Origin of the sequence: Sphingopyxis sp. BE235 (assembly GCF_031457175.1) — a bacterium.
Lineage (GTDB): Bacteria > Pseudomonadota > Alphaproteobacteria > Sphingomonadales > Sphingomonadaceae > Sphingopyxis.
In genome coordinates, this window is record NZ_JAVDWC010000004.1 from 54,208 (window position 1) to 280,770 (window position 226,563).

Consider the following 226,563-nt stretch of genomic DNA (forward strand, 5'->3'; position numbering starts at 1 on the left):
GATTGGTCCCCGAAGGTCCAATGGACGGAAATCACTTACAAAATTGTAAATACGGCGGTCGGCGCGCCGACGGCCCCTAAGCCTCGACGGTTCCCTCGTCGCGCTCCGCCTGCTGCCGCGCCCACATGTCGGCGTAAAGCCCGCGCATCCGCAGCAGCTGGTCGTGCGTGCCGGTTTCGGCGACACGCCCCTTGTCGAGCACCACGATCCGGTCGGCGCCCGTCACCGTCGACAGCCGGTGCGCGATCACCAGCGTCGTTCGCCGCGCGGCGATGCGTTCGAGCGTGTCCTGGATCGCCGCTTCGGTGCGGCTGTCGAGCGCGCTCGTCGCTTCGTCCAAAATCAGCACCGGCGGGTTCTTGAGCAGGGTGCGCGCGATCGCGACGCGCTGCTTTTCGCCGCCCGACAGCTTCAGCCCGCGTTCGCCGACCTCGGTGTCATAGCCTTGCGGCAGGATCGCGATGAAGCCGTCGATCGCCGCGCCCTCGGCCGCCGCCGCGATTTCATCCGCGCTGGCGCCTTCGCGGCCATAGGCGATGTTGTAGCCGATGCTGTCGTTAAACAGCACCGTGTCCTGCGGGACGATGCCGATCTCGGCGCGCAGGCTCTTCTGCGTGACCTTGGCGATATCCTGCTCGTCGATCATGATCCGTCCGCCCTGCGGGTCATAGAAGCGGAAGAGCAGCCGCGCGATCGTCGACTTGCCCGCGCCCGACGGGCCGACGATCGCCAACGTCTCGCCCGCGCCGACCGCGAAGCTCACGCCGTTCAAAATCGTTCGGTCGGGCTCGTAGCCGAAAACGACATTCTCGAACGCTACCGCGCCGCCGTTCACGACGAGCGGCCAGGCGTCCGGCGCATCGCTGATCTCGGACGGGGTGTCGATCAGGCGGAACATCGCCTCCATGTCGATCAGCCCCTGGCGGATCACGCGGTAAACCATGCCGAGCATATCGAGCGGGCGGAAGAGTTGGGCCAAGAGCGTGTTCACCAGCACCACGTCGCCGACCTGGAACTGCCCCCGCGACCAGCCCCACACGGTGTACGCCATCGCGCCGGCGAGCGCGATATTGGTGATCAGGCTCTGCCCCATGTTCAGCCACGCGAGGCTGTTCTCGCTCTTCACCGCGGCGCGCGCATATTGATCGGCGACATCGCGGTAGCGCGCCTCCTCGCGCGCCTCGGCGCCGAAATATTTGACCGTCTCGTAATTGAGCAGGCTGTCGACGCTGCGCCCGATCGTCAGCGTGTCGAGGTCGTTCATCCGCGTGCGCAGCGCGTTGCGCCAGTCGGTCACCTTGCGCGTGAAGATGATATAGACGACGACCATCAACGCGGTCGCGCTGGCGAGGCCGAAGCTGAATTTGGTCCAGAAGATGATCAGCACCGCGGCGAGTTCGACGATCGTCGGCGCGATGTTGAACAGCAGGAAATAGAGCATCGTGTCGATGCTCTTGGTGCCGCGCTCGATCACCTTGGTGACCTCGCCCGTCCGCCGCGCGAGGTGGAAGCGCAGGCTCAGCGCATGCAGGTGGCTGAAGGTCGTGATCGCGAGCTCGCGCGTCGCATCCTGCCCGACGCGTTCGAACACGACATTGCGCAAATTGTCGAACAGCACTCCGGCAAAGCGTGCGCCGGCGTAGGCGAGGACGAGCCCGATCGCGAGCGCGACGCCCTGCTCCATGCCTGGCGCCATCTTGTCGATTGCGGCGCCATAAAGGAAGCCCATCGACAGCTGCACGCCCTTCGACGCGAGCACGATGAGGCCCGCGAGGACTATGCGGACCTTCGCCTCGGTCTGCCCCGCCGGCCACAGATAGGGCAGGAAGCGCCGCAGCGTCGCAAGGACGGGCGGCTCACGCGAGGCGTCGGCGGAAGTGGAGGTGTCAGGCGGCATGCGCGCCCCATGTAGGGGGGAAGAGCCACACTAACAACGCCTGGTGTTCCCCGGCGAAAGCCGGGGCCCAGCGGGCTTGGCGTGAGACGCAATGGACCCCGGCTTTCGCCGGGGAACAGCTACCGCGACTCGCGATAGCCCGCGTGACGAATGATGCGGTCGATCAGCCGCCGCTCTTCGGATGTCGGGGTCGGCACGATTACCACAGGGGGTTCCTGGCGGCGGCCGAACAGGGGACGCCGGGGCGGGACGATCGGGGAAAAGCGCATGGGGGCTGCTTTCGACTATGCGGCGTCGCCCCCCGGCTCCGCGGATGATCTGGTCCCGCACCCTTGGTGAAGGCGCGTGGTTGCAGCCCGGTTAAAGGCGTTGGTTACTGCTTTCTTTCCGGTACGGTGAAGGTGCCGGTGACGCGCCCGCCCGTGCCGCCCTGCACCGGGTTGCCGTCGGGACCGCGCGCCGCGCCGCGCCCGTCGACCGTCGCGCGCCCGCTGTTGAGATCGATCACCAGCCGCCCGCCGCGCAGATTGTTTCCGCGCTGGCGCAGTTCGACATTGCCGACCATCGTGATTAGCCGACGGTCGAGGTCGTAAATGGCGACATTGCCCTTCGCCGTCTCGTCGCCTTTCACCACCGTCACGCCGCCGGTGGCGTCGAGCCGGTTGACGTCGGTGCCGCCGCTCCGCGTGTAGGCGACGGTCATCCGCGGTGCGGTGACGGTCAGTCCCGCCTGCGTGACGCGGACATTGCCCTCCAGAACGACGCGGTCGGCGCGGTCCTGCACCTCGATGCTGCCCGCGGCGAAATCGACCGGCGCGCCGCTGTTGTGATTGGCGAGCGCCTGCGCTTGCGCGGCGTCGCCGCCGCTACCCGATGACAGCAAGGCAAGGCTGGCAAGTGCAAAGCCGGCGCCCGCAAGCGCCACGCTCTTCATCGGCGATACGCGGTTCATTTGAGCACTCCCTGATTGATCCGCAGCCGCGCATTGCCCTGCAGGCGAACGACCCGCTTGTCGAGGTCGGCGAACAGCTGGTTGGCCGAAAAATGGCCGATGTTCAAACTTCCGTTGACGCCGCCCTGCCCGGCGAGACTACGCGTCTTCAAATCGACCGCGACATTGCTCGCGTCGATGCGATAGCCATTGGCGCTCTTGACCTGCACCAGCCCGGGCACCGCCACCTTTTCGGTCTCCATATTATAGGCGCTGTCCTTCGCGACGATCGTCGCCGGGCCATCGGTGAGCTTGATCGCCCCCGACAGGTCGGTCATCCGCACGATCGGCTCGGCCGAGCTTTTCTGGACCGCGCTGCCCGCGAGCAGCGCGAACGGCTGCCCCTTCGCGTCCTGGCCGCGATATTCGGCGCGCGTCACCTTCATCCGCTCCTTGGCCATCTCGACCTTGTCCTTGGACAAGAGGAAACTGATCTCGGCGCGCTGAGTGAAGGGCGAGAAGACGAGCACCGCCGCGACGACGCCGATGACGAGCGGCAGGCCGTAACGCAGGATGCGCACGACGCGGTCGTGGCTCGACCCGCTCGCCGCCCACATGCGGCGCATCGTGCGGTCAAGATCGGCGCGTTCGGACATGCTCTTGCGAATCGCCTCTTCAGGTGTGCGCGAAAATATCGACCTCGGGCCAACCCGCGAGATCGAGCGCCGCGCGCGTCGGCAGGAAATCGAAGCAGGACTGCGCGAGGCCGGTGCGCCCTTCGCGCGCCAGCCGCATGTCGAGGATATCCTTCATCGCGTGCAGGAACCGCACATCGCTCGCGGCATAGTCGCGCTGCGCGTCGCTGAGTTCGGCAGCACCCCAGTCGCTCGACTGCTGCTGCTTCGACACTTCCTGCCCCAGGAGTTCGCGCACCAGTTCCTTCAGGCCATGGCGGTCGGTGTAGGTGCGGATCAGCTTCGAGGCGATCTTGGTGCAATAGACGGGCGCGGTGACGACGCCGAGCGCCTGCTGTAGCGCCGCGATGTCGAAGCGCGCAAAATGGAATAATTTCAACCGGTTGGGATCGGTCAATATCGCCTTCAGCACCGGCGCGTCATAGCTGCTGCCGGGCTTGAAGCGGACGAGATGCTCGTCGCCCGACCCGTCGCTGATCTGGACAAGGCACAGCCGGTCGCGCAGCGGGTTCAGCCCCATGGTCTCGGTATCGATCGCAACCGCGCCCGGACCCAGCACGCCCTCGGGCAAATCTTCTTCGTGGAAATAGACAGTCATAAGGTCGCCTTAGGCCAAGCGGCCTTGCCGCTCAATGACTGGTTTTCGTGCGCGTAGACCGCGCGCCGCGGGGCTGCGGCAAAGCGCGCTCTATTCCACCGCCGGGACTTGAATTTTCCGTTCGCAGATGGCGTTCATTTAGGCTATATATTGCGCCGTTAGAGGCACGGGGCGAGTCTGTGCCCATGGTGAACTGCGTCCCCGTCCGACGCAAGGCGCTGATCGAATGGGGTATGGACGAACCGAAAGCGACTATTAGACAATGAGTTTCAACAAGGATCGCCGCGGCCAGCGGGGGCGCGGCAAGCGCGATGATTTCGGCAATTTCGACAGCTTCGAACCTGCACCCTATGGCGGCGACAGCTATGGCGGCGGCAATCGCGGTGGTGGCTTCGGCGACCGCGGCGGCTTCGGCGGCGGTGATCGTGGCGGCGGCTTCGGCGGCGGCGACCGCGGCGGCTTCGGCGGCGGCGATCGTGGCGGCGGCGGTGGCTTCGGCGGCGGACGTGGCGGCGGCATGCCCGCGCAGGTCGTCGGCGAAGGCAATGGCACGGTGAAATTCTTCAACGCATCGAAGGGCTTCGGTTTCGTCGCCCGCGACGATGGCGGCGAAGACGTGTTCGTCCACATCAGCGCAGTCGAACAGGCCGGGCTTCAGGGTCTCGCTTCGGGCCAGCCGCTCGGCTTCACGCTCGTCGAACGCAATGGCAAGGTTTCGGCCATCGATCTCAAGATCGAAGGCGAGCCGATGCCGGTCGAGGAATTCGCTCCGCGTGCACGCGAAGATCGCGGCGCACCCGGCGGCGCCCCGGGCGGTGCCCGCGGCCGTCGTCAGCTGACCGGTGAACGCACCTCGGGCACCGTCAAATTCTTCAACACGACGAAGGGCTTCGGCTTTATCGCGCGCGACGACGGACAGGCCGATGCCTTTGTCCACATCAGCGCGGTCCAGCGCGCCGGCATGGCGGGCCTCGACGAAGGCGACCGCGTCGCGTTCGACATCGAAGTCGACGACCGCGGCAAGTTCGCCGCGGTGAACATCCAGCCGCATCAGGACTGATCGGTCGGACAGAAAACGAAAAGGGCGGCTCTCGGGCCGCCCTTTTTTGTTTGCCATGAGGAACCCGCCGCTTTCGAGCGACAAGCGGTCATTCATCGTCACCCAGGACTTGATCCGGGACCCCGCTTGCGACCGAAGCCAGTCGATACTCAAAAAGCGGGATCCCGGGTCAAGCCCGGGATGACGAATGGGCCACGTCTAATCTGGCTTGCGCCATCAATAGCCCAGCGTTGCTTCCAGAAACCAGATCCGCTGCTGCGCCTCGTCGGCCCAGCTATCGACCAGCCCGCTCGTCGCGATGTCGCCGTCGGCCTCGGCGGCGGCCTTCACTTCCTTGAGCTGACCCAGCAGAATCTTGTTGTCGCCGGCCAGCGTGCGGATCATCACCTCGGCATCCGAACCCGCGCTGTCATCATCGCGGATCGACGCGCGGCGGCTGACGTCGCCGATCGAGCGCAAGGTCGGCGCGCCATTTTTGCGCACGCGCTCGGCGATCAGGTCGGTCGTCGCGAAAATCTGCGCCGCCTGCTCGTCGAACAGCAGGTGCAGTTCGCGAAAGCGCGGGCCCTGGACGTGCCAGTGATAGTTTTTGGTCTTCAGATAGAGAGCGAAACTGTCGGCGAGCAGCGCGTTGAGCGCATCGGCGACGGCGGGGGCATTGTCATTTTTGTCGGACATGGGAGCATCCTTTCTGTTGTCCCTCCGATATAGCGAAGCGGGGCACAGGTTTCCCATTGAAGCTTTGGGTGAGCTTGATCGACAAAAACGATGAAACCGAACCAACCCAACGTATCAGCCGATCAGTCCGAACGCCCCCAGCGCGGTCCGCAGCCCCCAGAGAATCAGGATCGCCGCCGCCGCCCAGCGTAGGTTCCGCGCCGCGCGCCGCTCGGCGAGCGGCGGGCCAAAGGCGAGAAAAGGCAGCATCGCCAGCGTCCAGCCGACCAGCCCGCCGGCCGCCGCCCATTGCCCCGCGCCGCTCGTCGCGGCGAGCGCGCCGATCAGGAAATGGCTGCGGTCGCCGAACTGGCTTGCGAGCATCCGGCCGGCAAGCATGACCGGCGACGCATCCTGGGCGCCCGCATCGAACGCAGGTTTCATCCGCCACAGCAATGCGGCGGCCGCCGAGAGCATTGCGAGCGCGACGAGCAGAGCGGCAACCCCCTGCCCGATCATCCCGTTGGCGATCGCGCCCGCGGTCGCGGCGATGACCGCGTTGACGACGAAAGCGGCAAAAGCGATGACGACCGTGACGCGCCGATCGCTGCGCGCGCTCACCAGCCGCGACAGCGCGATCCCGCTGCGCCCGTCGGCATTGGCGAGCAGCACCGCCACCAGCGCAAGCATGATTGCATCCATCGATTAAGTCTGAATCGTCAGGCGTTTGGCGTCAATGGCCCAGCCGAACCGCGACCGACGCCAGCCACGCTTCCTGCACGGCGGACGGCAGCGGCCCTTGCGGCACCGCCGCCGCATCGCTCATCGCGTCGAGGTATGTCAGGATCGCGGCGCGATAACCGCCGCCCGCGACCGCCGATTCGAGCCGGCTCGCGAGCGTCTCGACCGCGGCAAAGCCGTGGTCGCGCGCGAGGCAGCGGATGTCGTCGATCCCCTGCACGATCTGCGCGAGCGCACAGTGCGGCAGCGCTTCAGCGAGCGCCCCGATCTGTCCGGTAATCCGGTTCTGGATGTCGAGATATGGGTCGGTCTGGTTTCGCATCTCACCCCCCTGTCGTCATGGGATACGATGCGCTTTTTTGGTTAACGCGCGGTTAGCGGTGGCCGGGCAGCCCGCCCAGCCCCTGCTTGCTGCGATACATATCGCGGTCCGCAGCGGCCAAAATGTCCGATTCGGTCATCCCCGTCTGCAGCATCGCGACCCCGAAGCACGCCGACAGCGCAATCTCGTGCCCGTCATATTCGGCGGGCGCCGCGGTGAGCACGTCGCAGAGCCGGTTGACCTGCACGCGCGCGCCGTCCTCGCTCGACTGGTCGAGGATCAGTCCGAATTCGTCGCCGCCGATGCGCGCCGCGACATCGGTCGCGCGGATCGAGCCCGCGAGCCGCTTGGCAATTTCCAGCAGCGCGAAATCGCCCGCGGCGTGGCCGAAATTGTCGTTGATATATTTGAGCTGGTTGACGTCGATAAAGACGACCGCGGCGCGTTCGGCGTGCCGCTCGAACCGCGCCATGCGGTGGTGAATCGCGGTCAGGAAATAGCGGCGATTGAACAAGGGCGTCAGCGTATCGCGCTCGGACACGCGTTCGAGCTCGGCGACGGCGATCTTCAACACGCGGTTCTCGCGGCGCAATGCATCGCGTTCCCGGCGTATTTCACGCAGCTGGTCCTCGATGGAGTCTACGGCGACGGTGCCGAACTGGTCGACCGCGATCCGTGCCCCCCCTACGCTATCCATTCAACGTCCCCGAACCCAACCCACGATCCCCGGCCGAATGCCGCGAGATATTGAGCGGCAACCCTAGTCCCGACTTGATACCAATCGGTAAACGCGATGGCATCAATCGCGCGGCGTTGCCCGCGCGCAAACCAGTCGCTAGGGGGGATCGGCGGCGATTCACACGCGATGAAGCCGGGGCAGGAGGGATTGAAATGGGCGAAACCGCCCCGCAGGTCGGCGTCATCATGGGCAGCCAGTCGGACTGGCCGACGATGGCGCACGCGGTCCAGATCCTCGAAGAGTTCGGCATCGCGCACGAGGTGCAGATCGTTTCCGCGCACCGCACCCCCGACCGCCTTGTAAACTATGCCAAAAGCGCGGCGGACCGCGGCCTTGCTGCGATCATTGCGGGCGCCGGCGGCGCCGCGCATCTGCCCGGCATGGTCGCGTCGATGACGCGCGTGCCGGTGCTCGGCGTCCCCGTCCAGTCGGCGGCATTGAGCGGCGTCGACAGCCTCTATTCGATCGTCCAGATGCCCGGCGGCATTCCCGTCGCGACCTTTGCGATCGGCAAGGCAGGCGCGACCAACGCCGGCCTCTTCGCCGCCGCGCTGCTCGCGAATAATGATGCCAATCTGGCACAAAAACTCGACGCCTGGCGCGAGGCGCAGACGAACAGCGTCGCCCCCACCCCCGTGCGCGAGGGCTGATCGCTTGCTGCCACCCGGTTCGACGATCGGCATTCTCGGCGGCGGCCAGCTCGGCCGCATGCTCGCCGTTGCGGCGGCGCAGCTCGGCTACAAGGTCCATATCTATGCCCCCGACGCGACAAGCGTCGCCGCCGAAGTCACCGCGCATCACAGCCAGGCCGCGTGGGACGACGAGCCGCGCCTCGCCGCTTTCGCCGCGGCGTGCGACGTCGTCACCTATGAATTCGAAAATGTACCCGTCGACACGGTGCGCTTTCTCTCGGGCCATGTCGCGGTGCACCCCGGCGCCGCCGGGCTTGAAATCGCACAGGACCGGCTGACCGAAAAGAATTTCGTCGCCGGGCTCGGCGGCCGCCCCGCGCCTTTCGCCGCGGTGCCCGACCGCCCATCGCTCGATGCCGCACTCGAACAGATCGGCGCACCCGCGATCCTGAAGACCGTGCGCATGGGCTATGACGGCAAGGGGCAGGCGCGCATCATGACCGCGGCCGACGCCGACGCCGCCTGGGACGGCATCGGCCGCCACGCCGCCGTGCTCGAAGGCTTCGTCGACTTCGACCATGAATTTTCGGTGCTGCTCGTGCGCGGCATCGACGGCGAGGTCCACTTCTGGGACTCGCCCGTCAATGTCCACGAAGGCGGCATCCTCGCGACCTCGACGCTGCCGCCGACGCAAGCGGTGCTCGACCAGCAGGACGAAGCGCGCGCGCTGATGGCAAAGATCGCCGAATCCCTCGACTATGTCGGCGTCCTCACCGGCGAGTTTTTCGCTACCGCCGACGGCCCCGTCTTCAACGAAATGGCGCCGCGCGTCCACAACAGCGGCCATTGGACGATCGAGGGCGCGGTGGTCAGCCAGTTCGAAAATCACATCCGTGCCGTCGCCGGCCTGCCGCTCGGCAGCACCGCCACCGCGGCGCTGCCGGTCGTAATGCACAATCTGATCGGCGGCGGGATCGAGACGGTGCCCGACCTGCTCACCGACCCCGCCTGCCATGTCCATCATTATGGCAAGGCCGAAGTCCGCGACGGCCGCAAGCTCGGCCATGCAACCTGGGTTGGAACTTCTCCCACATGAATCATCCCGAAATCACGCTGATCCTCGCGCGCGCATCGAACGGCGTGATCGGCGCGAATGGCAAGATGCCCTGGCACCTGCCCGCCGACCTTCGCCGCTTCAAGCAGGTCACGATGGGCCGCCCGATGATCATGGGGCGCAAGACCTTCGACAGCCTGCCCGCCATCCTCGAGGGCCGCCGCCACATCGTCCTCACCCGCGACCCCGAATGGCAGGACGAGGGCGCCGAGCCCGTGGCAACGATCGAGGAAGCGCTAAAGCTCGCCAACGCGCCGCATGTGATGGTGATCGGCGGCGCCGAAATCTATCGCCTCTTCCTCCCCCTCGCCGACCGCATCGAGCTGACCGAAGTCGCGCTCGAGCCCAAGGGCGACGCCGTGATCGACTATCCCGCCGCCGCCGACTGGAAAGAATCTGCTCGCGAGGATCACCCGGCCGACGACGCCGGCCGCCCGGCGTACAGCTTCGTCACGCTGACAAGGAAATAGGCCCATGCGTCGCTGGCTGATCGGCATATTGCTCGTTGTCGCGGTCGCCGCGCTCGCCTTCTTCGCCCTCGCCCCCGGCATGCTCGAGCGCGGGATGAACCAGATCGACGGCAAGCCGCTGCCGACGGTCAGCGAACGCGCGAAGGCACTGCACCGGACGCTGACGATCGTCGACCTCCACAGCGATACCTTGCTGTGGAAGCGCGATTTCCTCGACCGCGCCGACCGCGGCCATATGGACCTGCCGCGGCTCGAGGACGGCAACGTCGCGCTGCAAATCCTCGCGAGCACGACCAAGTCGCCGAAGGGCCAGAATTACGACGCGAACAGCGCCGAAACCGACAATATCACCAGCCTCGTGATCGCGCAGCTTCAGCCGGTGCGGACATGGAACTCGCTGCTCGAACGCTCGCTCTGGCACGCCGAAAAGCTCCACCGCGCGGTCGCTGCATCGAGCGGCAAGCTGCGCGCGGTTACCACGCCGGAAAATCTCGACGCCCTGCTCGCCGAACGCAGCGGTAAGGTGCCGCCGGTCGGCGCGATGCTCAGCATCGAGGGGCTGCACGGCCTCGAAGGCAATCTCGCGAATCTCGACACTCTCTACGCCGCCGGGTTTCGCATGGCGGGGCTCACCCATTTCTTCGACAATGATCTCGCGGGTTCGATGCACGGCCTCAAAAAGGGCGGGCTGACGCCGATCGGGCGGCAGGTTGTCGAAACGATGGAAGCGAAGGGCATGATCGTCGACATCGCGCATTGCTCGAACGCCTGTGTCGCCGACATTTTGAAGATCGCGCGGCGCCCGGTCGTGTCGAGCCATGGCGGGGTGCAGGCGACGTGCAAGGTCAACCGCAACCTCAGCGACGAGCAGATCAAGGGCGTTGCCGCGACCGGCGGGCTGATCGGCATCGGCTATTGGGACGCCGCGGTGTGCGACACCTCGCCCGCGAGCATCGCGAAGGCGATGAAGCATGTCCGCGACCTCGTCGGCATCCAGCACGTCGCGCTTGGCAGCGACTATGATGGCGCGACGACGGTGCGGTTCGACACGTCGAAGCTCGTGCAGGTCACGCAGGCGCTGATCGACGCGGGTTTCAGCGACGACGAAATCCGCGCCGCGATGGGCGGCAATGCGATCCGCGTGCTCAAGGCGGGGCTCGTGCCCCTGACGCCGCCCCTTCCCATTACAGCGGCCCCATGATCCGCCTCGACGGCCACCACCGCATCGACGCCCCCCTGCGCGACGGGGTGATCGCGCTCGGCAATTTCGACGGCTTCCACGCCGGGCATCAGGCGGTCGTCGGCCGCGCGGTGCGCCATGCGCAGGACGAGGGCCGCCCCGCGATCGTCGCGACCTTCGACCCGCATCCGGTGCGCTTCTTCAAACCCGACGTCCCGCCCTTCCGCCTGACCACGCTCGACCAAAGGCAGGAGCTGTTCGCCGCCGCGGGCGCCGACGCGATGCTCGTCCTGCCGTTCGATGCTACGCTCGCCGCGACGACCGCCGAGGATTTCATCACCGAGCTGCTGCTCGATCGCTACGGCGCCGCGGGGGTCGTGACCGGCGCTGATTTCGTCTTCGGCAAGGGCCGCGGCGGCAATGTCGTGACGCTCGCCGACCATGCCCGCCGCCTCGGCTTCTTCACCGAAATGGTCGCCCCCGTCGACGACGCCGAGGAAGTCGTCTCGTCGAGCCGCATCCGCGAAGCGCTGCAGGCGGGCGACTGCGCCGCCGCGACGCGCCTCCTCACCCGCCCCTTCACCGTGCGCAATGTCGTCCAGCACGGTGACAAGAACGGCCGCCTGCTCGGCTTCCCGACCGCGAACCTCGAAATGGGGCAGTATCTGCGCCCGCGTTACGGCATCTACGCCGTCACCGGAAAACTCCCCGACGGTCGCATCCTCAAGGGCGCCGCAAACCTCGGCATCCGCCCGAGCTTCGACCCGCCCAAGGAGCTGCTCGAACCGCATTTCTTCGACTTCGCCGAAGACCTCTACGGGCAGGAAATCGACGTCGCCTTCCATGCCTTCATCCGGCCGGAAGCGAAGTTCGACAGCATGGACACGCTGATGGCGCAAATCGCGGCGGATTGCGACGAGGCGAAGCGGTTGCTGGCGGAAATTTGACCCCTCTCCCCTTGCGGTAGAGGGTTGTGCAGCCTTGGCAGCTTGCTGCCTAGGCGCAGCTGGGAGAGGGGGCAGCCTCCTATCGATAAGGCAGCCCCCTCTCCCGTTGCGACTAGCGAGCAAGCTCGCAAGTCTCACGCCCTCTCCCGCAAGGGGAGAGGGAATCAGGGGGGAATGATGACCGACAGCGAAGACTGGGCGGCCGCGCTCGAGGGCCCGAAGAAAAAGCCGATGAAACGGCGGACGAAGATCCTGCTCTGGATCTTCGCCGCCATCGTCGGCTGGTTCACCCTCAGCAACGCAAGCTGGCTCGCCCCCGACGCGCAAGGCAAGCGCGTGCTGATCGCGCATCGCGGCGTGTCGCAGCTGTTCGATCACAACGGCATCACCGACGAGAGCTGCACCGCGACGCGCATCAATGCGCCCGAACATGACTATATCGAAAACAGCCTGCCCTCGATGAAGGCGGCGATCGGCCGCGACGCGGGCATGGTCAAGTTCGACGTCGCGGCCACGAAGGACGGACAGGTCGCGGTCTTCCACGACTGGACGCTCGATTGCCGCACCGACGGCAAGGGCGAGATCCGCGACCACACGATGGCCGAATTGAAGGCGCTCGATATCGGCTATGGCTATACAGCCGACGGCGGCCAGACCTATCCCCTGCGCGGCAAGGGCGTCGGCCTGATGCCCAGCCTCGACGAAGTGCTCGCCGCGCTCGGCCACGCCTCGCTGCTGATCAACTTCAAGTCGCGCGATCCGAAGGAGGCCGAGCTTGTCCTCGCCGCCTTCGCGCGCGCCGGCATCGACCCCGACGATCCGCGCTTCGGCTTTTTCGGCAACGCGCGCCTGATGGACGTGATCCGCGCCAAGGCGCCCAGGGCGTGGACGATGGACCCCGACGCGGCCAAGCGCTGCACGACCGATTATATCAAATATGGCTGGTCGGGCTGGTATCCGCCAAGCTGCGCCGGGGGCACGATCATGGTGCCGCTGAACTATCAATGGGCCTATTGGGGCTGGCCCGACCGCCTGCAGGACCGCGCCGCAAAACATGGCACGCGCGTCCTTCTCACCGGCCCGCGCGGCGATGAAAAAAGCGGCATGGGGCTGTCCGAGGTCGGTCAACTGACCAAGGTGCCCGCCAGCTTCACCGGCTATGTGTGGATCGACGACATCTATAATCTCGGCCCCGCGCTGCGTCCGCGGCAGAAGTGAAAACCCTCTCCCCTTGGGGGAGAGGGCAGCGAGACTTGCGAGCTCGCTCGCTAGTCGCAGCGGGTGAGGGTCCAGCAACGCCGCATACCCTCACCCAGCTCCAGCTAGGCAGCAGGCTGCCAAGCTTCCACATCCCTCTCCCCCGAGGGGAGAGGAAGGTTTGCGCGCACGCGAATCTGCGCTAAGCGGCCGCGCATGACCGAGAGCACGCCCGCCGCCGAACAGCGCGATTACCGCGACACCGTCTTCCTGCCCAAGACCGACTTCCCGATGAAGGCCGGCCTGCCGCAGAAGGAGCCGCAGATTCTCGCCAAATGGATCGAGGGCAATCTGGAAGGGCAGATTCGCGAAAGCCGCAAGGGCCGCGACCAGTTCATCCTCCACGACGGCCCGCCCTATGCCAATGGCGACATGCACATCGGCCATGCGCTCAACCATATCCTGAAGGACATGGTCGTCCGCACCCAGACGCTGAAGGGCAAGGACGCACCCTACGTCCCCGGCTGGGACTGCCACGGCCTGCCGATCGAGTGGAAGGTCGAGGAGCAATATCGCAAGAAAAAGCTCAACAAGGACGAGGTTCCGGTCGAGGAATTCCGCGCCGAATGCCGCGCCTATGCGCAGCATTGGGTCGACACCCAGCGCGAACAGCTGAAGCGCCTCGGCATCGGCGGCGACTGGGACCATCCGTACCTGACGATGGACTATGAGGCCGAGGCCACCATCGTGCGCGAACTGCTCAAATTCGCCGCCAACGACATGCTCTATCGCGGCGCGAAGCCGGTGATGTGGTCGCCGGTCGAAAAGACCGCGCTCGCCGAGGCCGAGATCGAATATGAGGATATCGTCTCGACGCAGATTGATGTCGCGTTCGAGATCGTCGAAAGCCCCAATTCCGAATTATTGACGGATTTGGCGAAGCGCGGTTTTGCAGTCAGCGCGGTGATCTGGACAACCACGCCTTGGACGATTCCCGTCAACCAGGCCCTCGCCTTCAACCCCGACATCACCTACGCGATCTTGGAACCGATCGTTGATGTGCCTGCCACTGACGAAGTTACACGTAATGCATTCCTTGCCCGTTTAGAGCAACTCGGCATTCTGACAAACGGCAAGCGCCTGTATCTTGTCGCAAAGGATTTGGCGCGGGATTTTGCCGTTCGGGTAACGAAGCAGGTACACGAAATCGGGCGCAACGAGTTCGGTTTGGATATGACCGGCAAACTTTGGGATCCAGACTTTGGACCGGAATCCGAAGTAAAAGGTTCCGACCTCGCCGGCACCATCGCCCGCCACCCGATGCACGCGCTCGGCGGCTTCTTCGCGCGCCCGCGCCCGTTCCTCGCGGGCGATTTCGTCACCACCGACAGCGGCACCGGGCTCGTCCATATGTCGCCCGATCATGGCGAGGACGACTTCGACCTCTGCAAGGCGAACGGCATCGACCCCGTGTTCGCAGTCGAGGGCGACGGAAAATATCGCGAAGACTGGGGCTGGCTCGCCGGTCAGGGTTCGGTGATCAACGCCAAGTTCAACGCCCCCGACGGCCCGATCTGCACCGACCTCAAGGAAGCCGGCGGCCTCCTCGCCGCTTCGGCCGACTATAAGCACAGCTACCCGCACAGCTGGCGCTCGAAGGCCAAGGTGATTTATCGCTGCACCCCGCAATGGTTCGTGCCGATGGACAAGGTGATGACGCACATCGAGCCCAAGACCCCGCGCGAAAAGCGCTGGGAGAATGAGGGCGGCGCGATCAATCCGCACGAGGAAGATCTCTGCGACGCGCCGACCTTGCGGCAGGCGGCGATGCAGGCGATCGACGACACGCGCTTCGTCCCCGCCAAGGGCCGCAACCGCATCGGTTCGATGGTCGAGGGGCGCCCCGACTGGGTGCTCAGCCGCCAGCGCGCTTGGGGCGTGCCGATCACTTTGTTCGTCGACCGCAAGACCGGCCATTATCTGAACGACCCGATCGTGAACGACCGCATCGTCGCGGCGGTGAAGGCGGGCGGCGTCGATGCATGGAACGACGCGCGCGCGCAGGAATATCTGGGCGACGCTTATGATGCGGCGAACTACGAACGCATCGTCGACATTCTCGACGTCTGGTTCGATTCGGGCTGCACCCACGCCTTCGTGCTCGAAAGCGGCAAATGGCCCGCGCTCGTCCGCCACGACGGCAGCACGCACAGCGCCGACCTCTATCTCGAAGGCAGCGACCAGCATCGCGGCTGGTTCCAGTCGTCGCTGCTGGAGTCCTGCGGCACGCGCGGACAGGCGCCGTACAAGGCGGTGCTGACGCACGGCTTCACGATGGACAGCAAGGGCTTCAAACAGTCGAAGTCGCTCGGCAACACGACCGATCCCGTAAAGGTGATGGAAACCAACGGCGCCGACATCATCCGCCTGTGGGCGCTGTCGGTCGACTTCACCGAGGACCACCGCATCGGCGACGAGATCCTGAAGGGCGTCGCCGACCAGTATCGCAAGCTGCGCAACACCTTCCGCTACCTGCTCGGCGCGCTCGACGGCTTTACCGATGAGGAACGCGTCACCGACGTTTCGGCGATGCCCGAGCTGGAGCGTTACATGCTCAGCCTGCTCGCCGACCTCGACGCGAAGATGCATCGGGCGGTCGATGATTTCGACTTCAACGGCTACACGCGCCTGCTGGCCGATTTCTGCAACGAGGATCTGTCGGCCTTCTATTTCGACATCCGCAAGGACGTCCTCTACTGCGACCTCGGCCCCGCCGCGCCGCTCGGCACCGACACCCGCCGCGCGTACCGCAGCGTGCTCGACACGCTGTTCCACGCGCTCGTCCGCTACGCGACCCCGGTGCTGGTGTTCACCGCCGAGGAAGTGTGGGGCACGCGTTATCCCGATGCGGGCAGCGTGCATCTGCTCGAATGGCCGACGGTCGACGCCGCATGGAACGACGCCGCGCTCGCGAGCAAATGGGCGAACGTCCGCACCCAGCGCGAAGCGGTGACCGAGGCGATCGAACCCTATCGCCGCGAAAAGACGATCCGGTCGAGCCTTGAGGCCGAAGTCACGATCCCCGATCCGACGCTCGATCCCGCCGCGCTCGAGGAAATCTTCATCGTGTCGGTCGCCCGCGCCGGCGACGAACTGGCGGTCACCCGCACCGAAAACCACAAATGCGGCCGCTGCTGGCGCCACCTGCCCGAGGTCGAGGCCGACGGCAGCTTGTGCAATCGCTGCGACACGGTATTGACCGCGGCATGAGCAGCTCACGTTCGCCCCACCTGCGCTTCGGCCTGATCTTTGCCGCGGCCGCCTTCATCCTCGACCAGATCACCAAATGGGTCGTCACCGTCCCGCTGTCGCTGGAACCGAAGGGACAGATCGAGCTCGCGAGCTTCTTCAACCTGACCTGGGCCGAAAATTGCGGGATTTCGCTGTCGATGTTCGCCAGCTGCACCGATACGACGCGCTGGACGCTCGTCGCGGTGACGGGGCTCGTCGCCGCGGCGGTCGCCTTCTGGATGACGCGCGAACAGGCGAAGGGCGATGTGATCGCGCTCGCGATGATCCTCGGCGGCGCGCTCGGCAATATCGTCGACCGCGTCCGCTTCGGCTATGTCGTCGACTTCGCCGACCTGCATTTCGGCGATTTTCGCCCCTTCATGATCTTCAACGTCGCCGATGCGTGCATCACGCTCGGTGTGCTTTTGCTGGTTGCGCGCGCGCTGCTCTTGGGCGAAAAGGCCCCAGCCGCTGACGGTCAGCCGTCCGCCGAATAAACGGGGCGCATAGGAGTTATTACAGTGAACCGGACCACCGCCATCCTGGCCGCCTCGATTCTTGCCACGACGCTTTCGGCCTGCGGGTCGAACAGCCTGTTCAGCCGCGACCGTCCCGACGAAATGATGGTGTCGCGTCAGGCGCCGCTCGTCGTGCCGCCTGATTTCGCGCTGACCCCGCCGGCCCCCGGCACCGCGCGCCCCGGCGGCGAAACGACCGCCGAACAGACGCTGCGCGCCCTCTTCGGCGGCCCGTCGGCGCGTAGCGCGAGCGAAACGCAGATCATCGGCAGCGCCGACGGCGCGCGCGCCGATCCGGGCATCCGCAGCCAGGTCGGCAGCCCCGACACGCAGGTGGTCGACAAGGGCCTCGTCGTCCGCGACATCCTCGCCGCCCCCGAAGGCGACGGCCGCGACGCATCGGCGGCGATCCCGACCGCCTGAACGGCCCTTTCGACCGATGATGAGGACGGCCCGGCATAACCGGGCCGTTTTCTTGTCCGGCTCAGCTGAACAGGTTCGACAGCAGCAGCACCGCGACAATGCTTTCGACCATCGCGCGCGACGCCTGGCCAAAGGCGCGCAGCCGGCTGCACTTCAGATGCTGGACGAACCACGCGGTCTGCAGGGTGCCGAACCACAGCAGCGCGGCAAGCGCCAGCACCACACCGGTGACCAGCGACCATGTATGCGCCAGCCGGATTAATATCGTGGCGGCGCCGAACAGGATCGCGAGCAACGCGATAACATAACATTGGCTGTAGAAGGGAGCGCGTAGCGTTTGGCGCGTGAGTTCGACCTTTCGCGCGCGAACCAACCGCGTCGCCATCAACACCGCGAACAGGCTGTAGGTCACGATGCGCAGCATGATCAGGTCGGTGTTGGTGCTGACCAGCGCGGACAGGCCGATCTTGCTCGTCACCACCGCTTCGGTGCCGACCAGCGCGAGTTCTGCGGCGTGGACGATGATCAGCGACAGCAGCAGGAACAGCGGCGGCGACAGCGTGTCGGTATATTGCTGGTCCTCGGTATCGCGCTGCTCGAGGTCCGAATAATCCATCATCTTCAAGGGGTGGACGAGCGTCCGCCACAGCGTGATCGGATAAAAGACCAGCCACGACATAACCTCGTAGAGAAGCTCGTCGAGCGATTGCAGGAGGTTGAAGAAGTTCATGCCGCCCCGTGCCCCCCGGCTTGCTTATCGGCTCAAGCGCGCGCGCCCGCTTCCTCGACGCCCGCGCTGTTGTGGCGCAGCGCCTTCAGCACGCAATCGACGATCTGCGGCGCATTCAGCCCCGCCGCGTCATATTGCAGCTCGGGCTTGTCCTGGTCCTGAAAGATGTCGGGCAGGCGCATCGTGCGCAGCTTCAGCCCCGCATCGATCAGCCCCTCGTCGCTCGCGAGCGTCAGCACATGCGCGCCCAGACCGCCGACGCTGCCTTCCTCGACCGTCACGCACACCTCATGGCCGCTAAGTGCCTTGCGGATCAGCTCCTCATCGAGCGGCTTGGCGAAGCGGAGGTCGATCACGCTCGTCGACAGCCCGCGCGCCTCCAGCGTGTCGGCCGCCTTCAGCGCCTCGGCGAGCCGGGTGCCGAGCGACAGGATCGCGACGGTCTTGCCGCTCCGCACGACGCGCCCCTTGCCGATCGCGAGCTTCTCGGGAACCGCGGGCAGCGCCACGCCGGTGCCATTGCCGCGCGGATAGCGGAAGGCGATCGGGCCATCGTCATATTCGGCGGCCGTGTATGTCATATGGACGAGTTCGGCCTCGTCGGCCGCCGCCATCACCACCATGTTCGGCAAGGTCGCCAGATAGGTGACGTCGAACGAGCCCGCATGCGTCGAGCCGTCGGCCCCGACGAGTCCCGCGCGGTCGATCGCGAAGCGCACCGGCAGATTCTGGATCGCGACATCGTGCACGACCTGGTCGTAGGCGCGCTGGAGGAAGGTCGAATAGATCGCCGCGAACGGCCGCATCCCCTGCGCCGCGAGCCCCGCAGCAAAGGTCACCGCATGCTGCTCGGCAATGCCCACGTCGAAGGTGCGTCCGGGATGCGCCTTCGCGAATTTGTCGACCCCCGTCCCCGACGGCATCGCGGCGGTGATCGCGACGATGCGCTTGTCGGTGTCGGCAAGCTTCGCGAGCGTCTCGCCGAACACATTCTGGTACGCGGGCGGTCCCGGCGGCGCCTTCGCCTGTTCGCCGGTGATCACGTCGAATTTCTGGACGCCATGATATTTGTCGGCGGCCGCCTCGGCGGGGGCGTAACCCTTGCCCTTCATCGTCACCGCGTGGATCAGCACCGGGCCATGGTCGCTGTCGCGCACATTTTCGAGCACCGGGATCAGATGCTCGAGATTATGCCCGTCGATCGGCCCGACATAATAAAAGCCGAGCTCTTCGAAGAGCGTCCCGCCCATCGCCATGCCGCGCGCATATTCGTCGGTCTTTTTCGCCGCCTTGTGCAGCGGCTCGGGCAGCTTGCGCGCAAAGCGCCGCGCGATCTCGCGCAGCTCGATGAACGGCCGCGACGATACGAGCTTGGCGAGATAGGCCGAAAGCCCGCCCACCGGCGGCGCGATCGACATGTCGTTGTCGTTGAGGATCACGATCAGCCGGTTGCCCGCCGCGGCGGCGTTGTTCATCGCCTCATAGGCCATGCCCGCCGACATCGACCCGTCGCCGATCACCGCGATCGCGCGGCCGGGTTCGTCTTTCAGCTTGTTCGCGATCGCAAAGCCCAATGCGGCGCTGATCGAGGTCGACGAATGCGCCGCACCGAACGGGTCGTACTCGCTTTCGCTGCGCTTGGTGAAGCCCGACAGCCCGCCGCCGGTGCGCAAGGTGCGGATGCGGTCGCGGCGCCCGGTGATGATCTTGTGCGGATAGCATTGATGCCCGACGTCCCACACGATCTTGTCGCGCGGCGTGTCGAACACATAGTGGAGCGCGGTCGTCAGCTCGACGACACCCAGCCCTGATCCCAGATGCCCGCCCGTTGTGCCGACGGCCGAGATCATCTCGGCGCGCAGCTCGTCGGCGAACTGGCGGAGGTCTTCGGGCTTCAGCTTGCGGAGGTCGGCGGGGACATCCACCGTGTCGAGCAGCGGCGTATGCGGACGATCGGTCATGTCGTCGTCATAAAGCCAAGCGCATGGGGTGTCGAACGAAAAGGGATCGAGGCGGCAGCCGATCCTCCGCCCTGCGAGCGCGGCGGATCAATCTTCGCCCTCCCCCTCCTCGCGCGCCTTCGCGGCATCGACCTGCGCATAAAGCCCGCGCACCATCAGGTCGGTGAACACTAGCATCACCCCGACCATGCCGAGGAAAAGCGCGACCGCAACCGCGGGCAGCGGGCCGACGCTTTCGACGCCTTCCTTCTTCATCACCGCCGCGAGCACCGCCGCGGCGGCCATGAAAGCATAGCCGATGAAACGCGGCACGCGGCTCATGATACGCGCTCCCGCCGGGTATCGGCCGCGGAACCAATGGCGATGCGGAGGAATATGAAAGCGGCGAAGAGGCGTTGGTTCATGAAAGGCACATGCGATCAAATGCATCCTTCGGCAAGACGAAGCCGTTGCAATGGCGGATTGTTTACTTACACCCCCGTAAGGACGGGCAAGACCATAGGATATTTGAGCGGATGACCATCGCCGATTTGAGACTGTTCTTCCGCATCGGCCCGCCGGCGCGCATCGTCCCGCTTCTTGCCGCCTGCGCGCTCACCGCACCCGCCGCCGCCGAAGAGGCGCCGCTGCCCTATGAGATAACCGCCACGCCCCCCGACACCGGCCTCGCGACCGGAATCGAGGAAGAACCCGCGCGCTACCTCCAAAACACCGATATCGACGAGAATATCCTGCTCCCCGGCGCGCGGCCCGACGACGACGATGAAGATTCGGATCGCAAATGGTCGCGCAACTATATCGCCGTCGCGGCGGGCGTGCTGAACTCGGCCGACTATAATGGCTCGGACGACCGCCGCTTTCTGCCGGCCTTTTACGTCCGCGGCCGGTACGAGGGCTTTTCCTTCTCGACCCGCGGCACCAATTTCCAGGTCGACCTGATCCGCCATCGCCGCGGCCAGAAGATCGACTGGAAGTTCGGTCCGATCATCAGCCTGCGCGGCGACCGCACCGGCAGCGTCAAGGATCCGCAGGTCGACCTGCTCCCCGACCGCAAAATGGCGGTCGAGGCCGGCTTCTTCACGGGCGTCACCAAAACCGGCGTGATCACCAGCGCCTATGATCAGCTCGGCTTCCGCTTCGTCGCGACGAAGGACATATCGGGCAAACACGGCAGCTGGACCGCTTCGCCGACGATCGATTACGGCACGCCGCTGTCGAAACGCGCCTATATTGGCGTGTCGGCGTCGGTGAACTTCTACGGCAAGGGCTTCGGCCGCTATTATTACGACATCGACCCGCTGGGCAGCGCCGCGAGCGGCCTCCCCGTCTATACCGGCGCGGGTCGCAAGGCGACCGCGGGCAAATATACGCTCGGCGTGGCGGGCGCCTATGGACTGTCGGGCGATCTTCGCAAGGGCTTCGTGCTGCTCGGCGGCGCACAATATGGCCGCCTCCTCTCGCGCTTCGCCGATTCGCCAATCGTGAAGGACGCCGGCAGCGCCGACCAGTGGGTCTTCGGCGGGGGTTTGGCTTACCAGTTCTGAGCCCGACGGCAAGCCGGCTGCCCAGCGATGACTTGACCAAAATCGTATACGATGTACTAAGGCGCTCCTCTACAATATCGTCGCGGAGACGCCTTTCTTGCCCTCGGATTCTCAGGATATTCTGCGCGGAGTGCGGCCCGCCAGCGTCATGCTGGTCGGTTGCGGCAATATGGGTGGCGCGATGCTCGCCGGCTGGCTGCAGAGCGGCGTGCCGGCCTCGTCAATAACGGTCGTCGATCCTTCGCTCGCGGCGGCGCCGGAAGGGGTGCGGCTGTTCGGCTCGGTCCCGACCGGGCTCGCCCCGCCCGCGGTGCTGGTCCTCGCCGTGAAGCCGCAGAAACTTGCAGAGATCGCACCATCGCTCGCGGAACTGGCGGCACCCGGCACCATGTTGATTTCGGTGCTCGCGGCGGTCGAGTTAGCGACGCTGCGATATCATTTTCGGGCGGCCGGGCCGCTGGTGCGTGCGGTGCCCAATCTTCCCGCGGCGATCGGGCGCGGAGTCACCGCGCTCGCGGGCGACGGCGTGGATGGGGCGTCACGGGCGCTGGCCGAAACCCTTTTTGCTCCGCTCGGCATCGTGGAATGGATGAGCGACGAGCGCCTTTGCGCCATTGCGACGACGGTTTCGGGCGCGACTCCCGCCTTTTTCTTCCGGATCGCCGATGCGATGGCGTTCGCTGCGGAGGCTCAGGGGCTAAGCCGCGAACAAGCGCTTCGGTTGATTGCCGAGACGATGGCCGGATCGGCGGCGATGCTGGCCGAGGCCGGAGCCGACCCCGCCGACATGGCACGCCGCGTTGCAAGCCCGGGGGGCGTGACGCACGCCGGCCTCAGGGTCCTCGACGAAGACGACACGCTCACCCGGTTGATGGGCGACACCATCGCCGCATCGGCGGCGCGCAACGACGAAATGACCCGGGCCTTCCGGCCGCAGACTCTCCCCCAGGAACAATGAAGGACGCCAAAATGATAGCTGGTTCGATTTTCGTCGGCGCGGCCGAAGACAGTGCAACCGAGACCTTCCTCGCGGTCGATCCTTCGACCGGACAGACGATCGAACCGCCGTTTGGCGCCGCGGACGCGAGCCATGTCGACCGTGCCTGTGCGCTCGCCGATGCCGCCTTTGCCAGCTTTTCCGAAACCACGCTCGAAGCGCGGGCGGCGTTTCTCGAAGCCATTGCCGACGGCATTGCCGCGATCGGCGACGATCTGATCGAACGCGCAATGGCCGAGAGCGGCCTGCCGCGCGCAAGGCTCGAGGGCGAGCGCGGCCGCACGATGGGGCAGCTGCGCATGTTCGCCGCCTTTGTCCGCGCCGGCGACTGGCTGCACGCGACGATCGATCCCGCCTTGCCCGATCGCGCGCCGTTGCCGCGGCCCGACCTCCGCCGCCGGCACATTGCGCTCGGCCCCGTCGCGGTGTTCGGTGCGAGCAACTTCCCGCTCGCCTTCTCGGTCGCCGGCGGCGACACCGCTTCGGCGTTCGCCGCGGGCTGCCCGGTCGTGGTCAAGGGTCACCCCGCGCATCCCGGCACGGGCGAGCTTGTCGCACGCGCGATCCGCGCGGCGGTCGCGAGCTCGGGGCTCCACGAAGGCGTCTTCTCCTATCTGCCCGGCCCGTCGAACGCGCTCGGCGGCGCGCTCGTCGCCGATCCGCGGATCAAGGCCGTGGGTTTCACCGGTTCGCGCGGCGGCGGGCTCGCGCTGATGCAGATCGCCGCGACACGCACTGAGCCGATCCCGGTTTATGCCGAAATGAGCAGCATCAATCCGGTCATCCTTTTCCCCGCCGCGCTCGGGAACCGGGCGGAGGCGCTCGGCGAGGCGTTCGCCCAGTCGCTGACGATGGGCGCCGGCCAATTCTGCACCAACCCCGGCCTGCTGATCGCGCTCGACAGCCCCGATCTCGACCGCTTCGCCGCCGCGGCGGGCGCTGCGCTGTCGGCCATTGCCCCTGCGACGATGCTCACGCCGGGTATCCACAAAAGCTTCGAGAGCGGTGTCGATGCCCTCGAACGTCATTCGGCGACGCGGCTTGTCGCGCGCGGGGCCGAAGGGCCGGGCGCTTGCGCGGCACGCGGTGCGCTGTTCATCACCGACGCCGAGGGTTTCCGCGCCGACGCCGCGCTCGGCCACGAAGTCTTCGGCTCATCGTCGGTGATCGTCCGCTGCCGCGACATCGACGAGGTCGCGGCGCTGGTCGCGGGACTCGAGGGCCAGCTCACCGCGACGCTCCAGATCGACGCCGACGACGAGCCGCTGGCGGCACGGCTGCTGCCGCTGATCGAGCGCAAGGTCGGGCGCATTCTCGCCAATGGCTGGCCGACGGGCGTCGAGGTTTGCCATGCGATGGTCCATGGCGGCCCGTACCCGGCGACATCGGACGGACGGAGCACCTCGGTCGGTACGCTGGCGATCGAACGCTTCCTGCGGCCCGTCAGCTATCAGAATTTGCCCGAAAGCCTGCTCCCGGCGGCGCTGAAGCCGGCCAATCCGTTGGGCATCGCGCGCCGTATCGACGGTGCGCTTGTTTTGGGCGATTGATAAGGCAGCGCTCGCGTCCGGCGGTGGGCGCGAGCGCTGCCTCCCCCCGTTCAGTTGCCTACGGCCGCGCTGTCATAGAAGGCGTCGAGGTCGCGCTTGAACTGCCCGATGACTGCCGGGTTGATGTAAACCATGTGGCCCGATTCATAATAATGATAGGTCAGGTTCTGACGCAGCGACGGGTCGATCTGCATATGCTTCAGATCATATTCGGCGCCGAAAAAGGGCGTCGCCATGTCGTAATAGCCGTTGAGTGACAGCACTTTCAGATAGGGATTCTGGCGCATCGCGGCCGACAGGTCGAGCGCGGTGTTGGCAAGCGCCATCTGCGCGCCGCCCTGCCGTCCGCCGGGCGCGCGGTGGCGCTGGTCCCAATTGCCGCCGCCGATCTTGACGTAATAATTGGGACGGTAGCTGAGCTTGGTCTTATAGCCGAGCGTGCCGAACAGATATTTGTTGAGCGCGCCGACATAGGGTCCGCTGATCGCGGCGTCGGTGGTGTCGAACTCGGGGCCTTCGCCCGCCGCATCGACGTCGATCCCGATGAAACGCGAATCGAGCCGGCCGACGGTGCGCTTCTGGTCACGCATCAACTCCTTGCGGAACCGCGACAGTTCAACGCGCAGGTCGGCGTCGAGGATATATTTGACCGGCAGACCCGTATAGGCGCTCATCTGCTGCGCGACGGCACTCCGTTCCTCGTCGCTAAGGTCGGACCCCTTGGCGAGTGCCGCCGCATAGGGTCCCGTCGTCCATTGCCGCACTTCGGTCAGGAAGGGTTCGAGCGCCGCAGGCTTGTTAGCCAGCCGATTGTGATACCAGGCGGTCGCGGCATAGCTTGGCAGATAGGTGAGGTAGATCTGGTCGTAGCCCGGCTGGCGTACGCCATAGTTCAGGATCGACGACAGCAGCACGACGCCGTTCATCTGCACCCCGCGCTGCTGCAGCGCATAGACCAGCCCCGCGCCGCGCAGCGTGCCATAGCTTTCGCCGAACAGGAATTTCGGGCTGTCCCAGCGGTCGTTGAGCGTGAGGTAGCGCATGATACCGCGCGAGAAGGCGTCGATATCCTGATCGACCCCCCAGAATTCGGGGCCCTTCGACTTGCCGATCGGGCGCGACAGGCCGGTGCCGATCGCGTCGAGGAAGACGATGTCGGTCTTGTCGAGCATCGTCTCGGGATTGCTCCGGATGCGATAGGGTGCGGGAGCGGTGCTGCCCGCGTTCGGCGTTTCGACGAGCACGGGGCCGATCGATCCCATGTGCAGCCACATGCTCGACGAGCCCGGCCCGCCGTTGAAGGTGAAGGTCACCGGGCGCGGCGCCGAACCCTTCGGCCGGTCGGCGACATAGGCGACGTAGAACATGCTCGCGACCGCCTCGCCATCGTCGTCGCGGATTGTGAGTGTGCCGGGGGTCGCGGTATAGGCGATCGTCCGGCCCTTCACCGTCACGCTGCCGCGTTTCGGCTGCGCGTCCTCCTCGGCACTGGCACGCGCGATATCCTCTTCGGGTTCGTTCGCGTCGGCCTTGGCGCTTTCGCTCTTGCCGGTTTCGGCTTTCTTTTCCTGCGCGGCGGCGGGCAGCGCGAGTGCCGCGGCCAGCGCGACAAGGATCGGATAGCGGTTGATACGCATGGATCTCTCCTGGGAATATTATGTCGGGGGGGAAGGAAATCAGGGGGCGGCGGCGGTCGGACCTTCGCCGCCATCGGCGATGAATTTTTCAAGCTGCTGTTCGAGCACCGGAAGCGGCACCGACCCCAGGGCGAGGAAGGTGTCGTGGAACTTGCGCTGGTCGAACTTCGGCCCGAGCTTTGCCTCGGCGTCGGCGCGCAGCCGGCGGATCGTGATCTCGCCCAGCTTGTAAGCGAGCGCCTGTCCGGGCCAGCTGATATAGCGGTCGATCTCGGTCTCGACGTCATGCTGCGCGAGCGCGGTGTGGCTCGCGAGATAGTCGATCGCCTTCTCGCGGCTCCAGCCATAATGATGGACGCCGGTGTCGACGACGAGCCGCGAGGCGCGCCACATCTCGAACGAAAGCCGCCCGAAATCTTCATAGGGCGTGCGATAAATGCCCATCTTGGTGCCGAGCCATTCGGTGTAGAGTCCCCAGCCCTCGCCATAGCCCGAGAAATAGGTCTGGCGGCGGAAGGCCGGCCATTTCACCGTCTCGAGCGCGACCGCGGCCTGGAAGCTGTGCCCGGGAACGCATTCGTGGAGCGTCAGCGCGGGGATCTGGTACAGCGGCCGCGACGGCAGATCATAGGTGTTCATCAGGCACGCATCGAGCCCGCCGCGCCCTGCGGTATAGGTCGGCGCGATCGCGTCGGGCACCGGCAGGATGGTGAAGCGGTAGCGCGGCAGGAAGCCGATCGTATATTTGAGCTGGCCGTCGGCGCGCTTGGCGACAAGCGCCGAGAAGGCGAGAAGCTCCTCGGGGGTCTTCGCATAAAATTGCGGGTCGGTGCGCAGGAACTGGATGAACGCCGCAAGGTCACCTTTGAACCCCGCCTTCTCCTTCACCTGCTCCATCTCGGCAGTGATCCGCGCGACTTCCTTGAGGCCGATTTCGTGGATCTGTTCGGCGGTCAGCGCGGTGGTCGTATATTCGCGGATCTGCGCCTGATAAAAGGCCTTGCCGTCGGGCATCGCCTCGGCCGCCAGCGTCGTGCGCGCCTTGGGCAGATACTCTTGCTTGAAGAAGGTCAGCAGCTTGGCGTAGGCGGGCGCCACCGTCCCCGCGACCACCTGCCGGGCTTCGGCGCGCAGCCGCTCCTGATCCGCTGCCGGGATCGTCGAAGGCATCTTGGCGAAGGCGCTGTAGAAGGGGTTTTTCGCCGGGTCGGTGTCAACATAGGCGGCGATCGTTGCGTCGCGTCCTTCGAGCGAGGCGCGCGGCACGCTGAAGCCGCGCTTCAGCCCCGCGCGCATATTGACGATCTGCTCGTCGAAATAGCGCGGGATGTCGCGCATGCGGCCGATGTAGCGTTGATATTCCTCAAGCGACGGCCAGGCGTCGCGCGCACTCAGCCCCGACCAGAACTGGCTGTCGGCGTTGAACGGCATTTCCCACATCCGGTACTTGCCCTCGGCGACGAAGGCCTCGAGGCTGGTGCGCAGCACCGCGGCATTGATCTTCTCATTCTCGGACAATTGATCGACCGGAATCGCGTCGAGCGCGGCGAGCGTCTTTTGCCAATAGGCCTGCCGCGCCGCCTGCGTCGCCGCATCGACGCGCGGCAGATGGTCGGCCGACGCGGTGAAGGGCGGGTCACCGATGCGCCGGGCGAATTCCTTCTGCCGCCAGGCCCACTCGGCCTCGTACAGCTCGCGAAGCCGGGCGTCGGCGCTTCCCGGCGTGGCCGCCGCGGCCGAAGGGGCAGCCGCGGCTTGTGCCTCTGCCGCCGCAGGCGCGAGCGGCAGGAGGGCGAGGGTCGAAAGCAGGATCGTGCGGGTGAGCAATTTGCGTCTCCTTGTCGGAAGAATCAGGCGGCGGGTTCGGGATTGGGGTTCTTGCCCCCGCCCGCGATCCATTCGTCGAGCACGCGCTCGAGCGTCGGCAGCGGCACCGACCCGAGCCCGAGCAGCGTGTCGTGGAACCAGCGCTGGTCGAAACTGGCACCGAGTTTCGCTTCGGCCTCGGCACGCTTGCGGCGGATCAGCATCTCGCCGAGCTTGTACGCGAGCGCTTGGCCCGGATCGTTGATGTAACGATCGACCTCGATCGTGATCTCGTGATCCGACAGCGCTGTGTGCGCCTTCATGAAATCGAGCGCCTGCTGGCGCGTCCAGCCCTTGTGATGCAGCCCGGTGTCGACGACGAGCCGCGCCGCGCGCCACATCTCGTACGTCTCGCGCCCGAACTCGTCATAGGGCGTTTCGTAGAGCCCCATCTGGATGCCGAGCCATTCGGTGTAGAGCCCCCAGCCTTCGCCATAGCCCGAGAAATAGGTCGTCCGACGGATCTGCGGCCGGTCGGGCGCCTCCAGCGCGAGCGCCGCCTGAAAGCTATGCCCCGGTGCGCATTCGTGCGCGGTCAAAGGCGGGATCGTATAGAGCGGCCGCGCGGGGAGGTTATAGGTGTTCATCAGGCAGCTCTCGAGCCCCCCGTTGCCGCCGGTCGCGAAGGGCGCGATATTGTCGGGGGTCTGGCGGATCGTGAAGCGATAGCGCGGCAGATGGCCGACGAGGAATTTGAGCTGGCCGTTGATCCGGTTCGCGACATAGGCTGATTTCGCCATCAGCTCGTACGGCGATTTCGCGGTGAACTGCGGGTCGGTCTTCAGGAAATGGAGGAAGCCGGCGAAATCGCCCGTCCATCCCGCCTTCTTCATCGTCGCCTGCATGTCGGCGTCGATCCGCGCGACCTCCTTGGTCCCGATTTCATGGATCTGCTCGGGTGTCAGGTCGAGCGTCGTATATTGGCGAATCTTCGCGGCATAATAGGCCTTGCCGTCGGGCAGCGCTTCGCCCGCGATCGCGGTGCGCGCCTTGGGGATATATTCGTCGCGGACGAAGGCGCGCAGCTTTGCGAACGCCGGTGCCGCAGCAGCGACCGCAGCGCGGCCCTCGGCTACCAAAGCCGTGCGTTCGGTTTCGGGGATGCTGCCGGGCATTGCAGCGAAGCTGGTGAACAGCGGGTTCTTGTCGACATCGGCCGACGCCAGCGGTTCGATCGGCGCGTCACGGCCGGCTAGCGAGACCTGCGGCTTGGTGAAGCCGCGCTTGAGCCCTGCGCGCATGTTGACGATCTGCTGATCGACATAACGCGGCATATCGCCGAGCCGCTTGATATAATTGCGATAGGCGTCGGCGTTCGGCAGCCCGCCGCGCGGCGCGATCCACGTCCAGAAAAAGAACGGATCCTCATATTCGCGGTATTTCTGCTCGACCCCGAACTCTTCGAGTGCGGTCTTGAACACCTCGGCGTTGATCCGCTCTTCGGGCGACAGCTGGTCGAACGGGATCTTGTTGAGCTCGGCCAGCGTATTGTTCCAATAGGCGGCGCGGCGCGCCTGGCTTGCGGCATCGACGCTCGGAAAGCGGTCGCTGCCGTCGCGGTCGCCGTCCGGGTCGAGCGCGAGCTCCTGCGTGCGCCATTTCCACTCGGCATCGTAAAGCGCCTTCAGCCGCGCGTCTGCCGACTGTGAGGCCAATTGCGGAGCTTGCGCGAAAGCGGGAGCGCCGAGGGCGATGGCCGAGACGGCCAGCAGTGCGGGAGCGAGATATCGCATCGAAATTTCTCCTGTTGATCAGTAACCGGCCGCGAGGCCGGCGCGGCGAGGATCGGCGACGCCGGTCAGGCTGCCGTCGGGATTGCGCTGGATCGCCTGGATCGATCCGAAGTGCCAATTATAGGGGGCGGTCGGACGGACATTGACTCCGTATCGGGTCTTGAGTTCGTCGCGCACCGCCTGCGTCACGCGGCTTTCGACCACCATCGGCACGCCCGCCTGCGACCCCTGGAAACGCGGCGCGTCGACCGCCTGTTCGAGCGGCATGCCATAACCGAGCAGGTTGATCAGCGTGATCGTCACCGCGCGCGACGACAGGCCGGGCGAGCCGATCGTCATCCATGGCTTGCCGTCTTTGGCGATCATCGTCGGCGGGAAGGGCGAGATCACGCGGCGGCCAGGTCCGGCAGTGTTGCCGGGGAAATTATTGCCGCTGTTCATCGCGATCCCGTCGACGACCATGCCGGTCGCGAAGGTGCTGCCGTAGACCGAGTGGGTGACCGAGGCCATATTCCCCTGCGCATCGACCGCGACGAGATGGTTGGTGTCGGTCGAGTGGCGGTCGTGGCTATCGAAGGACGCCGCGAGTTCGAGCGCGCTTCCCGGCGTGGCTGCGGCTTGCGGCGATGTCGTGGCCGGCTTGGGCAGGCTCGCGGTCACCTGCGCCGCAAAGCGCTTCGCATTGTCTTTCGACAGCAACATCTCGGTCGGGACATCATAGCTCAGCGGATCGCGCACGAACTCATCGGTCGCGGTCTCGGCGAAGCCGAAGGCGCGGCGGATCAGTTCGAGCGCCTCGGCCGACTGCGCATAATGCGGGCGCGCTTTGAGGTCGTAATTCTCGACGACGTTGAGCACCATCGAGATCAAAGTCCCCGCGGTCGACGGCGGCGGCGCGCCGATGACCTCGTAACCATTATAGGTCGAACGCAGCGGCGTTTCCCAGCGCGCCTTGTACCCCGCAAGCTCCTCGGCGGTCAGCCCCCCGCCCGTCGCGCGCACCGCGGCGACGAAGCGCTGCGCCCATTCGCCGGTGTAGATGTAAGATGGCCCCTCGGCGGAAATGCGGCGCATCGCCTGCGCCAGCCGCGGATGCTTCACGATCGTGCCGACCGGGGGCACATAGCCGTCGGGCAGATATTCCTCGCGCCCCGAAGGGTAAGCGGAAAGCCGCGTCAGCGCCGCCTCGGCGAGCTCGCCATAGAGGAAGCTATACATCGGGTAGCCATCGTCGGCGAGCTTGATCGCGGGGGCGAAATAATCGCCCCATTTGAGCGTGCCGAAGCGGTCCGCCGCCGCCTTCAGCCCCGCGACCGTGCCCGGAATGCCGATGCGCTTGCCCGACGTGTCGGGCAGTCGCTCGCCGCCGCCGCCGGTATATTGCGCCCAGCCGCCGCCGACCTGTGCGTCCTTGGTATGATCGAGCTCGGCGTCGAGATAATGATATTCGCGGGTCTTGGCGTCATAATAGAGGATCGAGACGCCGCCCGCGAGGGTCGTCATCTGCGGTTCGATCACCGCCTGCATCGGCACCGCGGTCAGCACGGCGTCGAGCGCGGTGCCGCCTTTCTTCATCACCTCGACCATCGCCTTGGTCACGGTGGGGTTCGACGAGGACGCCATCGCCGACTTGGCGTGGACCGCGGGCTTCGCGCCCTGTTCCTGCGCGAGCGTGGGCTGCGCGAATATCACAAGCCCGAGCGTGACCAGCAATCGATAGCGTCTATCCATTTTTGCGACCCCCTGTTTCATTGTCGGATTAGCCGTGCGTCAAACCGTCCCTTTGGCTGTTTCGGGGGCTGAAGCGGGCGTGAAGATGCGGACGCCGAAAACGGGGCCGCAGCGTGTGGTGTCGTTGGCGGGCTGGAAGCGGACCATGACGCTGTCCTTGCCGCGGGTCAGGTCGGCCGGGATCGGATAATCGATCGTGAAAAATTCGCCGGGGTGTCCCCCATCGAGTGCCTGCGTCGCGATCTTCGTTCCGTCGATGAGGATGTCGAACAGCTTGTTCCGCTCTTCGCCCCAATAGGCCGCCTGCAGCACCAGCGGCCCCGGACGCACCTTCGCTCTATATTCGAAAAAGCCGAAGGTCCGGGCATCGCGCCCGTGGCGCCCGCGATAGGTGACGGCATAGCTGTTCTTGGCGGTCAGCCCATGGTCGCGCTCGGGCTGCATCTCGCCCAAATTCATCACATCGACCGACCGGCGCGCGAGATCCTGCTGGCGCGCATGCTCGGCGGCAAAGGCGACCTGCTCGCGCGCCCAGCCGGCGTCGTCGAAGCTTTTGAAATAGACCGCGGTGCGGCGATCGCGCTGCTGGTAAAAGGGTGCGAAGCTGAGGTCGGCGGGCCGCGCGATGCCGGTCGTACGGAAACGACCTGCCGCGGCATCGACCGGCGCAAAGCCCGCGAGCAGATCGGCCGCGACGAGCGCGGGAGCGGGCCCCTCGAACGGCTGGTCGGCGGGGCCGAGGTCGGCGGCGAGTACGACGGGGCCGTGGAGCAACGCGACGGTCGCCGGATCGTCGTTCGCGGCTTCGGTGCGCAGCCGCATCGGCAGCGTCAGCGCGATCCGGTCGCCCTTCGCCCAGCGGCGGCGGATCACCGCATAATCGCCAGAGGTTCCCGCGGGCACGGATTTGCCGTTCACCGTCAGCGCCGCGCCCTCGCACCAGCCGGGAATTCGCAGCGCGACGGCAAAATCGCGTGAGCGGCCCAGCGTCTCGAGCGTGAGATCGACCCGATCGCCGAACGGGTAGGCGGTCTCCATCCGGAATCCCGCGCCCTGGCTTTCCCATGTCGCGGTCGAGGCGATGTAGAGGTTCACGAGCAGCGTATCGCCGCTCTGCCACCACACCGAATCGCCATGCTTGGCGTGGCTTTCCATTCCCGACCCGACGCAGCACCAGAAATCGTCGAAGGGTTTCGAAAATCTACGCGCCGACCCCGACATCAACGGCACCATATAGGCGAACATGCCCGTCGCCGGGTCCTGATGCGCGAGGATATGGTTGGTGTGCGCGCGCTCATAATAATCGAACAGCCGCGCCTCGGGCCGCCAGCCATAGAGGTGGCGGGTGAGCTTGAGCATATTATAGCTGTTGCAGCTTTCGCACGTCTGCTCGGTGATATGTTTCGAGATCGTCCGCGGCGCCGGGAAATATTCGCGGTCGGCATTGCCGCCGATGACGTAGGAATAGTCGCGGATCACCGTTTCCCAGAAGAAGCGCGCCGCCGCCGCGTCGCCCGCCTTGCCGGTCAGCTCGTGCAGCCGCGCGAGGCCGATGATTTTCGGGATCTGGGTGTTGGCATGGATCCACGGCAGCGAATCCGTGCCCTCGCTGAGCGGGTCGAGTATCTTGCGGTGCCGCAGCCGCTCGGCGAGGCGCATCCAGCGCGGGTCTTTCGTTCGCGCGTGCAGCTCGGCAAAGCTCTCGTTGATCCCGCCATGCTCGCAATCGAGTATCTGCTGGACCTGATCGTCGTTCAACGCTGCGAACACGCCATCGATATAGGTGCCGAGCCCGACCGCGACGGGTAGCGCCTTCGCATTGCCGCAAAGCTCCTGCGCGTCGAACAATCCGGCGAACAATTTGTGCCAGTTGTAAAAGGGCACCCAGCAGCCGTTGAGGTCGAACCCCATCGAACGGATGTCGCCGCGCGTCAGCTCGGCGAAGATCGTCTTGCCGTCCTCGACGACATCGCCGCGCTTGCGCGTGAAACCCGCGACATAGCCGTCGCCATGCGCCGCCTGCGCCGCGGCGAGTTCGCTCACGATATAATCGACGCGCGTCTTGCATTCCTCGTCGCCCGTTTGCGCGTACATCAGCGACAAGGCGGTCAGATAATGGCCGAGGCTGTGCCCGGCAATGGTATCGCTTTCCCACCCGCCATAGACCGCACCCTTGGGTTCGAGTCCCGCGCTGGCGCGAAAATTATGAAGCAGGCGGTCGGGTTCGAGTGCGTGGAGATAGCGACGATTGCCTTCGATCGCCTCAAGCCAGGGCGATTCGAGCAGGCGGACTGCCGACAGGGGCAGCGGTTTGGCTGGCCCGAAAGTCGTGGTCGAAACGGGCGCGGCGCGGGCGAAAACAGGGACAAGCGCGGCGGCTGCGGCGCCCGCGAGCAGGGTGCGGCGATCGACGTGCCATATTTGCATCATGCTCCCCTGAGACTTCGCTCGCCTTGGCAACAGCATATTATATAGTATACGAATTTAGCAAGCGGCTATAATGCCCCTTGGAACATTTGCTGTGAGATGAGTGATGAGCGACGAAAAAGTCCGACTTTCGCTGGATGACGTGGCGACGCTGTCGCGCGAAATCCTGACGCACCACGGCCTCGCGCCGCAGCATGTCGAGGCGGTGACCGAAACCATCGTCGCCGGCGAACGCGACGAATGCGCGAGTCACGGGATTTATCGCCTGCTCGTTTGCGTCAACACGCTGAAGACAGGCAAAGTGATCAAGGATGCCACCCCCATCGTGCACGATATCGCGCCCGCGCTGGTTCGCGTCGATGCGGGCGGCGGCTTTGCCCAGACCGCGTTCGGCGCGGGGCTGCCGACGCTCGTCGAAAAGGCACGGCGGAATGGAATTGCGGCGCTCGGGATCAACAATTGCGTGCATTTCGCGGCGCTCTGGCCCGAGGTTGAAGCGGTTGCCGCCGCGGGCCTCGTCGCCTTCGCCTGCACCCCCAGCCACGCGTGGGTCGCCCCGGCCGGCGGCATCAAGCCGCTGTTCGGCACCAACCCGATCGCGTTCGGCTGGCCGCGCCCTGGCGCCTATCCCTATATCTTCGATTTCGCGACGAGCGCGGTCGCGCGCGGCGAGATCGAACTGCATCGCCGTGCAGGCAAGCCGATTCCCGAAGGCTGGGGCATCGACGCCGAAGGGCGACCGACGACCGATGCCAAAGCCGCGCTCGACGGCGCGATGCTGACGTTCGGCGGGCACAAGGGGTCGGCGCTCGCGACGATGGTCGAACTGATCGCGGGGCCGCTGATCGGCGATCTCACCAGCGCCGAATCGATCGCGCTCGACGATGGCGCCGGCTCATCGCCGATCGGCGGCGAATTCATTCTCGCGATCGATCCCGCGGGCTTCCTCGGTGCCGAGGCGGCGAAGCATATCGAACGTGCCGAAGCGGTATTCGACGCGATCACCGGGCAGGGCGCGCGCCTGCCGTCGCAGCGCCGCTTCGAGGCGCGCGCGCGCAGCCTCGCGAATGGCGTGCAGGTGCCGCGTCCGCTCTACGACGACGTGCGCGCGCTGCTGGGCTAGCTCAGCCGAACGGCCGGTCGATCGCGGGCGAGGGTTCGGTGAACCATTTGGCGCCGCTTTCGGTCATGTAGAAATGATCCTCGAGCCTGATGCCAAAGCGGTCGGGGATAACGATCATCGGCTCGTTCGAAAAACACATGCCGGGTGCGAGCGGGGTCGTGTCGCCGCGCACCAGATAGGCGGGCTCGTGGATCGACAGCCCGATGCCGTGGCCGGTGCGATGCGGCAGCCCGGGCAAGCGATAGTCGGGGCCGAGCCCCGCCTTCTCCAGCACAGCGCGTGCCGCGGCATCGACCGCCTCGCACGGCGCGCCGGGCAGCGCGGCGTCGAAGGCCGCGGCCTGCGCTTCCTTTTCGAGCTCCCAGATGTGCCGCTGTTCCGCATCGGCCTCGCCGAAGACATAGGTGCGGGTGATGTCCGAATGATAGCCTTCGACGACGCAGCCGACGTCGATCAGCACGACGTCGCCTTCGTGCAATTGCGCGTCGCCGGGAAGTCCGTGCGGAAAGGCGGTCGAGCGGCCGAACTGGACGATGCAGAAATCATTGCCGCCCGGCGCGCCGATCGCGCGGTGCGCCTCCTCCAGAAAGCGTGTGACCTCGCTCGCGCGGATGCCAGGGGCGAGGATGCGCGCGGCGCGGCGATGCACTTCGAGCGTCATCGACTTCGCCTGCTGGAGCAGCGCGAGTTCGGTGGCGGATTTAACCATCCGGCAGCCGTCGACAATCGGCCCGCCGTCGACGATGTCGAGCGCCGCACCGGCGCGGCGGATGCGATCGACGAACAGGAACGCCATGCCCGGATCGATTGCGAGCGTGGTCGCACCAATCTCGCGCAAGGCACCGACCACCAGTTCGGACGGACTCTCATCCTCCTCCCACAATCGCAACTCGACCTCGATCTTGAGGTCGGCCTCGAGCGTGCCGAGCTCGAACGCGGGCGCGATGACGATGGGTTTTCCCGTGCGCGGCAGCAGCATCGCGACGAGCCGCTCGCTCGCGCCCCACGGGATGCCGGCGAAGTAGCGCAGGCTCGCGCCCGCCCCGACCAGCAGCGCGTCGGCGCCGTTCGCGTGCATCAGCCGCCGCGCCTTTTCGATTCGTTGCTCGCGCTCCGCCGCGGCGATCGGCGCGGCGCGATCGGCCCAGGGGGAGATGGCGGCGAGTTCCTGTGCGGCGGTCGATCCGCCGATTCCGTTGGTCATGTCAGGCTCCAAAACGCTTGATGTCGAAGGGGGCGAGGTCAAAGGGCGGCGCGTCGCCAGCGACGAGCGCGGCAATGGCATCGCCCGTCGTCGCGGCGAGGGTCAGGCCCAGATGCTGGTGGCCGAACGCATAGAAAAGGTTCGCCGCGCGGCCGCTCCGCCCGATCGCGGGCAGATAGTCGGGCAGCGTCGGACGCGCGCCCATCCATTCGGCGCCGGGCAGTCCAAAGGACAGGCCGAGCGCCGCGACATGTTTTCGCAGCCGCGCCCATTTGCGCGGATCGGCGGGGCTGGCGCCGCGGCCGAATTCGACGAAGCTCGCGGCGCGCAGCCCCGAGCGGAAGCGGGTGACGATCATCGACCGGTCCTCGAACACCACCGGCGGCATGTCATGCGGCCAGCCGGTGTCGGCCGACTGGATATGATAGCCGCGCTCGGCGATGATCGGCACGCGCTGGCCGATCGACGCCATCAGCGCGCCCGACGCGGCGCCGCCCGCGATCACCATCGCATCCGCGGTGTGGCATGTACCGTCCGCGGCGATGGCGACGGCGCGGCCGTTCTCGATCGCCAGCCGGTCGATCCTCGCTTCGATTCGCGAACCGCCGGCCGCATCGAAGCCCGCGCGCAGCGCCGCGCCCAGCGCATCAAGGTCGGTGATCTGGCCCGATCCCGCAATATGGACGGCTCCCGCGACCGACGCCGAGGTGAGCGCGGCCAACCGCGTCATCTCGGCGGGCGTTGCATCGCGCATCCTCGCTTGGCCGATATCGGTCGTCGCCCAGTGCGCGCGGCCAGCGTCGGCGCTCGCGGCGCTTTCCCACAGGATATAATGGCCATCCTCGACGAGGAGGTCGCCCGCCCCGATTCGGCCCAGCAGCCGGCGCCACGAACCCATCGCATCGCCCAGCGCCTGACCGAGCGCCGCGCGGCCGGCCGCGAAGCGCACGGGACTCGTCGCGGCGACGAGCCGCAGCGAGAAGGGCAGCCACGCGCCGATATCGCGCAGCGGCAACGACAGCGCGCCGCCCCGCCAGAACAGGCGGCGCGGCATCGAGCGGATCGTCGCGCGCGACGCGAGCGGTTCGACCTGTTCGATGGCGATATGACCCGCATTGCCCCATGATGCGGCAGGGGCTGCCGGGGGCGAATCGATCAATGTGACTGAAATATCGCGTTTTTGTAGCGCGAGAGCGGTGGCGAGTCCGACGACGCCACCGCCAATTACGACGGCATTCTGCAGATCGGACGAGCGAGATGGAAAATCATTTGGCATCTTGTATCATATACCGTATACGATCTGAAGCTTCAACGGAGGTAATGAATGAGCGTGATAAGGACACTGTGGGAGGGCGTATATCCCGCAGCTACCACTCAATTCGCCGAAGATCTGTCGGTCGATTTCGATGCAACCCAGCGTGTGCAGAGCGCGCTTGTCGATGACGGGGTGACCGGGCTCATCATTCTCGGCACGTGCGGCGAGAATAATTCGCTCGAGCCCGACGAAAAGCGGAATATCCTGAAAGGCGCGGTCGAGGCGGTTGCCGGGCGCGTGCCCGTCGTCGCGGGCGTGTCCGAACTCACCACCGCGCGCGCGATCCAATATGCGAAGGATGCCGAAAAGCTCGGCGCCGATGCGATCATGCTCTTGCCCGCGATGGTCTATGTGCCGACTCCCGAAGAGCTGCAGGCGCATTTCCGTGCCGTTGCCGAGGCGACCTCGCTGCCGGTCATGCTCTATAACAATCCGCCCGCGTACCGCGTCGACGTCGATTTCGCGACGCTCGAAGCGCTGCGCGACGTGTCCAACATCGTCGCGATCAAGGAAAGCGCGCCCGATCCGCGCCGCTTCACCGATGTCTTCAACCGTTTCGGCGATCGCTATACGGTGATGGCCGGGCTCGACGACGTCGCGCTCGAGGGCCTGTTCCTCGGCGCCAGTGGCTGGGTTTCGGGGCTGACGAGCGCCTTCCCGACCGAATCGGTCCGCCTTGTCGCGGCCTTCAACGAGGGCAGACATGACGAGGCGCTGGCGATCTATCGCTGGTTCATGCCGCTTCTCCATCTCGACGCCGACCGCGATCTGGTCCAGTCGATCAAGCTCGCCGAAGAGATCATGGGGCGCGGTTCCGAACGCGTCCGCATGCCGCGCCTGCCGCTCGCTGGCCAGCGCCGCAAGGATGTGATCGCGATGGTCGAAAAATGCGCGGCGACGCAGCCGAGCAAGATCGCAGCCTGACGGGCCAGGGAGAGTCCATGCGCCACACCTTCTTCTGCATCGACGGCCACACTGCCGGAAATCCGGTCCGGCTGGTCGCCGGTGGTGCGCCGCTCGTCCGCGGAGGGTCGATGGGCGAGCGGCGCCAGGATTTCCTCGACCGGTTCGACTGGATCCGGACGAGCCTTTGTTTCGAACCGCGCGGGCACGACATGATGTCGGGCGGATTTCTTTATCCGCCCACTCAGCCGGACAGCGACATCGGCATCCTGTTCATCGAAACGAGCGGCTGCCTTCCGATGTGCGGCCACGGGACGATCGGGCTCATCACCTTTGGGCTCGAGAATGGGCTGATTACCCCGCGGGTGCCCGGCAAGCTGCGCGTCGAGGTTCCCGCGGGAACGATCGACATCGAATATGGCACCGGGGGTGACCGGGTTTCGTGGGTGCGGATCCGCAACGTGCCCTCCTATCTCGCGGCCGAGGGGATCGAAATCGACGTCCCCGGTTTCGGCCGGCTCAAGGTCGATGTTGCCTATGGCGGCAATTATTATGCGATCATCGAGCCGCAGGGCCCCTATATCGGTCTCGATGCGCTCGGCGCGGCGCGGATCGTGGATCTGAGCCGCACCATTCGCTCGCTGATGCAGGCGGCGTACGAGCCGGTGCATCCCGTTGACGACCGCATTCGGGGCGTCAGCCATGTCATGTGGACCGACCGCCCCAAAGGTGAAGGCGCCGACGGCCGCAACGCGGTCTTTTATGGCGAGCGCGCGATCGACCGCAGTCCGTGCGGCACCGGCACGTCGGCGCGGATGGCGCATCTCGTCGCCAAGGGACGGCTGCAGGTTGGCGACCGTTTCGTCCACGAAAGCTATATCTGCAGCCGCTTCATCGGACGGGTCGAGGACAATGCGATGCTCGGCGATACGCCCGGCATTATTCCCTCGATCGAGGGATCGGCGATCGCGACCGGATTCAACACGATCTGGGTCGATCAAGCAGACAGCTTCTGGAATGGATTTTCGGTGCTATGAGGTCTGTATGAGCCTCATCATCCGAAACCTGTCCGACCAGCTGGTGGACCTCGTCCGCGACCGCATCCTTTCGGGCGGCGTTTCCAGCGAACATGCAATCCGCCAGGACGCGCTGGCCGCCGAACTCGGCGTCAGCAAGATCCCGCTACGCGAAGCGCTCGCCCGCCTCGAAGAGGAAGGGCTGGTCCGATCACAGGCGAACCGCGGCTTCTTTGTGCGGTCGCTCAGCGCTTCGGAGGCGCAGGAAGTCTATGAGCTGCGTATCAAGCTGGAACCCGACGCCACCGCGCGCGCCGCGCTGCTCGCGACCGAGGCCGATCATTCCCATGCGATCGAAACGCTCGATACGCTCGACCATGTCACCGATGAGCATGGCGACGGCGTCGGCGCCTTCAACCGCGCTTTCCACCGCGCGCTGTTCCGCCCGTGCGGCCAGCCGGTCACGATCACCATTCTCGAGCGCCTGCAGGTGCTCTCCGAACGCTATGTGCGCGTCCACCTCGAACCGCTGGGGCGCGACGAGCGCGCGAACGAGGAACATCACCAGCTGCTCGAGGCGTGGCTTGCGCGCGACGCGGACAAGGTCTCGGTGCTGGTCGATGCGCATATCCGCAAGACGCTGGACGATCTGCGACAGCAGCTCGTCGACGATTAACAGGGGGGCCGGCTGCCGTCGGCTCCAGATAAGGGAGGAGCAATAGGTGGCAGCAGGTTTTTTCGGGCCGATAAAGCCCATCGCGGTCGCGCGGCAGGAGGCGGGGCATAGCCTGCGCGCCACGCTCAGCTGGCCGCATCTTGTGGCGCTGGGGGTCGGCGCGATCGTCGGAACGGGTATCTACACGCTGACCGGAGTCGGCGCCGAGCGCGCGGGTCCCGCGGTGATCCTTGCCTTTGCCATTGCCGGTGCGGTCTGCGCCTGCGCCGCGCTCGCCTATGCCGAACTGGCGACGATGATCCCCACGTCGGGCAGCGCCTATACCTATACCTATTCGGTGCTCGGCGAGACGCTCGCGTGGATCGTCGGGTGGAGCCTGATCCTCGAATATTCGCTTGCCTGTTCGACCGTCGCGGTCGGCTGGTCGGGTTATCTGGTCGGCTGGATCCAGTCGGCGGGCATCCATCTGCCCCCCGCCCTGCTATCCGGCCCGCACGCCGGCGGCATCGTCAACCTGCCCGCCGTGCTCGTCGCGCTTGGCGTCGCCGGCATGCTGATGGCGGGCACGCGCGAGAGCGCGACGCTCAACATCATCCTCGTGGTGATCAAGCTCGTCGCGCTGTCGATTTTCGTCGCCTTTGCGGCGCCCGCGTTCGACGCGAACAATCTCCAGCCCTTCATGCCCTATGGATTTGCCAGCCATGTCGACGCGAGCGGCGCGACCAAGGGGGTGATGGCGGCCGCCGCGATCGTCTTCTTCGCCTTCTATGGCTTCGACGCGGTCGCGACCTCGGCCGAAGAGACCAAGAATCCCAAGCGCGACCTGACGATCGGCATCATCGGGTCGATGGCGATCTGCACGCTCATCTACATGCTCGTCGCGGTCAGCGCGGTCGGCGCGATGCATTATACGACGCTCGGCAATTCGCCCGAGCCGCTCGCGCTCGTGCTCCGCACGCTCGGCCACCCGGTCGCCTCACACTTGGTCGCGCTCGCGGCCCTCATCGCCTTGCCGTCGGTCATCCTCGTGATGATGTACGGCCAGAGCCGCGTCTTCTTTGTGATGAGCCGTGACGGCCTGCTGCCGCGCTCGCTGAGCCGCGTGTCCGAACGCACGGGGACGCCGGTGTTCGTCACCGGCGTGACGGGTGTTTTCGTCGCCGGCGTGGCGGGCTTCTTCCGCCTCGACGAAATCGCCGAGCTGGCAAATGCGGGCACGCTGATCGCCTTCATCGCGGTCGGCGTCTGCCTGATGGTGCTGCGCAAAAAGGCGCCCGACCTGCCGCGCGTGTTCCGCTGCCCGGCGCCCTATCTGGTCGGCACGCTCGCGGTGCTCGGCTGCCTCTATCTGCTGTTCAGCCTGCCCAGCATGACGCTGGTCCGCTTCCTCGGATGGAACATCCTCGGCATCCTCGTCTACTTCGCTTACGGCCGCGCGCGCAGCCTCGCACGGCGCGATCAGGCGGTCGTCGGAATCTGACAGGGCCCGGCGCGGCGATCGCCGGCCGGTCGGTCTATCGAAGGGCTATGGGGCAGCAATGTCCCATAGCCCTTTCGGTTTTCGCTTTCCGCGCCGCACCTTTGCGCGATCGTATATCAAATCCGGTCTTGCTATCGCGCCCGCATCTCGCAGAATGATTTTTTTCACAAGGATTTGAACCCATGCATCGTCGCACACTCCTTGCCGCCGTTCCGGCCGCCGCATTGCTGCCGACCGCCGGCTTTGCGCAGGGCGGCCAGCCCAAGGCGGCGCCCAAGGCGAGCGGTTCGGCGCCGCCGGTGTGGGAAGCGGGCGCGGACCGGTTTGTCCGCCCTGACGTTCAGGGCGGCGACCGGCCGGTCGGTGCAAGCTTCGCCTCGCGCACCGCGGCCTATGGCCTCCATGGCGCGGCGGGCACCGCGCATCCGCTCGCGACGCAGGCGGGGATCGACATATTGAAGCGCGGCGGGTCGGCGGTCGACGCCGCGATCGCGATCAACGCGTGCCTCGGCCTCCTCGAACCGACCGCGAACGGCATCGGCGGCGACGTTTATGCGATGATCTGGGACCCCAAGACAAAGAAGCTCGCCGGGCTTGCCGGGTCGGGGAAGAGCCCACGCGGACTCGACCTCGCGACGGTGCGCAGCCGCGCGAAGGGTGGCACGCTGCCCGCCTATGGCGCGATCAGCGTGTCGGTGCCGGGCGCGGTCGACGGCTGGTGGACGATGCACCAGCGTTACGGAAAATTGCCGTGGAAGGAGCTGTTCGAACCCGTCATCGCGCATGCCGAGGCGGGCGCGCCGGTGCCCGACATGATCGCTTATTATATCCGCCGCGCGCTTGCCAATTTCCGCCAGCCTGGCCGCGGGATCGAGGAAATCGACAATGCGATGAGGACCTGGGGCGTCAATGACGGCAAGGGGCCGAATGCAGGGCAGATATTCCGCAACCCCGACCTCGCGCGCACCTTCCGCCTGATCGCCGAAGGGGGCCGCGACGCCTTTTACACCGGCGAGATCGCGCGCACGATCGACAGCTATTTCAAGCGGATCGGCGGCTGGCTGCGTTACGAGGATCTCGCCGCGCACAAGTCCGAATGGATCGAACCGCACAAGACCGGATATCGCGGCACCGACGTCTATGCGCTCGGCGCGAACACGCAGGGCATCGCGACGTTGCAGATGCTCAACATCCTCGAGAATTTCGACCTGAAGGGCGCGGGCTTCCAGTCGGCGCTGTCGATCCATCTGCAGGCCGAGGCCAAGCGCCTCGCCTATGAAGATCGCGCGCGTTACTATGCCGATCCGCATTTCGCCAAGGTGCCGGTCGAATGGCTGGTGTCGAAGGACTATGCCGCCGAGCGCGCCAAGCTGATCCGCCCCGACCGGCTGCTGTCGCCGGTCTATCCGGGGAAGGCGCCGAGCCGCGGCGATACCACCTATTTCAGCTGCGCCGACAAGGACGGCATGATGGTGTCGATGATCCAGTCGAACTTCCGCGGCATGGGGTCGGGGCTGGTCGCCGACGGGCTGGGCTTCATGTTTCAGGATCGCGGGCAGTTGTTCAGCCTTCAGGACGGCCATCCGAACATCTATGCGCCGAGCAAGCGGCCGTTCCAGACGATCATCCCGGGTTTCGCGGCGCGCGGCGACGTGCCGTGGATGAGTTTCGGCGTAATGGGCGGCGACATGCAGCCGCAGGGGCAGGCGCAGATCATCATCAACCGCGTCGATTACGGGCTGGAGATCCAGGCGGCAGGCGACTCGCCGCGCTGGCACCATGAGGGATCGTCCGAGACGATGGGCGAGGATTCGCCGGGCGATGGCATCAATGGCGTGCTGCGGCTTGAAAGCGGCGTCCCCGCGGCGACACAGCGGCAGCTGGCCGACATCGGCTGGACGCTGGGTGAATCCGATGGCGGTTTCGGGCGCTATCAGTGCGTCGAGCATCGCATGGACGGCAAAACGCGCGTCTATGCCGCGGCGAGCGAGATGCGCGCCGATGGGTGTGCCCTCGCCTATTGAGGATCGCATACAAAGAGGGCGACCGCATCGCTGCGGCCGCCCCAGTGTCAGGATCACTGAAATTCCTACGGCGCGCTGACGACCTCGGGCAGCGCGGGGTTGAAGCCCGGCGGGTTCACTCCGCCGTCGGCGATGAACTGGTCGAGCCGCGCTTCGAGCACCGGCAGCGGCACCGAACCCAGTGCGAGGATCGCGTCGTGGAAGTTGCGCTGGTCGAACTTGTCGCCGAGCGCGGCTTCGGCTTCGGCGCGCTTGCGACGGATCAGCATCTCGCCGAGCTTGTACGCCAGTGCCTGTCCCGGCCATGCGATATAGCGATCGATCTCGGTCGTGATCTCATGCTCGGACAGCGCGGTGTTGCCGCGCAGATAGTCCTGCGCCTGCTGCCGGCTCCAGCCATAATGGTGGAGGCCGGTGTCGATGACAAGCCGCGACGCGCGCCACATTTCATAGGAGAGGCGGCCGAAATCCTCGTATGGCGTCTCGTACATGCCGAGCTTGCTGCCCATCCATTCCCAATAGAGCGCCCAGCCCTCGCCATAGCCCGAAAAGCCGGTGGCGCGCCGGAATGCAGGGCGGCGCGTCGCTTCCTGCGCGACCGCCGACTGGAAGCTGTGCCCCGGATTGCATTCGTGGATGGTGAGCGCGGTCAGCGTGTAGAGCGGCCGCGACGGCAGATCATAGGTGTTCATCAGGCAGCTTTCGAGCCCGCCGCGCCCGCCGGTATAGATCGGCGCCAGCGCGGGCGGCACCGGCAGGATCGCAAAGCGCCGCCGCGGCAGGAAGCCGATCGTCTCGGGCAGCTTCGCATCCATCCGCTTCGCCACATAGGAGGATTTGGCGAGCAGCTCGTAAGGCGTCTTGGGATAGAATTGCGGATCGGTGCGCAGGAATTTGAGGAACGCCGGCATGTCGCCCTTGAACCCGGTGCTCGCCTTCACCTGCTCCATCTCGGCCTTGATCCGCGCGACCTCCTTGAGCCCCATCTGGTGGATCTGCTCGGGCGTCAGGTCGAGCGTCGTGAAACCCTTGATCTGCGCCTGATAGAAGGCCGGGCCGTCGGGTTGCTTCTCGCCCGCCAGCGTGGTGCGCGCCTTCTTCATATAGTCGTCGCGGATGAAAGCGTAGAGCTTGGCATAGGCCGGCGCGACGGTCTCGCGGATCACCTTCTCCCCCTCCGCGCGCAGCGCCGCCTGTTCGGCGGCGGGGATCGTCGAGGGCATTTCCTTGAACGCGTCGTAGAATGAGTTGGTTTGATCGGCGGGCAGATAGGGCTTGATCGTGACGTCGCGGCCCTGCACCGCGATCTGCGGCACGCTGAAGCCGCGCGCGAGCCCGGCGCGCATATTCGCGGTCTGCTCGTCGAAGAAGCGCGGGATGTCGCGCATGCGGGCGATATAGTTGCGATACGCCTGCGCGGTCGCAAAGCCGCCGCTGCGCGGATTGAGCCCCGACCAGAAGAAGGTGTCGGCGTTGAACGGCGCCTCATAGGTCTTGTATTTGATGTCGTTCGCCATCGTTTCGATCGACTGGCGGAACACCGCGGCGTTAATCTTCTCTTCGGGCGAAAGCTGATCGGCGGGGATCGCATCGAGTTCGGCGAGCGCCTTGGTCCAGTAATCGAGCCGCGCCTTTTGCGTCGCAGCGTCGACCCTGGGCAGATGCGTCGGGCCGTCGCCATCGCCGCCGCGGCCGCTGCGCAGCCCCTGTTGCTGACGCCAGTCCCATTCGCGCTCGTACAGCGCCTTCAATCGCGCATCCGCGCTGCCCGACGTGGGCGCCTGTGCGATCGCCGCCTGCGCGGCAAAGGCCGCCAGCGCCAGCGCGACCGTCCGCGCCACCGAAACTCCGTTCATTGTCTTCTCCCTTTGTCCGTTCGGATCAGTTCGCGGTCCCTGCATTTTCGATCACCATCGGGCCGGGCGGCAAACCGCGCTCGGCCTTCGATTTCGCCACCATGTCGCGAATTTCGGCGCGCAGCTTCGCCGCGTCGTAGATGATGCCGTCCTTGATCGTGTAGGCGATGCCGCCGACGCGTTCGACCTTGCCCGTCGCATCGTTCAGCCGCACCGATCCGGTACCGAACAGCAGCTTGAGGTTGGCGAGCGGATTGCCCTTCACGACGACGAGGTCGGCCTTGCGCCCGACGCGGATCGTGCCGACCTGATCGTCATGGCCGAGCAGCCGGGCGCCTTCCTGCGTCGCGGCGTGGATCACCTCGAGCGAGCTGAAGCCCGCCTCGCGCATCAGCTCCATTTCCTGAATATAGCCGAAGCCGTAGAGGTTATAGATATAGCCGGCGTCGCTGCCGATCGTCACGCGGCCGCCGCGATTCTTGTAATCGTTCACGAAGCGCATCCAGCGCCGGTAATTGTCCTTCCACGCCATCTCATGCTCGGTGGTCCAGTCGAACCAGTAAGCGCCGTGGTTGACGCGGCTGGGGCGATAATAATCCCACAGCGCGGGCATCGTATATTCGTCGTGCCAGCTCGCGCGGCTCATGCGCATGAAGTCGCGGCTGGTCAGGTACGCGGTGAAGGTCGGGTCGAGCACGAACTTGCGCTCGAGCAAGGTGTCCATGACCTTGTTCCACGCGTCGGACCCTGGCTCGGCGGTTTGCGCCCACAGCTTCCCGGCTTCGCCGAAGCGCATCTGCTCGTCGTTGTTGATGAAGTCGGTGGGGAAGGACTGGACGCGCTTGTCGGTGAACATCGCCTCGGGCAGCCCGTACCAATGCTCCATGCTTTCAAGACCGGCGCCCGACGTGTCCACCACATCGGCATAGGCGACCAGCTGCTGCGCATGGTGCATCGTGCTGTGCAGCCCCTGCTTCTTCGTCTCGTCGATCGCGGCGAAGAGCACATCCTCGGGCGCGCCGCCGATGAACTTGATGCCGTCGGCGCCGCGCTTCTTCGCCTCCTGGATAACTGCGCGCGCTGTCGCCGCGTCGTTCACCGGCCCGCGAATCTGGTGGAACATCGGATAGATGTCGATCCGCGGGGCGACGATCTCGTTGCGCTCGCTGCGCTTCTTGATGTCGACCAGCCATTCGATCGGGTGACCGCTGCCAAGGTCGCGGACCGAGGTGATGCCGTGGGCCATCCACAGCTTGAGGATGTAGTCCGACGGCACCTTCTGCGAATCGCTGAGCGAATGAAGGTGGACGTGCGCGTCGACGAACCCCGGCATCACATAATAGCCGGTAAGATCCATCTCCTGATCGCCGGGTGCGGCGCGCTCGGCAGGATCGATCGCGCCGGGGGAACCGATCGACTTGATCTGCGCGATGCGGTCGTTCTCGATCACGATATCGAACGGACCCTGCGCGGGTGCACCGGTGCCGTCGATCATGGTGACGTTGCGCAGCACGACGCGCTTGAACGGACCGATTCCTTCGGTGCGTGCGGGGATGACGTCGGCCGCCGTCTGTCCGGCCGGCGCGGGCGCCGCTGCGGTGGTGACGGGGAGGACGGCGAATAAGGAAGCGGCCGCCATCAGGGCGGCGATACGACGCGGTTTGAAGGTCATGAAATAGCGCCTTCCATAGCGGAAAAAGAAAGGCCGGCGGAGCAGTGACGCGCCGCCGGCCGGGAGCAACTTTTTAGAACTTCATCCGGACACCGGCGAAATAGCGCCGGCCGAGCGTGTCGTAGAGCGACACGTCGACGTTGGCGTCGCCGACGAAAGTGGTGCCGAGGATCGGCGGCATCTTGTCGAGCAGATTGTCGACGCCGGCGAAGAAGGTGAAGTTGTCGTTGATCTCGAAGGTGCTGGTCAGGTCGAAATACCAGGTGGCCGGGGCCGTCTTGATATTGGTGGTGGTGACCGTCGGGAACACTTTGAGGCCGCCGATCATTCGGGCCTGACCGCGGATGCTCAGCGGACCGCTGGTGTAGGCGGCGCCAAGATTCAGCTTGAAGTCCGGAACGATAAACCCGCCGGTGCCGGTCGAACAGCCCGCGCCATAGAAGCCGGCGCAATCCTGCGGGGCGACGGTGCTGAGCACCTGCGTCGAGCGTTCGAACAGCCAGCTCGCAACACCGGTCAGGCGCAGCTGGGCATCGTCACCGAGCGCCGCGGGAAGCGGGATGGTGTAATCGCCCTGTACGTCGAGACCGCGGACCTTGAGCGCACCGATATTATTCTGGTTGGTGCGGACATAGTCGATCTGGCCGCTGGAGAGGCGGAAGACCGACCGGCAGGTCGGGCTGTTCGCGTTGAGACCCGTGTAGCAGTCGTTCAACGTCTGCTGCGCGTTGATCGTCGTGATCGCGCCCTTCACCTCGACATTGAAATAGTCGACGGTGATGTTGAGGCGCGGGATGAACGGCGGCGAGATCACCGCACCGATCGTGTAGGTCTTCGACTTTTCTTCGGTCAGGTTGGGATTGCCGCCCGTTTCCTGCGTCAGCCCCAACGTCGCCTGCGTGAAGGTCGCGATGTCGCCCGCAGGAACGCCCTGCGCGACGCAGAAGTCGCGCAGCTGTTGGCTGCGTGGGTCGGTGCCGGTCAGGTTCGGACGCGCGCACGGATCGGTGCCCCCGGTGAAGCCCTGACCCACGGCCGAAAATAGCTCGTTGATGTTCGGCGCGCGGATCGCGCTGTTATACGCACCGCGAATGCGGACCCAGCTGACCGGCGCCCATTCGCCACCCGCTTTCCAGGTGAAGACCCCGCCGACGGTCGAATAGTCCGAATAGCGCGCCGCCCCTTCGATCGCGAGCGTGTCGAAGAAGGGCGTGTCCGACAGGATCGGGATGCGGATTTCGCCGAAGATTTCCTTCACGTCGAACGAACCCGACAGCGCGTTGTTCGACGCGGCGCCATATTCCTTGTTGAGGTCCATCGCGCTCGGCGTCGACTGATAGCTGTCCTTGCGATATTCGACGCCCACCGCCACCGCGACCGGCCCCGCGGGCAGGTCGAACAACGTGCCGCTCAGCGAGGCGCCGGCGACCTGGCGTTCGAAGATGTCGTGGCTCGTACGCGGCGGCGTCAGATAGACGCCGGCTTGGGGGGAAATCGAACCGAGGCCGAAGATCGAGACGGGGACGCAGCCCGGAACTCCCGACCTGCAAACGACCTGGCCCGAACCGTTGACGATCGAATCGAGCCCAAGGCTGAGGCGCGTCTGGTTGATCACGCCTTCGGCCCGGGTATCGGTGCGGTTGCGCAGATATTGATAGAAAGCATCCCAGCGCCAGCTATGCTTGCCGACGTCGAAATCGCCGCGCAGGCCGGTGGTGATCGCATAGGACTGGCGTTCGAAGAAGCTGTCGCGCGTGCCGAGTTCGTCGGCGCGCCGGCCGCCGCCGACCACAGCTGCGGTGCCGTCACCATCGGCATCGAACAGCGCGCGATTGTTGATGAAGAAATCGCGCACTGCGGGCGACAGGCTGGCACTGGTCGCATAGTTCGGCACGAGCAGCGTCGACGACGCCGCGCCGGGCGTTACCGGCGTGAAACTGTCGGGTGCCAGCTTCGAATTGTTGCGCGCGTTGACGAAGAAGGCTTCGGCATAGGCGGTGATATGGTCGGTGACGTCATAATGCGCCAGCGCCGAGAAATTGATGCGTTCGAGCGGACGCTGGAGCAGGTTGAACGGCGCGTAATTATAGGTGTCCTCGGGCTGGCAATAGGGCAGCGGGGTGCCGCCGGCGCCGAAGCGGATGCCGGTGATCGAGGTGCAGGGGCCGCTCGGCGTCAAGTTGACGCCGACCAGCGCATTGCGCTGCGCCTGGCTGAGCGGGACGCGAGTGCCCGGGATGTTGCCCGAACCCGAATAGACGAGCTGGCCGTTGATTTCGGCGAGCGGAACCCGGCCGAACGGACGGTCGGCCTGCGTGATCGGATCCTGTTTTGCCCAGGCGCCCGAAATCGCGACGTTGCCGCGGCCGCCGCCGAGGTCGGCGCCGAAGGTGATGTCGATCTTTTTCGACGCGGCGTCGCCGCGGTCCGAAATGCCGGCCTGCGCCGACATCTGCAGGCCTTCGAAGCTGTCGTCGAGGATGAAGTTCACCGCGCCCGCGATTGCGTCCGAACCATAGACCGCCGACGCACCGCCGGTGATCACCTCGACCCGCTTGATCAGCGCGTCGGGGATGCTGGTCAAGTCGACCGAGCCGTTCGAGTTCGCCGGAATGAAGCGGCGACCGTTGACCAGCGTCAGCGTGCGCGTTTCGCCCAGCCCGCGCAGGTTCGCGGTGAGCACGCCCGCGCCGCCGCCGTTGTTGACGGTCGAGGTATTGCCCGAGGCGAGCTGCGGGAATTCGTTCATCGTCTTTTCGAGCGTGAGGTTGCCCGACAGCTGGACATCTTCCTGTCCGACGACCGTGATCGGGCTCGGCGCGGTCAGGTCGGTGCGCTGCAGGCGCGACCCCGTCACGATGATGTCGGTCGGCGCTTCAGCGGCGGTTTCGTCGGCCGCAACATCCTGCGCGGATGCGACGCCGGGCAGCAGGATGGTGGACAACAGGCTGGTGGCAAGAAGTATGCGGCGAAAACGGACCTGCGGATTGATTCGATCGTAAGACATATGGACGCTCCCTGTGTACGGCCTTTGGCCTGTCGTTGATTTCGCTTGTGCCGCCCGCCGACCGGCGGGCGACGTCGTTCTCCTGCACACTTCCCCGGACGCCGCTCAGGCCTCATTTTTTGTCCGGGACAGGCGCGATTTTTCGCGCCGCGACCCGGCTGGCTGAACGGTGAACATGTCGGAGCTTTGGGCGCCCTCGCTGGCAGCGGGATCGAAGGGGAAACACGTCCCTTCATCGCGCGCGGGGCGGTGATCGGTGGCCGCCGGAATGCCCTTGCGGGCTCCGGGCATTTGAGTCTGATAGGATAGCCTTGGCGCGTGAGCGGCCATCCGCGAAAAAGCGGCGGCGCCACGCGTCGCTAATTCCTCGCGGTACAGCATCAGGACCCCTTTTTGCTATTACTGTATACGAAATACGATATACTCAATCTTCGAAGAGTCAATGCCACATGTTTCCGGGGAGGGTCGCTTGACCGCAACAAACTGTCTTAGAACCGCTTTTGCCGGCATGTTTCTGATGTTTTCCGCGCTTTTCGTCCCGGCGGCGACTCGCGCGGAGGCGCCTGCCGGGGGGCGGATCGCCATCACCGGCGTCACGCTGATCGACGGGACGGGCGCCCCGCCGAAGCCGGGCATGACCGTCGTCGTCGAAAAGGGCCGGATCGTTTCGATCGCCAAGGGCGGTGCCGACACGGCGGGGGCGCAAGTCATCGACGGCCGCGGTCGCTATCTGCTGCCCGGCTTCATCGACAGCAATGTCCATGTCTCGGTCTATGGCCAGCCGGCGCGACGCGACACGTCGCTGAAATATGCCGACCGCGGCGAGGAACTCGCGCTCGAATTCGCGCAGCGCGCGCTGACCTATGGCGTGACGACGATGCGCGACAGCTATGGCGTCTTGCCGCCGATCCTGACGGTGCGCGACCGTATCGACCGTGGCGAAGTCGTCGGCGCGAGGCTCAAGGCAGCGGGCAACATCCTCGGCTGGGGCGGGCCCTTCTCGCTGACCTTCTCGCTCACCAAGGATTCGGACCTGTCGCTGTTCCAGGAGAAATGGAACGACCTGCTCGCGCAGGACATGGGCGAAGAGATCATGGACATGACGCCCGACGAGCTGCGCGTCGCGATGAACCGCTATCTCGACAAGGGGGTCGACTTCATCAAATATGGCGGCACCAGCCATTTCCTGCGCCCCGCGCTGATCGGCTTTTCGCCGCGCCAGCAGGCGGTGATCGTCGAGGAAGCCCACAAGCGCGGCAAGCCGGTCGAGACGCACGCCACCAGTTCGGAAGGACTGACGCTCGCAGTCGAAGCGGGGATCGACCTGATCCAGCATCCCGAGCTGACGAGCCGCGACCTGCCCGACGATCTCATCGCGCTGATCGTGAAGAAGGATGTGCTGTGCGGGATCCGGTCGAATTACATCACCGGCGACTATCGAAAAAAGCATCTCGCCAAGCGCGCAGAACTGGAGGCGAAGATCGCGAAGATGCCGCCCGCGACGACCAGCGCCGAACGCTGGCGGCGGCTCGAAATGATGGACGACAATCAGGACGTGCAGCGCCGCAACGCCGAACGGCTGATCAAGGCGGGATGCCGGGTCACCCCGGCGACCGACAGCTTCTATGGCGACGCTCCCGAATTCCGCCGCGTGCCCAAGGGCGATGAGGCCGAGCCGGGGATCGGCACGATCCGCGCGATCGAGGGGCTCGTCGAACTCGGCATGACCCCGATGGAGGCGATCGTCGCGGGCACCAAACATGGCGCCGCCGCCGCGCGCATGAGCGCCGACCTCGGCACGATCGAGCCCGGCAAGATCGCCGACCTCGTCCTGCTGAAGGACGACCCGCTCGCCGACATTCGCAATATCGAAAAGGTCGAGACGGTGATCGCGGGCGGGAAGATCGTCGATCGCTCGCGCCTGCCCGAACATCCGCTGTTCCTGCGCAAACCCTGAGGAGAGAGATCCCATGACGAAGTGGATAAGGATGCTGCTGGCGGCGCTGCTGCTGTTCGGCGCCACAACTCCGGCACGCGCCGACGATGCGGCGGAGAAGGCGGCGATCCTGAAGGTCGTGGCCGATATGGAGGCGGCGTGGAACCGCAGCGATTTTACCGGCTATATGGCGGGCTTCTGGAACCCCGGGGTGACCTTCGTCTCGGGCGGCAAGATCCAGGACGGGTGGCAGGGCACGCTCGACCATTATGTCCGCGACTATGGCGGCTCACCCGGGCGGCGCGGCACGCTCCATTTCTATGACATCAGCATCGACATCCTCGCGCCCGACGCCGCGCTGCTCATCAGCCACTATCATCTCGCGCGGCCCGAGCGGTCGCAAGAAGGGATCAACACCCGTCTGTTTCGCAAGATCGACGGCCGCTGGGTGATCGCGATGAACCATGTTTCGTCCTACGACCCCGCAGCGCCGGCCGCGAAATAGCCTGCCTCAGCCGCCGCCCGCCAGACCCCACCCTCAAACCAGCCCCACCATTCGCATCCGCGCCTTCATCGCCGCGATGAACAGCCGCACCGCGGGCAGCCCCGCGCGCGACGGTTCGAACAACAGATGCACCGGCAGCGCGGGCGGCTGCTCGCCGGCGAGCAGCGCGATCAACCGCCCCGCATCGACCGCCGCGGCGAGCTGGTAACTCAAGAGATTGGCGATCCCCAGCCCCGCCTCGGCCGCCGCCAAAATGCCATCGACGGTGTTGAGCACCAGCCGCGGGCGCGGTTCGACGCGCCAGCGTCCCGATACGAATTGCCATTCGCCCGCGGCGCGCGGCCCCATCGCTGCGATCACATCATGCCCCGCCAGCTCCGCCACGCGCGCCGGCGCGCCGCGTCGCGCCAGATAGGCGGGGCTCGCGACGAGCATCTGGCGCACCCAGCCGATGCGCACCGCCTTCAACCCGGAGTCCGCCAGCGGACCGATGCGCACCGCGACGTCGATCCCCTCCTCGACGATCCGCACATTGCGGTCGATCAGCATCATCCGCGCCGACAGCTCGCGGTGCAGCGCCATCAGTTCGCCGACGACGGGCAGTACATGCAGCCGCCCGAACATCACCGGCGCTGTCACATGCAGCTGCCCCCGCGGTTCGGCCACGGCGCCGCGGATTTCGCGCTCGGCGCCTGCGAGATCGGCAAGGATGCGGCGCGCCTGCTCCAGAAACGCCGCGCCCGCATCGGTCAGCGCGACCGCACGCGTCGAGCGGTGGAACAGGCTCGTTCCCAGCCGCGCCTCGAGCGCCGCGATTCCGCGCGTCACCGCGGGCGGCGAGCTGCCGAGCTTGCGCGCCGCGGCGGCAAAACCGCCCTCGGTCGCGACCGCGACGAACATTTCGAGCGTGAGCAACCGGTCCATGATTATTCCAGTTTCCGGAATTAACTTGTTCGATCTTCACTCATTATCACGAACGACGCAACAGCCTAGACCGCTCACCGAAAGGAAACGGCCCATGGCGCAAAATTATCGGCACACGCTGTTTAGCGACGCGGTGAAGGCGGTGCAGGAACGCCATGGCTCGCGCGCCGCCTATATCAAGATGGACGCCGGGGCCGACGGCACCCCCGACGCGCTGACCGCCAAGGAGCTCGACTATATCGCGCTGCGCGACAGCTTTTACATGGCGAGCGTCACTGCCGACGGCTGGCCCTATATGCAGCATCGCGGCGGCCCCGCGGGCTTTCTGCGCCACATCGCGGGCAATCGCATCGGTTTCGCCGACTATCGCGGCAACCGCCAATATATCAGCACCGCCAACCTTGCCGGCAACAACCGCGTCTCGTTGTTCCTGATGGACTATCCGAACAAGGACCGGCTCAAACTCGTCGGCCATGCGGTGAGTGTCGAGCTCGCCGACGATCCCGCCGCGGTCACCGCATTGATGCCCGAGGGCTATCGCGCGACCCCCGAGCGCGCCTTCTTCATCGATGTCATCGGCTGGGAATGGAATTGCTCGCAGCACATCACGCCGCGCTTCACCGAAGCCGAGATTTCCGCCGCGGTGCGCCCGATGGCGGCCGAGATCAACCAGCTGCGCGCCGAAATCGCGGCGCTTCGTTCAATGCCGCACCAGCCCGCTTCCCCACCCGACCTCCCATGACGATAAACTGTTGGGGAGGTCGGGTGGGGGAGCGGGCTGGTGCGGGTCCGACGCAAGTCGGACAAAAGGAAAAGGAACACCCCTCAATGATCACCCTCTACGGCACCCCCCTGTCGGGCAACACCCACAAGGTCCGCATGGCGCTCGCCTTCCTTGGCCTGCCGTGGGAAGAACGGTTGACCGACGCCGCCGCACGCCAGTCGGACGCCTTTCGCGCGCTCACCCCGATGGCGCAGATCCCGCTGTTCATCGAAGGCGATGTCACGCTGCGCGACAGCCAGGCGATCCTGACCTGCCTCGCCGCGCGCCACCGCGCGGGCGTGTGGGACGGCCAGACGCCCGAGGAACGCGGAGAGATTGCCCTCTGGCTGTCGCACGCCGCGAACGAGATCGCGAACGGCCCCGCCGCGCTCCGCCTCGCGCGGCGGTTCGGCATATCGATTCCCGAGGATCATGCCGCGGCGATCACCGCGCGGTTTCTGCCCGTGATCGAGGCGCATCTGGCGCACCGCGACTGGCTCGTCGGTGGCCGGCTCACGATCGCCGACCTTGCGGCGAGTCCGTACCTCGCGCTGATGGGCGATGCGGGGATCGACCTCGCCGGCTGGCCCGCAATCGACGCCTGGACGCATAGGATCGCCGCGCTGCCCGGCTTTCCCGCCATGCCGGGCTGGGGGCCACCGTCGTGACGATCGACGCGGCCGGGACCGCCAATTGGGGATTAGGCGGATGGCCCATCCTCGCCTATCGCGCTGCCGAGGCCGCCAAGGAGACCCAGCGATGACCGCGAACAATGCCGCCCCCGCCTTCGCTACGATCATGTTCCTGACCGGGGTCGGTATCCCGATCCTCGCCGCGTTGAACGGCGGGCTCGGTGCGCGACTCGAAAGCCCGATGGCGGCGTCGGTGATCCTCTTCACCCTCGGGCTGCTCATCGCGGTCACGGGCGCGCTCGCCACCGGTTCGCTCGGACAGGTACGGCTGTCGCCCGACATTCCGGCGCATTTCTACTTCGGCGGGGCGTTCATGGCCTTTTACGCCATCTCGGTCACCTTCATCGCGCCGCGCTTCGGGGTCGGCAACGCGATCTTCTTCGTGCTCGTCGGCCAGCTGATCAGCGCCGCGACGATCGATCATTTCGGCCTGTTCGGCGCGATGCGCTCGGCGATCGACGCCAAGCGCATCGCGGGGATCGCGCTGATGGTCGTGGGCGTGTACCTCGCGCGGCGCACGAGCTGAAGGCCGCTTTCGACCGGAAGCTGCCGCCGCATCATTCCTTAATTCGTCATTCCCGCGAAAGCGGGGCCCAGCGAGCTGACGTCGCACCTGGGTTCCCGCTTTCGCGGGAATGACGAGTCGGGGGGAGGAAAACCTCCGCTCCCCGGGACATCTCACATATGCGCGGTGACCTCTGGCGGGTTCCACCAATTGTTGCCCGCGCCGTCCATAAACATCACCGGCAGCGCCGCCATCTCGGCGGGCTCGAGGTCGTCGAGGCACGCGATCGACACCGAATAATAGGCGCCCCCGATTTCCTCGACATAGCCATGCCCGAACGACGCCACGCCGCACGTCTTGCAAAAGACATGATGCGCGCTGTTCGACCCGAACTGATAGTCGGACAGCGCGGCGGGATCGCTGAGCAGGCGAAAGGCGTCGGGCTTGATCTGCGCGTTCCAACCGCGCTTCTTGGTGCAGATCGAGCAATTGCACTTGCCCGTCCCCGCCGCGAGGTCGATGTCGGCTTCGAACTTGACCGCGCCGCAGTGGCACGAGCCGTGATAGGTCTGGGTCATCGCTGAAAATCCTTGGCCTTTCGGACGCCGATCGCCGGCCGCCCTTCACGCAGCAGGGTTTAGCCGGGTCTCCTGACAGATCATGTCAGCAGGCTGTTCGGAATAGTCGCGGTGGCGCCAGAAATCGGCCATCAGCACCGCGCGGCGCCGCCCGAACCCCTCGTCGCCGATCCGCGCCGAGGTCACGCGGTCGATGCGAAAGCTGCGGAAATCCTGGCGCAGCAGGCACCAGGCGGCGATGATATGCTTCTCTTCGAAATAGGCGAGCGCCGCGGGCCAGATCGCGCGCTCGGTCGCCGCGCCGCTCGCGTCGGCATAGTCGATGTGCAGCGTCTTTTCGGCGCGCATCGCCGCGCGCACCGTCGCCAAGAGGGGCGCATTGATCTCGCGCCACCCGCTGCTCACCGGCCACAGCCCCGCCTCGTCGATCCGGTGCTTCAATTCGTCGGGGCTCGCCGCCGCGATCTTCGCGAGCGCCAGTCCCGCCGCGCGCGACAGGCTGCCGTCCTGCCGCCCCTCGACCCAGCGCGCGCCGAGCACGAGCGCCTCCAGCTCGTCGGCGGTGAACATCAAGGGCGGCAGGAAAAAGCCCGCGCGCAGCACATAGCCGACCCCCGCCTCACCCTCGATCGGCGCGCCGAGCGCCACCAGAGCCTGCACGTCGCGGTACAGCGTGCGCACCGACACGCCCTGTTCCTCGGCGAGTATCTCGGCGGTCACCGGCCGCCGCCGTCGGCGCAGGCTGTCGATGATCGCGAACAACCGTCCCGTCTTGTCCATCAGCGACGCCGATAGGTCCAGCGGCGCGGCTTCGACCCGTCGATCGCCGAGATCGTCGCGGTCAGCGTGTCGCCGGACCGGGCATAGGCGATACGCTGCGGATAATCATGCGCGGCGTTCTCGAAGGTCGCGCTCGTCTTGTCGTGCCGCACGAGGGCAAACGCGACTGGCTCACCGCCCTGCGGCATCGCGATATAGGCGAGCGCGCCATCGGCGCCCGCCGCGATGCGGATGAACTCGAACTCGCGCAACGCTTCGCCGCGCCCCGACCGGCTGTGCCCGAGCATCACCCCGCCGCGCGGGGGCGCCCAGCTCTCCTCGGTCCAGCGCCCGTCCGCCTCGCTCACCCAGTCCCCCGCGAGCCAGCCGAGATCCGCGACCGTCGCCGCCGGGCTCGCCGCGATCAGCAATGCCGCCAACGCCGCTGCCATGATCCGCATAAGCACCTCCCTCTTTGCCATCACTACGCCCGCGCTGACGCGCCGCCAACCTCCCTTCGTCATTCCCGCGAACGCGGGAACCCAGCGAGCTGTCGTTGAACTGGGTCCCCGCTTTCGCGGGAATGACGAGATTGGGGATGGCCTCTCCCATCGCCCGCGCCTATAACCCTCCCCATCCCCGGGGAGCCGCGTCTGTGATGGCCGGTTGAGAGCGGAATAGACCGCGACCCGTTGAACCTGATCCGGCTAATACCGGCGGAGGGAGGGTCGGTATTCCACAATCGGAATCCCCATTCTCGCTCCGATATAATGGAGCGACTGCACATGGCCGACATCGATTCCCGCCTCGACAAGCGCGACGCCCTCCCCGGAACGTTAGGCGCCATCGGCGTCACCACCGGACCCATTCGTGGCAGCCGCAAGATCCACGTCGCGACGCAGACCGGCAGCGGCATCCGCGTCGCGATGCGCGAGATCGACCTCGACCCGCATTCGGGCGAGCCTCCCGTCCGCGTCTATGACACCAGCGGCCCTTACACCGACGCCAATGCGACGATCGACATCAACGCCGGCCTCGCCGAAATCCGCGCTGAGTGGATCCGCGGTCGCGGCGACGTCGAGGAGGTCACCCAGCGCGAGGTGAAGCCCGAGGATAATGGCCAGCTCGGCCCCGACCGTAGCGGCGGCGTCCCCGCCTTCCCCAACGTCCGCCGCCAGGTCCTCCGCGCCAAGCCGGGGCAGAACGTCAGCCAGATGCACTACGCCCGCCGCGGCATCATCACGCCCGAGATGGAATATGTCGCCGAGCGCGAAAATCTCGGCCGCGCGCGCCTCGCCGAATATAAGCGCGACGGCGAAAGCTTCGGCGCGAGCATCCCCGACTATGTCACCCCCGAATTCGTCCGCGACGAGGTCGCCCGCGGCCGCGCGATCATCCCCAGCAACATCAACCACCCCGAATCCGAACCGATGGCGATCGGCCGCAACTTCCTCGTCAAGATCAATGCCAATATCGGCAACAGCGCGGTCGCATCCGACGTCGCGGCCGAGGTCGACAAGATGGTCTGGTCGATCCGTTGGGGCGCCGACACCGTCATGGACCTGTCGACCGGCCGGAACATCCACGACACGCGCGAATGGATCATCCGCAACTCGCCCGTCCCGATCGGCACCGTCCCCATCTATCAGGCGCTGGAGAAAGTCGGCGGCGTCGCCGAGGACCTGACGTGGGAAATCTTCGCCGACACGCTGATCGAACAGGCCGAACAGGGCGTCGACTATTTCACCATCCACGCCGGGGTCCGCCTGCCCTACGTCCCCCTCGCGGCGAAGCGCATGACCGGCATCGTGTCGCGCGGCGGCAGCATCATGGCGAAATGGTGCCTCGCGCATCACAAGGAAAGCTTCCTCTACGAACGCTTCGACGAGATTACCGAGATCATGAAGGCCTATGACGTCGCCTACAGCCTCGGCGACGGCCTCCGCCCCGGCAGCATCTACGACGCGAACGACGAGGCGCAGTTCGCCGAGCTCTACACGCTCGGCGAGCTCACCAAGCGCGCCTGGGCGCAGGATGTGCAGGTGATGATCGAGGGGCCGGGCCACGTCCCGATGCACAAGATCAAGGAGAATATGGAAAAGCAGCTCGAAGCGTGCGGCGAGGCGCCCTTCTACACGCTCGGGCCGCTCACCACCGACATCGCGCCGGGCTACGACCATATCACCAGCGGCATCGGCGCCGCGCAGATCGGCTGGTACGGCACCGCGATGCTTTGCTACGTCACGCCCAAGGAGCATCTCGGCCTGCCCGACCGCGACGATGTGAAGGTCGGCGTCGTCACCTACAAGCTCGCCGCTCACGCTGCCGACCTTGCGAAGGGCCACCCCGCCGCGCAGGTCCGCGACGACGCGCTATCGAAAGCGCGCTTCGAATTCCGCTGGCGCGACCAGTTCAACCTGTCGCTCGACCCCGACACGGCGGAGCAATATCACGACCAGACCTTGCCCGCGGAAGGCGCCAAAACCGCGCATTTCTGCAGCATGTGCGGCCCCAAATTCTGCTCGATGAAGATCAGCCAGGAAGTGCGCGAATTCGCGGCCAAGCAGAACCAGCCCGCCGAAAACTTCATCGCGGTGGAGGAAGCCGAGAAGGGCATGGCCGAGATGAGCGAGCTGTTTAAGGAAACGGGGAGCGAGCTTTACATGGGCGCTGGTGGACGGGAGCACGACTAAGTAGTGCGAGGGCATTGTTGGCGGGCAGTACTGGGGACCACTTGCAAAGTTGCTGCGATTACCCCATCTTCATCCTCGGCTAACGACCCCCAGTTGGGTTTGCCTTCAGAAGTGGAAAGCCGCTTTCTGTAGTCAGGTCGAAGTTTCGGCGAAACGCGCCTTCGTGGCCGTATCCCGCAGCTTCGGGCACGTGGCAAATGCCGGTTCTCCGAATGCGGAGGCTCGGCCTTGCCTAGACGAAAGGAAGTGCAAAATGCCTCGTATCGCCACCCGAACCTACGAGGACTGCCCACATTTCTGGAACAGGCTTTCTCGAGGGCGGGCGGAAAATCCCGCGCATTGTGCGCGGAAGCCAAGCGCTGGCGAAGCGCAGAGTCGTGTTCACGGTTTGTTCCGTCGCGGCCTTGTGGTGATAGCGGCGCTTATGCTATGGTGTAGCCTGAATCTGGCAGCAGGATTTGCTCAGAGTCAGGTCGAAGTTTCGGCGAAACGCGCCTTCGTGGCCGTATCCCGCAGCTTCGGGCACGTGGCAAATGCCGGTTCTCCGAATGCGGAGGCTCGGCTCCTGGATACCCGCCAGCATGGGGCGATTAGGTAAGGCTGGCGGCAACTAGATGGCTAACGCCTTGGACAATGCATTTTCGAGAACAAGTCTCGAAATTGTCTGGCGATATGAGGGGCGGCGCCTCAGAAAGTCCTGTTTCGGCATTGACCGAAAATCGGGCAAGAAATTTCAAGAAAACATCGCTTCGGAGTTTCATCAGATCCGGGAGAGGATTCGAGGGAACTTTAAACCTAAAGGTCTTTTGGCTATCGCTAAGCCGAAAGATACTGGCGGGAATCGCATTATTTGCGTCCCAACGTTGGCCGATCGAATCGTTCAATTTGCAATTCTCAATGAAATAAGGCCCGCCCTTGAGAGACGCGGCCTCCTTAACTCAATTAGTTATGGTCTAATAAGAAATTCCAACCGAACCGTTGGCGATGCACGAGTCCAGTCAATTCGATTCCGGAACGCGCACAAGTGGGTTTACAAGGCTGATATAGAGAAGTTTTTCGACAATATACCTAGAGATATTATTGTTGAGCGATCATCGAAAATAATTCCGCAGCGATCTCTCCACAAGTTGATAATTTCGTTTGTACATACAGAAATTGAAGATGGATTTGACCCTGATTGGAAGAAAATCATTGAGAAGTCGGGAATTTTCTCTGGAAAGGGCGTCCGCCAGGGGATGCCTCTATCCCCATATTTTGCTGGGTTGATACTTAGAGATTTGGACAAAACCCTGGAAAAGCATGGCTACAACGCCATAAGATATGTAGATGATATAATTGCTTTTTTTGATAGCGAAGAAGAATGTTCTGCCTTTGATAAATTTCTTCGAGATGAACTTGATAAGCTAAGCCTGTCCATTGGTATTATCGGAGCGAAAAATTCCAAAACTAGGGTCTATAAACCCGAGGAAGCGGCCGAATTCCTTGGAATGGAAATAGCGCCGTCGCAGTCCGGAAATTACGAACTCCGGATAAGCGACAAATGCCTTCAAAATATCGGGGCGAAGATTGCAGGCTTTGGAAGCGTCGATGCGCTTCTACAAAAAAGGGTAACCCTACCAAGGCTGGGCGGTTTCCTAGATGCTCTCTCGTCCGGGTATCTGCAGGCTTACAAAGGCGCAGCAAATCACAGCGAACTGGTGCACGAAGTCTCAACAATGAAACGCGCGGCTCTAGTCAGTGCGATTGAAGAAGCGTTGGGTCGGCATTTTACCGATCTCGATAAAAAGCAGCGCCGTTTCCTCGGTATCGAATAGATAGGGTTGGACCTCAACCCGGGATTACAGAATCGATTTCCCAAATCCCCAGTTTCCGGCCCGAACGAAGCGTCGACAGTCCACCTAGCCCCCACACCATGCTACATTCCCACCCATGCGCGCCCGAAGCCCCCTCTACGTCATGGCCAAGCCGCCGCCGGAGGTGCAGGCGGCGATCGCCGCGCTGCCGCGCAACGATCCTTCGCGCGGGCCGCACCTCCTCCATGTCACGCTCATCTCGCTCTACGACCTCCATTATGCGCCGCCCGAGTGGTTGCCCGCGACCATCGCCGCGCTGGACGGCTTCGCCGCGCCGCCTTTCCCGCTCCGCTTCGACCGGATCGAGAACCGCAAGGCGGTGACGCTGCGCACGCGCGATCCGCTGGCCGAGGCGCGGGCGTTTCAAAAGGCGCTGGTGAACCATCTGCTGCGCGAAAAGGCGCCGATCATGGACGGCACCACACCCGAACCGCACATCACGATCAACTATCGCGGCGACCGCCTCAACGCCGAGAAAATGCCGCCGATCGAATGGACGGTTCGGGAAATATTGCTGGTCGAAAGCGTTGTGGGGAAGACCACGCATATCGAGCACGGATGCTGGGCCCTGACGCCACCCGGCGGCTGAGCGCGGCGCGGCACGAAGGAGGCGGCAGGAAAGGAAGCGCGAGACATGGCAAGGGTCACGATCGGCAAACCCGCGGACAAGGCCCGCTTGCTCCATACGCTGGTGCTCGGCTTTTCGGGCGACCCGATGGCGCGCTGGGCCTCGCCCGACGCCGCGACCTATCTCGACCGCCGGCTTGAATTTTTCGATGCCTTCGGCGGCGCGGCGTTCGAGCATGATAGCGCTTTCGTCGCCGACGACGGCGCGGCGGTCGCGACATGGCTGCCGCCCGGCGTCGCGCCCGACGGCGCGCTTATGGCCGCGATCATGGACGAGCAGACGCCGGACAGCCGGATGGGCGAGATGGACGCGCTCTACGAACAGAGGGAGCAATTCCACCTGAAGGAGCCGCACTGGTATCTGCCGCTGATCGCCGCCGATCCGGCGTATCGCGGCCGCGGCCTCGGCACCGCGCTGATGGAAGCGGCGATCGCGCGCATCGACGCCGACGGCCGCCCCGCCTATCTCGAAAGCTCGAACCCGCGCAATATACCGCTCTACCAGCGCTTCGGCTTCGAAATCATCGGCGAGATCCAGGCCGGAACCTCGCCGGTCCTGACGCCGATGTTCCGGCCGGGAAGGGCGTGATGCCCGGTTGAAGTCGAAAGGTGCGACGGCCCTGAATCGCCCTGCATTGCCAAACCGCCGCCCCCCGGCCTATCCTCCCCCCATGTCCCACGCCTCGAACATCGTCACTTGTTCCGGCCCGCACGACCCGCACGCGCTCGACGGCATTTCGGTCCGCCACCGCACGGGCGATCTGGACGTGCTCTGCCCGGTCTGCAGCGGCCATGGCCAGTGGAACAGCCAGATCGACCTGATCAGCCACCGCTCGATCCGCGTGCCCTGCCCCAAGTGCGACGGGCGCGGCTGGATCGAGACCGGGGCCGACATGGTCCCCTCGCACGACATCACTTTGTCGCCACATGGGCAGCCGCAATGGACAGTGCGGCTCGATCCGTCGGACGATGTCGAATGAGCTTCGCGCCGCACCGGGTCGACTCGCGCGTTCGTCGCCGATAGGCTGACATCGGTTACCAGAGACGGGAGAGCATAATGCGTGGACGGACGTGGCTGATCGCGGGCGCGCTGCTCGCAATTGCGGGATGCGGCAAGGCAGAGGCTCCCACCGAAGCATCTGGCGCAGCATCCGAAAAATCGGTGCTCGCCGATGGGCCCGCGGCCGAGATCAGCACGGTCGCCGAAGCCGACCTGCCGCCCGGCGTGCGCGATGCGGTGCTCGCCAAAGTGCCCGGCATGAAAATCGCCGAGGCCGAACGCAAGGAACGGGACGGCAAGCTCTTCTATGACGTCGAGGGGACGCGCCCCGACGGCAGCCCGGTCGAGCTCGACCTGATCGAGGAAGCGGGAAAATACCGCGTCGTCGAGATGCAGCGCGATATCGCGTGGGCCGACGCGCCCGCCCCGGTGCGTGCCGCCGCCGGCGGTGCGGCCGACGCCTTCACCCCGGCGCGCGTCATCGAAAGCACGCAGGACGACGGCACGATCGTCTATGAACTGTTCGCACCCGGCAAGGCCGACGAACCCGCCGCCGAAGTGAACTGGAAGGACGGCAAGGCCGCACTCCGCACCGAACGCAACGCATATTGACCCGATGGCCGATACCGCACCCACCGGCCCCGATATGGGCGCGACCTTCTACCACGGCACCCGCGCCGACCTGAAAACCGGCGACCTGCTCGCGGTCGGCTGGGGCAGCAATTATCAGGCCGCGCCGATGTCGTGGATCTATTTCTCCGCCGCGCTCGAATCTGCGATCTGGGGCTGCGAGCTGGCGGCGGGGGACGGGCGCGAGCGCATCTATATCGTCGAACCCACCGGCGACTGGTTCGACGACCCCAACCTCACCGACAAGAAATTCCCCGGAAACCCGACGCGCAGTTATCGCTCGCGTTTCCCGCTGCGCATCGTCGGCGAGGTGGCCGAGTGGGAACCGCACCCGCCCGAAATACTGCAGGCGATGAAGGACAATCTCGCGCGGTTGCAGGCCGAGGGCGCGCCGATTATCGACTGACCCGTTCCTCCCCCGTCAAGGAAGCCGCCATGCCGTCCTCCATTCCTGCCATCGCCATCGCTGCGATCCTCGCGCTTGCGCCGGTCACCGTCGCGCTCGCCGCCGACCACCCCGCGCCGCTGCAACAGCTTCGCATCTACGAAATCCCGCGCGCCAACGAGGGCGTGTTCCACGACCGGTTCCGCGATCATGCGCTGCGCATCATGGCGCGCCACGGTTTTGCGGTCCGCTCGATCTGGCGCAGCGAGCATGAAGACAAGGTCGAGTTCGTCTATCTCCTCGACTGGCCCGACGTCAGCGCGATGGACGCCGCGTGGACGGCCTTCCTCGCCGACCCCGAATGGATCGCGATCAAGAAGGAAACCGCGGCGCGCGACGGCAAATATGTCGAATCGGTCGCGGTACGCACGCTCGAACCCGTCCCCTGGTCGCCCGATCGCGCGAAGACCGCCGATTAGCCCGCGCCCTGAGCGGAAGGATGGGCGGAACCCACCCCCGCTCCTGAGGGTTTATCCCGGCAGAGGGGCAAAGCATGCCCCGCCCGCTTGGCCCGGCACGCGACCTTGATGGAGTGATGTCGATGAACAAGCTGATGATCCTGCCCCTCGCCGCCGCGACCGCGCTGGCGGGCTGTGCCACCACCGGCGACGGTTACGCCTCGAATTACGACGATGGCGGTTACGGCTATTACGACCGCGCCTATTACGACCAGTATGGCCGCTATGATTACGACCGCCCTGACCCGCGCCACGGTGGCTATTATCCCGACCAATATTATCGCACCGATCGCCGCTATCGCGAACGCCGCCTGTCGAACAACGACCGCGTCTATCGCGGCCGCGACGACAAATATTATTGCCGCCGCAACGACGGTTCGACCGGGCTCATCGTCGGCGGCATTGCCGGCGCGGTGATCGGCAACGTCATCGCACCGGGCCGCTCCGAAACGCTCGGCACGATCCTTGGCGCGGTCGGCGGCGCGGCGGTCGGCACCGCGATCGACCGCGACAATGTGCGCTGCCGCTAGCTGCGGCGGGTGACACGAAGGAGAGTGACAGGGGCGCTAAGCGCGCTAGGCTGAGCGTACCATTCCCATCGGGAGCCGCCATGCTGACGACCCTGCTCACCCTCGCCGCCGCGACCGCAACGCCCGTACCCACCGCATCCCCCGCCGACCTCGCGGCGATCGAGGCGACGTGTTTCGACTATGTCGACGGCCAGCTCGAGGGCGATCCCGAGCGCGTCAAGCGCGCGCTCCACCCCGACCTCGCCAAGCGCCGCGTGCTCGGCGACACGCCCGACGAGCGGCTCGGCCTCCAGCGCATGAGCCGCGAGGAACTCGTCGACCTTACCAAAGGTGGCGCACTCAAGACCCCGCGTGCCGAGTGGAACCGGTCGTGCAGGATCCTCGACGTCGCGGGCAACGCCGCGGCGGTCCGCGTCGAAACCCCGTGGTTCGTCGACTATTTTCACATGGGCAAGTTCGGCGAGCGCTGGATCATCGTCAATGCGATGTGGCATATGAAGCCGCGTGAACCCGCGAAGTGAAGGTCGCGCCCGACCCGCGCCGCCCGGCGCGAACCTTCAACCGCGTGCCGCCCGACCGCACTGGAATTTGTTCGCTATTTGTTCTAATGGCATGATCCTTCTCCACTCTGTCGATTCGACATCAAGAGGAACCGATCATGCCACGCAGGATTTTCGCACGACGTCCCCTCTATCTGATGGTCAAGCCGCCGGCCGACATCGCAGCGCGCATCGATGCCCTGCCTCGAAACGACCGGCGCCGCGGGGTCGATCTGCTGCATATGACGCTCGCGACATTCGTCGATCTGGCCGAAGCCCCCGCCGGCTTCCTCGAACTGGTGATCCGCGGGCTGGACGATTTCGGCGCCGGCGCCTTCCCTGTGCGGTTCGACCGGATCGAATGCCGGAAGGCGACGATGCTGCGAAGTTCCACACCGCTTACGGCCGCGTGGGAATTCCAGCGGCAGCTTGCCGAATATTTGCACCGGCATGATTTCAAATGGTTCAACCTGCCGCCAGAGCTTCACGTCACGATCAACTATCGCGGCGACGGGCTTGGCGCCGAAGCGATCGATCCGGTCGAATGGACCGCCGCGGAGATGCTGCTTGTCGAAAGCGCGACCGGCGAGGCGCGCCATATCGTGCGCGGCCGCTGGCCCTTGCCCGATGGCGAACCCGGATTCTGCAGGGCGGCCTAGCCGGCGATCATTGCCGCGACACGACCGGCAGCCGACGGAGCGAGATGCGGCAGGCCTATGCCGCCCCTGTTTCGCGCTACTTTTTCGCTTTCGCCGGCTTCTCGAGATTCGCCTCGACCGCGGCGCGAACCAGCGCCTTGAACGCCGCCTCATCGACGCTGTCGCCCTCGAACAAATCGATCGCACGCCGCGTATTGCCGTCGAGGCTCGAATTGAACAGCCCCTTCGGATCGGCAAGCGCTGCGCCCTTGGCAAAGGTCAGCTTGACCTTGTCCTTATACGTCTCGCCCGTGCACAGGATGCCCGCATGCTCCCACACCGGGACGCCCGACGGGTTCGACGGCTTCTGCCACTTCACCACTTCCTCGACGTCGGGATCGGCGGCGTGGATCAGCGCGCGCAGCTTCGTCAGCGTCGCTCCGCGCCAATCGCCGAGCCCCGCGATCTTCGCATCGATCAGATCCGCCGCCATGCCCTTCTCCTCACATCTTCTCGCCCGGCAGCGCCGCCGCCTGTTTCACCCAGTCGGCGAATGCCGCCTCGTCGACCGGCTCGTCTTCATGGATATGGAAATAGCGCGTGTCGCCGCTCTTCGACGCGACCGGCGGCACCGGATCGAGCGACTGGCCGCGAAAGAAGGCGACCTTGATATATTTGTCGAAGCAATGGATGCTCAGGAACCAGTGCGTCGGCTCGTCGCCCTGCCCCGGCGGACCATAGAAAGGCGAGTTCCATTTGACCGCCTTCGCAACCCCCGGAATATTCTTCTCGATCAGCTTGTCGAGCCGGCGCCAGACGGGCGACTTCCACCCCGGCATCGCGGCGATATAGGCTTGCACCGGCGCGTCGCCATAGCCTTTCGCGATCTGCGGATTGCCGCCGGACAGCAGCACCGGTGCTTTATCGGCCATGGACTCGCGCTCCCTTGTTTCGCCGTCAAAAGAACGCGATAGCCGCGGCGAGTCAAGCCGCGCGCGCCTAGCCGGCGATCTCCGCCGTCGCGGCGCGCTCGATCGCCGCGCGCCAGTGCGCCCGCACCGGCAGCAGGAAAATCTCCGCCAGCGTCCGCTCGATCTCGTCGGCGGTCAGGTAGCGCCGGTCGAGCCGCCCGTCGGTCAGCCGCGTCGTCAGCCGGTTGTCGCGCAGACCATAACGCGCGTCGGCGGTCGTGCGCGCGGCGATCAGCTGGTGCCGGAAATGCGAGTCCGGATGCGCCGAGGTGTACCAGTTGCCGATTTCATAATCGATCGCCGGCGGCGAGACATGGTCGAGCCGGTACAGCGTCCGCCACTCACCCTCGATCAGCGCCGCGACCTGCCACACGTCGCCATGCCGCACGACACGATAGCTCTCGTGCCGCGTCGGCTGGGGCTCCTCGCTGTCCATCGCGAGCGGGGCGGGCGGGACCGCCGCGCCGAAGCCGGCGTCGACGAGCCAGGGCCGCCCACCCAGCTTCACCCGCACCACCATATGCGTGCGCGGGGTCGGCGGGGCATCGTCGGGCAGCATCCAGCGCACCCGGCCGAGCAGCCCCTCGGCGTCGAACCCGATCGCCAGCAGCGCGCGGAGAAACAGCGCATTCTGTTCGAAGCAATAGCCGCCGCGCCGCTGGCCGATCAGCTTGGCGTCGATCGCGTCGGCCCCGATATCGATCCCCGCGCCGGTCAGCGCGTCGATCGCTTCAAAGGGAATGGCGGCGATATGCGCGGCCTGCAGTGCGGCGAGCACATCGAGCGTCGGCGCGACCGGCCCGGTATAGCCGATCCGCGCCAGATAACGCGGCAGGAAAGCCGCAGCGGGTGCGGCGGTATCGCTATCGACGGGGTCGGCAGGCGTGGCAGCGGGATAGTGCAGCATGAACAAAGCTCCGTTCGCGAATCAACTGTCCAGCGTTATGAAAGCTGAAGCCCAGTTGAGGTCAAGCCGGCCGGCGAAGAAACCCGCCGACGTTCCAAAGCGCCATCATATTGGGAACTTAGCCATTGCAGGCGGCCACGCACTGCGGCAGATGCATCTCACAACATAAGTCGCATAACATGAACATCTCAGGGAGCCACTCATGCGCACCACGACTTATTCCCGCCTCGCGATCGCCATTGCGCCGGCCGCCATTCTCCTCACCACCGGCACCGCCAACGCCGCGACCTGCGAGGAAGCCTTCGTCAAAAAGGGCAATCCGATTACTGCGCTGCGCTTCACCGCCGCGGTGACCGTTGCCGACCTGCCCCCCGCGGTCGCGATCGGGCAGATGCGCGGGCTCGTCGCCGCCAAGGGTTATGACATCATGGCCGACGAGGCCGAATATGGATCGATGCTGATCGAACAGCCGATGACGGGGACCGTGCGCGCCTTCCCGATCCAGATCACCGCGACGCAAACGGGCGGAATCGGAACGGTGGTGATGGAGGCGAAATTGCGCGCGGGCCAGTCGGTCGGCAGCGATGCGGCGAAGGCTGAAATGTGCGGCATCCTGAACCAGATAAAGGGCGGCAAGGCCGGCGCCGCTGCCGCCAAGAAGGGCGCGACCGCGACAACCGTCGCCGCCGCGCCGGTGAAGATGAACTCGCTGAGCTTCTCGCAGCAGGTGTCGAAAGACACCGAACGCAATTCGGCGGGCATCCTCACCCGCTACAAGGGCAAGCAGTTCACGATCGACGGGCTCGTCGATTATGTGACCAAGGACGGCAAGGATTTCCGCGTCGGCTACAAGATTCCCCAGCCCTATGAACAGGCGATCCGGCTGCCGAACCAGGCGCCGTTCAAGACCGACATCGTTTGTTACATGGCACCGGGACAGGCCGCTTTTTCGCTCCAGCTCAAGCCGAACAAGAGCATCAAACTGACCGGCACTGTTGAGGATTTCGACGAATATAAGCATGTCATCTGGTTGAAGGACTGCCGTCCGGCGCAATAGCGCCCAGCCGTCCGCCCGCTCGTCGCCAAGCGCCCGCACCTTGTCGAAGCGCCGGCGACGGCCGAAAAGATTTTGGTCATGGTCGGCTGGCGGCGCTCGACGCCGCCAGCCGACCATGCCGGAGGAGACGCCCATGCGCTTCATGCTTCTCGCCGCGGCCCTTGTCGCCGTTCCCGCCGCTGCGCAGGGCGATGCACCGATCGTCGTCACCGGTGTCGAGAAACAGATTGAAAGCTTCGTCGGTGCGCTGACCCAGGCGTCGCCGCGTGGCCAGATCGCGCGGTTCGAAAAGGCAGTATGCCCCGGCGCCTTCGGGATGCCCGACGCCCAACGCGCAGCCGTCGATGCACGCATCCGGACCGTGGTCGCAGGCGTCGGACTCAAAGGGGCAAAGGCGAACTGCAAACCCAATCTGGTGGTCATGGTCACGCCGGACAAAGCCGCCTTTCTGGAAGCGCTGGGCAAAAAACGCTATTATATGTTCGGCGACCGATCCCCTGCCGAGGTCAGGCGCATTTTGGCCCAGCCAGGCCCGGCGACGGCATGGCAGATTCAGGCAATGGTGAACGGCGACGGCAGGCCGATATTCAACGAAGCAGGCACCCCGATCAATCGTTCGACGCGGGCGCAATCACGCATCACCCCGCCGGCCCGGCCCGCGTTCATGGCCGCGATCGTGGTCGTGGAGAGCAAGGCGATCGAGGGACTCTCGACCACCCAACTCGCCGATTATGCGGCGATGCGCGCTTTGGCACGGATCGACCCCGCGCGGATCGACGCGTCGGCGCCTTCGACGATCCTGCGGGTGCTCGACGCCGCGGCCGACAGCGAAGTGCCGGTCACGCTGACCCAATGGGATTTCAGCTTTCTGAAGGGGCTTTATTCCAGCCCCAGCAATCTCTACGCCCCGTCGCAGCGCTCCGAAATTGGCCGCGTCATGGAACGGGAGATGGAGCGTACGGATGGCGGCAAAACCCCGCCTTCCAACACGAAGGAATGACGACAGGTCAGGGCGCGCCGGCCGGCCGGCCGCAACAAGGGTTCTAACATGCGAAAAACTTGCGCGGTCGCCATCGCCTCGATGCTGATCCTGACCCCGGCCCAGGCACGCGATGCGGCCACGGACTTGCGCGCCTTTGCCGACGCCTTCGACGCGGCGCAGATCGCGCAGGACCGTGCCGCGCTCGAGCGCATGGTCGCCGACGATCTCGTCTTTATCGACGGCAGCGGGAAACGGTATGGAAAGGCGTTTTTCATCGACGGCTGGACCGGCGCCGACGATGATTATGACCCCGTCACGCTCAGCGATCGCGTGATCCTGCCGCTCGGCGAAGAGGCGGGTCTCGCGAGCGCCGAGACGATCCTGTCGGGCCGCTCGGCGGGCAAGCCCTTTCGCGTCCGCATCCGCTTCACCGATATTTTCAAGCGTCATGGTGACAGCTGGCAGGCGACCTATATCCATGTGACGCGCATGGCGATCGAGAGCGAATAGCGAGAAGGATTCGACTCTCACTCTCGATGAGAACATAATAGGAACATTGATCCGATTCGGAGGAATGGACGATGGACCCGATGTTCCGCTATTTCCTGGGTTTTCAGGTAAATGCCGACCGCGCCGGTTGGCTCGCGCGCCAATTGCCGCCCGTTTCGGGCGATCTGTTTGCGGGGCTGAAGCCCCAGCTTTACCATCTGACGCTCTGTACGATCGCCGAGACGATCGAGCCGCAGCCCTTCCTGCGCGGTCAGGTCGCCAAGGCGTTCACCCCCGGTCTCCCGGCCGCCGCCCCGATCCCCTTCGGCCGCATCGTGTCGCGCGGCGCGGGCGCCGAACTGATCACCGCCGGCAGCACCGGCGCGATCCGCCAGACCTATGACGCGATTGTCGCGCGCCTCGCGGCGCAGCGCATCGAGCCGATGCATCGCAAATCCGGCCTCCGCCCGCACATCACGCTCGGCTATGGGACATGCGAATTCGACCCCGTCCCGATCGCGTGGAACTGGGCGCCGCAGGACCTCGTGCTCATCCAAAGCCATATCGGCCATCGCCGCCACCGCGTGCTGCAAAGCTGGACATTGGAGCCCCCGGCGCAAGGCAGCTTCGGCTTCATGGCCGACGAACTGCCCGCACCGCTGCGGCGCGCCGCTTAAGCCTCCAGATTGTGCTCCAATGTGATTTCGCAGTTGAGCAGCTTCGACACCGGGCAATTCTTCTCGGCCTCTTCGGCGATCTTCGCGAATTCCTCGGCGCCGATTCCCGGCACCTTGCCGGTCAGCGTCAGCGCCGATTTGGTGATCGTAAAGCCGCCGTCCTGCTGCTCCAGCGTCACCGCCGCGCTCGTCTCCAGCGTGTCGCCCGAATAGCCCGCGCGCGCGAGACCGAACGACAGCGCCATCGTGAAGCACGCCGCATGCGCCGCGGCGATCAGCTCCTCGGGGTTGGTCCCCGGCTGCCCTTCGAAGCGCGTCCCGAAACCATAGGGCTGCTTATCGAGCACGCCCGATTTGGTCGTGATCGATCCCTTGCCTTCCTTGCCGAAGCCTTCGTAGCGGGCCGATGCGCGATTGACGGTCATGATCGTATCTCCTTGGTTGGTTCGGGGAGTAGCCCGGGACTCGCGTTCTCAGGCGGGCAGCAGCTTACGCCGCGCGCCCACGCGCTTCCACGCCTTTTCATGAAAGAAGAATGCGACAGCATTGATACAGGGCTCGATGATCGCGATCCCGCCCGCGAGCGCGACCGACCCGGTCATCACATAGGCGACGCTGAACCCGATCGTCAGGTGGATCGTAAGATAGGTGAAGGTCTTGATAAGATCGGTGGGCATGGCCCGTCTCCAGCAAATGCGAACTCGCTCTAGTTAAGAATGATTCGCAATAAATACCAGAGGGTGCCTTCGGTCAGTCTGATCGATTTTCCCGCACGACCCCGGCCTTGTCGAGTTCTGCCCCCAGCCGCCCGCTCAGCCACAGCGCCCACATTTTGAAATCGGCGGCGAGGCTCCACATCGGATAGGTAAAGGTCGCGGGCCGGTTCTTCTCGACCCCGAAATGCGCAACCCACGCGAAGAAATAACCCGCGACCGGCAGCGCAATCAACCAGCCCCAGCGTCCCGCCACCACCGCGACCACCGCGATCAGCACGACGAGGCTCGTCCCGACGTAATGCAGCGCGCGCGTCGACGCCTTGCTATGCTCGCGCAGGTAAAAGGGCCAGAATTCGGCAAAGGTCGTATATTGGCGCGCCATTGTCCGATGCTGCCCTTCGCCGCGGCGCGGGTCAACTAGGGTCAGGACCTAGAGGCTGCGCGCCGCCTCGTCGATCAGCGCCGCGACCTCGGCCGGACGCGAGGCGAGCGACGCATGCCCCGCGTCGAGCGTGATGATCTTGCGCGCGCCGAGCCGATCCGACATCGCCTTCTGGTTCGCGGGGTCGATCATCCGGTCTTCGCTCGAAATCTGATACCAGCTCGGTTTCACCCGCCACGCCGGATCGCTTATCGCCTCGCCAAAGGTCGACGCGAGCGGCGCCTTTTGCGTCACCGCCATCACCAGCGCCTCGTCGGCGCTCACATCCTGACAAAAGCTTTCGTGAAATTTGTCGGGCTTGATCCAGAGATAGCCGTCGCCGTCGGGCGCCAGATTCGACGCGCCCGCGGGCGGATGCTGCTGCGTCAGCGCGCCGGGGCTTTCGCCCGCATCGGGTGCGAAGGCGGCGATATAGACGAGTCCCGCGACATTCGGCGCCGTCCCCGCCTCGGTGATCACCGCGCCGCCATAGCTGTGCCCCACGAGCAGCACCGGTCCATCGACCTGCGCCGCGATCTGCCGCGTTCGCGCCGCGTCGCCCGCAAGCGAAGTCAGCGGCAATTCGACCGCGCGCATGCCCTTGTGCCCCAGCTTGTCGAGCTCGACGATCGCTTTTGCCCAGTGCGCCGCGCCGCCCCAAAAGCCGTGCACGAGGATGACCGTAGGAAGCGCCGCCATGATCCCGACTCCTGTAGAATTTCGCGAGACCCGAAGCTACCATGCCCGGCAATGACCTGACAGCGAAGAACGCTGGCGGGATTTCGGGAGGGGAATTTCATGAAAAAATCGACGCGCGCGCTGATCGGGCTCGTCCTGCTCGACCTCATCGTCGTCGCCGGCGCGTGGTGGATGATCGACCGGACGCAAAGCGGCGCGTGGAATTCGAACGATCCGGCGGGTTCGATCACGATGGTCACGACCACTGCGGGCATGCTGGTCGGCGTGATCTCGGTCGTGCTGCTACTCGCCTTCGTCATGCACCGCCGCGCGGGGAATTGATCGGTACGCGGCTATTCGCTGCGATCGACGACCACATCCCAATGCTCCTCGACGAGTGCGAAACGCTTCGCCTCCTCGGCCTTGAATTTTGCAAGGTCGGGAAACAGCCGCGCGCCGACCTCTTCGGCGGCCGCGCCATAGCCCGTGCCGTCGCCGACTGCATCCTCGGCGCCGCGATAGGTGATGGTGACGCGCAAATCCCAGCGCGCCGCCCCGACCATGTGGGTGAACGGCGTCGCCGTTTCGATCCGCGTGATGAAACCGCGCCGCTTCATCTCGTCGAGGATCGGTTGGTGGTTCCTGGCATAGAGCGCGCGGAATTCGTCCATCCCGCCCCAGCGGATGCGATGATAATATTCGATCGTCACCGGCGTCATCGTCGGCGCGGCAGACGCAGCTTTTTCGGCGGGCAGCGCGGTTTCGGGCGCCGCAGCGGCCAGAAGCAAAGGCAATATGGAAAGCATGGCCCCTTCCCCCTTCGCGCCGAAATCTACGCGCGATACGCAGGGGGTTCAACCCGCCCGGAATCAAGACAGCCCTCCCGCCTGGGTCGCAGGGGCGGGAGGGCTGTGTTCCCGACCGGCGTGGTGGGCCGGCCCGGAGACGAAAATTGGTATCGGGCTTAGCGCGCCGCGGCTTCGCGGACCTTCTGCACCGCGGGGAGCAGCAGGCCGATCAGGATCTGCACCGGGTTCGACGTCACCGTCATGCCGCCCTGTGCGGGCTGCGCCGACTGCGCCATCGCCGGGGTCGCCGACAGGGCAACGGTGAGGGCAAGCACGGGGGTGAGGATCATCTTCTTGGTCATCGTCTCTTCCTTTTCACATTCGTTGATCTGGTTCGAATTGGGCTCGGGTCGTCCCCGATGCCCCGCTTATGACGCACAGCCGATCACCCGGCCGTGATCGCCATCACTCAGCCGAACAAATTTCACAAAGCATTGGAAAGAAACGAAAGAAATTTACACCTGGCGCTTGAGCCGCACCAGCGCGCTATCGAGCGCCTGCAGGAATTGCGAGCGATCGGCCTTCGAGAAGGGCGGCGGCCCGCCCATCCCGTCGCTCATTCCCGAACGCAGGTCGGCCATGATCGCGCGCGTCGCGATCGCGGGGCCGATCGACGCCAGAGTAAAGGGCTTTCCGTTCGGCCCGAGCACGGCCGCCCCCGCCTTCAGCGCGCGGTCGGCGAGCAATATGTCGGCCGTAACCACGACGCTCCGCGGATTCGCCGCCTCGGCGATCCAGTCGTCGGCGGCGTCGAAACCGTCCGACACGGTAATCCGTTCGATCAACACATGGTCGGGGACGCGCAGCCGGCTGTTGCTCACCACCTTCACCGGCACCTCGTGCCGCCACGCGACACGGTAGATCTCGTCCTTCACCGGACAGGCGTCGGCATCGACGAGGATTTGGACAGGCGTGGACATGGAAGAAAGCGGTCAGCCGACCGCGACGCCCTTCCAGAAGGCGATGCGATCCTTGATCGCCGCCGCCGCTTCCTTGGGATCGGGATAATACCAGGCGGCGTCTTCGTTCACCTGTCCGTCCACCGTGACATGGTGATAATGTGCGACGCCCTTCCACGGGCACAGGCTCGTCGTCGCGCTGTCCGACAAGAGCGCCGCGTCGACCGCGTCGCGCGGAAAATAATGATTGCCCTCGACGACGACGGTATCGTCGCTGTCGGCGATCACCGCGCCATTCCACCGTGCCTGAACCATCGCGCCTATTTCTTCATATTGTCGAGCCCGGCGACCACGCCGACCTTGGTCGACGGATTGCTCGCATTGGGCTTCTTGGGCTTTTCCGCCTTGGGTTTGCGGGTTTCGCGGTTCGATTTCTTCTGGCTCTTGGCCATGGTCAATACCTTGGAAAGGCGACAGACGCCGATGCCCGTCAAGACGATCTTACGCGCATTGCCCGCCCGCGTCGCCTGTTATCCCGCCAGCCCGTCCCAGACCAGCTTGGCGCCGAGCAGGACCATCAGCAGATAGATGAGGACATAGAAACGCGCGCCATCGATGCGTTTCAGCCAGCGTACGGTGAGCAGGGTCGAAACGATCGCGAGCGGCATCAGCAACGCGGCGGCGACGAGCACCTCGTGCGGGAAGGCGCCAAGCGCGATATAGGCGGGCACCTTCATCCAGTTGATCGCGGCGAACAGGATCGAGCTGGTGCCGACGAAGACGAGATGCGGCAAGCGCCGCGGCGTCACCCACATCTGGAACGGCGGCCCGCCCGCATGCGCGATCTGGCTGGTGAAGCCCGTCGCGACCCCGAACAGGCTGCCGACCCAGCCCGGCGAGGTCGACGCCGCGACAACACGCCCGCCGCGCTCGACCCACAGCCGATAGAGGCCGAATGCCAGCGTGATCGCGCCGAGCGCCGCCATCAGCTTCGCCTCGTCGACGCGCTCGGCATAGGCATAGCCCGCGGCGATCCCGACCGCGGCGCCGGGAAGCATCCATGCGATGACCCACCCGTCCCACGTCTTGCGGAACGACCAGACGCTGACGACGTCCTGCACGATCAATATCGGGAGCAGCAGCGCGGCGGCGATCGTCGGCGGCAGCACCAGCGCGACGAGCGGCGTCGCGAGCGCCCCGACCCCCGACAAGCCGCCCTTGGCGAGCCCGAGCAGGATCACCGCGATGGCGAGCACGAACAAAGTCAGCGGGTCGGCAAGCAAGCTCATTCGGCGGCGATATCCGCCGTTTCGGGCAGCCGCCAGTCGATCGCACCCCGCCCATGCGTTTCGAGGAAGGCGTTGGCCTGGCTGAACGGCCGCGACCCGAAAAAGCCGTTGTGTGCCGACAAAGGCGAGGGATGCGGCGCGCGCAGGATCAGGTGCGGGCTGCCCGCGCCGAGACCCGGCACATTCGCCGCCTTCTTCTGCGCATGGCTGCCCCACAGGATGAACACTTTCGGCGCCGGATCGGCGGCGACCGTGGCAACCACGGCGTCGGTGAACTTCTCCCACCCCTTGCCCTGATGCGACGCCGCCATCCCTGCCTCGACGGTCAGGCAATTGTTGAGCAGCAGCACGCCCTGTTCGGCCCAATGCTTGAGATAGCCGTGCGCGGCACGCGCTATGCCAAGATCGCTCTGCATTTCCTTGTAGATGTTGACGAGGCTCGGCGGCGTGCGCACCCCCGGCTGGACCGAGAAGCACAGCCCATGCGCCTGTCCCGGCCCATGATAGGGATCCTGCCCCAAAATCACGACGCGCACATCCTGCGGCGGCGTCGCGTCGAGCGCCGCGAACCAGTCGCGCGGACGCGGATAGATGGCCTTGCCCTTCTCGCGCTCGGCGCCAAGAAACGCCTTGAGCGCCGCCATATAGGGCTGCTCGAACTCGCCGCCGATGCGCGCGAGCCAGTCGGGATGCAGTTTGACCTCGGACATGCCCGCGCTTCACCAGAGGAGCGCGGGCTTGTCCAGAGGCTTACAGGCTACCGCGCACGCTCAGAAAGAAACGGCGGCCGAGATAGTCGTACTGCGTGCCGAATGCCGGGGCCTGCCCGATCACCGGCGGCGTCGCTGTAACGACGGTCGACACGCGCGGCGGCGGGGTGTCGAACAGGTTCGCGACCCCCAGCGTGATGCGGAATCGCTCGGCAACGTCGCGGCTCAGCGACAGCGAGTGATAAAAGGTCGCGGGCACGCTGACGTCGGGGCAGAAACGCCCGCCCGGGCGGAAGCCCGAGGTACGGCACGCATCGCCGCCCTGCGCACGGAGCAGATCCTCCTCATTCGACGCCGCGCCGGTGACATCGAGCCCGTAGAAGAGCGTCCAGCCATCCTTCATCCAGCCAAGGTTGAAATCGCCCACCCACTTCGGGTTGCCGATCTTGCCATTGTCGTCGACGTCGGTGCCGGGGAAGAGCGAAACCTTGTCCTTCACCTGCCAGGTCATCTGCGCGCGGAACGCGAGCGAGCCCAAGTTGCCGAGATCCTGATCGACCGCGAGTGACAGGTCGACACCGCGGTTCCGCTGGCGGCTGATGTTGACATAGCGGTCGGTCACCGTCGCGACGCTCCGCGCGTCGGGACCGGCAGTCACGCGTGTGAACAGGCCGCACAGCGGCTCGTCGGCGACATCGGAATCATAACATCCGCGCAGGATATTCCCGGCGCCGAGCAACGTGATCTCGTCCTTCACTTCGATGTCGAAATAATCGACCGCAAGCCGCGTGCGGAGCCCGCCCCAAAGCGCGCCCGACAAATCGGGGGTCAGAATCACCGACACCGTCTTAGCGGTCGAGGTTTCCGGGCGAAGCCGGCCGATGCCACCGCCCGATACGATCGTCGCGGGGCGGATCCCGCCGGCGAAATTGGGAGCAATGCCGTCGGCGGCGCAGTTGTCGAAGATGCGCTGGCTGATCGCGCCCGAAGCGAGCCGCGCGGCGGTCTGGACGCACGGATCGATCGTCTGTTGGCCGAGAAAGCCGGTCTGGTCGTTGAGGAACAGCTCGAACAGCGCGGGCGCGCGGAACGACGTGCCCCAGGTGCCGCGGAAGCGCAGCCAGTCGGTCACCGCCCAATCGGCGCCGACCTTCCACGTCGTGTCGCTGAACTTGTCCGCGACCCCGTCGCGGCGCGTCGCCTCGACATGCGTGTAGCGCGCCGCGCCCGACAGCGTCAGCCGCTCGATCATCGGCACGCCTTCGAGCAAAGGCACCTCGACCTCGCCGAAGATTTCCTTCGACACGGTGCGCCCCGCGGTGATGCCCGAGGTCGTGAAGTTGGCGACATTGCCCGCGAGCGTCGCTTCGCCCGGCGTGTCGTTGATTTCGTCGCGGCGGATATTCGCCCCGAACGCCGCGCCGACCGGCCCCGCGGGCAGGTTGAACAGCTTGCCCGTCAGCAACGCCTCGGCCGAGGTCTGCTTGAACAGCGTGCGTCCCGTCTCGCGGCCCATCAGGAAGGCACGCTCGGCGGGCGTGAAATCGCCGCGCAGCACGCGCGGGTCGGTAAAGTCGATATCGATGCACGGAACACCGCGGATCGCCGTCGTGGCGCCGACGCACGAACGCGTGCGCAAAGTCTGCGACGCGAGCGCGTCCTGATAGATGACGTCCTGCGTATAGCGCGCATCCGAACGGCTGTGCTGGCCGCTCACATCCCACTTCCACACGCCGCCGATCTCGCCGCGCAGACCGAACACGCCGCGATAATAATCGACGTCGGCGTGGCTTTCGGTCTTCACCAGCACGCGCGGGCGCAGGATGATGTTGCCGCCGAACTCGGCGTTGAACGGATCGCCCCTGTCGTTAGGGCTGCAATTGTTCGCCGCCGGGTTGCACAGGAAGCGGGGCAGCATCGACGCGCCGGTGAATTGCTGGAGCTCGATCCGCTGAAAACCATTATTATGCGACTTGCGGTTGCTGAACAGGAATTCGCCATAGGCGGTGATGCCTTCGGTCACATCATAGGCGCCCTCGACGAAGGCGCTGATCCGGCGCACGCCCGAAAACACGTCCGAATCCTGCTCGGCCGGCTCGAACTGGTTGAGCGCGCCGGTCGACGGGCCGTCGAAATTGACCCCGAAGAAATTGGCGGGCCCGAACACCCCGATCCGGTTATACGCATTGATCGGGATGCCGACCCCCGTGAACTCGCTGCCATATTGGCCCGACAGGATCGCTTGCCCGTTCGGCGCGATCAGCCCGGGACCAAAGGTCGGGACGCCATTCTGGTTGACCCCCGAAAAGTCGCTGAAGGCGATCTGGTTGCCCTGAGTGCTGCTGCACGCCGGGCGGCCGGTGCGGAAATCGACGATATCGGCGCGGCTGCCGTCGGCCTCGCGCCTCAGATATTCTTCGGAACAGAAGAGAAAGCCGCGATCGCGGCGCGTCAGATTCTGCTGGCGGAAAACTTCGACCGTCGCAAAGATGTGGCCGCGATCGAACTTTTTGCCGAAGCTCGCATCGGCGCCATAGCTCTCGCCGCCGCCATGTTCGGTGATCGACGAAAAGCCGCCGCCCTCGAACCCGTCGAGATCGTTACGGGTCAGGATGTTGACCACGCCGGCGACCGCGTCCGAGCCATAGATCGACGAGGCGCCGGTCTTGAGCACCTCGACCTGGCGCACCACCGACAGCGGCAGGACATTGAGGTCGAACGGCGCGACCGCGCCGCGGATGCCGGCGGGGCCCGCGCGGCGGCCGTTGATCAGCACGAGCGTCCGCTCGGCACCAAGCCCGCGCAGCGACACCGTCTGCACATCGTTGCCGCCATTGGCGACGAAGCGGTTCGAGATCGCCGAAGTGATCTGGATCGATCCCTGCGCCGCCGGCGTCGACCGCAGCACATCGGCAAGCTGGACCTGCCCCTGCAGTTTCGCGCTCTCAGGGTCGATGACCTGGATCGGGTCGGCGCTCGTGAATTCGCTCTTCGCGATGCGCGAGCCGGTGACGATAATTTCGTCGCCGCTCGTCTGCGCCGTCGCGGGCGAAGCCGCGAGCGCGATCACCGAGGCTGTCACAGTCAGAAACACCGAGGGGTTGGTGCCCATTTTCATAATCTTCGTCCGATTTATAAAGTTGATCTCGCCCCCCGGCAGGGCGGAAATTACGCGAAAAGGCGTTTCGATATGGTTTACGTCGCGGTAAGTTTTCGCTGGCGCGTCGCGTGCTTGTCGCGGCCGCGCGGCGCGGCTAGGCACGCTGCCAAGGTCGGGCGTGAAAGGATCGGGCGATGAGCAAGGCAATGGGCGACACGCTGGGACGGCTGGAAGCGGTCATCCACGACCGGCTCGCGGCGGGCGAGGCCGAAGCCTCCTACGTGGCGAGCCTCGCCGCGAAAGGCCGCAGCAAGATCGCGCAGAAACTCGGCGAGGAAGCCGTCGAAGCCGTCATCGCCGCGGTCAGCGAGGACGACCCCGAACTGATCGGCGAGGCGAGCGACCTCGTCTTCCACCTCTCAATCCTGCTCGCCGAGCGCGGCCTCAGCTGGGACATGATCGCCGCCGAACTCGACCGCCGCCACGGCACCTCGGGCCACACCGAAAAAGCCGGCCGACAATAAGGAACTCCGCATGCCGATCGACGCGACCCTCCCCTATGACGACAGCAATATTTTCGCGCGCATCCTGCGCGGCGAGCTGCCGTCGAAGACGGTCTATGAGGACGAATTCGCCCTCGCCTTCCACGACATCAACCCACAGGCACCGCTGCACATCCTCGTGATCCCCAAGGGGGCATATGTCAGCTGGGACGACTTCTCCGAGCGCGGCAGCGACGCCGAAATCGCGGGCTTTGTCCGCGCGGTGGGCAAGGTCGCGCGCGACGCCGGCCTCGTCGCCCCCGGCTATCGCCTGCTCGCCAACGTCGGCCTCGACAGCCACCAGGAGATCGCGCACCTCCACGTCCATATCTTCGCGGGACAGCCGCTCGGGCCGATGCTCGCGCGCTGATCTTTCGGCGCCGTCTATGACGGCGGTCACAGCAATTTCCCGGACCGCGACTAACCGTGTGCGATATGCGGCAACGGGTGGACTCTGTCCCCTGTTTCCAGCAGGATAGATGTTCGGACCGAACGGGGAGTTGACGATGGGCAAGGGATGGCGCGCGCTGGCTACAGCATTGGCCGGCAAGGCAAAACTGGCGCTGATCCTGCCCCTCACCCTCGCGATGGCCGCAACCGCCGCCGACACCGTCCCGCAGGTCACACTCGCGACCCCCGGCAGCTCGGGCACCGGCGACGGCACGATCACCCGCTTCACCTTGCGTTTCTCCGAAGACATGGTCCCGCTCGGCGACCCCCGCGCCCAAGCCCCCGCGACCAACGACTGCAAACTCCCCTCGTCGGGCCGCTGGGTCGACACGCGCACCTGGGTGCTCGAATTCGATAAACCGCTTCCCGGCGGGCTCGCCTGCCATGTCGAGCTCCGCGACGGGCTCAAGACTGCGCGCGGCGTGTCGGTCGCGGGCAACAGCCGCTTCGCGCTCGACACCGGCGGCCCCTCGGCGCGCGCCGTGCTCGCGGGCGGGATGGACGGCGATATCGAGGAGCAGCAGATCTTCCTCGTCGCGACCAATGTCGCCGCCGACCGCGCCTCGGTCGGCCGCTTCGCCTATTGCGCGGTCGACGGCATCGGCGAGAAAATCCCCGTCGACGTCCTGCCACGCGACACAGCAACGCAGATATTGACCGGCCTCGGCGACAATAACTGGTCGCGCCAGTCCTTCACCTACGACGCCGGCCTGCCGCAGCGCTTCCCCGCCGCGGGCGCCGATCGCGAGGCCGCGCTCGACCGCATCGTCCCCGTCAAATGCCGCCGCCCGCTGCCCCCGGGACGCGAGATGGCGCTCGTCTGGGACGCGCGCATTTCACAAGCCGGTGTCCCCGGCCGCACCGCGGGGCGCGACCAGCGCTTCGACCATGATGTGCGCCCCGCCTTCACCGCGAAAATGTCGTGCAGCCGGATCAACCCGCAGGCGGGCTGCAACCCGATCAAGGATGTGACACTCAGCTTCGCGTCGCCCGTCGCGCGCGAAACGATCCTCGCCGCGACGCTGAACACCGCCGACGGCAAGAAATTGACGCCCAAGATCGACGACGACGACAAGAATGACGCCTGGCTGACGACCGTCCGCTTCACCGGTCCGCTGCCGCAGAATGTCGACGCGACGCTCGTGCTGCCCGCCGACGTCACCGACCAGAGCGGCCGCAAGCTGCAGAACCAGTCGAACTTCCCGCTGAAATTCCACATCGACCGCGCCCCGCCGCTCGTCAAATTCGCCGCCGAATTCGGCATCCTCGAAGCCGGCGAAGGCGGCGTGCTGCCGGTAACCGTGCGCGGGGTAGAAAGCTCGCTCGTCCAGGCAAATCTCAAAATGCCCGCGACCGCGCTCAAGGTCGGCGACGACGATGCCGCGATCGCGCGCTGGCTGAAGCGTGTCGATGACGCCGACGACACCGACTATCGCGAGGAAAAGAACGCTGCCGGCAAGGACGTCACGGTCAATTACACCGGCACCAAATCGGTGTTCGCGGATGCCCCCGCCGGCGGCGAACGCCGCGACATGCAGCTCGCGCCTGCTGCGGGCGGCAAGGAATTCGAGGTCGTCGGCATCCCGCTCGGCGAAAAGGGCTTTCACGTCGTCGAGATCGCGAGCCCCGAGCTTGGCGCCGCGCTGCTCGGCCGCAAGTCGACGCGTTACGTCGCGACCGCGGCGCTCGTCACCAATATGGCCGTCCACTTCAAATGGGGCCGCGAGGGCTCGCTCGCGTGGGTAACCGCCCTCGACACCGGCCTTCCCGTCGCGGGCGCCGAAATCCGCGTCTCCGACAGCTGCACCGGCCGCCTGCTCGCGCGCGGCACCGCCGACAAGGCGGGCCGCCTCGCCTTCGCGGGCGGGCTGCCGCAGCCCGAAACCTATTCGAGCTGCGAAGAAACCCCCGACATGGCGAAAAGCGAAGGCCACGCGCTGATGGTCAGCGCGCGCTCGGGCGACGATTTCAGCTTCACGCTCACCGACTGGGGCAACGGCATCCGCCCTTATGATTTCGACCTCCCCTATGGCTGGTCGGAGCGGAACGACATCCTCCACACCGTCTTCGACCGCGCGCTCGTGCAGGCGGGCGAGACGGTGCATATGAAGCATCTGCTCCGCCGCCCGGTCGGCCTTGGCTTCCGGACCCCAGAGGCGCTGTCGGGCAAGCTCCGCCTCGTCCACCGCGGCTCGGACACCGAATTCGAAATGCCCTTCGCCATCGCTGCGACCGGCAGCGGCGAGACGGTCTGGAACGTCCCCGCATCGGCCCCCATGGGCGATTATGAGCTTGTCTTCGTCACCAAGGACAAGGACGGCGAGGACAAGACGATCTGGTCGGGCCAGTCGGTCAAGGTCGACGAATATCGACTGCCGACGATGAAGGCGACGATCACCGGGCCGAAAACCGCGCTCGTCCGCCCCGCCGCGGTGCCGCTGAACCTGTTCGTCGGTTATCTTTCGGGCGGTCCCGCGCCCAATATCCCGGTCGAACTGCGCACCAATTTCCGCTCGAGCTGGTCGCCGCCCGAGGATTATAAGGATTGGGATTTCGACGGCCAGCCGGTGAAGGAGGGCGTCGTCCAGCTCGACGACAGCGGCGACGAGCCGTCGGCCGAATTGCCGCTCGCACGCTCGGTGCCCTTGAAGCTCGACGCCAATGGCGCCGCGACGACCAATGTCACGGTCGACCAGCCGATCACCGAACCGACGCTGATGGCCGCCGAAATGGATTATGAGGATGCGAATGGCGAGACGCTGACGTCGAGCCGCCGCATCACCCTCTACCCGTCGGCCGTCCGCCTCGGGCTCAAGACCGACGGCTGGCTGATGCGCGACAACGACCTCCGCCTCAATTTCATCGCGCTGAACCTCGACGGCAAACCGATTGCGGGCCAGCGCGTGCAGGTCGCGCTCTACAATCGCGAGATCATCACCGCGCGCCGCCGCCTGATCGGCGGCTTCTACGCCTATGACAACCAGATGCGCACGACGAAGCTCGATGCGACCTGCTCGGCGACGACCGACAAGCTCGGCCGCGCCAGCTGCGCGATGGCGCCCGGTATCTCGGGCGAAGTCACCGTCGTCGCGACGACGCAGGACGCGGACGGCAACGAAGCGCGCGCGGTCCGCTCGGTGTGGCTCGCGGGCGACGACGACTGGTGGTTCGGCGGCGACAATGGCGACCGCATGGACGTGATCGCCGAAAAGCCGCGCTATGCCGCGGGCGACACCGCGAGCTTCCAGGTCCGCATGCCGTTCCGCGAAGCGACCGCGCTCGTCACCATCGAACGCGAAGGCGTGCTCTCCAGCTTCGTTGTGCCGCTCAAGGGCACTAACCCGGTCGTGAAGGTCAAGCTTCCCGCGACTTACGCCCCCGACGTCTATGTCTCGGTGATGGCGGTGCGCGGGCGCGTCACCGGTAACGAAAGCTGGTTCCGCAAGATGAAGCGCGCGGTCGGCTTCAAGATCGAGAATAGCGAGGGCGCTCCCCCGACCGCGCTCGTCGACCTCGCCAAACCGAGCTACCGCATGGGCATCGCGCGCATCAAGGTCGGCTGGGAGGGCCATCAGCTCGGCGTCAAGGTGAAGGCCGACAAGGAGAAATATTCGGTCCGCGAAACCGCGAAGGTCGCGATCGAGGTCAAAACCCCCGACGGCAAGGCGCCGAAGAATGCCGACGTCGCTTTCGCAGCGGTCGACGAGGCACTGCTCCAGCTCGCGCCCAACGAAAGCTGGCAGGTCATCGACGCGATGATGGGCGAACGCACGCTCGATGTGCTCACCTCGACCGCGCAGATGCAGGTCGTCGGCAAGCGCCACTACGGCCGCAAGGCGCTCGAACCCGGCGGCGGTGGTGGCGGTGACCTGTCCGGCCTCACCCGCGAGGACTTTCGCCCCGTGCTGGTGTGGAAGGGCAATGTCCCGCTCGACGCCAAGGGCCGCGCGAGCGTCGACGTACCGCTCAGCGACAATCTCTCGGGCTTCCGCCTCGTCGCGATCGCGACCGACGGGTCGCAATATTTCGGCACCGGCGAGACGACCGTCCGCACCGTGCAGGATCTCGGCGTCTTCGCCGGCATGCCCGAACTGGTGCGCACCGGCGACACGTACGATGCGCGCTTCACTTTGCGCAACGGCACCGATCAGCCGATGGAGGTCACCGCGACCCCGACGCTGTCGCCGGCCGTCGCGACCGCGCCGCCGCTCACCGTCACCATCCCCGCGGGGGGCGCGGTGCCGATCAGCTGGTCGATGACCGCCCCCGAAACCACCGGTCCGATCGAATGGACCGTCGACGCGGTCGCCAAGGGCGGCAAGGCGCGCGACCGGCTCGTCTTCGCGCAGCAGGTCGAATCCGCGATCCCGGTCGAAACCTGGGCTGCCAGCCTGTTCCGCGTCGGCTCGAACACGACGCTGCCGATCGCGATCCCTGCGGGCGCGCTGCCCGGCGGTTATGTCGACGTCGCACTCGCGGGCACGCTGGCGCCGCCCTTGTCGGGGGTGCGCGATTATATGAGCGCCTATCCGTACAACTGCTTCGAACAGTCGACGTCGCGCGCAGTGGCGCTCGGCGATGTCGGCCGTTGGCAGGCGCTGGCCGGGGCGATGCCGACCTATCTCGATGACGACGGGCTGCTGCGCTACTGGCCCAACGAACGGATGGAAGGGTCGATCGAACTCACCGCCTATGTGATGAGCGTGACCGCCGCGAACGGCTTCGCGATCCCCGAGGCGTCGAAGGCGAAGATGGTCAAGGCATTGCAGGCGGTTGTCGAAGGGCGTCTGACGCGCAAGGGCTATGGCCCGTGGGACATCCGCCCGGTCCGCATCGCAGCCCTGGCGGCGCTCGCGCGCAACAATGCGTCGAGTGCCAGCCTAGTCGCCGCGATCGACGTCGCGCCGGTCGATATGGCGACCGGCACGCTCGCCGACTGGCTCGTCGCGATCGAGAAGACGCCGGGCGTGCGGGGCGCACCCGCGCTGCGCACCGCGGCCGAGGCCGAACTCCGCAAACGCCTCGTCTATGAAGGCACGCGCCTCGACCTCGTCGACGACGCGCGCGCGCCCTGGTGGATGATGACCAGCGGCGACGAAATGGCGATCAAAGCGCTCGAAGCCGTGCTCGGCCGCAAAGGCTGGGAAGATGACGCGGGCAAGCTGATGGTCGGCGTCGCACAGCGCCAGCGCAAAGGCCATTGGGACACTACCCCCGCCAATGCGTGGGGCGCGGTCACCGTCCGCCGCTTCGCCGACCTCTATCCGGCGAACGCGATCACCGGCGTCACCAACATCGGCCTAGCGGGCGGCACCGCCTCGCAAAGCTGGCCGCTGCCCGCCGAACCCGTGTCGCCACTCCGCGTCGCGCTGAACGCCGCGACGATGAGCCTGAGCCATCAAGGCACCGGCACGCCGTGGGCCACCGTCAGCGTCAAGGCGGCGGTCCCGCTCAAGGAACCGCTCAACGCGGGCTACCGGATCAAGCGCTCGGTCAGCATCGTCAAGGCGGCGAACAAGGACCGCCTGACGCGCGGCGACGTGATCAAGGTGCGGATCGAGGTCGTCGCGGCCGCGGGCCGGACGTGGGTCGTGATCAACGATCCGATCGCGCCGGGCGCGACGATCGTCGGCAACCTCGGTGGCCAGTCCGAAATGCTCGCCGAGCAGGCGGGCGGATCGGGCGCGCAGCCGAGCTATGTCGAACGCGGCAAGGACAGCTGGCGCGGCTATTTCGGCTGGATGCCCGCGGGCACCCATGCGGTCGAATATGTCGTGCGGCTCAACGGCTCGGGCCGCTTCACCCTGCCGCCGACGCGCGTCGAGGCGATGTATTCGCCCGCGATCCGCGGCCAATGGCCGAACGCTCCGCTGACGGTGGCGAGCGTCGGGCAGTGACGCAGCCCCGCCCTTCCTTCTTCCGTTCGTGTCGAGCGAAGTCGAGACACCCCAAAGGCACATACAACCGATGGGCATCTCGACTTGGCTCGATGCGAACGGAAATTGAGGGACCGGCGAAGAATTTCATCGGATAGGCCAGTTGATGGCAATAACCCGCAAACGCCGCTGGCGGGACGCGCTCGCTTGGGCCGCCCTCGCCCTGCTCATCCTCGTCACCGCCGCTCACCTCCTCACCCGTCCCCCGGCAATGCCCGCCTTCGACGCAGTCCGCGCCGACTGGCGCCCAAGCGAAGCGTGGCTTTACGACCGCGACGGCCAGTTGCTCGACAGCGAGCGCGTCAATTTCGAACGCCGCCGCCTCGCATGGGTGCCGCTGAACCAGATCAGCCCCGCGGTCCGCACCGCCGTCGTACAAAGCGAAGACCGCCGCTTCTGGTCGCACGGCGGCGTCGACTGGCTCGCCATCGCCAGCGCCGCGCGCGCGCGCTGGACCGGCGACCGCTCGCGCGGCGCCTCGACGCTGCCGATGCAGCTCGCCGCTTTCCTCGATCCCAGCCTCGCGCAGCCCGGCAAACGCGACTGGCGCACCAAGCTCCGCCAGATGCGCGCGGGGCAGGCGCTCGCGGCAAACTGGTCGCACGAACAGATGCTCGAGGCTTATTTCAACCTCCTCCCCCTGCGCGGCGAGGCGCAGGGTATCGGCGCGGGCGCGCAAAGCCTGTTCGGCAAGAAACCCGCCGAGCTGAACCGCACCGATGCCGCCTTGTTCGCGGGCCTCCTCCCCAACCCCGCCGCCAGCGCCGAAGCGCTCGGTCGCCGCGCGTGCCGCATCGCGCAGACAAAGGACTGCACCGCAATCCGCGCCGCCGCCGCGACCCTCGTTTCGGGCGAACATGCCGCGCGCTTCGACCCCGCGCTCGCGCCACATCTTGCCGTCCGCCTGCTCGACAAGCCCGGCAAGCGCGTCACCACGACGATCGACCGCGGCATCCAGGCCGCAGCGATCGTCGCGCTGCGCCGCCAGCTCGCGGGGCTCGGCTCGGACCGCGTGCGCGACGGCGCGGTCGTCGTGCTCGACAATGCGACCGGCGAAGTGCTCGCCTATGTCGGCGGCGTCGGGCTCAAATCGACCGCGGCGTCGGTCGACGGCGCCAACGCGCGGCGGCAGGCAGGCTCGACGCTCAAGCCGCATCTCTATGCGCAGGTGATCGAACATGGCTGGCTCACCGCCGCGTCGATCCTCGACGACAGCCCGGTCCAGCTCGACACCGCCTCGGGCCTCTACGTCCCCAAGAATTACGACCACAGCTTCAAGGGCCCAGTCAGCGTCCGCCACGCCCTAGCCAGCTCACTCAACATCCCCGCGGTCCGCGCGCTCGTCATCGACGACGTCCAGCAGTTCCGCGACCGCCTCTGGGCGCTCGGCTATCACGGCCTCGTCGAGGACGGCGAATATTACGGCTTCAGCCTCGCGCTCGGCTCGGCCGAAGTGTCGCTCGTCGAACAAGCGAACGCCTTCCGCACCTTCGCCAACCTTGGCCGCTATGCCCCCGTCCATTTCCTGCGCGGCGAAAAAGCGGAAGAGGCACGCCAGATCGTCAACCCCGCCGCCGCCTTCATCGTTGGCGACATCCTCGCCGACGCCGCCGCCCGCACCGACGCCTTCGGCGCCGACAGCGCGCTTCGCCTCCCCTTCTGGGCCGCCGCCAAGACCGGCACGTCAAAAGGCATGCGCGACAATTGGTGCATCGGCTGGTCCGACCGCTTCACCGTCGCTGTCTGGGTCGGCAATCTCGAGGGCGATTCGATGCGCGCCGTCTCGGGCACCTCGGGCGCCGCGCCGGTCTGGCGCGACGTGATGATGGCGCTCCACACCGGCCGCCCCGGCAAGCCGCCCGCGATGCCCGAGGGCGTCGAGGCGCGCCGGATCAGCCTCCCCGGCACGCGCGAGCCCCCGCGCCGCGAATATTTCCTCGCCGGCACCGCGCAGACCGAAATGGCGGCCGCGCCGCAGGCGGCGCGCCGTCCGCGCATCACCAGCCCGGTCAGCGGCAGCGTCTACGCGCTCGACCCCGACATCCCGATCGACCGTCAGCGGCTCGCGGTCATCGTCAGCGGATCGGTCGCCGGATACCGGCTGATCCTCGACAAGACACCGCTCGGTGATGCCGATGCGGGGCAGCAAATCCTGCCGCGCCCCGGCGCCCATATGCTGACGCTGGTTGATCCAGGCGGCCGAATGATTGACCGAGTGCGCTTTACCGTACGGTAAGCGGCCTTGGTCCTCGTCGAATGCAGCGTTGACCCCATGAAATTAAGTTGCGCTGACGCGTGGAGCGGCTAGTCTGCCCCGCCATGAGACGGCGGCAGCTCAGCCGCCCCAAAGGGGAAGAACATGCTATTTGACCGCGTAAAGTCGTTGGATGCCATTTTGGCGACAGCGGAGAAAAAGTCGCTTACGCGCACGCTCGGGGCCTTTCAGCTCACCATGCTGGGGATCGGCGCCGTCATCGGGACCGGGATTTTCGTGCTGACCGCCGAAGCGGCGCAAAAGGCCGGCCCGGGCATGATGATCAGCTTCATCATCGCTGGCTTCGTCTGCGCTTTCGCGGCGCTCTGCTACGCCGAAATGGCCTCGATGGTCCCCGTGTCGGGCTCGGCTTACACCTATAGCTACGCCGTGATGGGCGAACTGATCGCATGGATGGTCGGCTGGGCGCTGATCCTCGAATATGCGGTCGCCGCGGGCGCCGTTTCGGTCGGCTGGTCGGGCTATGTTGTCGGCTTGATTGAAAATGCCTTCAACATAGACATACCTTCTACCTTGGTGCTCGGGCCATATGACGGCGGCATGATTAACCTGCCCGCGATGTTCATTGCCGGCCTCGTCACCATGCTTCTGGTCATCGGCACCCGCGAATCGGCGACGGTCAATGCGTTTCTCGTGGTCATCAAGGTTGCGGCGCTGACGCTGTTCGTCGTCCTCGCAGTTCCCGTGATGAATATGGAGAATTTCGAACCCTTCGCGCCGCTCGGCTTCGGCGGTATCGGCGCCGCCGCAGCATCGATCTTCTTCGCTTATGTGGGCTTCGACGCGGTCTCGACGGCCGCCGAGGAAACCAAAAACCCACAGCGCAACATGCCGATCGGCCTGATCGGCAGCCTCGCGATCTGCACCATCTTCTACCTGCTCGTCGCCGCCGGCGTCATCGGCTCGGTCGGCGCACAGCCGGTCGGCATCGATGCGGCTGGCGCCCATGCGCTCGAACCAGGCAGCCGCGAACTCGCCGCTGCCTGCGCCGCGATGGGCGATCAGGCGGTGGTCTGCTCGAAGGAAGCGCTGGCGTGGACGCTGCGTGAAATCGGATGGCCGCAGGTCGGCAATCTGATCGGCCTCGCCGCCGGTCTCGCGCTGCCGTCGGTCATCCTGATGATGATGTTCGGCCAGACCCGCATCTTCTTCGTGATGAGCCGCGACGGCCTGTTGCCGAAAGCCTTCTCTAAGATCCATCCGAAGTTCAACACACCGCACGTGATCACGATCATCACGGGCATCGCGGTCGCGCTGTTCGCCGCCTTCTTCCCTGTCGGGCAGCTGGCGAATATCTCGAACTCGGGCACGCTCTTCGCATTCGCTGCGGTGTCGATCGCGGTGATGGTGATCCGCCGGACCGATCCGGGCCGTCACCGTCCGTTCAAGACGCCGCTGATCTATCTCACGGCGCCGATCGCGATCGCGGGCTGCCTGTATCTCTTCTTCAACCTCGACCAGAAGAGCATCAACCTCTTCCTGATCTGGGCAGGCATCGGCCTCGTCGTCTACTTCGCCTACAGCCGCTCGCGCAGCCATGTGGGTCAGGGACATATCGAGGTGCACGAGGACGACCCCGACGCACCGCCGCCGCCGGTCCCGCCGGCCCCGTCGTTCAACTGACGGTTCGAAGGATAAGGGAAAGGGGGCTTCGGCCCCCTTTCTTTTTTGGCGAGTGCATCGAATGGGTCCACAGCTGCTATCAACCGATTGCGGCAATATGTGGCGACGTGGTAGCCCTCACATTCAGGCCGCTATGTTAAACTGGAGAACGTGATGAGACGATTTACAAATCTATTCGCTCCGGTTGTTCTTTTTCTAATTGCCCTGTTTGCAGTTGCGGCGGTCGTTGAACGGTTCAGTAAAGGAGACGCCAAAGGCGCATTGTATGCCATACTAGGCTGCACTGGCGTTGCGGTGTTTATTTACATTGGATGGCGTGTTACGATCTTCAATCTGGATAGGGTCGAGTAGGCGACCGAAAGCAGGCGCTCCACTTCTTACTCGTCATCCCCGCGAAAGCGGGGACCCAGCGAGCTGTCGTTGCCCCTGGGTTCCCGCTTTCGCGGGAATGACGAATGTAGGGATACTCACCTTCCACCCCAAAGCAGAGAGGGCGGTTAATAAGGGCTTTTAGGTGCCGTTCCCGGCCGGGTGAACAGCTTGCCGCGCTCGGCCCAGAAGACGAGCGCGAGGCCGACGACCGCGCTGATCAGGAAGGCATAGGCCAGCGGCAGCGTCGTGCCGTCATATTGCTGGCCGATCGTCGCGCCAACGGTCGCCGCGAGCAACGTCTTGGCAAAGCTCTGATACGACGACGCGACGCCCGCCATATGCCCGAAATCCTCCATCGCGATCGACCCGAAATTGCTGCCGATAAAGCCGACGAGGCCGACGTTCACCATCATCAGCGCAGTGAACATCCACAGCGTCTCGACCCCGCTCAGCGCCGCGACGATCTGCAGGATCGAGGTCGCCATGAAGGCAAAGACCGCCGCCTGCGACACGCGGCGCGCACCGAAGCGCTCGACGATCGCGGCGTTCGAGAAATTGGCGATCGCAATACCCACCGCGACGCACGCGAAGATCAGCGGGAACATCGCCTGCGCGCCGAACACTTCGGCGATGATCTGCTCGCTGCTGTTGAGATAGCCGTACAGCGCGCCCTGCATCATCCCCGAGGCGATCATATAGCCCGCGGCGCGGCGATGCCGCGTCACCGTCGCCCAGCCCGCGATCATCGTGCGCAGGTCGAGCGGGCGGACATCGGCGGGGTCGAGCGTCTCGGGAAGCCGGCGGAGCCAAAACAGCATCACGATCGACATCACCGCGAGCACGACGAAAATCGCGCGCCAGCCCGCCACCGCGGCGATCCCGGCGCCGATCGTCGGCGCGATGATCGGTACGATCATGAAGACGAGGAAGATCAGCGACAGCCGTTTCGCCATCGCATCGCCCGCAAACAGGTCGCGGATCACCGCGACCACAATGACGCCGAGCGCCGCGCTGACCAGCCCGTGGATGAAGCGGAGCACGAGCAGCATCGCGAAGCTGGTCGCGAGGCCGCAACCGATCGAGAGTGCGAGATAGGCGAACAGCGCGGGGACGAGCACGCCCTTGCGCCCGAACCGGTCCGACAGCGGGCCGTACAGCAGCGAACCGAAGCCGATACCGAGCAGGTAGACCGAGATGACATGCTGACGATCATTGGCGACGGTGACGCCCAGCGCCTCGCCGATCGCGGGCAGTGCGGGCAGCATCGAATCGATGGCGAGCGCATTCAGCGCCATGACCATCGCCATCATGACCACCATCTCACGGTCGCCCGGCAGGCTCCGTTGGGGGGATTGGGCCGGCTTGTGCATGGCGGCAGCCTATGCGCCCATGCCGCCGCTTTGGATAGTCCCCGAATGGCCGCAAACCCAAAGGGCATTGCTATGCAAAGCAAAAGGGCCGCCCGCGCCCTTCGCAGGAGTGGACGGCCCTTCGCTTTTCGTGAGGCGTGGCTCAGCCCTGGCGGGTGCCGGTCATCGCCATCGAACCGAACGCACCGGCCTTGATCGTGCCGGTCAGCGCGTCGCCGTCGATCGTCGCTTCGCATTCGAGCGTCATCGGCATCGGCACCTTCATGTTCATGGTCCAGGTCAGCTTGTTGCCGTCGACCTTGCCATTTTCGACGTCGAGCGCGCCCATCGCGCCGGCGTTCTGGCCGGTGAAGCCGCCGCCGTCGCTGTTCACGGTAAAGACCGACTTCTGGTCGCCCATCGGCGACTTGGTTACGCAATCATAGCTGCCATCGACTTGGGACATATGGGCTCTCCTTACTGAAACTGATGTTAGTTATCGAGGGACACCGTTTCCACCGGCAGACCCAATCCGTCAAGCTGCGGTTTTACCACCGCGGCATCGCCGACGACGACATAGACCAGACCCTCGGTGCTGAGCGCCTTGCGCGCCGCCGCATCGATTTCGGCCGCGGTCATCGCTTCATAGGTGGCGGGCAGCGTCTCGTAATAATTGTCGGGGCGGCCGAACTTGACGATCTGCCGGATTCCGCCGAGCACGTCGCCCGAGGTTTCGAAGCTGCCGGGCAGTTCGCGGACGCTGCCGTTGATCGTGCGTTCAAGCTCTTCCTTCGTCACACCCTTGTCGCCGAGGAAGCTTTTGAGGTCGCTCTGCAGTTCCTTGATCGAATCGCCCGTGCGATCGGCCTGCACCGGCGCCGCGGCGACCCAGGTCAACCGGTCCTGGTCGCCCGAAATGCGGCTGCGCACGCCATAGGACCAGCCCTTGGTCTCGCGCAAATTGGTGTTGAAGCGCGACAGGAAATTGCCGCCGAAAATATCGTTCGCCGACCGCAAAACCTCAAGATCGTCGCCGCCCTTGGCGTCGAGCACCTTGCCCGCGAGGATCACCGACTGCGGCGACTTCGGCCGGTCGAACAGCAGGATGCGTGGGCGTGGCGCCGGGATCGCGATCTCGAAATGCTTGACCGGTTTCGCGGTCGCGGGCGCCTGCCACTGGCCGAGCGTCGTATCGAGCTGTTTCTTCACTTCGGCGAGCGTCGTGTCGCCAACGACGAACACGCGCGCATTGTCGGGACGGATCCACGCCGCATGAAACGCCGCGAGCTGGCCCTGCGTCACCGCCGCCACCGATTTCGCGTTGCCAAGTCCCGACGGCGGAATGCCATAGGGATGGTCGGCGCCGTACAGCACCGGCGTCAAAATGCGCGAAGCGATCGCGTTCGGGTTGTTGAGTTCGGCCTTCAGCCGGTTGAGCTGCTGCGCGCGAACGCGCTCGAGTTCCTTGGCGTCGAACGCCGGGTTGCGGATATAGTCGGCGAGCAGGCTCAGCGAGGCGCCGAGGTTCGGTTTCAGCGCGAACAGGCTGAACACCGTCTCGTCGGCATTGGCGGTTCCGTCGATCTGCGCGCCCAGCCGCTCCTTCGCTTCGGCAAAGGCAATCGAATCGAGGCTCGTCGTGCCCTCGTCCATCAGGCTGAGCATCAGCGACTGGGTGCCCAATGCATTGTGCGGATCGGCGGCATAGCCCGCGTCGAAGCTCACCGCGACATTGACCGTCGGCACCGTCGTGCGCCGCGCGAAAACGACCTCGACGCCGTTTTTCAGCTTGGTGCGTTCGATCGCGGGAAAGTCGAGCGCCTTGAGGTCGGCAACCGCGGGCAGCTGCGAACGGTCGGCGAACGACGAAACACCGCCCGTATCGGGGCCGACGTCGCCGAGCGCCTCGTTCCAGTAACGGTCGGGCTGGACCGGTGCGGCCACCTTGCCAGCGGTCACCGCGCCGCCGCGATTTTCGCCGCCCTCGGTGCGCTCGCCGGGGGTGTAGGTCAGCGAGAAGGCCGGGCGCGACAGCCATTTATTGGCGACTGCCTTGACCTGTTCGGGGGTCGCCTTCGCCATGCGGTCGAGCTCGACCTTATAATAGGCAGGATTGTTCGAATAGAGCGCGCCCTCGGCCAGCGTCACCGCCTTGCCGCCGAAACCGCCGACCGATTCGAGCCCCGAGATCGTGCCCGCCAGATAGCTCGCCGCGGTGCGCTGCAACTCGTCCGCGGTCGGCCCGCTGGCGAGGAAGCTCGCGATTTCGGCGTCGAGCCGCGATGCGACGAGCTGGGGGTCGACGCCCGGCTTCACATCGGCCTGCACCAGCAATATGCCGGCATCTTCGAACGGCTGCGCCGCCGCCGAAACGCTCACCGCGACCGGGTCCTTGCGTACGAGCGCATTGTCGAGCCGCGACGACGACAGGCCGCCGAGCACGCCCATCGCCATCTGCAGCGGCACCGCCTCGGGATCGTTGAGGCCGGGGATCGCCCACATGCGATAGATGCGCGTCGTGGGAACGAGGTCCTTGACCTCTTTCGCCAGCGGCGCGGGCAGCGTCGGGATCGACGTTTTGGGCGCCGCGATTTCGGGGCCGCGCGGGATGTCGCCGAACCATTCCTGCACCTTGGCTTTCGCGGTGGCGACATTCACGTCGCCCGCGAGCACGAGCACGGCGTTGTTCGGGCCGTAATTGTCGGTGAACCATTTCTTCACGTCGCCGAGGCTCGCCGAATTGAGGTCGCCCATCGAACCGATCGTGCTGTGGTGATAGGGGTGCCCGGTCGGGAAGAGATTTTCGAAAATCTCGTAGCGCAGCAGACCATAGGGATTGTTGTCGCCCTGACGCTTTTCATTCTGGACGACGCCGCGCTGGTTATCGAGCTTTTCCTGCGTCACCGCGCCGAGCAGATGCCCCATGCGGTCGCTTTCGAGGAAGAGCGCACGGTCGAGCGCACCCGTCGGCACCGTCTCGAAATAATTGGTGCGGTCGACGTTCGTCGTCCCGTTGCTGTCGGTCGCGCCGACCTGTTGCAGCGGTTCGAAAAAGTCGCCCGGCGAATTTTCCGACCCGTTGAACATCAGATGTTCGAACAGATGCGCAAAGCCCGTCTTGCCCTTCGGCTCATGCTTCGACCCGACGCGGTACCACACCGACACCGCGACGACGGGCGCCTTGCGGTCCTCGTGCACGATCACGCGCAGGCCGTTGTCGAGCGTGAAAGCCTCGTACGGAATATCGACCGCCTTCACGAGATCCGCGATCGGTGCGGGGTTGGCGGCCTTCGCCTTGGCGAGCGCGGGGCCCGCGGCGACAAGCGACGTGGTGACCGCCAGAGCGAGCGCGAAACGATGGAAACGGGGCATGAAAATCCTCTTGTTCGGGCGCAGGCTCTATGCCCGCGTGCGACCGGATGCCGGACGGCACTGTATCAATGGTTTAGGACAGCAGCATCGGGCTTTCAAGGTCGATAGAAGCGCGCCCCGCTCGCTTTCAGCGCCGCCGGATCGAACAGCACGGGCTTGAGCTTGTGCGCCACGAACAGCGGCGCCTGGTCGTTGTAATGCGGGCTGCCCGGCCGTGTCGTCGCCGACCCGAAGGGCTGGATCGATTCGGACCGCACCCGGCCCTCAGCATCCCACGTCACGAACATGATGAAGCTGTCGCCGTGGCGCACCTTCAACCGCCCGTCGGGTTCGGCGTCCCACAAGGTCGACGCGCGCACGGTGTCGTTGCCTCCATCGAGCGGCAGGTCGACGCGGTTCGCTCCCTCGCCATGCCGGAGGCGCAATACGGTCCCGAGCTTCGGATCGAGTCCGCCGAAATGATCCTGCAGATGCGCGACCGTCTCTTTCAATATCGTGCGCGGATCGGGCGCGGCGCGGCGCTGGTAATGGCTGCCGTTCGCGGGGCGCAGCACCATCAGCGCCAGCGCGTCGCCTTTCCCCCTGCCGTCGAGGTTCCAGTCCCAGCGGCGGAGCAGGTTCTGGGCCTCGCGAAGCGCCGGGTCGCCTTTCGTGTCGAGCGCGAGCACGCGGTTCATCCACGCCTTCGCATAGCCCGTCTTGGCATAGGCGGTGTCATATTTGATCGCCTTCAGCCGCGCCTCGTCGATCTGCCCCGACGCCTCGAACAGCTCGATCAGCCGCGTCGCGCGGTTGGTCATATCGTCCTCGATGCCGAGCAGTGGCGAAAAGGCCGCCGCGTCGAGTTCGTCGCCCGGCCCCGCCGCGACCCACGGCGTGTTGTTCGCGTTCATCACATAGCCCGAGCGCGGATTGACCAGCGCCGGCACGCGGTCGAACGGCAGCGTCTGCGTCCACAGATCCGCCGACGTGTCACCGGGCAGCACGCCGCGCCAGTTGAAGCCCGGCTGGCGGTCGGGGAACATCGCATTGTAGAAGAGCCCGATATTGCCCTTGGCATCGGCGTAGATGAAATTGGTCGCGGGCACGCCCTGCCCCGCCATCGCGGCGCGCCACTCGGCGAAGCTCTTCGCCTTGTTGAGCCGGTAATATTGGGTGACCATATTCGCCTGATCGATCCCCGCATAGCGGATCGCGAACGCGCCTTTTTCATTCTTCACCACCGGCCCGTGGACCGAGCGCCAGGTGGTGCGCGGGATCGGCAGCACGAACGGGCCGACTTTGACCTTCAGCCAGATGCGCTTCTTTTCGAGCGGCCGCCATTGGCCGTCGAAGTGATAATTTTCGCCGCTGTCGTCGAGGGTCAGCTTGTAGACGTCGATCAGATCGGGCCGGTTCACCGTATTCGTCCAGCCGAGATATTTATTATGGCCGAGGAACGGATAGGGCGACCCGGGGAAGTTCGCGCCGGCGAAATCCCAGCCTTCCTCCGAATGGACGACCAATTCGTACCAGGCGACGCCGCCGGTCCACGGCTGGTGCGAGTTCGATACGAGCCGCGTCGCGCCGTCGGTCGAGCGCGCCGGCGCAACCGCCATGCCGTTCGATCCATTGTCGGCGGGATCGGTGCCGACCGGGGTCAGTTCGCGCGGGACCAGCTTGCCCGTCGCATCGAGTGCCGGCCCGCCCTCGCGCCCGATCTCCTTGCCTTCGACGAGCGACCCCAGCACCGAATCGAGCCCGAAGAAAAAGGGCGAGCGCAGCACGAAACCCGCGACAACATCCTCGCCGGTCGCGGGGAACAGCCCCGACAGGCGCACCTCGCCGGGATGCTTCTCTGCATAATGATTGAGTCCCGCGGCATAGGCGGTGAACAATGCCCGCACATCGGCGGGCAGCCGCGGCCAGTCGCGCGCGGTGGTCGCGCGGACGCCGAGCAGTGCCTCGGCATAATCGATCTTCGCGCCATCCTCGCCCAGCATCGCGCCCGCGCGGCCGCGCGTCATCGCAAGCACTTCCTGCAAGGTCGAGAAATCATCCTCGGCGTGCGCGTAGGCAACGCCATAAGCGACGTCGGCGTCGGTCTTGCCGAAGATATGCGGCACACCGAATTTGTCGCGCGCAATCCGAACGTCGGTGGGCTTGAAGGCGGGCGCGGCGGGCGCTTCGGCGGTCAGCGGCTCCCAGAGCGCGAGCGAGGCGGCGGTGAGCACCAGCAGCAGCAGGAATCCCAGCAAAATCCGTCGCAGCATCTCTGGTCCTCTTCGCACCTGGTCCGGCGCATCTGTGGCGGCCATGTCGTCCGATGGCAAGCGACTGTCGTTCGTCGAGCCGGATTTGCGGGCAAGCGGTGTGCCGCTATGCATGGGTCAGGTCATTGAACAACGGGGATTATCGAACCATGCGCATGAAAAGCCTGCTCCTTTCCGCTTGCCTGTCGCTCACCCTCGCGCCCGCCGCGATGGCGCAGACTACCGCCGGATCGGGCGTCGTTCCGGCAACCGTCGGCAATAGTGCCGAGCGCGCGATCGGCTTTGCACCCAACGCTCCGGCAGGCGCTGCGCTCGTCATCGTGATGACCGACGCCGCCCTGCCGCCGCTCGACGGAATCGCGCTGGGCGCTGCCGAGCGCGCGGCGATCACCGCCGCGATCGCTGCAGCGAGCTTCGACGGTAAGGCGGGCACGACATTGTCGCTGCGCGGTATCGGCGCGTATCCGCGCATCCTGCTCGTCGGCGCGGGTGCCGCCCCCTCTTCGCTCGCGCTCGCCGAAGCGGGCGGCAAGGCCGCGCAGGAACTCAAGAGCGACGCCCAGCCGGTGGCGATCGCGGGTGCCTTCGGCGACGTTTCGGCCGCCGATGTCGCCTATGGCTTCGCGCTCGGCCAATATCGCTTCGACCGTTACAAGACCGTCGACAAAAAGGCGCCGCCGACGGGCGCGGTGACGTTTGTCGGCGCCAATCCGTCGGGCGCCGAAACCGCTTTCGCCAATCGCTGGAAACCACTCGTCGAAGGCGTGCGCCTGTCGCGCGATCTCGCCAACGAGCCCGCGAACGTCATCTATCCCGAAAGCTTCGTCGCGCGCGTGCGCGAAACGCTGGCGGGCACGCCGGGCGTCAGCATCGAGGTGCTCGACGAAGCCGCGATGCGCAAACTCGGCATGGGAACGCTCGTCGGCGTCGGCCAGGGCAGCCCGCGCGGGTCGCGGCTGCTGCTTATCCGCTATCGCGGCGCCGGTTCGCCCGACGCGCCGACGGCCTTCGTCGGCAAGGGCATCACCTTCGATTCGGGCGGCCTGTCGCTGAAACCCGGCGCCGGAATGGGCAATATGAAGGGCGATATGTCGGGCGCCGCATCGGTGATGGGCGCGGTTGTCTCGCTCGCCAAATCGCGCGCACCGGTGCATGTCGTCGGCGTCGCGGCGCTCGCCGAGAATATGCCCGACGGCAATGCGCAGCGTCCGGGCGACGTGACCCGCACCATGTCGGGCAAGACGATCGAGATGGTCAACGCCGACGCCGAAGGGCGCCTCGTCCTTGCCGATGCCAATGAATATGTCGCCAAAGCCTATCGGCCCAAGGCGATCGTCAACATCGCGACGCTCACCGGCGCGGTCGTCGGTGCGCTAGACAACAGCTATGCGGGTCTCTTCGCGCGCGACGAAGCGCTCGCGGCGCGCCTGATCGCCGCCGGCACCGCGAGCGGCGAGGAATTGTGGCGCCTGCCGCTCCACAAGGATTATGCCGAGCGGATGAAGTCCGACATCGCCGACATCCGCAACTCCGCGACCGGGCAGGGACCGGGCGCGAGCCTCGGCGCGCATTTCATCGGCTTCTTCGTCGACGAGGCGACGCCGTGGGCGCATCTCGACATCGCCGGGGTCAACCGCTCCGAAAAGGCGACCTCGCTCGTCCCCAAGGGAATGACGGGCTTCGGCGTGCGGCTGCTCGACCAGCTTGCGCGTAGCGGGGAGTGACGCCCTCATTCCCGTTCGTGTCGAGCGAAGTCGAGACACCGTGAAGGCGTGTGCCACGATGGGCATCGCGACTTCGCTCGATGCGAACGGAACTGGTAGCAAGCCCCTTGTGTTGCCAAATAGCAACACTATCTTGCTCGGCAAGAAAGGGGCTTTCTGAATGAACCTCGAAAAATTTACCGACCGCGCCAAAGGCTTCCTGCAGGCGGCGCAGACGATCGCGATCCGCATGAACCACCAGCGGATCTCGCCCGAGCATATCGCCAAGGCGCTGCTCGAAGACAATGAAGGCATGGCCGCGGGCCTGATCGCGAAGAGCGGCGGCGACGCAAAACGCGCGGTCGCCGGCATCGACGCGCTGCTTGCCAAGGTCCCCGCCGTGTCGGGATCGGGCGCGCAGCAAACGCCGGGGCTCGATAATGACGCGGTCCGCCTGCTCGATCAGGCGGAGCAAGTGGCGACCAAGGCGGGTGACGGCTATGTCACCGTCGAACGGCTCCTCCTCGCGATGGTGCTTTCGGCCACTACCCCGGTCGGCAAGGCGTTCGCCGATGCCGGCGTGAAGGCCGACGCGCTCAACGCTGCGATCAACGAATTGCGCGGCGGCCGATCGGCCGACACCGCGAGCAGCGAAGACCGCTACGAAGCGCTCAAGAAATTCGCCCGCGACCTCACCGAAGTCGCACGCGAGGGCAAGCTCGACCCCGTGATCGGCCGCGACGAGGAAATCCGCCGCACGATCCAGATCCTGGCCCGCCGCACCAAGAACAACCCGGTGCTGATCGGCGAACCCGGCGTCGGCAAGACCGCGATCGCCGAGGGCCTTGCGCTGCGCATCACCAACGGCGACGTCCCCGACAGTTTGAAGGACCGCCGCCTCCTCTCGCTCGACATGGGCGCGCTGATCGCGGGCGCCAAATATCGCGGCGAGTTCGAGGAGCGCCTCAAGGGCGTGCTCGACGATGTGAAGGCGGCCGAGGGCGAGATCATCCTGTTCATCGACGAGATGCACACGCTCGTCGGCGCCGGCAAGGGCGAGGGCGCGATGGACGCGTCGAACCTGCTCAAGCCCGCGCTCGCGCGCGGCGAACTTCACTGCATCGGCGCGACGACGCTCGACGAATATCGCAAGCATGTCGAAAAGGACCCCGCGCTCCAGCGGCGGTTCCAGCCGGTGTTCGTCGGCGAGCCGACGGTCGAGGATTCGATCTCGATCCTCCGCGGCCTCAAGGAAAAATACGAGCTGCACCACGGGGTGCGCATCACCGACGGCGCGATCGTTGCCGCCGCGACCTTGTCGAACCGCTATATCTCGGACCGCTTCCTGCCCGACAAGGCGATCGACCTGATGGACGAGGCCGCGAGCCGCATCCGGATGGAGGTCGAATCGAAGCCCGAGGAAATCGAGACGCTCGACCGCCGCATCATCCAGATGAAGATCGAGGAATCGGCGCTTTCGAAGGAAACCGACGCCGCGTCGAAGGACCGGCTCGCAAGCCTGCAGGCCGAGCTTGCGAACCTCGAGCAGCAGTCGGCGGGCCTCACCCAGAAATGGCAGGCCGAAAAAGACAAGATCCACGCCGAGGCGAAGATCAAGGAAGAGCTCGACGCCGCGCGTTCGGCGCTCGACCAGGCGCAGCGCGCGGGCGATCTCGCGAAGGCGGGCGAGCTCAGCTACGGCACCATCCCCGGCCTCGAAAAGAGGCTCGCCGACGCCGAAGCCGCCGCGGGCAACGCAATGCTGCGCGAGGAAGTCACCGCCGACGATATCGCCGCGGTGGTCAGCAAATGGACCGGCATTCCCGTCGACCGGATGATGGAAGGCGAGCGCGAGAAATTGCTTGGCATGGAGAGCACGCTCGAACAGCGCGTCATCGGGCAGGACGAAGCCGTCCGCGCGGTGTCGACCGCTGTCCGCCGCGCGCGCGCCGGGCTTCAGGATCCGAACCGCCCGCTCGGCAGCTTCCTCTTTCTCGGCCCCACGGGGGTCGGCAAGACCGAACTCACCAAGGCGCTCGCGCGTTTCCTGTTCGACGACGACAATGCGATGGTCCGCATCGACATGTCCGAATTCATGGAAAAGCACAGCGTCGCGCGGCTCGTCGGTGCGCCCCCGGGCTATGTCGGTTATGAAGAGGGCGGCACGCTCACCGAGGCGGTGCGCCGCCGGCCCTATCAGGTCGTATTGTTCGACGAGGTCGAGAAAGCGCACCCCGACGTGTTCAACATCCTGCTCCAGGTGCTCGACGACGGGCGCCTGACCGACGGGCAGGGCCGCACGGTCGATTTCACCAACACGCTGATCATCCTGACCTCGAACCTCGGCAGCCAGGCGATCGCGGCGCTCCCCGACGACGCGCCGGTCGAACAGGCCGAACCCGCCGTCATGGAGGTCGTGCGCGCACATTTCCGGCCCGAGTTCCTGAACCGGCTCGACGAGATCGTGCTCTTCAACCGCCTCGCGCAGCAGCATATGGGCGGCATCGTCGATATCCAGGTCGCGCGCGTCCAGAAGCTGCTCGCCGATCGCAAAGTCACGCTAGACCTGACCGATGCCGCGCGTGCGTGGCTCGGCCGCGTCGGTTATGATCCGGTGTATGGCGCGAGGCCGCTGAAGCGCGCGGTGCAGAAATATCTGCAGGACCCGCTCGCCGACCTGATCCTGAAGGGCGAGGTCAAGGACGGACAGGCGATCAAGGTCGACGAAGGCGACGGGGCGCTGAAACTCGCGCCGGCATAAACAAAAGGGCGGCAGAAATGCCGCCCTTTCCCTATCGCGGTCGGCCGATCAGCGGCTCCGCCTGATCGCGCGGTTCCTGTCCGTTGTTGAAACTGCGCGAAACGGCTTCCAGCGTATCGCGCGCATCCTGATTGCCCTTGTCGGTGATGCGCCGCCATTCGGCATTGGTGTTGCAGACGCGCAGCTTCTTCACCAGCGAGCCGATCTGCTCGATGCGGCGGCAGCGGATATAGTCGGGAGCATTCGCGGCGCGCCCCATATTATAGGCGTCGATCTCCTCGCCCGTCATTTCCGACGGTACGCGCGCGAAGGGTGCTTCGGTCTCGCTCGCAACCGCGGCCGAAGCCGCCGACAGGGCTATAAGAATTCCCAAACTCGCGATCTTACGCATCCGATCCTCCCATAAAGGGTTCCAGGCAGCGTTCAGTTGGAGCTGTTGCCGGCCTTGCTCTGCATTGCTTCGGCGGTTTCGCGCGCGCTGGTGCTGCCCTTCTCAAGCGCGACCTTCCATTGCTCATTGGTGTGGCAGACGCGGTTCTTCTTCACCAGCGAGCCGATTTCGACCGATTTGCGGCATTTGATATAATAGGGATGGGTCTGCGGCAGCCCTTCATTATACGCCTTGATCTCGGTCGGCGTCATCGCCGAAGGTGCCTTTTCCGGCGGTGCGCGATCGGCGGGCGTCGCTTCGGCAGCAAAGGCCGCGGGTGCGGCGATCAGGGCGGCCGCGACAAAAGCGGACAAGCTGGTCTTCATGGCAATCCTCCTACCGCGGACCCCCGCCCGCAGCCTCGATGGCGCATCATATTGGTCGCACGGGCTTTCGCAAAGCTGAATTTCGCAAAGGAAGGACAGTCCGGCGCGCGGTCAGCGCGGGACCGCATAACCCGATCCGTCGGCCGATGCGAAATAACGCCGCAGCAGTTCATGTTCGCTGCTCGTCAGATGCGGATTCCAGACGTCGAAGATCAGCACCGCACGCAAATCGTCGCTGTCGTTCCACGCCTCATGCTCGATCGTGTCGTCGAAGGCGAACGCCGTGCCTTCCTTCCATTCCCGGGTTTCACCGCCGACGCGAAACCCGCAGCCCGGCGGGACGATCAGCGGCAGATGGACGATCGCGCGGGTATTGGTGACGCCGGTGTGCGGCGGGATGCGCGTATGCGGTTTCAGCATCGAGAAAAAAGCGCTCGGTGCGCGCCCCGCGATGCGCGCCCCCGGGATACCGGCGAGCGCAGCCGCCGTCGCGGGGCAGCGATCGAGCACCGCCTGGTTGGGCTCGCCATATTCCCACAGGAAGCAAGCCCCCCAGTCGAGCCGGTTGTCGAGCCCCGACCAGATCGATTCGGGCGTCCCTGGGTCCATCTTCACATAGGGCCGCAGCGACTCGCCCGGATCGTCGAGCAATGCCTGCAGCTCGGCACGGATCGCATCGGTTTGCGCCTCGATTTCGGCGAACCATGGGAAATGGCCGCGATCGAAAAATTCGTCGGCGGGCAGGAAGGGGTAATAAATGCCCGCGCACTCATTCTGATAGATGCGGCGGCGGCCGAGCGCGCTCGCGATGAAGGCGTCGCCGCGCCGCGCCTCGATTTCCGACAGGTCGCCACGCATTCCGTCGAGTGCGTCCGATGCCGCAGTAAACATCGTCTCGGTCGCCGCCGCGACAAAAACCTGCCCGTGCGCGAGCAGCGCTTCGAGCGGCGGCGGCACCGGATTGAGCTGTCCGCCGAGCGCGATCGCCGCGCTCCATGCCGCGAGCGCGGCGCCCTTGTCGCCCCGTGCTTCGTGCCGCTCGCCCTTGCGAATCCACGCCATCAGATCGCGCCGATCGATCGCCAGCGCGGCCTCGAGCGCCGCGAGTTCGCGCTCGTCGTCGCCGAGCGCGCGCCACGCGGAGGCGAGATTGCGCTGCAGGGCCCCCGATTGTGGGTCACCCGCGATCGCTACGCTAAAATGTTGGGCGGCGGCCGCGGGATCGCCGCCCTGAAGGGCTGCGATTCCAAGCCGGTTGGCCTCAACGGCTGAGGCGAGCGGAGGTGCGCTGGTCATAAGGGTCAGGACCTAGCCAGCGTGCGCTCGAGGCCTCGAAATGGCGAAGATATCGGCTTCGTGTGGCCGCCGCCGATGGTGGTTCCATCTGCAAGGCCGCGCGGAGACGATATCGAAGCCATTTCGACGTCCCTTCGGGATTTGACCGATTTTGTCCATGGCTGCGTCAGCGAGCCTTGGAATATACTCATATGCCTGCGTCCCGCTTCCTTGCCCTGAACAAAATCGCTTCAAACCTCGAGCGCACGCTGGCTAGGTCCTGACCCTCCCATGCTTGCCATCGACGGGGGCAATCGGCAAGGTCGATTGATGACCGCTGCGCCTTCCGTGACCGCCATTGTCGACGACGCCGAATGGCTCGCGCACCGTTATGATCCGGGCCACGATGCCTTTCATTTTCGCCGCGTCGATCGCGCCGCGCGCGCCGATGTTCCTTTTCTGACCGACCTGCACCTCGGCGAGGAAAATTCGCCCGTCGTGCTGCGGCGGGCCGATTGCCGCGCAGCGATGGAAGGACAGCGATCGCCGATCCATTTCCTGTTCCATTCGGCCTATTGCGCATCGACGATGCTCGCGCAGGCGCTCGACCAGCCCGGGGCCGCGACCAGCCTGTCCGAGCCGGTGCTGCTCAACGACATGGTCGGCTGGCGCCGCCGCGGTGCCAGCCCGCGCGACCATGCCGCGGCGATGGACGATGCGCTGGCGCTGCTCGGTCGCGGCTTCGCCGCAAGCGAGGCGGTGATCGTCAAGCCGTCGAACATTTTCAATCCGCTCGCGCGCGGCGCGTTGACGCTGCGGCCGCAGGCGCGTGCAATCCTGCTCCACGCCCCGCTGCGCGATTTCCTGCTCTCGGTCGCGCGCAAGGGCATGTGGTGCCGGCTGTGGTGCCGCGAACTGCTCGAGAGCTATCTGGCCGAGGGGTATGTGCAGCTCGGTTTCGAAGCGCGCGACTATTTCCGCCAGTCGGATCTGCAGGTCGCCGCGGTGGGCTGGCTCGCCCAGCAACAAGCCTTCGCGGCGCTGCTCGCATGGGCGCCGGGCCGGATTGCCTCGCTCGACAGTGAGGTGCTGACACAGGACCCCGTCGCTGCGATCGCGGCGGCAATGGATCATCTGGGGCTCGCCGGTGATCGCACCGCGATCGCCGATCACCCCGCGCTCGGCCGCAACAGCAAATCGGGCGCGCCCTTCGCGACGGGTGAACGGCAGCGCGATCTGGCCGCGGCCGAAGCCGCCTATGGCGAAGAGATTGCGCAAGTCGCCGGATGGGCCGAAGCCGTCGCCGATCAGGCCGGCATTCCGCTCGCCCTGCCCGCACCGCTTCTGACGCGCTGACGTCCGCCGGGTTGGCGGTCGATCTCTTTTGCCGGCGCTTTCGGTAGCTAACGACCGGTTGCGGACTCCAACACTCTCGTCACCCCGGACTTGATCCGGGGTCCCGCTTGAGGTCGGAGCCAGCCGATGCCTCAAAAAGCGGGATCCCGGATCAAGTCCGGGATGACGAAGCGTAAGGAAGCAACGTCCGCTCCCCACCCCAAAGCCGCCATTCGATCTGGCGCTCTTACACCATAGAAAAAGGGGCGGACATTGCTGCCCGCCCCCAATTCTTGCCGAAGCGTGAAGTGACTAGAACTTCAGCTTTGCCGACACAGCGTAACGGCGACCCAGCGCGTCGTACGACGACGGGTAGGTGTTACCGCTGTTGTAGGTGGTCGAACCGATCGAGTTGCCGACGATCGGCGGCTTCTTGTTCAGCAGGTTCTGCACCGTCATCGTCACGGTCAGATTGTCGCTGACGCTGAAGCGGCCCGTCAGGTCGAAATAGTTTGCCGCCTTGATCTTGCGGAACGCCGGATCGACCATGCAGCCGTCCGGATCGGCACCGTTCGGATCGCGGCAGTCAGCCGGCGAGGCCAGAGCCGCGTCGAGGTCGCTCTGCAGCTGCAGCGGTTCGAACTGGACGCTGTCCTGCCAACGCCACAGCAGCGACAGGTCGACCTTGTCGAAGCCGAGCGTGAAGCGGTTCGAGAACTGGAACTCGGGCTGGATCGAACCCGTGAACGAGCAGTTCACGCTGTAGAAGCCGACGCATTCGCGGTTGATCGAGTCGGGGTCCGCCGCGTTCGCGTTGAACTTCGAGCTACGCGTCCAGTTACCGACGAACGACCAGTCGAGGCTCGCGAAGCCGAGATCCGCGTTGTAGTTCATCAGCAAGTCGACACCGTCGGTGAACAGGCGGCCGAGGTTGTTCGTCGTGCCGAACAGGCCTGCGGTGGTCGCCGGATCGCCGTCGAGACCGCCGGTGAGCGGGTTACGACGGATCGACGTACAGGCGGGGTCGCTTGCGCTCGCCGCCGTGACGGCGCCGAAGCAGGCGCCGATGATATCGCCCGGAAGCGGCACGCCCAGAACGTCGTCGATCTTGATGTTGTAATAGTCGACCGACAGGTTGAACCGCGGCAGGAAGTCGGGCTGGAAGACCACACCGAGCGTCCAGGTGTTCGCCGTTTCCGGCTGCAGGTTCAGGTTACCACCGGTGGTGATGTTCGCCTGAGCCGCGGTCGGGTTGGTGATCGAACCGATCGTGCCGACCGGAGCGCCCTGTGCGATACAGATCGCGCGCAGGTTGGCGTTGGCCGTCGGTGCGGTGCCCGCGCAGGGGTCGAGAGCGAGGTTGGTCAGGCCGACCGAGGTCGGCGTGAACAATTCGCCGATGTTCGGGGCGCGAACCGCACGGCTGTAGTTACCGCGGAACTTGACGCCCGCGCCCGGTTCCCAGCTACCGCCGGCTTTCCAGGTCCAGGTGTCATAGCCACCGGCGCCCTTGATGCTGTAATCCGAATAACGGATACCGGCTTCGAGGGTCAGGCTTTCGAAGAACGGCTTGTCTTCGACCAGCGGAGCGACGATTTCGGCATAAGCTTCGTAAACGTCGTACGCGCCGTCGATGTCCGGAGCCGCACCGCCAGCACCGCCGAGTTCACCCGCGGTCTTGGCGAGCGTATCCGCCGACTGCTGCGCGGTGTATTTGCGATATTCGCCACCGAGAGCGAAGCCGATCGGCTGCACCGCCAGCGGCGACGCGAAGCCGACGTCACCCGAAATGATCGCACGAACCTGCGACAGCGAGGTGCGGTTGGTCGATGTGCTGTTTTCCGACAGGAAGTCAGCAGCGGCCGGGGTGATCGAGCCTTCGGGGCCGAACAGGTTGACGGGAACGCAGCCGTTCGACGTGTCCTGGCAGACCGGGTTGGCGAGCGTGCCGTTGACCAGCGATCCCTGACGGAAACGCGACTGCAGCGTGTAGTTCTGGATGCTCTGGATATTCTCCGATTCGCCATAGGCGCCTTCGATGTTCCAGTCGATCGTGTCGGTGATGCCGCCACGTGCGCCGACGCGATAATCGAAGAAGGTCGTCTGATAATCGCTGATGCGCGGACCGACTTCCGGCGTACGACGGTTCAGCGTTGCGGCCGGGTTGTTAAAATAACCTTCGCCGTCGCCAATCGAGCCATTCCCATCGACGTCGAACGGAACGAACGTGTTGTTAAAGCCGATCTCGCGATAAGCCGCATCACCGCGGCCGGTTGCGGCCGCTGCTGCGGAGCACTCGCCAGGTGTGAAACGCGGCGTGTATACGGACGTGCTCGGATTGACGTCGAACGCGCAGAACTGATTGCGCAGTGCAGTCGGCAGGAACGGATTGTTCAGGTTGATCGGCACCGAGCCGCCGAACGAGCCCGACGGTGCGATGATCGTCGAGACCTTGTTCTTCGAGAACATGCCGCGCGTGTAGACTTCGATCGCGTCCGACACTTCGTAGTTCGCCTGGCCATAGATGTTATAGCGTTCGAACGGCGTCTGGAAGATGTTGTCCGGGTTGAAGTTGAACGATGCGAACGGCGCAACGGCCTGGCCTGCGGCGTTGATCTGACGCACGCCGCCGTTGCCAGTGGCCGGATTGGTGTTAATCGTACCATCGGGGTTCAGCGGGCGGGTGCCCGAGAAGCGCGACGGAACCGCGGTGCCCGAACCGCCGTTGCCGCCGGTGTAGCTGTCGACCTGGAAGAAGGAGAAGTCGCGGTCGCCCTGATAGACGGCGTCGGCCGACTGATAGCCGATGCTCAGCACGGCGTTACCGCGGCCATCGTCGAAGTTCGCACCGATCGTGGCGTCGACGCGGAAGACGTTGCCGTCGCCCTGCTCGGTGATCTGGTTCGAAGCGGTGACTTCCAGACCCGCGAAATCGCGCTTGGTCACGAAGTTCACCACGCCGGTGATGGCGTCGGCACCATAGGTGGTCACGGCGGCGCCGGTCAGCGCGTCGACGCGCTCGATCAGGGCCAGCGGGATGTTGTTAAGGTCGACGCGGCCGTTCACGTCCGACGGAGCGACGCGGTTGCCGTTCAACAGGACGATGTTACGGACCGAGCCGAGGCCGCGAAGATCGACGTACGAACCGCCGGTGTTGCCGTTGTTGACGGCCGAACCCATGCTGGGGACGACGCCGGGCATTTCGCGCAGAACTTCTTCAGCGACGTTCGACTGCTTCAGTTCGATCGTGTCCGAGGTCGTAACGTTGACCGGGGTCGACTGTTCGAGGTTCGGGTTACGGATCAGCGAGCCGGTGACGACGATTTCCGACTGCGCGGCAGTCTCTTCGGCGGCGTCCTGCGCAAAGGCAGGAGCCGAAACCAGGGCGACACTCAATACGAGCGGCGCAGCGCCTAGCCTCAGCTTGGAATATTGGGTTTTCTTCACAGTGCAGTCCCTTGCTACTGGTGGATTGAATTACCCGGACGCCCCCGCGGCAGGCCAAAGCCGACGCGCACAGATGCCCCGATAGCGTGCGGGATGTAACTTCGTTCATGTCGAGTAAAGCGAATTCCCGGCGCAATCGGCGGTTTCGCGAGCCATTGTGACGTATTTGCAACAAACGCGGGAATCCGCGAAATACTATATGCTGCAGCGCGGCATTCCGCGACATATTGTTTCACTGGTTACGAATTCGCGGGGCAGCCGGTCAGGCTCAGCCGCCGATCGGCCCCGCCAGCTTGCCGGGGTCGAGCCGCGCGCCACGCCATTTCAGCCCCCAGTGCATATGCGGCCCCGTCGCGCGCCCGGTTCGCCCCACCGTGCCCAGCCGCTGCCCCTGCACGACCCGGTCGCCGACCCTGACATCGAGCCGCTGACAATGGAGGAAGGCGCTCGACAGCCCCATGCCATGATCGACGATCAGCAGATTGCCCTCGAGCGTGAAGGGGGCGCTCGCGGCGAGCACGACCACACCGTCGGCGGGCGCGACGAACGGCGTTCCGGCCGGCACCGCGACGTCGGTGCCGCTGTGATAGCTGCCCGGCTTGCCCTGATAGACACGCTGCGACCCGAAAAAACCCGACAGGCGCCCCGTCACCGGCCAGCGGAACGTCTGCCGCCAGCCGTCCGAATCGACCTGCATGTTCCGCGCCGCCGCGATCTGCGCGAGTTCGGCGGGGCGACGGCGTTCGAAATCGGCGTCGCTCGACGCGCTGCCGCGATAAGGCGCATTGATATGTTCGAGCCGCCAACGGCCCGCCGCGACCGCGATGACGCGCTGGACCTCGCGCCCGCCGGTCAGCGTCGCAACCAGCCGCGCGCTTGTCCCGGCATCGCGGTCGAACGCGATCAGGAAGCGGCCGTCGCTGGCGAGCGGGACCGCCTTGCCGTCGAGGGTGAGCGCACGTGTGTCGCTTGGCGCCTGCCCGACCATCGCCGCGCCCTGTTCGGCGAGCCCGGCGAGCGTGAAGTCTGCGCGCACCGGCGCGCGCGGCGGCGCGGGCGGGGATGGCGGGGTGGCGACGGGCTGAACGGCAGGCCGCGGCGCGGGCCTGGTTTCGGTCTCGGCCGCCGGAACACAACCCGCGGCAACGATCAGGAGCCCCAACGCCGCCCCGCACCGCAGCCCGTCGGCCCCGATCCTCATGCCTTGCGCGCGGCGTCCAGTTCGGCCTGCACCGATATCTCGGCACTGGCATAGGGCTCCTGCCGCGCGACCGACCAATAGCGCAGCTCGTCGAGCCCGATCGGCGCGCCGCTCACCGCGCACAGCACATGGTCGCCGGGCGCAAGGACGCGAAACCCGTTCGGTCCATATTGCAGGCGGGCAAGGCGGTTGCGGCTGGCGATCAACATGATTCTCTATCCATTTAGCGGGCAAGTCAGGCCGCAACTATAACAGTATCGCGCCGCGCAGCCACCCCCGGATGCTCAGAAGAGCTCGCCCTGCCCCCGCCTGGGCTCCGCGGGCGGCGCCTTGCGCGCCGGCTTCGGCGTCGCAGGAGGCGACGCACCATCGCCGCCGACCGCGACCGGCACCTCGCCGTCGGCGAACTGCAGCTGCAGATGTCCGGCAGCGCGCGCCTTCGCCGCGGTCGTGACGATCGCGCCGCCGCCATCGCGCACCATCGCATAGCCGCGCGACAACAGCGCACGCGGGTCGAGGCTGTCGAGCAACCGCCCCAGCCCTTCGAGCAGCGCCCGGTCGCGGTCCCAGCGCCGCGCGAGCAGCGCGGGACGCAGCGCGGCCCCACGCGTCGCGAGCCGCTCCGAAATCACCGTCAGCCGGTGGCGCTGGCTGCGGTCGAGCCGGTCGCCGGCATCGTCGAGCCGCTGGCGCTGCGGCGCGTAGAGCGCGTCGCGCTTCGGCAGGTGGCGCGCGAGGGCGGTCAGCCGCTCGCTCGCCAGTGCCTGATGCCGGTTCGCCGCCCCGATGATTCGGCCGTTCCACGTTGCCAGCTGCGCCTGCAGCTCGGCGCGCACCGGAACCGCCATTTCGGCCGCCGCGGTCGGGGTCGGCGCGCGCACGTCGGCGGCATAATCGGCGAGCGTCACGTCGGTTTCATGACCCACGGCGCTGATCGTCGGGATGCGGCAATCGGCGATCGCGCGCACGACGACTTCCTCGTTGAACGCCCACAGATCCTCGATCGACCCGCCGCCGCGCGCGACGATGACCAGATCAGGACGCGGCACCGGTCCGCCGGGCGCGATCGCATCGAAGCCGCGGATGGCATTCGCGACCTGCGCCGCCGCTCCGTCGCCCTGCACCAGCACCGGCCACACGATCACATGCGTCGGGCAGCGATCGGCCAGCCGGTGGAGGATATCGCGGATCACCGCCCCGGTCGGCGAGGTCACGACGCCGATCGTGCGCGGCAGATAGGGAAGCCGGTCATATTTGCGCTCGCGGTCGAACAGCCCTTCGGCGCCGAGCCGAGCCTTGAGCTTTTCGAAGAGCAGCATCAGCGCGCCCTCGCCCGCGACCTCGAGCGTGTCGACGACGAGCTGATATTTCGACCGCCCCGGATAGGTGGTGAGCTTCCCCGTCGCGATCACCTCGATCCCGTCCTCGGGCCGGAACGCGAGGCGCGCCGCCTGCCCCTTCCACATCACCATGTCGATCAGCGCATTATCGTCCTTCAGCGCCGCATAAAAATGCCCCGACGCGGCGCGTTTCGTCCCCGACAATTCACCCCGCACGCGCACGCGCGCGAAGCCATCCTCGACGGTGCGCTTGATCGCCGCCGATAACTGGCTGACCGACAGCGCCGGTGCATTGTCGCCGGGCGCCGCCTCGGCTAACAGCCGCGCTTCGGTGCCATCGTCGGACGCCGTATCGGGAAAAGGGACTGACATGAATATCCTGCTGGTCGGATCGGGGGGCCGCGAACATGCGCTCAGCTGGCAGTTGGCACAATCGCCAAGCTGCGCCAAGCTCTATGCCGCACCGGGCAATCCGGGGATCGAGGCGCACGCCGAATGTGTCGCGATCGCCGCCGACGATCTCGATGGCCTGATCGCCTTCGTAAAGGCGCATACGATCGATTTCGTCGTCGTCGGCCCCGAAGCCCCGCTCGTCGCGGGCCTCGCCGACCGGCTGCGCGACCTGGGCGTCGCGGTCTTCGGCCCCGGCGCCGCCGCGGCGCGGCTCGAAGGGTCGAAGGGCTTCACCAAGGATCTCTGCGCCCGCGCTTCAATCCCGACCGCTGCCTATGTCCGCTGCACCTCCGCCGACGAAGCGCGCGCCGTGCTCGAAGGCTTTTCGATTCCCGTCGTAATCAAGGCCGACGGCCTCGCCGCGGGCAAGGGCGTGATCATCGCCGAAACAATCGAAGAAGCACAAGCCGCGATCGACGACATGTTCGACGGCGCGTTCGGCGGCGCGGGCGCCGAGGTGGTGATCGAGGAATTCATGACCGGCGAGGAGGCGAGCTTCTTCGCGCTCTCCGACGGCACCGACGTGATGGCGTTCGGCAGCGCGCAGGATCACAAGCGCGTCGGCGACGGCGACGTCGGGCCGAACACCGGCGGCATGGGCGCGTACAGCCCCGCCCCCGTGCTCACCCCCGATCTCGAAGCCCAGGTGATGGATCGCATCATCCGGCCGACCGTGGCGACGCTCGCCGCCGAGGGCACGCCCTATGTTGGCGTGCTGTTCGCGGGCCTCATGCTCACCACCGAAGGCCCCAAGCTGATCGAATATAACGCCCGCTTCGGCGATCCCGAATGCCAGGTGCTGATGATGCGCTACGTCGGCGACCTCGCCGCGCTGCTTTACGCCGCGTCGACCGGCGCGCTCGCGGGCGCCGCCCCGCCCGCCTTCGCCAGCGATTATGCGCTGACCGTCGTGATGGCGGCGAACGGCTACCCCGCCACCCCCGAAAAGGGCGGCGCGATCCACGGCATCGCCGACGCCGAAGCGGGCGGCGGGCGCGTCTTCCACGCCGGCACCGCGCGCGAGGGCGGCCAGATCGTCGCGGCGGGCGGGCGCGTGCTGGGCGTCACCGCGACGGGGCGCACCGTGACCGAGGCGCAGGCGCACGCCTATGCCGCCGTCGACAAGCTCGATTTCAAGACCGGCTTCTGCCGCCGCGATATCGGCTGGCGCGAGGTCGCGCGCGAAGCGAAGTGAACACTGACCTCGTCATTCCCGCGAAAGCGGTAACCCAGCGAGCCGACGTTGCAACTGCGTTCCCGCTTTCGCGGGAATGACGAATAAATATAGGTCGACCAAGTCCGTACGGCCGAATAGGCTATCCGCAACATTGGGAGAAGATCATGATTTGGCTTCAGGAAAACTGGATTATCGCGGTCGTCGGCCTCGTCATTGCCGTCGTGCTGCTGTGGTGGCTGTTCGGACGCGCGAAACCCGAAGACATCGCACCGACCGTCGTCGAACCGGCGAAGCCCGCGAAGCCGCTCGAACCGGTGAAGCCCGAAATCATCGCCGCCGAGCCCGCACGCTTCAAACCGATCGAACCGAAGCCCCAGCCCGTCGCGCCGGCGGCTCCGCCTCCCGCCCCTGAACCGGTCGCCAAGGCCGCTCCGTCGGCCCCCGAGCCTGCACCAGCTCCAAAGCCCGCACCCGTCGCTGAGCCGGTTGCCAAGGCCCAGCCCCCGGCGCCCAAACCTGCTGCGAAGCCAAAAGCCGCAGCGAAGCCTGCCGCGAAGAAAACCACAGCCAAGGAACCGGCGGCGAAGCCCGCCGCAAAGCCCGCGACAAAGACGGCAACCAAGCCCGCCGCCAAAAAGGCCGCCAAACCGGCGCCCGCCAAGGCAGTTGCTGCCATCCCCGAAGAACCGACCGTTCCGCCGCCACCCGCTGCGAAGCCCGCTCCGGCAAAGCCCAAAACCGGCCCCGACAATCTGCAACTGCTGAAGGGCGTCGGCCCCAAGCTCGCCGTGCTGCTGAACGGCCTCGGCGTCAGCAGCTTCCGGCAGATCGCCGACTGGACCGACGCCGACATCGCGCGGATCGATCCGCAGCTCGGCACCTTCCAGGGCCGCATCGCACGCGACAATATCGTCGATCAGGCAGGCTATCTCGCGCGCGGCGACAAAGCCGGGTTCGAGGCGAAATATGGGGCGCTGGGCGGGGAGCTATAAGGGCGCAACCGACCGCTAGCGGACCTTCTTCTCCCCTCCCGCTTGCGGGAGGGGTCGGGGGAGGGCCTGTGACGGTGCGATACCCTCCCCGCTGCGGCTAGCCAGCAAGCTGGCAAGCCTCGCTGCCCCTCCCGCAAGCGGGAGGGGTGATCAGCTCGCTGCTGTAATGGCCGCTTCCCACCCCGAAGCGGAAGCAGACCCGCAAAATTCGCTTTCCTACATTCCTACGCCATGCTCCAAACTGGCCGATGGAACCTACGCACCCACCCGCGCCGCTACTCGCCGGCACCTGCCTCGCCTTCCATCCCGTGCCGCAGCAACGCCGCCGCGCCGACGGCTGGACACCGACAACGCAGCAATGCTTCATCCGCGCGCTCGAAGCGATGGGCTCGGTCGGGCAGGCGGCGCGCGCCGTCGGCATGGGTCGCCGCTCCGCCTATCGGCTGCGCGACCGCCCCGGTGCGGAGAGCTTTGCGCAGGCATGGGATCGGGCGATCGCAATGGGCCGGATGCGGCAGTTCGACTATGCGATGGATCGCGCGCTCAACGGCATCACCACCGTCCGGGTGCTGCGCGGCGGTGCGATCGACGTGACCGGCGGCCCGGATATGGACATCGTCCATTCGGCGCTGCGCGAGGATGCGGCGCCGCTTAAGGCCACAAAGGACTCACTTTGAGCGCGCTCACGCGGGGCTTTTGTGGCCTTAAGCCACGCCTATTCGGCTTCGTCGTCCTTCGGCTTGCGCACCTCGGTCACCAGCAGCTTGTCGATCTTGCGCCCGTCCATATCGACGATCTCGAACCGCCAGCCCTTGTCGGTGAAACGCTCGCCTTCCTTGGGCAGATGCTTGAGGATCGCGAGCGCGTGGCCCGCCGCGGTCGCATAGTCGCGGTCGTCGCCAAGCTCGATGCCCAGCCGTTCGGCCATCTGGTCGGCGGGCATCGACCCCGCGATCAGCAGGCTGCCGTCTTCGCGTTCGACGACGAACGGCTCGCTGCCGATGTCCTGATCCGACGCGAATTCGCCGGCGATCGCGGCGAGCAGGTCGGCGGGGGTCACCAGCCCTTCGAAATGGCCATATTCGTCGTGGACGAACAGCATCGGCACATCAGCGGCGCGCAAGGCTTCGAGCGCGTCCATCGCGTCGATCTGGTCATGGATCACTTTGGCCGGCCGCATCAATTGCTCGAGGTCGAGCGTCTCGCCCTGGAACAGCGCTGCGGCGATGTCGCGCGCCTGCACGACACCGACGATATCGTCGACCGACCCGCGCGCGACGGGCAAACGGCTGTGCGGCGTTTCGACCAGCTTATCGCGCACCCCGCGCGCGTCGAGCGAGATATCGACCCAGTCGACGTCCTTGCGCGGCGTCATCACCTCGCGCACCGGCCGGTCGGCCAGGCGCACGACGCCCGAGATGATCGCGCGTTCGCTTTCCTCGATCACCCCCGATTTCGACGCCTCGGCGACGATCAGGTGCAATTCCTCGGCGGTCACGCGATCTTCCGATTCGCGTTTGAGCCCGAGCAGGCGAAAGACGAGCGCCGAGCTCGCGTCGAGCAACCCGACGAGCGGCGCGCCGATTTTCGACAACCAGTACATCGGCACCGCCACCGCGATCGCGATCCGTTCGGGCGCCCGCAGCGCGAACTGCTTGGGCACCAGCTCGCCCGCGATCAGCGAAAAATAGGTGGTGAGCGCGATGACGGCGGCAAAACCCGCCGCCTCGGCCGTTTCGGCTTCGAGGCCCAGCCAGGCCGAAAGCCGGTCGGCGACGGGTTGCCCAAGGCTCGCGCCCGAATAGGCGCCGGTCAGCACGCCGATCAGCGTGATGCCGACCTGCACCGTCGACAGGAAGCGCCCGGGATCGGAGGCGAGCTGGCGCGCGATCTTCGCGCCGCGGCTGCCGCGCTTCTCGGCCGCCTGCAATCGCGGGTCGCGCGACGAGACGATGGCCAGTTCGGACATGGCGAAAACGCCGTTGAGGAGGACGAGGACCGCGATGATCGCCACATCGGACCAGGGGAAGGGGGTCATTGGGCGCTCGTACGGCGCATCGGCGCCCGGCCCCTGTCAGCTTCGGTCATGTCCGCCCTATAAGCGAAAGGCGGCGCATTGCACAATGGCGCACACCTGAATGCCCTGCTCAGTCGGCGTTCAGGCGAATTTTGGAACCAGATCGCCAGCCATATGTTATCGGCAAGGAAGGGCGGCATGCAAAGGACGCGAGGCATCCGCCGGATAAAGGGAGCGAAAAAGATGAACAGCAGGACGATCAAGCTCACCATAATGACCAGCATCGGCGCGATCGCGCTGACCGGCTGCGTCACCGATCCGGTGACCGGCGAGCGCAAGATCTCGAAGGCCGCGATCGGCGGCGTCGGCGGCGCTCTGGGCGGCTATCTGCTCGGCGACCTGATCGGCGGGCGCAACAGCCGCACCGAGGAAATCGTCGGCGCGGGCATCGGCGCGGTCGCCGGCGCGGGCGTCGGCTATTATATGGACCAGCAGGAAAAGAAGCTGCGCGAACGCACCGCGGGCACCGGGATCGATGTCGAGCGTCAGGGCGACCAGCTCGTGCTCAACATGCCCGGCGACGTGACCTTCGACCTCAACAGCGCGATGGTAAAATCGCAGTTCCGCAGCGCGCTCGACAGCGTCGCGTCGACGCTCGCCGAATATCCGAGCACCTATATCGACGTCTATGGCCACACCGATTCGACGGGCAGCGACAGCTATAATCAGGGCCTGTCCGAACGCCGCGCCGCGTCGGTCGCCGACTATCTGGGCGGCCGCGGCATCCAGCGTGCGCGCATGGCGACGCTCGGCTACGGCGAATCGCAGCTCAAATGCTCGCCCGAACGCGGCGAGGCCGATTATCAGTGCAACCGCCGCGTCGAAATCCGTATCGCGCCGGTCACCCAGAACGACGTCAACGCGGCGCAATAATCCAGTTCCATTCCCGTGGAAAAGAAAGGGCGTCGCCGAAAGGCGGCGCCCCTTTTTTATCCGAGGCTCGGGAAGCTCGCCTTCAGCCCGTCGATCACGAATTGCGCCGCAAGCGCCGCAAGCAGCACACCGAGCAGGCGCGTAATCACCGCCTCGCCCTTGTTGCCGATCAGCCGCATCAGCGGCCCCGCCGAAAGCAGCGCGGCGAGCGTCAGCAGAAGCACGAGCAGCAGCGCGCCAAAGATCACGAAAGCGCGGTCGAGCCCGCTGTTTTGCGACACGAGCAGCATCACCGACGCGATCGACCCCGGACCGGCTAGCATCGGCATCGCCATCGGGAACACCGACACATCCTCGATCTCGGGGGTCGCCATCACCTTCTCGGCGCGCTGTTCGCGGCGTTCGGTGCGCTTTTCGAACACCATGTCGATCGCGATGATGAACAGCATGATCCCGCCCGCGATACGAAAACTGTCGAGATCGATGTGAAGAAAGCTCAGCAGCGCTTCGCCGAACATCGCGAAGAAAACGAGGATCAGCCCGGCGATCACCGTCGCGCGGATCGCCATCGAACGCCGCTGCGCCGCGCTCGCCCCCGTCGTCAGGCTGGCATAAATCGGCGCGCAGCCCGGCGGGTCGATGACGACGAACAGCGTCACGAACGCCGAGATGAAAAGGTCGATCATGGCTGCTTCGGCGCCGCGACCTGATCGTCGATGACGGTCGCCATGGCCTTGCCGTCCCATAGGCGGATCGTGACGCGGCGCGACTTATCGGCGCGGACGGTCGACGTCCAGCTCAGTGTCTGGTCGGGCGACAGGCCGACAGTCCTATCGTCACCCTCGCCGCCCGCCTCGACCGCTACCGCAGGGCGTGAACCGCAGACCGCCTGTTTCGACGCGATGAAATCGGGGGCTTCGCGCGGGGTCGCCAGCGTATCGCCATGGTCGAGGGTCCAGGCGAGCTTGCCCTTCTTGGGGTCGCGCAGCCAGACCGTCGTGAAATATCCGTTCGCCGGCCCCTTCTGCCACGCGCCGGTGGTGACGCCGACATTGCCGTCGCAGCTGGTATAGACCGCGTGCGGCTGCCACTTCACCGCCTCGGCGGGGTCCTTCTGCGACTTCAGCCAATTGCGCGCATTGACGCGCTGCGGCACGAACATCACCGCTTCGGGCGCCGCGGTTTCGCGAAACGCCGTCCACTGGCCCTTTTCCTGCGCGAGCCGCGAAAAACCGATTTCGGCGGCGATGAAGGCACTGGGGTTCGCCGCGAGCGGGTCGCGTTGGCGTGCGATCGCAGCGCCGCCCGCTATCACCGAAAGGGAAATAGCCGCGATGGCCAGACGGCGCATCAAAAACCCTCCGGATCGGCAAGCCCGGCGCGGCGGTGCGCGGCGACGAGCGTGTTGCGCAGCAGGCACGCGATGGTCATCGGGCCGACGCCGCCGGGCACCGGGGTGATCGCATCGGCAACCGCAGCGACGCCGTCATAATCGACGTCGCCGACGAGCCGGCCTTTCGCGGCGCCGCCGACGGGCGGCAGGCGGTTGATGCCGACATCGATCACGACCGCGCCGGGCTTGATCCAGTCGCCCTTCACCATTTCGGCGCGGCCGACCGCGGCAACGACGATATCGGCGCGGCGCACGAGCGCGGGCAAATCCTTCGTCCGGCTGTGCGCCATCGTAACCGTGCAATTGGCGCCGAGCAGCAACTGCCCCATCGGCTTACCGACGAGGATCGAGCGCCCGACGACGATCGCATCCTTGCCCGACAGGTCGCCGAGCCGGTCCTGAAGCAGCAGCAAGCAGCCATAGGGCGTGCACGGCACCATTCCGGCGATGCCGAGCGCGAGGCGCCCGGCGCTTACCGGTGTCAGTCCGTCGACATCCTTGTCGGGATCGATCGTCGCGACCGCCGCCTGTTCGTCGAGATGGCCGGGCAGCGGCAATTGCAACAGGATGCCGTCGACGGCATCGTCGGAATTGAGCTGGCGCAGCAAGGCTTCGACTTCGGCCTGCGACGCGGTCGCGGGCAGCCGATGCTCGAAGCTTCCCATGCCCGCGGCGATCGTCGCCTTGCCTTTCGACCCGACATAGACCGCGCTCGCCGGATCATCGCCGACGAGTACGACCGCGAGACCGGGCGCGCGGCCCGTCGCGGCCTTGAAAGCCGGGACCGCATCGGCAATCCGCGCCCGCAGGCCGGCGGCGAAAGCTTTGCCGTCGATGACGCTCGCATCGGATTGCATCAGGTTCACATCCCTACCGGGCAGGTAGCCATGCCTTCGGCGTATCTCAAAACCGGGCCGTCAATAATGATGACCAAGATAAGTACCAGCATTGGTGTCAGATCGAGCCCACCAAAATCAGGCATAATACGGCGGAACGGCCTGTAGAGCGGCTCCGTAATCCGGTCGAGAACCGTCCATATCTGGGCGACGAATTGATTGTGGGTGTTGATAACGTTGAAGGCAATCAGCCACGACATCACCGCTTGAGCGATGATGAAATACCAGATGACATTCAATATGATATGCAAAATATCAATGAGCATACAGATCAAGGCACTATTCTCCTGTGGCCATGCGCATGTCTCTTAGCGGTGAATGAGCGTCCCCGCACCCCTCGCGGTGAAAATTTCCAGCAGCATCGCGTGCGGAATGCGCCCGTCGAGGATGACCGCCGCCTCGACCCCGGCGTCGACCGCGGCGACGCACGTCTCGACCTTGGGAATCATGCCCCCGGTGATCGTCCCGTCGGCTTTCAGCGTATCGATCGCCGGGCGGTCGAGGTCGGTGAGCAGCGCCCCCGACTTGTCGAGTACCCCGGCAACGTCGGTGAGCAGGAAGAAGCGCTTTGCGCCCAGCGCACCCGCGATCGCGCCCGCCATCGTGTCGGCGTTGATATTATAGGTTGCGCCATCGGCGCCGAGCGCGACGGGCGCGACGATCGGGATGAAATTGTCCTTCGTCAGATTGACGAGGATCGTCGGATCGACCGCGACGGGTTCGCCGACGAAGCCCAGGTCGACATGCCGCTCGATCCCCGAATTGGGGTCGGGCTCGGTGCGCGTGACCTTTTCGGCGAGCACGAGATTCGCGTCCTTGCCCGAAATCCCGACCGCACGGCCCCCAAGCGCCGCGATCCAGCTGACGATTTCCTTGTTGATCTTGCCCGCGAGCACCATCTCCGCAACCTCGGCGGTCGCTGCGTCGGTGACGCGCAGCCCGCCGACAAAAGTCGATTCGATCCCGAGCTGCTTGAGCATCGCGCCGATCTGCGGCCCGCCACCATGGACGACGACGGGGTTGATCCCGACCGCTTTCAGCAACACGACATCCTCGGCGAAGTCGCGCTGCGCTTCGGGATCGCCCATCGCATGGCCGCCATATTTGATCACGAAGGTCTCGCCGGCATAGCGCTGCAGATAGGGCAGCGCCTCGACCAGCGTTTCGGCCTTGGCGAGCAGGTCGGGCATTTTCGAGGGATCGGTCATCGACATCATCCGCCGTTCTTCGCATCAAGGTGGCGGCCCAGCGCCACCACCGCCATCACCAGCAACGGCACCATTACCGCCGACAGCACGACCTTGGCGATCATCTGGCCGAGCATCAGGTCGCCGATCGGGCGGACCCCATAGAAGCTGACGGTGATGAAGATCAACGTATCGATGATCTGACTAAGCGCCGCGGCAACAAAACCGCGCAGTGGCAATAGGCGGCCGTTGTTCGCGGTCATCCGCGCAAAGAGCCAGACGTTGAGGCTGACCGACACGCCATAAGCGAGGATTCCCGCCGCCATCATGCGCCATCCCTGGCCGACGATGATCGGGAAAGCCTCCTTCGCGGGCTCGTACATGCCCGCATCGGTCGGTAATTGCAGCACGAACACCGTTAGGACGATCGCGAGGATCAGCGGAATGAAGCCCAGCCGCACCAGCCTGTCGGCCACGACACGCCCGTGCAGTTCGGCGATCCCGCTCGAGATCGCGATCAGCGTCAAAAAGGGGAAAATCCCGGCCTCGACCGCCAGCGGGCCAAGCGCGACCTGCTTTGCCCCCAGGAAACCGCCGAGCGGAACCATGCCGCCGTAGAGGATCGCGAACAGCAGCAACGAAGGCGCGATCACGCGCGAAGAGCTATTTTCCATCGAGGCCGCTTAATCGCTTTTGCGGGTGCTGGAAAGTCCGAGAAACACGGCTCGACGCGCGGCCCTTGCCCCATTGTCAAAGCCCGTTAGACAGGCGCATTAAACTTGCGGGGGACGCACTTACATCATGGAACGCCTGATCGGTCTGCTCGGCATCGTCGCATTGCTTGCGATTGCCGTGCTTTTTTCGTCGAACCGTCGCTGGATTCGCCTGCGCATCGTCATCCCCGCCTTCCTGCTCCAGGCCGGCTTCGCGGTGCTCGTCATCGGCACCCCATGGGGCCGCGCGGTGATCCAGGCGATGTCGAACGGCGTGTCGAACCTCTTGAGCTATGCCGACGAGGGCACCCGGTTCCTCTTCGGCGACGTGCTGACGCAGGCGCCCTATGGCAAGGCGGTGTTCGCGATCGGCGCGCTGCCCGTCATCATCTTCTTCGCCTCGCTGATCTCGGTGCTTTATTATCTCGGAATCATGCAGCTGATCATCAAATGGGTCGGCGGCGCGATCCAGAAGGTCACCGGCATCACCAAGGTCGAAAGCCTCGGCGCCGCGGCGAACATCTTTGTCGGTCAGTCCGAATCGCCGCTCGTCATCCGCCCCTATCTCGCCGGGCTGACCCCGCCGCAGCTGTTCTCGGTGATGACGGTCGGCATGGCGGGGGTCGCGGGCACGATTCTCGGCGCCTATGCCGGAATGATCGGCCCGCATCTCCTCCCCTATCTGCTTGCCGCCAGCTTCATGTCGGCGCCCGGCGGCATTTTGATGGCCAAGATCATGATGCCCGACGATCCCAAGGACATCGGCATCGAACCGGTGGTCATGCCCGAGGCAAGTCATGACGAGGAAAAGCCCGCCAACATCATCATGGCGGCGGCGCAGGGCGCACAGACCGGCGTCAGGCTCGCGGTCGCGGTCGGCGCGATGGTGATGGCGTTCGTCGCGCTCGTCGCGCTCGCCAACGGCCTGCTTGCGGGCATCGGCAGCTGGTTCAGCATCGACGGCCTGTCGTTCCAGGCGGTCATCGGCACGATCTTCCGCCCCGTCATGTGGCTGATGGGCGTGCCGTGGGAGGAAAGCGCGACGGTCGGCGGGCTCTTCGGCAGCAAGGTCGTGCTCAACGAATTCGTCGCCTTCATCGACCTCGGCAGGGCGCAGGGCGACATGTCGGCGGCGGCGGTCGCGATCGCGACCTTTGCGCTTTGCGGTTTCGCCAATTTCAGCTCGATCGCGATCCAGATGGCGGTGACCGGCGGACTTGCCCCAAACCAGCGTCCGATGATCGCCAAGCTGGGGCTGAAGGCGCTGCTCGCGGGCAGCCTGTCGAACCTGATGTCGGCGGCGCTTGCGGGACTGATGCTCGGTGTCGCTCCGCCGCTCGCCGCGCCGCCGCCGACCGCGCCCGTGACGGCGGCACCCACCAAGGCCACGTCGACGACCACGCCGAAAAGCACCCCGGCAACCGAACCCGCCAAGGCACCCTGATCTGCGTGCCGTAACGTAACCGCCCCGGGCGATTGGGGAAATTTGCAAGCCGCCAGCGAATGGCGTAAACTTGGGCAAATAACAAATCCCGGGTCGCGTTCGCAAAATGGGAGGCTGTCATGAAAACCGCGTATCGTTTGTCGATCCTTGCCGCGGCTGCGGCGTCGATAGGGGCGGGTTTCCTCGCCACATCCTATGCCCAGACGGCCGAGACCGAACGCTACCGCGCCGATCGCCCGCCCGAAGCGACGATCTATCGCGACGCCGGCTATCGCGGCCCCGCGGTGTTCATCGGCGAGGAAAAGCCAAACCTCGGCCTCGCCTGGCCGGTCAATTCGATCCGTGTCCCGAACGGACGCTGGGAATTGTGCGAAAGGACGCGCTACCGCGGCAATTGCCGGACGGTCGATCGCGACACGCCGATGCTCAACAATGTCCTGCGCGGCCTCACCATCCAGTCGATCCGCCCGGTTGGCGGCGGTGGCGGGGGCGGCGGCTGGAACCCGAATCCGCCCGCCAACGACCAGGTAGCGCGAGGCAATTTTGCCGAATTCCACACCCAGCCCGCAGAGCGCAACTATCGCGTGCTCGCCTGCGCGCGCGGATCGGCGACCGCCAATTGCGCGGCGCAGGCCGCCGATAGCTGGTGCCGTTCGATCGGCTGGAACGGGTCGGCGCGCGAGCATATGGAAACGATCAGCGGGCGGGTCTACCTCGCCGACGTGCTGTGCGTGCGTTCGGGCTACTAAGGGGGAAACAGATATGAAGGCAACGGCTCTTGTCGCGGCGGGCGCCGCGATCCTCGCGCTTGCGGCCTGTTCGTCGGTGCCCCGCCAAACCGGAACCGCCTATGAATGCGACCGCGGCACCCGGCTGAACGTCAACTATGTCGGTGACGGCGCGATCGTGCGCGTCAACGGTGGGCAGACGATGGTGCTCAAATCGACGCCGGCGAACAGCGGCCAGATTTACGAGAACAAGAACGGCGCGCGACTGCACCGGCAGGGCAATGGCGTGACGTGGAACACCGCGCTGCGTTCGGCGCCCGAAAGCTGCCGCGCGATCGCGACGCCGCTGTAAAGCTCGAAAAGCGGTCGCCTACGGCGGGCCGCTTTTCGTCGTCACGGCCGGGCGGGTGCCTTGCAACCGCGCTCAAGCCCGACGCCTTTCAGGAAACCGCGGCGCACCGTTCCGGCATAGACCGCGAGCGCGTAGCGCCGCCGTTCGGCGTTCGCGCCGGTGACCTCGGCGATCAACCCGCGAAAGGGAATAATCCCACCCGCCACCGTACCGGCGACGCGGCCGGCGGTTTCTTCGCGCTTCTTGGCCAGACTCTTGTCGACCTGTTCGTTGACGTCGGCGCCGAGAACCTCGTTAAGCTCGCCAACCTCGCGGATGATCGCGGCGCATTTTCCCAGGCCGGCGAGTGAATAGGGGTCGTGCTGAATCGCCAGGAGCTTGGGAGGGATTTCCTTGCCGTCGAACGGTTCGGTCACCGAATTGGCGGTGTCCTTGATCGTCGAATCTTCGGGCGCGCCCTGCTGGGCGTGCGCATGGAAAGGCAGGACAAAAGCGGCGGCGGTCAGGCTCGTCAACAAAATGCGGCGCATGATCATTCCCCTCGGTTGCCCGGCCCGGATTGCCGCACCCATTCGACGCGCGGAAAAACGTCGGCTCCACTGTCCGGCGGCTGTACCACCCTACCGCGGACGCATCATCCTGTGCAACGACGCGTCGATCGTCCAGTCATAAACGGGAGCAACGTCGGTTACCGGCGTTATCGCGTCGGCACGGGCTCCGGCCCCGTCCAGTCATAGAAGCCGCGACCCGCCTTTTTCCCGACCCAGCCGGCGTCGACATATTGGACGAGCAACGGCGCGGGGCGGAATTTCGGATCGCCGGTGCCGCTGTAGAGCACACGAATGATTTCGAGGCAGGTGTCGAGTCCGATGAAGTCGGCGAGCGTGATCGGGCCCATCGGATGGTTGAGGCCCAAACGACAACCAGCGTCGATATCCTGCATCGTCGCAACGCCTTCGCCAAGCGCGAACACCGCTTCGTTGATCATCGGCATCAGCACGCGGTTGACGATGAAGCCCGGCGCATCATTGGCGTGGACGATTTCCTTGCCGAGACCGCGGCCAAAGGCTTCGACCTTTGCGAGCGTGTCGTCGCTGGTCGCGAGGCCGCGGATCAGTTCGATCAACCCCATCACCGGGACCGGATTGAAGAAATGGACGCCGATGAAGCGCGCCGGGTCGGGTGCGGCCTGCGCCAGCCGCGTGATCGGGATCGAGCTGGTGTTGCTGGCGAGGATCGCGGTCGCCGACAGATGTTGGCCAACACTCGCGAAGATCGCGCGCTTGATCTCTTCGCGCTCGGTCGCCGCCTCGATCACGAGGTCGGCGGGGGCGAAGGCGCTGTGGTCGGCGACGGGGGTGATGCGGGCGAGCAGCGCGTCGGCGTCCGCCTGCGTCATCTTCTCCTTGGCGACGAGGCGGCCAAGCGCCTTGGCGATCCCCGCCTTGCCCGCTTCGGCGCGCGCGAGGTCGATGTCGGAGAGCAGCACATCATGCCCGGCACCCGCCGACACCTGCGCAATGCCCGCGCCCATTTGTCCCGCACCGATAACGCCGACGATCATATGCTGCCCTTTTCGCTGAAAACCGTGCCTGTGCCCCTACGGCTTCGGCCCCGTGCGTCAAGAGCGCGCGTCAGGGAGCGGAGCGGAAAGCGGTCGCTTCGGCGAGGATCAGGGCAAAGGCGGGATCGGCGTCGTCCCAGGTTGCGATCGGCGTCCAACCCGACGCGCGCAAAAGCAGGTTCGCGTCGCGCGCGCCGTATTTGTGGCTGTTCTCGCTGTGGATCGTCTCGCCCTTCGCCATCGTATAGCCGCGGCCGTCGACGGTGAACTCGATGTCGCACGCCGCAACGAGATGCATTTCGATGCGCGCATGGACATCGTCCCACACGGCTCGATGGGCGAAATTCTCGACCGGAATGTTGCCGCCGAGCTCGCGGTTGATCCGTTCGAGCAGGTTGAGGTTGAACGCCGCAGTCACGCCGGCCGGATCGTCATAGGCCAGCTCGAGCGTCGCCACATCCTTGATCCGGTCGATACCGATGAGGAGGAGCGACGCTTCGCCGAGCGCGCAGCGCCAGTTGCGCAAAAGGTCGATCGCGGTGCGCGCGACCATGTTGCCGATCGTGCTGCCCGGAAAAAAACCGAGCTTGGGCACGTCGGCGATTTCGTCGGGCATCGTCACACGCTGGGTGAAGTCGGCCTCGACCGGATAAATCGGCAGCCCCGGAAAGCGTATCGCGAGCGCCTCCGCACTATCGCGCAGGAAGTCGCCCGAAATATCGACGGGCACATAAGCGGCGGGCGCGATCGCATCGAGCAACAGCGGCGTCTTCGTCGAACTGCCCGAGCCGAGTTCGACGACCGCACGGCCCGGACCGATCGCGGCCGCGATGTCGGCGGCGTGGCGGGTGAGCATGTCGGTTTCGCTGCGCGTCGGATAATATTCGGGGAGCGCGGTGATATCCTCGAACAGCGCCGAGCCGGTCGCGTCGTAGAACCAGCGCGCGGGGATCGCCTTCGGCTGCTGACTGAGGCCGGCATGGACGTCGGCGCGAAAGGCTACATCAACGCCCGCGTCGTCGGCCGCAACTTGCCTGAGATTGCGCACAACGCCCATGTCAAAGATCCTTGGCTAACCGCACGCCGGTGAATTGCCAGCGCTGGTGGGGGTAGAAGAAATTGCGGTAGGAGGCCCGCAGATGGCCGCGCGGGGTCGCGCAGCTGCCGCCGCGGAGTACGAACTGGCCGCTCATGAACTTGCCATTATATTCGCCGACCGCGCCGGGTGCGGCGCGGAAGCCGGGATAGGGGCGATAGGCGCTGCCGGTCCATTCCCACACGCTGCCGAACATCTGTTGCAGATCGGCGTCGCCGGCGGCGGGAACAGGCTGCACCGGTCGGGCGGCGTCGAGTTGCTGGCCGCCGTTCGGGTCGAACGACGACGCCGCAGCCTCCCATTCCTGTTCGGTCGGGAGGCGCGCGCCCGCCCAGCTCGCGAAGGCGTCGGCCTCGAAGAAGCTGATGTGCGTCACCGGCGCGGCGGGGTCGATATCCTGCCAGCCCGACAGGGTGAAGGTCTGGCCGTCCTGCCAATAGGCCGGCGCCTCGATGTCCTCGGCGCGCACCCACGCCCAGCCGTCGCTGAGCCAGAGCGAGGGGGTATGATAGCCGCCATCGGCGATGAATTCCTGCCATTCGCCATTGCTCACCGGGCGGCTGGCGAGCGCGTGCGGGGTCAGCAGCACGTCGTGGCGCGGGCCTTCGCAGTCGAAGGCGAAGCCAGTGCCCGCATGGCCGACCTTCGCCACGCCATCCGCACCCTTGATCCATTTCATCGCGGAAAACTGCGCAACTTCACTCGCGATTCGCGTTTCCCACACGGCAGGTCCGAGCGGATTCTGCGCGAAGAGATGCTTGAGGTCGGTGAGCAGCAATTCCTGATGCTGCTGCTCGTGATGGATGCCGAGGTCGACGAGCGTCAGCGCACTCGCCGGGAGATCGGGCAGTGCGGTCTGGACCGCGGCATCGACATGCGCGCGCCAGACGCGCACCTCGTCGAGCGACGGGCGCGTCAGCAGGCCGCGATGCGGGCGCGCATGGCGCGGCCCTTCGGCCTCATAATAGCTATTGAAGAGAAAGGGATAGCGGGTGTCGAAGAGCGTATAGCCCGGAACATGGTCGCGCAGAATGAAGGTTTCGAAGAACCAGCTCATGTGCGCGAGGTGCCATTTGGCGGGCGAAGCGTCGGGCATCGACTGTGCGCTCGCGTCGGCATCGGACAGCGTTGCGACGAGATCGAGCGACAGGCGGCGCGTCGCGACGAAGCGCCGCATCAGCTCTTCCAGCGGATCGGTACGATTTTGGGCGTCGGTGCGGCTGGCCATGGTGAGACAATCCCCGGGGGTGCGATTCGGTTTCGCTGCGTGCCCGATTATGGTTACGCCGTGATGGAATGTCTAGGAACATTTAGGGAACATGCATTCGTCGCCCCCGCGAAAGCGGGGGCCGCCATCAGCCTTGCGCTACCTCTCCAGCGGCCCCCGCCTTCGCGGGGGCGACGATATCTTAGCGCGTCGCGCCGGGTTTCCAGAGAATATCGCCACCCGCCGCGGCGTTGATGTGCCGCGTGAGCACGAAGAGATGGTCCGACAGGCGGTTGAGATAGTTGAGCGCGATCGGGTTGAGGTCGCGCGCCGCGCCCGCCGCGACGGCGGCGCGTTCGGCGCGGCGCGTCACCGCGCGCGCGAGGTGGAGTCGCGCCGCGGCTTCGGTGCCGCCGGGCAGGATGAAGCTTTTGAGTGCATCGAGCGCGTCGTTCATGCGGTCGATCTCGTCCTCGAGCCGCGCGATCTGGCTCGGCACCATGCGCAGCGCCATTTCGTGCGGGCCGAAGCCGAACTGGATGTCGGGCGGGGTCGCAAGGTCGGCGCCGAGGTCGAACATCTCGTTCTGGATCCGCGCAAGCATAGCGGCTTCGTCGCTCGCCGGATCGAGCGCCGCGGCGGCGATGCCGATCGCGCTGTTCGCCTCGTCGACGTCGCCGATCGCCGCCATCAGCGCGTCCGATTTGGCGACGCGCGATCCGTCGACGAGCCCCGTCGTGCCGTCGTCGCCGGTCCGCGTGTAGATCTTGTTGAGCTTGACCATGCGCCCCGGCCTATTTGCCCGCGGCGAACAGGCCGATCAGCACGAGGAGGATGATCGTGATCGCCTGCCACTTCACGCGCGCCATCATCATCTTGTTCTGCATCACCTGATTCTCATGGACCGTACCGTCCATCTGGGCTTTGTGCCCTTGCGAGAAATAGAAGAGCCCCCGCGCGAGCGAGAAGAGGACGAAGCCGGCGGCAATAACGACGCCAAGGATGAGCAGGATTTCCATAACCCCAATCTAGGGATTTTGCAGCGAATAGCCAGCGGGAAGCCGCCCTGCGGCCAAATCGGCGGCGAGTGCGCGCCCGCCGATCCCGGCCGCACGGAGCGAGGCGAGCGACGCCGCGGCGTCACGCTTCGCCAGCCTTTTGCCATCGGGGCCGCAGACGAGCGCGTGGTGGCGATAAAGCGGGGTCGGCAGATCGAGCAGCGCCTGGAGCAGCCGGTGGACGTCGGTCGAGGCGATCAGATCGGCGCCGCGGATGACGTGCGTCACCCCCATCGCGGCGTCGTCGAGCGTGCTCGCGAGATGATAGCTCGCCGGGGCGTCCTTGCGCGCGAGGACGATATCCCCGTGCGCCGCCGGATCGGCGGACCGAAGCCCCTGCCCCGCCTCTTCCCATTGCAGATCGCCACTTTCGGCAAGCGCACGCGCGGTGTCGAGGCGCCAGCAATGCGGTTCGTCCGCGAGGCGGCGTGTCCGCTCGGTTTCGGACAAGCCCCGGCAGGTGCCGGGGTAGATCGCGCCGGATGGCCCATGCGGCGCCGACAGGCTCGCCGCGATATCGGCGCGGGTGCAAAAACAGGGATAGACGAGGCCGCGCGCGCGCAGAGTGTCGAGCGCGGCGGCATAGGCGCCGAGACGCGCCGACTGGCGCACCGGATCGCCGTCCCAGTCGATCCCGAGCCAGGCGAGGTCGGCGAGCGAGGCGCCGACAAATGACTCGCGCGAGCGGCTGCCGTCGATATCGTCGATGCGGATCAGGAACTTCCCGCCCGCGCGCCGCGCCGCGTCATGCGCGAGCACCGCGCTATAGGCGTGGCCGAGGTGGAGTTCGCCGGTCGGGCTGGGGGCGAAGCGGGTCAGCATGCGGCGCCGTCCGGGTCTAGATACTGTGCCTCTGCCCCGTTGGACATTCCATATCTTGCGGCACATCGCCTCTTGACGTGCGAATCATATGCGTGATGTAATGATGCTGTCACCCGGGACTGGCAGTGGCGCGCCATCCCGCGCAGTATAGGGGGCAGCGTAGCGTAGCCATGTTTCATCCCGATCTCGCCCGGCATCCCGATTCCTGTCCGGCCCTTGTTCTCAATGCAGACTATACGCCGCTCAGCTATTACCCCTTGAGCCTGTGGCCCTGGCAGACGGCGGTCAAGGCGGTTTTCCTCGACCGCGTCACCATCGTCGAAAATTACGAACGCGAGATTCATTCGCCGACGAAGACGATGCCGATCCCCAGCGTCATCGCGCTCCGCCAATATGTGAAGCCGTCGCAGCATCCGGCGTTCACGCGCTTCAACCTGTTCCTGCGCGACCGGTTTTCGTGCCAATATTGTGGGTCGGGAAAGGATCTGACCTTCGACCATGTCGTGCCGCGCCGACTGGGCGGGCGGACGACGTGGGAAAATGTCGCGACCGCGTGCGCGCCGTGCAACCTCAAAAAAGGCGGCCGCACCCCGCAACAGGCGCATATGCCGATCTATCGGCAGCCCTGGCGCCCGACGAGCTGGCAGCTGCAGGACAATGGGCGGGCGTTCCCGCCGAACTATCTGCACACCAGCTGGATCGACTGGCTGTATTGGGATGTCGAGCTGGAAGGCTGAACGGCGCATGGGCGGGCGCGACAGCGTGGGTTCACCTCGATGGCATTAGGCGGCCGCCAACCATCGAAAAAAGGAGAAACATCATGGTTCGCATCGCTCGCTTGCTCGCCGTTGGCATGGTCACCGCACCTTTGCTCGCCGCGTGCGCGACAGTCCCGCCCGCCGAACAGCCCGTGTCGGTGACCGGCAGCATCACCTATCGCGAGCGCATCGCGCTGCCGCCGACCGCGCAGGTCGAAGTTACGTTGAGCGATGTCAGCCTGATGGACGCCCCGTCGAAGACGATCGCGCAGCAATCGTTCACCGCCGACGGCCGCCAGGTGCCTTTCGCCTTTTCGCTGACCGTCGACCAGCGCCAGCTCGACCCGCGCCACAGCTATGCCGTCGCGGCACGCATCACCGACGCGTCGGGGAAGCTGATGTTCATCACCGACACGCGCAATAGCGTTACGTTCGACGGGCGGCGCACAGTCGATATGGGGACGCTCAACCTCGTGAAAACGCGTTGATTCCCACCCTGCTGGACGGCCATCCTGAAACTTGATAGCCACTCCGGCGGCAATCGCCGCGCGGGGGGCGCAGGCGGGGCCGGCAAGGGGGAGGATAGCATGGCCTATCAAGGCGGCATCGGCGGCACGTTCAAGAATCTGTGGTCGCCCGACCTGACGACACGCGCGGGGGCGCTCAGTGCAGCCCAGACTGCATCAACGGCACTGACCATCGTCGCGACACTCAGTGTTTTGAGGCTGTGGTTTTCCGTGGGCACCGACAATCTTGTGCGGCTCATTGGCGACGCGAACCCGATGATCCTGATAGCGGTAGCTCACATCGTCCTGATGTTCGTCGCAGCGGCGCTGCTTCGCCAGGGCCGCGGGATTATCGTCGGAATTCTTGCCACATTATTATATTTTCTCAGCACGATCCTGAATGGAACGCCCACCTCATGGATCGTTGGCGCGGTTCTACTCGGCGCGATGGTCGGCGGAGTGCGCGGAGCCATCGCGCTAAAACGAGGCGAGGGATTTTCGGACGACGTCTACGAGACCTTTGCCTAACGCCTGTTGCTCCACGAGCCATGGAGAACGCGCAATAGTGTTACTCGAAGGGCGCGTTTCGGGATAGATATAGGCGAACCGGCCCGCGAAGGCGCATAGATCTGGCGCGCGCATAGCTATGCGCCGCTTGACGCTGCGCCTTCGCAGGTGCAGCAATCCGGCGCATGGGCCCGCCTATCCAGATCTCGCAAAACCCCGACATCCGCTATTTGGGGCGGATCCTCGGTGACGTCATCCGCGCTTATGGCGGCGACAAATTGTTCCGCCAGACCGAATATATCCGCTCGTCGAGCGTCGACCGGCACCGCGGGATCGCGGGGGCCGAGGCGATCGACCCGGGGCTCGATGCGCTGAGCCTCGACGATACGATCGCCTTTGTGCGCGGCTTCATGCTGTTTTCGATGCTCGCGAACCTCGCCGAGGACCGGCAGGGGGTTGCGGCCGAGCCCGAGGCGACGGTCGCCGCCGCAATCGAAAAGCTGCGCGCGGACGGGATCGACGGCGATGCAATCGCGGCGCTGCTGAGCGCCTCGCTCGTCGCGCCGGTGCTGACCGCGCACCCGACCGAGGTGCGGCGCAAGTCGGTGCTGGACCACAAGAACCGCATCGCCGAGCTGATGCTGCTGCGCGACGCTGGGGCCGACGAGACCCCCGAGGGCGATGTCGTCGAGGATGCGATCCGGCGGCAGATCGTGCTGTTGTGGCAGACGCGCCCGCTGCGCACCGAAAAATTGTTCGTCGCCGACGAGATCGACAATGCGCTGACCTATTTGCGCGACGTCTTCCTGCCCGTGGTGCCCAAGCTCTATGCGCGCTGGGAAGCCGAGCTGGGGCAGCGCCCCGCGAGCTTCCTGCGCGTCGGCAGCTGGATCGGCGGCGACCGCGACGGCAACCCCTTCGTCACCGCCGAAACGATGCACATGGCGACGGCACGCAACGCCGCCGCGGTGCTCGGCCATTATATCGACGCGGTCCACCACCTCGGCGCCGAGCTGTCGGTGTCGGCGAGCCTCGCCGTGGTTCCCGAGGCGGTCGAAGCGCTGGCCGAGGCGAGCGGCGACGCCGCGCCGAGCCGCCGCGACGAACCCTATCGCCGCGCGCTGTCGGGGATTTATGCGCGGCTGTGCGCGACCTACACGCAGATCGTCGGGCGCGCGCCGCCGCGCCCTTCAGCACTCAGCGGCGCCCCCTATTCCACCCCGGCGTCGCTTCGCCGCGACCTCGTCACCATCGCCAACGGCCTGTCGGCGAACAGCCAGGGCCAGTTCGGCGGCATCGGCGCGTTGGGGCGGCTGATCCGCGCGGTCGAAGTGTTCGGATTCCACCTCGCGACGCTCGACATGCGCCAGAACAGCGCGGTGCACGAACGCGTGCTCGCCGAGTTGCTCAGCGTGTCGGGCGTTTGTCCTGATTATCTGGCGCTGGGCGAAGAGGAACGCGTCGCGCTGCTCACCGCCGAGCTACAAAGCGACCGGCCGCTCGCGGCGCCGTGGCACCAGTGGAGCGACGAGACCGCGGGCGAACTCGCGATCGTCCATGCCGCCGCCGATGTGCGCAAACGGCTGGGCAATGACGCGATCTGCCAGTGGATCATCAGCATGGCGCAGGAGCTGTCCGACCTGCTCGAAGTCCATGTCCTCGCGCGCGAAGCCGGACTGTGGCGGAGCGGCGGCGACGCGGGCCAGTCGAACCTGATGGTCGTGCCGCTGTTCGAGACGATCGACGACTTGGGCCGCGCCCCCGCGATCATGGCGCGTTATTTCGCGATGCCCGAAATCGGCCCGCAGATCGGCCAGCGCGGGCATCAGGAAGTGATGATCGGCTATTCGGATTCGAACAAGGACGGCGGTTATCTGACCTCGACCTGGGGACTGCACCAGGCGTCGCAGGCGCTGACCCCGGTGTTCGAGGAGGCCGACACCGCGATGCAATTGTTCCACGGCCGCGGCGGCGCGGTCGGGCGCGGCGGCGGCAGCGCCTTTGCCGCGATCCGCGCGCAACCCGCGGGCACGGTGCAGGGGCGCATCCGCATCACCGAACAGGGCGAGGTGATCGCGGCGAAATATGGGACGGCGGCGAGCGCGGCGACGAACCTCGAGGCGATGGTGTCGGCGAGCCTGCTCGCGAGCCTCGAGCCCGAGGCGCTGAGCGACAAGGATGCCGCGCGCTTTACCGCGGCGATGGACCAGCTGTCGGACGGTGCCTTTGCGGCCTATCGCGGGCTCGTTTACGATACGCCGGCGTTCAAGGATTTCTTCCGCGCGATGACGCCGATCGCCGAGATCGCGACGCTGAAGATCGGGTCGCGGCCGTCGAGCCGCACCAAGTCGAGCGCGATCGAGGATCTTCGCGCGATCCCGTGGGTGTTCAGCTGGGCGCAGTCGCGCGCGATGCTGCCCGGCTGGTACGGCACCGGCGAGGGGTTTGCGGCGTTCGAGGACAAGGCGCTGCTGGCGGACATGGCGGCGGGCTGGCCCTTTTTCGCAGCGCTGCTCGGCAATATGGAGATGGTGCTCGCCAAATCGGACATGGGGATCGCGGCGCGCTACGCCGAGCTGGCGGCGGGAATCGACGGGCATGACGCGATCTTTGGCCGCATCCAGGGCGGATGGAACCGCGCGCATGACGGGCTCCTCGACATCACCGGCCAGACGCGGCTGCTCGAGAAGAATCCGGCGCTCGAAGCGTCGATCCGGCTGCGCCTGCCCTATATCGAGCCGCTGAATTTGCTGCAGATCGAGCTGATGAAGCGCCACCGCGCCGGCGAGACCGATCCGCGCATCGCCGAGGGCATCCAGCTGACGATCAACGCGATCGCGACGGCGCTTCGGAATAGCGGCTGATCGTCATCCCAGCGAAAGCCGGGACCGCTCTCGTTACTTCCAATCGCCAGCGGCCCCAGCTTTCGCTGGGGCGACGGTGTAAGGTCAGCTCTTGACGATCACCACCTCGCCCCTGGCGTTCGCGCCGTCGGGGACGAAGTTGATGCGGAAATCGGCGCCGTCCTTGTCCTTGCCCGCGAGCGCGTCGCCGCTGCGCGTGATCTTGACGCCCTTTTTGGCGAACTCGGCGGCCATCCAGTCGGCCGCCTTCGTCGGCGCCGCGGGCGAGGTGAAGCCGAGTTTGACCGTCGCCTTGTCGGCGCCGCTCTTGTCGTTCGCGTCGACGTCGACCTTGGTGACCTTGCTCCCCGGATAGAGCTTCACCCCGTCGATATCGAAATCGCTCTCGATATCGAGGTCGACGAAATCGGGGATGTCGATGTCGATCGCGGCGCCATCGCCGCCGATCTTGATATTGCCGCCGTCCTTGCCGGTCTTGATCTGCACCCCGCCATGCTCGTCGCCGGCGTTGATCGAGACTTCGGTGCCCTCACCGGCCTTTTTCTCTTCCGAACCGCAGGCGGCGAGGAGCATCATCGGGGGGATCAGGAACGCGAGACGCATGGACTATCTCCTTGGTGCATTAGTTACATAATACACCTTGGAGACAGCCGAGTCAAATTCCTCTTTCGTCACCCCGGACTTGATCCGGGGTCCCGCCATTCGACGTTGCAAAGCGGAATGCCGGATCAAGTCCGGCAGGACGATGAAAGATAGGGCGTTAGGCGTCGATGCTCGTCCGCACGTCGCCGTGGACCAGCCCGCCGTCGACGGTGATCGTGTCGCCGACGACATAGTCGCCCGCCTTCGACGCGAGGAAGATCGCGGCGCCCGCCATATCCTCGGGCACGCCGATGCGCTTCACGGGGATGCTCTTCGCCACCGCGTCGCCATGGTCGCGCGCCGCCTTGTTCATGTCCGACTGAAAAGCGCCGGGCGCGATCGCGGTGACGAGGATATGATCCTGCACCAGCCGCGCCGCGAGCCGCTTCGTGAGGTAGAGGATCGCCGCCTTCGACGCGTGATAGCTGTAGGTTTCCCACGGGTTCAAACGCTGGCCGTCGATCGAGCCGATGTTGATGACCTTCGCCGGACGTTCGGCGGTGCCGCCGCCCTTGAGCAGCCCGTGGAGCGCCTGCGTCAGGAAGAAGGGCGATTTGACGTTGATGTCCATCACCTTGTCCCAGCCCGCCTCGGGGAAACCCTCGAACGGTTCGCCCCAAGCGGCGCCGGCGTTGTTGACGAGGATGTCGAGGCGCTCTTCGCGCGCTTCGAGCTCCGACGCGAGCGCGCGGCAACCTTCGACGGTCGACAGGTCGACGGGCAGGCCGATGACCTTGCCCGGATAGCGCGTTTCGAAATCGGCGACGGCCTCCTCGATCTGCGCGCTCTTGCGCGCCGAGATGTAGACGCGCGCCGCGCCCGCGGCGAGATAGCCCTCGACGATCATCTTGCCGATGCCGCGCGAGCCGCCGGTGACGAGCGCGATGCGGCCGTCGAGGCCGAACATATCCTGAAGATTCATAGTCCAATCCTTTTTCTCCCTCCCCTTCAGGGGAGGGTTGGGGTGGGGCATGTCGGGCTCAATGCCCTCCCCGCTGCGCCCCGGACTTGATCCGGGGCTCGCTGCCCCTCCCGCAAGCGGGAGGGGTGAGATTAGTAGCCGTTCATCCGCGCAACCTGATCGATGTGATAATGCACATCGCCCATATACTCCGCCAAGGCGCGGTCGCGTTTCATATAGAGGCCGATGTCATATTCGTCGGTCATGCCGATGCCGCCGTGCATCTGGACGCCCTCGCGCACCGCGAGGTTCGCGGCGCGGCCGGCCTTCGCCTTGGCGACCGAGACCATCAGCCTCGCGCCCTCGCTGCCTTCGTCGAGCAGCTGCTGCGCCTTCATCACGGTGGCGCGCGCGACTTCCATCTCGCCATAGAGATGCGCGGCGCGGTGCTGGAGGCCCTGGAACTCGCCGATCAGCTTGCCGAACTGCTTGCGTTCCTTGAGGTAATTCACCGTCATGTCCATCGCACCCTGCCCGACGCCGACCATTTCGGCGGCGGCGCCGGTGCGGGTGGCGGCGAGCAGCCCGTCGAGGATTTCACCGCCCGCATCGACCTCACCGATCACCGCGTCGGCGTCGACCTCGACCCCGTCGAGGGTGACGTGGCTGGCCAAGCTGCTGTCGACGAGGCGGCGCGGGTCGGCGGTGACGCCCTTCGCATCCTTCGGCACCGCGAACAGCGTGATGCCGCCGTCGGTCTTCGCCGCGACGATGCTCATGTCGGCGACATGGCCGTGGAGCACGAAGCTTTTCTTGCCGTCGAGCCGAAAGCCGTTGCCCGCGCGCGTCGCGGTGGTCGCGATGCGGTCGGGGCGATGCTTCGCGCCCTCGTCGATCGCGAGCGCGATAATTGCCTCGCCAGATGCGATCGCGGGGAGCCAGCGGCCCGCCTGCGTGCCGCCCACTTTGGCGAGCGCGGCGACCGCGCCGACGCTGGTCGACAGGAAGGGCGACGGGGTCAGGTTGCGGCCGATTTCCTCGAGCACGATGCCCGCCTCCATATGCCCCATGCCGAGCCCGCCATGCGCCTCGGGAACGAGCATGCCGGGCAGCCCCATTTCGGTGAACTGCGTCCAGAGGTCGCGCGAGAAGCCGGTGGCGTCGGCGCTGTCGCGGAGGCTGCGGAGGTGCGACACGGGCGCCTGTTCGGCGACGAAGGGGGCGACGCTGTCCTTGAGCATCGCCTGGTCGTCATTGTGATAGAGCGGCATATCTGTCCCAATCTCTTTTCGCCATCCCAGCGAAAGCTGGGATCGTTGGCGGCGTGCACCGCCCTATTCCGATAGCGGCCCCAGCTTTCGCTGGGGCGACGCGTTGTTAAGCCCCCGGCAAATCCAATATCCGCTTGGCGATGACGTTGAGCATGACTTCGCTCGTCCCGCCTTCGATCGAATTGGCCTTGGTGCGTAGCCAGCCGCGCGCGCGCGCGCCGCCCTTGGTCTCTTCGCTGTCCCATTCGAGCGCTTCGCTGCCGCCGCCCGACATGACGAGTTCGTGGCGGCGCTTGTTGAGCTCGGTGCCGACATATTTCATCATGTTCGACGATGCGGGATGCGCGCGGCCGGTCTTCCACATGTCCATGAAGCGCTCGCCCATCGCGCGATAGGCAAAGACATCGACGTCGAACGCCGCCATTTCGGCGCGCAGGATCGGGTCGTCGAGTTCGCCCGCGGCATTCTTGCCGAACGCCTTGGCAAAGGCGCCGCCGATGCTGACCATGTCGCCGCCCGCGCCGCCGCCCGAGATCATCTCGCGTTCGTGGCCGAGCAGATATTTGGCGACGTCCCAGCCGCGGTTGATTTCACCGATGAACTGCGTCTTCGGCACTTCGACATCGTCGAAGAAGGTTTCGCAGAAGGGCGAGTTGCCGCTGATGAGCAGGATCGGCTTGGTCGTGACGCCCTTGCTCGCCATGTCGAAGAGCATGAAGGTGATGCCCTGATATTTGTTCGCCTTGTCGGTGCGGACGAGGCAGAAGATCCAGTCGGCCTTGTCGGCGTAGCTGGTCCAGATCTTCGAGCCGTTGACGACCCAATGGTCGCCCTTGTCTTCGCCAAAAGTCTGCAAGCTGACGAGGTCGCTGCCCGAGCCGGGCTCCGAATAGCCCTGGCACCAGCGGATTTCGCCGCGCGCGATCGGGTTCAGATACTGGACCTTCTGCTCCTCGGTGCCGAATTGCAGCAGCGCGGGGCCGAGCATCCAGATGCCGAAGCTGTCGAGCGGCGAGCGCGCGTGGATGCGCTTCATTTCCTGTTTGAGGACCTTGGTCTGCTCGGGAGTCAGCCCGGCGCCGCCATAGGGCCTGGGCCAGTCGGGGACGGTGTAGCCCTTCGCGACGCACGCATCGAGCCACGCCTTCTGGGCGTCGTTCTTGAACACCCAATTGCGGCCGCCCCAGCAGACGTCGCCTTCGTCACGCACGGGCTCGCGCATTTCAGCGGGGCAGTTCGCCTCCAGCCAGTCCCGCACCTCGGCGCGGAAAGCGTCCAGTTCGCTCATCCTTTTGGCTCCTCTTCTGCGGCCAAATCTACGTCCGCTTCGCTAGTTTACGCAAGCGTCAACTTGGAGAAACGAGCCTGCCCTTACGGCGCCGTAGCGTCGGTTTGACCGGCGTTGACGCGTCACCTTTGGCGCCTAAGCTAAGTGGCAAAAGAAAACGGGAGAATGGGTCAATGCGATTCGCAGGCAAGATAGCCGTCGTCACCGGAGCGGCGTCGGGCATCGGCAAGGCAGCGGTTTTGAAACTCGCGGGCGAGGGCGCGCACGTCTTCGCCGCCGACATCGACGAGGCGGGTGGACGCGCGCTCGCCGAGCAGTCGAACGGCAAGATCGACTTCGTCCGCTGCGACGTCACCAAGCCATCGGACATCGAGGCGTTGATGAATAAAGCCGCGGCGAAAGCCGGGGGCATCGACATCGTCTTCAACAACGCCGCCGCCGCGGGCGACCGCGCGCCGATCGACGAGATCAGCCCCGAGGGCTGGGACCTGACGATGGATCTGGTGCTGAAATCGGTCGCGATGGGAATCCGTTACGCCGCGCCGCATATGAAGGGGCGCAAGGGGGCGTCAATCGTCAACACGGCGAGCGTCGCGGCATTGGGCGCGGGCTATTCGCCGATCGCCTATGCGGTCGCGAAGGCGGGCGTGCTGCATCTCTCCAAGGTCGCGGCGACCGACCTCGCGCGCTACGGCATTCGCGTCAACGCGATCTGCCCGGGCTTCATCAACACCAATATCTTCACCTCGTCGCTCGACGTGCCCGATGAGCATAAGGATCAGGCGAAGGCGATCATCGCGGGGATGAGCGAGGCCGCGCAGCCCGTCGCGCGCGGCGGCCAGCCCGAGGATATCGCCAACGCCGTTGCTTACCTCGCGAGCGAGGAGTCGAGCTTCATGACCGGCACGCATATGCTGGTCGACGGCGGGCTGACGATCGGCCAGCGCCATGCGTGGGACCCCGAAGCCCCCGGGCTGTTCGACGCGCTCGTCGCGATGGAGGATGCGGCGAAGGCCGGGGCGCCGGCGTGAACGCGGCGATCGCCGCGCCGAAAGCCACGCACCTGCCGGTCCGGCTGAAGGTCATGCACGGGCTGGGCAGCATCGCCTATGGCGTCAAGGACAACGGCTTTTCGACCTTCCTCCTGCTGTTCTACAATCAGGTGATCGGGCTCGACCCCGGCGTCGTCGGTGCCGCGATCATGGTCGCGCTGATCGCCGACGCGTTCGTCGATCCGATCATCGGCGAACTCACCGACCGCACGCGCAGCCGCTGGGGGCGGCGCCTGCCGTGGCTTTATGGCGCGCCGATCCCGCTCGCGATCATGTGGATGCTGCTGTGGCACCCACCCGAAATGAGCAACGCTATGACCGTGGCGTGGCTGATCGGCTTTGCGATCGTCGTCCGCTCGCTCGTGTCGATGTGCGAAGTGCCGTCGGTCGCGATCGTGCCCGAACTCACCGGCGACTATGACGAGCGCACCGTCGTCATGCGCTATCGCTTCCTCTTCGGCTGGGGCGGCGGCCTGCTCATCCTGCTGCTCGCCTATGGCGTGTTTTTCGGCGGCGCAAAGGGGCTCGTCGATCCCGATGGCTATTTCCCTTATGCGCTGAGCGGCGCGCTGCTGATGGCGGGCGCGGTCCTGACCTCCGCCGCGGGGCAGCACAACCGCATCGCGGTGTCGAATCTCGATGATGCGAAACCCGCGACGACGCTGCGCCAGATCCTCGGCGAGATGCGCGACACGCTGTCGAACCGCGCCTTCCTGTGGCTGATCTTCGCCGCGCTGTTCGGTTTCATCAACCAGGGCATCACCTTTTCGATGAACAATTACCTGCTCGGCTACTTCTGGCAGTTCACGCAGGGCGAGATGGTCGCTTATGTCTTTCTGCTGTTCGGCTCGATGATCGCGGCCTTCCTATTCGTCACCCCCGTGTCGGCGCGGCTTGGCAAACGCGACGGCGCAATATTCGCGGGCGCGATCTCGCTGCTCGTCAACAGCGGCATCTATTTCGCGTGGATCCAGGGGTTTTTCCCCGGCCTGCCGGGCAAGCCGAGCGTCGCGGCGATGTTCGCGCTCGTGTTCGTCTCCAACAGCTTCTCGATCATCCTGATGATCCTGTCGTCGTCGATGATGGCCGACGTCGTCGAGGCGTCGCAGAGCGAGACCGGGCGGCGCTCCGAAGGCCTGTTCTTCGCGGGCTATTTCTTCATGCAGAAATGCGCGATCGGCATCGGCATCTTCGCTGCGGGGCTGATCCTGTCGTTCGCGGCCTTTCCGGCGAATGCCAAGCCGGGCGAGGTGGGCAGCGATGTGCTCGGCAATTTGGCGCTCGGCTATGCGCTCGCGGTGCTGGTCATCGGCACGCTGGGGCTGATCGTGATGCGCAAATTCCCGATCTCGCGCGCCGATCACGAGGCGCGGCTGGCGCTGCTGGGCGACGTCGCACGCGGCGAACCCGATGCCACGGGGGCGCATCCGTAACGATCATGTCGCCAAGCGGCGGAATGATGTAATTTTAGGGCCGCGGGACTTGGCAAGGCCGACGAATCGGTCCAAAGGTTTACGTGAACGTAAAGGGAAAGGACGCGCAGATGGACTTCGATCTCACCGACCGGCAGGTCTATTGGCGCGACCGGGTACGCGATTTCATCGAACGCAAGGTTCGCCCCGCGGTCCCGACCTATAACGAACAGGACAAGGCCGGCGACCGCTGGAAAGTCATCCAGATCGTCGAGGATCTGAAGGCCGAAGCGAAAGAAGCCGGCATCTGGAACCTGTTCATGCCGCCCAAGTCGGCCGCGCACCATCATGTCGACGAGACGTTCGAATTCGAAGGCCCCGGCCTCTCCAACCTCGAATATGCGCTGTGCGCCGAGGAAATGGGGCGCGTCGGTTTCGCGAGCGAAGTGTTCAACTGCTCGGCGCCCGACACGGGCAATATGGAGGTGTTCCACCGGTACGGCACGCGCGCGCAGAAGGATAAATATCTCGGCCGGCTGATGAACGGGCAGATCCGTTCGGCCTTCCTGATGACCGAGCCGCGCGTCGCCTCGTCCGACGCGACGAACATTGAAACGCGCATCGAGCGCGATGGCGACGATTATGTGATCAACGGCACCAAATGGTGGTCGTCGGGTGCGGGCGATCCGCGCTGCGAGGTCGCGATCGTGATGGGCAAGACCGACTTTGCCGCGAAGCGCCACGCGCAGCAGTCGATGGTGCTGATGCCGCTGAATGCGCCGGGCGTGAACATCCTGCGCCACCTGCCCGTCTTCGGTTATGACGACGCGCCGCACGGCCATATGGAAATCGAGCTGAAAGACGTGCGCGTCAACGCCGAAGAGGCGATGCTGCTCGGCGAAGGCCGCGGCTTTGAGATCGCGCAGGGGCGCCTTGGCCCGGGGCGCATCCATCACTGCATGCGCACGATCGGCGTGGCGGAAGAAGCGATCGCGAAGATGGCGAAGCGGCTGCAGTCGCGCGTCGCCTTTGGCCGCAAGGTCGCCGAATACAGCATCTGGGAACATCGCCTCGCCCGCGCGCGCATCGATATCGAAATGACGCGCCTGCTCTGCCTGAAGGCCGCCGACATGATGGACAAGGTCGGCAACAAGTCGGCCGCGGCCGAAATCGCGATGATCAAGGTGCAGGCGCCGAACATGGCGCTGAAGATCATCGACGACGCGATCCAGGCGCATGGCGGCGGCGGTGTGTCGGAGGATTTCGGGCTCGCCAAAGCCTATGCGCATCAGCGTACGCTCCGCCTCGCCGACGGTCCCGACGAAGTCCACGAACGCGCGATCGCGCGGATCGAATTCGCCAAGCATAGCGAAGCGAGCGAGCCGGGCTTCTCGTCGGGCGATGTCGGCGTTTCGCGTTAAAAGCAGCATTCGGAGAGATATTGTGACCAAAGCCGCGATTCTGATCGAACCGGGCAAGCCGCTGTCGATCGAGACGGTACAGATTGCCGACTGCGGCCCGCACGAGGTGCGCATCCGCACCGCCGCGTGCGGGCTCTGCCATTCGGACCTGCATTTCATCGACGGCGCCTATCCGCACCCCCTCCCCGCGATCCCCGGCCACGAAGCCGCGGGCATCGTCGAGGCGGTCGGCAGCGAAGTGCGCACGGTGAAGGTCGGCGACGCGGTCGTCACCTGCCTGTCGGCTTTCTGCGGCCACTGCGAGTTCTGTGTGTCGGGCCGCATGTCGCTGTGCATGGGCGGCGATACGCGCCGCGCCGTCGGACAGCCGCCGCGGATCACGCGTCCCGACGGCAGCATCGTCAACCAGATGCTCAACCTGTCGGCCTTTGCCGAAACGATGCTCGTCCACGAACATGCGTGCGTCGCGATCGACCCCGCGATGCCGCTCGACCGCGCCGCCGTCATCGGCTGCGCGGTGACGACGGGCGCAGGCACGATCTTCAACGCGTGCAAGGTGACGCCGGGCGAGACCGTCGCGGTCGTCGGCTGCGGCGGCGTCGGCTTGGCAACGATCAACGCCGCGAAGATTGCCGGCGCGGGACGCATCATCGCCGCCGACCCGGTTCCCGAAAAGCGCGCGCTGGCGGTGAAGCTCGGCGCGACCGATGTGGTGGACGCGCTCGCCGACGATGCAGCGAAGCAGATCGTCGAGCTGACCAAGGGGGGCGTCGACCATGCGATCGAAGCCGTGGGGCGTCCGGCCTCGGCGAGCCTTGCGGTCGCGTCGCTGCGCCGCGGCGGCACCGCGACGATCCTCGGCATGATGCCGCTGAACGAAAAGGTCGGCCTCTCGGCGATGGACCTGCTCTCGGGCAAGAAATTGCAGGGCGCGATCATGGGCGGCAACCGCTTCCCCGTCGACATCCCGCGCCTCGTCGACTTCTATCTCCGCGGCCTGCTCGACCTCGACAGCATCGTCGCCGAGACGATCCCGCTCGCCAGGGTCAACGAGGGCTTCGACAAGATGAGGAAAGGCGACGCCGCACGGTCGGTGATCGTATTCGATCAATGACGCTCGACGCACAAAAGGCCTTCAGCGGCACCGTCGCGCCCGAGGGCGCCGATGTGCTCGACGAGGCGAAGCTGACCGCGTGGATGGAAGCGAATGTCGAAGGCTTCGAAGGTCCGCTGACGCAGGGCAAATTCGCGGGCGGCCAGTCGAACCCGACGTACAAGATCAGCGCGCCGTCGGGCAATTATGTGCTGCGACGCAAACCCTTTGGCCCGCTGCTGCCGTCGGCGCATGCGGTCGACCGCGAGTATAAGGTGCAGGCGGGGCTCCATAAGATGGGCTTCCCGGTCGCGCGCCAATATGGCCTCTGCACCGATGACACGGTGGTTGGCAGCTGGTTCTATGTGATGGGGATGGTCGACGGACACACGATCTGGGACGGCGCGATGCCGGGGTCGACGCCGGAAAATCGCCGCGCCACCTATGAAGCGATGATCGACACGCTCGCGGCGCTGCACAGCGTCGATGTCGAGGCCGCGGGGCTGTCCGATTTCGGCAAGCCCGGCAATTATTTCGGGCGCCAGGTCGATCGCTGGACCAAGCAATACCGGCTGTCCGAAACCGAGACGATGGACGAGATGGAGCAGCTGATCGCGTGGTTGCCCGCGACCTTGCCCGAACAGACGCGCACCAGCGTCGTCCACGGCGATTACCGCATCGACAATATGATCTACGCCAAGGATCGGCCCGAGGTACTCGCGGTGCTCGACTGGGAACTGTCGACCTTGGGCGATCCGCTCGCCGATTTCACCTATGTCGCGATGGCGTGGGTCACCGAAAATGGCGGGCGTTCGGGGGTGATGGACCTCGACCGCGCGGCGCTCGGCATCCCCGAACTCGACGAGATGGTCGAGCGCTATTGCGCCGCCACGGGGCGCGACGGCGTGCCCGACATGAACTGGTATTTCGCCTATAATTTCTTCCGCCTCGCGGGGATCATCCAGGGGATCAAGAAGCGCGTAATCGAGGGCACCGCCTCGTCGCAGCACGCGAAGGACATGTCCGAACGCGTCCGTCCGCTCGCCGAAAAGGCGTGGGACTTTGCAAAGAAGGCCGGCGCATGAGCCTGTTCGACATGACCGGGCAGGTCGCGCTGATCACCGGATCGTCGCGCGGCATCGGGAAAGCCACGGCGGAAGCGATGGCCGAACAGGGTGCGAAGGTCGTGATTTCGAGCCGCAAGGCCGACGCCTGCGAGGAGACCGCGGCCGAGATCAACGCGCGCTTCGGCGACGGCACCGCGATCGCGGTGCGCGCGAACATCTCGTCGAAGGAAGAGCTGGAGATATTGGTCGCCGAAACGCGCCGCGCCTTCGGCAAGATCACCACGCTGGTCTGCAACGCCGCATCGAACCCTTATTATGGCCCCGGGCTCGGGATCAGCGACGACCAGTTCCGCAAGATCATGGATAACAATATATTGTCCAACCACTGGCTGATTTCGATGGTCGCACCCGAGATGCTCGAACGCGGAGACGGATCGATCATAATCATCAGCTCGATCGGCGGGCTGAAGGGATCGCCGATCATCGGCGCCTACGGCATTTCGAAAGCCGCCGACATGCAGGTCGCGCGCAATTTCGCGGTCGAATTCGGGCCGCGCGGCGTGCGCGTCAACTGCATCGCCCCGGGGCTGGTGCGCACCGATATGGCGCGCGCGCTCTGGGAAAATGAGGAAAATCTCAAACGATCGACCGCCGCCTCGACGCTGAAGCGGATCGGCGAACCGCACGAGATCGCGGGCGCCGCGGTCTTCCTCGCCAGCAAGGCGGGAGCATTCACCACCGGCCAGACCATCGTGTGCGATGGCGGGGCCACGATTTCGGGAGGCGCATGATGGGCGCGTTGGACGGCAAGGTTGCGATCATCACGGGGGCCGGCAGCGGCATCGGCCGCGCAAGCGCGCTGCGCTTCGCCGCCGAGGGTGCGAAGCTCGTCATCGGCGACAAGACCGAAGCGGTGCACGAGACCGCCAAGCTGGTGAAGGATGCCGGCGGCGAAGCTGTCGCGCTCGAGATCGATGCGGGCGTCGAGGCCGATGTCGCCTCGCTCGTGGCGACCGCCAAGGACACCTATGGCGCGCTCGACGTCGCCTTCGCCAACGCCGGGATCATCGGCGACATGGGCGGCATTTTCGACTTCGATCCCGATGCGTGGGCCGAGACTTTGCGCGTCAATCTGATCGGCCCTGCGCTGATGGTGAAGCATGCAGGGAAGGCGATGGTCGATCAGGGGCGCGGCGGCGCGATCGTACTGACCGCGAGCGTCGCGGGGCTCAATTCGGGCGCGGGTCCGGGTGCCTATTCGGCGTCGAAGGCGGGGGTGATCAACCTCGCTAAGGTCGCGGCGCAGCAGCTCTCGACGAGCGGCGTGCGCGTCAACGCGGTGTGCCCCGGCCTCACCGAAACGGGAATGACCAAGCCGACCTTCGATTATGCCAAGGCCAAGGAAGTGACGCACAAGCTCGGCCAATTGAACCCGCTCCGCCGCGCGGCGCAGCCCGAGGAACTCGCCAATGTCGCGCTGTTCCTCGCGAGCGATCAGGCGAGCTATGTCAATGGACAGGCGATCGCGGTCGACGGCGGGCTGACCAGTTCGCATCCGGTGACGCGCCAGTTGCTCGGCCAGACCTCGCACTGATAGATCGATCATCATGACCCACGGATTCGACACCGCGCGGCTCGACCGCATTCCCGCCTTTCTCGCCGCCAAATATGTCGACACCGGCCGCCTGCCGCACGCGGCGACGCTCGTATCGCGGCGCGGCGAGATCGCGCATTTGTCGTGCATCGGCGAGGCGCGCCCGGGCGAGGCGCTGAAAGAGGATGCGATCTTCCGCATCGCGAGCATGACCAAGCCGATCACGAGCATCGCCTTCATGATGCTCGTCGAGGAAGGCAAGGCCGCGCTATCCGACCCGCTCGTCAAATTTTGCCCCGAGTTCAAGGACACCGGCGTGTTCGTCGCGGGCGGCGGCAACGTCCCCTTCCTGACGCGGCCGCCGGCACAGCCGATCCGCATGGTCGACCTGCTGCGCCACACCGCGGGGCTGACCTATGGCTTTCAGGAACGCACGCCGGTCGATGCCGCGTACCGCAAGGCAAAGATCGACGATTTCGACGCCGATTATACGATGGACAGCTTCATCGCCGATCTGGCGAAGATCCCGCTGCAATTCGACCCCGGCGCGCACTGGAATTATTCGATGGCGACCGACGTGCTCGGCGCGGTGATCGAGCGCATCGAGGGCAAGCCGTTCGCGCAGGTTTTGCAGGAGCGCATCTTTGGCCCGCTCGGCATGGTCGATACGGGGTTCAAGGTGCCCGCCGACCAGCAGCACCGGCTGGCCGACGCCTATGCCTTCCACCCCAAGGACAAGATGCAGGATTTCGACGGTGGCGCGAAGAGCCGCTGGGCGAAGGATCGCAGCTTTCATTCGGGCGGCGGCGGGCTTGCTTCGACGATCGACGATTATCACCGTTTCTGCCTGATGCTGCTCGGCGGCGGCAAGCTCGGCGATGTGCGGATCATCAGCCGCAAGACATTGGAGCTGATGACGTCGAACCATTTGCCCGGCGGCGGCGATTTGACGCAGCATAGCGTCGGCATCTTCAGCGAGGCCGAAAATGCCGGCATCGGCTTCGGTCTTGGCTTCGCGGTGAACGAAAGCCCCGCGCAGACGATGACCCCCGGATCGGTCGGCGATTTTTACTGGGGCGGCATGTTCTCGACCGGCTTCTTCGTCGATCCGGTCGAACAGATCTGCATGGTCTTCATGACCCAGCTCATGCCCTCCTCCACCTACCCCGTGCGGCGCGAGGTCAAGACCTTTGTCCACGCCGCGATCGACGATTGAAGATGCAACACCCCTTTCCGTTCGCCCCGCGCGAACGGGTTCCAGATTGAAGGAGTCTCCCATGTCCGAAGAAACCCCCGTCAGCGTCACGCTGGAAAAGGATGGCGAAATCGCCGTCATCATCGTCAACAACCCGCCCGTGAACGCGCTGAGCTGGCACGTCCGTCAGGGGCTCGAGGATCATTTCGCCGCCGCGCTTGGCGACGATAGCGTCAAGGCGATCGTGCTGCGCTGCGCCGGTGCAACCTTCATCGCGGGCGCCGACATCAGCGAGTTCGGCAAGCCGCCGCGCGGCCCCGATTTCAATGCGGTGCTCAACAGCATCGAAGCGGCATCGAAGCCGGTTGTCGCCGCGATTCACGGCACCGCGCTCGGCGGCGGTCTCGAAACCGCGCTCGTCTGTCATTACCGGATCGCGGTGCCCTCGGCGAAGCTCGGCGTGCCCGAAGTGAAGCTCGGCCTGCTCCCCGGCGCGGGCGGCACGCAGCGCCTGCCGCGCGTCGTCGGGGTCGAAGCCGCGGCGACGATGACCTCGACCGGCGATCCGTTGCCCGCCGCGAAAGCCAAGGAGCTCGGCCTCGTCGACGAGCTGGCGGGCGAAGACAGCCTTGCCCCCGACGCGATCGCCTTTGCACGCGCAAAGATCGCCGACGGCCCGCGCCCGACGCGCGAGCGCCCGGTGTTCGGCGACGTCGCGGTAATCGAACAGCTCAAGACCGCGAACGCCAAGCGCTGGCGCGGTTTCGAAGCGCCTTACGCCAACCTCGCCTGCGTCGAGGCGGCGACGCGCCTGCCCTTCGAGGAAGGTCTCGCGTTCGAGCGCGAGCAGTTCATGAAGCTGATGTTCGGCAGCCAGTCGGCGGCGCAGCGCCACATCTTCTTCGCCGAGCGTCAGGCCGCGAAGATCGACGGCCTGCCCAAGGACACCCAGCTGCGCGACATCAAGAAGGTCGGCGTGATCGGCGCCGGCACGATGGGCGGCGGGATCAGCATGAACTTCCTCCAGAAGGGCATCCCGGTGACGATCGTCGAGATGCAGCAGGAAGCGCTCGACCGCGGCACCGGCGTGATCCGCAAGAATTACGACGCATCGGCCGCGAAGGGGAGATTCAAGCCCGAGCAGGTCGAGGCGATGATGGGCATATTGACCCCGACGCTCAATCTCGACGATCTGGCCGACTGCGACCTGATCATCGAAGCCGTCTATGAGAATATGGACGTCAAGAAGGACATCTTCGGCAAGCTCGACAAGATCGCCAAGCCCGGCGCGATCCTCGCGTCGAACACCAGCTATCTCGACGTCGACGAGATCGCGACCGCGACGAGCCGTCCGGGCGACGTGCTCGGCATGCACTTCTTCTCGCCCGCCAATGTCATGAAGCTGCTCGAGGTCGTGCGGGGCGACAAGACCGCGCCCGATGCGCTGGCGACCGCGATGGCGATCGGCAAGAAGATCGGCAAGGTCGCGGTGGTCGCAGGCGTGTGCGACGGCTTCATCGGCAACCGTATGCTGAAACCGCGCCAGGTCGAGGCGATGAACCTGCTCATGGAAGGCGCGACGCCGCAACAGATCGACAAGGTCCATGTCGAATTCGGCATGCCGATGGGGCCGTTCCAGATGAGCGACCTCGCGGGCGTCGACATCGGCTGGCACCGCGACCCGACGCGCATCGAAAGCATCCGCGACGCGCTCGCCGCGGTCGGCCGCTGGGGGCAGAAGACCGGCAAGGGCTTTTACGATTATGACGAAAAGCGCAATCCGTCGCCCAGCGCCGAAGTCGCCGAAATCATCGAGGATTTTCGCCAGCGGTCGAACAAGGCGAAGCGCGAGATCAGCGATCAGGAAATCATCGAGCGCACCCTCTATCCGATGGTCAACGAAGGCGCACTGATCCTGTCCGAAGGCAAGGCGCAGCGCGCGTCGGACATCGATGTCGTGTGGATCTATGGCTATGGCTGGCCGGTCTATCGCGGCGGGCCGATGTTCTGGGCGGGGCTGGAAGGCACCGACAAGATCGTCGCCGCGCTCGAGAAACATGGATTCGCGGTCGCGCCTTTGCTCAAGGAAAAGGCGGAGGCGAAGGCGGGCTTCTAAGCCCTTCCCCGCTTACGAAAACAAGGCCGTCTGTCCCACCGCGGGGCAGGCGGCCTTTCTTTTGCCCCGTGGGCGCCGCAGGTGCGACCGGAAACTTGCGATTCAGGGTTAAAGCGCTGGCAAGACCTGCCGTTAGGGCAGAGCATGAACGCCATGTCCGCCCTCGCCGTCCTTTTGCTGACCGGCAGCGTGCCGGTGGCCGCCCCGGTGGCGACGCCGCAGGTTAGCGCGATCGGCGTGGCGCGCGCGCGGATATTGGCGCCTGCCGAGGTGCGGCGGGCCGGTGACCGGATCGAGGTCCGGACCGGCGAGCGCAAGGCACCGACGCAGGTGCACCGGACCGAACGCCGCGATGGCGGCGAGACCGCCGACTTTTACTGAGTGTCCGTCGCCGCGATCCGATTCCGATCGCAGGATAATCTTCATGCTATCGTCACCCCGGACTTGATCCGGGGTCCATGACTTCGCCGCCGCCAATGGATCCCGGATCAAGTCCGGGATGACGAAATGGGGAGCGGTTAGCCCTGTAGCGTCTTGATGATCGCCGAAAAGTCGCGGCCGTCCTTGTCGGCCTCGACAAAGGCTTCATAGAGTTCGCGCGCCTTCGCCCCCATCGGGACATCGGCGTCGACGCTTGCCGCGGCCTCCATCGCGAGGCGCAGGTCCTTGAGCATCAGCGCCGCGGCGAACCCGCCCTTGTAATCATTGTCGGCGGGGGTCGTCGGCCCGACGCCGGGGAGCGGTGCGTAAGAGGTCAGCGACCAGCATTGCCCCGACGACACGCTCGCGATGTCGAAGAATTTCTGCGGGTCGAGCCCGAGCTTCTGCGCGAGCGCAAGCGTTTCGCACGTCGCGACCATCGAGGCGCCGAGGAGCATGTTGTTGCAGATCTTCGCGCCCTGCCCTGCCCCCGCGTCGCCGGCGTGGATCACGGCCTTGCCCATTTTCGCGAGAATCGGTTCGGCGCGCGCAAAGCCTTCGTCGGTGCCGCCGACCATGAAGGCCAGCGTGCCGGCGTTGGCGGCGGCAATGCCGCCCGACACCGGCGCGTCGACCGCGACGAGACCCTTGGCGGTCGCGGCTTCGATATTCGCGCGCGCGGTCGCGACGTCGATCGTCGAGCAATCGAGGAGCAACGTGCCCGCCGCCGCGTTCGGAAAGACCTCGGCTTCATAGACCGAGGCGACATGCTTGCCTGCGGGGAGCATCGTCACCACAGCCTCGGCGCCCGCAACGACTTCGGCGGCCGATGCGGCGCGCAAACAGCCCGCCTCGACCGCTCGCGCCAGCGCGTCTTCGCTGAGGTCGAACGCGCGCACCTCATGCCCCGCCTTCGCCAGATTCGCGGCCATGCCGCCGCCCATATTGCCGAGCCCGATAAATGCGATTTTCATGTCAGCGACCCTTCCACACGCCATCGCGCTTTTCGATGAAGGCGGCCATGCCTTCGGCCTTGTCCTCGGTCGCGGCGAGGATCTGGAACAGGCGGCGTTCGTAGATCAGCCCCTGATCGAGCGTCGTTTCGAACGCGGCGTTGACCATGTCTTTGTTCACCATCGCGGCCATCGGCGGCATGCCGGCGATCACCGTCGCGGTCTTTACCGCTTCGTCGACCAGCGTCGCATGCTCGACGACGCGCGCGACGAGGCCCGAGCGTTCGGCTTCGGCGGCGTCCATCATCCGGCCGGTGAGGCACATTTCCATCGCCTTCGCCTTGCCGATCGCGCGCGTCAGCCGCTGCGACCCGCCCATGCCCGGCGCGACGCCGAGCTTGATTTCGGGCTGGCCGAATTTCGCCTTGTCCGACGCGATGATGAAGTCGGCCATCATCGCAAGTTCGCAGCCGCCGCCGAGCGCGAAGCCGTTCACCGCGGCGATCCACGGCTTGCGGACCTTCTTCACAAAGTCGCTCGTCCATTTCGAGAAGAAGTCTTCGAGGTAGAAATCGGACGCCGGCTTGTCGGCCATTTCCTTGATGTCGGCGCCCGCGGCGAACGCCTTGTCGCCCGATCCGGTGAGCACCGCGCAGCGCTGGCCGGGGTCTGCTTCGAACGCCGCGAAGGCCGCGATCAGGTCGTCGAGCACGCCCGAGTTGAGTGCGTTCAGCGCCTGCGGGCGGTTGAGCGTCACCAAGGTGACGGCCCCGCGTGTTTCGACGAGGAGGGTTTCGTAGGTCATTCGAGCAATCTCCGGATTATCGTCATGCCGGACTTGATCCGGCATCCATGGGCGCGTGGACCCCGGATCAAGTCCGGGGTGACGAACTTAGGTGAGCGGGGTCCATTTCTCATTCTCGGGCAGCGGCGCGAAGATCGCGTCGATCCAGTCGTCGGTGACGGCTTCGGCGGTCGGCGGGTCCCATTTGGGACTATTGTCCTTGTCGACGATCAGCGCGCGGACGCCCTCGATGAAGTCGTGCATTTGAAGGACGCGGCTGCCGATTGCATATTCCTGCGTCATCTGCGCGGCGAAGTCGTGCATCTCGCCGCCTTCCTTGAGCTGGCGGAGCGCGACCTTGCACGTCTGCGGCGATTTGCCGTGGAGCGTCGCGAGCTCCTTTTCGGCCCATTCGCCGCCGTCGGCTTCGAGCGCGGCGAGGATATCCTCATAGGTGTCGCTCGCGAACAGGCGGTTGATCCGTTCGAGATGCTGGGTGATTCCGGCGGGCGGCGCGGTGACCGACAGCTCGCCCAATATGCCGCCGATGCGGTCGGGGTCGACCGCGATGCGCGCCTTCGCCTCGGCGAGCTTTTCGGACGGCACATAATGCGTCGCGAGGCCGAGCGCCAAACACTCCGCGCCGTCGAGCCGTGCTCCGGTGAGCGCCAGATAGGCGCCAACGCGGCCTTCGAGGCGCGGCAGATACCAGCCGCCTCCGACGTCGGGGAACAGGCCGATCCCCGTCTCGGGCATCGCGAAGCGCGTATGCTCGGTCGCGACGCGATATTTCGCCGGCTGCGAAATGCCGACCCCGCCGCCCATCGTGATGCCGTCCATGAAGGCGACGACGGGCTTGGGATAGGTGAAGAGCAGATGGTTGAGGCGATATTCGGTGTGAAAGAACAGCCGTGCTTCCTTGCCATCCTTCGCGCCGCTCTCCGCAAGCATGCGGATGTCGCCGCCGGCGCAGAAGCCGCGGCCCTCGCTATGGTCGATGATCACCGCCTCGACCGCATCGTCGTCGCGCCACGCCACCAGCGCGTCGATCATCGCCTGACACATCGGCAGGTTGAGCGCGTGGATCGCCTTCGGGCGATTGAGCGACAGGCGGCCGACGCGGACGTCGGCACCGATCAAAACATCTTCGGTCATTGGCGCAGCAGGTCCCTTCCGACGATCATCCGCATCACCTGGTTGGTGCCTTCGAGGATCGAATGGACGCGCAGGTCGCGCCAGAAACGCTCGATCGGATAGTCGCGGAGATAGCCATAGCCGCCGAACAGCTGGAGCGCGTCGTTGACGATCTTGCTGCCATTGTCGGTCGCGAGCCGCTTCGCCATCGCCGAGAAGCGCGACTTGTCGGGAGCGTTCGCGGTGACCTTTGCCGCCGCCATATAAAGCAAAGCGCGCGCGGCCTCGAGGTCGGTCGCCATGTCGGCGAGCATGAATTGCGTGTTCTGGAAATCGGCGATCGGCTGGCCGAACTGCTGGCGGTCCTTCGTGTAGGCGATCGCCTCGTCGAGGCAGCGCTGCGCTCCGCCCAAGGAGCAGGCGCCGATGTTGAGGCGGCCGCCGTCGAGCCCCGCCATCGCAAAGCGGAAACCGTCGCCCTCGGCGCCGACGAGGTTTTCGACGGGGACGCGGCAATCCTCGAAGATCACTTGCGCCGTCGGCGAAGCGTTCCAGCCGAGCTTCTTCTCGGGCGCGCCGAAGCTGAGGCCCGGCGTGTCCTTTTCGACGACGAGGCAGCTGATCCCTTTCGACTTTTCCTCGCTGGTGCGGACCATGCAAACATAGATGTCGTTATAGCCCGCGCCCGAGATGAACTGCTTGGTGCCGTTGAGGACATAATGATCGCCATCGCGTTTCGCCGTCGCCTTGAGCGCAGCCGCGTCAGACCCCGAACCCGGTTCGGTCAGGCAGTAGCTCGCAATCTTCTCCATGCTGACGAGGTCGGGCAGGAAGCGCGCCTTGATCTCGGCGCCGCCGAAGCGGTCGATCATCCATGTCGCCATATTGTGGATCGAGACATAAGCGCTGGTCGCGGGGCAGCCATAGGCCATCGCCTCCATGATCAGCGCCGCTTCCATCCGGCCGAGCCCGATGCCGCCCGATTCCTCGCCGACGTAAATCGCGCCGAAGCCCAGCTCGCCCGCCGCCTTCCACACGTCGACGGGATAATGATGTTTCTCGTCCCATTCAGCCGCGAAGGGCGTGATGCGGTCGGCGGTGAATTTGCGCGCCATATCCTGGATGGCGAGCTGGTCGTCGGTAAGCTGGAACTGGTCGGTCATGGTCATTTCTCGATGATGGCTTCGGCTTCGATTTCGACTTTCCACTCGGGGCGGATCAGCGCGGGCACAACCAGCATCGTCGATGCCGGTCGGACATTTTTGAATGCCGATCCGTGCGCGCGACCAACAAGGTCGGCGTCGGCCGCGTCTGTGATATACATTCGCGTGCGCACGACGTCGGCGAAGCTGCCGCCGAGCGCCTCGAGCGCCTCGCCGATGATTGCGATACAGCGTGCCGCTTGTGCGCCAGCGTCGCCGGGGGTCGATGTACCGTCAGCCTCGATCGGCGCGCAGCCCGCGACGTCGACGCGGTTCCCCACCCGAACCGCGCGGCTGTAGCCGTAGACCGGTTCGAACGGGGACGCCGAGCTATGGTTGCGGCGCGTGCTGTCAGCCACAGCTGATCCGCTCGATCTTGAGCGCATCGTCATAGGAGACGGTGAGCCGGTCGGGGCGGAAATCCATGGTGACCGCGGTGCGCGGCGGCACCCAGCGCAGCGTCCGCGCGCCGCTGCCCTTGAGGAGCTGGCCGCCGACGTCGGCAGTCGCGGTCTGGCCGACGAGCGATTGCACCGCGTCGGCGTTGCACGCAGCCTCGGCAGGCGGGGTCGGGGTTGCTTCGACGGGCGGCCGCTCCTGCGTACAGGCGGCGAGCGGCAGAAGGGCGGCGATTGCCAGCATGCGAATGTCCATCGTGAATCTCCCTTTCAAAAAACCGTCATCCGGCGCAGCGCGTATAGCGCATCGCGCCCGCAGCGGCACCCTCGCCGGAATCGCGGCGGACGAGCGTCTTGCCGCCGTCGGCGAGGTCGAGCTGCATCCGGCGATCCCATTCGACGCCCTCGCCGCTGAACTTGTAGTCGGCGACGATGCGGTCGGCGTCGCTTTCGCGAACGCGCGCGAGTTCGCCATGCGATTCGTAGAAGCGCAGGTTGGTTGCATCGATCGTCAGCGCGGTGAGGTCGGTGCCCTTCTTCGCCTTGCAATCGGCGGCCTTGAGCGCCCAGCGGCCGCGGATCGCGGACGGGATCGTCTTGCCGTCGCCAGCGGTTTTGGTTTCGGGCTTCGGCGGGGTTTCCTCGGCGACATCGGGCAGGTCCGCATCGACCGCCGGTTCGGCGGGCGCCGGACGCTCGGCCTTTTGCAGCGGCGAGATCGCCGCGCTGTCTTCGGGCTGCGATTTATCCTCGCCGCCGCTGCACGCGGCGAGCAGCAGCAATCCGGCGGGAAGCATCAGGCGGGTCATCGGCAATCTCCTTCGAAAGGAGAATGCCCGGCGCAGCGTACGGGTTTCATCGCCGCGCATCATTCGCCCAGCACCTTGTCATTGAACACCGCGGTTGCGAGATCGGTCTGGTTATAGCGATACCAGCGCGGCGCGGGGACACCCGCAGCCCAAGCGAGCGCTTCGGTCAGTGTGCCGTTCGCGGCCGGCGTGTCCGGCATTTCCTTGCCGATCGGATCGGCATAGGCGGTATCGGCGCTGACGACGGTCCAGCCCGCGTTGCGCAACGCACGGACGAGGTCGCCGATATGGAGCGCGGCGAGATCGGTTTCGTGGAGAAGGAGCATCTGGACCGGCTGGCGGCCGGTGACGCGCCGCATCATCGCGTCGGCGAAATCGGCGGCCTCGACATGCCAGCTGACATAGAGGTCGCCGAGCGCCTTGCGGTCGATCGTCTTTCCCGCCTGCACCGCTTCGCGCGTCAGGCTTTCGAGGTGCCAGTCCGACGATTCGGCGGTGACATAGCCGTTGCGAAGGCCGCGCGCGGCAAGACCATGCCGCAGCGCGTCGCGCTTCGCCTTGTCCTTCCCGCCCTCGTCGATGAACGGGAAGCGGAACCAGGGGCGGTAGCCAGGGCGGCCCTTGAGCCACACCTCGGCCGCGTCGATGTCGGCGAGATAGGCCGCGGTATCGGTCGTGCTCAGCCGCTTGTGGCTGTTGCTGTGGTTCGCGATGACATGGCCCGCTGCGACATAGGCGGCGATGCGTTCCGCCCCGCCCACGCCGTCGCCCTGCCCGATCGCACCCGGAACGACGAAGAAGACCGCTTGCGGGGCTTTTGCCTTCTTCAGTTCCGCGATGATGCGCTGCGCGCGCTCGTCGGAGGCGAAGAAGGCACCGGCATGGCGCGGAACATCGTCGAAGCTGAGCGCGATCTGCTTTTGCGCGTGCGCGGGCTGCGCGAGAAGCAGGAAAAAGATCGCGAGCCACAGCCTCATTCGGCGGCCGCCACGATCTCGATCTCGACCAACCAATCGCTTTCGAGCGTCTGTGCGACGATCGCGGTGGTTGGAATGCGCCGCGTACCGAGCGCCTTGAGCCGGGCGGCGGCATTGGCCTCTGCATAGCTTGCATCGCGCAAATAGCTGGTCAGCCGGACAATATTGGCGGTGTCCATATCTGCGCTGGCCAGAATCGCGCGGAGATTGTTCCACACGCAATCGAGCTGTTCTTCCAGCGTCGCGGGAGCCGAGAAATCCGGTCTCAAACCCATCGTGCCACTGACGAACAGCAGCCGCCCGGCCCCGCGAACCTCCATCGCATGCACCCAGTCACCGCCGGTCGCGTAAACGCCCTCGGTCGGATTATGGGGGATCATCTCCATCGCCTTACCCCATCGTCGGGATGACGAAGGCGTTGCCGCCGTCGGGCGATCCGTCGGGCCAGCGCTGGGTGATCGTCTTGACCTTGGTCCAGAATTTCACGCCTTCCATGCCGTGCTGGTTGGTGTCGCCGAACGCCGAACGCTTCCAGCCGCCAAAGCTGTGGTACGCGACGGGCACCGGGATCGGGACGTTGATGCCGACCATGCCTACGTTGACGCGCGCGGCGAATTCGCGCGCGGCGTGGCCGTTGCGCGTGAAGATCGCGACGCCGTTGCCATACTGGTGCTTCGAGGGCAGTTCGAGCGCGGTTTCGAAATCGGGAGCGCGGACGATCTGCAGCACGGGGCCGAAGATTTCTTCCTTGTACGATTCCATGTCGGTGGTGACATGGTCGAACAAGGTCGGGCCGATGAAGAAGCCCTTTTCATGCCCCTGAAGCGAGAAGCCGCGGCCGTCGACGACGAGCTCGGCGCCCTCGTCGGCGCATTTCTGGATCCAGCCTTCGACCTTTTCCTTGTGCGCCTGCGTCACCACGGGGCCATAATGCGCCTCGGCATCGGTCGACACGCCGACGCGCAGCGCGGCGATTGCGGGGATCAGCTTGGCTTTCAGACGCTCCGCGGTCTCCTCGCCGACGGGGACGACGACGGGTAGCGCCATGCAGCGCTCGCCCGCCGAGCCGAAGGCCGCGCCGGTCAAATCGTTGACGACCTGGTCGAGGTCGGCGTCGGGCATGACGATTCCATGGTTTTTCGCGCCGCCCATCGCCTGCACGCGCTTGCCGTTCGCGACGCCGCGGTTGTAGACATAATGCGCGATATCCGACGAGCCGACGAAGCTGACCGCGCCGATATCGGGATGATCGAGGATCGCGTCGACCATTTCCTTGTCGCCGTGGACGACCTGGCAAATGCCCTCCGGAAGGCCGGCTTCGAGAAAGAGTTCGGCGAGGCGCACGGGAACCGACGGGTCGCGCTCGCTCGGCTTGATGATGAAGGCGTTGCCGGTGGCGATCGCAACGCCCGACATCCACAGCGGGATCATCGCGGGGAAGTTGAACGGGGTGATGCCCGCGCCGATGCCGATCGGCTGGCGCATCGAATAGACGTCGATGCCGGGGCCCGCGCCCTGCGTATATTCGCCCTTCAGCACATGCGGGATGCCGCAGCAGAATTCGATGACTTCGAGCCCGCGCTGGATATCGCCCTTCGAGTCGGCGATCACCTTGCCATGCTCGCTCGACAGCATGTGCGCGAGGCTGTCCATATTCGCTTCGACGAGGCGCTTGAATTCGAACATCACGCGCGCGCGGCGCTGCGGGTTCGTTGCCGCCCAGCCGGGCTGCGCCTTCCTGGCCGCGGCGACCGCACGGTCGAGGAGCGCCGCGTCGCCGAGTGCGACCTGCGCCTGCACGCCGCCGCTGTTGGGGTCGAAGACGTCGCCCTGGCGGGCACTGCCGCCGGCCCCGCCGACGATGTGATGGTCGATCTGTCGCATATCCGAGTCTCCCGTAAAATCTTGCCGCTGCCACAGACCATGTGCGCCTCATTTGCAAGGGATAGACTTGCAGGACGATACTGCATATTTGCAGGTCATGGATTGGGATAGGCTGCAATATTTCCTGTTCGTCGCGCGCCACGGCACCCTCGCGCGCGCAAGCGCGGCGCTTCAGGTCGATGCAACGACGGTTAGCCGGCGCGTGAGCGCGTTGGAAGCCGCGCTCGGCCAGACGCTCTTCGAACGCGCGCCGTCGGGTTTCGTTCTGACCGCGGCGGGCCGGGCGCTCGTTCCGCACGCCGAAGCGATGGCGGCAGCGGCGGCGCGCATCCATTCGGCGCGCGAGGATGCATCGGCGCTGTCGGGGCAGTTGCGGGTCAGCGTATCGGAAGGATTCGGCAACAGCTTCATCGCGCCACGGCTTGCGGGTTTCGTGGCGGCGCATCCCGAACTCGAGATCGACCTTGTCGCCTCGTCGGGCTTCCTCAACCCGTCGCGGCGCGAGGCCGATATGGCGGTGCTCCTCGCACGGCCGCGCAAAGGCCCGCTGATCACGCGCAAGCTGTCCGATTACAGCCTCGGCATTTATGCGCCCGCTGATCGGCCCGACTGGCAGGAAGCGGTTGCCGCCGCGCCATTGTCGCGCACGGGGATCCCGGTGATCGGCTATATGCCCGACATCCTCTACGCGCCCGAGCTCGACTATCTGGGCGAGATCGAGCCGGGGCTGCGCGCGACGGTGCGCTCGTCGAGCATTCTCGCGCAGCGGCGGATGATCGCGGGCGGCGCGGGGGTCGGCGTCCTCCCCTGCTTCCTTGCGGCGGGCGATCCCGGGCTGGTGCGCGTGCGGCCCGAGCAGACGGTCGCGCGCGCCTTCTGGCTCGCGCTCCACCGCGACGTCGCGCCGCAACCGCGCATCCGGGCCTTCATCGACTGGCTCGATGCCGAGGTGCGCGAGAGTCGGGGGCTGCTGGTTCCGGCCTAGGCGGGACGCCAGTCGGAGACTATCAGGCCTCCATCGCCGAACAGTCTTTCGATTGCATCCGGACCCGCCGCCGCTTCGCGCAGCTTGTCCGCAAGCGGATCGTCAATCGGGCGGTCGCTGCGCAGGAAGGCGATCCATGCGGCGATCGCAGCCTCGAGCGAAGGGCAGCGCTGCCCGCGCGCCTGATGCCATGCCAGTGTTTCGAGCCAGCGTTGCGGGATTTTCTGGCTGCCATCCATCGCGATCTGGATCAGCCGGTGATTCAGCGCGGGGTTGGCGAAGCGATCGAGCAGGGCCGCGGCATAAGCGGACAGGTCCTGCCCCGGCGCGGCGTCGATCGTAGGGGCGGCCTCGTCGCGCATCAGCCGATCGATGACCGGCCGGATTTTCGGATCGGCAATCGCCTGATGCACAAAATCGTGCCCTGCCCCGAGCCCGATATAGGCGAGCGCCGAATGTGCGCCGTTGAGCATGCGCAGTTTCGCCGTCTCATAGGGCGCGACGTTGGCGACCAGCTCGGCCCCGACATTCTCCCAACGCGGTCGCGGGCCCGCAAAATCATTCTCGATCACCCACTGGCTGAAGCCTTCGGTGACCACCGCGCCTTCGTCGCGGACGCCGAGCGCCGCTTCGACGGCCGCGCGATCGGCATCGGTCGTGGCGGGGACGATGCGGTCGATCATCGTCGCCGGGCAGGTGCATTCGCCGTCGAACCATGCCCACAAATCGGGATGATAGGCGGCAAGATATTCACGCATCAGCCGGCCCAGCACGCCGCCATTGCCCGCGAGATTGTCGCAGCTGAGCAGGGTCAGCCCGGGCAGGCCCGCAGCCTTGCGCGCCGCGAGCCCTGCCGCGACGAAGCGATAGAGGCTGGGGGTCGCGCCCGCGTCAGCAAGGTTCAGCGACCCGTCGGGACGCCGCAGATAGCCCTTCTCGGTGACGGTGAAGCTGATGATATGTGTCGTCGGTGCTGCGATGGCGTCGATGACCGCCTGCGGCGTTTCCGATGCGACCAGCACGTGCTGGACCGCCCCGACCAATCGCAGCTGGCTACCCGACGCGCTGCGCGTGTTGACTGCATAGAGTCCGTCCTGCGGGTTCAGCTGCGCCGCGACGTCGCCCGATCGCAGCGACACGCCGATGATGCCCCAGTCGCGGTCGCCCGCGCGCATCGCGTCGTCGGTGTAGACCGCCTGATGCGCGCGGTGGAACGCGCCGATGCCGATATGGACGATGCCCGCGGCCTGCGCCGCGCGGTCGTAGCCCGGCGCCTGTACCGAAACCGGGATCGGCGTTTGGTTCGTGAGCCTCACAGCTTGTACGCGGCCTTGGCGAGATTGTAGCTGAGGTCGACGGCGAGTTCGGCCGCCTCCCATTCCTCCATGCGATGCTCGGCCACGAGCTGCGCGAGGAAGCCGCAGTCGATGCGCCGCGCGACGTCGTGGCGCGCGGGGATCGACAGGAAAGCGCGTGTGTCGTCGTTGAAACCGACGCTATTGTAGAAGCCCGCCGTCTCGGTCGTGTGGCTGCGGAAGCGCCGCATCCCTTCGGGGCTGTCGTGGAACCACCAGGCGGGGCCGAGCTTCAGCGCCGGATAATGGCCCGCGAGCGGCGCGAGTTCGCGCGCATAACTTGTCTCGTCCAATGTAAAGAGGATGATCGTCAGCGCGGCTTCGTTGCCATAACGCCCAAGCAATGGGCGCAGCGCGTGGACATAGTCGGTCGCGGTCGGGATATCGGCGCCCTTGTCGCGGCCATAATGCTCGAACAGCCAAGGGTTGTGGTTGCGGAAACTGCCGGGATGGATCTGCATGACGAGCCCGTCGTCGAGGCTCATCCCCGCCATCACCGTCAGCATATGCGCGCGGAACAGCTCGGCGTCGGCGGCGCTGACATTGACGCCGGTGACGCGCGCGAACAGCGCTTCAGCCTCGGCGTCCGACAGGTCTGCGGTCGCCGCGGTCGGATGGCCATGGTCGGTCGAGGTCGCGCCCATCTCGGCGAAGAAGGCGCGGCGATTGCGGTGCGCGGCGAGATAACCCGCATAGCTGAAGGCATCTTCGCCCGAGAGGTCGGAGAAGCGCGTGAGATTGTCGCGAAAGCCTTCGAACTCGGGATCGACGACCGGATCGGGCCGATAGGCGGTGATGACGCGCCCGCCCCATTCGCCGCTTTCATTCGCGGCGCGAATAGCCGCGTGATGCTCGAGCGTATCGAGCGGGCTTTCAGTGGTTGCGATCACCTCGATCCCGAACCGGTCGTACAGCGCGCGCGGACGGAAGGCGTCGGTCGCGAGCGCCTCGGTGATGCGGTCGTAATAGAGGTCCGACGTCTCGCCCGAGAATTGCACATCGAACCCGAAAGCCTCGGCGAACACCCAGTCCATCCACATCCGCGTCGGCGTGCCGCGGAACAAATGATAGTTTTGGGCGAACAGCCGCCAGCTTTCGCGCGGGTCGGCCGCCTTGTTGCGGATCCCCAGCGCGTCGAGCGAAATGCCCTGCGAATAGAGCATCCGGAACGCATAATGGTCGGGATGCAACAGGAACTCGGCGGCATTGCCGAACGACGCGTTGCCCGCGAACCACGCCGGATCGGTGTGCCCGTGCGGGCTGACGATCGGCAGGCCCGCCACTTCCTTGTAGAGCCGGCGCGCGATGTCGCGCTGCGCCGGATCGGACGGAAAGAGGCGGTCGGGGGAGAGGGCCAGCGGACGCGGCATCGGATCAGGCTTTGCTTTCCACGGTAACCGGCGCGAGGCGCGGGCTGAGGAGGTGGATCGCCAGCACGGCGAGGAAATAGACCGTCGTGCAGGCGGCGAAAATGAAGGTGTAATTGCCGCCCGTCGCGTCGAGCACCAGCCCGGTCGACTTCGCCATGATCATACCGCCGACGCCGCCCGCGAAGCCGCCCAGACCGATCACCGACCCGACCGCGCGTTTGGGGAACATGTCGGGCGGGATCGACAGGAGCGTCGACGAAAAGGCTTGGTGCCCGGCGAGCGCCAGACCGATCAACACGACCGCGAGCCACATATTGTCGAGCCCGGTGACGAACAACAGCGGCAGGACGAAACAACCGGCGATCGCCATCGTCACCTTGCGCGCGAAATTGACGCTGTGGCCCTGCTGGATCAGTTTCGACGAGGTCCAGCCGCCAAAGATGCTGCCGACATCGGACAGCAGATACATGATGATCATCGGCAGCAGCACGACCTTGAGATCGACGTCATAGGTCGAGCTGAAATATTTGGGCAGCCAGAAGAGCATCAGGAACCAGACGGGATCGATGAGGAATTTGGCGACCGCGAACGCCCACGCCTCGCGCTTGGTGACGATCCGGCCCCAGCCGATGCGTTCGACCTGTTCGGGCGGATCATGCTCGATCCACGCGAGTTCGGCATCGCTGACCTTCCCGCTCTCGCGCGGATTGCTGTAAAGCCAGAGCCAGAGGATCAGGAGAAGGACGCCGAAGGCGCCGGTGTAGATGAAGGTCTCGCGCCAGTCGAAGCCGAGCACGCGCATGAACAGCGCAACGGTCGGCGCGGTCAGAATCACGCCGATCGTCGTCGCGCTGTTGACCCAGCCGATCGCGTAGGAGCGCTCCTTTTGCGGAAACCATTCGCTCGACGCGCGGACGACCGCGGGGAAATGCCCCGCCTCGCCGACGCCGAGTATGACGCGCGCGGCCATGAAGGAGGCGATCGACCCCGCGAAACCATGCGCGATATGACCGATCGTCCAGATCGAAATAGCGATGCTGTATCCGATCTTGGGACCGAAGCGGTCGATCAGCCAGCCCATGAGCAGGAAGCCGAGCGCATAGGCGGCCTGGAAGGCGGTGACGATGTTGCCATAGTCATTCTCGCTCCACTTAAGCTCGGTGCCGAGCGTCGGCGCGAGCAGACCGAGCATGGTGCGGTCGATATAATTGACCGTGGTCGCCGCGAACAGCACCGCGACAATCAGCCAGCGGTAGCGGCCGGACCTTGGCACCGGCGCCGCCGTACCTCCGTCCGCGAATGCCTGTGCCATAAACCTCTCCCGTAGTTTTGCTTTAATAGCTTTTGATCGAGCAGCCGACGCGGATTTTTCCGTCGAAGAGCGCTTCGGCGCGCTGGCCGGGCCTGATTTCATGGATACCGGTGATCGCGCCCGCGGACACCCATGTCCCGGGTGGAATAGCTATGCCGCGTGCGCGCAGGATGTCGATCAGGAAGAGCGCCGATCCGAACGGGCCATCGAGCATCGCCTCCATCGTCGCCGCGCCGACCGTTTCGCCGTCGATCGCCATTTCGACCGGCATGCGGACAAGATCGGCGCCGCGCCAGTCGGCGATCGACGGGCCGAGGATCAGCCCCTTGTTGTTGCCATAGTCCGACGCGGTGACCGCGGGACCGTGGCGGTTGATTTCGGGAAAGGGCGAGCTCGCAATCTCGATGCCGGTGCGGACGTCGGCGATGCACTCGCGCACACTGTCGATGTCATAGACGCGCGTGCCGACGTCGCCGAAGCAGAGCAGAATCTCGGCCTCGGCCGCAGCGAAGCCGTCAGCATAAACCGGCATCACGGGATCGGCGGCGCCATCGAAGATTTCGTCGGCGAAGATCGGTCCGGTCAGGCGGTTGCCGCCGTAGCGGGTGACGAGCTCGGCGGCGATTCGCCCGACCTTCCATCCGCCGATGCGCCGCCCGTCGAGCGCGATCGCGCTGTCCTGGATCGCATAGGCCTCAGCCATCGTCTGCGGCATCGCGCCGGGATAGACGGTAAGCGGTGTCTTTCCCGCGCGTGCGTCGATTAGTGCACGCGCCACATTCTGTTGATCGCTTGTCGCCAGCATCTTTCTCATTTCCCTCTTCCGCGAAGCGGTGTAAGAGACACCGGTGTCAAAGGCAAGCGAATATCGGATGTATGACAAATTGCTCCGCCATACCGGGCGCTGCTGAACGGCGATGACCGGCAACAGCCGAATCCATGCGATCCGCGTCCATGACGTGGATAATGTCGTGACGGTGATTGCCGATATCGCGGCAGGCGCCCCCCTGTTCGCCGACTGTGATCTTCGCGCATCGGTTGCCGTGGGGCGCGGGCACAAGATCGCTCTCGCGCCGATCGCGCACGGCGAAGCGGTGATCAAATATGGCTTCCCGATCGGAATCGCGACCGCCGACATCGCGCCGGGCGACCATGTCCACAGCCACAATCTGGCGACCGCGCTGCGCAGCGATGGCGATTATCATTATGGGCCGGGCGCGAGCGAAGCGACACCAGACGCCAAGCCGGCGCCGACATTCGGCGGCTATGTCCGCCCCGACGGCCGCGTCGGCACACGCAACGAAATCTGGATCCTGCCGACCGTCGGCTGCGTCGGCAATCTGGCCGCGCGCGTCGCGCGGATCGCGGGCGCGCGCCATGCCGGGGCCGTCGACGGGGTTCATGCGTTCAAGCATCCGTTTGGCTGCTCGCAGCTTGGCGACGATCTGGGTCATACGCGCGCGTTGCTCGCGGCGCTCGCGCAGCATCCCAATGCCGGCGGGGTGCTGATCGTCGGGCTGGGGTGCGAGAGCAACCAGCTCGGCGCGCTGATCGAGCTGATCCCGGCCGAACGCCGCGCGCATATCCGCACACTGTCGGCGCAGGCGGTCGAGGATGACGAGGCGGCGTGTCTGACGCTGGTCGACGAGCTGGTATCGGGCTGCGCCGATACACCGCGCCGCAAGGTGCCGCTGTCGCAGCTGGTGCTCGGGGTCAAATGCGGCGGCTCCGACGGGCTGTCGGGGCTGACCGCGAACCCGCTCGTCGGGCGCATGGCGGATGCCGTCGCGGCGGCCGGCGGCAAGGTTGTGCTGACCGAAATCCCCGAGATTTTCGGCGCCGAACAGCTACTCATGGACCGTGCGATATCGCACGAGGTGTTCGACGACACCGTCGCGCTGGTGCAGGACTTCAAAGATTATTTCATTCGCAACGGCGAGCCGGTGAGCGAGAATCCCTCGCCCGGCAATATCGCGGGCGGGATCACCACGCTCGAGGAAAAGTCGCTCGGCGCGGTACAGAAGGGCGGCAATGTGCCGGTGGTCGATGTCCGGCGCTACGGCGGCGAAGCCACGCTGCCCGGGCTGACCCTGCTCGAAGCGCCGGGCAATGACGCGGTGTCATCGACCGCGCTGACCGCGGCGGGGGCGACGATCATCCTGTTTACCACCGGCCGCGGCACCCCGCTCGGCTTTCCGGCGCCGACGCTGAAGATCGCATCGAACAGCGCGCTGGCCGAGCGCAAGGCGGGCTGGATCGACTTCGACGCGGGGACGGTGCTCGATGCGGGATTCGACAGCGCAGCGGACGCCCTGCTCGACCTGATCGCCGCCACCGCATCGGGCGCGCCGACGCGAGCCGAGGCCAATGAAGAGCGCGATATCGCGATCTGGAAATCGGGCGTTACGCTTTAATCGAGCGCGCGGAAGGTGAAGTTGCGGAAGCGCGCCTCGCCCTCGCCCGCCGAATAGAGGCCGGGGCGCAGCATCAGGAAGCCGCCGCGCACATTGTGGTGATAGCCCGACACCTCCATGCCGCGATCGAATCGGGCCCACGTCTTCCCGCCGTCGCCGCTGGTGTCATAGGTGACGATATGGCGATCGTTGGTGACGCGCATGCGCATGCGTGCCCCATGCGGGTTGGCGGGGCGCGCGCGCTCGATGCCATATTGGTGCGTGACGAAGCGCTCGCCGTCGAAGCCGAGCCCGCAATAGAGCCTCTCGTCGTAGAAGAGGATCAGCCCCGCGGTGCCGCCGGGCGCGATCTCGATATCGCATTCGAAGCGGTACGCCTGATCGCCCGCGATCAGCAGCAGCGGTGAGGAGTCGACGGGTGCCTTGCCGCGCGCGGCGAGTAGCAGCACGCCATCCTCGACGCGCGCGCGGCTGCGCTCGTCGGCGGCGGGCTTGAAGAAATTCCATTTCGCGCCGAGCGCGAGGCTCGCGAAATCGTCGGACAGCGCCATGCCGTGCGGGCCCGCGATCGTGCCGCCCTTCGGCTTGGCGATCGGCCGCGACAGGTCGCCGCCCCTCATGCGGAACCAGCCGTCGTCGGTCCATTCGATCGGGTCGAGCAACGCCTGCCGTCCGAGCGTCCAATAGCCGTTTTCGAAACCGTGATAGACGCTCCACCAATCGCCCGCGGGTCCCTCGACGAGCGTCGCATGCCCGCGCGACCACCATTTTTCGGCGGCCGACGTCGTGCGGACGAGCGGGTTCGCGGGGCAGTTCTCCCACGGCCCGTGGATCGATTTCGACCGCGCCGCGATCACCATATGGCCGGTCGGCGGACCCGCGGTGCCGCCGACCGCGGTGATCATGTAATAATAGTCGCCGCGGCGCGTGATCTTTGGCCCCTCGGGTGCGAAGCCTTCGACCACCCAGTCGGCGGGATAGCGCCACGGATCATAGACATGTTCGGGCTCGCCGATGCGCTTGAGGCCGTCGTCGGACAGGCGCACGCGGTCGCCCCCCGACAGGAACAGCCAGCGCGACCCGTCTTCGCCGACCGCATGGCCCGGGTCGATATGATTGGGCAGGTTCAGGTCAACCGGTTCGCTCCACGGTCCCTCGATCCGGTCGGCCCAGATCACCCAGCTGGTATTCGGTCCCTTGGTCGGAATGTAGAGATAGAAACGCCCCTTGTGCTTGCACAGCTCAGGCGCCCAGACCGATCCGATATTCCTGTGGAGCGCGGGGCCGATCGGGCGCCAGTTCACCAGATCGCGCGAATGCCAGATGACCAGCCCCGGATAGGAGTCAAAGGTCGAGAAGGTCATATAATAATCGGCGCCGTCCTTCAGGATCGACGGATCGGGATGGTCGCCGGCCATGACCGGGTTGAGGAAGCGCCCGTCGCCGAGATCGGCCTTGCGCTGGCCGTCGAAACCCTTGGCCCAAGGCGGAACGGGACCCGAGGGCGCGGGCGGCGCCCCCGCCCATGCGGCGGGCGCGGCGAGGCCCGACAGGCCGGTCGCGAGCAGGCCGCCCCCGGCGAGTTTGAGCATGTCGCGGCGATCGGTCACGCGTCTCTCCTCGAAAAAGAAAGGCCCGGTTCCCTGAAAACGGAAACCGGGCCTCACCGGGACGAACCCGTCAGATCTTGACGCGCGCGCCGAACAGGAAGGTACGGCCGAAGTGGTTATTCTCGTAATTGCGGTCGGCATCGATATCGGTGAAGCGATAGCGATATTCGTCGGTCAGGTTGATGCCCTCGACCGAGATTTCGATATTGTCGGTGATCGCGTAACGGACCGACGCATCGACGTTGATCGTCGAGCCATAGCCTTCGAAGACGTTGCCGGTGCCGCTGTTCGCATCGGCATAGCGGCTGCGATAGCTGACCGAGGCGCGGGCGCTGAACTTGCCGTCGTCATAATAGAGCGTGCCGTTATAGGCGCGCTTCGACAGGTTGAAGAGCGTGCCGTTGCGGATCGCGCCGACGTTGGCGCCGCCCGGGACGATCGACGGGCCGGCGACCGAATAATCGGCGTCCGAGTCGACATAGGTCGCATTCACGATGCCGCCGAAGTTCGACAGGAAACCCGGCAGGAATTTGAACGGTGCCTGCAACGAGACTTCGATGCCTTTCAGCTTTGCGCCTTCGCCGTTGCCGATCGAGTTGATCGTCCAGATCTGACCCTCGGGATTGATCGACGCCGGGCTGCTCGGCGGGATGATCGACGTCGGCAGGCCGGTCGAGGCAAAGGTGCCGCTGGTCGTCGTCGCGACCGGGAAGCTTGCGATATCCTTTTTGAACAAGGCGACCGAGAAGATCGATTGCGGCGCGAAATACCATTCGAACGCGAGATCATAGGCGGTCGCGCGGAACGGATCGAGGAACGGATTGCCGTAGTTGATGCGATAGTTGAACCCGTCGACCGTCCCGCCGGGGGTCAGATTGCCGAGCGTCGGGCGCGTCATCACATCCGCGACCGCGGCGCGGATGATGATGTCGTCGTGCGGGAACAGCGCGAGGTTCATCGACGGCAGCCAGTCTTCATAGCTGCGCTCGACGGTTACCGCCGCGCCGCTGCTGAGCCCGCTCGACGTCTGGTCGGTGTGGACATAGCGGACACCGGCGTTGAGCGCATAGCGCAGGCCGCCAAGCTCGCCCTTGGCATCGAACTGCAGATAGCCGCCGGTGACCTCTTCGCGCACCGCGCGGTTGTTGCCGGCGTCGACCGCGGCAACACGGTCGTAAAGCTTGGTGAAGTCGGTCGTCGCGTCGAGATTGGCGACCAGCCACTCGGTCGTCGTACCCGCCGGTTGCCCCGCCTTGCCGAGCGTGAACAGGTCGGCGAGCCCCGAATTGACCGGGAAGCCGTACACCGCGGCGGGTCCGAACGCCGACGACGGCGAGCAGGCGAGCGTGCCGAGAACACGGTCGACGCCGCCGTTGCCGCACACGACGGTGTCGCGCGTGAAGGCGATGCTGGCGAAGTCGAAGCGGCGATAGACCCCGCCCGCCTTGACCGTGAAATCGTCGCTGATGTCCCATTCGGTGCGCAGCTGCGCGGTGCGGAACTTGTTCGCGACCTCCGACGGGCGGTCGCGGATTTCGGCAAGCTGGAAATTCGCCGGATTGGTCACGCTGGTGCCGAAGGTCAGCAGCGGATTTTTCATGTCGCTATAATCGTAGCGATAATCCTGCGCATCGCGGTCGTCGAAGACGATCGTCGTTTCGAGCGGGATCGACGCGGTCGATTTCGACAGGCCGCCGAGCAGGGTGAAGCGGAACGTATCGCTGACATCCTGGTCCCACGTCGCGCCGACCTGGTAAAATTCGGTCTTCGCCTTGCGCAGATAATGTTCGGTGCGCACCCACGCGTCGTCGAGCGTCGCCGAGATCAGATTATTGTCGGCGTCGATTTCATAGTCGCTGACGTTGATCGAGCGTTCGTTGCTGCGCAGCAGCACCTCGGCCCAACGCTCGCGGCGCTGATGCTTGAAGCTCGAATAAAGCCCGTCGAGCGAGATCTTGGTCGCATCGCTCGGCGCGAACTGGATCGACCCGGTGATGCCGAGGCGCTTCTTGTCGTGCGCGATTTCGCCGTAGCGCGGGATGCGCGGATGGAAGGCGAGCGAGACCGAATCGCAAGCCGTGCTTGGCCTGTAGGTGCCGCCCGAATTGGCGGTGGTCCAGCACGGCGTACCATCGACCGAGTCGAAGCGCGCCTGCGCCCAGCGAACCGAATTATTGCCGAGTTCGAGCGTCTTCTGGTCCGAATAGGCGGCCGACACGGCAAAACCGAGCGTGCCGGCATCGTTGACCCAGCTGAGCAGTCCGGCGACGCGCGGGCCGACTTTTTCGGAGAGGTCGTTATAGCTGCCCTGCGCCGACAGCGCGGCGGTGAAGCCGCCCTTGCCCGCGAGCGGGTTGCCCGTGTTGAGGTCGACGACGGCGCCGAGCGAGCCTTCGTCGAGTTCGGCCGACGCGGTCTTGTGGACAACGATCGAGCTGAACAGCTCCGACGCGAAGACGTTGAAGTCGAACGCGCGGTCGCGGTTCGCCGAGGCGCCGTCGGTCGAGGTCGCGACGGTTTCGAGCCCGTTGACGCGGACGCGGGTGAATTGCGAGCCGAGCCCGCGCACGGTGATGCCGCGGCCTTCGCCGCCATCGCGCTGGATCGTGATGCCGGGAATGCGCTGCAGCGATTCGGCGAGGTTCTGGTCGGGGAATTTGGCGATATCTTCGGCGACGATCGCGTCGACCGCGGCAACCGACTCGCGCTTCACATTGAGCGCGGCACCGAGCGAGGCGCGGAAGCCGGTGACGACGATCTCGTCTCCGCTCGCCACCGCTTCATCGGCGGCCGCAGCAGCGTCCTGCGCCCAGGCCGGCGAGGCCGCCAGAACGGCAAGCGATGCACCGCACGCCAGCCGGGTCAAAGTGCGAATGCTCCGCATTGCATGAATAGCCATTATCATCCTCCCATATCGCCCCGTTGCCCCCGCTTGCGCAAGGAATGACACCGGTTACTTTACTGGACAAAGCGATTTGGCACACCGCTTCATCCGTTGATCTTTCAGAGAGTGATGATGGCTCGCCGTCACATGCGGCGAACCGGATCAGACCCTCTCCCTTGGAAATATTTTCTCGTTGACCGATTGGGGTAACCGGTGTCAGAAAGATTGCGGATTGCGACGAACATGTCAATACCCCAATGATGAGGAGAGACAGGATGCCCAAAAATCCTCGGATAACTGCGCTTTTTCTGGCCCTTAGCCTGTCATCGGGTTCGGCGACGGCCGCCGATGCGGCACCGCTCGCCTTTCCGGGCGCGGTCGGTCCGGCAGCAGAGACCCCGGGCGGACGCGGCGGGCAGATATTGCGCGTGACCACGCTCGCGCCCGACGGCCCCGGGTCGCTGAAGGCGGCGATCGAGACCCCGGGCCCGCGCATCATCGTGTTCGAGGTCGGCGGGGTGATCGACATGGGCCGCAGCACGATCGAGATCAAACATCCCTATCTGACGATCGCCGGCCAGACCGCGCCGGGGCCCGGCATCACGCTGATCCGTACCGGGATCGACGTGAAGACGCACGACGTCGTGATGCGCCATTTGCGTGTCTACACCGGCGTTGACGGCCAGCCGAAGCGCAGCGGGTGGGAGGCCGACACTTTCTCGACCGTCGCGGCGCATAATGTCATCGTCGACCATTGCACTTTGATGTGGGGTATCGACGAAAATATGTCGGCCTCTGGACCGCGCTTCACCGGCAAGAGCGTCGACGAATGGCGCAAGGGCACGAGCCGCAACATCACCTTTTCGAACAATCTCGCCGCCGAGGGGCTCGCCGATGCGAGCCATCCGAAGGGCGAGCATAGCAAGGGATCGCTGATCCACGACAATGCGACGGGGATCGTCTTTTACCGCAATGTCTGGGCGCATAATGTCGAGCGCAACCCGCTGATCAAGGGCGGCGGACAGGCGCTGATGATCAACAACCTGATCTATAATCCGCAGCACCGCGCGGTGCATTACAACCTGATGAATCTCGAATGGGTCGGGCATGAATATGTGACCGGACAGATCACCGCGGTCGGCAATGTGATGCGCGGCGGCAACGACACCGACGAACGCCTGCCCTTCCTGATGCTCGGCGGCGACGGCGACCTCGAATATTATGGCAAGGATAATCTGGCGGTCGACCGACACGGCGAGCCGCTTCCCGAGTTCGGCCGCTATGGCGAGACAAAGGCGAAGCTGATCCGCGCCAAGGCGCCGCTCGCGCCGGTTGGCGGTTATACTATTCTGCCGGTGCGCGATGTCGAAACATCGGTGCTCGCGACCGCCGGTGCGCGGCCGTGGGCGCGCGATGCCGAGGAGATTCGCGTGCTCTTCTTCGTCGCCGAGGGGCGCGGCGATGTGATCGACGATGAGAAGGAAGTCAGCGGTTATCCTGAGGTCAAGGAAGTGCGCGCGCCTTTTGTGGCGGGCGAGTGGGACCTTGCGACGATGGAACCGAAGTCGGGCCGCTATCCGGGCCAGACCGCACCGCTGCCGCAGGAAAATCTGTCGCAGCGCGACCGCGCTTCGCGGACGGCGAATTGACGATGAGCGCGCTTCTTGCGCTGTTGCTCGCGAGCGGCGCGGCCCCCGCGATGGTCGTGATCGACGAAGCGACGACGGTGCGCGAAGAAGCACCGCCGCACGGCGCGATCGGCCTGTCGACCGCGTTCCGGATCAGCGATGCGGTCCCCGCGCCGCGCAGCTTCGAATTCCGCAAGCGCGCGCTGCATGTCGGCGCAGCGATCGGCGTGCATCCGATCGACCATGACGAGATTTATTATGTGCTGTCGGGCACCGGCGTCGTCCATTCTGACGGCGAGGAGAAAGCGCTGAAGGCGGGCACCGCGGCGTGGCTCTACAAGGGCGCGAAGGTCGGCATTCGCCAGACGGGAAGCGAGCCGCTGGTGCTGATCATCGCTTATCCGAACAAGGCGGCGAGCGAATGACCTTCGACCGGCGCGCGCTGCTGACCGCCGGCCTCGCGCTGCCCTTCGCGAGCGCGGCAGCACGCGAGGCATGGACACGGCCGGCGGGCCTGAAGCCCGACGCGAGCATCGCGCTCTGGCCCGAAGGCCATATCCGGCCGCCTGCGGGGCTTGTCGAAGCGGTCGTCCAGCGCAGCGACGATCCGAAGGCGAGCGACCGGATGCTGCAAGGAATCACGCACCCGCGGCTCGACATCTTCCGCCCGGCAAAGCCCAACGGCGCGGCGGTGATCCTCGCGCCGGGGGGCGGCTATCGTTACGTCGTGGTCGACAAGGAAGGCTATGAGCTCGCACGCTGGCTGAGGGAGCGCGGCGTTACCGTCTATGTTCTCTTCTACCGCCTGCCGGCGGACGGCTGGACGAACGGCGCCGATGTGCCGCTCGCCGATGCGCAGCGCGCGGTGCGGCTGGTGCGCAGCCGCGCGGGCGCCGACGGCATCGATCCGGCGCGCATTGCCTTCGGCGGCTTTTCGGCGGGCGGGCAAGTCGCTACGAGTCTGCTCACGCGTTTCGGCGCCCAGGTCTATGCGCGGGTCGATGCGGCCGACGCCTTATCGGCGCGGCCCGATGCGCTCGCGGCGATCTATCCCGTCGTGTCGATGGACCCGGCGATCGCGCATGCGGTGAGCCGCGAGAAATTGATCGGCGCCAATCCCGATACGGCGCGCGAGAAACTTTATTCGCCCGAACGCAATGTCCGCGCAAACCAGCCCCCGCTGTGGCTGCTCCACGCCGAGGACGACAGCGTCGTGAAGGTCGAGAACAGCGTGCGGCTGCGCGAAGCTACGCGCGCCGTTGGCGCTCCGGTCGAGGCGCATTTCTTCGAGCGCGGCGAACATGGCTTCGGGCTGATGAAAGCGGCGGGGCTGCCCATCGCGATCTGGCCCGAGCTGCTGTGGAACTGGCTCGCCTCGCACAAGATCGTCTAGCTGCCCGGCTGGATGTACGGCACGCGCGCGAACAGCTCGCGCTCCCACTTGCGCGGATCATTTTCGACGCGGCTCTCCGTATCGAAGATCATCGTCTGACGCTTCGCCAGGTCATTGACCGGCCAGCCCGGATCGCCCGTGCGGGCAAAGCGGACGAAGGCGTCCATCACGCGATCGCTCATCGCCTGCTGCGCGGGCGTCGGATCAGGGATCGTGCCGAAGCTGAGCGCAATATCGTCGGCATGTTTCGCTTGTCCGAAATCGAGCTGATAGACGAAGCCCGGATGGCCGGCGCGGGCGCGCGCCTCGGCCTCCTCGACCTGCCCGCGCCAGCTGCGCGCGGCGGTGACGATGCGGTGGAAGAGGTCGAGCGGCGCGGCCTTCGGATAGCGGGCGCGGAACTGGCCGACCACCCACGATGGTTCGATGTCGATGCGCATCTCGGGCGCGATGCGCGCGGCGAGATTGTCAAAGTTCAGCCCCGACAATTGCTTGCCATCGGGCGCGTAGAAGGCGCGCGTCTCCATCACCGTGTTGCCGAGCATCATCGGGATACCAAGCGACTGCGGCGCGGCGTCGGGCCAGAAGGGGTGGCGCGTCAGATGCGTCATGTCGAGCACCGGGCCCATATAGACGCCGCCGCCGAGCACCGGGTCGGTCGCCGATAGCGCTGCGACGAGTTGCTCGACCGGTGCGGTCGCGGGGTCGACGCCCTGCCCCAGCTTGTCGAGAAATGCCTGCGCACGTTTGGTCGCGTTGAGCGGGCCCGAGGCGGTGACCTGCTGCCCGCTCATCGTGATCGCCTTGTGGAACAGCCCCTTCGCCTCGGCCATCGCCATCAGCGTCGCGATCTTCGCGCCGCCGCCCGACTGGCCGAAGACGGTGACATTGGCCGGATCGCCGCCGAACGCCGCGATGTTGCGCTGGACCCACCGGAGCGCGACGATCAGGTCGAGCTGCCCCGCATTGCCGCTATCGGGGAAACGCGGATCGAGCCGCGCGAGATAGAGATAGCCGAGCGCGTTGAGGCGGTGGTTGACGGTGACCACGACGACATCGCCGCGCGCCGCGAGCGCCGCGCCGTCGTTGACCGGATCGGTGACGCTGCCAGTCGAATAGGCACCGCCGTGGAAATAGACCATCACGGGGCGCTTTGCGGGCTTTTCAATGTCGGGCGTCCAGACATTGAGGAACAGGCAGTCCTCGCCCTGCGGCTGATAGCGGCCACCCGTTTGGGGACAGGCGGGACCAAAAATGTCGCCCCGCAATTGCTCTGCCTTCGTTATGGCGACCGGCGCCCGAAAACGCTCGGCGCGGCCATAGCGGATGCCCGTGAAAGCCCAGGACTGGCTGTCGCCAAAGCTGCGGAATGCGCCCGAACGATAGTCGCCGTCGGACGCGCTCACCGCTCCGATATGATGAACCGGCGTGAAGACCTCGGCCCGCGCGGCAGCTGAAAGGAGGAGCGAGCTGCCGGCCGTTGCCAGAAGCGCACGGCGGCCGATCGGCTCAGCGACGGACATCGAGCCCGCCGCTGTGGAAGGCGTCGATATCGGCCTGCCCGAAACGGCTCGCGTCGCCCGGCAGCGAATGTTTGAGGCAGGTGAGCGCAAGGCCCGATTCGGCCATCGCACGCGCATCGCCGCCCGACAGATGCGCGTGGAGCACACCCGCGGCAAAGGCATCGCCCGCGCCGATGCGGTCGACGATGCCCGTGACGTCGATCTCGGGGGTCTGGTAGCCGCCGCCGCGCAGGTCGACGCGCGCCGCGATGCGGTGATGGTCGGCGGTGGCCGTATGGCGCGCGGTCGAGGCGATCAGCTTGAGGCCGGGGAACGCGGCGAAACCCGCTTCGGCGGCTTCGCGTCGCCGGTCCTCGCCCTCACCGCTGAATTCCTTGCCGAGCACGAGCGACAGGTCGCGGTGGTTGCCGAACAATATGTCGGCGGTGCCGATCAGTTCGGAGAGGATCGTGCGCGGATCGCTGTCCCATGCCTCCCACAGCATCGCGCGGTAATTGCCGTCGAAGCTGACGGGGACGCCGAGCCGTTTTGCCGCGCGCGCCGCCGACAGCGCGGCTTCGGCTGAGCGCGGCCCGAGCGCGGGGGTGATGCCCGACAGGTGGAGCAGGCCCGCGCCCGCCAGCAAGTGGTCGAAATCATAATCCCCGGGCCCCGTCGCCGCGAAGCTCGACCCCGCGCGGTCGTAGACAATCTCCGACGCGCGCAGCCCGGCGCCGACGCTGAGGAAATAGAGCCCCATGCGCCCCGTCCCGCTGGTGACGGCACCGCAATCGACGCCCGCGCCGCGTACCGCCGCCACCGCTCCGCGACCCAGCGCATTCGCAGGAACGCGGCTGACCATCGCGCAGTCGTGGCCAAGGTGCGCGAGGCCGATCGCGACATTCGCTTCCGCGCCGCCGACATGGAGCGCGAGCGACGGCGACTGCATCAGCAGCTCGTTGCCCGGCGCGGTCAGGCGGATCAGCAGTTCGCCGAAAAAGACAAGGCGGCCTTCGGTCATCGCGCGAGGCTAACGCGCGAGCCAGCCGCCGTCGACGGCGAGGATATGGCCCTGCACATAATCCGACGCCGGTGACGCGAGGAACACCGCGGCGCCGCCGATGTCGGCGGGGTCGCCCCAACGTCCAGCGGGGATGCGCTCCATAATCTGGCGGTTGCGCGTCTCGTCGCCTTGCAGCGCGGCGGTGTTGTTCGTCGCGATATAACCGGGCGCGATCGCGTTGACCTGCACACCCTTTGCCGCCCACTCGTTCGCGAGCAGCTTGGTGAGCCCGCCGACGCCCGATTTCGACGCGGTATAGCTCGGCACGCGGATGCCGCCCTGAAAGGTCAGCATCGAGGCGATGTTGATGATCTTGCCGCTGCCGCGCGCGATCATGTGGCGGCCGACGCTCTGGCAGAGGAAGAAGAGCGTCTTCAAATTGGTGTCCATCACCGCGTCCCAGTCGGCCTCGGTGAAATCGACCGCATCGGCGCGGCGGATGATCCCGGCATTGTTGACGAGGATGTCGATGCGCCCGAACTCGGCGAGCACCGCATCGACGAGCGGCTGCACCGCGCCGACGCTCGACAGGTCGGCGGCGAAATTCTCGCCCTTGCGGCCCAGCCCGCGCACCTTGCCGACGGTCTCGTCGGCGGGTGAACGGCCCGCGGCGGCGATGTCGGCGCCCGCTTCGGCGAGCGCGAGCGCGATCCCCTGCCCGATGCCGGTGTTGGCGCCGGTGACGAGCGCGACTTTTCCTGTGAGATCGAACATCTTCATCTTCCTACCCTTCGTCATGCCGGGCTTGATCCGGCACCCATTTCAGCGGCGTAGTCTGGACCCCGGATCAAGTCCGGGGTGACGATGAATGGATTACGACAGCTGGCAGATGTCGAGGACGTTCATGTCCGTATAATCCTGATTCTCGCCCGCCATCGCCCAGATGAAGGCATAGGATTTCGTGCCCGCGCCCATGTGGATCGACCAGGGCGGCGAAATCACCGCTTCCTCATTCTGCATGACGATATGGCGGGTGGCTTCACCCTCGCCCATGAAATGCATCACGCGGTCGGTGTCGACGTTGTCGAGTTCGAAATAGAAATAAATCTCGCTGCGGCGCTCGTGGATGTGCGGGGGCATCGTGTTCCACACGCTGCCTTCCTTGAGCACGGTCAGCCCCATGACGAGCTGCGCGCTGTCGCACACGCCCGGAATGACGAGCTGAAAGATCGTGCGTTCGTTCGATTCGGCGAGGCTGCCGCGATCGAGCGCATTGGCGTCGGCGATGCCGAGCTTGCGCGTCGTGAACGCCTTGTGCGCCGGGCACGATGCCAGATAGTAGCGCGCGCCTTCACCGGCGAATTCGACGTCCTTCGCGCCCATCGTCACATAGAGGCAATCCTTGTTGCCGAGCGTGAAGCTCTCGCCATCGACGGTGACGGTGCCTTCCACCGACGAGACGTTGACGATCGCGAGCTCGCGGCGTTCAAGGAACGGGTGGCCCGCGGCCGACGGCGGCTCGCTCTGCGCGGGCAGCTTGACCGGCGCCGAACCCACGGCGACGCCGCCGATGACGAAGCGGTCGGCATGGGTGTAGTTGAGGACGCACTCGCCTTCACTGAACAGGTTCTGGATCAGATAGCGATCGCGCAGCTCGGCGTTCGACACTTCCTCCATCATCACGGGATGGGTGGCGTAATAGGTCTTGGAAAACATGGGATCGCATCCTCATCTGAGATTTCTGGCTTGCCGCCTTGCTAGTTTTGATGGTAACCGGTGTCAAGAGGTGTTGGCGCCCCCGCCGGGCGGTTGATTTTACGCTTTCGAGCGCCCATCAGCATTGCAAAGCGCGAGCCGGGCCAGAGGCTTGCAGGGGAAAGAGCGAATATGGCGGCACAAACCAAGGGGCCGGGGGGCAAGCAGCCGACGATCAACGACGTCGCGGCGCTTGCGGGGGTGTCGAAAAAGACCGTGAGCCGGGTGATCAACCGCTCCGAATTCCTGACCGACAAGACGCGCGCCGCGGTCGAAAAGGCGATCGAACAATTGGGCTTCGTCCCCAATCCGCAGGCGCGCGCGCTCGCCTTTCGCCGCAACTTCCTGATCGCGCTGCTCCACGACAATCCGAACGCGCAGACCGTGCTCAACTTCCAGCGCGGCGTGCTCGACGCGATCAAGGACAGCGACCTTGCTTTGCTTGTCCGCCCCGTCGATCGCGGGTCGGACAAGCTGCTCGACGATGTACGCACGTTCCTGGAAAAACAGCGGCCGATCGGCGCGATGCTGCTGCCGCCGATTTCGGAGAATGACGATCTGGCCGCGCTCTGCGAGGATCTGGGCGTGCGTTATGTCCGCGTCGGATCGGCGCCGCTCGACGATGCGAAGCATTGCATTTCGTCGAACGATCGCGAGGTCGTCTCCGAAGCGGTGCGCCGATTGATCGCGCTCGGCCATCGCCGCATCGGTTTCGTGCGTGGCCCCGTCGGCTTCCGTTCGGCCGCCGAGCGCGAAGAAGGTTTCCGCGAGGCGCTGAGCGAGGCCGGACTCGACCTTCCTCCAGCATTCAACGCGCCCGGCAATTACCGCTATACCGCTGGCATCGAGGCCGGCGAAGCCCTGCTGTCGCTCGCCGCCCCGCCGACGGCGATCTTCTGCTCGAACGACGAGATGGCGGCCGGCGTGATGAGCGTCGCGCACAGCAAGGGCGTGAAGGTGCCCGAGCAGCTTTCGATCATCGGCTTCGACGACAGCCCGACCGCGACGCATATCTGGCCCGCGCTCAGCACGGTCCGCTGGCCGATTCACGAGATGGGTATCCGCGCCGCGCAAACGCTCGTGCCCGATTTTCTCGCCCCGGGGACCAAGGTCGCCGAGGGCGCGGTTCTGGCCTCGACCTTCGTCGAGCGCCAGTCGGTCGCGCCGCCTTCGACGAAATAAGGGTCAGCGGCGCCGGCGGGCGAGCTGATATTCGTAGAGCGACGGCACCGCGGCGACCGCCTGCCCCGTGCCCTCGATATAGGGCGCGGGGGTGTAGCTGACCGCGATCTTGCGGTTCGCGTGCAGCCCGACGATCCGTTCGCCGGGGCCTTCGAGTCCGCTTGTGATCGCGACCGTCGCATCGGCGGGCGCGCTTTCGGCCATTACCAGCTTCGCGTTCCACAGCGTGTTGTAAAGCCCGTGCCCGGGTTTCCAGTAGGGCGCGCCGCCGCCGACCCACAGCTGGTAATGCCAGCCGTCCTTGCCCTGTTTCGGATCGATGTGCATCTCGATCGCGTCGAACAGATTCTGGTGGTTCGACCCGCTGTGCTGGTCGATGATCGCCTCTTTCTCGACGACCGAGCGCAGGAACACCGAGCGCGTCGAGCGCGTGTTGATGCTGACCGGGTGAACGACCGGATTTGCGACCTTCAGATCCTTGACGAGCACATTGTGCACCGCGCCGACATGCACCGAATAATGCGCGCGGCGGTCGCCGGTGGTGGTGACGTCGGCGATCGTCAGGCTCGCGGCATTGTCGGTGAGGATGCCGCTGTCCGCGCGGTCGATCGTCAGCTTGCGGACCCAGCCGTCGAAGACGCCGGTCATATAGATGCCGTTATAGCCCTGCTCGAGATGATGGCCGAACGACGGCGCCTCGGGAAATTGCAGCCGCAGATTCTGGATGCCGACGTTCGACAGATGCTTCCATTGGGCGACCACCGCCGGCTGGTCGGCGCGGACATCGTGGAGCAGCGGGTCGCCGAGCGTCACCGTCTTGCCGCGCACCGCGACAACGCGCGTCGCCTGCGCGACCACCGGCCGGTTCGGGAAGCTCCAGTGATGCGAGCCGATCGGCAGGTCGGTATCGCCATAGAGCGATTTCAATATCTGGCTGTTCGGCCCGTCGAGCGAGAACCATTGCAGCTGCACGACATCGCCGACCTTGAGCTTCGACGCATCATCGACCGTCAGCGTGCGGGCGAACTGCTTGCCCGAAACCCCGGTCGCGAGCACCGGATCGCGGACATCCTTCGTCCCGTCATAGGAGACCGGCCGGCTGCCCGCGGGCGCGACATAGATCATCCCGCCCGCCCACGTATATTCGGTGAACAGATAGTCGATATTATGCTCGGGCTCGACCTGCTGCTTCTTCTCGCGCACCATATAGGCGCGCAGCTCGTCATAATCGCCGCTCTGGTCGATGAGCTTCAGCGGGCGCGGGAACCAGAGCTCGCTGCCGCCCGGCCCGTTGCCCGCGCCGTCGAGGATGATATCGCTGCGCGTGATGCGCAGCACCTCGGTGATCTGCGTGCGGCCTTTGGGGAAACGCAGCGTCACTTTGCCCTTCACCGCGTTCGCCGCGGCGAGCGCCCGCAGCACCGCCTTGCTATCGTCGAGCCCGTCGTCGGGGATCGCGCCATAGTCGGTGACGTCGACGATCGTCCCCGCATCGGCGGGGATCGGCGCCAACCCGAAGCCATAGCCGGCATAGCTGAAATCGGGCAGCGGGTTCGCCGCCGTTGTCGCGGGGTCGGAGAGGATTTTGGGCAGTTTCGCCGGTTGCGCCTGCAAGGGGAAAGTCAGCGCCGCGCCGAGCGCCAGAACCGAAACGAGGCGCGCACGCCGATCACCCGAAATCATAACCCGATACACTCCCTGCGGCCCCGTTTGGGATTACCCCCTTTGGCATGGCGGCGCGCGCCCAGTAAAAGTCGGGGGCGCCGCCATGCCGGGGACCTCGTTTAGAACTTCGCGCGCACGCCGACCGAAAAACGCCGTTCGGACAAGGCATAGCTGTTGAGCGCGGTTGTGTTGAAATTGCTATACTCGGTCGTCGCCGATTTCTTCGGCATCAGATTCTGCGCCTGCAGCGACAGCGCGATATTCTTGGTGATGTCGACCCCGACCTGCGCATCGAGCTGCGAGCGCGAGCCGACAAAACTCGGCCGCCCTTCGGAAAATTCGAACACCGCCTCGTCGCGGTAGTTGTACGCGATACGCGCCGAGAAAGGCCCCTTCTCGTACAGGCCGACGAGATTATAGCTGTTCTTCGACACCGCGACGAGCGGGAAGCCCGCGCTGTCCTCCGAATCCGAATAGGTGTAATTCGCGATCACCCCGAAGCCGTCGAGCGGCGAAGGCAGGAAATCCATGAACTGCTGGATACCGATTTCGAAGCCCTTGATCTTCGCGCTTGAGAGGTTCTCCGGGCGCGAGAAGGTCAGTTCGCGGCCCTGCGGGTCGAGGTTGGTGTCGACCCCGGTGGTGACGAAACTCGCGATGAAATTCTTCACATCCTTATAGAAGACCGCACCCGAGATCAGCGAGCTCTTGCCCGTATAATATTCGAAGCTGACATCGGCCTGCGTCGAGATCGGCGGTTCGAGATTCACATTGCCGCCGGTGACCGACAGGTTCGTCGCGTTGAAGAAGGTGGATGGCGCAAGGTCGGCGATCGAGGCGCGCTGCATCGTCTGCGACCCCGACACGCGGATCAGGAAATCGTCGGTGACATTGAACGCGATGTTCGCGCTCGGCAGCACATTGGTGTAGCGATTCTTGTCGTTGACCAGCCGGCTGACGGTGCCGACGTTGACATAGCTATCGACCGACAACCGCGTCGACGCGATGCGCACCCCGGCATTCGCCTTGTACGGGATGCCGGCAATCTCGCCCTCGCCCGACACCATCAGGTAACCGGCGAGCGTCTTTTCGCTGAAGTCATAGTCGCGCTGCAGATTGGGCAGCAGCGTCGAACGCCCGTTCGCGTTCGAATTGGGCTCGGCCGCCTGCGCGCGGGTGAAGACATAGTCGAAGGTCGGCGCGGTGCTCAAAAAGCTGCGCGGGAAGGTTCCAGGAATGTCCGACAGGAAATCGCCCGCATCGACGAGCTTCAGATAGGGCTCGATCTCGGCGCGGGTCGGCGTGACCTGGCTGCGGAACGCGTTCGAGCGCGCATGGAGGTCGGTATAGCGAACCCCCGCGGCGATCGTGACGCCGCCGGTTTCGTAGCTGACGTCGAGCTTGCCCGTATATTCGTCGAGCAGGCCGATCAGGCGGTTGCTGCGCACGCCGTTCGTCGCCGGGTTGTACGATGCATAGTTGGTCGGATTGAACGGCCCGGTCAGTGTCAGCGACGGGATCGTCGTGTCGCGGAAATCGAACGCACCCGGCACCGCGGCGGTGCCCTGCAAGGTGATGATCTGGATCGTCTGGTCGATCGTGCCCTTGCTGTAATAGCCGTCGGCCTCGATCGTCAGCCCGTTGTCGCCCTCATATTTGCCGTTGAGCCCATAGAGGAAGCTTTCGGTCGGCTCGTTGCGGATCTGCCCCGCAGTGGTGACGGTGCCGTTGGCGTTGCCCGCGACGACCATGCCATCCTCGACGACGCGATTGGTGACGGGATTGGTGCCCGTCGGCAGGCGGAAGGCGAAAAAGTCCTGGCGGCGGCCGGTCTTGAGCTTCGAATAGAGCGCGTCGGCGGTGATCGTGAACTCGGGCGTCACCTCGAACTGGATCGCACCGTTGAGGCCGAGGCGCGAGCGGTCGACGGTGAACTGCTCATATTGCAGCAGCACCGGGGTCGGGAAGATGCCGCCGCCGGTGCCCGTGTAGGTGCGGCCCAGGAAATTGTTGCGCTCGAACGTCTGCGTCATCGACGTGCGCTTCTGATACTCGCCCGCGATCATCACGCCGATGCGGCCATCGGCGAATTTGGTCGTCGCAAAACCGGTGATCGCGGGTTCGAACTTTTTCGAATTTTCCGAATAGACGCCCTGCGCGCGGACCGAGATTGTCGGTTCCTTGAAGCTCAGCGGCTTCGGCGTGACGAGGTTCACCGTGCCGCCGAGGCCGCCTTCGGCATTGCTGGCGAGCGGCGATTTGCGCACTTCGAGGCGGCCGAACAGGCTGGAGGGCACCGAATCGAGCCCCGACGAGCGACCGAGCTGGTCATTTTCGGGCGGCGACAGGCGCGCCGACCAGCCGAGCAGCGTACGGCCATCGACCTCGACGCGCACCTGCTGCAGCCCGCGCACCGACACCGACTGACCTTCGCCGAAAACACGGGTGATCTGAACGCCGGTGACGCGCTGCAGCGCTTCGGCGACGTTGGCGTCGGGCAGCTTGCCGACGTCTTCGGCGGTGATGACGTCCATGACCTGATCGGCTTCGCGCTTGATGTCGGCGGCGCGTTCGAGCGACGCCCGGATACCGGTCACCACGATCGCGTCATCGGCGGCCGGAGCCGCCGCATCCTGCGCATGGGCCGGCGATAGCGCTAGCGCCGCGAACGACGCCCCGCCTGCCAGTTTCGCCAATGTCCGGACGCCCCGCCTTGCCTGAATAGCCATCTTCATCCTCCCACGCCGGCGGCGGCCTGTCGCCTGCTCGCCAATGATTTCCCATGGAGATTGCGCCTGATGGCCAGCCTGTGTGGCCGCACCAGCCGCCTTCCCGTTTCTATTTCGTTGCCCGGCATTGGTAACCGGTGTCACGAATGATGCGGGAATTGCCGGGCCCATGTCAAGCAAAAATTGTATGACAACTGCCCTCTTGTATGACAACTCGGGTGGCGATGGGCCGCGGTAGAAAAATTGTCGTAATTTGTCGCATCGCCCGCATTGCGCTTGCATGGCGCAATCCAATGGGTTGAAAGGACGCAACCTCCCCCGCCTCCCGGCGAACCGATACGAGAACAACCAACTATGCTGGACAAAAGGTCGCTGTCGCTGACCGGAGTGCTGTGTGCCGCGGCTCTATCGCTCGGCGCCTGCTCGGGTCAGGATGAAAGCAAAAATGGCCGCGGCGCGCCCGAGGTCGGCTATGTCGCCGTCAAGGTCGAGCCGGTGCCGGTGACCTCGTCGCTCGGCGGACGCACCGTCGCGTTCGAGACGAGCGAAGTGCGCCCGCAGGTCAATGGCCTGATCCGCCGCCGCCTGTTCACCGAAGGCGGCTTTGTGCGCGCCGGCCAGCCGCTCTACCAGATCGACGCGAGCCTGTATCAGGCGGGGGTCGACCAGGCCGCCGCGAACCTCGCGAGCGCCCGCGCGAGCGCGCAGGCCGCCGACGAACGCGCGCGGCGGCTCGAACCGCTCGCCAAGATGCAGGCGGTCGCCGAGCAGGATTACACTGACGCGCTGGCGCAGGCGCGGATGGCGCGCGCCGCGGTCGCGCAGAATGGCGCCGCGCTGGAAACCGCGCGCATTAACCTGCGTTTTGCGACGATCACCGCGCCGATCAGCGGCCGCATCGGCCGCAGCCTCGCGACCCCCGGCGCGCTCGTCAGCGCGAGCCAGGCGAGCCCGCTCGCGGTGATCCAGCAGACCGATCCGATGTATGTCGACATGCAGCAGTCGAGCGCCGAGCTCACCACGCTGCGCCAGGCGATCGAAAGCGGCGGGGTCACCGCGGGCAGCACCTCGGTGCGCCTGCGCATGGAGGATGGCAGCGCCTACCCCTTTGCCGGCGTCGTCCAGTTTTCCGACGTCACGGTCAACGAGGCGACGGGCACCGTCACACTGCGCGCGCGCTTCCCCAATCCCAGGGGCATCCTGCTGCCCGGCATGTTTGTGACCGCGCTGTTCGACCAGGCGGTGAACCCGACCGCGATCCTGCTGCCGCAGGCCGCGGTGCAGCGCGATTTCGACGGGTCGGCCTTCGTCTATCTTGTCGGCAAGGACAACAAGGCGGCGCGGCGCAAGATCGTCGCCGACCGCACCTCGGGCGCCAATTGGGTCGTCACCGACGGGCTGAAACCCGGCGACCGCGTGATCACGCAGGGCATCGGCAATCTGCGGCAAGGGGCGCCGATCCGCCCCGTGCCCGCGAGCAGCGCGCAGCGCGTCGGTGCTCCGAAGGGCGGCGACGCCCAAGCCAAGGGCAAGTAGCCTCTTATGTCGCGCCTTTTCATCGACCGGCCGATCTTCGCCTGGGTGCTGGCGATCATCGTCATGCTCGGCGGCGCGGGCGCGCTCTTTTCGTTGCCGATCGAGCAATATCCCGACATCGCCCCGGCGCAGGTCAATATCCGCGCCTCCTATCCGGGCGCGTCGGCCGAAACGATCGAGAACAGCGTCACGCAGGTGCTCGAACAGCAGCTGACCGGGATCGACGGCCTGCTCTATTTCAGCTCGCAATCGAGCTCGCGCGGACAGGCGAACATCACCGCGATCTTCGAAAAGGGCACCGACCCCGACATCGCGCAGGTGCAGGTCCAGAACAAGATCGCATCGGCGGTCTCGCGCCTGCCGCAACAGGTGCAGCAACAGGGCGTGCGCGTCACCAAGTCGAACTCGGACACGCTGCTGCTCGTCGGCGTTTACGATTCGACGAACACGCGCGTGAACCAGGACGTGTCCGACTATATGGCGTCGAACATCCAGGACCCGCTGTCGCGCGTCGAGGGGGTCGGCGAGGTCAATATCTTCGGCGCGCCGCACGCGATGCGCATCTGGCTCAATCCGCAGCGGCTCGCCGCGGTATCACTGATGCCGAGCGACGTGATTTCGGCGATCACCGCGCAGAACAGCGAAGTCGCGGCGGGCGACGTCGGCGGCCTCCCCGCGCCGCAGGGCCAGATGCTCAACGCGACCGTCACCGCGCAGTCGCGGATGCAGACCGTGCCCGAGTTCGAGAATATCGTGCTGAAGACGCTGCCCGACGGGTCGAGCGTGCGCATCAAGGATGTCGCGCGCGTCGAGATCGGCGCCGAAAGCTATGCCGTCGTCAGCCGGATCAACGGCCATCCGGGCGCGGGCATGTCGATTTCGCTGTCGCCGGGCTCGGACGCGCTCGAGACCGCCGACCGGGTCAAGGCGCGGATGGAGGAGCTCGCCGCCGATTTCCCCGACGGGCTGACCTACAGCTACGCCAATGATTCGACTGCCTTCATCAAACTGTCGGTGAGCGAAGTGCAAAAATCGCTGTTCGAGGCGATTTTGCTCGTCATCCTTGTGATGTTCGTCTTCCTGCAAAGCTGGCGCGCGGTGCTGATCCCCGCGATCGCGGTGCCCGTCGTGCTGCTCGGCACCTTCGCCATCTTCTATATGCTGGGGTTCAGCATCAACACGCTCACCCTGTTCGGGCTGACGCTCGCGATCGGGCTGCTCGTCGACGACGCGATCGTCGTGGTCGAGAATGTCGAGCGGTTGATGGAAGAAAATCCCGGCATGTCGGCGCGCGACGCGACAATCCAGTCGATGAAGGAACTGCAGGTCGCGCTGATCGCGATCGCGCTCGTGCTGTCGGCGGTGTTCCTGCCGATGGCTTTCTTCGGCGGATCGACGGGCGTCATCTATCGCCAGTTCTCGGTCACCATCGTGTCGGCGATGGCGCTGTCGGTGCTCGTCGCGCTGATCCTGAGCCCCGCGCTGACGTCGACGCTGCTCAAGCCGAAGAACCACGATGGCGCCCCCGCCGAGGGCGGGCGCTTCCCGCGCGTCCACGCCTTCCTCGAACGCGCCAAGACCGGCTTCAACACGCGGTTCGACCGCACGGTCGACCGTTATGTCGGCAGTGTTACCAAGGTCGTCGACCGCAAATGGCTCTTCCTCGGCATCTACGCGGTGCTGCTCGTCCTGCTCGTCGTCCTGTTCCTGCGCCTGCCGAGCGGCTTCCTGCCCAACGAGGATCAGGGACGCGTTTCGGTGCAATTTCGCTTGCCCGCGGGCGCGACGCAGGCGCGTACGCTCGAAGTGCGCGACGAAATCGAAAAATATATGCTCACAGCGGAAAAGGCGAATACGCAGGCGCTGTTTCTGATCGCGGGCGGCGGCGGCGGTGGCGCTTCGGGGCAGAACACCGGCCAGGGTTTCGTCAACCTCACCCATTGGGACGACCGCCCGGGCAAGGAGAATACCGCCGATGCGATCGCCGAACGCGCGCGCAAGGCGCTGAGCGGCCTCCGCGACGCGCAGATCTTTGCGCTCGTCCCCGGCGCGGTGCGCGGGCTCGGCGATTCGTCGGGCTTCACGATGCAGTTTCAGAACCGCAGCGGGATGAGCCGCGAAGAGTTCGCCGAAGCACGCGAAAAACTGCTTTCCGCGGCGAATGCGAATCCGAAGCTGACCTCGGTGCGCCTGTCCGACCTTCCCGACGTCGCGACGCTGAAGATCGACATCGATACGCAGCGGCTGACGGCGTACGGCATCGACAATGCCGATGTGAATTCGACGCTCGCGACCGCATGGGGCGGACGCTATGTCAACGACTTCATCGACAAGGGGCGCGTCAAGCGCGTCTATGTCCAGGGCGACGCCCCCTATCGCGCGCGGCCCGAAGACCTCGGCCAATGGTATGTCCGTTCGGCCGACGGCGAAATGTCGCCCTTCTCCGCCTTCGCCAAGACCGGCTGGTCGACGACGCCGAGCAGCAGCTCGCGCTTCCAGGGCGTGCCCGCGTTCGAAATCTCGGGCCAGCCCGCGCCGGGCACCAGTTCGGGCGAGGCGATGGACGAGATGGAGCGGATGGCAAACGAGATCCCCGGCACCAGCGTCGCCTGGTCGGGCTCCTCCTATCAGGAGCGCCTCTCGTCGGGACAGGCGCCCTTGCTCTATGGCCTGTCGCTGCTCGTCGTCTTCCTCTGCCTCGCGGCGCTTTATGAAAGCTGGACGATCCCGCTCGCGGTGATCCTGGTCATTCCGCTCGGGCTGATCGGCGCGATCTTTGCCGTCAATCTGCGCGGGCTCGAAAACGACGTCTATCTCCAGATCGGTCTGCTCACGACGATGGGGTTAGCTGCGAAGAATGCGATCCTGATGATCGAATTCGCCGAGCAGGAAGAGCGCAAAGGCAAACGCGTGATCGAGGCCGCGATCGCCGCCGCGCGCATCCGCCTGCGCCCGATTTTGATGACGAGCTTTGCCTTCATCTTCGGCGTGCTGCCGCTCGCGATCGCGACCGGCGCGGGTGCGAACAGCCGCGTCGCGATCGGCACCTCGGTGATCGGCGGCATGCTCACCGCCGCCTTCCTCGCGATCTTCTTCATCCCGCTCTTCTTCGTCCTCGTCCGCCGCGGCGTGCGCGACGGTCTTGCGGCGGCGCGCGCGCGCTTCGGCAAGAACAAGGGCGGAGATACGGACCCGGCGGAGGTGCCGGCATGATCCACGCCCGCGCCCTTCTGATGGCGAGCACGCTCGCGCTCGCCGGCTGCTCGCTCGCGCCGAAGACGGTGCTGCCGGCGCCGCCCGTCCCGCAAAGCTGGCCCGCCGGCGACGCCTATCTGCTCCAGAGCGAGGCGGCGCTGCCGATCCTCTCGTACAAAAGCGTCTTCACCGACCCGCGATTGCAATCGCTGACCGATCAGGCGCTCGCGAACAATCGCGACCTTCGCGTCGCTTACGCCAATGTCGCCGCGGCGCGCGCGCAGGTGCGCGTCACGCGATCGGGGCAATTCCCCGAGCTCGGGATCAGCGCCGGCGCGGGCTATTCGGATTCAAGCGGCAGCGGCGGCACGGGTAGTGCGGGAGGCGGCGGCGATTTCTCGCTGCGCGGCGGCATCACCGCTTTCGAACTCGACCTGTTCGGCAAGCTCGCCAACGCGACCGAAGCCGACCGCAATCGCGCGCTCGGCACCGAGGCGGCGTCGCGCACCGTGCGGCTAGCGCTGATCGCCAATCTCGCCGACGCATGGGCGACCTATGGCGCTGACCGCGATCTGCTCAAAATCGCCGAGGACACCGCCGCCAATGCGCGCGAGAGCGTGCGGCTGACCAAGGCGCGGCTCGACGGCGGCGTCGCGCCGCGCACCGATCTGCGCCAGGCCGAGCAGATCCTCGCGACCGCCGAGGATTCGATCGCGCAGCAAAGGACCGCGCTCGCGCAGGATGAGAATCTCATCCGCCTGCTCGTGGGCGGCGATGTCGACCGGACGCTGCTGCCCGCGAGCCTGACCGAAGTGACGCCGGCGATCGTGTCGCTGCCCGCCGGGGTCAGCTCCGAAATCCTGCTCCGCCGTCCCGACGTGATCGAGGCCGAATATGGCCTGCGCGCCGCCAACGCCGACATCGGCGTCGCGCGCGCGCAGCTCTTCCCGTCGATCTCGCTCACCGGGCTGCTCGGCTTTGCCAGCAATGCCCTCGGCAGCCTGTTCGACAGCGGGTCGTTCAACTGGTCGGCGGGCGGCGACGCGACCGCGACGATCTTCGACGCCGGCGGCCGCCGCGCGGGTGTTGCAGTCAGCGAAGCGCAGCGCGACGCCGCGCTCGCGGGCTATGAAGGCGCGATCCAGACCGCGTTCCGCGAGGTCGCCGACGCGCTCGCGGTGCAGGGCACGATTTCCGAGCGCGCCCGCGCCGCGGCGGCGAACACCGAAGCCGCGACCGACACCGCAACGCTCGCCGACGCGCGCTACAAGGGCGGCGTCGACAGCTTCCTTTCCAGCCTCGACGCGCAGCGCAGCCTCTATTCGGCGCGGCGGAGCGAGGTCGGGACGCAATTGCTGCTCGTCAGCACGCGAATCGCGCTGTTCCGTACGCTGGGCGGCGACAGCAGCGCGGGTTCGGCCGCGCCTACACCCCAATAGCTTCGTCACCCCGGACTTGATCCGGGGTCCACGACCACGCCGCCGGAAGGGATGCCGGATCAAGTCCGGGGTGACGGAACTGGAGCGACTGACTCATCTTGACAATCGACCCCGCTCGCGCGCTAATAGAACATATCAGGAACAAATGATGCGCGAGTCGTCTTCCCAACTCGCCGGGCTGCGGAAACGCATCGCCCGGCTGACCGCCAATGGCGGTTTCGAAAGCCGCCGGACCGGAGGCTGGCTGGCGAGCGGGCACGCGTCCTTCGACGCCGCGATCGGCGGCGGCCTGATGATTGGGCGCACCCATGAATTTTTCGCCGCCGATGCGCTCGACGCGACGAGCGCCGCCGCCTTCGCCGCGCTGATCGCGCTGCGTACCCCGGGCAAGGCGCCGCTGATCTGGCTGCGCACGAGCGATGCCGGCAAGCGCACGGGCCATATCTATGCACCCGGCATTGCCGAACTCGGCGGCGACCCCGACCGGCTGCTGCTCGTCGAGACCACCGATCCGAAGATGCTGCTCGCCTGCGCGAACGATGCGATCCGCTGTGCGGGATCGGCGGCGGTGATTGTCGAAAGCTGGGGCAAATTCCCTTTGCTCGACCTCACCGCGGGGCGCCGCCTCGCGCTCGGCGCGCGCGATGCGGGGACGATCTTGCTGATGCTCCGGCTCAATGCCGCGCCGGCGCCGAGCGTCGCCGAGACGCGCTGGAGTGTCGCCGCCGCCGCCTCGCACGCGCTCGAAGCGAACGCCCCCGGCGCGCCCGCCTTCGACCTCGAATTGCTGCGCTGGCGCGGCGGCGCTGCGCCCGCCCGCTGGCGACTGGACTGGAACCATGACGAAAAAGCTTTTGGGCCAAATGCCGACGAAGCGGCGCTATCTGGCGCTCTTCTTCCCCTTCCTGCCCGCCGAGCGATGGCTTCGCACGGCGCCGCGGCCGCCTGACGCGCCGCTCGTTTTCGCCGAGAAGCAGCGCGGCGCGATGCGCCTCGCCAGCGTCGATGCCGCGGCGCTCGCCGTCGGGCTGCGCCCCGGCATGCCGCTCGCCGATGCGCGCGCGCAGATCGGCGAACTCGCGGTCGTTCCGCACGACCCCGTGCTCGACCAGGACTGGCTCGACCGGCTCGCGCAGGGCTGCGCGCGCTACTCGCCGCTCGTCTCGCTCGACGCACCCGACGGGCTGATCCTCGACATCGCGGGCGCCGAACATCTGTACGGCGGTGAGGCGGAGCTCGTGCGCGATGCCGAGAGACGCCTCGCGCGGCTCGGCATGACCTTGCGCCACGCGCTCGGTCCGACCGCCGATGCCGCGCGCGCACTCGCGCGCTACCAGACGCGTCCCGCCCCCGACGAAGCGCAAGCGATCCGCCGTTTGCCCGTCGCCGCGCTCGAACTCGAAGCCGAAGCGACCACCGCGCTGGTCCGCGCAGGGCTCAAGACGATCGGCGACCTCGCGAGCCGCCCGATGGCGAATATCGCCGCGCGCTTCGGCGCCGACGCCGCGATGGCACTGCGCCGCCTGCTCGGCGATGCGCCCAGCCCGCTCGCCCCGCGAATCGCCCTGCCCCCCGTGGTCACCGAACGCCGCTTCGCCGAGCCGCTCGGCAGCACGGCGCACGCCACCAAAGTGCTAGCCGAGCTCACCGGCGAAGCGATCGAGGAGCTTGGCGAACGCGGCAAGGGCGGGCGCCATTTCCGCGCGACCTTCTTTCGCAGCGATGGCCTCGCGCGCAGCATAGCGATCGAAACCGGCCACCCGACGCGCGACACGGGGCTGGTGATGCGCCTGTTCGCCGAGCGTATGGACAGCCTCGCCGACCCGCTCGACCCCGGTTTCGGTTTCGACATGATCCGCCTCGCGGTGCCGCGGCTCGAGCGGTTGACCGCGACGCAGTTGAAGCTGGAGGGCGGCGCGGTCCGCACGGCGAACGAAGGCGCGGCGATGGACGAACTCGCCGACCGGCTGACGACGCGGCTCGGACGCGGGCGGGTGCGGCGACTGCGCCCTGCCGATACGCATATCCCCGAACAGGCGCAGCTCGAACTGCCCGCGGCCGACGCGCCGCTCCCGCTGGCCTGGCCCGCGCCCGAGGAAGGCGAGCCGCCGACGCGTCCCTTCCACCTCTTCGATCCGCCGCAGCCGATCGAGGTGATCGCCGAGGTGCCCGACGGCCCGCCGCACCATTTCCGCTGGCGCCGCGCGACGCACGCGATCCGCCGTTACGAAGGCCCCGAACGTATCGCCGCCGAATGGTGGCGCCGCCGCGACAATGGCGGGCTGACGCGCGACTATTACCGCGTCGAGGATGCGCAGGGCCGCCGCTTCTGGCTCTTTCGCCACGGCCTCTACGACGAAAAGCCCGACCCGCGCTGGTATATCCACGGGGTCTTCGCATGAGCGAGGCGCCCGAAACCGGTTTTGCCGAACTGGTCGCCGCGACCAATTACAGCTTTTTGCGCGGGGCATCGCATCCCGCCGAAATGGTTGCGGAGGCGATCAACCTCGGCATGAAAGGCATCGGTATCGCCGACCGCAACAGCGTCGCGGGGGTGGTGCGGGCGTGGGCGTTCCTGAAAGAACAACAGGTGAAGAAGCCCGAGATGGTGGAGGGCTTCCGGCTAGTGGTCGGAGCGAGGCTCGTCTTTGCCGACGGCACGCCTGATATCGTCGCTTATCCCGTCAGCCGCCACGGCTGGGGACGGTTGACGCGCCTTCTTTCGGTGGGAAATCTGCAAGCGCAGAAGGGCGACTGCATTCTCAGCCTCGAGGACTTGCTCGGCCATTGCGAAGATTTGCTGCTGATCGCGATGGAGGGCGACGAGGAACTGCTCCGCACCCTCAAACGCGCAAGGCCGAAATCGGTGTGGCTGGCCGCAACGATGCCGCAATCTGGCACGGATGCGCGCCGGCTGGCAAAACTGCAGCACCTATCGGCAGCGACGGGTGTCCCGCTGCTCGCGACCAACGACGCGCTCTACGCGACCATAGGGCAGCGCCCACTCCACGACATCATCTCCTGCATCCGCGAAGGAACGACGGTCCTGAAAGCGGGCAAGCTCCTCCGCGCCAATGGCGAACGCCATCTGAAGACGCCTGCTGAAATGAAGCGGTTGTTCGATGGTTATCCCAAAGCGATCGAGCAAAGCACGAAGCTGCTCGCGCGCATCCACTTCGATCTGGAAGACCTGCGCTACGAATATCCGCACGAACCGGTACCGTCGGGCTGGAAGCCATTTTCCTATCTTCACCATCTGGTGAAGACTGCGGCGGAGAGCCGTTATGGCACACCCCTGCCCCCCAAGGTCAGGAAGCTTGTCGGCAACGAACTCCGGCTGATTCGCAGGCGGGATTATGTTTATTATTTCCTGACGGTCTATGATCTCGTCCGCTTCGCGCGTGCGCAAAACCCGCCGATCCTGTGTCAGGGGCGCGGTTCGGCCGCCAATTCGATCGTCTGCTTCCTGCTCGGCGTCACCTCGGTCGATCCGATGAAGCACGACCTTCTCTTCTCGCGCTTCGTATCCGCCGAGCGCGACGAACCTCCCGACATCGATGTCGATTTCGAGCACGAACGGCGCGAGGAGGTGATCCAGCATATCTATGACCGCTATGGCCGCGACCGCGCGGCCATAGCTGCAACGGTGATCCACTATCGCCCGCGCAGCACGATCCGCGAGGTCGGAAAAGCGCTGGGGTTCAGCGAAGATGTCACCGCGCGCCTCGCAGACACGAGTTGGGGAAGCTGGGGCGACGAGGTGCCGGTCGAACGATTGGTCGAGGCGGGACTCAATCCGCACAATGGCGAGATCGAACGACTGCACCGCTTCGTCGGCGAGCTGCTGAAAGCCCCGCGTCACCTGTCGCAGCATGTCGGCGGATTCGTATTGACCGAAGGGCGGCTCGACGAGCTGGTGCCGATCCACAATGCCGCGATGGAGGATCGCACCTTCATCGAATGGGACAAGGATGACATCGACGCGCTGGGATTGATGAAGGTCGATGTGCTCGCCCTCGGCATGCTCACCTGCATCCGCAAATGCTTCGACCTGATGCGCGAACATGACCTCGGGAACCACACGCTGGAAGTCGACATCGATTGCGACGATCCCGAGGTGTACGGCATGCTGCAAAAGGGCGACAGCATCGGCGTGTTTCAGGTTGAAAGCCGGGCACAGATCAACATGCTGCCGCGGCTGCGCCCAGAGGTTTTCTATGATCTGGTCGTGCAGGTCGCGATCGTTCGCCCCGGCCCGATCGAGGGCGATATGGTCCACCCTTATTTACGCCGCCGCAACAAGGAAGAACCGGTCGAGTTTCCCGAGCCGTCGCCGCCACACCCGCCGGACGAATTGCATGACGTTCTGGGCAAAACCTTCGGCGTTCCCCTGTTTCAGGAACAGGCGATGAAGCTGGCCATGGTGGCAGCCGACTTCACCCCCGAAGAAGCGAACGGCCTGCGCCGCGCGATGGCGACCTTTCGCAACGTCGGGACGATCGAGAATTTCCGCGAGAAGATGATCGGCGGCATGGTCGCGCGGGGCTACAAGCAGGACTTCGCCGAGCGTTGTTTCAAGCAGATCGAGGGTTTCGGTAGCTACGGCTTTCCCGAAAGCCACGCCCAATCCTTTGCCCGGCTCGTCTATGTCTCGTCGTGGATCAAGCATTACCATCCCGCGGTCTTCGCGTGCGGCATTCTCAATTCGCAGCCGATGGGCTTCTATGCTCCCGCGCAGCTCGTGCGCGATGCGCAGGAGCATGGTGTCGAGGTGCGCGAGGTCGATGTGAACGACAGCCATTGGGATAACAGCCTTGAGCGGCGCGCCGACGGCAGCCTCGCGCTCCGGCTGGGTTTCCGGCAGGTTGACGGGTTTCGCGAGGAATGGGCGAACCAGATCGTCGAGGCACGAACCACATCCTTCGCCTCGGTCGAGGAACTCGCGCGCCGCGCGGGCCTGCCGCCGCGCGCGCTGCGCCTGCTCGCCGAAGCCGATGCGTGCCGGTCGATGGGACTCGAACGGCGGCCGGCGCTGTGGGACGCGCGGCGCGTCCGCCAGGGCGTGTTGCCGCTGTTCGGCGCGGCCGAAACCGACGAGCTCGGTGCCGAGGAGGATGCGGAGCTGCCGCCGACGCCGATGGTCGAGCATGTGCTCACCGATTATCAGACGACGCGGCTGTCGCTGAAGGGCCATCCGATGGCGTTCCTGCGCCGCGATTTCGCGCGTGAGGGCGTGCTGAGCGCGGCCGAGGTTATGGCGGCGAAGAACGGGTCGATCGTGCGCACCGCGGGGGTCGTGCTGATCCGCCAGCGGCCGGGCAAGGGCAATGCGATCTTCATCACGCTCGAGGATGAGGGCGGGATCGTCAACATCCTGCTCTGGGCGCGCCATTTCGAACGCTATCGCCGCGCCGTCATGGCGTCGCGGCTCATGCTCGCCGAGGGCGAGGTGCAGCGGAGCAAGGAGGGCGTGATCCACCTGATGGCGACGCGCATCGTCGATTGCACCGCGATGCTCGATACGCTGGGCAGCGACCGGCGTTTTGAACCCGACGTCTGCCGCGCCGACGAGGTCAAGCATCCGCAGCTGCCGCGGGGCTATGCGGCGAAGCATGGCCATCCGCGCGATGTCCGCATCCTGCCCAAGTCGCGGGATTTCCATTAGTTGCGGCCGACTGACGTCGGCAACGGCACCAGCCCGCTCCCCCTCCCGGCCTCCCCAACGATAGTAACCGAGGGAGGCCGGGAGGGGGAGCGGGCTGGTGCCGTCCCTGTTCGGCCATACCGAACAGACAAAAAAGAAGATGCCCCGGCTGTGGGGGCCGGGGCATCGGATCAGGCTATCTAAGGGACCAACCGAATATAGCCTGAAATTTATTTGCGAAGTTTAGCCGCGGAGCAGGTTCATCACGCCCTGCGAGCTCTGGTTCGCCTGGGCGAGCATCGCGGTCGAGGCCTGCGCCAGAATGCCGGCAGCCGCGAGGTTCGTCGATTCGACCGAGAAATCGGCGTCTTCGATGCGCGACTTGGCTTCGTCCAGATTGGTGACGCGCGACGTCAAATTATCGACAGCCGAGGTCAGGCGGTTCTGCTGCGCACCGAGATTGGCGCGTTCGCTGGCAACATTGTCGATCGCCGTGTCAAGCACTGCCAGCGCAGAGGTAGCCCCGGCCTGCGTAGCGACGGAGATCGCACCGACGCCGGTAAGCGCCGTGCCGGCCGTGCCGAGGTTCGCGATGGTGATGTTCACGACCTCGGTGTTATTGATGCCGGTCTGGATATTGAAACCGGTGGCGGCACTGCCGTCGAGCAGCTTGTTGCCGTTGAACGTGGTCTGACCGACGACGTCGCCGATCTGCGCGATCAGCGCGGTGACTTCCTTCTGCACCAGCACGCGGTCGGGATCGCTGAGCGTGCCGGTCGATGCCTGCATCGACAGGTCGCGCATACGGACGAGGATGTCCGAGATGCTGCCCGCGGCGCTGTCAGCGGTCTGGGCGAGCGAAATGCCGTCGTTGGCATTGCGGATGGCCTGCGTGAAACCGCGCGATGCGGCCTCCATGCGGGTTGCGATGGCGAGGCCGGCGGCGTCGTCCTTCGCGGCGTTGATGCGCTTGCCGCTCGACAGGCGTTCCATCGCCTGCGACTGCGCCTGGCTGGCGACGCGCGAGTTGTTCTGGGCGCGAAGCGCGCTCACATTGGTGTTGATGACAGTCATCTTTGTTCCTTTCCGGCCTCGATGGCCATTCCCGTGATGTGAGGGCTCGAGGAGCGGTCACGAAAGCAGTAACGGCGGGCGTCGGCGGCGCTTAAGCCCGCGTGTCAAAAAAATGCCGAAACGGCCTGACGGGCACCGGCAATCCAGATCAATATACTGAAAATAAGCCATTAATTTTTTTGGCACGCGCTTTGCATTGTTCTTTGCGTGCGGCACATCGCCGCCGTCAGGACGGATGAAAAAGCAATGAGCACGATTGACCCGAGCCGGCTGCTGCAGATGCGCAGTTCGATCCTCAATCAGAACCAGGCGCTGCAGCGCGCCGCGGGCCGCGGCGGGATCGGCGCGGCCGAAGGCGGCGCCGGCGGCGCAGCGGGAGCCCCCGATTTCGGCGCGGCGATCAACAATGCGCTGCAACAGGTCAACGCGCAGCAGTCGAAGGCGAGCCAGATCACCGAAGCCTATGAGCGCGGCGACACGCACGACATCGTCAGCGTGATGATCGAGCGCCAGAAAGCCTCGCTCGGCTTCGAAACCACCCTGCAAGTCCGCAACAAGCTGCTGTCCGCATACCGCGACATCATGAACATGCCGGTGTAATCCATGGCCGAGACCCAGATCCTTACCCCCGTCCCCAACTCTGTGAACGACGGTAACGCGAACCGCCTCCCCGCCCCCGTCCTGGGCGGCCGGCTCGCGCCGTTCACCCAGTTCATGCGCCAGCCGGCGGTGCAGCGCGCGCTGCCCGCGATCGCGATGACGTCGGCGATCGGCATCGCCGCGCTCGCCTATTTCACGATGCAGGCGGCGCCGCAGGCGCAGCTGTTCGCCGGGCTCGACGACACCGACAAGGCGGCGGTCGCCGACGCGCTGCAGACGCAGGGGATCGGCCACAGCATCGACCCGACCACGGGCGCTCTGACCGTCGACGCCGACAAGCTGCATCAGGCGCGCATCGCACTCGCGGGGCAAGGCCTGCCCAAGGCGGCGCCGAGCGGCGACAGCCTGATCGCCGCGCTGCCCATGGGGTCGAGCCGCGCGATCGAGGGTGAAGCGCTGCGCTCGGCGCGCGAGGCCGATCTGTCGCGCACGATCGAGACGATCGACGCGGTCAAGAGCGCGCGCGTCCATGTCGCCGCCGCCGAACCCAGCCTGTTCGTCCGCGAAGACAAGCCCGCCACCGCATCGGTAATGCTGACGCTGCAGAACGGCCGTTCGCTGAGCGACGGTCAGGTGCAGGCCATCCGTTTCCTTGTCGCCTCGTCGATCCCCGGCATGAACGCCGATCAGGTGTCGGTGATCGATCAGCGCGGCGCTTTGCTCTCCGACACCGCATCGGGCAGCGACATGAAGGCGTTCCAGCTGCAGCTGCAGGTCGAAGACCGCTTCCGCCGCGCGCTCGACACCTTGCTCGGCCCGATGCTCGGCGCCGGCAATTATAGCGTCGAAGTCCACGCCGACGTCGACATGTCCGAAAGCCAGGCGACGCGCGAAAGCTTCCCCGAGAACGACCGCGCGCTGACCAGCGAGCAGATCACGCGCTCGACCAGCGGCACGAGCGCCCCCGCGGTCGGCATCCCCGGCGCGCTGTCGAACCAGCCGCCGCAGGCGACGACGGTCACCGCGACCGGCCCGCAGCCGGTCCCGCCCGGCGCCCCGGCGCCCGGCACCGAAAGCAACGAAAACGCCGCGCGCGCTTATGAAGTCGGCCGCGAGATTTCGGTGACGCACTCGCCGCAGGGCAAGCTGCGCCGCGTCTCGGTCGCGGTCGCGCTCAATCAGGGCAAGAAGGCGCTGACGCAGGCCGATCTCACCAAGATCGACAATCTGGTGAAGGGCGCGATCGGTTATGATGCGACGCGCGGCGATCTGGTCGCGATCAACCAGCGTCCGTTCGTACAGGTCGAAGACACCGCGCCCGCCTTTTACGACCAGGGCTGGTTCCTGCCGCTGATCAAGCAGGTCGGCGCGATCGTCGCCGCGCTGCTCGCCTTCCTGTTCATCGGCCGCCCGATGATCCGCGCCGCCAAGGAACGCGCCGCGAAGCGCATCGCGCAGAATCAGGAACTCGAAGCATCGCTGCTCGCCGCCACCGACCGCCCGGCACTCGCCAGCGGTCAGGGCGGCCGCGAAATCACCCTCGAGATGATCGAACAGGCGCCGAGCTATGAAGCGCGCGCCAACCTCGTCCGCGCCTTCGTCCGCCAGGATTCGGCGCGCGCCGCGCTCGTCGTCCGCCACCTGATGCAGGAGGGCGCCCGTGCCTGAAGTCGCCGAACTCGATAACGCACCCGCCATGCCCGCGATCGAAGGATCGGCCGCCGCCGCGATCCTGCTGATGCTGCTCGACGAAAGCGAAGCCGCGACGATCCTGAAACAGCTGGGCCCCGAAGAGGTCCGCCAGCTGGCGAAAGCGATGTTCGACACCGCCAACGCCAGCGAACAGCAGATCGGCCAGGCACTCGACCGCTTCGTGACGCGCAGCCGCGATGTCAGCGCGCTGGCGATCGGCGCCGACACGCGCATCCGCACCGTGATCAACGAAGCCGTCGGCAATGTCCGCGCCGACAATATCCTCGCCGCCGTCGCGCCGCAGCGGAGCGCCGCGTCGCTCGAAATGCTGCGCTGGATGGACGTCGACGCGATCAGCGGGCTGCTCGCCAGCGAGCATCCGCAGGTCGGCGCGCTGATCCTCTCGGTGCTCGTCCCCGATGTCGCCGCGCGCGCGATCGAAACGCTCGACGAAGTGCTGCAGGCCGACCTGGTGCTGCGCGCCGCGATGCTGACCTCGGTGCCCGCCGCGGCGATCGAGGATCTCGAAGCGGTGCTCGCGAGCGCCAACGTCGATGGCCAGCGCGTCGCCAAACAGACGATCGGCGGCCCGAGCGACGTCGCCAAGATCATGAAGAAGATGCCGAAGCAGCTGTCGGAGCGCACGCTTCGTTCGCTGAAGAAGCACGACCGCGTGCTCGCCCAGACGATCGAGGAAGAGATGTTCATCTTCGAAAACCTGCGCGACCTCGACAAGAAGAGCCTCAGCGCCGTGTTGCGCTCGGTCGATGCCGCCCAGCTCGCGATCGCGCTCAAGGGCGCCGACGACGAGATGGTCGACATGTGCCTTGCCACCATGTCGCAGCGCGCCGCCGAAACGATCCGCGACGAGATGACCGAAATGACGATGGTCAAGCGTGCCGACGTCGACGATGCGCAAAAGAGCGTGATGCAGATCGTCCGCCAGATGGCCGCATCGGGCGAAATCATGATCGCGGGCGGAGGCGACGATTATGTCTGATCGCACCGCCCAGGCCGGTTTCGCAGCCGTCTCGCTCACCGAGGCGATGGCACGCGGCAGCGGCTTCCGCCCGATGTCCTTCGCGCCCGCAACCTACACGGCGCAGGCGACCGAACAGGAAAGCATCGACGAACTCGACCTCGAAGATCCCTTCGCGCTCGGCCTCGCCGAAGGCCAGCGTCTTGCCGAAGCGGCCTTTGTTGCCGAGCGTCACCAGCTGCTCGCATTGCTTGCCGGCGCCGAAGCGCTGCAGGACGAGCCGAGCGAAGAACTCGCGCAGCTGATCGCCGAAACGGTCGAACGGCTGGTGCGCCAGATCGTCGCCGCCGCGCCGATCGACGCTGAATGGCTGCAGGCGCAGGCCGAGACCGCCGCGTCGATGGTCGCCGACGCCGACAAGGCACGCACGCTTTGGGTTCATCCCGAAGACGCCGTGCTACTCGCCGACGCTCCGTTGACGCTGGCGATCGAGAGCGATCCCGCGATGGTGCGCGGCACCGTCCGCCTCGAAACCTCAACCGGCTGGATCGAACATGGCCGCGCCGTCTATCTCGACGAACTGCGCACCGCGCTCGGTACGGAACACGCCGCGTGACCCGCCGCCTCGCCATGAGCGCGCAGCAGCTGCTCGACCCCGTCGACCTCGCGGGCGCCAGCCCGCGCCGCATCGGCACGCTCGTCGCGCACGAGGGGATCATGCTCGAAGTCTCCGGCTTCCCCCAGCCGCTGGGCAGCAACGTCCGCATCAAGTCGGCCGACAATGACTATGTCTATGGCGAGGTCGTGGGTTTTCGTGGCCACCGCAGCCTTGTCCTGCCCTTCGACATGAACAAGCCGCTGGTCACTGGCGCGCCGGTCGAACCGCATGGCGCCAGCTCGATGGTTCCCGTCGGCAAGACGCTGCTCGGCCGCATCATGGACGCGCAGGGCAACCCGCTCGACGGCCGCCCCGCGATCCAGTCGCAGTTCCAGTGGCCGCTCGCCGGCCGCAAGGTCAACCCGCTGCGCCGCGGCCGTGTGACCAGGCCGCTCAACATGGGCGTGCGCGCGATCAACGGCCTGCTCACCGTCGGCGAAGGCCAGCGCGTCGCGATCATCGCGGGCTCGGGCGTCGGCAAGTCGGTGCTGATGGGCCAGATGATCGCCGGCACCGAATGCGACGTCATCGTCGTCGGGCTGATCGGCGAGCGCAGCCGCGAAGTCAGCGACTTCGTCGAAACCAAGCTGCCCCCCGAAGTGCGCAAGAAATCGGTCGTCGTCGCGGTTCCCGCCGACCATCCGCCCCTCCTCCGCCTGCGCGCCGCGATGCGCGCGACCGCGATCGCCGAAGCGTTCCGCGCCGAGGGCAAGAAGGTGCTGCTGCTGATCGACAGCCTGACCCGCGTCGCGCATGCGCAGCGCGAGATCGGGCTGACCTTGGGCGAGCCCCCGACGATGAAGGGGTATCCCCCGTCGGTCTTCGCGCTCATTCCCTCGCTGTGCGAGCGCGCCGGCATCGACCGCGAAACCGGCGGATCGATCACCGCGCTTTACACCGTGCTCGCCGATGGCGGCGACATCGACGATCCCGTCGTCGACAGCGCGCGCGCGATCGTCGACGGTCATATCATCCTGTCGCGCCAGCTCGCCGAACAGGGCGTCTATCCGGCGATCGACGTCGCACGCTCGCTGTCGCGCACGATGGTCGATTCGGTCGATCCCGAACATGCCGCCGCCGCCGCGCGCTTCCGCCAGCTCTGGTCGCTCTATGAAGAGAATCGCGATCTGATGCTGATGGGCGCTTACGTCGCCGGCGCCGATCCGGTGCTCGACACCGCCATCGCGCGCCACGCCGACCAGCTCGCCTATGTTTCGCAGCCTGCCAAGGCGCAGGTCGATTTCGACATTTCCCGCCAAGCCCTGATTGAAGGATATTCCGCATGAACGCCCGTACCGCACGCCGCAAACGTATCATTCGCGTGCGCTCCGTCGAACATCAGCAGGCGGAGGCCAATCTGGCGCGCGCCAATGGCGAACTGGCGAACCTCGTCGAACTCGCGAAGCGGCTCGAAACGCTGCGCGTCGACCTCGCGATGGCGAAGGGTGCGGTTGCCGGCCGCGCGCTCAACACGATCGGCGAACTCGCGATGCGGCTCGACATCGCGCAGGAAAGCCTGACCGCGCCGCTGAGCAATGCCAGCGAGCGCCGCGACCAGGCCGGCGCGCTGGCGCAGAACGCGATGGTCAGGGAAGAATCGGCGGTCCGCCTGTACGAACGCAGCCGGAAAGCGGCGCAGGTCGAACAGGAACGCCGCGACGACGCCAACCGCCCGCACCGCCCGCGCACGGGCATGCGCCTGCGGCTGATCGAAGGCGGCGCGGCATGATGAGCGCCCCCTCTCTCCCCACCATCCAGGGCGCGATGCCCGCGGGCTTCGCAACCTTCCTCGCCAACATCGGGCAGCTGCCCGAGGGTGGCGGCGAAGGCGGTTTCGACCAGCTGCTCGCCGCCGCGCCAGTCGCCGTCGCGCCGATCGCGAATGCTGCCGCGGCGACGATCAAGATCGATCCCGCACCGGCCGTCGATGTCGCGGCCCCGCAGGTCGAAGCCCCCGTCGAACCGGACGCCACCGCCGAAACCCCCGCGGTGAAGGCCGAGCCAGCCAAGGCCGATCCCGCGGCGCTGGCCGCGAACTTGCTGATCGCGCTGAACGGCAGCATCCCCGGCGCCGCGCCCGCACAGACGTCGGGCAAGTCGGTTGCGGCCAAGCCCGAAGCGGATGCCGCATCGCCCGACACGGCGGCGACCGGAGAGTCCGTGGCGGCTGCGCCGGTCACGAATTGGGCCGCGATCGTAGCGGCCGCAATCCCCGCCGCCGCAACCCCTGCCGCCGCAAAACCCGCGAAGCCGGCGGAAGCCGCGGCGGCTCCGGCCGACACCAGCGCCCCCGCGCTTCCCGTTGCCGCGCGCCCGCGCGATGCCGCGATGCCGATCCTCCCCGGAGCCGAGCCACCCGTCGCCAAGCCCGTCGAAGCGGCGCCGTCGATGACGATCCTCTTCGCGCAGCCCGCCGCACAGAGTGCCGCGACGCTCGCCGAAGCAGCCGCGCCCGCGGTGATCGCCGAACGCGTGCTCGATATGGAAAGCGACGGCGCGTGGATCGACCAGCTCGCGCGCGACATCGCCGCGACCAAGTCGGACAGCGGCGACATCAGCTTTCGCCTGATGCCGAAGCATCTCGGCCGCCTCGACGTCGCGATGCAGATGGGCGACGAGGGCGTGTCGCTGAAAATGGACACGCGTCACGAAGCGACCGCAACGATCGTTACCGCCGCACAGGGCCGCCTCGTCGAAGAATTGCGCCAGCAGGGCGTGCGCGTCGCCGGCGCCGAAGTGACCTGCACGCCGGGCGAGACCGGACGCCAGTCGCAAAGCCAGGGCCAGGGTCAGGGCCGCACCGCCGCGCCCGACACCTCGCACCTCATCGAAACCGCCACCGAACGCGCCGAGCCGCGTGACGAAGACCGCGCCGCCGACCGCCGCGGCCGCTTTGCCTGATCAGAAAGGGTCCCATCATGGCCAAGGATAATATCGAAGGCGCCCCCAAGAAGAAGGGCTCGTTCAAGAAGCTGCTGTTCATCGGCGTCGCCGCGATCGCACTGATCGGCGCGGGCGCGGGTGCGGGCATCTATTTCGGCGCGCTGCAGGCGCATGAGGCGAAGCCCGAGGATCATTTCCCCAAGCTGGTCGAACGCAGCGAAGGCGAGCCCGAGCCGGCCGCCGAGGGCGACGACAAGGAAGCGCCGCCGAAGGTCGGCACGGTGTCGGTCCCGAACGACAAGTTCAAGGTCGATCCCAAGAAGTATGAGATCACCTATTACCCGATCGCCGACAGCTTCACGACGAACCTCGCCGACGGATCGGGCTTCCTGCAGGTCGGTATCAGCCTTTCGACCTTCTACGACGGCAAGGTTATCAATAATATCAAACGGCAGGCTGTTCCGATCCGTTCGGTCGTGCTTATGGTGCTCGCCGAACAGGATCCGGCGTTGCTTTCCACATCCCAGGGGAAACAGCGGCTGCAGCGTCAGCTGACGGCCGCGATCAACGATGTGTTGCGCGACAAGGAAGGTTTCGGGGGCATCGACAATGTTTATTTCACGAGCCTGGTGATTCAGTGACCACCAGCACGAAAACCGTCAAAGCCGTGAAGGCACCGGCCGCACCTGCACCAGCAGCCCAGGCCGCGCCTGCGGATACCAGGGAATCCCTGCTGCTGCGCCGGGCGGCGGACGGCTATGCCTTCCCCGCGCTCGAAGGCGTGGCGAACCAGTTTGCGCGCAGCTTGCGCGACCTGATCCGTGCGCTCGGCGCGCCGGCGATCCAGATCGAACGGTCGGGCGCCGAGCAGGTCAGCTTTGCCGAGTGGAGCGCGTCCGCCGCGCCCGCTATTTTCTGGCGTTATCATGCGCCGCCGCTCAAGGGCCCGGTGATGCTCGCGGGGTCGCGCTCGCTGCTGCTCCAGCTTGTCGACATCTTCTATGGCGGTCGCGGCCAGCTCGCCGCCGAGCGCGAGGAATTGACCGACGCCGAGGATCGCTTCGCGGCGCGCCTTGGCCGCGATATCGGGTTGCAGCTTGCCGCCGCATGGCGCGGCAAGCTCGCGATCGAACCCGAACTCGACTGCGTCACCGCCGATCCCGCCAAGCTCGCCGCGGTACGCGCCGACGATGAATTGTTCGTCCAGCGCTTCACGCTGCGCGGCGCCCCGTTCGAGGGGCGGACGATCATGTGCGCCTATCCGGTCGCCGCGCTGCGCGGAATCGCGGGTGATGAGCTGCTTCCCGAAACGCAGGTCAATGGCGCCAACCCGGTATGGGCCAGCGCGCTCGACAAGGCGCTGCGCGACGTGCGCATGCCCGTCCGTTCGGTGCTCGCACGCCCCGAGATCAGCCTCGTCAAACTGCTCGCGCTCGAGGTTGGCGACATCATTCCGCTCAATATGCCGCGCCATGTACCGGTGACCGTCGCCGGACGCAGCTTCGCGCTCGGCAGCATCGGCGAAGCTAATGGCAACGCCGCGATCATGATAGACCATATCGAAAAAGGACCCGACCATGACTGACATCAGCGACGCCCCGAAGGTGCGCGCCGACCGGCGCGACAAGAGCATCGCCGCCGCGCCCAATTTCGACCTGCTCGCCGGCGTTTCGCTGCGCGTGTCGGTCGAGGTCGGGTCGACCTCGATGACGCTCTCCGAGCTCCTCGCGATCGACGAAGGCAGCGTGATCGAACTCGACCGCGCCGCGACCGACCTGCTCGACATCTATGCAAACGGCACCCTCATCGCGAAGGGCGAGATCGTCAGCATCGATGGTCGTTACGGCATCCAGGTCGCCGAAGTCGTCGCGCCCGCGCGCGGGCTCGAAGGTTTCGAGCGGAGAGCCTGATGTTCGAATATATTCTCCGCCTGCTCATCCTGCTGCCGCTCGTCGGCGGCATGGCGTGGGGCAGCCTGTGGCTGTGGAAGCGCGTCCAGATGGGTGTTCCGCTCGTCGGCGGCGCCGCAAAGACGCGCGCCGTCGAAATGATCGACGTGCTGCCGCTCGGTCCCGGCTCGAAGCTCGCGGTGGTCGAATTTGCCGGGCAGCGCGTCCTGATCGCGGTGTCGCGCAACGGCATCACGCGGATCGCCGACGACAGCCAGGGCGATTTCCATGCGGACTGATCGCCGCTTCTGGCTGCGCGCCGCGGCGCTCGCCGGCGGTGCCGCCTTGCTGTGCGCCGCGCCCGCCGCCTGGGCGCAGGCCGCCGACGGCCTCAGCCGCGCAGTCGGCGAGATCGGCGGCGATGGCCGCCCCTTGAGCCTGTCACTCCAGATCCTCGTCCTGATGAGCCTGCTGACGGTGCTGCCGTCGCTGCTGCTGATGATGACCAGCTTCACGCGCATCATCATCGTGCTGTCGATCCTGCGCCATGCGCTGGGATTGCAACAGACGCCGCCGAACCAGGTGCTGGTCGGCTTGAGTTTGTTCCTCTCGCTATTCGTGATGGCGCCGGTGATCACCGAAGTGAACCGCGTCGCAATCGAACCTTATGGCCAGGAACAGATCGATATCGGCGAAGCGGTGTCGCGGTCGGGCGTCGCGCTCCACGGCTTCATGATGAAGCAGACGCGCAAGACCGACCTGATGATGTTCGCCAAGATCGCGAAAGCGCCAACCTATGCGAGCCCGAAGGACGTGCCCTTCTCGATCCTGCTGCCCGCCTTCGTCACCAGCGAGCTCAAGACCGCGTTCCAGATCGGCTTCCTGATCTTCTTGCCCTTCCTCGTCATCGACCTGATCGTCGCCTCGGCGCTGATGTCGCTTGGTATGATGATGTTGTCACCGACGATCATATCGATGCCCTTCAAGCTCTTGCTCTTCGTCCTCGTCGATGGCTGGGCGCTGACGATGGGATCGCTCGCCTCCTCTTTTGTGAGTTAGCGTAGTGGAGGCTGACTATTTCATCGGAGTCGCGCAGCAGTCGCTGTGGATTCTCGCGCTCGCGTCGGCGCCTTTGCTGCTGCCCGTGCTCGTCATCGGCGTGCTGCTCGGCATGGTGCAGGCGGCGACGTCGATCAACGAACAGACGCTGACCTTTGTGCCCAAGCTGATCGTCGCGGCGATCTGCCTTGCGATTTTCGGTGGCAGCATCCTCGTCCTGCTCACCGATTTCACCCGCGAAATCTTCGCGCAGATCCCGGCGTTGGTGCGCTAGGCGCACAATGAACCCCGCCGACATCCCGAATATCGAGGCGATGCTCCAGCTGTGGATGCTGGGGATGATCCGTCCCGGCGCCGCCTTCATCGCCGCGCCGGTGTTCGGCTCGTCGAGCGTACCGGTGCAGTTGCGGCTGGTGATCGCGCTCGCGGTCGGGGTGCCCGCGGTCGCGGCCTCGGGCATGACGTTGCCGCCTGAAGGGATCGTGTCGGTCCCGGGCTTTTTCCTCATCATCGGCGAGGTCGTGATCGGCCTCGCGATGGGATTCGTCCTCCAGATGGGTCTCGCCGCCGCCCTGCTCGCGGGCGAGGCGATCAGCAATGCGATGGGCCTCGGCTTCGCATCGATGGTCGATCCGCTGAGCGGCGCATCGAGTTCGGCGATCGGCCAGTTCCTGTCGATGATGGCCACAGCGCTGTTCCTCGCTGCCGACGGCCATCTTGTGCTGATCGGCATCATCGTCGACAGTTACAGCGCGCTGCCCCCCGGCAACGCCTTTCCGTCGTGGGACGCGATCGGAGGCATCATCCGTTTCGGCAGCCTGATGTTCGCCGCGGGGCTCACCATCGCGATGCCGGTCGGCTTCGTGCTGATCCTCGTCCAGATCATCATGGGCGTCATCGGCCGCTCGGCGCCGGCGCTCAACCTGTTCGCGGTCGGCATCCCCGCAACCTTGCTCGCCGGGATCGTCCTGCTCGGCGTCGCGACGCCGGCGATGGCCGAGGCGATCGCGCGCATCCTGTCCGACGCGCTCGACGCCGCGCGGATGGTCGCGGGAATCTAGGCAATGTCGGGCACGACCGAGAAGGACCAGAAAACCGAACAGCCGACGGCAAAGAAGCTGTCGGACTCGGCGCGCGAAGGCGATGTGCTGATGTCGCGCGAACTCGCGACGGCGCTGGCGATGCTTGCTGCCGCGGGCTGGATGGTCGCCGCAGGCGGCTGGTTTGTCCAGTCGGCGGGCGATCTCGTCCGCCGCGGGCTGACCTTGACCGCCGCCGACGTCGCCGATTTTGCGCCCGCCGAGGCGCTGATGCGCAACGGCGCCGAAATCCTGCTTCCGCTCGCGAGCCTGTTCGCGCTGACGCTCGGCGCCGCGGTCGCGGGACCGGCGATGCTCGGGTCGATAGGCTGGCGCGGCAAGGCGCTTCACTTCAAGGGCAACCGGATGAGCCCGATGGCCGGGCTCAAGCGCATGTTCGGGATGCAGGGCGTCACCGAACTCGGCAAGGCATTGGCGAAAGTGCTGTTGCTTGGCAGCATCGGTTACTGGCTCGTCCTGAACAGCCTGCCCGCGATCATGACGATGGCGTCGACCGACCTGATGGCCGCGATCGGATTGGCCGGAAAGGAAATCGGCCATGCGATGCTGGTGCTCGCCGGCGGGCTGGTCGTCATCGCGCTGATCGATGTGCCGGTGCAGTGGTTCACGCGCAACCAGCGGCTGATGATGAGCAAGCAGGAAGTGAAAGAAGAAATGCGCCAGTCCGACGGCGCCCCCGAACTCAAGCAGGCACAGCGCCAGCGCGCGCACGACATCTTGAGCGGATCGGCGCGCAAGGCGGTGTCCGACGCGACCGTCGTCCTCACCAACCCGACGCATTTCTCGGTCGCGCTGCGCTATCGCCCCGGGGTCGATGCGGCGCCCGTCGTTGTCGCGCGCGGCCGCGGCGACGTCGCGCTGTCGATCCGCGATCTGGCGCGCGGTGCCAATGTCCCGCTGCTCGAATATCCGGCGCTCACGCGCGCCATCTATTTCACCGCGCGCGCCGGCCGCGTGATCCCCGAAGAATTGTTCGTTGCGGTCGCCACGGTGCTCGCTTTCGTGTTCCAGCTCGAACGTGCGGCCGCCGAAGGCACGGCGCCGCCCGCGATCGACGTGCCGCCTTCGCATCGTTTCGATCCCGAAGGGCGCCGTCAGGCTTAAACTTGTCCGCGCGCCGCCGTTAAGGGGTTCGAAGGATATTTTGCCATGGTCAGTTCAATCGCCAACAGCCTCGGCTTCGGGTCGGGCCTCGACGTCAAACAGCTCGTCACCGACCTGTCGAACGCGTCGCGCGACCCGAAGATAAAGCGCATGAACTCGCTCAACCAGGCGAACCAGACGCGGATCAGCGCGCTGGCGCAGGCGCGATCGGACCTCGACGGCTTTGCCAATTCGCTGGGCCAGATGGTCAGCGACGGCACCTTGCGCAGCACGCCGACCGTTTCCGACGAAAGCGTGCTTAGCGCCACCAGCCGCGCCGGCCTGTCGGCCGACAGCTTCGCCGCGACCGTCGTCGTGACGCAGCTCGCGCGCGCGCAGACCAATTATTCCGCCGTCGTCGCCGACCGTACCGCCGCGATCGGCGCGGGCACGATGACGCTGACCGTCGGCGGCGTCGCCAAGACGATCACCATCGGCGCCACGAACAACAGCCTCGAGGGGCTGACCAATGCGATCAACGCGAGCGGCGCCGGCGTGACCGCGTCGATCATCGCCGATGAGGGCGGCCACCGCCTGATCGTCAAAGGTCCGACGGGCGAAGTCGGTGCCTTCACCCTCACCGCCGACGCCGGTGCCGACCCGGGCCTGACGGCCTTTTCGACCAGCGGCGGCATGACCGTGGGCCAGACCGCCACCAACGCCGAATTCACGATCGACGGCGTGGCCTTCAGTCGCGCGAACAACATCGTCGACGATGTGATTCCCGGCATGTCGCTCACGCTGAAAAAGGCGGCGCCCGGACAAGGCGTCGACATCGGTGCGAGCCGCCCGCTCGAGATGATCAAGCAGACCGTCGGCGATTTTGTTTCGGTCTATAACCAGCTCAAGAAAAGCCTTGTCGCGGCCTCCAGCATGTCGGGCGCGACGACCTCGCTCCGCGAGATCGAACGCGAACTTTCCGGCCTGGTCAACAAGGTGCTTTCAAGCCACGGCAGCATCAACAAGCTGTCCGACATCGGCATTTCGTCGACGAAGGACGGCCTGCTTTCGGTCGACAACGCCAAGCTCGACAAGATGCTCGCCAGCGACGCGGGCGCGGTCGAGGCGCTGTTCAATCCGCGGCGCGACGCGACGCACACCGAGATAAGCGATCCCGGGATCGCCTTTGCGCTCGACGCGATCCGCGACAAGGCGGTCGGCGTCAATGGCGCGATCGATCGCGTCTCGAAAACGCTCGACGCCAAAAAGGAAAATCTCATCGATCAGCTCGAGAAGATCGAGGAGCGCGAGAGCGCTTATAAGGCGCGGCTCGAGAAGCAATATGGCACGCTCGAAGCCAAGCTCGCGGCGTTCAAGGCGACGCAGACCTATCTCGAACAGCAAATCAAACTCTGGACGAACCAGGGTAACGACTAAGAACTAGGACTTGGGGACCGCCGCCGTGAACGCTACCGCCTCGACCGTCCGGGCGACCGGGCTTTATCGCCGATTGCAGCATGAAAGCCGCGCCGCCGCCGCCGACCCCGTCGAGCTGGTCACCATGCTCTATGACGAGCTGGAGACCGCCGTGGGCGTGCTGGGGGCGATGATCCGGCAGGGGCAGCGCGTGTCGGCGACCGAACCCGCGCACCGCGCGCGCGCGATCCTGATCGGTCTCGACGCGGGACTCGATCGCGACAAGGGCGGCGATGTCGCGACCGCGCTGTCGCGCGTCTATCGCAGCATGCGCCGCAAGCTCGACGATGCCGTGGCCGCGAATAGCGCCGAGGGTCTTGCCGAGCTGCTCGAAGGAATTTTGACGATCAGCGCGGCCTGGCGCCAGCTTCGATAGAGTTTTTCCACTGACGTGGAACGGCACCGGCCCGCTCCCCCACCGCCCGAAGACGACGCGAGGCGTCGAAGGGCGGTGGGGGAGCGGGCCGGTGCCGCATTCATTCAATCAAATGCCCGCTGGTTACCCGGCCGCCCATGGTGGGGACGGGCGGCCGGGTGGTGCGGGAGCGGACCAGAGCTCCCTTTTTCAGCGGGTGCTGAAACTTGTATCGCGGCCGAGTCAGGCGGCCTGCTGGTGAACCCCGTACTTGCGCATCTTTTCGATCAGCGTCGTGCGCTTCAGCGTCAGCAGGCGCGCCGCTTCGGAAATGATGCCGTCGGCAAGGTCGAGCGCGACGTAAATCTGTTCGAGTTCGATCGTTTCGATCTCGCGCTTGAGATCGATCGGGCGGCCCGGTGCCGGCGTCTTGGCATGCGGCGCGGCCGGAGCCGAGGCGACCTGATCTTCCGCGCTGGCTTGCGCCGCGACGGGGCTGCTGGGGACAGCCCGTCGCGGTGCAAGCGCTGCGGTGGGGTTCAAAAGCATGGCGACGTCGTCGAGACCGAGCGTCTCGCCGCCATGGAGAACGCTGGCGCGCTCCACGAAATTCCTGAGTTCACGGACATTGCCCGGCCATGCATGCTGCATCAGCAGCGTCATCGCCGCATCGTCGAAACGGCATTTGGCGTCGGCGGGCATCTGGCGCTGGAAGTGGCGGATGAGCGCCGGAATATCCTCGACGCGGTTGGCAAGGCTGGGGACCTGGAGCACAACCACGCCGAGCCGGAAGAACAGGTCTTCGCGGAATTTGCCATCGGCGATCGCGGCGCCGAGATCCTGGTGGGTAGCCGAAATGACGCGGACGTCGACGGCCTTCACGTCGCTGCTGCCGACGCGGACAATCGTCCGGTCTTCGAGCACGCGGAGCAGTTTGACCTGCATGTCGAAACGCATGTCGCCGATTTCGTCGAGGAAGAGCGTGCCGCCCTCGGTCGCTTCGAAATGGCCGATGCGGCGGGCATGGGCGCCGGTGAAGCTGCCCTTTTCATGCCCGAAGAGTTCGGATTCGATGAGTTCGCCGGGGATTGCGCCGCAATTGATGGCCGAAAAAGCCTTGCCGGCACGGGCGCCTTCGTCGTGAATGGCGCGGGCAACAAGTTCCTTGCCCGAGCCCGACGGGCCGCAGAGCATCACCGAGGCGTTCGAGCGCGCCACGCGGCGGATCATCTCGCGCAGCCGGCAGGTCGCCGGGCTCGTGCCGATGATCAGCGCTTCGAGCGCTGCATTGTTGTTCTGCCCCAGTGTCATTTCAGTCTCCACCGCACCGCCCGCTCGGTGCCCCCTTCGATGGACTCAGGAATTGACGAAATTGGTAAACGAAAGCTTATCAGCTGTTAGCTAACCCATTCAAAACAAAGAGATATTGCCAGATTGGAAGTAATTAACGCGCAATCTCGTTAACTATCTCCAATATGCTGCCAAATTGGCACTAATTGCCACGCGTCTAGCGCCAGCCCAGCGTGATCGAGATGCGGCGATTGCGCGGATCGAATCGGTCGGAGGGAACATAGGGCTCGCGATCGGCCACCCCTTCGATTCGCGAAAAGCGATTCGAGGCGATACCGCGGAACTCGAGATAGTGGCGCGTGACCTCCGCCCGGTCGACCGACAGACGCCAGTTGTTCGTCCCAGACTTCGCCGACCAGGGCGCGGCGTCGGTGTGGCCGCGGATCATCACCTTGTTCGTTACCGCCGCGACGGGCTTCGCGATTTCGCTGAACAGCCGCGCGCCGTCGGGGGTCAGCTGGCTGGTGCCGATCACGAACATCGAAAAATCCGCATCGTCGACGACGTCGATGCGCAGCCCTTCAAGCGTTTCGGTAAAGCGCAGGTTCGGCGCGAGACGCTTGAGGTCGCCCTTTGCCTGCAATTGATCCATCAGCGTCTGGGCGAGCTTCCTGAACTGCTGCTTGTCGCTCGCGCGCTCGCGCCCCGACGCTTCGCGCGGTCCGCCATCGGCGTCACGCGGGATCGTCATCGAGCGCGTGCCCGTCTGTGCCGCACCGTGCGGATATTTGTCGGCCGACACCAGCGAGTCGCCGCCGAACAGGCCGTTCGACCCCGCGGTGTCCTGTTTGCTCTGGACGATCGTCGGCGCGAAATAGTCGGCGAGCGCCTTGCGCTGCGCCTCGTTCGTCGCACCGAGCAGCCACATCAAAAGGAAGAAGGCCATCATCGCGGTGACGAAGTCCGCATAGGCGACCTTCCACGCGCCGCCGTGATGGCCGCCGTGCGCTTGCTGGATCACCTTCTTGACGATGATCGGCCGCGGCATGTTGGGACGCGCGGCCATCAGCGGCCCCGCATCCCGTCGAACACCTCGGCAAAGCTCGGCTGGTTATGATGGTCGACGCCCGACCGCGCGGCCTCGATCACCAGCGGCTGCGGATGACCGTGGAGCGACGCGATGATCAGCTGTTTCACCGTGTGATAGATGGCGGCGTCGCTTTCGATCACCGCCTTGGCGCGCGTCGCGAACGGACCGACGAGACCGTAGGCGAGGAGCACGCCGAGGAAGGTGCCGACGAGCGCCGAACCGATCATCGCGCCGAGGATCGCCGGCGGCTTGTCGATCGAGCCCATCGTCTTCACGACGCCGAGCACCGCGGCGACGATGCCGAGCGCGGGAAGCGCGTCGGCAAGGCTCTGCAGACCTTCGGCGGGCTTCATCGAATGATGATGGTGGCTTTTCAGCGCATTATCCATCACCTCTTCGACCGCGTGCGGATCGAGCGTGCCCGAAGACACGACGACGAGGCGCAGCGTGTCGCAGATCAGATGGACGAGCGTGTCGTCCTTCAAAAGCTTGGGATATTGCTGGAAGATCGTCGAGTTTTTCGGATCCTCGATGTGCGGCTCGACCGCAACCGGTCCTTCGGTGCGCATCATCTTCATCAGCGTCGAGACGAGCAGGATGCAGTCGAGATAATCCTGCTTCTTATACTTCGGTCCCTTGAACACCTTGGCGAGTCCGCCGCCGAGCGCCTTCAGATCGGCACCCGAATTGCCGATGATCAGCGAGCCGAGTGCCGCACCGCCGATGATCAGCATTTCGTGCGGCAGCGCGTGCATGACGGGACCCAGATTGCCGCCGGTCAGCGCGAAGCCCCCGAAGACCAGCAGGATCAGTACGACAATGCCGACAACGGGAAACATGTGCGAGCAAACTCCATTCGGACCCGGCTGTCGAAGCCGGCCCCCGCAAATTCAGGGACGTCTTGATGATTAACGGCAGCAGCGCCGCAAGATTGAGGGGCGTCAGTTCAAAATATCGAACAAGCTCTGCCGGTTAATCTTGGCAAAGGCCGCCTGCGCCGCCTGCAGCGTCAGATCCTGGGCTTTGAGCTGCGCGATCGCGACGTCGAGGTCGGTGTCCTCGACCGACGACCGCTCATCCTTGAGCGTGATCCCGCGCGCCGCGAGCCCGTCGGCGATGCGGTCGAGCCGCCCGCCCGACAGGCCGATTTCGGCATGTTTATCGGCGGCATGGCTGATCGCGGTGTCCAGCGCCGTGATCGACGTTCCCATCATCGTCTTGTCGCCCGCCGCAACCGCGGCGGCCGCATCGCGAATCCCCGTCGACAGGCTGTTTCCGCCGACGACGAAAACATCGGCCGCCGACGGAACCGGGGCGAAGCTGAGATCCGAATCAAAGCGCATCACGCGCGCGGTGCCGGTCGCGAACACGGGCTCGCCGTTTGAATCGCGCGTTGCAGCCAGCGCGTCGAGTTCGTCGGCGATCGTGCCGAGTTCGGCGGCGATGGTCGCGCGGTCGGCGGGATTTGTCGTATCGCTCGCTGCCGAAAGCGTCAGCTCGCGCGCGCGGGTCATCAGGTTGCTTACCGATTTCATCACGCCATCGGCCTGCGACACCAGCGCGTCGGCCGCGTTCACATTGGCCGACCAGGCGGTCATGCTCGCCTGCGTCGTGCCGATCGTCGCGATCCGCCGCGCTGCGACGGGATCGTCGGACATGCGCAGCAGCTTTTTCCCGCCCGAGATCTGGATCTGCGTCCGCTCGAGCGCGTCGGCGAGTTTCTGTTGGCGCGCGATTTCGCGCGTCATGCGGTTGCCCACGGCGTTGATCATGATCCTGACCCTTCCTTAGAGCGAGCTGAGCAATGTTTGCATGGTTTCGCGCGCGACCTGGATCGTGCGCGCGGCGGCCGAATAGGCCTGCTGGAAGCGCAGCAGCTCGGCGGCTTCGGTGTCGAGATCGACCTGACTGACGCCGTCGCGTGCCGCGGCCGAGGCATCGGCGCGCGTCGCCGCGGCGGCGTCCTGCGCCCGCGCCGACGACACGGCCTGCGCCTGCGTCGCCAGATGGCCCGACCAGCGCGCTTCGGGATCGTTCGCCCCGCGCATCGCACCGAGCGCGAGCATATTGCCGTTGCTGCCCGACGCGTTCGCCGCCGCCACCTGATCGGGCGTCAGCGGCGCGGCGGTCAGCGTTGCCGCACTTGTGCCGGTGAACAAGGCCTGCCCCGGATTGCCATTGGCGTCGGTGCCCGCCTGATGCGCGGCGTTGAGCTGGCTAGCGAACTGCGTCGCCATCGTGTCGAGCGACGCGCGCTGGTCGGCGACATGGTTCGCGCCTTCGGCAAGGCCGGCAAGCGAGCCGGTCGAGATGGCAAGCGGCGAACCGCCGACGCTGTACGACAGGCGCCCGTCGGGTGCGGCGGTGACCGAAATCGGGTTCACCACGCCGCCGCCGACGAGCAGGTCGCCCGATCCGGCCGCGCGCAGCGTCACCGCGCCATTATTGTCGAAGGTCGGGCTGACGCCGGCCTGCGACGACAATTTGTCGAGCAGCCGGTCGCGTTCGTCGAGCAGGCTCGCCTCGTTGGTCGAGCCCGGCCGCGCCTTGCGCAGCCCGATGTTGATCTGTTCAAGCGCATTCAGATTGCTGTTGAACTGATCGACCGTGCTCGCTGCAGCGCCCTCGATCCCCTCGCCCATCTTGTCGAGCTGGCCCGCCGCGGTACGAAAGCCTGACGCGATATCGTCGACCGATTGCAGGAACTGCGCACGCAGCGTGCGATTCGTCGGATCGGCGGTCAACTGGTCGGCGGTGGTATAAAGCTTGGTCAGCCCGGTCTTGATGCCGTTGGTCTCGTCGCTCAGCGCATCCTCGGTCTTGCCGAGCCAGCCGAGCTTCGTCGCCGAACGTTCGGCGTCGCCCGAGGTGATGCGCGAATCCTCGATCAGCCAGCCGTCGACCGAGCGGTCGATGCCGCGAATGTCGACGCCGCCGGGGTTGGTGTTGCCGCGGTAGAAGATCGAATTGCCGCCGCCGACGGCTTCCATCATTTCGAGCCGGCGCCGCGCATATCCGGGGGTCTGGGCGTTGGCGATATTGTCGCCGATCGTCGAGAGCGCACGCGAATAGGCTTTGAGCCCGCTATAGCCGATGCCGAGCAGGTCGCTCATTGCACGCCTCCCTTAAGGCCGCCGAGCTGGCCGCGAAACTGCCGCTCGACCATGTCGGCGATCCCGAACTGGCGCATCGCGGCGAGGCTGTCGGCGGTGCGCGCGTCGGCCATTTCGCGGAAATTGTCGGTCGCGCTCGACCCCAATATATCGTCGCCGAGCTTGGCCTGCCGCATCGACGCCATCAGCTGGCGCAGGATCACGGCTTCGAATGCCTCGGCCGCTTTGCGCAGCCCGCCATCGCCGCCGCCGGCAGCGGCTGGCGTCGGCGTGGCGCGGACAGAAGAAATAGGGCTCGTCATATGATCACCAGTTCCGCAGTGAGCGCGCCGGCCTGGCTCAGCGCTTCGAGGATGGCGACAAGGTCGCCCGGGGGAACGCCCATGCGATTGATCGCATCGACGAGTTCGGAAAGCGAAGCGGTCGGCTTGACCAGCATCACCGGACGATAGTCCTGCTCGACGCTGATCTCGCTCGACTCCTCGACCGCGGTCTGGCCGCGGCTGAACGGCGCGGGCTGCACCACCATCGGCGATTCCTTGATCGAGACGGTGAGCTTGCCCTGCGTCACCGCGGCGGTGCCGACGCGGACCGCGCCGTTGATGACGACAGTGCCGGTGCGCGCGTTGACGATAACCTTCGCGGGCGGCTCGGCGCGCTGGACGCCCAGATTCTCGATCTGCGAGATCAACCGCATGCGTTCGTCGCCGTTGCCGCCGGTGCGGATCGCGATGCTGGCGCCGTCGATCATCGATGCCGAGCCGGGGAGCGCGGCGTTGATCGCATCGGTCACCCGCTTGGCATTGGTCGCATCGAACTGGTGAAGGTTGAAGGTCAGATAGCTCGACGTCGCAAAGCCGGTGTCGACCGCGCGCTCGACCGTCGCGCCGTTCGCGATGCGGCCGCTCGACGGCACATTGACGGTCAGTTTCGATCCGTCGGCGGCATCGACGCCGAGCCCGCCGATGACCAGATTGCCCTGCACCATCGCATAAATCTGTCCGTCGGCGCCATAAAGCGGCGCGAGCACGAGGGTGCCGCCGCGCAGGCTTTTGGATTTGCCGATCGCCGACACGGTGACGTCGAGGCGCTGGCCGGGCTTGGCGAAAGGCGGCAATTCGGCGGTGATCATCACCGCCGCGGCATTTTTCAGCGCCGGATTGACCCCCGGCGGCAAGGTCAGGCCAAAGCGCGACACCGCGCCCTTCATGCCCAGCGTCGAATAGTCGAGGCTGTCGTCGCCCGTGCCCGCGAGGCCGACGACGATGCCGTACCCCGTCAATTGGTTGGCGCGCAGGCCCTGGAACTGGCCCATGTCCTTGATCCGCTCGGCCTGTGCGGGCGCCGCAAAGGCGAAGCTCGCGAGCAACAGCGCAAAAAGGGTGAACAGGGTCGGACGCTGGGTCACTTCAAATTCCTCTGTTAGAACGGGCTGATGATCGAGAAGAAGCGCTGCAGCCAGCCTTGCTGGCTCGCGCGGGCGATCTCGCCCTTGCCGACGTAACGGATTTTGGCATCGGCGACGCGGGTCGACAGGATGCGGTTTTCGGGGCTGATATCGATCGCGCGGATGATTCCGGAAATCTGGACGCGCTCGTCCCCGCGATTGAGCGTGAGCAGCTTTTCGCCGCGCACGAACATCGTCCCGTTCGGATAGACGGCGGCGATCGTCACGCTGACTTCGCCCGAGAGCGCGTTCGACTGCGACGCATCGCCCTTGCCCTTGAACGCCTGGCTACCACCCATCGCGATGTCGCTGGGATTGAACAGCGACAGCGGGCCGGTGGTCGGCGGCGTCAGGCCGATATCGCCGTCGCGCTGCGTGCCCGCGGCGTTGCTTTTCGTCGCCGCGGTGCGCTCGACGAGCTGGATCGTGACGATGTCGCCGACGGCGCCTGCGCGGCCGCCCGAAGTGAGCGCCACATAGCTGCCCTGAAAGATCGAGCCATTCGCCGGCGGCGGTGCCGGCGGCGGCGGTATCGAAACCGAAAAGGCGTCGGGCGGCAGCTTGTCCTTCGCGAGCGCCGTGACGGGCGCAAGCGCAAGGCCAAGCATCGCCAGCTTAGAGAGTCTGCGACGCATTTTTCATCATCTCGTCGGTGGCCGAGATCATCTTCGAATTGACCTCATAGGCGCGCTGCGTCTCGATCATGTCGACGAGTTCCTCGACGACATTGACGTTCGATCCCTCGAGCATCCCGCCGCGCAGCGTGCCGCGGCCTTCCTCGCCCGCGCCGCCGGCCAGCGGCGCGCCCGATGCCTGCGTCTCGACGAGCATATTGCCGCCGATCGCCTGCAAGCCAGCCGGGTTGGCGAAGCGCGCGATCTCGATCCGCCCGAGTTCGAGCGCGGTGCCGTCGGCACCGGTCGCCGACACGGTGCCGTCGAGCCCGATCGTCACATTGCTGGCATCTTCGGGAATCTGGATCGCCGGCGTCATCGGCTTGCCGTCCGAGGTCACGATCGTGCCGTCGGGCGAGCGGCCGAAATTGCCCGCGCGGGTATAGCCGGTGCGCCCGTCGGGCATTTCGACCTGGAAATAGCCGGCGCCGTCGATCGCGACGTCGAGCCCGTTGCCCGTCGCCTGGAAGGTGCCCTGCGTATCCATGCGCGCAGTGCCGTTGAGCGCGACGCCGGTGCCGAGATTGAGGCCGGTCGCATAGCGGTTTTCCGCCGTCGACGGCGCACCCGGCGCGGTCATCATCTGATAGCTCAGCGTCTCGAAGCTCGCGCGGTCGCGCTTGAAGCCCGTCGTGTTCACGTTGGCGAGGTTGTTGGCGATCACCTGCATCCGGAAGCCCTGGGCATCCAGACCGGTCCGCGCGACGTGCAAGGCACCGATACTCATTTCATAATCTCCTTAACGGGGAAGCTGCATCAGATTGGCGGTTGCGCTGTCCATGTCGCGCACGTCGCCGATCATCTTCAATTGGGTGTCCCAGCTGCGGCTCGCCTCGATCATCTCGACGAGCGCAGCGGTTGCGGTGACGTTCGATCCTTCAATCGAGCGGGTCAAAAGCCGCGCTTCGGGATCGTCGGGCAATATGCCCCCGCCCTTCACGCGGAACAGGCCGTCGAGCCCCTTGGCGATGTCCGATCCCGCCGGTGTCGCGAGCCGCAGCCGGTCGACCTCCTGCGGATTTTCGGGATCGCCGCCCTGCGGCACGATCCACACGCGGCCTTCCTGGTCGATATTGATCGCGTCGGCGGGCGGGATCGTCACCGGCCCCTGGCCGCCCTGCACGGGATTGCCGTCGCCGGTGGTGAGCAGCCCGCTCGGCGAAATCTGCAGATCGCCGCGGCGCGTATAGGCTTCTTCGCCATTTTTCGCCTGCACCACGAGCAGCGCATCGCCCTGCATCGCGATGTCGAGGTCGCGCCCCGTCTGGGTGACGGTGCCCGCTTTCATGTCGGCGCCGAGCACTTCTTCGGACGACATGGCGCGCGCATCGAGCCCGTCGCCGTCGAGCCACAGCGACTGCGCGCTCGCCATGTCGGCGCGGAAGCCCGGCGTCTGGGCGTTCGCCAGATTGTTGGCGATCGCCGTCTGCCGGGACATGCTGCCCCGCATCGCGGCGAGGCTGGTATAGATAAGGCGGTCCATCGATAATCTCCCGGCAGGCGGCGGTCAGGGCTGTGTCAGCGCATGCCGATGATCGTCTGGGTCAGCTGCGAAGCGCCCTCGATCGCCTTGGCATTCGCCTGGAAATTGCGCTGGGCCGCCATCAGCATCACCAGCTCCTCGGTGATATCGACGTTCGAGCGTTCGAGCGCGCCCGAGCGGACCGCGCCCATCGGACCGTTGGTCGCGGCGTCGATCGTGGGCGGGCCGCTTTCGCCCGTCGATTGCCAGTGCGCGTCGCCGGTCGGGCGCAGGCCCGACATCGTCGGGAAGGTCGCCATCGCGACCTTGCCGAGCTTCTGGTCTTCGCCGTTCGCAAAAGTCGCGGTGACGAGGCCGTCGAGGCCGATCGTGACGTTGACGAGACCCGAGGTCGGATCGGTCGGCGCGCCGGCAGGCAGGCGGAGGTCGAAGGCGCCGGCGAGCGTGTTGTTCGTGACATTGCCGTTCGCATCGATCGGAAGAAGTTGAAGCTTCGCGCCCGTCGAATCGATGACATAACGGTCGGGGGTGGGTTCGAACGACCCGTTGCGCGTATAGGAGATGGCTTCGCGCGGCGGCTCGCCCTTCACGATGAACATGCCCTCGCCGACGATCGCGAGGTCGAGCGTCTTTTCGCTCGCTTCGTACGAGCCCTGCGTGAACTGCTGGGTAATGCCGTTGAGGCGCGTGCCCTGACCCGCGATCATCTTTGTCGACTGCGTCGGCGACGAGGCGAAAATATCGCCGAACTGCGCCTTGCTGCGCTTGAAGCCGACCGCGCCGGCGTTCGCGATATTGTTCGAGATGACCGACATGTCGGTCTGCGCGCCCTTGAGGCCCGAAAGCGAAGTATAGAATGACATGGACTAATCCTTCCTGAAAGGTGGGGAGCTTAAGTGGTGGGCGGCGTCGGCGCGGGCGCCGGTGTTGCCGCCTTGATGTCCTTGAGCAGCTGGGTCTGCGCGGTGAGCTGCTCCGAAATCTTCGAGAGCACCGTGTTCGTCTCGCTGATCCCGGCGAGGCTCGAGAATTGCGCCATCTGGGCAACCATCTGCTGGTTATCGACCGGGTTGAACGGATCCTGCTGCGACAGCTGGGCGGTCATCAGGCGCATGAAGTCGCCCTGATCCATCTGCTTGCCGCCCTTGGGCTGGAACACCGGATTGCTATTGTTGGTGATGCTGTTGACGCTCATTTTACTGTCCCATCCTGAGGGTTTCGTTGATCAGGCCCTTCGCGGTTTCGAGGACCTGGACGTTGTTTTGATATTGGCGTGCGGTCTCGACCATCTCGACCAGCTCGGCGGCGCTATCGACCGCGGCTTCCCAGACGTTGCCGTCGGCATCGGCGAGCGGGTTCGACGGATCGTGGCGTTTCGAGGGCGCCATTTTCGAGGTCGTGACCTGGTCGATCTGCACCGTCGCGCGGCCATGATCGTCCATCACCGTGCGAAAGACGGGCTTCAGCGAGCGGAAGGCGCCCGCCTCGCTGCCCGCGACCGTTCCCGCATTGGCGAGGTTCGACGCGGTGGTGTTCAATCGGACGAGCTGCGCCGACATCGCGCGGCCGCTGATGTCGAAGACGGAGAAATTGCCGTTCATCGTCATTCGCCCTTGAGCGCACGCGACAGCGTGTTGATGCGCCCGCTGAGGAACGAGAGGCTCGAACGATAGGCGAGCGCATTTTCGGCGTATGCGGTCTGCTCGGTCGCCATCTCGACGGTATTGCCGTCGAGCGACGCCTGGACGGGGACGCGATAGCTGATCGCGCCCTCGGTCGAGCCGCCCTGCTGCGCAAGGTCGAGCGCCTTGGCGAAATCGATATCGCGCGCCTTGTAACCCGGCGTCGCGGCGTTCGCGATGTTCGACGCGAGCATCATCATGCGCTGGCTGCGCAGCTGCAGCGCGGTGGCGTGCAGGCCAAAGAGTTTCTCGGATGCCATCATCACATTCCTTCGCTTGTCGCCTCCGGCGAGGGGGCTTTCACCGGGATCCGGCCGGTTGGCACGGACGCGCGGAAAAACACCAAGACATGATGCAATGGCCGTGCCAAACCATGATTATTCATATTTTTCAGTTGTTTAATGTGGATCAACGTCTGCGGCGGGTGTGGCTCGTCAAAAATCTGACGACGCCGCACACGGCCCCGCAAAACCGCGCGCCAAACCGCGACTGGCACGCTTCCTGCAATTTATCGGGCGACCATTTTGGACCGAAGGAGATGGACCTTGTCCCGTAACATTCTCACGCGGCTCGCCGCGTGCGCCGCCACCCTTTCGCTCGCCGCGCCGATCGCGGCAGAGGCGCAGCAGGGCAATGAGGATTGGCAGACGATCGACGTACTGACCGACATGGTGGCCAACGCCATGGGGCGGAACGCGACCCCGGTCGACCGCCGCATCAAGCTGGCGCGCTGCCCCGAACAGGCATCGGTGACCGCACTCGACGCCCAGACGCTCGCGGTGCGCTGCGCCTCGCTCGGCTGGCGCCTGCGCGTGCCGATGACCGCCCCCGCCGGTGCATCGCCGGTCGCGGCGAGCTTCGCCCGCCCCGCGGCAAGCGCGCCCGTCATCCGCCGCGGCGACAATGTCCGCGTGACGATCGAAACCGAAACCTATTCGATCAGCTACGCCGCCATCGCGACGCAGGACGGCCGCGTCGGCGAGACGATTGCACTGCGTGGCGCCGACGCCAAATCGACGCTCAGCGCCACCGTCACCGGAGCCGGCCGCGCGAAACTGCAAGACTGACTACCCTCGCTTACCCTCGCACTAGGCCCGGACTGTCGGCTTTCCGACGGCGCCGGGCCTTTCTTTTGTCTTTTTTGCGGCGAGCCGCCTTAAACGATCGAAACCGCGTCCGTTAAAGCCTTCGTGAACCGCGTCGTCACTTTTCTGACGGCACCGGATGGAGGCTTTTATGTCGGGTGACAGCAAGATCGGACCAGTCGGCGGCATCGGCCGTGCCGGCCCGCTGCGCAGGGTCGCCAGCGAAGCGGCGACCGCGATGCGCGCCCCGGCGCAGCTCCAGCCGGCGCAGGACAATCTGCCGACCGCGCGCCTGACCCGCCTCGCGGGCAGCCTCGCCGACCAGGCGCCGCCGGTCGACATCGCGCGCGTCGCATCGCTGCGCACCGCGATCGCCAACGGCAGCTATGGCGTGCATCCCGCGATCATCGCGAGCGCGATGCTCGATTTCCACAGCGGGGCCGAATGATGCTGGCGCAGATCGAAGAAATTGAATCGCGACTGGCAATATTGGTGGGTGCGCTCGACGGGCATGACGCCGGTGCGATCATCGCAGCGACCGAGGAGCTCGCGACCGCGGTGATCCTGTTTCGCGGCGCGAACATCCCCGCAGGCAGCGAGCATCGCGCCCGCGCGCTGATCGGGAAGACGCTCAGCCAGCTCGAAGCCGCCGCGATGCGCGTCAATATCCTGAAGAACTGGACGCGTCAGAGGATTGACAAGAGCCACGAAATCCGCGGCACCCGTCCGCGTGGGGCGGCTTTAAGCTACTGATAACCACATAATTTCCCGCCGTTTCTGCGAAATGGCACGATGATTGCTTTTGGTCTGCTGAACAAGCGGAACCAACAGTATGAACGCAATCAACAATCCACGGGGTTCGACCCGCATCGCCGCTCCCGTGATGGACGCGGTGCAGAATGCGTCGGCGCGTTCGGGGATTGATTTCGATTATCTGTTCGACGTCGCGCGCGTCGAAAGCGGCTATAATCCGACCGCAAAGGCGCAGACCTCGTCGGCGCGCGGCCTGTATCAGTTCACCAAGCAGACCTGGCTCGCGACGCTTGACCGCCATGGCGCGAACCATGGCCTCGCCTGGGCGGCCGATGCGATCGGCCGCGACGCGTCGGGCCGGCTGACGGTCGCCGATCCCGCGCTCCGCCAGCAAATCCTCGACCTCCGCGACGATCCGACTGCGTCGTCGAACATGGCCGCCGCGCTGACCGGCGACAATCGCGACTATATCGAAAGCCGGATCGGCCGCAGCGCCGAACCCGTCGACCTCTATCTCGCGCATTTCCTCGGGTCGGGCGGCGCCGCCAAATTCCTGACCGCGCTCGAAACCAACCCCGACCAGCCCGGCGCGTCGATGATGCCCGAGGCCGCGGCCGCGAACCGGTCGGTCTTTTACGCCCCCGACGGCAGCATGCGCAGCCTCGCCGAGATCCGCGATCGCTTTCGCGTGAAGCTCGAGGACGGCGGCAAGATCGAAAATATGAAGCCCTTCGCCCCCTCGGGCTGGCACGCTGAGGCGACCAGTTCGAGCGGCCTTGCGAACAATGGCGGCGGACGCCCGCCCTTACAGATGATGGATATCCAGCCTATGCCCAGGAAGCTCTCGATGGGCTTTGCCGCCGATGCCTATCGGCGGCTCGCGTCGCTTTCGGGAGGCGCGGCATGACCGGCGGCTTCAATCTGGCCAACATCGGCCGCATCGCCGGCATATCGGCGCTGCCCGCGGGGATGCTGATCGTCGTCGGGCTGATGGTGATCCCGGTCTCGCCGTTGATCCTCGACATCAGTTTCGTCGCGAACATCATGATCAGCCTCTTGATCCTGATGGTCGCGCTGCAGGCGTCGAAACCGCTCGATTTCTCGGCCTTCCCGACCGTGTTGCTGCTCGCGACCTTGTTCCGGCTCGCGCTCAACGTCGCCTCGACGCGCGTCGTGCTCGTCCACGGCCACGAAGGCACCGCGGCGGCGGGCCATGTCATCGAGGCGTTCGGCCAGGTGCTGATCGGCGGCGACTATGTCGTCGGCCTGTTCGTCTTTTTCGTCCTGATGATCATCAACCTGATCGTGATCACCAAGGGCGCGGGCCGCGTGTCCGAAGTGTCGGCGCGCTTCACCCTCGACGCCTTGCCGGGCAAGCAGATGGCGATCGACGCCGATCTCAACGCCGGGCTGCTCAGCCCCGAAGAAGCCAAGGCGCGCCGCGTCGAAGTCGCGACCGAGGCTGATTTCTACGGCTCGATGGACGGTGCGTCGAAATTCGTGAAGGGCGACGCCGTCGCCGGCCTTCTCATCCTGTTCGTCAATATCGTCGGCGGGCTGATCCTCGGCATCTTCAGCCATGGGCTCAGCTTTTCCGAAGCGGGCAGCACCTATATCACGCTCGCGATCGGCGACGCGCTCGTCGCGCAGATCCCGGCGCTGCTGCTGTCGATCGCCGCCGCGGCGATCGTCACCCGCGTCGCCTCGCCCTTCGACCTCAGCGGCCAGATCGGCAGCCAGTTCGCCTCGCCGAACATCTGGATGGCGGTCGGCGGCATCCTCTTCATCCTGGGGATCGTTCCCGCGATGCCGCAGATGCTGATCCTGCCCGCCGCGGCGCTCTCTTTCGGGATCGGCTGGCAGCTGCGCCGCAGCGCCGCCGCGGTCGCCGACCTGCCCGAACCCGCCGCCCCCGCGCCCGACCCGTCGCTGATCGAATGGGCCGACGTCAGCGACGCGAGCGCGTGCCAGCTCGAGATCGGCTATGCGCTCGTCACCCTCGTCGACGAACGCAAGGGCTCACCGTTGATGACGCGCATCACGGGTATCCGCCGCCAATTGTCGAAGGAACTCGGCTTCGTCGTGCCGCCGGTGAAGGTCACCGACGACCTGTCGCTGCCCGGCAACGTCTATCGCATCTCGGTCGCCGGGGTGATCGTCGGCGAGGACGAGGTCTTCCCCAACGAAATGCTCGCGCTCGATTCGGGCGACCTCGTGACCAAGGTCATCGGCCGCCCGTGCAAGGATCCGACCTTCGGCCTCGACGCGCTGTGGATCCCGAAGGCGATGCAGAATGACGCGATCGCCGCGGGTTATACCGTCGTCGATCCGGCGACCGTCGTCGCGACGCACCTCAACAACAGCATCGTCGGTTCGGCCGCCGAACTGTTCGGCATCGACGACGCGCAGGCGCTGATCGACAATCTCAAGACGCATTATCCGCAGCTCGCGCAGAATCTGAGCCCGCAGGGCTATTCGCTGCCCCGCGTCGCGAGCCTGTGCAAATCCCTGCTCATCGAGCGCGTGCCGCTGCGCGATTTCCGCAAGATCGCCGAAGCGATGGTGGCGCTGTCGCCGCAGCAGCTCGGCGAGATCGACCTGATCGAAGCGGTGCGCCAGCGCATCGGCGCGCTGATCGTCCAGACGATCGTGCCGAGCCGGATGCCGCTGCCCGTCGTCACCTTCAGCCCCGAGGTCGAGGTGCTGCTCAACCAGGCGGTGCGCGCCAATCCCGCCGCCGAATGGCCGTTCGAGCATGGCATGGCGATGACGATCATCGACCAGGTCGGGCAGGCGGTCGAACCGCTGCTGCTCCAGACGCGCAGCTTTGCGCTCGTCGCCTCGCCGATCTGCCGCTCCGCCCTCTCGCGCCTCGTGCGCGCCACTTTCCCCGACGTCGCCGTCATCTCCTACCTCGAGATCCCGGCGACCAAGCAGACCGAAATCGTCGCGACGATCGGCGCCGAAGTGCCCCGCCTCGCGTCCGGGCCCGAGGCCCACATGGAGGACCAACCGCATGAGAATTGAGGCCGCCGAGCAATTTGCCGGGACCGCCGGCCGCGCGCCGCGCGCACGCGGCTACGGCGAAAGCGTCGAGGCGCTGGTCGAAGAATATTCGCCGCTCGTTCGCAAGATCGCGTGGCAGGTGTTTTCGCGCGTGTCGCGGACGAGCGAGCTCGACGACCTGATCCAGACCGGGCTGATCGCGCTGATCGAGGCGAGCCGCAATTATGAGGAGCGCGGGTTCGCCTTTGCCACCTATGCGACGACGCGCATCCGCGGCGCGATGATCGACCAGCTGCGCCGTGAGGCCGATGTCGGCCGCTCGGCGATGGTCGCGGCAAAGCGGATCCACGCAATGCGCGCCGCGCTCGAACAGCAGCTGATGCGCGCGCCGACGACGGCCGAAATGGCGGTCGCGTTCGACATGTCGGCCGAGGATTATTTCGCGCTCGAACGCAATGCGACGCACGGCCGGTCGACCTCGCTCGACGAGCTTACCGACATCGGCGCCTTCCTCGCGACCGACGAGGATGCGGGCGCCGACGAACGGTGCGAACAAGAGGATCTGATGGGGGCGCTGCGCCAGTGCGTCGGCCGCCTGTCGCACCGCGAACAGATGGTGCTCCAGCTCTATTTCTTTGAAGAGCTCAACCTGCACGAAATCGGCCTGACGCTCGACGTCAGCGCCGCGCGCATTTGCCAGATCAAGCGCGAGGCGATGATCAAGGTCGATCGCATGATGAAGGAAATGACCGAATAGGAGGAGCCGGGTGCGGTGCGCGCGACCAGTCGGCCCCGCACCCGGTTTCGGGGGTAAGGTCAGCCCCTCAGGCTGCCAGCGTTTGCCCGTTCTGCCAGGCGGCCCCGATTTTCTCGAAATAGGTGGCCATGCGTTCGGTACCGATATCGGTCAGCCGGACGATCGTCCGGCGCCGGTCGCGCTCGTCGATCGAGCGGTGCAACAGCCCGCGGCGTTCGAGCGCAGCGATCATGCGCAGCCCCGACGACAGCGGAACGCCCGCGCCGGTCGCAAGATCGCTGGCGCTGAGCACGCGGCCGTGCGCGCCCGCGAGCATCAGGTCGAGCATCATGTCCCACGTCGGACCCGACATTTCGGCGGTGCCGAAATGGCTGCGGCGGATGCGCCGGACCTGGATGCTGAACGACAGCTGGTCGAGCAGCGCCGCGTTCGACGCCGTGTTGCCGCGCGCGCTGTCGATGGCGCGTACGGACGCGCCCGGCGATTCCTCGCCGCGGCTCGCCAGCAGTTCGTGGATCTGGTCGACCCGCGATTTCAGCTCGGCAATTTCTTGGTTCGAAAATTGCTGCATGTGACGATGCCCCTGGGGAGCCACATATCAGGCCGTGACGTTTTCCCGCCGGCTGGACGAACCCGATGCATAGATGATCAGCAACAGGATCGGGTACGATATATAGACTGAGAGGAGCGAATAGGGTCGCGCCAATATCTCCGAAAACATGAACTTCTGGATATGACCGAAAATAGCGATCAGCTGCCAACCGGTAATCCAGTAGGGCCAG

214 protein-coding genes and 1 riboswitch (1 of these 215 only partly in view) are annotated in these 226,563 nt (G+C 65.8%); of the genes, 104 read left to right on the forward strand and 110 right to left on the reverse strand.

The features are described 5' to 3' along the window. Positions 1 to 76: 76 nt before the first annotated feature. The 5 genes from J2X38_RS16635 to J2X38_RS16655 form a co-directional block, all read right to left on the reverse strand. Positions 77 to 1,897 carry an ABC transporter ATP-binding protein/permease gene (locus tag J2X38_RS16635; protein WP_310255600.1) on the reverse strand — a complete coding sequence of 607 codons (1,821 nt, stop codon included), beginning with the start codon at positions 1,895 to 1,897 and terminating at the stop codon, positions 77 to 79. A gap of 119 nt (positions 1,898 to 2,016) precedes the next feature. Continuing rightward, a complete protein-coding gene (locus J2X38_RS16640) occupies positions 2,017 to 2,166 on the reverse strand; it encodes a hypothetical protein (protein ID WP_156419591.1) in 150 nt (49 codons plus the stop codon). A 104-nt stretch (positions 2,167 to 2,270) separates the two neighbouring features. Then, positions 2,271 to 2,849, reverse strand: coding sequence for an LptA/OstA family protein (locus J2X38_RS16645; RefSeq protein WP_171013430.1), 579 nt, complete (start codon positions 2,847 to 2,849; stop codon positions 2,271 to 2,273). Then, positions 2,846 to 3,484: an LPS export ABC transporter periplasmic protein LptC gene (gene lptC / locus J2X38_RS16650; RefSeq protein WP_058537534.1), complete on the reverse strand. Its 639-nt coding sequence runs from the start codon at positions 3,482 to 3,484 to the stop codon at positions 2,846 to 2,848. Before lptC ends, J2X38_RS16645 begins: the two co-directional genes overlap by 4 nt. Positions 3,485 to 3,503: 19 nt before the next feature. Then, a complete protein-coding gene (locus J2X38_RS16655) occupies positions 3,504 to 4,121 on the reverse strand; it encodes a ribonuclease H-like domain-containing protein (protein WP_310255604.1) in 618 nt (205 codons plus the stop codon). A 262-nt stretch (positions 4,122 to 4,383) separates the two neighbouring features. On the opposite strand from J2X38_RS16655, the gene J2X38_RS16660 reads away from it, so the two are divergent. Then, positions 4,384 to 5,181, forward strand: a complete 798-nt coding sequence (locus J2X38_RS16660; RefSeq protein WP_058537532.1) for a cold-shock protein — start codon at positions 4,384 to 4,386, stop codon at positions 5,179 to 5,181. Positions 5,182 to 5,397: 216 nt separating this feature from the next. Here J2X38_RS16660 and J2X38_RS16665 read toward each other — a convergent pair whose 3' ends face one another. The 4 genes from J2X38_RS16665 to J2X38_RS16680 all read right to left on the reverse strand — a co-directional run bounded on the left by J2X38_RS16665 (position 5,398) and on the right by J2X38_RS16680 (position 7,598). Beyond that, positions 5,398 to 5,859 (reverse strand): DNA starvation/stationary phase protection protein, encoded by a 462-nt coding sequence (locus tag J2X38_RS16665; protein WP_310255607.1) that lies wholly within the window; start codon positions 5,857 to 5,859, stop codon positions 5,398 to 5,400. A gap of 114 nt (positions 5,860 to 5,973) precedes the next feature. Beyond that, a complete protein-coding gene (locus J2X38_RS16670; RefSeq protein ID WP_310255609.1) occupies positions 5,974 to 6,528 on the reverse strand; it encodes a hypothetical protein in 555 nt (184 codons plus the stop codon). 43 nt (positions 6,529 to 6,571) lie between these two features. After that, a complete protein-coding gene (locus J2X38_RS16675) occupies positions 6,572 to 6,901 on the reverse strand; it encodes a hypothetical protein (RefSeq protein ID WP_137889780.1) in 330 nt (109 codons plus the stop codon). 52 nt (positions 6,902 to 6,953) lie between these two features. After that, positions 6,954 to 7,598 carry a GGDEF domain-containing protein gene (locus J2X38_RS16680; protein WP_058537528.1) on the reverse strand — a complete coding sequence of 215 codons (645 nt, stop codon included), beginning with the start codon at positions 7,596 to 7,598 and terminating at the stop codon, positions 6,954 to 6,956. Positions 7,599 to 7,792: 194 nt separating this feature from the next. Here J2X38_RS16680 and purE point away from each other — a divergent pair, with 194 nt between their 5' ends. The 9 genes from purE (at position 7,793) to J2X38_RS16725 (ending at position 17,412) form a co-directional block, all read left to right on the forward strand. After that, entirely contained in the window at positions 7,793 to 8,290 is a 498-nt protein-coding gene (gene purE / locus J2X38_RS16685) for a 5-(carboxyamino)imidazole ribonucleotide mutase (RefSeq protein WP_058537527.1), read from the forward strand. A gap of 4 nt (positions 8,291 to 8,294) precedes the next feature. Next, complete coding sequence (locus J2X38_RS16690; RefSeq protein WP_310255616.1) at positions 8,295 to 9,368, forward strand: 5-(carboxyamino)imidazole ribonucleotide synthase; 1,074 nt, start codon at positions 8,295 to 8,297, stop codon at positions 9,366 to 9,368. Beyond that, the gene (locus tag J2X38_RS16695) at positions 9,365 to 9,856 is read left to right on the forward strand and encodes a dihydrofolate reductase (RefSeq protein WP_310255618.1); all 492 of its coding nucleotides are present in this window, start codon (positions 9,365 to 9,367) and stop codon (positions 9,854 to 9,856) included. The genes J2X38_RS16690 and J2X38_RS16695 overlap by 4 nt, the downstream gene beginning before the upstream one ends. Before the next feature lie 4 nt (positions 9,857 to 9,860). Then, positions 9,861 to 11,057, forward strand: a complete 1,197-nt coding sequence (locus J2X38_RS16700) for a dipeptidase (RefSeq protein ID WP_310255620.1) — start codon at positions 9,861 to 9,863, stop codon at positions 11,055 to 11,057. Further along, on the forward strand, positions 11,054 to 11,983 hold the full coding sequence (locus J2X38_RS16705) for a bifunctional riboflavin kinase/FAD synthetase (protein WP_310255622.1): 930 nt from the start codon (positions 11,054 to 11,056) through the stop codon (positions 11,981 to 11,983). Before J2X38_RS16700 ends, J2X38_RS16705 begins: the two co-directional genes overlap by 4 nt. A gap of 177 nt (positions 11,984 to 12,160) precedes the next feature. Next, positions 12,161 to 13,201 carry a glycerophosphodiester phosphodiesterase family protein gene (locus J2X38_RS16710; protein ID WP_310255624.1) on the forward strand — a complete coding sequence of 347 codons (1,041 nt, stop codon included), beginning with the start codon at positions 12,161 to 12,163 and terminating at the stop codon, positions 13,199 to 13,201. A gap of 195 nt (positions 13,202 to 13,396) precedes the next feature. Continuing rightward, the gene (locus tag J2X38_RS16715; RefSeq protein ID WP_310255626.1) at positions 13,397 to 16,450 is read left to right on the forward strand and encodes an isoleucine--tRNA ligase; all 3,054 of its coding nucleotides are present in this window, start codon (positions 13,397 to 13,399) and stop codon (positions 16,448 to 16,450) included. Continuing rightward, complete coding sequence (gene lspA, locus J2X38_RS16720; RefSeq protein WP_058537519.1) at positions 16,447 to 16,968, forward strand: signal peptidase II; 522 nt, start codon at positions 16,447 to 16,449, stop codon at positions 16,966 to 16,968. The genes J2X38_RS16715 and lspA overlap by 4 nt, the downstream gene beginning before the upstream one ends. Positions 16,969 to 16,992: 24 nt before the next feature. Continuing rightward, a complete protein-coding gene (locus J2X38_RS16725; RefSeq protein WP_310255628.1) occupies positions 16,993 to 17,412 on the forward strand; it encodes a DUF3035 domain-containing protein in 420 nt (139 codons plus the stop codon). A gap of 61 nt (positions 17,413 to 17,473) precedes the next feature. Here the strand turns inward: J2X38_RS16725 and J2X38_RS16730 are convergent, their stop codons facing one another. The 3 genes from J2X38_RS16730 to J2X38_RS16740 form a co-directional block, all read right to left on the reverse strand. Next, a complete protein-coding gene (locus tag J2X38_RS16730) occupies positions 17,474 to 18,142 on the reverse strand; it encodes a hypothetical protein (protein WP_310255630.1) in 669 nt (222 codons plus the stop codon). A 32-nt stretch (positions 18,143 to 18,174) separates the two neighbouring features. Then, positions 18,175 to 20,103, reverse strand: a complete 1,929-nt coding sequence (gene dxs / locus J2X38_RS16735) for a 1-deoxy-D-xylulose-5-phosphate synthase (RefSeq protein WP_310255632.1) — start codon at positions 20,101 to 20,103, stop codon at positions 18,175 to 18,177. 87 nt (positions 20,104 to 20,190) lie between these two features. Next, positions 20,191 to 20,424, reverse strand: a complete 234-nt coding sequence (locus J2X38_RS16740) for a hypothetical protein (RefSeq protein ID WP_137889768.1) — start codon at positions 20,422 to 20,424, stop codon at positions 20,191 to 20,193. Between the two features lie 194 nt (positions 20,425 to 20,618). On the opposite strand from J2X38_RS16740, the gene J2X38_RS16745 reads away from it, so the two are divergent. The 3 genes from J2X38_RS16745 to J2X38_RS16755 all read left to right on the forward strand — a co-directional run bounded on the left by J2X38_RS16745 (position 20,619) and on the right by J2X38_RS16755 (position 24,194). Then, complete coding sequence (locus tag J2X38_RS16745) at positions 20,619 to 21,647, forward strand: MipA/OmpV family protein (RefSeq protein ID WP_310255634.1); 1,029 nt, start codon at positions 20,619 to 20,621, stop codon at positions 21,645 to 21,647. Between the two features lie 148 nt (positions 21,648 to 21,795). After that, positions 21,796 to 22,605, forward strand: coding sequence for a pyrroline-5-carboxylate reductase (locus tag J2X38_RS16750; RefSeq protein ID WP_310256088.1), 810 nt, complete (start codon positions 21,796 to 21,798; stop codon positions 22,603 to 22,605). An 11-nt stretch (positions 22,606 to 22,616) separates the two neighbouring features. Next, positions 22,617 to 24,194 (forward strand): aldehyde dehydrogenase (NADP(+)), encoded by a 1,578-nt coding sequence (locus J2X38_RS16755; RefSeq protein WP_310255636.1) that lies wholly within the window; start codon positions 22,617 to 22,619, stop codon positions 24,192 to 24,194. Between the two features lie 50 nt (positions 24,195 to 24,244). Here J2X38_RS16755 and J2X38_RS16760 read toward each other — a convergent pair whose 3' ends face one another. The 5 genes from J2X38_RS16760 to J2X38_RS16780 are packed head-to-tail and all read right to left on the reverse strand — an operon-like array spanning position 24,245 to position 33,591. Further along, positions 24,245 to 25,831 (reverse strand): S10 family serine carboxypeptidase-like protein, encoded by a 1,587-nt coding sequence (locus tag J2X38_RS16760; protein WP_310255638.1) that lies wholly within the window; start codon positions 25,829 to 25,831, stop codon positions 24,245 to 24,247. A gap of 39 nt (positions 25,832 to 25,870) precedes the next feature. Beyond that, entirely contained in the window at positions 25,871 to 27,730 is a 1,860-nt protein-coding gene (locus J2X38_RS16765) for a DUF885 domain-containing protein (protein ID WP_405053466.1), read from the reverse strand. Further along, positions 27,682 to 29,430: a DUF885 family protein gene (locus J2X38_RS16770; protein ID WP_310255642.1), complete on the reverse strand. Its 1,749-nt coding sequence runs from the start codon at positions 29,428 to 29,430 to the stop codon at positions 27,682 to 27,684. Before J2X38_RS16770 ends, J2X38_RS16765 begins: the two co-directional genes overlap by 49 nt. Before the next feature lie 18 nt (positions 29,431 to 29,448). Continuing rightward, positions 29,449 to 31,161 (reverse strand): gamma-glutamyltransferase, encoded by a 1,713-nt coding sequence (locus tag J2X38_RS16775; RefSeq protein ID WP_310255645.1) that lies wholly within the window; start codon positions 31,159 to 31,161, stop codon positions 29,449 to 29,451. 39 nt (positions 31,162 to 31,200) lie between these two features. After that, positions 31,201 to 33,591 carry a glycoside hydrolase family 127 protein gene (locus tag J2X38_RS16780; RefSeq protein ID WP_310255648.1) on the reverse strand — a complete coding sequence of 797 codons (2,391 nt, stop codon included), beginning with the start codon at positions 33,589 to 33,591 and terminating at the stop codon, positions 31,201 to 31,203. 103 nt (positions 33,592 to 33,694) lie between these two features. On the opposite strand from J2X38_RS16780, the gene J2X38_RS16785 reads away from it, so the two are divergent. Beyond that, on the forward strand, positions 33,695 to 34,711 hold the full coding sequence (locus tag J2X38_RS16785; RefSeq protein WP_310255650.1) for an Ldh family oxidoreductase: 1,017 nt from the start codon (positions 33,695 to 33,697) through the stop codon (positions 34,709 to 34,711). A 1-nt stretch (position 34,712) separates the two neighbouring features. On the opposite strand, the gene J2X38_RS16790 is transcribed toward J2X38_RS16785, so the two are convergent. Next, positions 34,713 to 35,915, reverse strand: a complete 1,203-nt coding sequence (locus tag J2X38_RS16790; protein WP_310255652.1) for a Xaa-Pro peptidase family protein — start codon at positions 35,913 to 35,915, stop codon at positions 34,713 to 34,715. 1 nt (position 35,916) lies between these two features. Then, a complete protein-coding gene (locus tag J2X38_RS16795; RefSeq protein ID WP_310255654.1) occupies positions 35,917 to 37,191 on the reverse strand; it encodes an FAD-binding oxidoreductase in 1,275 nt (424 codons plus the stop codon). A gap of 48 nt (positions 37,192 to 37,239) precedes the next feature. Here J2X38_RS16795 and J2X38_RS16800 point away from each other — a divergent pair, with 48 nt between their 5' ends. From J2X38_RS16800 to J2X38_RS16820, 5 genes are all read left to right on the forward strand, one after another. Then, positions 37,240 to 38,154 (forward strand): dihydrodipicolinate synthase family protein, encoded by a 915-nt coding sequence (locus tag J2X38_RS16800; protein ID WP_058537505.1) that lies wholly within the window; start codon positions 37,240 to 37,242, stop codon positions 38,152 to 38,154. A gap of 17 nt (positions 38,155 to 38,171) precedes the next feature. Beyond that, on the forward strand, positions 38,172 to 39,170 hold the full coding sequence (locus J2X38_RS16805) for a 4-hydroxyproline epimerase (RefSeq protein ID WP_310255657.1): 999 nt from the start codon (positions 38,172 to 38,174) through the stop codon (positions 39,168 to 39,170). 7 nt (positions 39,171 to 39,177) lie between these two features. Beyond that, the gene (locus tag J2X38_RS16810) at positions 39,178 to 39,825 is read left to right on the forward strand and encodes a GntR family transcriptional regulator (protein WP_310255659.1); all 648 of its coding nucleotides are present in this window, start codon (positions 39,178 to 39,180) and stop codon (positions 39,823 to 39,825) included. A 46-nt stretch (positions 39,826 to 39,871) separates the two neighbouring features. After that, a complete protein-coding gene (locus J2X38_RS16815) occupies positions 39,872 to 41,305 on the forward strand; it encodes an amino acid permease (RefSeq protein WP_310255660.1) in 1,434 nt (477 codons plus the stop codon). A gap of 182 nt (positions 41,306 to 41,487) precedes the next feature. After that, entirely contained in the window at positions 41,488 to 43,329 is a 1,842-nt protein-coding gene (locus J2X38_RS16820; RefSeq protein WP_310255662.1) for a gamma-glutamyltransferase family protein, read from the forward strand. Positions 43,330 to 43,394: 65 nt separating this feature from the next. Here the strand turns inward: J2X38_RS16820 and J2X38_RS16825 are convergent, their stop codons facing one another. From J2X38_RS16825 to J2X38_RS16840, 4 genes are all read right to left on the reverse strand, one after another. Beyond that, positions 43,395 to 45,185 carry a DUF885 family protein gene (locus J2X38_RS16825; RefSeq protein ID WP_310255664.1) on the reverse strand — a complete coding sequence of 597 codons (1,791 nt, stop codon included), beginning with the start codon at positions 45,183 to 45,185 and terminating at the stop codon, positions 43,395 to 43,397. A gap of 25 nt (positions 45,186 to 45,210) precedes the next feature. Further along, the gene (locus J2X38_RS16830) at positions 45,211 to 46,857 is read right to left on the reverse strand and encodes an amidohydrolase family protein (RefSeq protein WP_310255666.1); all 1,647 of its coding nucleotides are present in this window, start codon (positions 46,855 to 46,857) and stop codon (positions 45,211 to 45,213) included. 73 nt (positions 46,858 to 46,930) lie between these two features. Then, positions 46,931 to 49,864 (reverse strand): TonB-dependent receptor domain-containing protein, encoded by a 2,934-nt coding sequence (locus J2X38_RS16835; RefSeq protein WP_310255668.1) that lies wholly within the window; start codon positions 49,862 to 49,864, stop codon positions 46,931 to 46,933. A 105-nt stretch (positions 49,865 to 49,969) separates the two neighbouring features. Then, complete coding sequence (locus J2X38_RS16840) at positions 49,970 to 50,245, reverse strand: hypothetical protein (protein ID WP_156419723.1); 276 nt, start codon at positions 50,243 to 50,245, stop codon at positions 49,970 to 49,972. Positions 50,246 to 50,381: 136 nt separating this feature from the next. Here J2X38_RS16840 and J2X38_RS16845 point away from each other — a divergent pair, with 136 nt between their 5' ends. Next, positions 50,382 to 51,821 (forward strand): amidohydrolase family protein, encoded by a 1,440-nt coding sequence (locus J2X38_RS16845; protein ID WP_310255670.1) that lies wholly within the window; start codon positions 50,382 to 50,384, stop codon positions 51,819 to 51,821. A 13-nt stretch (positions 51,822 to 51,834) separates the two neighbouring features. Continuing rightward, complete coding sequence (locus J2X38_RS16850) at positions 51,835 to 52,305, forward strand: nuclear transport factor 2 family protein (RefSeq protein ID WP_310255671.1); 471 nt, start codon at positions 51,835 to 51,837, stop codon at positions 52,303 to 52,305. A 33-nt stretch (positions 52,306 to 52,338) separates the two neighbouring features. Here J2X38_RS16850 and J2X38_RS16855 read toward each other — a convergent pair whose 3' ends face one another. Further along, entirely contained in the window at positions 52,339 to 53,229 is an 891-nt protein-coding gene (locus tag J2X38_RS16855) for a LysR family transcriptional regulator (RefSeq protein ID WP_310255673.1), read from the reverse strand. A gap of 94 nt (positions 53,230 to 53,323) precedes the next feature. Between J2X38_RS16855 and J2X38_RS16860 the strand changes: the two genes are divergently transcribed. From J2X38_RS16860 to J2X38_RS16870, 3 genes are all read left to right on the forward strand, one after another. Then, the gene (locus J2X38_RS16860) at positions 53,324 to 53,971 is read left to right on the forward strand and encodes a pyridoxamine 5'-phosphate oxidase family protein (protein ID WP_058537496.1); all 648 of its coding nucleotides are present in this window, start codon (positions 53,324 to 53,326) and stop codon (positions 53,969 to 53,971) included. 86 nt (positions 53,972 to 54,057) lie between these two features. Then, a complete protein-coding gene (locus tag J2X38_RS16865; RefSeq protein ID WP_310255675.1) occupies positions 54,058 to 54,660 on the forward strand; it encodes a glutathione S-transferase N-terminal domain-containing protein in 603 nt (200 codons plus the stop codon). Between the two features lie 91 nt (positions 54,661 to 54,751). Further along, complete coding sequence (locus J2X38_RS16870) at positions 54,752 to 55,210, forward strand: DMT family transporter (RefSeq protein ID WP_310255678.1); 459 nt, start codon at positions 54,752 to 54,754, stop codon at positions 55,208 to 55,210. A 152-nt stretch (positions 55,211 to 55,362) separates the two neighbouring features. Here the strand turns inward: J2X38_RS16870 and J2X38_RS16875 are convergent, their stop codons facing one another. Genes J2X38_RS16875 through J2X38_RS16885 form a run of 3 tightly spaced genes read right to left on the reverse strand, consistent with a single transcriptional unit; the run spans position 55,363 to position 56,987 of the window. Continuing rightward, positions 55,363 to 55,767 carry a GFA family protein gene (locus tag J2X38_RS16875; protein WP_310255680.1) on the reverse strand — a complete coding sequence of 135 codons (405 nt, stop codon included), beginning with the start codon at positions 55,765 to 55,767 and terminating at the stop codon, positions 55,363 to 55,365. A 45-nt stretch (positions 55,768 to 55,812) separates the two neighbouring features. After that, on the reverse strand, positions 55,813 to 56,547 hold the full coding sequence (locus J2X38_RS16880) for a YafY family protein (RefSeq protein WP_310255681.1): 735 nt from the start codon (positions 56,545 to 56,547) through the stop codon (positions 55,813 to 55,815). Further along, on the reverse strand, positions 56,547 to 56,987 hold the full coding sequence (locus J2X38_RS16885) for a DUF6265 family protein (protein WP_310255683.1): 441 nt from the start codon (positions 56,985 to 56,987) through the stop codon (positions 56,547 to 56,549). Before J2X38_RS16885 ends, J2X38_RS16880 begins: the two co-directional genes overlap by 1 nt. A 169-nt stretch (positions 56,988 to 57,156) precedes the next feature. Then, positions 57,157 to 57,268, forward strand: a riboswitch (TPP riboswitch). A gap of 43 nt (positions 57,269 to 57,311) precedes the next feature. On the opposite strand from J2X38_RS16885, the gene thiC reads away from it, so the two are divergent. The 11 genes from thiC to J2X38_RS16940 all read left to right on the forward strand — a co-directional run bounded on the left by thiC (position 57,312) and on the right by J2X38_RS16940 (position 65,960). Then, on the forward strand, positions 57,312 to 59,219 hold the full coding sequence (thiC, locus tag J2X38_RS16890; RefSeq protein ID WP_310255685.1) for a phosphomethylpyrimidine synthase ThiC: 1,908 nt from the start codon (positions 57,312 to 57,314) through the stop codon (positions 59,217 to 59,219). 614 nt (positions 59,220 to 59,833) lie between these two features. Next, positions 59,834 to 61,033: a reverse transcriptase domain-containing protein gene (locus tag J2X38_RS16895; protein WP_310255687.1), complete on the forward strand. Its 1,200-nt coding sequence runs from the start codon at positions 59,834 to 59,836 to the stop codon at positions 61,031 to 61,033. Between the two features lie 142 nt (positions 61,034 to 61,175). Next, positions 61,176 to 61,661: a 2'-5' RNA ligase family protein gene (locus J2X38_RS16900; RefSeq protein WP_310255688.1), complete on the forward strand. Its 486-nt coding sequence runs from the start codon at positions 61,176 to 61,178 to the stop codon at positions 61,659 to 61,661. 45 nt (positions 61,662 to 61,706) lie between these two features. Next, positions 61,707 to 62,288, forward strand: coding sequence for an N-acetyltransferase (locus J2X38_RS16905; protein ID WP_310255690.1), 582 nt, complete (start codon positions 61,707 to 61,709; stop codon positions 62,286 to 62,288). A gap of 82 nt (positions 62,289 to 62,370) precedes the next feature. After that, positions 62,371 to 62,679: a hypothetical protein gene (locus tag J2X38_RS16910; RefSeq protein WP_310255692.1), complete on the forward strand. Its 309-nt coding sequence runs from the start codon at positions 62,371 to 62,373 to the stop codon at positions 62,677 to 62,679. A gap of 77 nt (positions 62,680 to 62,756) precedes the next feature. Then, positions 62,757 to 63,311, forward strand: a complete 555-nt coding sequence (locus tag J2X38_RS16915; RefSeq protein ID WP_310255694.1) for a hypothetical protein — start codon at positions 62,757 to 62,759, stop codon at positions 63,309 to 63,311. 4 nt (positions 63,312 to 63,315) lie between these two features. After that, positions 63,316 to 63,735: an NAD(+)--rifampin ADP-ribosyltransferase gene (gene arr, locus J2X38_RS16920; protein WP_310255696.1), complete on the forward strand. Its 420-nt coding sequence runs from the start codon at positions 63,316 to 63,318 to the stop codon at positions 63,733 to 63,735. Positions 63,736 to 63,764: 29 nt separating this feature from the next. Continuing rightward, positions 63,765 to 64,193, forward strand: coding sequence for an NIPSNAP family protein (locus J2X38_RS16925; protein ID WP_310255698.1), 429 nt, complete (start codon positions 63,765 to 63,767; stop codon positions 64,191 to 64,193). Positions 64,194 to 64,315: 122 nt separating this feature from the next. Then, a complete protein-coding gene (locus tag J2X38_RS16930; protein WP_310255700.1) occupies positions 64,316 to 64,762 on the forward strand; it encodes a glycine zipper 2TM domain-containing protein in 447 nt (148 codons plus the stop codon). An 80-nt stretch (positions 64,763 to 64,842) separates the two neighbouring features. Continuing rightward, positions 64,843 to 65,283 (forward strand): nuclear transport factor 2 family protein, encoded by a 441-nt coding sequence (locus tag J2X38_RS16935; RefSeq protein ID WP_310255702.1) that lies wholly within the window; start codon positions 64,843 to 64,845, stop codon positions 65,281 to 65,283. Positions 65,284 to 65,420: 137 nt separating this feature from the next. Next, complete coding sequence (locus J2X38_RS16940; RefSeq protein ID WP_310255704.1) at positions 65,421 to 65,960, forward strand: 2'-5' RNA ligase family protein; 540 nt, start codon at positions 65,421 to 65,423, stop codon at positions 65,958 to 65,960. A 76-nt stretch (positions 65,961 to 66,036) separates the two neighbouring features. Here the strand turns inward: J2X38_RS16940 and J2X38_RS16945 are convergent, their stop codons facing one another. The 3 genes from J2X38_RS16945 to J2X38_RS16955 all read right to left on the reverse strand — a co-directional run bounded on the left by J2X38_RS16945 (position 66,037) and on the right by J2X38_RS16955 (position 67,817). Next, positions 66,037 to 66,432: a DUF1801 domain-containing protein gene (locus tag J2X38_RS16945; protein WP_310255706.1), complete on the reverse strand. Its 396-nt coding sequence runs from the start codon at positions 66,430 to 66,432 to the stop codon at positions 66,037 to 66,039. Between the two features lie 10 nt (positions 66,433 to 66,442). Beyond that, on the reverse strand, positions 66,443 to 66,871 hold the full coding sequence (locus J2X38_RS16950) for a DUF1801 domain-containing protein (protein ID WP_310255708.1): 429 nt from the start codon (positions 66,869 to 66,871) through the stop codon (positions 66,443 to 66,445). Positions 66,872 to 66,938: 67 nt separating this feature from the next. Then, positions 66,939 to 67,817, reverse strand: coding sequence for an arylamine N-acetyltransferase (locus tag J2X38_RS16955; protein ID WP_310255710.1), 879 nt, complete (start codon positions 67,815 to 67,817; stop codon positions 66,939 to 66,941). Between the two features lie 202 nt (positions 67,818 to 68,019). Between J2X38_RS16955 and J2X38_RS16960 the strand changes: the two genes are divergently transcribed. The 4 genes from J2X38_RS16960 (at position 68,020) to J2X38_RS16975 (ending at position 71,022) form a co-directional block, all read left to right on the forward strand. Continuing rightward, positions 68,020 to 68,874 (forward strand): hypothetical protein, encoded by an 855-nt coding sequence (locus tag J2X38_RS16960; RefSeq protein ID WP_058537479.1) that lies wholly within the window; start codon positions 68,020 to 68,022, stop codon positions 68,872 to 68,874. Between the two features lie 40 nt (positions 68,875 to 68,914). Continuing rightward, positions 68,915 to 69,874, forward strand: coding sequence for a hypothetical protein (locus tag J2X38_RS16965; RefSeq protein ID WP_310255712.1), 960 nt, complete (start codon positions 68,915 to 68,917; stop codon positions 69,872 to 69,874). A 48-nt stretch (positions 69,875 to 69,922) separates the two neighbouring features. Next, entirely contained in the window at positions 69,923 to 70,366 is a 444-nt protein-coding gene (locus J2X38_RS16970) for a nuclear transport factor 2 family protein (protein ID WP_310255714.1), read from the forward strand. Between the two features lie 71 nt (positions 70,367 to 70,437). Further along, positions 70,438 to 71,022: a hypothetical protein gene (locus J2X38_RS16975; protein WP_310255716.1), complete on the forward strand. Its 585-nt coding sequence runs from the start codon at positions 70,438 to 70,440 to the stop codon at positions 71,020 to 71,022. Here J2X38_RS16975 and J2X38_RS16980 read toward each other — a convergent pair. The 4 genes from J2X38_RS16980 to J2X38_RS16995 form a co-directional block, all read right to left on the reverse strand. Then, the gene (locus J2X38_RS16980; RefSeq protein ID WP_058537475.1) at positions 71,019 to 71,447 is read right to left on the reverse strand and encodes an OsmC family protein; all 429 of its coding nucleotides are present in this window, start codon (positions 71,445 to 71,447) and stop codon (positions 71,019 to 71,021) included. The two genes, J2X38_RS16975 and J2X38_RS16980, sit on opposite strands and share 4 nt — an antisense overlap. A gap of 48 nt (positions 71,448 to 71,495) precedes the next feature. Continuing rightward, complete coding sequence (locus J2X38_RS16985; RefSeq protein ID WP_037514146.1) at positions 71,496 to 71,699, reverse strand: DUF2061 domain-containing protein; 204 nt, start codon at positions 71,697 to 71,699, stop codon at positions 71,496 to 71,498. Between the two features lie 73 nt (positions 71,700 to 71,772). Next, positions 71,773 to 72,120, reverse strand: coding sequence for a DUF962 domain-containing protein (locus tag J2X38_RS16990; protein WP_310255721.1), 348 nt, complete (start codon positions 72,118 to 72,120; stop codon positions 71,773 to 71,775). Between the two features lie 48 nt (positions 72,121 to 72,168). Next, positions 72,169 to 72,858: an alpha/beta hydrolase gene (locus J2X38_RS16995; protein WP_310255723.1), complete on the reverse strand. Its 690-nt coding sequence runs from the start codon at positions 72,856 to 72,858 to the stop codon at positions 72,169 to 72,171. Between the two features lie 99 nt (positions 72,859 to 72,957). On the opposite strand from J2X38_RS16995, the gene J2X38_RS17000 reads away from it, so the two are divergent. Further along, on the forward strand, positions 72,958 to 73,179 hold the full coding sequence (locus J2X38_RS17000; protein ID WP_058537472.1) for a hypothetical protein: 222 nt from the start codon (positions 72,958 to 72,960) through the stop codon (positions 73,177 to 73,179). 11 nt (positions 73,180 to 73,190) lie between these two features. On the opposite strand, the gene J2X38_RS17005 is transcribed toward J2X38_RS17000, so the two are convergent. The 8 genes from J2X38_RS17005 to J2X38_RS17040 all read right to left on the reverse strand — a co-directional run bounded on the left by J2X38_RS17005 (position 73,191) and on the right by J2X38_RS17040 (position 79,695). Beyond that, on the reverse strand, positions 73,191 to 73,643 hold the full coding sequence (locus tag J2X38_RS17005; protein WP_310255725.1) for a hypothetical protein: 453 nt from the start codon (positions 73,641 to 73,643) through the stop codon (positions 73,191 to 73,193). A gap of 158 nt (positions 73,644 to 73,801) precedes the next feature. Then, positions 73,802 to 73,987, reverse strand: coding sequence for a hypothetical protein (locus tag J2X38_RS17010; RefSeq protein WP_310255728.1), 186 nt, complete (start codon positions 73,985 to 73,987; stop codon positions 73,802 to 73,804). 153 nt (positions 73,988 to 74,140) lie between these two features. Beyond that, complete coding sequence (locus J2X38_RS17015) at positions 74,141 to 74,605, reverse strand: YaiI/YqxD family protein (protein WP_310255730.1); 465 nt, start codon at positions 74,603 to 74,605, stop codon at positions 74,141 to 74,143. A 12-nt stretch (positions 74,606 to 74,617) separates the two neighbouring features. Continuing rightward, positions 74,618 to 74,899, reverse strand: coding sequence for a DUF427 domain-containing protein (locus J2X38_RS17020; protein ID WP_310255732.1), 282 nt, complete (start codon positions 74,897 to 74,899; stop codon positions 74,618 to 74,620). Between the two features lie 5 nt (positions 74,900 to 74,904). Then, positions 74,905 to 75,036 (reverse strand): hypothetical protein, encoded by a 132-nt coding sequence (locus J2X38_RS17025; protein ID WP_268801259.1) that lies wholly within the window; start codon positions 75,034 to 75,036, stop codon positions 74,905 to 74,907. 78 nt (positions 75,037 to 75,114) lie between these two features. After that, the gene (locus tag J2X38_RS17030; protein WP_310255734.1) at positions 75,115 to 75,873 is read right to left on the reverse strand and encodes a sulfite exporter TauE/SafE family protein; all 759 of its coding nucleotides are present in this window, start codon (positions 75,871 to 75,873) and stop codon (positions 75,115 to 75,117) included. Next, positions 75,870 to 76,583 carry a uracil-DNA glycosylase gene (gene ung, locus J2X38_RS17035; protein ID WP_310255736.1) on the reverse strand — a complete coding sequence of 238 codons (714 nt, stop codon included), beginning with the start codon at positions 76,581 to 76,583 and terminating at the stop codon, positions 75,870 to 75,872. Before ung ends, J2X38_RS17030 begins: the two co-directional genes overlap by 4 nt. A gap of 40 nt (positions 76,584 to 76,623) precedes the next feature. Continuing rightward, positions 76,624 to 79,695 (reverse strand): TonB-dependent receptor domain-containing protein, encoded by a 3,072-nt coding sequence (locus tag J2X38_RS17040; protein WP_310255738.1) that lies wholly within the window; start codon positions 79,693 to 79,695, stop codon positions 76,624 to 76,626. Between the two features lie 182 nt (positions 79,696 to 79,877). Here J2X38_RS17040 and J2X38_RS17045 point away from each other — a divergent pair, with 182 nt between their 5' ends. The 5 genes from J2X38_RS17045 to J2X38_RS17065 all read left to right on the forward strand — a co-directional run bounded on the left by J2X38_RS17045 (position 79,878) and on the right by J2X38_RS17065 (position 90,509). After that, positions 79,878 to 80,207, forward strand: coding sequence for a phosphoribosyl-ATP diphosphatase (locus J2X38_RS17045; protein WP_082639495.1), 330 nt, complete (start codon positions 79,878 to 79,880; stop codon positions 80,205 to 80,207). A gap of 10 nt (positions 80,208 to 80,217) precedes the next feature. After that, positions 80,218 to 80,595, forward strand: coding sequence for a histidine triad nucleotide-binding protein (locus J2X38_RS17050; RefSeq protein ID WP_137889712.1), 378 nt, complete (start codon positions 80,218 to 80,220; stop codon positions 80,593 to 80,595). A 136-nt stretch (positions 80,596 to 80,731) separates the two neighbouring features. After that, a complete protein-coding gene (locus J2X38_RS17055; RefSeq protein WP_310255742.1) occupies positions 80,732 to 86,572 on the forward strand; it encodes an MG2 domain-containing protein in 5,841 nt (1,946 codons plus the stop codon). Positions 86,573 to 86,717: 145 nt separating this feature from the next. Then, positions 86,718 to 88,847 (forward strand): penicillin-binding protein 1C, encoded by a 2,130-nt coding sequence (gene pbpC, locus J2X38_RS17060; protein WP_310255744.1) that lies wholly within the window; start codon positions 86,718 to 86,720, stop codon positions 88,845 to 88,847. Positions 88,848 to 88,970: 123 nt separating this feature from the next. Further along, positions 88,971 to 90,509 carry an amino acid permease gene (locus J2X38_RS17065; protein ID WP_310255746.1) on the forward strand — a complete coding sequence of 513 codons (1,539 nt, stop codon included), beginning with the start codon at positions 88,971 to 88,973 and terminating at the stop codon, positions 90,507 to 90,509. A 497-nt stretch (positions 90,510 to 91,006) separates the two neighbouring features. On the opposite strand, the gene J2X38_RS17070 is transcribed toward J2X38_RS17065, so the two are convergent. From J2X38_RS17070 to J2X38_RS17085, 4 genes are all read right to left on the reverse strand, one after another. Continuing rightward, the gene (locus J2X38_RS17070) at positions 91,007 to 92,191 is read right to left on the reverse strand and encodes a multidrug effflux MFS transporter (protein WP_310255748.1); all 1,185 of its coding nucleotides are present in this window, start codon (positions 92,189 to 92,191) and stop codon (positions 91,007 to 91,009) included. Between the two features lie 202 nt (positions 92,192 to 92,393). Continuing rightward, positions 92,394 to 92,696, reverse strand: a complete 303-nt coding sequence (locus tag J2X38_RS17075; protein WP_058537459.1) for a hypothetical protein — start codon at positions 92,694 to 92,696, stop codon at positions 92,394 to 92,396. Between the two features lie 26 nt (positions 92,697 to 92,722). Continuing rightward, positions 92,723 to 95,602, reverse strand: a complete 2,880-nt coding sequence (locus J2X38_RS17080) for a pitrilysin family protein (protein ID WP_310255750.1) — start codon at positions 95,600 to 95,602, stop codon at positions 92,723 to 92,725. Between the two features lie 95 nt (positions 95,603 to 95,697). Then, positions 95,698 to 97,854 (reverse strand): acylase, encoded by a 2,157-nt coding sequence (locus J2X38_RS17085; RefSeq protein ID WP_310255752.1) that lies wholly within the window; start codon positions 97,852 to 97,854, stop codon positions 95,698 to 95,700. 155 nt (positions 97,855 to 98,009) lie between these two features. Between J2X38_RS17085 and J2X38_RS17090 the strand changes: the two genes are divergently transcribed. Together J2X38_RS17090 and clpB are read left to right on the forward strand one after the other, a co-directional pair. Beyond that, positions 98,010 to 99,578 carry a leucyl aminopeptidase gene (locus tag J2X38_RS17090; protein ID WP_310255754.1) on the forward strand — a complete coding sequence of 523 codons (1,569 nt, stop codon included), beginning with the start codon at positions 98,010 to 98,012 and terminating at the stop codon, positions 99,576 to 99,578. A 160-nt stretch (positions 99,579 to 99,738) separates the two neighbouring features. After that, positions 99,739 to 102,318, forward strand: coding sequence for an ATP-dependent chaperone ClpB (clpB, locus tag J2X38_RS17095; RefSeq protein ID WP_310255756.1), 2,580 nt, complete (start codon positions 99,739 to 99,741; stop codon positions 102,316 to 102,318). 31 nt (positions 102,319 to 102,349) lie between these two features. Here the strand turns inward: clpB and J2X38_RS17100 are convergent, their stop codons facing one another. The 3 genes from J2X38_RS17100 to J2X38_RS17110 form a co-directional block, all read right to left on the reverse strand. Then, complete coding sequence (locus J2X38_RS17100) at positions 102,350 to 102,709, reverse strand: hypothetical protein (protein WP_310255758.1); 360 nt, start codon at positions 102,707 to 102,709, stop codon at positions 102,350 to 102,352. 32 nt (positions 102,710 to 102,741) lie between these two features. Continuing rightward, positions 102,742 to 103,074, reverse strand: a complete 333-nt coding sequence (locus tag J2X38_RS17105; RefSeq protein ID WP_058537454.1) for a hypothetical protein — start codon at positions 103,072 to 103,074, stop codon at positions 102,742 to 102,744. A 111-nt stretch (positions 103,075 to 103,185) separates the two neighbouring features. Beyond that, entirely contained in the window at positions 103,186 to 104,370 is a 1,185-nt protein-coding gene (locus tag J2X38_RS17110) for an aspartyl/asparaginyl beta-hydroxylase domain-containing protein (protein WP_310255760.1), read from the reverse strand. Positions 104,371 to 104,679: 309 nt separating this feature from the next. Between J2X38_RS17110 and J2X38_RS17115 the strand changes: the two genes are divergently transcribed. Continuing rightward, complete coding sequence (locus J2X38_RS17115) at positions 104,680 to 105,705, forward strand: hypothetical protein (protein ID WP_310255762.1); 1,026 nt, start codon at positions 104,680 to 104,682, stop codon at positions 105,703 to 105,705. A gap of 291 nt (positions 105,706 to 105,996) precedes the next feature. Here J2X38_RS17115 and J2X38_RS17120 read toward each other — a convergent pair whose 3' ends face one another. The 4 genes from J2X38_RS17120 to xseA all read right to left on the reverse strand — a co-directional run bounded on the left by J2X38_RS17120 (position 105,997) and on the right by xseA (position 112,044). Continuing rightward, positions 105,997 to 109,131, reverse strand: coding sequence for a TonB-dependent receptor domain-containing protein (locus tag J2X38_RS17120; RefSeq protein WP_310255764.1), 3,135 nt, complete (start codon positions 109,129 to 109,131; stop codon positions 105,997 to 105,999). Positions 109,132 to 109,399: 268 nt separating this feature from the next. Continuing rightward, positions 109,400 to 110,332: a M23 family metallopeptidase gene (locus J2X38_RS17125; protein ID WP_310255766.1), complete on the reverse strand. Its 933-nt coding sequence runs from the start codon at positions 110,330 to 110,332 to the stop codon at positions 109,400 to 109,402. Beyond that, positions 110,329 to 110,541 carry a DUF2093 domain-containing protein gene (locus J2X38_RS17130; RefSeq protein WP_037516223.1) on the reverse strand — a complete coding sequence of 71 codons (213 nt, stop codon included), beginning with the start codon at positions 110,539 to 110,541 and terminating at the stop codon, positions 110,329 to 110,331. Before J2X38_RS17130 ends, J2X38_RS17125 begins: the two co-directional genes overlap by 4 nt. Before the next feature lie 75 nt (positions 110,542 to 110,616). Beyond that, the gene (xseA, locus tag J2X38_RS17135) at positions 110,617 to 112,044 is read right to left on the reverse strand and encodes an exodeoxyribonuclease VII large subunit (RefSeq protein WP_310255768.1); all 1,428 of its coding nucleotides are present in this window, start codon (positions 112,042 to 112,044) and stop codon (positions 110,617 to 110,619) included. On the opposite strand from xseA, the gene purD reads away from it, so the two are divergent. From purD to J2X38_RS17150, 3 genes are all read left to right on the forward strand, one after another. Continuing rightward, positions 112,043 to 113,320 (forward strand): phosphoribosylamine--glycine ligase, encoded by a 1,278-nt coding sequence (gene purD, locus J2X38_RS17140; RefSeq protein WP_310255770.1) that lies wholly within the window; start codon positions 112,043 to 112,045, stop codon positions 113,318 to 113,320. The genes xseA and purD overlap by 2 nt on opposite strands. Positions 113,321 to 113,466: 146 nt before the next feature. Then, positions 113,467 to 114,294 carry a hypothetical protein gene (locus J2X38_RS17145; RefSeq protein ID WP_310255772.1) on the forward strand — a complete coding sequence of 276 codons (828 nt, stop codon included), beginning with the start codon at positions 113,467 to 113,469 and terminating at the stop codon, positions 114,292 to 114,294. A 248-nt stretch (positions 114,295 to 114,542) separates the two neighbouring features. Then, complete coding sequence (locus tag J2X38_RS17150) at positions 114,543 to 114,971, forward strand: hypothetical protein (protein WP_310255774.1); 429 nt, start codon at positions 114,543 to 114,545, stop codon at positions 114,969 to 114,971. A 38-nt stretch (positions 114,972 to 115,009) separates the two neighbouring features. Here J2X38_RS17150 and J2X38_RS17155 read toward each other — a convergent pair whose 3' ends face one another. Next, positions 115,010 to 116,332, reverse strand: a complete 1,323-nt coding sequence (locus J2X38_RS17155; protein WP_310255776.1) for a hemolysin family protein — start codon at positions 116,330 to 116,332, stop codon at positions 115,010 to 115,012. Between the two features lie 222 nt (positions 116,333 to 116,554). Between J2X38_RS17155 and J2X38_RS17160 the strand changes: the two genes are divergently transcribed. Then, complete coding sequence (locus tag J2X38_RS17160; RefSeq protein ID WP_310255778.1) at positions 116,555 to 117,244, forward strand: OmpA family protein; 690 nt, start codon at positions 116,555 to 116,557, stop codon at positions 117,242 to 117,244. A gap of 56 nt (positions 117,245 to 117,300) precedes the next feature. On the opposite strand, the gene J2X38_RS17165 is transcribed toward J2X38_RS17160, so the two are convergent. The 6 genes from J2X38_RS17165 to J2X38_RS17190 are packed head-to-tail and all read right to left on the reverse strand — an operon-like array spanning position 117,301 to position 121,394. Next, positions 117,301 to 117,930 carry a MarC family protein gene (locus J2X38_RS17165; RefSeq protein ID WP_037512727.1) on the reverse strand — a complete coding sequence of 210 codons (630 nt, stop codon included), beginning with the start codon at positions 117,928 to 117,930 and terminating at the stop codon, positions 117,301 to 117,303. Beyond that, positions 117,927 to 118,595 (reverse strand): hypothetical protein, encoded by a 669-nt coding sequence (locus J2X38_RS17170; protein ID WP_310255781.1) that lies wholly within the window; start codon positions 118,593 to 118,595, stop codon positions 117,927 to 117,929. Before J2X38_RS17170 ends, J2X38_RS17165 begins: the two co-directional genes overlap by 4 nt. Then, on the reverse strand, positions 118,595 to 119,494 hold the full coding sequence (gene folD, locus J2X38_RS17175) for a bifunctional methylenetetrahydrofolate dehydrogenase/methenyltetrahydrofolate cyclohydrolase FolD (protein ID WP_310255782.1): 900 nt from the start codon (positions 119,492 to 119,494) through the stop codon (positions 118,595 to 118,597). The genes J2X38_RS17170 and folD overlap by 1 nt, the downstream gene beginning before the upstream one ends. A gap of 5 nt (positions 119,495 to 119,499) precedes the next feature. After that, a complete protein-coding gene (locus tag J2X38_RS17180) occupies positions 119,500 to 119,799 on the reverse strand; it encodes a YggT family protein (protein WP_310256090.1) in 300 nt (99 codons plus the stop codon). 42 nt (positions 119,800 to 119,841) lie between these two features. After that, positions 119,842 to 120,750: an acetylglutamate kinase gene (gene argB / locus J2X38_RS17185; protein WP_405053467.1), complete on the reverse strand. Its 909-nt coding sequence runs from the start codon at positions 120,748 to 120,750 to the stop codon at positions 119,842 to 119,844. Next, positions 120,747 to 121,394 carry a queuosine precursor transporter gene (locus J2X38_RS17190; protein ID WP_058539878.1) on the reverse strand — a complete coding sequence of 216 codons (648 nt, stop codon included), beginning with the start codon at positions 121,392 to 121,394 and terminating at the stop codon, positions 120,747 to 120,749. Before J2X38_RS17190 ends, argB begins: the two co-directional genes overlap by 4 nt. Before the next feature lie 127 nt (positions 121,395 to 121,521). Here J2X38_RS17190 and J2X38_RS17195 point away from each other — a divergent pair, with 127 nt between their 5' ends. The 3 genes from J2X38_RS17195 to J2X38_RS17205 all read left to right on the forward strand — a co-directional run bounded on the left by J2X38_RS17195 (position 121,522) and on the right by J2X38_RS17205 (position 123,957). Next, a complete protein-coding gene (locus J2X38_RS17195) occupies positions 121,522 to 122,877 on the forward strand; it encodes a nucleoside transporter C-terminal domain-containing protein (protein WP_310255784.1) in 1,356 nt (451 codons plus the stop codon). 119 nt (positions 122,878 to 122,996) lie between these two features. After that, entirely contained in the window at positions 122,997 to 123,626 is a 630-nt protein-coding gene (locus J2X38_RS17200) for a beta/gamma crystallin-related protein (RefSeq protein ID WP_310255785.1), read from the forward strand. A gap of 13 nt (positions 123,627 to 123,639) precedes the next feature. Continuing rightward, positions 123,640 to 123,957, forward strand: coding sequence for an MliC family protein (locus J2X38_RS17205; protein ID WP_058539881.1), 318 nt, complete (start codon positions 123,640 to 123,642; stop codon positions 123,955 to 123,957). A gap of 41 nt (positions 123,958 to 123,998) precedes the next feature. On the opposite strand, the gene J2X38_RS17210 is transcribed toward J2X38_RS17205, so the two are convergent. The 7 genes from J2X38_RS17210 to gluQRS form a co-directional block, all read right to left on the reverse strand. Then, the gene (locus tag J2X38_RS17210) at positions 123,999 to 124,487 is read right to left on the reverse strand and encodes a hypothetical protein (RefSeq protein WP_310255787.1); all 489 of its coding nucleotides are present in this window, start codon (positions 124,485 to 124,487) and stop codon (positions 123,999 to 124,001) included. A gap of 167 nt (positions 124,488 to 124,654) precedes the next feature. Further along, a complete protein-coding gene (locus J2X38_RS17215) occupies positions 124,655 to 125,521 on the reverse strand; it encodes a 3-hydroxyacyl-CoA dehydrogenase NAD-binding domain-containing protein (RefSeq protein ID WP_310255789.1) in 867 nt (288 codons plus the stop codon). 70 nt (positions 125,522 to 125,591) lie between these two features. Then, positions 125,592 to 126,578 (reverse strand): L-histidine N(alpha)-methyltransferase, encoded by a 987-nt coding sequence (gene egtD / locus J2X38_RS17220; RefSeq protein WP_058539883.1) that lies wholly within the window; start codon positions 126,576 to 126,578, stop codon positions 125,592 to 125,594. Position 126,579: 1 nt separating this feature from the next. Further along, on the reverse strand, positions 126,580 to 127,845 hold the full coding sequence (gene egtB, locus J2X38_RS17225; RefSeq protein ID WP_405053468.1) for an ergothioneine biosynthesis protein EgtB: 1,266 nt from the start codon (positions 127,843 to 127,845) through the stop codon (positions 126,580 to 126,582). A gap of 181 nt (positions 127,846 to 128,026) precedes the next feature. Then, positions 128,027 to 128,608 carry a cob(I)yrinic acid a,c-diamide adenosyltransferase gene (locus J2X38_RS17230; RefSeq protein WP_310255791.1) on the reverse strand — a complete coding sequence of 194 codons (582 nt, stop codon included), beginning with the start codon at positions 128,606 to 128,608 and terminating at the stop codon, positions 128,027 to 128,029. Between the two features lie 10 nt (positions 128,609 to 128,618). Further along, positions 128,619 to 128,843 carry an HIG1 domain-containing protein gene (locus tag J2X38_RS17235; protein WP_310255793.1) on the reverse strand — a complete coding sequence of 75 codons (225 nt, stop codon included), beginning with the start codon at positions 128,841 to 128,843 and terminating at the stop codon, positions 128,619 to 128,621. A 9-nt stretch (positions 128,844 to 128,852) separates the two neighbouring features. Beyond that, positions 128,853 to 129,704: a tRNA glutamyl-Q(34) synthetase GluQRS gene (gluQRS, locus tag J2X38_RS17240; RefSeq protein ID WP_310255795.1), complete on the reverse strand. Its 852-nt coding sequence runs from the start codon at positions 129,702 to 129,704 to the stop codon at positions 128,853 to 128,855. 170 nt (positions 129,705 to 129,874) lie between these two features. On the opposite strand from gluQRS, the gene J2X38_RS17245 reads away from it, so the two are divergent. From J2X38_RS17245 to ppc, 4 genes are all read left to right on the forward strand, one after another. Then, entirely contained in the window at positions 129,875 to 130,441 is a 567-nt protein-coding gene (locus J2X38_RS17245; protein WP_037512689.1) for an HNH endonuclease, read from the forward strand. A gap of 83 nt (positions 130,442 to 130,524) precedes the next feature. Next, positions 130,525 to 130,950 (forward strand): YbaY family lipoprotein, encoded by a 426-nt coding sequence (locus J2X38_RS17250; RefSeq protein ID WP_058539888.1) that lies wholly within the window; start codon positions 130,525 to 130,527, stop codon positions 130,948 to 130,950. 99 nt (positions 130,951 to 131,049) lie between these two features. Beyond that, positions 131,050 to 131,496 carry a hypothetical protein gene (locus J2X38_RS17255; RefSeq protein WP_310255799.1) on the forward strand — a complete coding sequence of 149 codons (447 nt, stop codon included), beginning with the start codon at positions 131,050 to 131,052 and terminating at the stop codon, positions 131,494 to 131,496. Between the two features lie 164 nt (positions 131,497 to 131,660). Further along, on the forward strand, positions 131,661 to 134,339 hold the full coding sequence (gene ppc / locus J2X38_RS17260) for a phosphoenolpyruvate carboxylase (protein ID WP_310255801.1): 2,679 nt from the start codon (positions 131,661 to 131,663) through the stop codon (positions 134,337 to 134,339). 84 nt (positions 134,340 to 134,423) lie between these two features. Here the strand turns inward: ppc and J2X38_RS17265 are convergent, their stop codons facing one another. From J2X38_RS17265 to J2X38_RS17280, 4 genes are all read right to left on the reverse strand, one after another. Next, the gene (locus J2X38_RS17265; protein ID WP_310255803.1) at positions 134,424 to 134,942 is read right to left on the reverse strand and encodes a hypothetical protein; all 519 of its coding nucleotides are present in this window, start codon (positions 134,940 to 134,942) and stop codon (positions 134,424 to 134,426) included. Positions 134,943 to 135,099: 157 nt separating this feature from the next. Next, entirely contained in the window at positions 135,100 to 135,903 is an 804-nt protein-coding gene (locus tag J2X38_RS17270; protein WP_310255804.1) for an SDR family oxidoreductase, read from the reverse strand. 131 nt (positions 135,904 to 136,034) lie between these two features. After that, positions 136,035 to 137,153 (reverse strand): acyl-CoA dehydrogenase family protein, encoded by a 1,119-nt coding sequence (locus J2X38_RS17275; RefSeq protein ID WP_310255807.1) that lies wholly within the window; start codon positions 137,151 to 137,153, stop codon positions 136,035 to 136,037. Positions 137,154 to 137,259: 106 nt separating this feature from the next. Beyond that, a complete protein-coding gene (locus J2X38_RS17280; RefSeq protein WP_310255809.1) occupies positions 137,260 to 138,441 on the reverse strand; it encodes an acyl-CoA dehydrogenase family protein in 1,182 nt (393 codons plus the stop codon). Between the two features lie 173 nt (positions 138,442 to 138,614). On the opposite strand from J2X38_RS17280, the gene J2X38_RS17285 reads away from it, so the two are divergent. The 10 genes from J2X38_RS17285 (at position 138,615) to J2X38_RS17330 (ending at position 149,772) form a co-directional block, all read left to right on the forward strand. Then, positions 138,615 to 139,472, forward strand: coding sequence for an SDR family oxidoreductase (locus tag J2X38_RS17285; RefSeq protein ID WP_310255811.1), 858 nt, complete (start codon positions 138,615 to 138,617; stop codon positions 139,470 to 139,472). Then, complete coding sequence (locus J2X38_RS17290) at positions 139,469 to 140,926, forward strand: MFS transporter (RefSeq protein WP_310255813.1); 1,458 nt, start codon at positions 139,469 to 139,471, stop codon at positions 140,924 to 140,926. The genes J2X38_RS17285 and J2X38_RS17290 overlap by 4 nt, the downstream gene beginning before the upstream one ends. A gap of 110 nt (positions 140,927 to 141,036) precedes the next feature. Next, positions 141,037 to 142,326, forward strand: a complete 1,290-nt coding sequence (locus J2X38_RS17295) for an acyl-CoA dehydrogenase family protein (RefSeq protein ID WP_058539897.1) — start codon at positions 141,037 to 141,039, stop codon at positions 142,324 to 142,326. A 22-nt stretch (positions 142,327 to 142,348) separates the two neighbouring features. After that, positions 142,349 to 143,440, forward strand: coding sequence for a Zn-dependent alcohol dehydrogenase (locus J2X38_RS17300; RefSeq protein ID WP_310255816.1), 1,092 nt, complete (start codon positions 142,349 to 142,351; stop codon positions 143,438 to 143,440). Then, positions 143,437 to 144,504 (forward strand): phosphotransferase family protein, encoded by a 1,068-nt coding sequence (locus tag J2X38_RS17305; protein ID WP_310255817.1) that lies wholly within the window; start codon positions 143,437 to 143,439, stop codon positions 144,502 to 144,504. Before J2X38_RS17300 ends, J2X38_RS17305 begins: the two co-directional genes overlap by 4 nt. Next, a complete protein-coding gene (locus J2X38_RS17310; RefSeq protein WP_310255819.1) occupies positions 144,501 to 145,277 on the forward strand; it encodes an SDR family oxidoreductase in 777 nt (258 codons plus the stop codon). Before J2X38_RS17305 ends, J2X38_RS17310 begins: the two co-directional genes overlap by 4 nt. After that, positions 145,277 to 146,080, forward strand: a complete 804-nt coding sequence (locus J2X38_RS17315; RefSeq protein ID WP_310256094.1) for an SDR family NAD(P)-dependent oxidoreductase — start codon at positions 145,277 to 145,279, stop codon at positions 146,078 to 146,080. Before J2X38_RS17310 ends, J2X38_RS17315 begins: the two co-directional genes overlap by 1 nt. Before the next feature lie 13 nt (positions 146,081 to 146,093). Beyond that, on the forward strand, positions 146,094 to 147,296 hold the full coding sequence (locus J2X38_RS17320) for a serine hydrolase domain-containing protein (RefSeq protein ID WP_310255821.1): 1,203 nt from the start codon (positions 146,094 to 146,096) through the stop codon (positions 147,294 to 147,296). 61 nt (positions 147,297 to 147,357) lie between these two features. Next, on the forward strand, positions 147,358 to 149,391 hold the full coding sequence (locus tag J2X38_RS17325; protein WP_310255823.1) for a 3-hydroxyacyl-CoA dehydrogenase NAD-binding domain-containing protein: 2,034 nt from the start codon (positions 147,358 to 147,360) through the stop codon (positions 149,389 to 149,391). A gap of 153 nt (positions 149,392 to 149,544) precedes the next feature. Next, positions 149,545 to 149,772: a hypothetical protein gene (locus J2X38_RS17330; RefSeq protein WP_310255825.1), complete on the forward strand. Its 228-nt coding sequence runs from the start codon at positions 149,545 to 149,547 to the stop codon at positions 149,770 to 149,772. A gap of 137 nt (positions 149,773 to 149,909) precedes the next feature. On the opposite strand, the gene mmsB is transcribed toward J2X38_RS17330, so the two are convergent. From mmsB to J2X38_RS17380, 10 genes are all read right to left on the reverse strand, one after another. After that, positions 149,910 to 150,809 carry a 3-hydroxyisobutyrate dehydrogenase gene (gene mmsB / locus J2X38_RS17335; RefSeq protein WP_310255827.1) on the reverse strand — a complete coding sequence of 300 codons (900 nt, stop codon included), beginning with the start codon at positions 150,807 to 150,809 and terminating at the stop codon, positions 149,910 to 149,912. Next, a complete protein-coding gene (locus tag J2X38_RS17340) occupies positions 150,787 to 151,569 on the reverse strand; it encodes an enoyl-CoA hydratase-related protein (RefSeq protein WP_310255829.1) in 783 nt (260 codons plus the stop codon). The genes mmsB and J2X38_RS17340 overlap by 23 nt, the downstream gene beginning before the upstream one ends. Before the next feature lie 87 nt (positions 151,570 to 151,656). Next, entirely contained in the window at positions 151,657 to 152,703 is a 1,047-nt protein-coding gene (locus J2X38_RS17345) for an enoyl-CoA hydratase/isomerase family protein (protein ID WP_310255831.1), read from the reverse strand. Beyond that, positions 152,700 to 153,845, reverse strand: a complete 1,146-nt coding sequence (locus J2X38_RS17350) for an acyl-CoA dehydrogenase family protein (RefSeq protein ID WP_058539908.1) — start codon at positions 153,843 to 153,845, stop codon at positions 152,700 to 152,702. Before J2X38_RS17350 ends, J2X38_RS17345 begins: the two co-directional genes overlap by 4 nt. A 2-nt stretch (positions 153,846 to 153,847) precedes the next feature. Continuing rightward, entirely contained in the window at positions 153,848 to 154,243 is a 396-nt protein-coding gene (locus J2X38_RS17355; protein ID WP_310255833.1) for a RidA family protein, read from the reverse strand. Further along, positions 154,236 to 154,538, reverse strand: a complete 303-nt coding sequence (locus J2X38_RS17360; RefSeq protein WP_310255835.1) for an I78 family peptidase inhibitor — start codon at positions 154,536 to 154,538, stop codon at positions 154,236 to 154,238. Before J2X38_RS17360 ends, J2X38_RS17355 begins: the two co-directional genes overlap by 8 nt. 25 nt (positions 154,539 to 154,563) lie before the next feature. After that, on the reverse strand, positions 154,564 to 155,091 hold the full coding sequence (locus J2X38_RS17365; RefSeq protein WP_310255837.1) for a hypothetical protein: 528 nt from the start codon (positions 155,089 to 155,091) through the stop codon (positions 154,564 to 154,566). A gap of 59 nt (positions 155,092 to 155,150) precedes the next feature. Beyond that, positions 155,151 to 156,068 (reverse strand): polysaccharide deacetylase family protein, encoded by a 918-nt coding sequence (locus J2X38_RS17370; protein ID WP_310255838.1) that lies wholly within the window; start codon positions 156,066 to 156,068, stop codon positions 155,151 to 155,153. Further along, a complete protein-coding gene (locus J2X38_RS17375) occupies positions 156,065 to 156,454 on the reverse strand; it encodes a RidA family protein (RefSeq protein WP_037512643.1) in 390 nt (129 codons plus the stop codon). Before J2X38_RS17375 ends, J2X38_RS17370 begins: the two co-directional genes overlap by 4 nt. Positions 156,455 to 156,458: 4 nt before the next feature. Next, positions 156,459 to 157,952 carry a CoA-acylating methylmalonate-semialdehyde dehydrogenase gene (locus J2X38_RS17380; protein ID WP_310255842.1) on the reverse strand — a complete coding sequence of 498 codons (1,494 nt, stop codon included), beginning with the start codon at positions 157,950 to 157,952 and terminating at the stop codon, positions 156,459 to 156,461. Positions 157,953 to 158,049: 97 nt separating this feature from the next. Here J2X38_RS17380 and J2X38_RS17385 point away from each other — a divergent pair, with 97 nt between their 5' ends. After that, positions 158,050 to 158,937 carry a LysR family transcriptional regulator gene (locus J2X38_RS17385; protein WP_310255844.1) on the forward strand — a complete coding sequence of 296 codons (888 nt, stop codon included), beginning with the start codon at positions 158,050 to 158,052 and terminating at the stop codon, positions 158,935 to 158,937. Here the strand turns inward: J2X38_RS17385 and J2X38_RS17390 are convergent. Genes J2X38_RS17390 through J2X38_RS17405 form a run of 4 tightly spaced genes read right to left on the reverse strand, consistent with a single transcriptional unit; the run spans position 158,934 to position 163,788 of the window. Continuing rightward, the gene (locus J2X38_RS17390) at positions 158,934 to 160,253 is read right to left on the reverse strand and encodes a mannitol dehydrogenase family protein (protein WP_310255846.1); all 1,320 of its coding nucleotides are present in this window, start codon (positions 160,251 to 160,253) and stop codon (positions 158,934 to 158,936) included. The genes J2X38_RS17385 and J2X38_RS17390 overlap by 4 nt on opposite strands. Then, the gene (uxaC, locus tag J2X38_RS17395) at positions 160,250 to 161,662 is read right to left on the reverse strand and encodes a glucuronate isomerase (RefSeq protein ID WP_310255848.1); all 1,413 of its coding nucleotides are present in this window, start codon (positions 161,660 to 161,662) and stop codon (positions 160,250 to 160,252) included. Before uxaC ends, J2X38_RS17390 begins: the two co-directional genes overlap by 4 nt. 4 nt (positions 161,663 to 161,666) lie before the next feature. Then, on the reverse strand, positions 161,667 to 162,974 hold the full coding sequence (locus J2X38_RS17400) for an MFS transporter (protein WP_058539382.1): 1,308 nt from the start codon (positions 162,972 to 162,974) through the stop codon (positions 161,667 to 161,669). A gap of 22 nt (positions 162,975 to 162,996) precedes the next feature. Next, positions 162,997 to 163,788, reverse strand: a complete 792-nt coding sequence (locus J2X38_RS17405) for a 2-keto-4-pentenoate hydratase (RefSeq protein ID WP_310255853.1) — start codon at positions 163,786 to 163,788, stop codon at positions 162,997 to 162,999. A 103-nt stretch (positions 163,789 to 163,891) separates the two neighbouring features. Here J2X38_RS17405 and J2X38_RS17410 point away from each other — a divergent pair, with 103 nt between their 5' ends. Continuing rightward, complete coding sequence (locus J2X38_RS17410) at positions 163,892 to 165,388, forward strand: altronate dehydratase family protein (protein ID WP_310255855.1); 1,497 nt, start codon at positions 163,892 to 163,894, stop codon at positions 165,386 to 165,388. Here the strand turns inward: J2X38_RS17410 and J2X38_RS17415 are convergent. Continuing rightward, positions 165,385 to 166,980: a family 43 glycosylhydrolase gene (locus tag J2X38_RS17415; RefSeq protein ID WP_310256096.1), complete on the reverse strand. Its 1,596-nt coding sequence runs from the start codon at positions 166,978 to 166,980 to the stop codon at positions 165,385 to 165,387. The genes J2X38_RS17410 and J2X38_RS17415 overlap by 4 nt on opposite strands. 88 nt (positions 166,981 to 167,068) lie before the next feature. Further along, the gene (locus J2X38_RS17420; RefSeq protein ID WP_310255858.1) at positions 167,069 to 169,897 is read right to left on the reverse strand and encodes a TonB-dependent receptor; all 2,829 of its coding nucleotides are present in this window, start codon (positions 169,895 to 169,897) and stop codon (positions 167,069 to 167,071) included. Between the two features lie 260 nt (positions 169,898 to 170,157). Here J2X38_RS17420 and J2X38_RS17425 point away from each other — a divergent pair, with 260 nt between their 5' ends. Genes J2X38_RS17425 through J2X38_RS17435 form a run of 3 tightly spaced genes read left to right on the forward strand, consistent with a single transcriptional unit; the run spans position 170,158 to position 172,903 of the window. After that, the gene (locus tag J2X38_RS17425; protein ID WP_310255860.1) at positions 170,158 to 171,531 is read left to right on the forward strand and encodes a pectate lyase; all 1,374 of its coding nucleotides are present in this window, start codon (positions 170,158 to 170,160) and stop codon (positions 171,529 to 171,531) included. Positions 171,532 to 171,533: 2 nt separating this feature from the next. Then, the gene (locus J2X38_RS17430; protein WP_310255862.1) at positions 171,534 to 171,935 is read left to right on the forward strand and encodes a cupin domain-containing protein; all 402 of its coding nucleotides are present in this window, start codon (positions 171,534 to 171,536) and stop codon (positions 171,933 to 171,935) included. Further along, positions 171,932 to 172,903, forward strand: a complete 972-nt coding sequence (locus J2X38_RS17435) for an alpha/beta hydrolase (RefSeq protein ID WP_310255864.1) — start codon at positions 171,932 to 171,934, stop codon at positions 172,901 to 172,903. The genes J2X38_RS17430 and J2X38_RS17435 overlap by 4 nt, the downstream gene beginning before the upstream one ends. Here J2X38_RS17435 and J2X38_RS17440 read toward each other — a convergent pair. From J2X38_RS17440 to kduI, 4 genes are all read right to left on the reverse strand, one after another. Further along, complete coding sequence (locus J2X38_RS17440; RefSeq protein ID WP_310255867.1) at positions 172,900 to 174,426, reverse strand: carboxylesterase family protein; 1,527 nt, start codon at positions 174,424 to 174,426, stop codon at positions 172,900 to 172,902. The two genes, J2X38_RS17435 and J2X38_RS17440, sit on opposite strands and share 4 nt — an antisense overlap. Next, complete coding sequence (locus J2X38_RS17445; RefSeq protein WP_310255868.1) at positions 174,413 to 175,426, reverse strand: sugar kinase; 1,014 nt, start codon at positions 175,424 to 175,426, stop codon at positions 174,413 to 174,415. Before J2X38_RS17445 ends, J2X38_RS17440 begins: the two co-directional genes overlap by 14 nt. A 9-nt stretch (positions 175,427 to 175,435) precedes the next feature. Continuing rightward, on the reverse strand, positions 175,436 to 176,188 hold the full coding sequence (gene kduD / locus J2X38_RS17450) for a 2-dehydro-3-deoxy-D-gluconate 5-dehydrogenase KduD (protein WP_310255869.1): 753 nt from the start codon (positions 176,186 to 176,188) through the stop codon (positions 175,436 to 175,438). A gap of 93 nt (positions 176,189 to 176,281) precedes the next feature. After that, positions 176,282 to 177,124 carry a 5-dehydro-4-deoxy-D-glucuronate isomerase gene (kduI, locus tag J2X38_RS17455; RefSeq protein ID WP_310255870.1) on the reverse strand — a complete coding sequence of 281 codons (843 nt, stop codon included), beginning with the start codon at positions 177,122 to 177,124 and terminating at the stop codon, positions 176,282 to 176,284. A 171-nt stretch (positions 177,125 to 177,295) separates the two neighbouring features. Between kduI and J2X38_RS17460 the strand changes: the two genes are divergently transcribed. Next, positions 177,296 to 178,345 (forward strand): LacI family DNA-binding transcriptional regulator, encoded by a 1,050-nt coding sequence (locus J2X38_RS17460; protein ID WP_310255875.1) that lies wholly within the window; start codon positions 177,296 to 177,298, stop codon positions 178,343 to 178,345. Positions 178,346 to 178,348: 3 nt separating this feature from the next. Here the strand turns inward: J2X38_RS17460 and J2X38_RS17465 are convergent, their stop codons facing one another. Continuing rightward, entirely contained in the window at positions 178,349 to 180,028 is a 1,680-nt protein-coding gene (locus tag J2X38_RS17465) for a hypothetical protein (protein WP_310255878.1), read from the reverse strand. A gap of 101 nt (positions 180,029 to 180,129) precedes the next feature. Then, a complete protein-coding gene (locus J2X38_RS17470) occupies positions 180,130 to 182,739 on the reverse strand; it encodes a TonB-dependent receptor (RefSeq protein ID WP_310255880.1) in 2,610 nt (869 codons plus the stop codon). Positions 182,740 to 183,093: 354 nt separating this feature from the next. Between J2X38_RS17470 and J2X38_RS17475 the strand changes: the two genes are divergently transcribed. The 6 genes from J2X38_RS17475 to J2X38_RS17500 all read left to right on the forward strand — a co-directional run bounded on the left by J2X38_RS17475 (position 183,094) and on the right by J2X38_RS17500 (position 194,574). Then, the gene (locus tag J2X38_RS17475) at positions 183,094 to 184,275 is read left to right on the forward strand and encodes an efflux RND transporter periplasmic adaptor subunit (RefSeq protein ID WP_058539369.1); all 1,182 of its coding nucleotides are present in this window, start codon (positions 183,094 to 183,096) and stop codon (positions 184,273 to 184,275) included. A gap of 6 nt (positions 184,276 to 184,281) precedes the next feature. Continuing rightward, positions 184,282 to 187,488: an efflux RND transporter permease subunit gene (locus J2X38_RS17480; RefSeq protein ID WP_310255882.1), complete on the forward strand. Its 3,207-nt coding sequence runs from the start codon at positions 184,282 to 184,284 to the stop codon at positions 187,486 to 187,488. Further along, positions 187,485 to 188,909, forward strand: coding sequence for an efflux transporter outer membrane subunit (locus tag J2X38_RS17485; RefSeq protein WP_310255883.1), 1,425 nt, complete (start codon positions 187,485 to 187,487; stop codon positions 188,907 to 188,909). The genes J2X38_RS17480 and J2X38_RS17485 overlap by 4 nt, the downstream gene beginning before the upstream one ends. Positions 188,910 to 189,054: 145 nt before the next feature. After that, a complete protein-coding gene (locus J2X38_RS17490) occupies positions 189,055 to 189,858 on the forward strand; it encodes a hypothetical protein (protein WP_310255884.1) in 804 nt (267 codons plus the stop codon). Then, positions 189,773 to 191,311 carry a DNA polymerase Y family protein gene (locus J2X38_RS17495; protein WP_310255887.1) on the forward strand — a complete coding sequence of 513 codons (1,539 nt, stop codon included), beginning with the start codon at positions 189,773 to 189,775 and terminating at the stop codon, positions 191,309 to 191,311. The genes J2X38_RS17490 and J2X38_RS17495 overlap by 86 nt, the downstream gene beginning before the upstream one ends. Further along, on the forward strand, positions 191,308 to 194,574 hold the full coding sequence (locus J2X38_RS17500; RefSeq protein ID WP_310255889.1) for an error-prone DNA polymerase: 3,267 nt from the start codon (positions 191,308 to 191,310) through the stop codon (positions 194,572 to 194,574). The genes J2X38_RS17495 and J2X38_RS17500 overlap by 4 nt, the downstream gene beginning before the upstream one ends. Positions 194,575 to 194,796: 222 nt before the next feature. Here J2X38_RS17500 and J2X38_RS17505 read toward each other — a convergent pair whose 3' ends face one another. Further along, positions 194,797 to 195,627, reverse strand: coding sequence for a flagellin (locus tag J2X38_RS17505; protein WP_058539364.1), 831 nt, complete (start codon positions 195,625 to 195,627; stop codon positions 194,797 to 194,799). A gap of 246 nt (positions 195,628 to 195,873) precedes the next feature. Between J2X38_RS17505 and fliE the strand changes: the two genes are divergently transcribed. The 17 genes from fliE to fliS are packed head-to-tail and all read left to right on the forward strand — an operon-like array spanning position 195,874 to position 209,422. Next, a complete protein-coding gene (gene fliE, locus J2X38_RS17510) occupies positions 195,874 to 196,227 on the forward strand; it encodes a flagellar hook-basal body complex protein FliE (RefSeq protein ID WP_310255892.1) in 354 nt (117 codons plus the stop codon). A 3-nt stretch (positions 196,228 to 196,230) separates the two neighbouring features. Further along, a complete protein-coding gene (gene fliF / locus J2X38_RS17515; protein ID WP_310255894.1) occupies positions 196,231 to 197,895 on the forward strand; it encodes a flagellar basal-body MS-ring/collar protein FliF in 1,665 nt (554 codons plus the stop codon). Beyond that, positions 197,888 to 198,919 carry a flagellar motor switch protein FliG gene (gene fliG, locus J2X38_RS17520; RefSeq protein ID WP_310255896.1) on the forward strand — a complete coding sequence of 344 codons (1,032 nt, stop codon included), beginning with the start codon at positions 197,888 to 197,890 and terminating at the stop codon, positions 198,917 to 198,919. The genes fliF and fliG overlap by 8 nt, the downstream gene beginning before the upstream one ends. Continuing rightward, entirely contained in the window at positions 198,912 to 199,514 is a 603-nt protein-coding gene (locus tag J2X38_RS17525) for a FliH/SctL family protein (RefSeq protein ID WP_310255898.1), read from the forward strand. Before fliG ends, J2X38_RS17525 begins: the two co-directional genes overlap by 8 nt. Then, positions 199,511 to 200,842, forward strand: a complete 1,332-nt coding sequence (locus J2X38_RS17530) for a FliI/YscN family ATPase (protein ID WP_405053469.1) — start codon at positions 199,511 to 199,513, stop codon at positions 200,840 to 200,842. Before J2X38_RS17525 ends, J2X38_RS17530 begins: the two co-directional genes overlap by 4 nt. Next, the gene (locus tag J2X38_RS17535; protein ID WP_058539358.1) at positions 200,839 to 201,285 is read left to right on the forward strand and encodes a hypothetical protein; all 447 of its coding nucleotides are present in this window, start codon (positions 200,839 to 200,841) and stop codon (positions 201,283 to 201,285) included. The genes J2X38_RS17530 and J2X38_RS17535 overlap by 4 nt, the downstream gene beginning before the upstream one ends. Further along, the gene (locus J2X38_RS17540; protein ID WP_310255901.1) at positions 201,282 to 202,457 is read left to right on the forward strand and encodes a flagellar hook-length control protein FliK; all 1,176 of its coding nucleotides are present in this window, start codon (positions 201,282 to 201,284) and stop codon (positions 202,455 to 202,457) included. The genes J2X38_RS17535 and J2X38_RS17540 overlap by 4 nt, the downstream gene beginning before the upstream one ends. A 17-nt stretch (positions 202,458 to 202,474) precedes the next feature. Then, complete coding sequence (gene fliL, locus J2X38_RS17545) at positions 202,475 to 203,080, forward strand: flagellar basal body-associated protein FliL (RefSeq protein ID WP_058539356.1); 606 nt, start codon at positions 202,475 to 202,477, stop codon at positions 203,078 to 203,080. Beyond that, the gene (locus tag J2X38_RS17550) at positions 203,077 to 204,024 is read left to right on the forward strand and encodes a FliM/FliN family flagellar motor switch protein (protein WP_310255902.1); all 948 of its coding nucleotides are present in this window, start codon (positions 203,077 to 203,079) and stop codon (positions 204,022 to 204,024) included. Before fliL ends, J2X38_RS17550 begins: the two co-directional genes overlap by 4 nt. Beyond that, the gene (gene fliN, locus J2X38_RS17555) at positions 204,017 to 204,349 is read left to right on the forward strand and encodes a flagellar motor switch protein FliN (protein WP_310255903.1); all 333 of its coding nucleotides are present in this window, start codon (positions 204,017 to 204,019) and stop codon (positions 204,347 to 204,349) included. Before J2X38_RS17550 ends, fliN begins: the two co-directional genes overlap by 8 nt. Then, positions 204,349 to 204,627, forward strand: coding sequence for a flagellar biosynthetic protein FliO (locus J2X38_RS17560; RefSeq protein ID WP_310255904.1), 279 nt, complete (start codon positions 204,349 to 204,351; stop codon positions 204,625 to 204,627). Before fliN ends, J2X38_RS17560 begins: the two co-directional genes overlap by 1 nt. Further along, positions 204,617 to 205,387 (forward strand): flagellar type III secretion system pore protein FliP, encoded by a 771-nt coding sequence (fliP, locus tag J2X38_RS17565; protein ID WP_310255905.1) that lies wholly within the window; start codon positions 204,617 to 204,619, stop codon positions 205,385 to 205,387. Before J2X38_RS17560 ends, fliP begins: the two co-directional genes overlap by 11 nt. 4 nt (positions 205,388 to 205,391) lie before the next feature. Then, the gene (locus J2X38_RS17570) at positions 205,392 to 205,661 is read left to right on the forward strand and encodes a flagellar biosynthetic protein FliQ (protein WP_037512577.1); all 270 of its coding nucleotides are present in this window, start codon (positions 205,392 to 205,394) and stop codon (positions 205,659 to 205,661) included. Between the two features lie 7 nt (positions 205,662 to 205,668). Continuing rightward, positions 205,669 to 206,448 (forward strand): flagellar biosynthetic protein FliR, encoded by a 780-nt coding sequence (gene fliR, locus J2X38_RS17575; RefSeq protein ID WP_310255908.1) that lies wholly within the window; start codon positions 205,669 to 205,671, stop codon positions 206,446 to 206,448. 3 nt (positions 206,449 to 206,451) lie between these two features. Next, positions 206,452 to 207,591, forward strand: coding sequence for a flagellar type III secretion system protein FlhB (locus tag J2X38_RS17580; protein WP_310255910.1), 1,140 nt, complete (start codon positions 206,452 to 206,454; stop codon positions 207,589 to 207,591). 45 nt (positions 207,592 to 207,636) lie between these two features. After that, entirely contained in the window at positions 207,637 to 209,007 is a 1,371-nt protein-coding gene (gene fliD / locus J2X38_RS17585; RefSeq protein WP_310255912.1) for a flagellar filament capping protein FliD, read from the forward strand. A 25-nt stretch (positions 209,008 to 209,032) separates the two neighbouring features. Further along, on the forward strand, positions 209,033 to 209,422 hold the full coding sequence (fliS, locus tag J2X38_RS17590) for a flagellar export chaperone FliS (RefSeq protein ID WP_058539400.1): 390 nt from the start codon (positions 209,033 to 209,035) through the stop codon (positions 209,420 to 209,422). Between the two features lie 222 nt (positions 209,423 to 209,644). Here fliS and J2X38_RS17595 read toward each other — a convergent pair whose 3' ends face one another. The 14 genes from J2X38_RS17595 to J2X38_RS17660 all read right to left on the reverse strand — a co-directional run bounded on the left by J2X38_RS17595 (position 209,645) and on the right by J2X38_RS17660 (position 220,440). Further along, on the reverse strand, positions 209,645 to 210,712 hold the full coding sequence (locus tag J2X38_RS17595) for a sigma-54-dependent Fis family transcriptional regulator (protein WP_058539348.1): 1,068 nt from the start codon (positions 210,710 to 210,712) through the stop codon (positions 209,645 to 209,647). Between the two features lie 196 nt (positions 210,713 to 210,908). Beyond that, on the reverse strand, positions 210,909 to 211,757 hold the full coding sequence (locus J2X38_RS17600; RefSeq protein ID WP_310255915.1) for a flagellar motor protein MotB: 849 nt from the start codon (positions 211,755 to 211,757) through the stop codon (positions 210,909 to 210,911). Further along, complete coding sequence (gene motA / locus J2X38_RS17605; RefSeq protein WP_058539346.1) at positions 211,757 to 212,620, reverse strand: flagellar motor stator protein MotA; 864 nt, start codon at positions 212,618 to 212,620, stop codon at positions 211,757 to 211,759. The genes J2X38_RS17600 and motA overlap by 1 nt, the downstream gene beginning before the upstream one ends. A gap of 102 nt (positions 212,621 to 212,722) precedes the next feature. Beyond that, positions 212,723 to 213,553, reverse strand: a complete 831-nt coding sequence (locus J2X38_RS17610) for a flagellin (RefSeq protein WP_310255917.1) — start codon at positions 213,551 to 213,553, stop codon at positions 212,723 to 212,725. Between the two features lie 15 nt (positions 213,554 to 213,568). Beyond that, positions 213,569 to 214,894 carry a flagellar hook-associated protein FlgK gene (flgK, locus tag J2X38_RS17615; RefSeq protein WP_310255919.1) on the reverse strand — a complete coding sequence of 442 codons (1,326 nt, stop codon included), beginning with the start codon at positions 214,892 to 214,894 and terminating at the stop codon, positions 213,569 to 213,571. Beyond that, on the reverse strand, positions 214,891 to 215,196 hold the full coding sequence (locus J2X38_RS17620) for a rod-binding protein (RefSeq protein WP_310255921.1): 306 nt from the start codon (positions 215,194 to 215,196) through the stop codon (positions 214,891 to 214,893). Before J2X38_RS17620 ends, flgK begins: the two co-directional genes overlap by 4 nt. Next, the gene (locus J2X38_RS17625) at positions 215,193 to 216,302 is read right to left on the reverse strand and encodes a flagellar basal body P-ring protein FlgI (protein WP_405053470.1); all 1,110 of its coding nucleotides are present in this window, start codon (positions 216,300 to 216,302) and stop codon (positions 215,193 to 215,195) included. Before J2X38_RS17625 ends, J2X38_RS17620 begins: the two co-directional genes overlap by 4 nt. Before the next feature lie 14 nt (positions 216,303 to 216,316). After that, positions 216,317 to 216,976: a flagellar basal body L-ring protein FlgH gene (locus tag J2X38_RS17630; protein ID WP_310255923.1), complete on the reverse strand. Its 660-nt coding sequence runs from the start codon at positions 216,974 to 216,976 to the stop codon at positions 216,317 to 216,319. Then, complete coding sequence (flgG, locus tag J2X38_RS17635) at positions 216,957 to 217,742, reverse strand: flagellar basal-body rod protein FlgG (RefSeq protein ID WP_310255925.1); 786 nt, start codon at positions 217,740 to 217,742, stop codon at positions 216,957 to 216,959. The genes J2X38_RS17630 and flgG overlap by 20 nt, the downstream gene beginning before the upstream one ends. A gap of 12 nt (positions 217,743 to 217,754) precedes the next feature. Beyond that, the gene (gene flgF, locus J2X38_RS17640; RefSeq protein ID WP_310255928.1) at positions 217,755 to 218,498 is read right to left on the reverse strand and encodes a flagellar basal-body rod protein FlgF; all 744 of its coding nucleotides are present in this window, start codon (positions 218,496 to 218,498) and stop codon (positions 217,755 to 217,757) included. Between the two features lie 35 nt (positions 218,499 to 218,533). Further along, positions 218,534 to 219,361 (reverse strand): flagellar hook basal-body protein, encoded by an 828-nt coding sequence (locus tag J2X38_RS17645; protein ID WP_310255930.1) that lies wholly within the window; start codon positions 219,359 to 219,361, stop codon positions 218,534 to 218,536. A gap of 29 nt (positions 219,362 to 219,390) precedes the next feature. Then, positions 219,391 to 219,693, reverse strand: a complete 303-nt coding sequence (locus J2X38_RS17650) for a flagellar hook capping FlgD N-terminal domain-containing protein (RefSeq protein WP_310255933.1) — start codon at positions 219,691 to 219,693, stop codon at positions 219,391 to 219,393. A gap of 1 nt (position 219,694) precedes the next feature. Further along, entirely contained in the window at positions 219,695 to 220,105 is a 411-nt protein-coding gene (gene flgC, locus J2X38_RS17655; RefSeq protein ID WP_037512556.1) for a flagellar basal body rod protein FlgC, read from the reverse strand. Next, the gene (locus J2X38_RS17660; RefSeq protein ID WP_058539397.1) at positions 220,102 to 220,440 is read right to left on the reverse strand and encodes a flagellar basal body protein; all 339 of its coding nucleotides are present in this window, start codon (positions 220,438 to 220,440) and stop codon (positions 220,102 to 220,104) included. The genes flgC and J2X38_RS17660 overlap by 4 nt, the downstream gene beginning before the upstream one ends. 285 nt (positions 220,441 to 220,725) lie before the next feature. Here J2X38_RS17660 and J2X38_RS17665 point away from each other — a divergent pair, with 285 nt between their 5' ends. The 6 genes from J2X38_RS17665 (at position 220,726) to J2X38_RS17690 (ending at position 225,781) form a co-directional block, all read left to right on the forward strand. Beyond that, the gene (locus tag J2X38_RS17665) at positions 220,726 to 221,247 is read left to right on the forward strand and encodes a flagella basal body P-ring formation protein FlgA (protein WP_310255937.1); all 522 of its coding nucleotides are present in this window, start codon (positions 220,726 to 220,728) and stop codon (positions 221,245 to 221,247) included. Positions 221,248 to 221,416: 169 nt separating this feature from the next. After that, positions 221,417 to 221,713: a flagellar biosynthesis anti-sigma factor FlgM gene (gene flgM / locus J2X38_RS17670; RefSeq protein WP_058539338.1), complete on the forward strand. Its 297-nt coding sequence runs from the start codon at positions 221,417 to 221,419 to the stop codon at positions 221,711 to 221,713. Further along, a complete protein-coding gene (locus J2X38_RS17675; RefSeq protein ID WP_310255939.1) occupies positions 221,710 to 222,018 on the forward strand; it encodes a hypothetical protein in 309 nt (102 codons plus the stop codon). Before flgM ends, J2X38_RS17675 begins: the two co-directional genes overlap by 4 nt. Positions 222,019 to 222,097: 79 nt before the next feature. Beyond that, a complete protein-coding gene (locus tag J2X38_RS17680; RefSeq protein WP_058539337.1) occupies positions 222,098 to 222,925 on the forward strand; it encodes a transglycosylase SLT domain-containing protein in 828 nt (275 codons plus the stop codon). Next, positions 222,922 to 225,045 (forward strand): flagellar biosynthesis protein FlhA, encoded by a 2,124-nt coding sequence (gene flhA / locus J2X38_RS17685; protein WP_058539336.1) that lies wholly within the window; start codon positions 222,922 to 222,924, stop codon positions 225,043 to 225,045. The genes J2X38_RS17680 and flhA overlap by 4 nt, the downstream gene beginning before the upstream one ends. After that, entirely contained in the window at positions 225,035 to 225,781 is a 747-nt protein-coding gene (locus tag J2X38_RS17690; protein ID WP_056373201.1) for a sigma-70 family RNA polymerase sigma factor, read from the forward strand. The genes flhA and J2X38_RS17690 overlap by 11 nt, the downstream gene beginning before the upstream one ends. Before the next feature lie 67 nt (positions 225,782 to 225,848). Here the strand turns inward: J2X38_RS17690 and J2X38_RS17695 are convergent, their stop codons facing one another. Both J2X38_RS17695 and J2X38_RS17700 read right to left on the reverse strand, forming a co-directional pair. Beyond that, positions 225,849 to 226,352, reverse strand: a complete 504-nt coding sequence (locus J2X38_RS17695; protein ID WP_058539335.1) for a MarR family winged helix-turn-helix transcriptional regulator — start codon at positions 226,350 to 226,352, stop codon at positions 225,849 to 225,851. A 27-nt stretch (positions 226,353 to 226,379) separates the two neighbouring features. Beyond that, positions 226,380 to 226,563 carry the 3' end of a hypothetical protein gene (locus J2X38_RS17700; RefSeq protein ID WP_058539334.1) on the reverse strand. Its footprint extends 230 nt past the window's final position, so only the last 184 of its 414 coding nucleotides appear in the window; the start codon falls outside the window, past its right edge; the stop codon is at positions 226,380 to 226,382.

Coding starts and splice junctions, on each gene's coding strand:
- J2X38_RS17015 (WP_310255730.1), bottom strand. CDS start 74,605: ATGTCCACGCCTGTCCAAATCCTCGTCGATGCCGACGCCTGTCCGGTG.
- J2X38_RS17595 (WP_058539348.1), bottom strand. CDS start 210,712: ATGACACTGGGGCAGAACAACAATGCAGCGCTCGAAGCGCTGATCATC.
- ppc (WP_310255801.1), top strand. CDS start 131,661: ATGGGCCCGCCTATCCAGATCTCGCAAAACCCCGACATCCGCTATTTG.
- J2X38_RS17375 (WP_037512643.1), bottom strand. CDS start 156,454: ATGGAGATGATCCCCCATAATCCGACCGAGGGCGTTTACGCGACCGGC.
- J2X38_RS17040 (WP_310255738.1), bottom strand. CDS start 79,695: ATGGGCACCAACCCCTCGGTGTTTCTGACTGTGACAGCCTCGGTGATC.
- J2X38_RS17170 (WP_310255781.1), bottom strand. CDS start 118,595: ATGCGCCGTCTGGCCATCGCGGCTATTTCCCTTTCGGTGATAGCGGGC.
- J2X38_RS17200 (WP_310255785.1), top strand. CDS start 122,997: ATGAAAACCGCGTATCGTTTGTCGATCCTTGCCGCGGCTGCGGCGTCG.
- J2X38_RS17115 (WP_310255762.1), top strand. CDS start 104,680: ATGACCGCTGCGCCTTCCGTGACCGCCATTGTCGACGACGCCGAATGG.
- J2X38_RS17630 (WP_310255923.1), bottom strand. CDS start 216,976: ATGCGTCGCAGACTCTCTAAGCTGGCGATGCTTGGCCTTGCGCTTGCG.
- J2X38_RS17465 (WP_310255878.1), bottom strand. CDS start 180,028: ATGATTTCGGGTGATCGGCGTGCGCGCCTCGTTTCGGTTCTGGCGCTC.
- J2X38_RS17480 (WP_310255882.1), top strand. CDS start 184,282: ATGTCGCGCCTTTTCATCGACCGGCCGATCTTCGCCTGGGTGCTGGCG.
- purE (WP_058537527.1), top strand. CDS start 7,793: ATGGGCGAAACCGCCCCGCAGGTCGGCGTCATCATGGGCAGCCAGTCG.
- J2X38_RS17690 (WP_056373201.1), top strand. CDS start 225,035: ATGAGAATTGAGGCCGCCGAGCAATTTGCCGGGACCGCCGGCCGCGCG.
- J2X38_RS16915 (WP_310255694.1), top strand. CDS start 62,757: ATGCGTGGACGGACGTGGCTGATCGCGGGCGCGCTGCTCGCAATTGCG.
- J2X38_RS17050 (WP_137889712.1), top strand. CDS start 80,218: ATGCCGATCGACGCGACCCTCCCCTATGACGACAGCAATATTTTCGCG.
- J2X38_RS16655 (WP_310255604.1), bottom strand. CDS start 4,121: ATGACTGTCTATTTCCACGAAGAAGATTTGCCCGAGGGCGTGCTGGGT.
- J2X38_RS17250 (WP_058539888.1), top strand. CDS start 130,525: ATGGTTCGCATCGCTCGCTTGCTCGCCGTTGGCATGGTCACCGCACCT.
- J2X38_RS17425 (WP_310255860.1), top strand. CDS start 170,158: ATGCCCAAAAATCCTCGGATAACTGCGCTTTTTCTGGCCCTTAGCCTG.
- fliP (WP_310255905.1), top strand. CDS start 204,617: ATGCGGACTGATCGCCGCTTCTGGCTGCGCGCCGCGGCGCTCGCCGGC.
- J2X38_RS17470 (WP_310255880.1), bottom strand. CDS start 182,739: ATGGCTATTCAGGCAAGGCGGGGCGTCCGGACATTGGCGAAACTGGCA.
- J2X38_RS16670 (WP_310255609.1), bottom strand. CDS start 6,528: ATGCTTGCGCTGGTGGCGGTGCTGCTCGCCAATGCCGACGGGCGCAGC.
- J2X38_RS17195 (WP_310255784.1), top strand. CDS start 121,522: ATGGAACGCCTGATCGGTCTGCTCGGCATCGTCGCATTGCTTGCGATT.
- J2X38_RS17420 (WP_310255858.1), bottom strand. CDS start 169,897: ATGGCTATTCATGCAATGCGGAGCATTCGCACTTTGACCCGGCTGGCG.
- ung (WP_310255736.1), bottom strand. CDS start 76,583: ATGTCCGAGGTCAAACTGCATCCCGACTGGCTCGCGCGCATCGGCGGC.
- J2X38_RS17245 (WP_037512689.1), top strand. CDS start 129,875: ATGTTTCATCCCGATCTCGCCCGGCATCCCGATTCCTGTCCGGCCCTT.
- J2X38_RS17310 (WP_310255819.1), top strand. CDS start 144,501: ATGAGCCTGTTCGACATGACCGGGCAGGTCGCGCTGATCACCGGATCG.
- clpB (WP_310255756.1), top strand. CDS start 99,739: ATGAACCTCGAAAAATTTACCGACCGCGCCAAAGGCTTCCTGCAGGCG.
- J2X38_RS17005 (WP_310255725.1), bottom strand. CDS start 73,643: ATGCTTTCCATATTGCCTTTGCTTCTGGCCGCTGCGGCGCCCGAAACC.
- kduD (WP_310255869.1), bottom strand. CDS start 176,188: ATGAAGATGTTCGATCTCACAGGAAAAGTCGCGCTCGTCACCGGCGCC.
- J2X38_RS17075 (WP_058537459.1), bottom strand. CDS start 92,696: ATGTCCCAAGTCGATGGCAGCTATGATTGCGTAACCAAGTCGCCGATG.
- J2X38_RS16680 (WP_058537528.1), bottom strand. CDS start 7,598: ATGGATAGCGTAGGGGGGGCACGGATCGCGGTCGACCAGTTCGGCACC.
- J2X38_RS17210 (WP_310255787.1), bottom strand. CDS start 124,487: ATGCGCCGCATTTTGTTGACGAGCCTGACCGCCGCCGCTTTTGTCCTG.
- J2X38_RS17695 (WP_058539335.1), bottom strand. CDS start 226,352: ATGCAGCAATTTTCGAACCAAGAAATTGCCGAGCTGAAATCGCGGGTC.
- J2X38_RS16900 (WP_310255688.1), top strand. CDS start 61,176: ATGGCCAAGCCGCCGCCGGAGGTGCAGGCGGCGATCGCCGCGCTGCCG.
- J2X38_RS17360 (WP_310255835.1), bottom strand. CDS start 154,538: ATGGACATTCGCATGCTGGCAATCGCCGCCCTTCTGCCGCTCGCCGCC.
- J2X38_RS16765 (WP_405053466.1), bottom strand. CDS start 27,730: ATGGATCGCGGGCGGGGGCAAGAACCCCAATCCCGAACCCGCCGCCTG.
- J2X38_RS16940 (WP_310255704.1), top strand. CDS start 65,421: ATGCCACGCAGGATTTTCGCACGACGTCCCCTCTATCTGATGGTCAAG.
- fliF (WP_310255894.1), top strand. CDS start 196,231: ATGGCCGAGACCCAGATCCTTACCCCCGTCCCCAACTCTGTGAACGAC.
- lptC (WP_058537534.1), bottom strand. CDS start 3,484: ATGTCCGAACGCGCCGATCTTGACCGCACGATGCGCCGCATGTGGGCG.
- J2X38_RS17495 (WP_310255887.1), top strand. CDS start 189,773: ATGCCGACGAAGCGGCGCTATCTGGCGCTCTTCTTCCCCTTCCTGCCC.
- J2X38_RS16960 (WP_058537479.1), top strand. CDS start 68,020: ATGCGCACCACGACTTATTCCCGCCTCGCGATCGCCATTGCGCCGGCC.
- flgM (WP_058539338.1), top strand. CDS start 221,417: ATGTCGGGTGACAGCAAGATCGGACCAGTCGGCGGCATCGGCCGTGCC.
- mmsB (WP_310255827.1), bottom strand. CDS start 150,809: ATGGCGTGTGGAAGGGTCGCTGACATGAAAATCGCATTTATCGGGCTC.
- J2X38_RS16755 (WP_310255636.1), top strand. CDS start 22,617: ATGATAGCTGGTTCGATTTTCGTCGGCGCGGCCGAAGACAGTGCAACC.
- uxaC (WP_310255848.1), bottom strand. CDS start 161,662: ATGCCGCGTCCGCTGGCCCTCTCCCCCGACCGCCTCTTTCCGTCCGAT.
- J2X38_RS17365 (WP_310255837.1), bottom strand. CDS start 155,091: ATGACCCGCCTGATGCTTCCCGCCGGATTGCTGCTGCTCGCCGCGTGC.
- fliE (WP_310255892.1), top strand. CDS start 195,874: ATGAGCACGATTGACCCGAGCCGGCTGCTGCAGATGCGCAGTTCGATC.
- J2X38_RS16865 (WP_310255675.1), top strand. CDS start 54,058: ATGATCACCCTCTACGGCACCCCCCTGTCGGGCAACACCCACAAGGTC.
- J2X38_RS16700 (WP_310255620.1), top strand. CDS start 9,861: ATGCGTCGCTGGCTGATCGGCATATTGCTCGTTGTCGCGGTCGCCGCG.
- J2X38_RS17560 (WP_310255904.1), top strand. CDS start 204,349: ATGTTCGAATATATTCTCCGCCTGCTCATCCTGCTGCCGCTCGTCGGC.
- J2X38_RS16645 (WP_171013430.1), bottom strand. CDS start 2,849: ATGAACCGCGTATCGCCGATGAAGAGCGTGGCGCTTGCGGGCGCCGGC.
- J2X38_RS16830 (WP_310255666.1), bottom strand. CDS start 46,857: ATGACCTTCAAACCGCGTCGTATCGCCGCCCTGATGGCGGCCGCTTCC.
- fliD (WP_310255912.1), top strand. CDS start 207,637: ATGGTCAGTTCAATCGCCAACAGCCTCGGCTTCGGGTCGGGCCTCGAC.
- J2X38_RS17280 (WP_310255809.1), bottom strand. CDS start 138,441: ATGAGCGAACTGGACGCTTTCCGCGCCGAGGTGCGGGACTGGCTGGAG.
- J2X38_RS17100 (WP_310255758.1), bottom strand. CDS start 102,709: ATGCGTAAGATCGCGAGTTTGGGAATTCTTATAGCCCTGTCGGCGGCT.
- J2X38_RS16750 (WP_310256088.1), top strand. CDS start 21,796: ATGCTGGTCGGTTGCGGCAATATGGGTGGCGCGATGCTCGCCGGCTGG.
- J2X38_RS17445 (WP_310255868.1), bottom strand. CDS start 175,426: ATGACCGAAGGCCGCCTTGTCTTTTTCGGCGAACTGCTGATCCGCCTG.
- J2X38_RS17535 (WP_058539358.1), top strand. CDS start 200,839: ATGAACGCCCGTACCGCACGCCGCAAACGTATCATTCGCGTGCGCTCC.
- J2X38_RS16715 (WP_310255626.1), top strand. CDS start 13,397: ATGACCGAGAGCACGCCCGCCGCCGAACAGCGCGATTACCGCGACACC.
- J2X38_RS16660 (WP_058537532.1), top strand. CDS start 4,384: ATGAGTTTCAACAAGGATCGCCGCGGCCAGCGGGGGCGCGGCAAGCGC.
- J2X38_RS16870 (WP_310255678.1), top strand. CDS start 54,752: ATGACCGCGAACAATGCCGCCCCCGCCTTCGCTACGATCATGTTCCTG.
- J2X38_RS16950 (WP_310255708.1), bottom strand. CDS start 66,871: ATGGCCGATAAAGCACCGGTGCTGCTGTCCGGCGGCAATCCGCAGATC.
- fliN (WP_310255903.1), top strand. CDS start 204,017: ATGACTGACATCAGCGACGCCCCGAAGGTGCGCGCCGACCGGCGCGAC.
- J2X38_RS16810 (WP_310255659.1), top strand. CDS start 39,178: ATGAGCCTCATCATCCGAAACCTGTCCGACCAGCTGGTGGACCTCGTC.
- J2X38_RS17350 (WP_058539908.1), bottom strand. CDS start 153,845: ATGACCGACCAGTTCCAGCTTACCGACGACCAGCTCGCCATCCAGGAT.
- J2X38_RS17155 (WP_310255776.1), bottom strand. CDS start 116,332: ATGACCCCCTTCCCCTGGTCCGATGTGGCGATCATCGCGGTCCTCGTC.
- J2X38_RS16955 (WP_310255710.1), bottom strand. CDS start 67,817: ATGCTGCACTATCCCGCTGCCACGCCTGCCGACCCCGTCGATAGCGAT.
- flgG (WP_310255925.1), bottom strand. CDS start 217,742: ATGAGTATCGGTGCCTTGCACGTCGCGCGGACCGGTCTGGATGCCCAG.
- J2X38_RS16770 (WP_310255642.1), bottom strand. CDS start 29,430: ATGCGATATCTCGCTCCCGCACTGCTGGCCGTCTCGGCCATCGCCCTC.
- J2X38_RS17020 (WP_310255732.1), bottom strand. CDS start 74,899: ATGGTTCAGGCACGGTGGAATGGCGCGGTGATCGCCGACAGCGACGAT.
- J2X38_RS17110 (WP_310255760.1), bottom strand. CDS start 104,370: ATGACCAGCGCACCTCCGCTCGCCTCAGCCGTTGAGGCCAACCGGCTT.
- purD (WP_310255770.1), top strand. CDS start 112,043: ATGAATATCCTGCTGGTCGGATCGGGGGGCCGCGAACATGCGCTCAGC.
- J2X38_RS17440 (WP_310255867.1), bottom strand. CDS start 174,426: ATGTCCGTCGCTGAGCCGATCGGCCGCCGTGCGCTTCTGGCAACGGCC.
- J2X38_RS16970 (WP_310255714.1), top strand. CDS start 69,923: ATGCGAAAAACTTGCGCGGTCGCCATCGCCTCGATGCTGATCCTGACC.
- J2X38_RS16745 (WP_310255634.1), top strand. CDS start 20,619: ATGACCATCGCCGATTTGAGACTGTTCTTCCGCATCGGCCCGCCGGCG.
- J2X38_RS16860 (WP_058537496.1), top strand. CDS start 53,324: ATGGCGCAAAATTATCGGCACACGCTGTTTAGCGACGCGGTGAAGGCG.
- J2X38_RS17475 (WP_058539369.1), top strand. CDS start 183,094: ATGCTGGACAAAAGGTCGCTGTCGCTGACCGGAGTGCTGTGTGCCGCG.
- J2X38_RS17160 (WP_310255778.1), top strand. CDS start 116,555: ATGAACAGCAGGACGATCAAGCTCACCATAATGACCAGCATCGGCGCG.
- egtB (WP_405053468.1), bottom strand. CDS start 127,845: ATGGCCAGCCGCACCGACGCCCAAAATCGTACCGATCCGCTGGAAGAG.
- fliL (WP_058539356.1), top strand. CDS start 202,475: ATGGCCAAGGATAATATCGAAGGCGCCCCCAAGAAGAAGGGCTCGTTC.
- J2X38_RS16635 (WP_310255600.1), bottom strand. CDS start 1,897: ATGCCGCCTGACACCTCCACTTCCGCCGACGCCTCGCGTGAGCCGCCC.
- J2X38_RS17230 (WP_310255791.1), bottom strand. CDS start 128,608: ATGGTCAAGCTCAACAAGATCTACACGCGGACCGGCGACGACGGCACG.
- J2X38_RS17320 (WP_310255821.1), top strand. CDS start 146,094: ATGACCCACGGATTCGACACCGCGCGGCTCGACCGCATTCCCGCCTTT.
- J2X38_RS17505 (WP_058539364.1), bottom strand. CDS start 195,627: ATGACTGTCATCAACACCAATGTGAGCGCGCTTCGCGCCCAGAACAAC.
- J2X38_RS17485 (WP_310255883.1), top strand. CDS start 187,485: ATGATCCACGCCCGCGCCCTTCTGATGGCGAGCACGCTCGCGCTCGCC.
- J2X38_RS16995 (WP_310255723.1), bottom strand. CDS start 72,858: ATGGCGGCGCTTCCTACGGTCATCCTCGTGCACGGCTTTTGGGGCGGC.
- J2X38_RS16740 (WP_137889768.1), bottom strand. CDS start 20,424: ATGAGCCGCGTGCCGCGTTTCATCGGCTATGCTTTCATGGCCGCCGCG.
- J2X38_RS17285 (WP_310255811.1), top strand. CDS start 138,615: ATGCGATTCGCAGGCAAGATAGCCGTCGTCACCGGAGCGGCGTCGGGC.
- J2X38_RS17380 (WP_310255842.1), bottom strand. CDS start 157,952: ATGCGACAGATCGACCATCACATCGTCGGCGGGGCCGGCGGCAGTGCC.
- J2X38_RS17255 (WP_310255799.1), top strand. CDS start 131,050: ATGGCCTATCAAGGCGGCATCGGCGGCACGTTCAAGAATCTGTGGTCG.
- J2X38_RS17125 (WP_310255766.1), bottom strand. CDS start 110,332: ATGAGGATCGGGGCCGACGGGCTGCGGTGCGGGGCGGCGTTGGGGCTC.
- J2X38_RS16855 (WP_310255673.1), bottom strand. CDS start 53,229: ATGGACCGGTTGCTCACGCTCGAAATGTTCGTCGCGGTCGCGACCGAG.
- J2X38_RS17415 (WP_310256096.1), bottom strand. CDS start 166,980: ATGCTCAAACTCGCCGGGGGCGGCCTGCTCGCGACCGGCCTGTCGGGC.
- J2X38_RS17600 (WP_310255915.1), bottom strand. CDS start 211,757: ATGGCCGCGCGTCCCAACATGCCGCGGCCGATCATCGTCAAGAAGGTG.
- J2X38_RS17215 (WP_310255789.1), bottom strand. CDS start 125,521: ATGATCGTCGGCGTTATCGGTGCGGGACAAATGGGCGCGGGCATTGCG.
- J2X38_RS16825 (WP_310255664.1), bottom strand. CDS start 45,185: ATGAACGGAGTTTCGGTGGCGCGGACGGTCGCGCTGGCGCTGGCGGCC.
- J2X38_RS16820 (WP_310255662.1), top strand. CDS start 41,488: ATGCATCGTCGCACACTCCTTGCCGCCGTTCCGGCCGCCGCATTGCTG.
- J2X38_RS16875 (WP_310255680.1), bottom strand. CDS start 55,767: ATGACCCAGACCTATCACGGCTCGTGCCACTGCGGCGCGGTCAAGTTC.
- flgF (WP_310255928.1), bottom strand. CDS start 218,498: ATGGACCGCCTTATCTATACCAGCCTCGCCGCGATGCGGGGCAGCATG.
- J2X38_RS17000 (WP_058537472.1), top strand. CDS start 72,958: ATGAAAAAATCGACGCGCGCGCTGATCGGGCTCGTCCTGCTCGACCTC.
- J2X38_RS16710 (WP_310255624.1), top strand. CDS start 12,161: ATGACCGACAGCGAAGACTGGGCGGCCGCGCTCGAGGGCCCGAAGAAA.
- J2X38_RS17325 (WP_310255823.1), top strand. CDS start 147,358: ATGTCCGAAGAAACCCCCGTCAGCGTCACGCTGGAAAAGGATGGCGAA.
- J2X38_RS17460 (WP_310255875.1), top strand. CDS start 177,296: ATGGCGGCACAAACCAAGGGGCCGGGGGGCAAGCAGCCGACGATCAAC.
- J2X38_RS16780 (WP_310255648.1), bottom strand. CDS start 33,591: ATGATGCAAATATGGCACGTCGATCGCCGCACCCTGCTCGCGGGCGCC.
- flgC (WP_037512556.1), bottom strand. CDS start 220,105: ATGACGATGAACGGCAATTTCTCCGTCTTCGACATCAGCGGCCGCGCG.
- J2X38_RS17150 (WP_310255774.1), top strand. CDS start 114,543: ATGGAACCTACGCACCCACCCGCGCCGCTACTCGCCGGCACCTGCCTC.
- J2X38_RS17105 (WP_058537454.1), bottom strand. CDS start 103,074: ATGAAGACCAGCTTGTCCGCTTTTGTCGCGGCCGCCCTGATCGCCGCA.
- J2X38_RS17400 (WP_058539382.1), bottom strand. CDS start 162,974: ATGGCACAGGCATTCGCGGACGGAGGTACGGCGGCGCCGGTGCCAAGG.
- J2X38_RS17370 (WP_310255838.1), bottom strand. CDS start 156,068: ATGAGGCTGTGGCTCGCGATCTTTTTCCTGCTTCTCGCGCAGCCCGCG.
- folD (WP_310255782.1), bottom strand. CDS start 119,494: ATGCAATCCGATGCGAGCGTCATCGACGGCAAAGCTTTCGCCGCCGGC.
- J2X38_RS17205 (WP_058539881.1), top strand. CDS start 123,640: ATGAAGGCAACGGCTCTTGTCGCGGCGGGCGCCGCGATCCTCGCGCTT.
- J2X38_RS17620 (WP_310255921.1), bottom strand. CDS start 215,196: ATGACGAGCCCTATTTCTTCTGTCCGCGCCACGCCGACGCCAGCCGCT.
- flgK (WP_310255919.1), bottom strand. CDS start 214,894: ATGAGCGACCTGCTCGGCATCGGCTATAGCGGGCTCAAAGCCTATTCG.
- J2X38_RS17065 (WP_310255746.1), top strand. CDS start 88,971: ATGCTATTTGACCGCGTAAAGTCGTTGGATGCCATTTTGGCGACAGCG.
- kduI (WP_310255870.1), bottom strand. CDS start 177,124: ATGTTTTCCAAGACCTATTACGCCACCCATCCCGTGATGATGGAGGAA.
- dxs (WP_310255632.1), bottom strand. CDS start 20,103: ATGACCGATCGTCCGCATACGCCGCTGCTCGACACGGTGGATGTCCCC.
- J2X38_RS16985 (WP_037514146.1), bottom strand. CDS start 71,699: ATGCCCACCGATCTTATCAAGACCTTCACCTATCTTACGATCCACCTG.
- J2X38_RS17045 (WP_082639495.1), top strand. CDS start 79,878: ATGAGCAAGGCAATGGGCGACACGCTGGGACGGCTGGAAGCGGTCATC.
- J2X38_RS17295 (WP_058539897.1), top strand. CDS start 141,037: ATGGACTTCGATCTCACCGACCGGCAGGTCTATTGGCGCGACCGGGTA.
- J2X38_RS16905 (WP_310255690.1), top strand. CDS start 61,707: ATGGCAAGGGTCACGATCGGCAAACCCGCGGACAAGGCCCGCTTGCTC.
- J2X38_RS17030 (WP_310255734.1), bottom strand. CDS start 75,873: ATGAGCTTGCTTGCCGACCCGCTGACTTTGTTCGTGCTCGCCATCGCG.
- J2X38_RS16880 (WP_310255681.1), bottom strand. CDS start 56,547: ATGGACAAGACGGGACGGTTGTTCGCGATCATCGACAGCCTGCGCCGA.
- J2X38_RS17130 (WP_037516223.1), bottom strand. CDS start 110,541: ATGTTGATCGCCAGCCGCAACCGCCTTGCCCGCCTGCAATATGGACCG.
- J2X38_RS17085 (WP_310255752.1), bottom strand. CDS start 97,854: ATGCTGCGACGGATTTTGCTGGGATTCCTGCTGCTGCTGGTGCTCACC.
- J2X38_RS16805 (WP_310255657.1), top strand. CDS start 38,172: ATGCGCCACACCTTCTTCTGCATCGACGGCCACACTGCCGGAAATCCG.
- J2X38_RS17660 (WP_058539397.1), bottom strand. CDS start 220,440: ATGGCATCCGAGAAACTCTTTGGCCTGCACGCCACCGCGCTGCAGCTG.
- J2X38_RS17165 (WP_037512727.1), bottom strand. CDS start 117,930: ATGATCGACCTTTTCATCTCGGCGTTCGTGACGCTGTTCGTCGTCATC.
- J2X38_RS17180 (WP_310256090.1), bottom strand. CDS start 119,799: ATGCTCATTGATATTTTGCATATCATATTGAATGTCATCTGGTATTTC.
- J2X38_RS16980 (WP_058537475.1), bottom strand. CDS start 71,447: ATGACCGTCAATCGCGCATCGGCCCGCTACGAAGGCTTCGGCAAGGAA.
- J2X38_RS17430 (WP_310255862.1), top strand. CDS start 171,534: ATGAGCGCGCTTCTTGCGCTGTTGCTCGCGAGCGGCGCGGCCCCCGCG.
- J2X38_RS17580 (WP_310255910.1), top strand. CDS start 206,452: ATGTCGGGCACGACCGAGAAGGACCAGAAAACCGAACAGCCGACGGCA.
- arr (WP_310255696.1), top strand. CDS start 63,316: ATGGCCGATACCGCACCCACCGGCCCCGATATGGGCGCGACCTTCTAC.
- J2X38_RS17145 (WP_310255772.1), top strand. CDS start 113,467: ATGATTTGGCTTCAGGAAAACTGGATTATCGCGGTCGTCGGCCTCGTC.
- xseA (WP_310255768.1), bottom strand. CDS start 112,044: ATGTCAGTCCCTTTTCCCGATACGGCGTCCGACGATGGCACCGAAGCG.
- J2X38_RS16665 (WP_310255607.1), bottom strand. CDS start 5,859: ATGTCCGACAAAAATGACAATGCCCCCGCCGTCGCCGATGCGCTCAAC.
- gluQRS (WP_310255795.1), bottom strand. CDS start 129,704: ATGCTGACCCGCTTCGCCCCCAGCCCGACCGGCGAACTCCACCTCGGC.
- egtD (WP_058539883.1), bottom strand. CDS start 126,578: ATGGGCGTTGTGCGCAATCTCAGGCAAGTTGCGGCCGACGACGCGGGC.
- argB (WP_405053467.1), bottom strand. CDS start 120,750: ATGATGTCGATGACCGATCCCTCGAAAATGCCCGACCTGCTCGCCAAG.
- J2X38_RS17275 (WP_310255807.1), bottom strand. CDS start 137,153: ATGCCGCTCTATCACAATGACGACCAGGCGATGCTCAAGGACAGCGTC.
- J2X38_RS17080 (WP_310255750.1), bottom strand. CDS start 95,602: ATGCCCCGTTTCCATCGTTTCGCGCTCGCTCTGGCGGTCACCACGTCG.
- J2X38_RS17490 (WP_310255884.1), top strand. CDS start 189,055: ATGATGCGCGAGTCGTCTTCCCAACTCGCCGGGCTGCGGAAACGCATC.
- J2X38_RS16795 (WP_310255654.1), bottom strand. CDS start 37,191: ATGCCAAATGATTTTCCATCTCGCTCGTCCGATCTGCAGAATGCCGTC.
- J2X38_RS17070 (WP_310255748.1), bottom strand. CDS start 92,191: ATGATGGCGATGGTCATGGCGCTGAATGCGCTCGCCATCGATTCGATG.
- J2X38_RS16840 (WP_156419723.1), bottom strand. CDS start 50,245: ATGCTGTACCGCGAGGAATTAGCGACGCGTGGCGCCGCCGCTTTTTCG.
- J2X38_RS16640 (WP_156419591.1), bottom strand. CDS start 2,166: ATGCGCTTTTCCCCGATCGTCCCGCCCCGGCGTCCCCTGTTCGGCCGC.
- J2X38_RS17675 (WP_310255939.1), top strand. CDS start 221,710: ATGATGCTGGCGCAGATCGAAGAAATTGAATCGCGACTGGCAATATTG.
- J2X38_RS17650 (WP_310255933.1), bottom strand. CDS start 219,693: ATGAGCGTCAACAGCATCACCAACAATAGCAATCCGGTGTTCCAGCCC.
- pbpC (WP_310255744.1), top strand. CDS start 86,718: ATGGCAATAACCCGCAAACGCCGCTGGCGGGACGCGCTCGCTTGGGCC.
- J2X38_RS16835 (WP_310255668.1), bottom strand. CDS start 49,864: ATGTCTTACGATCGAATCAATCCGCAGGTCCGTTTTCGCCGCATACTT.
- J2X38_RS16895 (WP_310255687.1), top strand. CDS start 59,834: ATGGCTAACGCCTTGGACAATGCATTTTCGAGAACAAGTCTCGAAATT.
- J2X38_RS16775 (WP_310255645.1), bottom strand. CDS start 31,161: ATGGATAGACGCTATCGATTGCTGGTCACGCTCGGGCTTGTGATATTC.
- lspA (WP_058537519.1), top strand. CDS start 16,447: ATGAGCAGCTCACGTTCGCCCCACCTGCGCTTCGGCCTGATCTTTGCC.
- J2X38_RS16675 (WP_137889780.1), bottom strand. CDS start 6,901: ATGCGAAACCAGACCGACCCATATCTCGACATCCAGAACCGGATTACC.
- J2X38_RS17025 (WP_268801259.1), bottom strand. CDS start 75,036: ATGGCCAAGAGCCAGAAGAAATCGAACCGCGAAACCCGCAAACCCAAG.
- J2X38_RS16885 (WP_310255683.1), bottom strand. CDS start 56,987: ATGCGGATCATGGCAGCGGCGTTGGCGGCATTGCTGATCGCGGCGAGC.
- J2X38_RS17610 (WP_310255917.1), bottom strand. CDS start 213,553: ATGATCAACGCCGTGGGCAACCGCATGACGCGCGAAATCGCGCGCCAA.
- J2X38_RS17500 (WP_310255889.1), top strand. CDS start 191,308: ATGAGCGAGGCGCCCGAAACCGGTTTTGCCGAACTGGTCGCCGCGACC.
- J2X38_RS16800 (WP_058537505.1), top strand. CDS start 37,240: ATGAGCGTGATAAGGACACTGTGGGAGGGCGTATATCCCGCAGCTACC.
- J2X38_RS17540 (WP_310255901.1), top strand. CDS start 201,282: ATGATGAGCGCCCCCTCTCTCCCCACCATCCAGGGCGCGATGCCCGCG.
- thiC (WP_310255685.1), top strand. CDS start 57,312: ATGGCCGACATCGATTCCCGCCTCGACAAGCGCGACGCCCTCCCCGGA.
- J2X38_RS16695 (WP_310255618.1), top strand. CDS start 9,365: ATGAATCATCCCGAAATCACGCTGATCCTCGCGCGCGCATCGAACGGC.
- J2X38_RS17410 (WP_310255855.1), top strand. CDS start 163,892: ATGACCGGCAACAGCCGAATCCATGCGATCCGCGTCCATGACGTGGAT.
- J2X38_RS16975 (WP_310255716.1), top strand. CDS start 70,438: ATGGACCCGATGTTCCGCTATTTCCTGGGTTTTCAGGTAAATGCCGAC.
- J2X38_RS16845 (WP_310255670.1), top strand. CDS start 50,382: ATGTTTTCCGCGCTTTTCGTCCCGGCGGCGACTCGCGCGGAGGCGCCT.
- J2X38_RS17010 (WP_310255728.1), bottom strand. CDS start 73,987: ATGACCAAGAAGATGATCCTCACCCCCGTGCTTGCCCTCACCGTTGCC.
- J2X38_RS17305 (WP_310255817.1), top strand. CDS start 143,437: ATGACGCTCGACGCACAAAAGGCCTTCAGCGGCACCGTCGCGCCCGAG.
- fliR (WP_310255908.1), top strand. CDS start 205,669: ATGAACCCCGCCGACATCCCGAATATCGAGGCGATGCTCCAGCTGTGG.
- J2X38_RS16790 (WP_310255652.1), bottom strand. CDS start 35,915: ATGACCAACGGAATCGGCGGATCGACCGCCGCACAGGAACTCGCCGCC.
- J2X38_RS17190 (WP_058539878.1), bottom strand. CDS start 121,394: ATGGAAAATAGCTCTTCGCGCGTGATCGCGCCTTCGTTGCTGCTGTTC.
- J2X38_RS16935 (WP_310255702.1), top strand. CDS start 64,843: ATGCTGACGACCCTGCTCACCCTCGCCGCCGCGACCGCAACGCCCGTA.
- J2X38_RS17435 (WP_310255864.1), top strand. CDS start 171,932: ATGACCTTCGACCGGCGCGCGCTGCTGACCGCCGGCCTCGCGCTGCCC.
- J2X38_RS16930 (WP_310255700.1), top strand. CDS start 64,316: ATGAACAAGCTGATGATCCTGCCCCTCGCCGCCGCGACCGCGCTGGCG.
- J2X38_RS17270 (WP_310255804.1), bottom strand. CDS start 135,903: ATGAATCTTCAGGATATGTTCGGCCTCGACGGCCGCATCGCGCTCGTC.
- J2X38_RS17345 (WP_310255831.1), bottom strand. CDS start 152,703: ATGACCGAAGATGTTTTGATCGGTGCCGACGTCCGCGTCGGCCGCCTG.
- J2X38_RS17265 (WP_310255803.1), bottom strand. CDS start 134,942: ATGCGTCTCGCGTTCCTGATCCCCCCGATGATGCTCCTCGCCGCCTGC.
- J2X38_RS17315 (WP_310256094.1), top strand. CDS start 145,277: ATGGGCGCGTTGGACGGCAAGGTTGCGATCATCACGGGGGCCGGCAGC.
- J2X38_RS16990 (WP_310255721.1), bottom strand. CDS start 72,120: ATGGCGCGCCAATATACGACCTTTGCCGAATTCTGGCCCTTTTACCTG.
- J2X38_RS17525 (WP_310255898.1), top strand. CDS start 198,912: ATGTCTGATCGCACCGCCCAGGCCGGTTTCGCAGCCGTCTCGCTCACC.
- motA (WP_058539346.1), bottom strand. CDS start 212,620: ATGTTTCCCGTTGTCGGCATTGTCGTACTGATCCTGCTGGTCTTCGGG.
- J2X38_RS17405 (WP_310255853.1), bottom strand. CDS start 163,788: ATGAGAAAGATGCTGGCGACAAGCGATCAACAGAATGTGGCGCGTGCA.
- J2X38_RS17340 (WP_310255829.1), bottom strand. CDS start 151,569: ATGACCTACGAAACCCTCCTCGTCGAAACACGCGGGGCCGTCACCTTG.
- J2X38_RS16910 (WP_310255692.1), top strand. CDS start 62,371: ATGTCCCACGCCTCGAACATCGTCACTTGTTCCGGCCCGCACGACCCG.
- J2X38_RS17055 (WP_310255742.1), top strand. CDS start 80,732: ATGGGCAAGGGATGGCGCGCGCTGGCTACAGCATTGGCCGGCAAGGCA.
- J2X38_RS17330 (WP_310255825.1), top strand. CDS start 149,545: ATGTCCGCCCTCGCCGTCCTTTTGCTGACCGGCAGCGTGCCGGTGGCC.
- J2X38_RS17645 (WP_310255930.1), bottom strand. CDS start 219,361: ATGTCATTCTATACTTCGCTTTCGGGCCTCAAGGGCGCGCAGACCGAC.
- J2X38_RS16925 (WP_310255698.1), top strand. CDS start 63,765: ATGCCGTCCTCCATTCCTGCCATCGCCATCGCTGCGATCCTCGCGCTT.
- J2X38_RS16705 (WP_310255622.1), top strand. CDS start 11,054: ATGATCCGCCTCGACGGCCACCACCGCATCGACGCCCCCCTGCGCGAC.
- J2X38_RS17385 (WP_310255844.1), top strand. CDS start 158,050: ATGGATTGGGATAGGCTGCAATATTTCCTGTTCGTCGCGCGCCACGGC.
- J2X38_RS17090 (WP_310255754.1), top strand. CDS start 98,010: ATGAAAAGCCTGCTCCTTTCCGCTTGCCTGTCGCTCACCCTCGCGCCC.
- J2X38_RS16730 (WP_310255630.1), bottom strand. CDS start 18,142: ATGAACTTCTTCAACCTCCTGCAATCGCTCGACGAGCTTCTCTACGAG.
- J2X38_RS16760 (WP_310255638.1), bottom strand. CDS start 25,831: ATGCGTATCAACCGCTATCCGATCCTTGTCGCGCTGGCCGCGGCACTC.
- flhA (WP_058539336.1), top strand. CDS start 222,922: ATGACCGGCGGCTTCAATCTGGCCAACATCGGCCGCATCGCCGGCATA.
- J2X38_RS17235 (WP_310255793.1), bottom strand. CDS start 128,843: ATGGAAATCCTGCTCATCCTTGGCGTCGTTATTGCCGCCGGCTTCGTC.
- J2X38_RS16850 (WP_310255671.1), top strand. CDS start 51,835: ATGACGAAGTGGATAAGGATGCTGCTGGCGGCGCTGCTGCTGTTCGGC.
- J2X38_RS16945 (WP_310255706.1), bottom strand. CDS start 66,432: ATGGCGGCGGATCTGATCGATGCGAAGATCGCGGGGCTCGGCGATTGG.
- J2X38_RS16785 (WP_310255650.1), top strand. CDS start 33,695: ATGAGCGACGAAAAAGTCCGACTTTCGCTGGATGACGTGGCGACGCTG.
- J2X38_RS17680 (WP_058539337.1), top strand. CDS start 222,098: ATGAACGCAATCAACAATCCACGGGGTTCGACCCGCATCGCCGCTCCC.